This window comes from Caenimonas aquaedulcis, from assembly GCF_015831345.1.
Classification (GTDB): Bacteria; Pseudomonadota; Gammaproteobacteria; order Burkholderiales; family Burkholderiaceae_C; genus Ramlibacter; species Ramlibacter aquaedulcis.
Genome location: NZ_JADWYS010000001.1, coordinates 4,264,771 through 4,486,439, shown reverse-complemented (window position 1 = coordinate 4,486,439; position 221,669 = coordinate 4,264,771). Strand labels below are relative to the sequence as shown.

The 221,669-nt window shown below is 67.4% G+C and carries 221 protein-coding genes and 1 pseudogene (1 of these 222 running past the window's edge); 107 read left to right on the top strand and 115 right to left on the bottom strand.

The genetic code is table 11. From position 1 onward, the window contains the following. The first annotated feature begins 537 nt into the window (after positions 1 to 537). The 7 genes from I5803_RS21740 (at position 538) to I5803_RS21710 (ending at position 8,282) form a co-directional block, all read left to right on the top strand. Positions 538 to 2,607 carry a S8 family peptidase gene (locus I5803_RS21740; RefSeq protein WP_196988395.1) on the top strand — a complete coding sequence of 690 codons (2,070 nt, stop codon included), beginning with the start codon at positions 538 to 540 and terminating at the stop codon, positions 2,605 to 2,607. Positions 2,608 to 2,609: 2 nt separating this feature from the next. Next, on the top strand, positions 2,610 to 3,089 hold the full coding sequence (locus I5803_RS21735) for a hypothetical protein (RefSeq protein WP_196988394.1): 480 nt from the start codon (positions 2,610 to 2,612) through the stop codon (positions 3,087 to 3,089). Between the two features lie 249 nt (positions 3,090 to 3,338). After that, positions 3,339 to 3,878 carry a fimbrial protein gene (locus I5803_RS21730; RefSeq protein WP_196988393.1) on the top strand — a complete coding sequence of 180 codons (540 nt, stop codon included), beginning with the start codon at positions 3,339 to 3,341 and terminating at the stop codon, positions 3,876 to 3,878. A gap of 21 nt (positions 3,879 to 3,899) precedes the next feature. Beyond that, positions 3,900 to 4,442 carry a fimbrial protein gene (locus I5803_RS21725; RefSeq protein WP_196988392.1) on the top strand — a complete coding sequence of 181 codons (543 nt, stop codon included), beginning with the start codon at positions 3,900 to 3,902 and terminating at the stop codon, positions 4,440 to 4,442. Beyond that, positions 4,439 to 5,224 (top strand): fimbria/pilus periplasmic chaperone, encoded by a 786-nt coding sequence (locus I5803_RS21720; protein ID WP_196988391.1) that lies wholly within the window; start codon positions 4,439 to 4,441, stop codon positions 5,222 to 5,224. Before I5803_RS21725 ends, I5803_RS21720 begins: the two co-directional genes overlap by 4 nt. A 17-nt stretch (positions 5,225 to 5,241) precedes the next feature. Further along, on the top strand, positions 5,242 to 7,821 hold the full coding sequence (locus I5803_RS21715; RefSeq protein WP_196988390.1) for a fimbria/pilus outer membrane usher protein: 2,580 nt from the start codon (positions 5,242 to 5,244) through the stop codon (positions 7,819 to 7,821). Positions 7,822 to 7,904: 83 nt separating this feature from the next. Further along, the gene (locus tag I5803_RS21710; protein ID WP_196988389.1) at positions 7,905 to 8,282 is read left to right on the top strand and encodes a VOC family protein; all 378 of its coding nucleotides are present in this window, start codon (positions 7,905 to 7,907) and stop codon (positions 8,280 to 8,282) included. 25 nt (positions 8,283 to 8,307) lie between these two features. On the opposite strand, the gene I5803_RS21705 is transcribed toward I5803_RS21710, so the two are convergent. The 4 genes from I5803_RS21705 to I5803_RS21690 all read right to left on the bottom strand — a co-directional run bounded on the left by I5803_RS21705 (position 8,308) and on the right by I5803_RS21690 (position 11,806). Further along, complete coding sequence (locus I5803_RS21705) at positions 8,308 to 9,870, bottom strand: RCC1 domain-containing protein (RefSeq protein WP_196988388.1); 1,563 nt, start codon at positions 9,868 to 9,870, stop codon at positions 8,308 to 8,310. 83 nt (positions 9,871 to 9,953) lie between these two features. Further along, positions 9,954 to 10,178: a hypothetical protein gene (locus tag I5803_RS21700; RefSeq protein WP_196988387.1), complete on the bottom strand. Its 225-nt coding sequence runs from the start codon at positions 10,176 to 10,178 to the stop codon at positions 9,954 to 9,956. 51 nt (positions 10,179 to 10,229) lie between these two features. Then, positions 10,230 to 10,802 (bottom strand): Crp/Fnr family transcriptional regulator, encoded by a 573-nt coding sequence (locus I5803_RS22470; RefSeq protein ID WP_196988386.1) that lies wholly within the window; start codon positions 10,800 to 10,802, stop codon positions 10,230 to 10,232. A gap of 281 nt (positions 10,803 to 11,083) precedes the next feature. Beyond that, a complete protein-coding gene (locus I5803_RS21690) occupies positions 11,084 to 11,806 on the bottom strand; it encodes a Crp/Fnr family transcriptional regulator (RefSeq protein WP_196988385.1) in 723 nt (240 codons plus the stop codon). Positions 11,807 to 11,980: 174 nt separating this feature from the next. Here I5803_RS21690 and I5803_RS21685 point away from each other — a divergent pair, with 174 nt between their 5' ends. From I5803_RS21685 to I5803_RS21655, 7 genes are all read left to right on the top strand, one after another. Beyond that, positions 11,981 to 13,324 (top strand): sensor histidine kinase, encoded by a 1,344-nt coding sequence (locus tag I5803_RS21685; protein WP_196988384.1) that lies wholly within the window; start codon positions 11,981 to 11,983, stop codon positions 13,322 to 13,324. Between the two features lie 42 nt (positions 13,325 to 13,366). Then, a complete protein-coding gene (gene trhO / locus I5803_RS21680; RefSeq protein ID WP_196988383.1) occupies positions 13,367 to 14,218 on the top strand; it encodes an oxygen-dependent tRNA uridine(34) hydroxylase TrhO in 852 nt (283 codons plus the stop codon). 2 nt (positions 14,219 to 14,220) lie between these two features. Further along, entirely contained in the window at positions 14,221 to 15,126 is a 906-nt protein-coding gene (locus tag I5803_RS21675) for a pseudouridine synthase (RefSeq protein WP_196988382.1), read from the top strand. 92 nt (positions 15,127 to 15,218) lie between these two features. Next, positions 15,219 to 15,572: a hypothetical protein gene (locus I5803_RS21670; RefSeq protein WP_196988381.1), complete on the top strand. Its 354-nt coding sequence runs from the start codon at positions 15,219 to 15,221 to the stop codon at positions 15,570 to 15,572. Further along, entirely contained in the window at positions 15,569 to 16,705 is a 1,137-nt protein-coding gene (locus tag I5803_RS21665) for a hypothetical protein (RefSeq protein WP_196988380.1), read from the top strand. The genes I5803_RS21670 and I5803_RS21665 overlap by 4 nt, the downstream gene beginning before the upstream one ends. Before the next feature lie 40 nt (positions 16,706 to 16,745). Then, positions 16,746 to 17,597 carry a PA4780 family RIO1-like protein kinase gene (locus I5803_RS21660; RefSeq protein ID WP_196988379.1) on the top strand — a complete coding sequence of 284 codons (852 nt, stop codon included), beginning with the start codon at positions 16,746 to 16,748 and terminating at the stop codon, positions 17,595 to 17,597. Between the two features lie 127 nt (positions 17,598 to 17,724). Further along, positions 17,725 to 18,126 (top strand): nuclear transport factor 2 family protein, encoded by a 402-nt coding sequence (locus I5803_RS21655; RefSeq protein ID WP_196988378.1) that lies wholly within the window; start codon positions 17,725 to 17,727, stop codon positions 18,124 to 18,126. A 15-nt stretch (positions 18,127 to 18,141) separates the two neighbouring features. Here I5803_RS21655 and I5803_RS21650 read toward each other — a convergent pair whose 3' ends face one another. Then, positions 18,142 to 19,215, bottom strand: coding sequence for an MBL fold metallo-hydrolase (locus I5803_RS21650; RefSeq protein WP_196988377.1), 1,074 nt, complete (start codon positions 19,213 to 19,215; stop codon positions 18,142 to 18,144). Positions 19,216 to 19,271: 56 nt separating this feature from the next. Next, positions 19,272 to 20,321, bottom strand: a complete 1,050-nt coding sequence (locus I5803_RS21645) for a hypothetical protein (RefSeq protein ID WP_196988376.1) — start codon at positions 20,319 to 20,321, stop codon at positions 19,272 to 19,274. A 62-nt stretch (positions 20,322 to 20,383) separates the two neighbouring features. On the opposite strand from I5803_RS21645, the gene I5803_RS21640 reads away from it, so the two are divergent. The 3 genes from I5803_RS21640 to I5803_RS21630 all read left to right on the top strand — a co-directional run bounded on the left by I5803_RS21640 (position 20,384) and on the right by I5803_RS21630 (position 22,073). After that, the gene (locus I5803_RS21640) at positions 20,384 to 20,671 is read left to right on the top strand and encodes a DUF2277 domain-containing protein (RefSeq protein ID WP_196988375.1); all 288 of its coding nucleotides are present in this window, start codon (positions 20,384 to 20,386) and stop codon (positions 20,669 to 20,671) included. A 121-nt stretch (positions 20,672 to 20,792) separates the two neighbouring features. Next, positions 20,793 to 21,572 (top strand): transglutaminase family protein, encoded by a 780-nt coding sequence (locus I5803_RS21635; RefSeq protein ID WP_196988374.1) that lies wholly within the window; start codon positions 20,793 to 20,795, stop codon positions 21,570 to 21,572. Positions 21,573 to 21,599: 27 nt separating this feature from the next. Further along, positions 21,600 to 22,073, top strand: a complete 474-nt coding sequence (locus I5803_RS21630) for a cupin domain-containing protein (protein ID WP_196988373.1) — start codon at positions 21,600 to 21,602, stop codon at positions 22,071 to 22,073. A 6-nt stretch (positions 22,074 to 22,079) separates the two neighbouring features. Here the strand turns inward: I5803_RS21630 and I5803_RS21625 are convergent, their stop codons facing one another. Beyond that, positions 22,080 to 22,559 (bottom strand): VOC family protein, encoded by a 480-nt coding sequence (locus I5803_RS21625; RefSeq protein ID WP_196988372.1) that lies wholly within the window; start codon positions 22,557 to 22,559, stop codon positions 22,080 to 22,082. Further along, positions 22,556 to 22,915 (bottom strand): DUF1428 domain-containing protein, encoded by a 360-nt coding sequence (locus tag I5803_RS21620; protein WP_196988371.1) that lies wholly within the window; start codon positions 22,913 to 22,915, stop codon positions 22,556 to 22,558. Before I5803_RS21620 ends, I5803_RS21625 begins: the two co-directional genes overlap by 4 nt. Positions 22,916 to 23,048: 133 nt before the next feature. Here I5803_RS21620 and I5803_RS21615 point away from each other — a divergent pair, with 133 nt between their 5' ends. Then, positions 23,049 to 23,564 carry a M48 metallopeptidase family protein gene (locus I5803_RS21615; protein WP_196988370.1) on the top strand — a complete coding sequence of 172 codons (516 nt, stop codon included), beginning with the start codon at positions 23,049 to 23,051 and terminating at the stop codon, positions 23,562 to 23,564. Next, a complete protein-coding gene (locus I5803_RS21610; RefSeq protein ID WP_196988369.1) occupies positions 23,564 to 24,163 on the top strand; it encodes a M15 family metallopeptidase in 600 nt (199 codons plus the stop codon). The genes I5803_RS21615 and I5803_RS21610 overlap by 1 nt, the downstream gene beginning before the upstream one ends. On the opposite strand, the gene I5803_RS21605 is transcribed toward I5803_RS21610, so the two are convergent. The 5 genes from I5803_RS21605 to I5803_RS21585 form a co-directional block, all read right to left on the bottom strand. Then, the gene (locus I5803_RS21605; RefSeq protein WP_196988368.1) at positions 24,147 to 24,557 is read right to left on the bottom strand and encodes a VOC family protein; all 411 of its coding nucleotides are present in this window, start codon (positions 24,555 to 24,557) and stop codon (positions 24,147 to 24,149) included. The genes I5803_RS21610 and I5803_RS21605 overlap by 17 nt on opposite strands. Positions 24,558 to 24,653: 96 nt before the next feature. After that, on the bottom strand, positions 24,654 to 25,112 hold the full coding sequence (locus I5803_RS21600) for a DUF6328 family protein (RefSeq protein ID WP_196988367.1): 459 nt from the start codon (positions 25,110 to 25,112) through the stop codon (positions 24,654 to 24,656). Further along, positions 25,109 to 26,248, bottom strand: a complete 1,140-nt coding sequence (locus I5803_RS21595; protein ID WP_196988366.1) for a glutathione-independent formaldehyde dehydrogenase — start codon at positions 26,246 to 26,248, stop codon at positions 25,109 to 25,111. Before I5803_RS21595 ends, I5803_RS21600 begins: the two co-directional genes overlap by 4 nt. Further along, entirely contained in the window at positions 26,245 to 26,769 is a 525-nt protein-coding gene (locus I5803_RS21590; RefSeq protein WP_196988365.1) for a hemerythrin domain-containing protein, read from the bottom strand. The genes I5803_RS21595 and I5803_RS21590 overlap by 4 nt, the downstream gene beginning before the upstream one ends. Before the next feature lie 156 nt (positions 26,770 to 26,925). After that, complete coding sequence (locus I5803_RS21585; RefSeq protein WP_196988364.1) at positions 26,926 to 28,842, bottom strand: TOL_0244 family TonB-dependent receptor; 1,917 nt, start codon at positions 28,840 to 28,842, stop codon at positions 26,926 to 26,928. Positions 28,843 to 28,995: 153 nt separating this feature from the next. Here I5803_RS21585 and I5803_RS21580 point away from each other — a divergent pair, with 153 nt between their 5' ends. After that, a complete protein-coding gene (locus I5803_RS21580) occupies positions 28,996 to 29,670 on the top strand; it encodes a Type 1 glutamine amidotransferase-like domain-containing protein (RefSeq protein ID WP_196988363.1) in 675 nt (224 codons plus the stop codon). 42 nt (positions 29,671 to 29,712) lie between these two features. Next, positions 29,713 to 30,546, top strand: a complete 834-nt coding sequence (locus I5803_RS21575; protein ID WP_196988362.1) for an aldo/keto reductase — start codon at positions 29,713 to 29,715, stop codon at positions 30,544 to 30,546. A 41-nt stretch (positions 30,547 to 30,587) separates the two neighbouring features. Here the strand turns inward: I5803_RS21575 and I5803_RS21570 are convergent, their stop codons facing one another. Next, entirely contained in the window at positions 30,588 to 32,507 is a 1,920-nt protein-coding gene (locus tag I5803_RS21570) for a PAS domain-containing hybrid sensor histidine kinase/response regulator (RefSeq protein ID WP_196988361.1), read from the bottom strand. 132 nt (positions 32,508 to 32,639) lie between these two features. On the opposite strand from I5803_RS21570, the gene I5803_RS21565 reads away from it, so the two are divergent. After that, entirely contained in the window at positions 32,640 to 32,903 is a 264-nt protein-coding gene (locus I5803_RS21565) for a hypothetical protein (RefSeq protein ID WP_196988360.1), read from the top strand. 8 nt (positions 32,904 to 32,911) lie between these two features. Here the strand turns inward: I5803_RS21565 and I5803_RS21560 are convergent, their stop codons facing one another. The 3 genes and pseudogenes from I5803_RS21560 to I5803_RS21550 form a co-directional block, all read right to left on the bottom strand. Beyond that, positions 32,912 to 33,418, bottom strand: a complete 507-nt coding sequence (locus I5803_RS21560) for a Crp/Fnr family transcriptional regulator (RefSeq protein ID WP_196988359.1) — start codon at positions 33,416 to 33,418, stop codon at positions 32,912 to 32,914. 213 nt (positions 33,419 to 33,631) lie between these two features. Beyond that, a pseudogene (locus I5803_RS21555) lies at positions 33,632 to 34,750 on the bottom strand (PilT/PilU family type 4a pilus ATPase); the annotation flags it as partial. Between the two features lie 73 nt (positions 34,751 to 34,823). Continuing rightward, positions 34,824 to 36,008, bottom strand: a complete 1,185-nt coding sequence (locus I5803_RS21550) for an alpha/beta hydrolase family protein (RefSeq protein ID WP_196988357.1) — start codon at positions 36,006 to 36,008, stop codon at positions 34,824 to 34,826. Between the two features lie 149 nt (positions 36,009 to 36,157). On the opposite strand from I5803_RS21550, the gene I5803_RS21545 reads away from it, so the two are divergent. Further along, entirely contained in the window at positions 36,158 to 37,597 is a 1,440-nt protein-coding gene (locus tag I5803_RS21545) for an MFS transporter (RefSeq protein ID WP_196988356.1), read from the top strand. Positions 37,598 to 37,639: 42 nt separating this feature from the next. Here I5803_RS21545 and I5803_RS21540 read toward each other — a convergent pair whose 3' ends face one another. Next, positions 37,640 to 37,972: a VanZ family protein gene (locus tag I5803_RS21540; protein WP_196988355.1), complete on the bottom strand. Its 333-nt coding sequence runs from the start codon at positions 37,970 to 37,972 to the stop codon at positions 37,640 to 37,642. Next, entirely contained in the window at positions 37,972 to 41,508 is a 3,537-nt protein-coding gene (locus I5803_RS21535; protein ID WP_196988354.1) for a VCBS domain-containing protein, read from the bottom strand. Before I5803_RS21535 ends, I5803_RS21540 begins: the two co-directional genes overlap by 1 nt. Positions 41,509 to 41,726: 218 nt before the next feature. Here I5803_RS21535 and I5803_RS21530 point away from each other — a divergent pair, with 218 nt between their 5' ends. Continuing rightward, positions 41,727 to 43,832, top strand: coding sequence for a sensor histidine kinase (locus I5803_RS21530; protein WP_196988353.1), 2,106 nt, complete (start codon positions 41,727 to 41,729; stop codon positions 43,830 to 43,832). A gap of 19 nt (positions 43,833 to 43,851) precedes the next feature. Beyond that, positions 43,852 to 44,274 (top strand): response regulator, encoded by a 423-nt coding sequence (locus tag I5803_RS21525; RefSeq protein ID WP_196988352.1) that lies wholly within the window; start codon positions 43,852 to 43,854, stop codon positions 44,272 to 44,274. A 37-nt stretch (positions 44,275 to 44,311) separates the two neighbouring features. Here the strand turns inward: I5803_RS21525 and I5803_RS21520 are convergent, their stop codons facing one another. The 4 genes from I5803_RS21520 to I5803_RS21505 all read right to left on the bottom strand — a co-directional run bounded on the left by I5803_RS21520 (position 44,312) and on the right by I5803_RS21505 (position 48,266). Further along, positions 44,312 to 45,472 (bottom strand): sensor histidine kinase, encoded by a 1,161-nt coding sequence (locus I5803_RS21520; protein WP_196988351.1) that lies wholly within the window; start codon positions 45,470 to 45,472, stop codon positions 44,312 to 44,314. Positions 45,473 to 45,540: 68 nt separating this feature from the next. Beyond that, positions 45,541 to 45,933: a response regulator gene (locus tag I5803_RS21515; RefSeq protein WP_196988350.1), complete on the bottom strand. Its 393-nt coding sequence runs from the start codon at positions 45,931 to 45,933 to the stop codon at positions 45,541 to 45,543. Between the two features lie 54 nt (positions 45,934 to 45,987). Next, positions 45,988 to 46,644, bottom strand: a complete 657-nt coding sequence (locus I5803_RS22465; protein ID WP_196988349.1) for a response regulator — start codon at positions 46,642 to 46,644, stop codon at positions 45,988 to 45,990. Next, the gene (locus I5803_RS21505) at positions 46,641 to 48,266 is read right to left on the bottom strand and encodes a PAS domain-containing sensor histidine kinase (protein ID WP_196988348.1); all 1,626 of its coding nucleotides are present in this window, start codon (positions 48,264 to 48,266) and stop codon (positions 46,641 to 46,643) included. The genes I5803_RS22465 and I5803_RS21505 overlap by 4 nt, the downstream gene beginning before the upstream one ends. A 131-nt stretch (positions 48,267 to 48,397) precedes the next feature. Here I5803_RS21505 and I5803_RS21500 point away from each other — a divergent pair, with 131 nt between their 5' ends. The 3 genes from I5803_RS21500 to I5803_RS21490 all read left to right on the top strand — a co-directional run bounded on the left by I5803_RS21500 (position 48,398) and on the right by I5803_RS21490 (position 51,000). Then, positions 48,398 to 48,862 (top strand): response regulator, encoded by a 465-nt coding sequence (locus I5803_RS21500; protein ID WP_196988347.1) that lies wholly within the window; start codon positions 48,398 to 48,400, stop codon positions 48,860 to 48,862. A gap of 251 nt (positions 48,863 to 49,113) precedes the next feature. Beyond that, a complete protein-coding gene (locus I5803_RS21495) occupies positions 49,114 to 49,746 on the top strand; it encodes an alpha/beta hydrolase (RefSeq protein WP_231402981.1) in 633 nt (210 codons plus the stop codon). Positions 49,747 to 49,887: 141 nt separating this feature from the next. Further along, on the top strand, positions 49,888 to 51,000 hold the full coding sequence (locus I5803_RS21490; RefSeq protein ID WP_231402496.1) for a YihY/virulence factor BrkB family protein: 1,113 nt from the start codon (positions 49,888 to 49,890) through the stop codon (positions 50,998 to 51,000). A gap of 18 nt (positions 51,001 to 51,018) precedes the next feature. Here the strand turns inward: I5803_RS21490 and I5803_RS21485 are convergent, their stop codons facing one another. The 9 genes from I5803_RS21485 to I5803_RS21445 form a co-directional block, all read right to left on the bottom strand. Then, complete coding sequence (locus I5803_RS21485; RefSeq protein ID WP_196988345.1) at positions 51,019 to 52,278, bottom strand: putative Na+/H+ antiporter; 1,260 nt, start codon at positions 52,276 to 52,278, stop codon at positions 51,019 to 51,021. Positions 52,279 to 52,364: 86 nt separating this feature from the next. After that, positions 52,365 to 53,384, bottom strand: coding sequence for a potassium channel family protein (locus tag I5803_RS21480; protein ID WP_354001698.1), 1,020 nt, complete (start codon positions 53,382 to 53,384; stop codon positions 52,365 to 52,367). Between the two features lie 124 nt (positions 53,385 to 53,508). Next, positions 53,509 to 54,228 (bottom strand): hypothetical protein, encoded by a 720-nt coding sequence (locus I5803_RS21475; protein WP_196988344.1) that lies wholly within the window; start codon positions 54,226 to 54,228, stop codon positions 53,509 to 53,511. Next, positions 54,225 to 54,677: a hypothetical protein gene (locus I5803_RS21470; RefSeq protein WP_196988343.1), complete on the bottom strand. Its 453-nt coding sequence runs from the start codon at positions 54,675 to 54,677 to the stop codon at positions 54,225 to 54,227. The genes I5803_RS21475 and I5803_RS21470 overlap by 4 nt, the downstream gene beginning before the upstream one ends. A 52-nt stretch (positions 54,678 to 54,729) precedes the next feature. Then, positions 54,730 to 55,050 carry a hypothetical protein gene (locus I5803_RS21465; RefSeq protein WP_196988342.1) on the bottom strand — a complete coding sequence of 107 codons (321 nt, stop codon included), beginning with the start codon at positions 55,048 to 55,050 and terminating at the stop codon, positions 54,730 to 54,732. A gap of 57 nt (positions 55,051 to 55,107) precedes the next feature. Further along, complete coding sequence (locus I5803_RS21460; protein ID WP_196988341.1) at positions 55,108 to 55,764, bottom strand: DUF1294 domain-containing protein; 657 nt, start codon at positions 55,762 to 55,764, stop codon at positions 55,108 to 55,110. 92 nt (positions 55,765 to 55,856) lie between these two features. Then, positions 55,857 to 58,091, bottom strand: a complete 2,235-nt coding sequence (locus I5803_RS21455) for a fibronectin type III domain-containing protein (RefSeq protein ID WP_196988340.1) — start codon at positions 58,089 to 58,091, stop codon at positions 55,857 to 55,859. 298 nt (positions 58,092 to 58,389) lie between these two features. Further along, positions 58,390 to 59,298 carry a pirin family protein gene (locus tag I5803_RS21450; protein ID WP_196988339.1) on the bottom strand — a complete coding sequence of 303 codons (909 nt, stop codon included), beginning with the start codon at positions 59,296 to 59,298 and terminating at the stop codon, positions 58,390 to 58,392. Between the two features lie 98 nt (positions 59,299 to 59,396). Continuing rightward, positions 59,397 to 61,055, bottom strand: coding sequence for a phospholipase D-like domain-containing protein (locus I5803_RS21445; RefSeq protein ID WP_196988338.1), 1,659 nt, complete (start codon positions 61,053 to 61,055; stop codon positions 59,397 to 59,399). A 150-nt stretch (positions 61,056 to 61,205) separates the two neighbouring features. Between I5803_RS21445 and I5803_RS21440 the strand changes: the two genes are divergently transcribed. Then, the gene (locus tag I5803_RS21440) at positions 61,206 to 62,048 is read left to right on the top strand and encodes a dienelactone hydrolase family protein (protein ID WP_196988337.1); all 843 of its coding nucleotides are present in this window, start codon (positions 61,206 to 61,208) and stop codon (positions 62,046 to 62,048) included. Here the strand turns inward: I5803_RS21440 and I5803_RS21435 are convergent. Beyond that, positions 62,029 to 62,466, bottom strand: a complete 438-nt coding sequence (locus I5803_RS21435; protein ID WP_196988336.1) for a DUF1810 domain-containing protein — start codon at positions 62,464 to 62,466, stop codon at positions 62,029 to 62,031. The two genes, I5803_RS21440 and I5803_RS21435, sit on opposite strands and share 20 nt — an antisense overlap. A 104-nt stretch (positions 62,467 to 62,570) precedes the next feature. After that, positions 62,571 to 63,533, bottom strand: a complete 963-nt coding sequence (locus tag I5803_RS21430; protein WP_196988335.1) for a LysR family transcriptional regulator — start codon at positions 63,531 to 63,533, stop codon at positions 62,571 to 62,573. 110 nt (positions 63,534 to 63,643) lie between these two features. On the opposite strand from I5803_RS21430, the gene I5803_RS21425 reads away from it, so the two are divergent. Then, the gene (locus tag I5803_RS21425; protein WP_196988334.1) at positions 63,644 to 64,438 is read left to right on the top strand and encodes an SDR family NAD(P)-dependent oxidoreductase; all 795 of its coding nucleotides are present in this window, start codon (positions 63,644 to 63,646) and stop codon (positions 64,436 to 64,438) included. Positions 64,439 to 64,447: 9 nt separating this feature from the next. On the opposite strand, the gene I5803_RS21420 is transcribed toward I5803_RS21425, so the two are convergent. The 9 genes from I5803_RS21420 to I5803_RS21380 are packed head-to-tail and all read right to left on the bottom strand — an operon-like array spanning position 64,448 to position 73,560. Further along, positions 64,448 to 65,620, bottom strand: a complete 1,173-nt coding sequence (locus I5803_RS21420) for a thiolase family protein (RefSeq protein WP_196988333.1) — start codon at positions 65,618 to 65,620, stop codon at positions 64,448 to 64,450. A 15-nt stretch (positions 65,621 to 65,635) separates the two neighbouring features. Next, on the bottom strand, positions 65,636 to 66,634 hold the full coding sequence (locus I5803_RS21415) for a Bug family tripartite tricarboxylate transporter substrate binding protein (RefSeq protein WP_196988332.1): 999 nt from the start codon (positions 66,632 to 66,634) through the stop codon (positions 65,636 to 65,638). Between the two features lie 12 nt (positions 66,635 to 66,646). After that, positions 66,647 to 67,633 (bottom strand): Bug family tripartite tricarboxylate transporter substrate binding protein, encoded by a 987-nt coding sequence (locus I5803_RS21410; protein WP_196988331.1) that lies wholly within the window; start codon positions 67,631 to 67,633, stop codon positions 66,647 to 66,649. A gap of 9 nt (positions 67,634 to 67,642) precedes the next feature. Next, complete coding sequence (locus tag I5803_RS21405) at positions 67,643 to 68,401, bottom strand: enoyl-CoA hydratase/isomerase family protein (protein WP_196988330.1); 759 nt, start codon at positions 68,399 to 68,401, stop codon at positions 67,643 to 67,645. Continuing rightward, on the bottom strand, positions 68,398 to 69,174 hold the full coding sequence (locus I5803_RS21400; protein ID WP_196988329.1) for an enoyl-CoA hydratase/isomerase family protein: 777 nt from the start codon (positions 69,172 to 69,174) through the stop codon (positions 68,398 to 68,400). Before I5803_RS21400 ends, I5803_RS21405 begins: the two co-directional genes overlap by 4 nt. A gap of 22 nt (positions 69,175 to 69,196) precedes the next feature. Further along, positions 69,197 to 70,531 (bottom strand): MmgE/PrpD family protein, encoded by a 1,335-nt coding sequence (locus tag I5803_RS21395; RefSeq protein WP_196988328.1) that lies wholly within the window; start codon positions 70,529 to 70,531, stop codon positions 69,197 to 69,199. After that, positions 70,528 to 71,748, bottom strand: coding sequence for a CaiB/BaiF CoA transferase family protein (locus I5803_RS21390; RefSeq protein ID WP_196988327.1), 1,221 nt, complete (start codon positions 71,746 to 71,748; stop codon positions 70,528 to 70,530). The genes I5803_RS21395 and I5803_RS21390 overlap by 4 nt, the downstream gene beginning before the upstream one ends. Then, positions 71,745 to 72,941 (bottom strand): CaiB/BaiF CoA transferase family protein, encoded by a 1,197-nt coding sequence (locus I5803_RS21385; protein WP_196988326.1) that lies wholly within the window; start codon positions 72,939 to 72,941, stop codon positions 71,745 to 71,747. The genes I5803_RS21390 and I5803_RS21385 overlap by 4 nt, the downstream gene beginning before the upstream one ends. Continuing rightward, the gene (locus tag I5803_RS21380; protein ID WP_231402494.1) at positions 72,934 to 73,560 is read right to left on the bottom strand and encodes a flavin reductase family protein; all 627 of its coding nucleotides are present in this window, start codon (positions 73,558 to 73,560) and stop codon (positions 72,934 to 72,936) included. Before I5803_RS21380 ends, I5803_RS21385 begins: the two co-directional genes overlap by 8 nt. Positions 73,561 to 73,770: 210 nt before the next feature. Between I5803_RS21380 and I5803_RS21375 the strand changes: the two genes are divergently transcribed. Continuing rightward, entirely contained in the window at positions 73,771 to 74,742 is a 972-nt protein-coding gene (locus tag I5803_RS21375; RefSeq protein ID WP_196988325.1) for a tripartite tricarboxylate transporter substrate binding protein, read from the top strand. On the opposite strand, the gene I5803_RS21370 is transcribed toward I5803_RS21375, so the two are convergent. The 3 genes from I5803_RS21370 to I5803_RS21360 are packed head-to-tail and all read right to left on the bottom strand — an operon-like array spanning position 74,729 to position 77,769. Beyond that, positions 74,729 to 75,622 carry a LysR substrate-binding domain-containing protein gene (locus tag I5803_RS21370; protein WP_196988324.1) on the bottom strand — a complete coding sequence of 298 codons (894 nt, stop codon included), beginning with the start codon at positions 75,620 to 75,622 and terminating at the stop codon, positions 74,729 to 74,731. The genes I5803_RS21375 and I5803_RS21370 overlap by 14 nt on opposite strands. A 59-nt stretch (positions 75,623 to 75,681) precedes the next feature. After that, a complete protein-coding gene (locus I5803_RS21365; RefSeq protein WP_196988323.1) occupies positions 75,682 to 76,671 on the bottom strand; it encodes a tripartite tricarboxylate transporter substrate-binding protein in 990 nt (329 codons plus the stop codon). Positions 76,672 to 76,713: 42 nt separating this feature from the next. Continuing rightward, on the bottom strand, positions 76,714 to 77,769 hold the full coding sequence (locus I5803_RS21360) for a Bug family tripartite tricarboxylate transporter substrate binding protein (protein ID WP_196988322.1): 1,056 nt from the start codon (positions 77,767 to 77,769) through the stop codon (positions 76,714 to 76,716). Positions 77,770 to 77,938: 169 nt separating this feature from the next. Here I5803_RS21360 and I5803_RS21355 point away from each other — a divergent pair, with 169 nt between their 5' ends. Beyond that, positions 77,939 to 78,949 carry a tripartite tricarboxylate transporter substrate-binding protein gene (locus I5803_RS21355; RefSeq protein ID WP_196988321.1) on the top strand — a complete coding sequence of 337 codons (1,011 nt, stop codon included), beginning with the start codon at positions 77,939 to 77,941 and terminating at the stop codon, positions 78,947 to 78,949. A 38-nt stretch (positions 78,950 to 78,987) separates the two neighbouring features. Here the strand turns inward: I5803_RS21355 and I5803_RS21350 are convergent, their stop codons facing one another. From I5803_RS21350 to I5803_RS21325, 6 genes are all read right to left on the bottom strand, one after another. Further along, positions 78,988 to 80,085, bottom strand: coding sequence for a 2-hydroxyacid dehydrogenase (locus I5803_RS21350; protein WP_196988320.1), 1,098 nt, complete (start codon positions 80,083 to 80,085; stop codon positions 78,988 to 78,990). Positions 80,086 to 80,120: 35 nt separating this feature from the next. Then, a complete protein-coding gene (locus I5803_RS21345) occupies positions 80,121 to 81,134 on the bottom strand; it encodes a tripartite tricarboxylate transporter substrate binding protein (RefSeq protein ID WP_196988319.1) in 1,014 nt (337 codons plus the stop codon). Between the two features lie 55 nt (positions 81,135 to 81,189). Beyond that, positions 81,190 to 81,687, bottom strand: coding sequence for a cupin domain-containing protein (locus I5803_RS21340; RefSeq protein WP_196988318.1), 498 nt, complete (start codon positions 81,685 to 81,687; stop codon positions 81,190 to 81,192). Positions 81,688 to 81,750: 63 nt separating this feature from the next. Further along, positions 81,751 to 82,143 carry a tautomerase family protein gene (locus I5803_RS21335; RefSeq protein ID WP_196988317.1) on the bottom strand — a complete coding sequence of 131 codons (393 nt, stop codon included), beginning with the start codon at positions 82,141 to 82,143 and terminating at the stop codon, positions 81,751 to 81,753. Positions 82,144 to 82,147: 4 nt separating this feature from the next. Then, a complete protein-coding gene (locus I5803_RS21330) occupies positions 82,148 to 82,990 on the bottom strand; it encodes a class II aldolase/adducin family protein (protein ID WP_231402493.1) in 843 nt (280 codons plus the stop codon). Beyond that, the gene (locus tag I5803_RS21325) at positions 82,987 to 84,009 is read right to left on the bottom strand and encodes a ketopantoate reductase family protein (protein WP_196988316.1); all 1,023 of its coding nucleotides are present in this window, start codon (positions 84,007 to 84,009) and stop codon (positions 82,987 to 82,989) included. The genes I5803_RS21330 and I5803_RS21325 overlap by 4 nt, the downstream gene beginning before the upstream one ends. A 321-nt stretch (positions 84,010 to 84,330) precedes the next feature. Between I5803_RS21325 and I5803_RS21320 the strand changes: the two genes are divergently transcribed. Together I5803_RS21320 and I5803_RS21315 are read left to right on the top strand one after the other, a co-directional pair. Next, positions 84,331 to 85,254, top strand: a complete 924-nt coding sequence (locus I5803_RS21320) for a sigma-70 family RNA polymerase sigma factor (RefSeq protein ID WP_196988315.1) — start codon at positions 84,331 to 84,333, stop codon at positions 85,252 to 85,254. Between the two features lie 157 nt (positions 85,255 to 85,411). Further along, a complete protein-coding gene (locus I5803_RS21315) occupies positions 85,412 to 85,861 on the top strand; it encodes a carboxymuconolactone decarboxylase family protein (RefSeq protein ID WP_196988314.1) in 450 nt (149 codons plus the stop codon). Between the two features lie 59 nt (positions 85,862 to 85,920). Here I5803_RS21315 and I5803_RS21310 read toward each other — a convergent pair whose 3' ends face one another. Next, a complete protein-coding gene (locus I5803_RS21310) occupies positions 85,921 to 87,831 on the bottom strand; it encodes a calcium-binding protein (protein WP_196988313.1) in 1,911 nt (636 codons plus the stop codon). Between the two features lie 218 nt (positions 87,832 to 88,049). Here I5803_RS21310 and I5803_RS21305 point away from each other — a divergent pair, with 218 nt between their 5' ends. Beyond that, positions 88,050 to 88,226, top strand: coding sequence for a hypothetical protein (locus I5803_RS21305; RefSeq protein ID WP_196988312.1), 177 nt, complete (start codon positions 88,050 to 88,052; stop codon positions 88,224 to 88,226). A gap of 19 nt (positions 88,227 to 88,245) precedes the next feature. Then, positions 88,246 to 88,485, top strand: coding sequence for a hypothetical protein (locus tag I5803_RS21300; protein WP_196988311.1), 240 nt, complete (start codon positions 88,246 to 88,248; stop codon positions 88,483 to 88,485). A gap of 15 nt (positions 88,486 to 88,500) precedes the next feature. On the opposite strand, the gene I5803_RS21295 is transcribed toward I5803_RS21300, so the two are convergent. Both I5803_RS21295 and I5803_RS21290 read right to left on the bottom strand, forming a co-directional pair. Next, positions 88,501 to 88,851, bottom strand: coding sequence for a hypothetical protein (locus I5803_RS21295; RefSeq protein ID WP_196988310.1), 351 nt, complete (start codon positions 88,849 to 88,851; stop codon positions 88,501 to 88,503). Positions 88,852 to 88,893: 42 nt separating this feature from the next. Beyond that, complete coding sequence (locus tag I5803_RS21290) at positions 88,894 to 89,607, bottom strand: Crp/Fnr family transcriptional regulator (RefSeq protein ID WP_196988309.1); 714 nt, start codon at positions 89,605 to 89,607, stop codon at positions 88,894 to 88,896. A gap of 166 nt (positions 89,608 to 89,773) precedes the next feature. Here I5803_RS21290 and I5803_RS21285 point away from each other — a divergent pair, with 166 nt between their 5' ends. Both I5803_RS21285 and I5803_RS21280 read left to right on the top strand, forming a co-directional pair. Next, complete coding sequence (locus tag I5803_RS21285) at positions 89,774 to 90,625, top strand: hypothetical protein (protein ID WP_196988308.1); 852 nt, start codon at positions 89,774 to 89,776, stop codon at positions 90,623 to 90,625. 128 nt (positions 90,626 to 90,753) lie between these two features. Next, positions 90,754 to 91,098, top strand: coding sequence for a hypothetical protein (locus I5803_RS21280; RefSeq protein WP_196988307.1), 345 nt, complete (start codon positions 90,754 to 90,756; stop codon positions 91,096 to 91,098). Between the two features lie 197 nt (positions 91,099 to 91,295). Here I5803_RS21280 and I5803_RS21275 read toward each other — a convergent pair whose 3' ends face one another. Beyond that, positions 91,296 to 92,984 carry an ABC1 kinase family protein gene (locus tag I5803_RS21275; protein ID WP_196988306.1) on the bottom strand — a complete coding sequence of 563 codons (1,689 nt, stop codon included), beginning with the start codon at positions 92,982 to 92,984 and terminating at the stop codon, positions 91,296 to 91,298. A gap of 219 nt (positions 92,985 to 93,203) precedes the next feature. Here I5803_RS21275 and I5803_RS21270 point away from each other — a divergent pair, with 219 nt between their 5' ends. Then, the gene (locus I5803_RS21270) at positions 93,204 to 93,641 is read left to right on the top strand and encodes an Hsp20/alpha crystallin family protein (protein WP_196988305.1); all 438 of its coding nucleotides are present in this window, start codon (positions 93,204 to 93,206) and stop codon (positions 93,639 to 93,641) included. 21 nt (positions 93,642 to 93,662) lie between these two features. Further along, positions 93,663 to 94,040: an Hsp20/alpha crystallin family protein gene (locus tag I5803_RS21265; RefSeq protein ID WP_196988304.1), complete on the top strand. Its 378-nt coding sequence runs from the start codon at positions 93,663 to 93,665 to the stop codon at positions 94,038 to 94,040. A gap of 18 nt (positions 94,041 to 94,058) precedes the next feature. Here the strand turns inward: I5803_RS21265 and I5803_RS21260 are convergent, their stop codons facing one another. Further along, positions 94,059 to 94,877 (bottom strand): class I SAM-dependent methyltransferase, encoded by an 819-nt coding sequence (locus tag I5803_RS21260; RefSeq protein WP_196988303.1) that lies wholly within the window; start codon positions 94,875 to 94,877, stop codon positions 94,059 to 94,061. Positions 94,878 to 95,062: 185 nt separating this feature from the next. Here I5803_RS21260 and I5803_RS21255 point away from each other — a divergent pair, with 185 nt between their 5' ends. After that, positions 95,063 to 96,148, top strand: a complete 1,086-nt coding sequence (locus I5803_RS21255; RefSeq protein ID WP_231402491.1) for a Cj0069 family protein — start codon at positions 95,063 to 95,065, stop codon at positions 96,146 to 96,148. A 5-nt stretch (positions 96,149 to 96,153) separates the two neighbouring features. Continuing rightward, entirely contained in the window at positions 96,154 to 97,191 is a 1,038-nt protein-coding gene (locus I5803_RS21250) for a VWA domain-containing protein (protein WP_196988302.1), read from the top strand. A 6-nt stretch (positions 97,192 to 97,197) separates the two neighbouring features. On the opposite strand, the gene I5803_RS21245 is transcribed toward I5803_RS21250, so the two are convergent. Continuing rightward, on the bottom strand, positions 97,198 to 98,139 hold the full coding sequence (locus tag I5803_RS21245; protein ID WP_196988301.1) for a M14 family metallopeptidase: 942 nt from the start codon (positions 98,137 to 98,139) through the stop codon (positions 97,198 to 97,200). An 83-nt stretch (positions 98,140 to 98,222) separates the two neighbouring features. Between I5803_RS21245 and I5803_RS21240 the strand changes: the two genes are divergently transcribed. Further along, positions 98,223 to 99,890, top strand: a complete 1,668-nt coding sequence (locus tag I5803_RS21240; protein ID WP_196988300.1) for a fibronectin type III domain-containing protein — start codon at positions 98,223 to 98,225, stop codon at positions 99,888 to 99,890. An 8-nt stretch (positions 99,891 to 99,898) separates the two neighbouring features. Here I5803_RS21240 and I5803_RS21235 read toward each other — a convergent pair whose 3' ends face one another. The 5 genes from I5803_RS21235 to I5803_RS21215 all read right to left on the bottom strand — a co-directional run bounded on the left by I5803_RS21235 (position 99,899) and on the right by I5803_RS21215 (position 103,426). Next, the gene (locus I5803_RS21235) at positions 99,899 to 100,252 is read right to left on the bottom strand and encodes an HVO_A0114 family putative DNA-binding protein (RefSeq protein WP_196988299.1); all 354 of its coding nucleotides are present in this window, start codon (positions 100,250 to 100,252) and stop codon (positions 99,899 to 99,901) included. A 1-nt stretch (position 100,253) separates the two neighbouring features. Beyond that, positions 100,254 to 100,625 (bottom strand): toxin-antitoxin system TumE family protein, encoded by a 372-nt coding sequence (locus I5803_RS21230; protein ID WP_196988298.1) that lies wholly within the window; start codon positions 100,623 to 100,625, stop codon positions 100,254 to 100,256. A gap of 148 nt (positions 100,626 to 100,773) precedes the next feature. Then, positions 100,774 to 101,745: a Bug family tripartite tricarboxylate transporter substrate binding protein gene (locus tag I5803_RS21225; RefSeq protein ID WP_196988297.1), complete on the bottom strand. Its 972-nt coding sequence runs from the start codon at positions 101,743 to 101,745 to the stop codon at positions 100,774 to 100,776. Beyond that, the gene (locus tag I5803_RS21220; RefSeq protein WP_354001697.1) at positions 101,742 to 102,080 is read right to left on the bottom strand and encodes an AtuA-related protein; all 339 of its coding nucleotides are present in this window, start codon (positions 102,078 to 102,080) and stop codon (positions 101,742 to 101,744) included. Before I5803_RS21220 ends, I5803_RS21225 begins: the two co-directional genes overlap by 4 nt. Beyond that, complete coding sequence (locus tag I5803_RS21215) at positions 102,077 to 103,426, bottom strand: acyclic terpene utilization AtuA family protein (RefSeq protein ID WP_196988296.1); 1,350 nt, start codon at positions 103,424 to 103,426, stop codon at positions 102,077 to 102,079. The genes I5803_RS21220 and I5803_RS21215 overlap by 4 nt, the downstream gene beginning before the upstream one ends. A gap of 60 nt (positions 103,427 to 103,486) precedes the next feature. Here I5803_RS21215 and I5803_RS21210 point away from each other — a divergent pair, with 60 nt between their 5' ends. Together I5803_RS21210 and I5803_RS21205 are read left to right on the top strand one after the other, a co-directional pair. Beyond that, the gene (locus tag I5803_RS21210) at positions 103,487 to 104,380 is read left to right on the top strand and encodes a LysR family transcriptional regulator (RefSeq protein ID WP_196988295.1); all 894 of its coding nucleotides are present in this window, start codon (positions 103,487 to 103,489) and stop codon (positions 104,378 to 104,380) included. Between the two features lie 136 nt (positions 104,381 to 104,516). After that, on the top strand, positions 104,517 to 105,017 hold the full coding sequence (locus I5803_RS21205) for a hypothetical protein (RefSeq protein WP_196988294.1): 501 nt from the start codon (positions 104,517 to 104,519) through the stop codon (positions 105,015 to 105,017). A gap of 36 nt (positions 105,018 to 105,053) precedes the next feature. Here the strand turns inward: I5803_RS21205 and I5803_RS21200 are convergent, their stop codons facing one another. The 4 genes from I5803_RS21200 to I5803_RS21185 form a co-directional block, all read right to left on the bottom strand. Further along, complete coding sequence (locus tag I5803_RS21200) at positions 105,054 to 106,190, bottom strand: sensor histidine kinase (protein WP_196988293.1); 1,137 nt, start codon at positions 106,188 to 106,190, stop codon at positions 105,054 to 105,056. Between the two features lie 30 nt (positions 106,191 to 106,220). Beyond that, positions 106,221 to 106,877 (bottom strand): response regulator, encoded by a 657-nt coding sequence (locus I5803_RS21195; RefSeq protein ID WP_196988292.1) that lies wholly within the window; start codon positions 106,875 to 106,877, stop codon positions 106,221 to 106,223. A gap of 125 nt (positions 106,878 to 107,002) precedes the next feature. Continuing rightward, positions 107,003 to 107,674 carry a DUF1345 domain-containing protein gene (locus tag I5803_RS21190; RefSeq protein WP_196988291.1) on the bottom strand — a complete coding sequence of 224 codons (672 nt, stop codon included), beginning with the start codon at positions 107,672 to 107,674 and terminating at the stop codon, positions 107,003 to 107,005. Next, the gene (locus I5803_RS21185; protein ID WP_196988290.1) at positions 107,671 to 110,061 is read right to left on the bottom strand and encodes a hybrid sensor histidine kinase/response regulator; all 2,391 of its coding nucleotides are present in this window, start codon (positions 110,059 to 110,061) and stop codon (positions 107,671 to 107,673) included. The genes I5803_RS21190 and I5803_RS21185 overlap by 4 nt, the downstream gene beginning before the upstream one ends. A 154-nt stretch (positions 110,062 to 110,215) precedes the next feature. Here I5803_RS21185 and I5803_RS21180 point away from each other — a divergent pair, with 154 nt between their 5' ends. The 3 genes from I5803_RS21180 to I5803_RS21170 all read left to right on the top strand — a co-directional run bounded on the left by I5803_RS21180 (position 110,216) and on the right by I5803_RS21170 (position 112,447). Next, a complete protein-coding gene (locus I5803_RS21180) occupies positions 110,216 to 110,908 on the top strand; it encodes a beta/gamma-crystallin (RefSeq protein WP_196988289.1) in 693 nt (230 codons plus the stop codon). A gap of 77 nt (positions 110,909 to 110,985) precedes the next feature. Then, positions 110,986 to 111,198, top strand: a complete 213-nt coding sequence (locus I5803_RS21175; protein ID WP_196988288.1) for a hypothetical protein — start codon at positions 110,986 to 110,988, stop codon at positions 111,196 to 111,198. A gap of 10 nt (positions 111,199 to 111,208) precedes the next feature. Next, positions 111,209 to 112,447: an anaerobic sulfatase maturase gene (locus I5803_RS21170; protein ID WP_196988287.1), complete on the top strand. Its 1,239-nt coding sequence runs from the start codon at positions 111,209 to 111,211 to the stop codon at positions 112,445 to 112,447. A gap of 3 nt (positions 112,448 to 112,450) precedes the next feature. Here I5803_RS21170 and I5803_RS21165 read toward each other — a convergent pair whose 3' ends face one another. Beyond that, positions 112,451 to 113,401: a sugar-binding transcriptional regulator gene (locus I5803_RS21165; protein ID WP_196988286.1), complete on the bottom strand. Its 951-nt coding sequence runs from the start codon at positions 113,399 to 113,401 to the stop codon at positions 112,451 to 112,453. 76 nt (positions 113,402 to 113,477) lie between these two features. Between I5803_RS21165 and I5803_RS21160 the strand changes: the two genes are divergently transcribed. Genes I5803_RS21160 through I5803_RS21140 form a run of 5 tightly spaced genes read left to right on the top strand, consistent with a single transcriptional unit; the run spans position 113,478 to position 118,847 of the window. Further along, entirely contained in the window at positions 113,478 to 114,890 is a 1,413-nt protein-coding gene (locus I5803_RS21160) for an iron-containing alcohol dehydrogenase (RefSeq protein WP_196988285.1), read from the top strand. Beyond that, the gene (locus I5803_RS21155; protein WP_196988284.1) at positions 114,887 to 116,209 is read left to right on the top strand and encodes an extracellular solute-binding protein; all 1,323 of its coding nucleotides are present in this window, start codon (positions 114,887 to 114,889) and stop codon (positions 116,207 to 116,209) included. The genes I5803_RS21160 and I5803_RS21155 overlap by 4 nt, the downstream gene beginning before the upstream one ends. A gap of 25 nt (positions 116,210 to 116,234) precedes the next feature. Beyond that, on the top strand, positions 116,235 to 117,143 hold the full coding sequence (locus I5803_RS21150; protein ID WP_196988283.1) for an ABC transporter permease subunit: 909 nt from the start codon (positions 116,235 to 116,237) through the stop codon (positions 117,141 to 117,143). A gap of 5 nt (positions 117,144 to 117,148) precedes the next feature. Further along, the gene (locus I5803_RS21145) at positions 117,149 to 118,069 is read left to right on the top strand and encodes an ABC transporter permease subunit (RefSeq protein ID WP_196988282.1); all 921 of its coding nucleotides are present in this window, start codon (positions 117,149 to 117,151) and stop codon (positions 118,067 to 118,069) included. A gap of 19 nt (positions 118,070 to 118,088) precedes the next feature. Further along, on the top strand, positions 118,089 to 118,847 hold the full coding sequence (locus I5803_RS21140; protein WP_196988281.1) for a glycerophosphodiester phosphodiesterase family protein: 759 nt from the start codon (positions 118,089 to 118,091) through the stop codon (positions 118,845 to 118,847). Between the two features lie 25 nt (positions 118,848 to 118,872). Here the strand turns inward: I5803_RS21140 and I5803_RS21135 are convergent, their stop codons facing one another. The 7 genes from I5803_RS21135 to I5803_RS21105 are packed head-to-tail and all read right to left on the bottom strand — an operon-like array spanning position 118,873 to position 127,000. Beyond that, positions 118,873 to 120,474: an FGGY-family carbohydrate kinase gene (locus tag I5803_RS21135; protein ID WP_196988280.1), complete on the bottom strand. Its 1,602-nt coding sequence runs from the start codon at positions 120,472 to 120,474 to the stop codon at positions 118,873 to 118,875. Continuing rightward, entirely contained in the window at positions 120,474 to 121,202 is a 729-nt protein-coding gene (locus I5803_RS21130) for an SDR family oxidoreductase (RefSeq protein WP_196988279.1), read from the bottom strand. Before I5803_RS21130 ends, I5803_RS21135 begins: the two co-directional genes overlap by 1 nt. Positions 121,203 to 121,226: 24 nt before the next feature. After that, positions 121,227 to 122,261, bottom strand: a complete 1,035-nt coding sequence (locus I5803_RS21125) for an ABC transporter substrate-binding protein (RefSeq protein WP_196988278.1) — start codon at positions 122,259 to 122,261, stop codon at positions 121,227 to 121,229. Positions 122,262 to 122,276: 15 nt separating this feature from the next. Next, entirely contained in the window at positions 122,277 to 123,047 is a 771-nt protein-coding gene (locus tag I5803_RS21120) for an ABC transporter ATP-binding protein (protein ID WP_231402490.1), read from the bottom strand. Positions 123,048 to 123,052: 5 nt separating this feature from the next. Continuing rightward, positions 123,053 to 123,850: an ABC transporter permease gene (locus tag I5803_RS21115; RefSeq protein WP_196988276.1), complete on the bottom strand. Its 798-nt coding sequence runs from the start codon at positions 123,848 to 123,850 to the stop codon at positions 123,053 to 123,055. Next, positions 123,847 to 124,713, bottom strand: a complete 867-nt coding sequence (locus I5803_RS22165) for an ABC transporter permease (protein WP_196988275.1) — start codon at positions 124,711 to 124,713, stop codon at positions 123,847 to 123,849. Before I5803_RS22165 ends, I5803_RS21115 begins: the two co-directional genes overlap by 4 nt. Before the next feature lies 1 nt (position 124,714). Further along, complete coding sequence (locus tag I5803_RS21105) at positions 124,715 to 127,000, bottom strand: arylsulfatase (protein WP_196988274.1); 2,286 nt, start codon at positions 126,998 to 127,000, stop codon at positions 124,715 to 124,717. Between the two features lie 86 nt (positions 127,001 to 127,086). Here I5803_RS21105 and I5803_RS21100 point away from each other — a divergent pair, with 86 nt between their 5' ends. The 6 genes from I5803_RS21100 to I5803_RS21075 all read left to right on the top strand — a co-directional run bounded on the left by I5803_RS21100 (position 127,087) and on the right by I5803_RS21075 (position 132,148). Beyond that, positions 127,087 to 128,097: a LacI family DNA-binding transcriptional regulator gene (locus I5803_RS21100; RefSeq protein ID WP_196988273.1), complete on the top strand. Its 1,011-nt coding sequence runs from the start codon at positions 127,087 to 127,089 to the stop codon at positions 128,095 to 128,097. 102 nt (positions 128,098 to 128,199) lie between these two features. Then, the gene (locus I5803_RS21095; protein ID WP_196988272.1) at positions 128,200 to 128,865 is read left to right on the top strand and encodes an RNA polymerase sigma factor; all 666 of its coding nucleotides are present in this window, start codon (positions 128,200 to 128,202) and stop codon (positions 128,863 to 128,865) included. Then, on the top strand, positions 128,862 to 129,257 hold the full coding sequence (locus I5803_RS21090) for a cupin domain-containing protein (protein ID WP_196988271.1): 396 nt from the start codon (positions 128,862 to 128,864) through the stop codon (positions 129,255 to 129,257). Before I5803_RS21095 ends, I5803_RS21090 begins: the two co-directional genes overlap by 4 nt. A 122-nt stretch (positions 129,258 to 129,379) precedes the next feature. Next, on the top strand, positions 129,380 to 130,057 hold the full coding sequence (locus tag I5803_RS21085) for a response regulator (protein WP_435520867.1): 678 nt from the start codon (positions 129,380 to 129,382) through the stop codon (positions 130,055 to 130,057). A 118-nt stretch (positions 130,058 to 130,175) separates the two neighbouring features. Beyond that, a complete protein-coding gene (locus tag I5803_RS21080; protein WP_196988270.1) occupies positions 130,176 to 130,961 on the top strand; it encodes a mechanosensitive ion channel family protein in 786 nt (261 codons plus the stop codon). A 95-nt stretch (positions 130,962 to 131,056) separates the two neighbouring features. Beyond that, positions 131,057 to 132,148, top strand: coding sequence for a hypothetical protein (locus tag I5803_RS21075; protein WP_196988269.1), 1,092 nt, complete (start codon positions 131,057 to 131,059; stop codon positions 132,146 to 132,148). Between the two features lie 7 nt (positions 132,149 to 132,155). Here the strand turns inward: I5803_RS21075 and I5803_RS21070 are convergent, their stop codons facing one another. Further along, entirely contained in the window at positions 132,156 to 133,100 is a 945-nt protein-coding gene (locus I5803_RS21070; protein WP_196988268.1) for an ATP--guanido phosphotransferase, read from the bottom strand. 7 nt (positions 133,101 to 133,107) lie between these two features. Continuing rightward, positions 133,108 to 134,604 (bottom strand): mechanosensitive ion channel family protein, encoded by a 1,497-nt coding sequence (locus tag I5803_RS21065; protein ID WP_196988267.1) that lies wholly within the window; start codon positions 134,602 to 134,604, stop codon positions 133,108 to 133,110. 90 nt (positions 134,605 to 134,694) lie between these two features. Between I5803_RS21065 and I5803_RS21060 the strand changes: the two genes are divergently transcribed. Both I5803_RS21060 and I5803_RS21055 read left to right on the top strand, forming a co-directional pair. Then, entirely contained in the window at positions 134,695 to 134,853 is a 159-nt protein-coding gene (locus I5803_RS21060; RefSeq protein ID WP_196988266.1) for a hypothetical protein, read from the top strand. A gap of 136 nt (positions 134,854 to 134,989) precedes the next feature. Continuing rightward, the gene (locus I5803_RS21055) at positions 134,990 to 137,077 is read left to right on the top strand and encodes a PPC domain-containing protein (protein ID WP_196988265.1); all 2,088 of its coding nucleotides are present in this window, start codon (positions 134,990 to 134,992) and stop codon (positions 137,075 to 137,077) included. An 18-nt stretch (positions 137,078 to 137,095) separates the two neighbouring features. Here I5803_RS21055 and I5803_RS21050 read toward each other — a convergent pair whose 3' ends face one another. Both I5803_RS21050 and I5803_RS21045 read right to left on the bottom strand, forming a co-directional pair. Continuing rightward, entirely contained in the window at positions 137,096 to 138,616 is a 1,521-nt protein-coding gene (locus I5803_RS21050) for a hypothetical protein (RefSeq protein ID WP_196988264.1), read from the bottom strand. Positions 138,617 to 138,652: 36 nt separating this feature from the next. Beyond that, positions 138,653 to 138,856: a hypothetical protein gene (locus I5803_RS21045; RefSeq protein WP_196988263.1), complete on the bottom strand. Its 204-nt coding sequence runs from the start codon at positions 138,854 to 138,856 to the stop codon at positions 138,653 to 138,655. Positions 138,857 to 139,045: 189 nt separating this feature from the next. Here I5803_RS21045 and I5803_RS21040 point away from each other — a divergent pair, with 189 nt between their 5' ends. Further along, positions 139,046 to 139,465 (top strand): globin family protein, encoded by a 420-nt coding sequence (locus tag I5803_RS21040; RefSeq protein WP_196988262.1) that lies wholly within the window; start codon positions 139,046 to 139,048, stop codon positions 139,463 to 139,465. Further along, complete coding sequence (locus I5803_RS21035; RefSeq protein ID WP_196988261.1) at positions 139,465 to 141,132, top strand: right-handed parallel beta-helix repeat-containing protein; 1,668 nt, start codon at positions 139,465 to 139,467, stop codon at positions 141,130 to 141,132. The genes I5803_RS21040 and I5803_RS21035 overlap by 1 nt, the downstream gene beginning before the upstream one ends. Before the next feature lie 27 nt (positions 141,133 to 141,159). Here I5803_RS21035 and I5803_RS21030 read toward each other — a convergent pair whose 3' ends face one another. Genes I5803_RS21030 through I5803_RS21020 form a run of 3 tightly spaced genes read right to left on the bottom strand, consistent with a single transcriptional unit; the run spans position 141,160 to position 142,825 of the window. Next, positions 141,160 to 141,558, bottom strand: a complete 399-nt coding sequence (locus I5803_RS21030) for a hypothetical protein (RefSeq protein ID WP_196988260.1) — start codon at positions 141,556 to 141,558, stop codon at positions 141,160 to 141,162. A 47-nt stretch (positions 141,559 to 141,605) separates the two neighbouring features. Beyond that, positions 141,606 to 142,007 carry a nuclear transport factor 2 family protein gene (locus I5803_RS21025; RefSeq protein WP_196988259.1) on the bottom strand — a complete coding sequence of 134 codons (402 nt, stop codon included), beginning with the start codon at positions 142,005 to 142,007 and terminating at the stop codon, positions 141,606 to 141,608. Next, on the bottom strand, positions 142,004 to 142,825 hold the full coding sequence (locus tag I5803_RS21020) for an alpha/beta fold hydrolase (protein WP_196988258.1): 822 nt from the start codon (positions 142,823 to 142,825) through the stop codon (positions 142,004 to 142,006). The genes I5803_RS21025 and I5803_RS21020 overlap by 4 nt, the downstream gene beginning before the upstream one ends. Positions 142,826 to 142,970: 145 nt before the next feature. Between I5803_RS21020 and I5803_RS21015 the strand changes: the two genes are divergently transcribed. After that, positions 142,971 to 145,364, top strand: a complete 2,394-nt coding sequence (locus I5803_RS21015; protein WP_196988257.1) for a PAS domain-containing hybrid sensor histidine kinase/response regulator — start codon at positions 142,971 to 142,973, stop codon at positions 145,362 to 145,364. Here I5803_RS21015 and I5803_RS21010 read toward each other — a convergent pair. Together I5803_RS21010 and I5803_RS21005 are read right to left on the bottom strand one after the other, a co-directional pair. Continuing rightward, entirely contained in the window at positions 145,291 to 145,530 is a 240-nt protein-coding gene (locus I5803_RS21010; protein ID WP_196988256.1) for a YjiS-like domain-containing protein, read from the bottom strand. The two genes, I5803_RS21015 and I5803_RS21010, sit on opposite strands and share 74 nt — an antisense overlap. 11 nt (positions 145,531 to 145,541) lie before the next feature. Next, the gene (locus I5803_RS21005; protein WP_196988255.1) at positions 145,542 to 146,522 is read right to left on the bottom strand and encodes a hypothetical protein; all 981 of its coding nucleotides are present in this window, start codon (positions 146,520 to 146,522) and stop codon (positions 145,542 to 145,544) included. Between the two features lie 179 nt (positions 146,523 to 146,701). Here I5803_RS21005 and I5803_RS21000 point away from each other — a divergent pair, with 179 nt between their 5' ends. Continuing rightward, the gene (locus I5803_RS21000; RefSeq protein ID WP_196988254.1) at positions 146,702 to 147,445 is read left to right on the top strand and encodes a response regulator; all 744 of its coding nucleotides are present in this window, start codon (positions 146,702 to 146,704) and stop codon (positions 147,443 to 147,445) included. Between the two features lie 19 nt (positions 147,446 to 147,464). Here I5803_RS21000 and I5803_RS20995 read toward each other — a convergent pair whose 3' ends face one another. Further along, positions 147,465 to 148,076, bottom strand: a complete 612-nt coding sequence (locus tag I5803_RS20995) for a glutathione S-transferase N-terminal domain-containing protein (protein ID WP_231402489.1) — start codon at positions 148,074 to 148,076, stop codon at positions 147,465 to 147,467. A gap of 25 nt (positions 148,077 to 148,101) precedes the next feature. Then, positions 148,102 to 148,464: a translation initiation factor Sui1 gene (locus I5803_RS20990; protein ID WP_196988252.1), complete on the bottom strand. Its 363-nt coding sequence runs from the start codon at positions 148,462 to 148,464 to the stop codon at positions 148,102 to 148,104. A 102-nt stretch (positions 148,465 to 148,566) separates the two neighbouring features. Between I5803_RS20990 and I5803_RS20985 the strand changes: the two genes are divergently transcribed. Both I5803_RS20985 and I5803_RS20980 read left to right on the top strand, forming a co-directional pair. After that, positions 148,567 to 150,222, top strand: coding sequence for an FAD-dependent oxidoreductase (locus I5803_RS20985; protein ID WP_196988251.1), 1,656 nt, complete (start codon positions 148,567 to 148,569; stop codon positions 150,220 to 150,222). Then, the gene (locus tag I5803_RS20980) at positions 150,219 to 150,479 is read left to right on the top strand and encodes a UBP-type zinc finger domain-containing protein (protein ID WP_196988250.1); all 261 of its coding nucleotides are present in this window, start codon (positions 150,219 to 150,221) and stop codon (positions 150,477 to 150,479) included. Before I5803_RS20985 ends, I5803_RS20980 begins: the two co-directional genes overlap by 4 nt. A gap of 73 nt (positions 150,480 to 150,552) precedes the next feature. Here I5803_RS20980 and I5803_RS20975 read toward each other — a convergent pair whose 3' ends face one another. Further along, on the bottom strand, positions 150,553 to 150,972 hold the full coding sequence (locus I5803_RS20975; RefSeq protein ID WP_196988249.1) for a secondary thiamine-phosphate synthase enzyme YjbQ: 420 nt from the start codon (positions 150,970 to 150,972) through the stop codon (positions 150,553 to 150,555). An 85-nt stretch (positions 150,973 to 151,057) separates the two neighbouring features. Continuing rightward, positions 151,058 to 151,540 carry a GreA/GreB family elongation factor gene (locus tag I5803_RS20970; protein WP_196988248.1) on the bottom strand — a complete coding sequence of 161 codons (483 nt, stop codon included), beginning with the start codon at positions 151,538 to 151,540 and terminating at the stop codon, positions 151,058 to 151,060. Between the two features lie 79 nt (positions 151,541 to 151,619). Between I5803_RS20970 and I5803_RS20965 the strand changes: the two genes are divergently transcribed. The 4 genes from I5803_RS20965 to I5803_RS20950 all read left to right on the top strand — a co-directional run bounded on the left by I5803_RS20965 (position 151,620) and on the right by I5803_RS20950 (position 158,059). Then, a complete protein-coding gene (locus I5803_RS20965; RefSeq protein ID WP_196988247.1) occupies positions 151,620 to 152,390 on the top strand; it encodes a gluzincin family metallopeptidase in 771 nt (256 codons plus the stop codon). Then, positions 152,344 to 154,344 carry a M1 family metallopeptidase gene (locus I5803_RS20960; protein ID WP_196988246.1) on the top strand — a complete coding sequence of 667 codons (2,001 nt, stop codon included), beginning with the start codon at positions 152,344 to 152,346 and terminating at the stop codon, positions 154,342 to 154,344. The genes I5803_RS20965 and I5803_RS20960 overlap by 47 nt, the downstream gene beginning before the upstream one ends. Positions 154,345 to 154,448: 104 nt before the next feature. Beyond that, positions 154,449 to 156,482, top strand: coding sequence for a PDDEXK family nuclease (locus tag I5803_RS20955; RefSeq protein ID WP_196988245.1), 2,034 nt, complete (start codon positions 154,449 to 154,451; stop codon positions 156,480 to 156,482). Next, a complete protein-coding gene (locus I5803_RS20950; protein ID WP_196988244.1) occupies positions 156,479 to 158,059 on the top strand; it encodes an argonaute/piwi family protein in 1,581 nt (526 codons plus the stop codon). The genes I5803_RS20955 and I5803_RS20950 overlap by 4 nt, the downstream gene beginning before the upstream one ends. A gap of 202 nt (positions 158,060 to 158,261) precedes the next feature. On the opposite strand, the gene I5803_RS20945 is transcribed toward I5803_RS20950, so the two are convergent. Together I5803_RS20945 and I5803_RS20940 are read right to left on the bottom strand one after the other, a co-directional pair. Next, on the bottom strand, positions 158,262 to 159,623 hold the full coding sequence (locus I5803_RS20945) for a DNA-processing protein DprA (protein ID WP_196988243.1): 1,362 nt from the start codon (positions 159,621 to 159,623) through the stop codon (positions 158,262 to 158,264). Then, a complete protein-coding gene (locus I5803_RS20940) occupies positions 159,620 to 161,695 on the bottom strand; it encodes a DEAD/DEAH box helicase (protein ID WP_196988242.1) in 2,076 nt (691 codons plus the stop codon). The genes I5803_RS20945 and I5803_RS20940 overlap by 4 nt, the downstream gene beginning before the upstream one ends. Before the next feature lie 519 nt (positions 161,696 to 162,214). Here I5803_RS20940 and I5803_RS20935 point away from each other — a divergent pair. Together I5803_RS20935 and I5803_RS20930 are read left to right on the top strand one after the other, a co-directional pair. Next, positions 162,215 to 163,288: a Rossmann-fold NAD(P)-binding domain-containing protein gene (locus I5803_RS20935; RefSeq protein WP_196988241.1), complete on the top strand. Its 1,074-nt coding sequence runs from the start codon at positions 162,215 to 162,217 to the stop codon at positions 163,286 to 163,288. 159 nt (positions 163,289 to 163,447) lie between these two features. Continuing rightward, entirely contained in the window at positions 163,448 to 165,805 is a 2,358-nt protein-coding gene (locus tag I5803_RS20930) for a carbohydrate binding domain-containing protein (protein WP_196988240.1), read from the top strand. An 18-nt stretch (positions 165,806 to 165,823) separates the two neighbouring features. Here the strand turns inward: I5803_RS20930 and I5803_RS20925 are convergent, their stop codons facing one another. Continuing rightward, positions 165,824 to 166,615, bottom strand: coding sequence for an IclR family transcriptional regulator (locus I5803_RS20925; RefSeq protein WP_196988239.1), 792 nt, complete (start codon positions 166,613 to 166,615; stop codon positions 165,824 to 165,826). A 196-nt stretch (positions 166,616 to 166,811) separates the two neighbouring features. Here I5803_RS20925 and I5803_RS20920 point away from each other — a divergent pair, with 196 nt between their 5' ends. The 6 genes from I5803_RS20920 to I5803_RS20895 are packed head-to-tail and all read left to right on the top strand — an operon-like array spanning position 166,812 to position 172,144. Continuing rightward, positions 166,812 to 167,966 carry an alpha/beta hydrolase family protein gene (locus I5803_RS20920; protein ID WP_196988238.1) on the top strand — a complete coding sequence of 385 codons (1,155 nt, stop codon included), beginning with the start codon at positions 166,812 to 166,814 and terminating at the stop codon, positions 167,964 to 167,966. A 13-nt stretch (positions 167,967 to 167,979) separates the two neighbouring features. Continuing rightward, positions 167,980 to 168,975: a Bug family tripartite tricarboxylate transporter substrate binding protein gene (locus I5803_RS20915; protein ID WP_196988237.1), complete on the top strand. Its 996-nt coding sequence runs from the start codon at positions 167,980 to 167,982 to the stop codon at positions 168,973 to 168,975. A 10-nt stretch (positions 168,976 to 168,985) separates the two neighbouring features. Further along, positions 168,986 to 169,972, top strand: coding sequence for an NAD(P)H-quinone oxidoreductase (locus tag I5803_RS20910; RefSeq protein ID WP_196988236.1), 987 nt, complete (start codon positions 168,986 to 168,988; stop codon positions 169,970 to 169,972). Between the two features lie 24 nt (positions 169,973 to 169,996). Then, positions 169,997 to 170,983, top strand: coding sequence for a fumarylacetoacetate hydrolase family protein (locus tag I5803_RS20905; protein ID WP_196988235.1), 987 nt, complete (start codon positions 169,997 to 169,999; stop codon positions 170,981 to 170,983). A gap of 19 nt (positions 170,984 to 171,002) precedes the next feature. After that, positions 171,003 to 171,560 (top strand): VOC family protein, encoded by a 558-nt coding sequence (locus I5803_RS20900; protein WP_196988234.1) that lies wholly within the window; start codon positions 171,003 to 171,005, stop codon positions 171,558 to 171,560. After that, complete coding sequence (locus I5803_RS20895) at positions 171,557 to 172,144, top strand: NADPH-dependent FMN reductase (RefSeq protein WP_231402488.1); 588 nt, start codon at positions 171,557 to 171,559, stop codon at positions 172,142 to 172,144. Before I5803_RS20900 ends, I5803_RS20895 begins: the two co-directional genes overlap by 4 nt. A 28-nt stretch (positions 172,145 to 172,172) precedes the next feature. On the opposite strand, the gene I5803_RS20890 is transcribed toward I5803_RS20895, so the two are convergent. Beyond that, entirely contained in the window at positions 172,173 to 173,453 is a 1,281-nt protein-coding gene (locus tag I5803_RS20890) for an acetamidase/formamidase family protein (RefSeq protein WP_196988233.1), read from the bottom strand. A 7-nt stretch (positions 173,454 to 173,460) separates the two neighbouring features. Then, positions 173,461 to 174,501 (bottom strand): porin, encoded by a 1,041-nt coding sequence (locus I5803_RS20885; RefSeq protein ID WP_196988232.1) that lies wholly within the window; start codon positions 174,499 to 174,501, stop codon positions 173,461 to 173,463. Positions 174,502 to 174,744: 243 nt separating this feature from the next. On the opposite strand from I5803_RS20885, the gene I5803_RS20880 reads away from it, so the two are divergent. From I5803_RS20880 to I5803_RS20855, 6 genes are all read left to right on the top strand, one after another. Continuing rightward, positions 174,745 to 175,299, top strand: a complete 555-nt coding sequence (locus I5803_RS20880) for a GlcG/HbpS family heme-binding protein (protein WP_231402487.1) — start codon at positions 174,745 to 174,747, stop codon at positions 175,297 to 175,299. 47 nt (positions 175,300 to 175,346) lie between these two features. Further along, the gene (locus I5803_RS20875) at positions 175,347 to 176,501 is read left to right on the top strand and encodes an acetamidase/formamidase family protein (protein ID WP_196988231.1); all 1,155 of its coding nucleotides are present in this window, start codon (positions 175,347 to 175,349) and stop codon (positions 176,499 to 176,501) included. Positions 176,502 to 176,575: 74 nt separating this feature from the next. After that, the gene (locus I5803_RS20870; protein WP_435520876.1) at positions 176,576 to 177,343 is read left to right on the top strand and encodes an ABC transporter ATP-binding protein; all 768 of its coding nucleotides are present in this window, start codon (positions 176,576 to 176,578) and stop codon (positions 177,341 to 177,343) included. Continuing rightward, a complete protein-coding gene (locus tag I5803_RS20865; RefSeq protein WP_196988230.1) occupies positions 177,340 to 178,185 on the top strand; it encodes an ABC transporter permease in 846 nt (281 codons plus the stop codon). The genes I5803_RS20870 and I5803_RS20865 overlap by 4 nt, the downstream gene beginning before the upstream one ends. Before the next feature lie 43 nt (positions 178,186 to 178,228). Next, on the top strand, positions 178,229 to 179,254 hold the full coding sequence (locus I5803_RS20860; protein WP_196988229.1) for an ABC transporter substrate-binding protein: 1,026 nt from the start codon (positions 178,229 to 178,231) through the stop codon (positions 179,252 to 179,254). 2 nt (positions 179,255 to 179,256) lie between these two features. Beyond that, positions 179,257 to 179,586 (top strand): NIPSNAP family protein, encoded by a 330-nt coding sequence (locus I5803_RS20855; RefSeq protein ID WP_196988228.1) that lies wholly within the window; start codon positions 179,257 to 179,259, stop codon positions 179,584 to 179,586. Here the strand turns inward: I5803_RS20855 and I5803_RS20850 are convergent. Continuing rightward, positions 179,577 to 180,428: an AraC family transcriptional regulator gene (locus I5803_RS20850; RefSeq protein ID WP_196988227.1), complete on the bottom strand. Its 852-nt coding sequence runs from the start codon at positions 180,426 to 180,428 to the stop codon at positions 179,577 to 179,579. The genes I5803_RS20855 and I5803_RS20850 overlap by 10 nt on opposite strands. A 178-nt stretch (positions 180,429 to 180,606) precedes the next feature. Here I5803_RS20850 and I5803_RS20845 point away from each other — a divergent pair, with 178 nt between their 5' ends. From I5803_RS20845 to I5803_RS20825, 5 genes are read left to right on the top strand one after another with little or no spacing between them, the layout of a single operon-like run. Continuing rightward, positions 180,607 to 181,371, top strand: a complete 765-nt coding sequence (locus tag I5803_RS20845) for an alpha/beta fold hydrolase (protein WP_196988226.1) — start codon at positions 180,607 to 180,609, stop codon at positions 181,369 to 181,371. Then, positions 181,368 to 182,300 (top strand): alpha/beta hydrolase, encoded by a 933-nt coding sequence (locus I5803_RS20840; protein WP_196988225.1) that lies wholly within the window; start codon positions 181,368 to 181,370, stop codon positions 182,298 to 182,300. The genes I5803_RS20845 and I5803_RS20840 overlap by 4 nt, the downstream gene beginning before the upstream one ends. 12 nt (positions 182,301 to 182,312) lie before the next feature. Beyond that, positions 182,313 to 183,371, top strand: coding sequence for an Ldh family oxidoreductase (locus tag I5803_RS20835; RefSeq protein ID WP_196988224.1), 1,059 nt, complete (start codon positions 182,313 to 182,315; stop codon positions 183,369 to 183,371). An 11-nt stretch (positions 183,372 to 183,382) separates the two neighbouring features. After that, the gene (locus I5803_RS20830; RefSeq protein WP_231402485.1) at positions 183,383 to 184,336 is read left to right on the top strand and encodes a Bug family tripartite tricarboxylate transporter substrate binding protein; all 954 of its coding nucleotides are present in this window, start codon (positions 183,383 to 183,385) and stop codon (positions 184,334 to 184,336) included. A gap of 24 nt (positions 184,337 to 184,360) precedes the next feature. Beyond that, positions 184,361 to 184,987 (top strand): hydrolase, encoded by a 627-nt coding sequence (locus I5803_RS20825; protein ID WP_196988222.1) that lies wholly within the window; start codon positions 184,361 to 184,363, stop codon positions 184,985 to 184,987. 24 nt (positions 184,988 to 185,011) lie between these two features. Here the strand turns inward: I5803_RS20825 and I5803_RS20820 are convergent, their stop codons facing one another. Further along, positions 185,012 to 185,998, bottom strand: a complete 987-nt coding sequence (locus tag I5803_RS20820) for a LysR family transcriptional regulator (RefSeq protein WP_196988221.1) — start codon at positions 185,996 to 185,998, stop codon at positions 185,012 to 185,014. A 97-nt stretch (positions 185,999 to 186,095) separates the two neighbouring features. Here I5803_RS20820 and I5803_RS20815 point away from each other — a divergent pair, with 97 nt between their 5' ends. The 5 genes from I5803_RS20815 (at position 186,096) to I5803_RS20795 (ending at position 189,512) form a co-directional block, all read left to right on the top strand. Beyond that, complete coding sequence (locus I5803_RS20815) at positions 186,096 to 187,325, top strand: MFS transporter (RefSeq protein ID WP_196988220.1); 1,230 nt, start codon at positions 186,096 to 186,098, stop codon at positions 187,323 to 187,325. Between the two features lie 32 nt (positions 187,326 to 187,357). Next, positions 187,358 to 187,951 (top strand): hypothetical protein, encoded by a 594-nt coding sequence (locus I5803_RS20810; RefSeq protein WP_196988219.1) that lies wholly within the window; start codon positions 187,358 to 187,360, stop codon positions 187,949 to 187,951. Positions 187,952 to 188,020: 69 nt separating this feature from the next. Next, positions 188,021 to 188,401 carry an ArsR/SmtB family transcription factor gene (locus I5803_RS20805; RefSeq protein WP_196988218.1) on the top strand — a complete coding sequence of 127 codons (381 nt, stop codon included), beginning with the start codon at positions 188,021 to 188,023 and terminating at the stop codon, positions 188,399 to 188,401. After that, positions 188,398 to 188,952 (top strand): SRPBCC family protein, encoded by a 555-nt coding sequence (locus I5803_RS20800; protein WP_354001696.1) that lies wholly within the window; start codon positions 188,398 to 188,400, stop codon positions 188,950 to 188,952. Before I5803_RS20805 ends, I5803_RS20800 begins: the two co-directional genes overlap by 4 nt. Before the next feature lie 8 nt (positions 188,953 to 188,960). After that, positions 188,961 to 189,512, top strand: coding sequence for a dihydrofolate reductase family protein (locus I5803_RS20795; RefSeq protein WP_196988217.1), 552 nt, complete (start codon positions 188,961 to 188,963; stop codon positions 189,510 to 189,512). Between the two features lie 71 nt (positions 189,513 to 189,583). Here the strand turns inward: I5803_RS20795 and I5803_RS20790 are convergent, their stop codons facing one another. Both I5803_RS20790 and I5803_RS20785 read right to left on the bottom strand, forming a co-directional pair. Continuing rightward, on the bottom strand, positions 189,584 to 190,591 hold the full coding sequence (locus I5803_RS20790) for an alpha/beta hydrolase family protein (protein WP_196988216.1): 1,008 nt from the start codon (positions 190,589 to 190,591) through the stop codon (positions 189,584 to 189,586). A gap of 144 nt (positions 190,592 to 190,735) precedes the next feature. Beyond that, a complete protein-coding gene (locus I5803_RS20785; protein ID WP_196988215.1) occupies positions 190,736 to 191,170 on the bottom strand; it encodes a helix-turn-helix domain-containing protein in 435 nt (144 codons plus the stop codon). A 77-nt stretch (positions 191,171 to 191,247) separates the two neighbouring features. Here I5803_RS20785 and I5803_RS20780 point away from each other — a divergent pair, with 77 nt between their 5' ends. From I5803_RS20780 to I5803_RS20770, 3 genes are read left to right on the top strand one after another with little or no spacing between them, the layout of a single operon-like run. Continuing rightward, entirely contained in the window at positions 191,248 to 191,745 is a 498-nt protein-coding gene (locus I5803_RS20780) for a DUF2938 family protein (RefSeq protein WP_196988214.1), read from the top strand. Positions 191,746 to 191,787: 42 nt separating this feature from the next. After that, positions 191,788 to 192,375, top strand: a complete 588-nt coding sequence (locus I5803_RS20775; RefSeq protein WP_196988213.1) for a flavodoxin family protein — start codon at positions 191,788 to 191,790, stop codon at positions 192,373 to 192,375. Then, positions 192,372 to 192,599, top strand: coding sequence for a DUF2798 domain-containing protein (locus tag I5803_RS20770; protein ID WP_196988212.1), 228 nt, complete (start codon positions 192,372 to 192,374; stop codon positions 192,597 to 192,599). The genes I5803_RS20775 and I5803_RS20770 overlap by 4 nt, the downstream gene beginning before the upstream one ends. 331 nt (positions 192,600 to 192,930) lie before the next feature. Here I5803_RS20770 and I5803_RS20765 read toward each other — a convergent pair whose 3' ends face one another. From I5803_RS20765 to I5803_RS20750, 4 genes are read right to left on the bottom strand one after another with little or no spacing between them, the layout of a single operon-like run. Further along, positions 192,931 to 194,514: a CoA-transferase gene (locus I5803_RS20765; RefSeq protein ID WP_196988211.1), complete on the bottom strand. Its 1,584-nt coding sequence runs from the start codon at positions 194,512 to 194,514 to the stop codon at positions 192,931 to 192,933. After that, entirely contained in the window at positions 194,511 to 195,476 is a 966-nt protein-coding gene (locus I5803_RS20760) for a tripartite tricarboxylate transporter substrate binding protein (protein ID WP_196988210.1), read from the bottom strand. Before I5803_RS20760 ends, I5803_RS20765 begins: the two co-directional genes overlap by 4 nt. A gap of 37 nt (positions 195,477 to 195,513) precedes the next feature. Next, the gene (locus I5803_RS20755; RefSeq protein WP_196988209.1) at positions 195,514 to 196,185 is read right to left on the bottom strand and encodes an RraA family protein; all 672 of its coding nucleotides are present in this window, start codon (positions 196,183 to 196,185) and stop codon (positions 195,514 to 195,516) included. A gap of 25 nt (positions 196,186 to 196,210) precedes the next feature. Beyond that, positions 196,211 to 197,365: a CaiB/BaiF CoA transferase family protein gene (locus tag I5803_RS20750; protein WP_196988208.1), complete on the bottom strand. Its 1,155-nt coding sequence runs from the start codon at positions 197,363 to 197,365 to the stop codon at positions 196,211 to 196,213. 132 nt (positions 197,366 to 197,497) lie between these two features. Between I5803_RS20750 and I5803_RS20745 the strand changes: the two genes are divergently transcribed. Then, positions 197,498 to 198,496 carry a glycoside hydrolase family 88 protein gene (locus I5803_RS20745; protein WP_196988207.1) on the top strand — a complete coding sequence of 333 codons (999 nt, stop codon included), beginning with the start codon at positions 197,498 to 197,500 and terminating at the stop codon, positions 198,494 to 198,496. 11 nt (positions 198,497 to 198,507) lie between these two features. Then, positions 198,508 to 199,653, top strand: coding sequence for an acyl-CoA dehydrogenase family protein (locus I5803_RS20740; protein WP_196988206.1), 1,146 nt, complete (start codon positions 198,508 to 198,510; stop codon positions 199,651 to 199,653). A gap of 12 nt (positions 199,654 to 199,665) precedes the next feature. Here I5803_RS20740 and I5803_RS20735 read toward each other — a convergent pair whose 3' ends face one another. The 3 genes from I5803_RS20735 to I5803_RS20725 form a co-directional block, all read right to left on the bottom strand. Further along, positions 199,666 to 200,115, bottom strand: a complete 450-nt coding sequence (locus I5803_RS20735; RefSeq protein ID WP_196988205.1) for a MaoC/PaaZ C-terminal domain-containing protein — start codon at positions 200,113 to 200,115, stop codon at positions 199,666 to 199,668. Continuing rightward, entirely contained in the window at positions 200,115 to 201,086 is a 972-nt protein-coding gene (locus I5803_RS20730) for a Bug family tripartite tricarboxylate transporter substrate binding protein (protein ID WP_196988204.1), read from the bottom strand. The genes I5803_RS20735 and I5803_RS20730 overlap by 1 nt, the downstream gene beginning before the upstream one ends. 80 nt (positions 201,087 to 201,166) lie before the next feature. Further along, positions 201,167 to 202,648, bottom strand: coding sequence for an AMP-binding protein (locus I5803_RS20725; protein ID WP_196988203.1), 1,482 nt, complete (start codon positions 202,646 to 202,648; stop codon positions 201,167 to 201,169). Between the two features lie 41 nt (positions 202,649 to 202,689). Here I5803_RS20725 and I5803_RS20720 point away from each other — a divergent pair, with 41 nt between their 5' ends. Beyond that, positions 202,690 to 203,523, top strand: a complete 834-nt coding sequence (locus I5803_RS20720) for a DeoR/GlpR family DNA-binding transcription regulator (protein ID WP_196988202.1) — start codon at positions 202,690 to 202,692, stop codon at positions 203,521 to 203,523. 27 nt (positions 203,524 to 203,550) lie between these two features. On the opposite strand, the gene I5803_RS20715 is transcribed toward I5803_RS20720, so the two are convergent. From I5803_RS20715 to I5803_RS20685, 7 genes are all read right to left on the bottom strand, one after another. Beyond that, positions 203,551 to 203,913, bottom strand: coding sequence for a response regulator (locus I5803_RS20715; protein ID WP_196988201.1), 363 nt, complete (start codon positions 203,911 to 203,913; stop codon positions 203,551 to 203,553). 16 nt (positions 203,914 to 203,929) lie between these two features. Further along, positions 203,930 to 205,048 carry a sugar ABC transporter substrate-binding protein gene (locus I5803_RS20710; RefSeq protein WP_196988200.1) on the bottom strand — a complete coding sequence of 373 codons (1,119 nt, stop codon included), beginning with the start codon at positions 205,046 to 205,048 and terminating at the stop codon, positions 203,930 to 203,932. Positions 205,049 to 205,058: 10 nt separating this feature from the next. After that, positions 205,059 to 206,399 (bottom strand): sensor histidine kinase, encoded by a 1,341-nt coding sequence (locus I5803_RS20705; protein WP_196988199.1) that lies wholly within the window; start codon positions 206,397 to 206,399, stop codon positions 205,059 to 205,061. 130 nt (positions 206,400 to 206,529) lie between these two features. Beyond that, entirely contained in the window at positions 206,530 to 207,345 is an 816-nt protein-coding gene (locus tag I5803_RS20700; RefSeq protein WP_196988198.1) for an amino acid ABC transporter permease, read from the bottom strand. Further along, entirely contained in the window at positions 207,342 to 208,004 is a 663-nt protein-coding gene (locus tag I5803_RS20695; protein ID WP_196988197.1) for an amino acid ABC transporter permease, read from the bottom strand. Before I5803_RS20695 ends, I5803_RS20700 begins: the two co-directional genes overlap by 4 nt. 3 nt (positions 208,005 to 208,007) lie before the next feature. Beyond that, positions 208,008 to 208,910: a glutamate ABC transporter substrate-binding protein gene (locus I5803_RS20690; protein WP_196988196.1), complete on the bottom strand. Its 903-nt coding sequence runs from the start codon at positions 208,908 to 208,910 to the stop codon at positions 208,008 to 208,010. Between the two features lie 480 nt (positions 208,911 to 209,390). Further along, complete coding sequence (locus I5803_RS20685; protein WP_196988195.1) at positions 209,391 to 211,577, bottom strand: cyclic nucleotide-binding domain-containing protein; 2,187 nt, start codon at positions 211,575 to 211,577, stop codon at positions 209,391 to 209,393. A gap of 126 nt (positions 211,578 to 211,703) precedes the next feature. Between I5803_RS20685 and I5803_RS20680 the strand changes: the two genes are divergently transcribed. From I5803_RS20680 to I5803_RS20665, 4 genes are read left to right on the top strand one after another with little or no spacing between them, the layout of a single operon-like run. Continuing rightward, entirely contained in the window at positions 211,704 to 212,690 is a 987-nt protein-coding gene (locus I5803_RS20680; protein WP_196988194.1) for a Bug family tripartite tricarboxylate transporter substrate binding protein, read from the top strand. Next, the gene (locus I5803_RS20675; RefSeq protein WP_196988193.1) at positions 212,687 to 214,339 is read left to right on the top strand and encodes a flavin-containing monooxygenase; all 1,653 of its coding nucleotides are present in this window, start codon (positions 212,687 to 212,689) and stop codon (positions 214,337 to 214,339) included. The genes I5803_RS20680 and I5803_RS20675 overlap by 4 nt, the downstream gene beginning before the upstream one ends. Next, positions 214,309 to 215,274 (top strand): alpha/beta hydrolase, encoded by a 966-nt coding sequence (locus tag I5803_RS20670; protein ID WP_196988192.1) that lies wholly within the window; start codon positions 214,309 to 214,311, stop codon positions 215,272 to 215,274. Before I5803_RS20675 ends, I5803_RS20670 begins: the two co-directional genes overlap by 31 nt. Beyond that, on the top strand, positions 215,271 to 216,245 hold the full coding sequence (locus tag I5803_RS20665) for a Bug family tripartite tricarboxylate transporter substrate binding protein (protein WP_196988191.1): 975 nt from the start codon (positions 215,271 to 215,273) through the stop codon (positions 216,243 to 216,245). The genes I5803_RS20670 and I5803_RS20665 overlap by 4 nt, the downstream gene beginning before the upstream one ends. Positions 216,246 to 216,267: 22 nt before the next feature. On the opposite strand, the gene I5803_RS20660 is transcribed toward I5803_RS20665, so the two are convergent. The 3 genes from I5803_RS20660 to I5803_RS20650 form a co-directional block, all read right to left on the bottom strand. Continuing rightward, on the bottom strand, positions 216,268 to 217,428 hold the full coding sequence (locus I5803_RS20660) for a CaiB/BaiF CoA transferase family protein (RefSeq protein WP_196988190.1): 1,161 nt from the start codon (positions 217,426 to 217,428) through the stop codon (positions 216,268 to 216,270). Positions 217,429 to 217,441: 13 nt separating this feature from the next. Beyond that, on the bottom strand, positions 217,442 to 219,061 hold the full coding sequence (locus tag I5803_RS20655; RefSeq protein ID WP_196988189.1) for an AMP-binding protein: 1,620 nt from the start codon (positions 219,059 to 219,061) through the stop codon (positions 217,442 to 217,444). A gap of 101 nt (positions 219,062 to 219,162) precedes the next feature. After that, complete coding sequence (locus I5803_RS20650) at positions 219,163 to 220,098, bottom strand: VOC family protein (protein ID WP_196988188.1); 936 nt, start codon at positions 220,096 to 220,098, stop codon at positions 219,163 to 219,165. Positions 220,099 to 220,186: 88 nt separating this feature from the next. Here I5803_RS20650 and I5803_RS20645 point away from each other — a divergent pair, with 88 nt between their 5' ends. Both I5803_RS20645 and I5803_RS20640 read left to right on the top strand, forming a co-directional pair. Then, the gene (locus I5803_RS20645) at positions 220,187 to 220,915 is read left to right on the top strand and encodes a TetR/AcrR family transcriptional regulator (protein ID WP_196988187.1); all 729 of its coding nucleotides are present in this window, start codon (positions 220,187 to 220,189) and stop codon (positions 220,913 to 220,915) included. Positions 220,916 to 220,938: 23 nt separating this feature from the next. Beyond that, positions 220,939 to 221,523, top strand: coding sequence for a DUF1439 domain-containing protein (locus tag I5803_RS20640; protein WP_196988186.1), 585 nt, complete (start codon positions 220,939 to 220,941; stop codon positions 221,521 to 221,523). Between the two features lie 12 nt (positions 221,524 to 221,535). On the opposite strand, the gene I5803_RS20635 is transcribed toward I5803_RS20640, so the two are convergent. Continuing rightward, positions 221,536 to 221,669, bottom strand: partial view of a L,D-transpeptidase family protein gene (locus tag I5803_RS20635; protein ID WP_196988185.1) — the 3' end only. It continues 535 nt past the right edge of the window; 134 of the gene's 669 nt are visible here — the last part of the coding sequence; its start codon lies beyond the right edge, outside the window — the gene reads right to left on this strand; the stop codon is at positions 221,536 to 221,538.

The following is a 221,669-nucleotide window of genomic DNA, read 5'->3' as shown; positions in this document are numbered from 1 at the left end:
AACGTCGGTTTCCACGGTCTCGATTTTTCCGACGACCGCTTCAGTGACTCCTCAAGGTTTGTCATGGCGGGACAGACCTTTGCACTCGCCCTTCCGGGCGCAGCTGCCGCTTTCGCCAGCATAACCAAACCATGGCCTCAGATACGAGGTCGGTGCAAGTGTTCAGCAGCGAGGGCGTCCGCGCTTTCGGAGTTCAGCGCGCGGCGCGGGAGCCCTTCGTTGGTGAAGCGCCTCACCGGGGCGCTATACTCCGCGCAAAGGCATAATGCCTTTCTTTGGATCTTTTTGCTCCAATTTGCTACCGGCAATCTTTTTCTTTCCCTTTAGACGCCCGCACCCGCAGTCCGGCCCCGTGCAGATGTCGGCCGCACGCCCGCCGAAGTCAGTCCACCTGACGCAGTAACTTTCGACAAGCCCTGGCCTCGCGGCCGGCTTCGCTTCGAAAGCGCGCGATTCGCGCATCCCAAGCAGTAATTCGCGTCCCCTCGCGCCAGCGCCGGGACATCGCAGTTCATTCTGAGGAGGAAAAGCGAAGTGATGATTTTCAAAAAAATCTGTCCGCCCCATGGCGTGGGCTTTCGTGCACTCTTGATGGCTTTCGCCCTGCTCCTGTGCGGTGCGAATTCAATCGCGGCCTCCGTCGACCCGCAGGAGTATCTCGCGCTGCAGGACGAGGCGGTCCGGCTCGGCGCTGTGCGGGTGATGGTCAATCTGGACGACGCCGTGTCGCTCGGCAGCGTCGCGACAAGCAAGGCCCGGCTGCAGCAGGCCGCCAACAGCTTGCGCGCTGAGTTGGGCACTGGCGCCTGGAAGGCGGGCACCTGGTCCAACGACGCCGGCCAGATCGGCGTGAACGTGACGCCGCAGGGCTTGGCAACGCTGCTGAACAGCAAGGGCGCCAAGTCATTCACCCGCGACCCAACCGACAAGCTGCGCCACCGCATCCTGGCTGCGGATGGGCGATTGCAGGCCATCGAAGCCGCCATCGCAAGCACCGGATTCGCCGACGTCGAGATGGCGCTCGATGTGGATGCCGACCTGGACTACCTGGGCGACGGCTCCATTGCGTGGCGCGATGCCCCGGCGGCATCCGCCCAGGCGCAAGCCGTTCGCGCCTCCCTGCTGGCCGGCCTGCGGCCCTCCGCGGCGCTGCGTCAGGCTCCAGGCAGCGCCGCCCTTGCCGCGGCCAGGATCGGGCGGGAAGACTTCCTGCTGTTGCGCGAACATCCCCGGGTCCGCAGCTTGCAACTCGGCGCGTGGTCGGACCCACGCCCGGCGGATTGGCAGCGCGAAGTGATCGACGAAGCCCGGGTCCACGGGGTGGTGGATGCGCTGATCGAACTGCGGCTCCCTTCGCCCTTCGTGATGGGTCGCGGGTTCATGCCTGATGCGGCGTGGCGCAAGCAGTCTGCCAGCTTGAGGCGGGCCCTCGAAGAGGTCGTGGCGAACATTCCCGGCGCGGCCATCACGCGCGACTTGAGCGAGTGGGGTGCATTGAACGTCCGGCTGGATCCGGATGCCGCCATCCGGTTGTTCGCCAACGCGGACCGGCGAGTGCTGCGCGTGAGCCTGAATCGCGCCGACGCCTTTCCCCTGCTCGGCGTCAGCGAAGCCAGCATCAACATGCAATCCGGCTGGAACCAGAACTACCGGGGCGCGGGCCAGCACATCGTGCTGCTGGACACCGGCATCCGCAAGAGCCATGCGTTCTTCCAGATGAACGGGGCCAGCAAGGTTATGTTCGAAGGCTGCTGGGGCACCAACGGGGGCGGATATACCTCACCCTGCCCTGCGCAGGATGCGAAGGGAGACAGTCCGCTCAATTTTCCGGCGTCTGGCGCGCCTCCCGCCGGCTGCTCGTCCTGCCCCCAACACGGAACGCACGCCGCCGGCATCGCGGCAGGGCGTCAGAATGCGGCAATGCCCAAGTCCGCGGCCGGCGCCACCCTGCAAGGCGTCGCGCCCGACGCCTTTCTGATTTCGGCGCAGGTGTTCTCCCTGGATGCGGCGGGCAACCCGGGCTCATTTCGTGATGACCAGATTGCCGCCCTGCAGGCGTTGAGCGCGAGCGCGACCGACGCCACGTATGTCGCGCTGCTGAACTTCGGCGATTCAGGCAAGAACACCGCCGACTGCCCGAACATCAACTACACCATGACCAACCTTGTCGCGGACCTCCACTCCCGCGGCATTCCGGTTGTCGCTGGCGCCGGAAACACCGGAGCGACCCTGCCGCGGATGGGAATCTCCTTCCCCGCCTGCATTCCATACGTCATCAAAGTCCCCGGCACCGTCAACAACGCAAACGGTAATTCGGTGGCCAACGGGTCCAGCATTGCCGCGGACACCTTCACAGGTCCCATGCTTCTCGCCCCGGGCTACGACATCCTTTCGTCGACGGGCACATCGGACACTTCGACCAACCAGTTCGGCGGCACGTCGTTTTCAGGGCCCCATGTGGCGGGCTACTATGCGGCGATCAAAGCCGCCGTGCCGACCTGGACGCTCGCAGACGCGACCGCGTGGATCTACAGCACCGGAAGCGTCAGCGCGCCCCAAACCTATTCCGGCGTCACCTACCCCTTCCGTCGCATCCGGATGCCCTGACCATGATTTCAAAGTCCTTCTCATCCCTCGTCACGAAACTTCTGCTGGCCGCCACTGCCGCAGCGCAGGCGAGCTGCGGCGGAAGCGAACCTCCGGAACCGGTCGCCGTCCCGTTCACCGTCGTTGGAGACATCTTTGGCAATCTCTACGGCGAATGGCCCGTCAGGGAGTACGTGATCCGCAACCAGGCGGAACTCGATAGCGCATGGAGCACCTTCCTGTCCTCGCGGGTGCCACCGGCGGCCGAGCCGGCCATCGATTTTTCGAGATTCGCACTCGTCGGCGTCTCCCTCGGATGGGGGACTCCGTGCAACGCCGTGCAAATCACAGGCATCTCGCGGACCGGCTCGAACCTCGCTGTCGCGTATTCGTCCGTGGAACCTGGACAAGTACAGGTGGACTGCCCTCTCGTGCAGGTTCCCAGATTGCAATTTGCACTGGTCGCCGCGCCCGTGGGCATGGTCACGTTCCAGCGCAAGTGACACGGTAGGCATCAGAACTTCCATGTCGGGCAAGCCTCCGCGTCATCGCGCGGACGCCCGTCTTCACGGCCGGCTGTAACAACCCGTCACGGGAGTGGCTCTTGCACTCACCAAAGGTTAGGAAGTTGTGATGAACTTCTGAAGCAATGCTGTGCAAGCGGCGGCTCACCTACACTTCGTTACGCCGCGGCGGGCACTATTTCCATTGCACTGCCCAAGCAATTTCACTATTCACCAAGGAACCTTATTTTGAAAAAGCAACTTTCCGCACTCGTCGCCGTCGCAGCAATCTACGCTCCACTCGCGGCCCACGCGTCCGACGGCACCATCAACTTCACCGGCAAGCTGGTCTCCACGACCTGCACGGTCACGAACGGTGGCGCCACGGCGCTGAACGTCCCGCTGCCGCCGACCGCCACCACATCCGTGAACCCCACGGGCGGCGACACGGCCTTCTCGCTGAACATCACCGGCTGCACGGGCCCCACCACGGCTACAACCTACTTCGAAGCCGGCGGGAACATCTCCGCGTCCGGCCGACTGATCAACACCGCTGCCGCCACCACGCCCGCCACCGGCCCGGCCAACGTCGAACTGGAACTGCTGAACGGAAACGGCACCACGATCGCCCTCAACGCGGCGTACGGCTCGCAAAACGTGACCCCCGCCCCCATCACCGCCGGCAGCGCCGTGGCGAACTTCATCGTGCGCTACTACCACACGGACGCCACGCCCGTGACGGCCGGCGATGTCCTGAGCTCCGTCACGTACTCGATGGTCTACCTCTGATCGGCACGGGTACGCCAGGCGATGATCTCCATTCCAAGAATCGCGGGCCGTGCCCTCGTGGCCGTCTCGGCGCTGGCGGCCTCCTGGGCCTGCCACGCCGTCGACGGCACCGTGACGATCAATGGCATCGTCACCAACGAAACCTGCACGATCAACGGCGGCGGTTCCGCGTCGTCGTTCACCGTCACACTGCCGAGGGTGTCCTCGGCGGCGCTGGCCTCGGCGGGCGCCGTGGCGGGCCGCACTTCGTTCTCTCTGGCGCTCACGGGGTGCAGCGGGTTTTCCTCGGGCACCGTGTTCGCCTATTTCGAACCCGGCCCCACGATCAATGCCGCGGGGCGCCTCATCAACGCAGGGACGGCGACCAACCTCGACATCGAACTGCTCAACAGCAGTTTCGGCAGCGTGAACCTGATGCAGAACAGCGGCAGCCAGAACGCGACGACGGCCGGCGTTTCGGCGAGCGCGGCCACCCTGACGCACTACGCGCAATACCGGGCCACCGGCGCTGTCGCACCCGGAACGGTGAGCACGAGCGTCACCTACACCATCGTCTATCCATGATCGCACTGCGCGCCCTCCTGCTCACGCTCACGCTGTTGGCCGTTTCGGCGCACGGCAGTGTCATCATCGTCGGCACCCGGGTGATCTATCCGGGCGGCTCCCGCGACGTCAGCGTCCGCCTGCTCAATCGCGGCGATCGCCCCGCCCTGGTCCAGGCCTGGCTGGACAAAGGCGATTCGAAATCCACGCCTGATTCGATCAGCGTTCCGTTCGCCTTGAACCCGTCGCTGACCCGCATCGACCCCGAACGCGGCCAGGTGCTGCGCCTCACGTACACGGGGGAGCCGCTGCCCCAGGACAAGGAATCCGTCTTCTGGCTCAACGTGCTGGAGGTGCCCCCGAAGGCAACGGGGGAAGAAGCCTCCCACGTGCTGCAGTTCGCGCTGCGCACGCGCATCAAACTCTTCTACCGGCCCAAAGGCCTGAAGGACAAGGCGTCCGACGCGGCGCGCGCACTGCAGTGGCGGCTGGTGCGTTCCGGCGGCACGTGGACAGCGGAGGGGCGAAACGCCTCCCCCTACTTCGTTTCGTTCGCGGGGCTTTCCGTCCGGCCGGATGCGAAGGATGCGGATGCGCTCGCGACCGCGCCCGGCGGAATGATCGAACCCGGAGCGACGCAGACGTTCGAGCTGGCCAACGTCAAGCCCGCTCTTGCCGCGGGAGGGCCACTGCTGCTGCGCTATACGTTCATCGACGACTACGGTGCCTTCGTTGACAACGATACGCCCCTGCCGGAGTCCGCGACCCCAGCACCTGCCGCGGCGCCGCCGCAAGGCAAGTAGTTCCACCGGAGCCGAGCGTGGACTGGCTGCCAAGCCCGGGGAGACGCCTGTGCGTCGCATTCGCGGTGCTCGCAGGCACGTGGACGTCCACGGCCCGCGCAGCCGATCCGCCCGCAGTCGAATTCGATCCCGGCTTTCTCATCGGCCGCAGCGGGCGCGGCGTCGATCTGCGCCGCTTCTCCTCGGGCAACGCGATGCCGGCCGGCACCTACCGCACCGACGTCGTCTTCAACGAGCGCATACTCGGAACCTTCGACATCCGCCTCGAGATCGACGCCAGCGGCCGCCAGAACCTCGTCTGCATGGACGATGCGCTTGTCCGGCGCCTGGGTCTCGACGCTTCGAAGGCATCCGAAGCGATCCAGCGCGTGCTGCTCGGGCCCGCCCGCGAGACGGAATCCGCCGCACCTACCGGATGCCGCCCGATCGGCGACGTCGCGGCCGGCGGCGTGGCCCGCTTCGACACCACCGAACAACGCCTGGAACTCAGCATTCCCCAGATTTACCTCGTGCGCAGCGCGCGGGGTTACGTGCCGCCGGAACGCTGGGACAGCGGCATCACCGCGGGCCTGCTGTCCTATCGCTACAGCGACTTCGATGTCTCTTCCGCATCGTCGTCGACGACACAGCGCTTCCTCGGCCTGCGGGCGGGCTTCAATCTCGGCGACTACCGGCTGCGCCACGACGGCTCCTACACCTCGGGCTTCGATGGCCGCAAGTACCAGGCGATCGCGACCCATGTCCAGCGCGCCGTGCCCGAATGGCTTTCGACGCTGACGCTGGGCGACGGCCACACGGACGGCCAGCTGTTCGACAGCTTCGGTTTCCGGGGCGTCCAGCTCGCCAGCGACGACCAGATGCTGCCCGACTCGCTGCGCGGCTATGCACCCGTCGTGCGCGGCGAGGCCCGGACGAACGCGCGCGTGAGCATCCGGCAAAACGGCGTCGTCCTGTACGAGACGGTCGTGCCCCCCGGCCCCTTCGCCATCGGCGACATGTATGCGGTGGGCGCCGGCAGCGACCTGCAGGTGACGATCACCGAGGCCGACGGCACCCAGCGCGTCACCGCCGTGCCGTACGCGTCGATGCCGCAGCTGCTGCGCGAAAACGCGCATCGCTACGCCATCACGCTGGGTACACCGCGCCAGGGCGGCGGCGCGACCGACGCGCTGCTCTTGCAGGGCACCTACCAGCGCGGGTTGACCAATTGGCTGACGGCGCAGGCAGGCCTGCAGATGACGCCGCGGTTTGCGGCGGTACTGGTGGGCGGGGCGGTCGTGACGCCCGTGGGTGCGATCGCACTGGATGCGACCGTGTCGCGCTTCGACGCGCCGGACATCGGTCCGCAGCAAGGCACGTCGCTGCGCGCGAGCTACTCGAAGTACATTCCCTCCACCCTCACCAACTTCCTGTTCGCCGCCTACCGGCACTCCACGGCGCACTACTACTCGCTGCGCGACGCGCTGCAGCTGCTGCCGGCGGCGGATGGATCCGTCCATTCCGTTCCGGGCCGTTCGCGCGAATACGCATCGCTCACCATCAACCAGGCCATCGGTGCTTCGACCTCGCTCGCGCTGACCTCGATATCGCAAAGCTACTGGGACCGTCCGGGCCACGACCGCACGTTCCGGTTGTCCGTGGGCCGCCGCATCGGCAGGGCGTCCGTCAGCCTTTCCTTGTCCCGGGACCTCACCGTTTCAGGTGCTGCGGGGAGTTCCCGCGCCATGCTGACGCTGGACCTGCCGCTGGACGGGGAATCGGGCTGGACGGCCAACTCCCAGGTCACGCGCGACAGGCAGCAAGGCATGTCGGTGCAGGCGGGCGTCTCGGGCAGCGCCGGCGAGGACCATCGGTACGGCTTCAATTTGAACGAGTCCCGCAATTCCGCCGGCAACTCCACTTCCATCGGGGGCATCTACCGGGGCGCCCTCGTCACGATGAGCGGCAGCGCGAGCCGCACCCCGGGCTCCACGCAGAGGTCGCTCAATGTCGACGGCGGCGCCGTGCTCCATGGAGGCGGCGTCACCTTCTCGAACACGCTGGGGGACGCCGTCGGGCTGGTGCACGCACCCGTCGCGGCCGGCGCATCGGTGGTCGGCTCGCCCTTGTCGACCGTGAACGCCGACGGCTACGCGGTCATCCCCTACCTCAGCCCGTACAACCTGAACACCGTCGAACTCGACATGCAGCACGCATCTCCCGACGCGCAACTGGACACGACGACCGAACTGGCCGTGCCGCGCTCGGGCTCCGTCGTGCTCATCGACTTCAAGGGACGCCGGGGCCGCAGCGTGCTGATCAACGCGCGCGCCGAAGACGGGAGTGCGCTTCCCTTCAGCGCCACCGTGACGGATGAATCGGGCCGTGCCGTGGGCCTGGTCGGCCAGGGCAGCCGCATCGAAGCCAGCGTGGAAGGCGACAGCGGCCGGCTCCTCGTGCGCTGGGGCGATGATCCAGGCGACCAGTGCCTGTTGGTCTACCAGCTGCCGCCGGCCGCGGAAAGCGCGGGGGCGCTATTCACTCGCGCCGAAGGGGTATGCCGGCGCGCGACGTCCGAAATCTATTCGGAATCGCGCGCGAGCCAAGCTGCGCAGTGAGTCTCGCTCCGTTCGAAGTCTTTGCCGCACTCGCATGGGCCGGGTGTCGCACAATGCAAGAGTGCATGCCTCCTGGAGTTTCCATGTTCGACCACGTCAAATTCGGAGCCAGCGACTTCGCCGCGAGCAAGGCATTCTTCCTCCAGGCGCTCGAGCCGCTCGGCGTCGTACTGATCGGGGAAGGCGAGCCCACCTATGGCATCGAGCTTTGCCATCCCAAGGGCACCGTTTCGCTGTGCATCTTCCAGACGGACGAGAAGCCGGCGCATCTGCACATCGCTTTCGTCGCCACCACGCGCGCGCAAGTCGATGCGTTCTACCGCGCTGCGCTGGATGCAGGCGGCAAGGACAACGGCCCGCCGGGCCTGCGCCCCAAGTACCACGCGAACTACTACGCGGCCTTCGTGATCGGCCCGGACGGGCATAACCTCGAGGCGGTGTGCCACGCACCGCAGGCCTGAGCGCTCCCGAATAGTCGCGCGACGGTCACCGCAAGGTCAGCGCCACCGCGTACCGGCCAGCGGCCAGCATCTCTGCGTCGGGCGTGGCGCCCATGCCGTAACCGACCAGGATGTGCGTCCCCGACAGCCAGCGGTAATCCGCGGTGCCGATCGGCAGCGGCAACATGCCCTTCAGGCTGCCGGTGTACACCGCCGGGATCGGCGCGCCGGGTGCATAGGCGGCCCAGCCCGTCGCCGCCGAATAGATGAACAGCCGCCCGTCCGGCAACTGCGCCGCGAGGAAGGCCTTGCCGCTGCTCGTCCAGTGCGCGGGTGAGAACATCACGCCCACATCGACGGAACTCGTGCCCTGCGCGCTCTCCGCGCTCTGCGTACCCGCATACACGGGCGGCACCGTGGCGGGATTGCCCGCGTTGATGCTGATCTTTGCAGGCGCGAGGATCGGCACCGACAACCCGAGGTTGCCGTCGCCCTGCACCCCGATGCCTCCCGTCGGCCCCCAAGTCCACACGCTGCCGTCCGTGGCGATCGCGCCGGCCGACCGGCCCATCGCCACGCTGACGAAGGGCGAGGTCTGCACGACCTGCAGGGGCCCGACCTTCACGCCGGTGTTCGTTCCGGCCGCCGTGCCGTCGCCCTGCTGCCCGCCGCTGCCGCCGCCGCAGGTCCACGCCTGCCCGTTGCCGTCGAGCATGACGTCTTCGCCGTCCGGGCCGGACGACACGGCAACGATGCCGGAGAAGCCGGTGAGCGTGGCCGCGGGAAACACCTGCACGCCGGATTGCTTGGGCTGCCCGCAGCGCGTGACGGATGAATTGGTGTCGCCCCAGGACATCACCGCCCCGGAACCGAGCACCGCGAAGTGCGCGTTGGCGTTGTTCACGCCGTCGGCACCGATGGCAACCGCGCCCGCGACGCCCGGCACGGCGGCGATGGCGGCCGGCTGGTCGATGGAGGCCCACTGGAAGACCTGGCCGGATTCGTTCAAGGCGAGCACCGACGTGTCCGCGGCGCGCACGTCGACGATGCCCGAGAGGCCCGCGACGAGCTGCGGCACGGTGACGGACGCGGGCGTCGCCGAGCCCGTGCCCAGCTCGCCATACGTGTTGCGGCCCCAGGCGTACACCTTCCCGCTCGAGTCGATCGCGTACGCGGAGTTGCCCCAGCCCGCGTCGATGCCGACGATGCCCGACAGGCCCTTCACCTGCACGGGCACATTGCTCGAAGTCCCCGTCGGCCCGGTGCGTCCGTTGGACGAATCGCCCCAGGTCCAGACGGTGCCGTCGGCCTTCAGCGCCATGGAGAACGAGCCGCGCGCGACGACGCTCACGACCCCGGCGAGCGACGCGACCTGGCGCGGCGTGGCGGATGTGCCGCCCTGGCCTGCGAGCCCGAGCTGCCCCCACTGGTCGCGTCCCCAGGACCAGACGCTGCCGTCGGTCCGGGCGAGCAGCATGTGCTCCTCGCCGACAGATAGTTTGGGAAGTGAGGCGATCCCGACGACGGGGTCTGCCTGCGAAGCCGCCGCTGCGCATGCCAGGGCCGCGGCGACCGCGACGGATCGCAAGGGGGTGAGGACGCGTTCCATGGGAGACCTCCTCGTCGCGTGGCGACGCGGGGCAAATTGTCTTCCCTTCGCGGGGGCTCGGCAAGCGTGCGGCGGGCGCCCCGCTAGGGCGCGGGAAGGCGCAGGGCTTCCGCGGCGGCCTTGGCATCCTCGATCGCCCGCAACTCGAGCTTCTTGCTGCCCCACCGGGGCCGCCCCGCGTACTGGGTGAGCGCGGTCACCCGCTTCACCACCTTGCCGTCCTGCCTGATCGTGTAGCTTCCGTGCCTGTCGGCTTCGATTTCGAATGAGGGACCCTGGCCGTCCCGGCTCGCATAGGCAATTTTCATCGGCCGATTGTCGCGCGCGTCACGGTGGCAGGTACGCGCGGATGCGTGTTGTTACCTCGCCGGCACGCCCAGCACCGCCTCGTAGGATGCGCAATCGGCCGCATAGCAGCTGCACGACGACGTCTCCAGCAGCCCGCGGTCGAGCACGCGCACCACGCCGCGTTCGTAGACGATGGCGCCGCGGCGCTGCAGCTCGCCGGCCGCTTCGGTGACGCCGGCCCGGCGCACGCCCAGCATGTACGACAGGTATTCGTGCGTGGATTCGAACTGCTCCGAGCCGGCGCGGTCCTGCGTCATGAGCAGCCAGCGCGCGAGCCGCTGGAAGATGTCGTGGAAGCGCAGGCAGGGCGCCGCGATGGAGAACTGCGCCATCAGGACCGCGACGTAACGCTCGAGGACCGAGCGCAGGGGTTGGCTGGCCCCGAGGCACCTGCCGAAGTCCGCCGCGGTGATCCTGGCCGCCATCCCGCTGCCCTGCACGACCACCTGCCAGGGCGCCGTGGGCACACCCAGCAACAGCTGCGAGCCGACGAAGCCTTCCGAGCCGACCATGCCGATTTCCATCTTGGGCGTGTCCGGCTGCCCGTAGACGAGCGACAGGTAGCCGCTCAGCGGAAAGTACACATGCGGGGTCGGCCCGCCTCCCTCGTACACGACATCGCCCAGCGTCAGGTCGACGGTCTCGCTGCGCGAATGGATCGACTTCCGGTCGTTGGGGGCGAGCAGGCCCAGGAGGCGGTTGGAGGCAGCGGGCAGATAGGGGTCGCAGGCATCGCGGGAATGATGTGGCGGCGCCGGGAGCCGGCGGCCGCGACCGCCATGCTTCCCGGGCCACCGCAGTCAAACCACGGTGCGCGCAATCGGCGATGCCGTCTGTCCGCTGGCGTACGGAGCGCGCAGCGGGCTCAGGTGGCCACCACGCGCGGGGGCAGCAGGCGGTCGTATTCGCGCTTGACCACCGCATAGCATTCGCAGGTGAGCTTCTCCAGCCCGGGCCGGTCCAGCACCTCGATCTCCCCGCGTTTGTAGCGGATGAGCCCGGCGGCCTGCAGCTTGAGCGCCGCCTCCGTCACGCCGCCGCGCCGCACGCCCAGCATGTTGGCGATCAGCTCCTGCGTCATGAGCACCACGTCGCCGTCCAGCGCGTCCAGGGTGAGGAGCAGCCAGCGGCACAGCTGCTGGTCCAGCGCGTGGTGGCGGTTGCACACCGCCGTCTGCGCCATCTGCGTGAGCAGCGCCTGCGTGTAGCGAAGCAGCAGCTGCATCACCCGCACGTCGGAAGTGAACTCCGCATACATCTCGTCGGAGCGCATCCGGAAGCCCCCGCCTGCGCTTTGCACCACGGCGCGGCTGGGCGTGGAGTTGCCGCCCATGAAGAGCGACACGCCCACCACGCCTTCCCTGCCCACGACGGCGATCTCGGCGGAGTCGCCGTTCTCCATGACATACAGGAGCGAGACGATCGCATCCGTCGGGAAGTACACGTGCGACATTTGCTTGCCGGATTCGTACAGCACCTCCCCGAGCGGCATTTCGAACGGTGTGAGCCGGGGGATCCAGCGCGCGAGGATGTCCTCCGGCAGGGCGGCGATCAGGCGGTTCTTGCAGGGGTCGGGGGGAGAGCTCATGGGGTCCCAATGCGATGATGGGCGAGCTTCGCCGGTCCCGCCGCAGTGCGTCTGTACGGTAGCGTACGTGGCGCTTCCCTTTGTGCATTCGACTCATCCTTTGTACGCCAGCGGACGGACAAGGCAGGGACCCTGACGTAGTATCCAACCCGCAAGCCCCCATTTCCCACCGCCATGTCGCTCCCGCAACCGATCCTTGTCGTTCCCATTTCCGCGCAAAGCGTCGCGAGCCTTCGCACGCAGGTGCGCGAGGTCGCCAGGTGCGTCGGCCTCGAAGGCCTGCAGCAGACCCGCTTTTCCACGGCCGTGTCCGAGATCGCGCGCAACGCCGTGCAGTACGCGGGCGGCGGCAAGGCCAGCTTCCTCGTCGCGCCCTCGCCCCATTCGCAGCGCCGCCAATGCGTGATCGCCGAGATCACCGATGCCGGCCCGGGCATCGCGGACACGGACAAGGCATTGCACGGCTTCGCGCTGGAGTCGGGCCGCGAATCCATGGGCATTCCCGGCAGCCGCCGCCTCGTCGACCGCATGACCCTGCTCGCGCGCCCCGAAGGCGGCACGCTCGTGCGGCTGGAGATGGACATGCCGCTGTCGGTGCCCGAGCTGGGCGCCGCGGCGCTCGCGGTGCTGCGCGAGCAGCTGTCCCAGACGAAGGTGCACTCGCCGCTGGACGAAATCCAGCAGCAGAACCGCGAGCTGCTGCGCATCCACCAGCAGCTGCGCGAGAAGCAGACCGCGCTGGAGATGGCCGACCTGCGCAAGAACCAGTTCGTCACGACCCTCGCGCACGAGCTGCGCAACCCGCTCGCCACGCTGGACCTGTCGCTCACCGTGCTGCGTCTCAAGCCCGAGCTGGGCGCGGCCGAACTGCTCAAGCGCTGCGAAGTCATGGCCCGCCAGACGGCCCAGCTGACGCAGCTCGTGAACGACCTCATGGACGTGACGCGCGTGACGCAGGGCAAGGTCGCGCTGCGGCAGGACCGCACCGAGCTCAACGACCTCGTGCGGCACGCGGTGGAGATGACCAGCGCCGCCACCCAGGCCAAGGCCCAGGAGGTGCAGGTGTTCGCCGCGCCCGATCCGGTGTGGGTGGTGGGCGACGCGTCGCGCCTCACCCAGGTGCTGGGCAACCTGCTGCAGAACGCGGCCCGCTACACGCCCGAAGGCGGCTCGATCGCCGTGAAGGTGGCGCAGGTGCAGGCGCAGGCCGTCGTGGACGTCGTCGACAACGGCATCGGCATCGCAGCGGACCTGATGCCCCACGTCTTCGACCTCTTCGTGCAGGGCGACTCCCGGGCGGCGGGCGGCGCGGGCGGGCTGGGCATCGGCCTCACGCTGGTGCGCCACCTGGTGAGCGACCATGGCGGCAGCGTGGAAGTCGCGAGCGAAGGCGTGGACCGGGGCAGCCGATTCACCGTGAAGCTGCCCGTGCTCGACGAGGCCGCGTTCGCGCTCTCGGCCGCCGAGTTCGCGCGGGCCGCGAACGAGAACCTCAGCGGCAACTTCACGCAGCACTGAGCGGGCGCCCATGCGGGGTGTTGCCGCGTGGGAAAATGGGGCATGTCCATGCCGCTCGGCGCCACCGCCCCGCTCACCCACACGGCGTTCTACCGCTTCACGCCGCTGCCCGAACCCGAATCCGTGGCCGATTCCTTGCGTGCGTTGCTCGCGCGGGGCCCCGCGGCAGGCATCACCGGCAGCATCCTCGTGGCGACGGAGGGCATCAACGGCATGCTCGCGGGCACGCCCGCCGCGGTGAGGTACGTGGAAGAGGCGCTGCAACACGACGCCGTGTTCGGCGGCGCCTTCACGGGCATGCCCTTCAAGCGCAGCGCCTGCGCGACGCGACCCTTCGCGAAGCTGAAGGTGCACGTGAAGAAGGAGATCGTGCCGCTCGGCGTGGAGGGCGTGGATGCGCGCCAGACGGGCATCAACGTGAGCCCGCGCGATTGGGCGAAACTCATCCACGAACCCGACGTCGTGCTGCTGGACAACCGCAACAGCTTCGAATACCGCCTCGGCCATTTCGAAGGCGCGATCGATCCGCAGGTGACGAACTTCCGCGACTTTCCCGCCTACGTGCGCGCCCACGTCGACGAATGGAAGGCGCAGGGCAAGCGGATCGCGATGTACTGCACCGGCGGCATCCGCTGCGAGAAAACCAGCGCGTGGATGCGGGACATGGACGTGCCCGTCTACCAGCTCGAAGGCGGCATCCTCAACTACTTCCAGGAAATGCCGGACGCGCAGCGCGAGTGGAAGGGCGAGTGCTTCGTCTTCGACAACCGCGTCGCGCTCGACACGCACCTGCGGGAAACGGCGACGACGCTGGACGACGTCTACCACCCCGAAGGCGACGACGCATGGCGCCTGCAGCGCGCGCGCCGGCTGGACGAGTCGGGGCAGGACTAGCCATGCTCGCGCCCCGCGACGGCGTCGGCGCGAGCCAGGTGTCGCTGCCCGCGGGCCCATGGACCAGCATGCTGGACTTCCTGGTGGAGCGCTTCCCGGGCGTGAGCGCGGACGACTGGGTCGCGCGCATGCGAAGCGGCGACGTCGTCGATGCCGCCGGCCGTGCCGTCGCACCTCGGCAGGCCTACGTGCCGCACGGCAAGCTGTACTACTACCGCACCGTGCCCCACGAGGCGCCCAATGCCGCGCAGGCCGACATCCTGTTCGAGGACGAACTGCTCGTCGTCGCGGACAAGCCGCATTTCCTGCCCGTCACGCCCTCGGGGCCGTACCTGCAGGAAACCCTGCTGGTCCGCCTGCGCCGCGCACTCGCCGCCCCGGCGCTGACCCCGATCCACCGTATCGACCGAGAGACGGCCGGCGTGGTGCTGTTTGCGAAGCATCCGTCGATCTGCGCGGGCTACCAGGCGCTCTTTGCGGCGCGCAAGGTGGCCAAGGTGTACGAGGCGATCGCGCCCGCCACGACGCGATACGCGTTCCCGCTGACGCGCAGCAACACGCTGGTCGAGGGCGATCACTTCATGACGATGCGCGAGGCCGATCCCGCCGAAGGGCTCGAACCCAATGCGCACACCGGGATCGAGTGCGTGGAAGCGCGCGGCGCGTGGGCCCGCTACCGGTTGCGCCCCGCGAGCGGCAAGCGCCACCAGCTGCGCGTGCACATGGCCGCGCTCGGCCTGCCGATCCTCGGGGACCGCATCTATCCGAACTTGTTGCCCGTGGGCACGGACGACACGTCCAACCCCTTGCGCCTGCTCGCGCAGAGCATCGCGTTTCGTGACCCGGTCACCGGCGGGGAACGGTTTCTTTGCAGCGCGCGGCAGTTGCGGTTTCCGGGGGAGGCATAGCCGGCGTTCGTGTATTCGCGGTATCTCCTCAGATTGGAGGATGCGTCAAAGAACGGCAGACATGAGAATTCCGCCCCACGGAGGAACCCATCATGCTGATCACTGCAAAAGCACCCGTTCAACTTTCGCTTGCCAGGAGCGGTGGAACCATCATCACCGCCCGCCTGGATTTCTGGGAGGCCACCCCGAACGGCTGGAAGGCGGCGGGCAGCAACCTGCTGCAACAGGTCACCCAGGCGCTGGAAAAGCAGCAAGCCAGCCTGCAGCCCGGCCAATACACGTGCGTCCTCACCTGCCGGGTCGAAGAGTCCGTCAACGGCGTCTTCGACTTCGATATCCAGGTGGCCAACAAGTCGGTCGGCGCAGCGCACGGCGATGTCAACACGACATCGGACGCGCACGACTCGCAGGCGTACAAGAACCAGTTCATCCTGCAAGTCCAGTGAGGCCCGCCATGCGAACCATCCCTACGGTATTCGCCGCCGCGGCCGCATTCTGGATCGCGCCCGCCGGCGCGGCCGACGGCACGACACAGCTGTTCGACAGCAAGAAGGGCGACAGCGAACTGTCGAAGTTCTCGATCGACGCCGCGCCGGGCGCAGTGTCCGCCATGGACATGCTTGGCGTGTCGGCCGACCAGACGCTCGTGGTCCAGCATCCGCGCGATTTCACGCTCGCACTCAAGCCCCTGGGCAACAAGCAAGCATTCGGCCTCTCGTTGACGCCGGCACGCACATCCTTGCTGCCCCTCAACGTCAGCACCTACAACAACCATGCCATCGCCCGGGCGTGGGGGGGAACCGCGTTCAGCTATGCGCAGGGAAGCGCCGAGGTCAAGGGCGTGGCGCACCACCGGCGCGCGGTGGCCATCGAGACCAGCTTCTACTTTCTTCCCCACAAGGACGATCCCCTGGTGATGTATTGGGACGCGCTCGAGGCAGCCGGCCGGGCGCCCGCCGACAACGATCCCTGCGTCCTGATTCCGCCGTCCAAGCCGACCGACACGCCGCAGACCGGGATGACCCAGGTGACCGATGCCGAGAAGAAAGTAATGGACGACCGTGCGCAGCAGTGCCGAGAGAAGGTCACGAAGTCCGCGCGCTGGAACGCGTCGCGCGCGTGGGGCTCGGTCGTCGCCGGCGAATACAGCTCGCCCGGCACCGGATACAGGAGTCTGGGCCGCGCGCTTGTCATCGGCGCGACCTGGGGCTTCGGTGACGCGGACGCGAAGACCGCAGGCGCGCTCACGGGCGCCTTCAAGCGGACATGGGATGCACCCACCGAAGAGACCATGGCCAATGCCCTTCCCGACCGCCAATCGAGCAACCTGGTGATCGGCACGCTGGCCATCGGCTCCGAACGCCTGCGGGCGATCGCGCAACTCAGCAATGCCAGAACGCGCGCTCCCACCGCCGCGGACTGGACTTACAAACAGGCGCTGGGCCTCGACATGAAGATCGCGGAAGGAACCTGGTTGAGCCTGCGTGCCGGGAAGCAACGGCGCGTCGACAATTCCGGGGACGAATATGGCTCCTCGATCAACCTGAGCATCAGCCCGAAATCACTCCTGAGTTTCTAGCCCGTCCCGCCCCCCTGCGCATTGGCGACGACAATGGCGCATGAAGACACCGCCGCGCCTGCAATCCCTCGTCGACGAGGGCCTCATCGACACCGTCGTGCGCCAGCTCATGAGCGGCAAGGAAGCGCTGGCCTACGTGGTGCGCTGCGGCGACGAGACACGCTGCGCCAAGGTCTACAAGGAAGCGACCAACCGCAGCTTCCGCCAGGCCGTGGACTACACCGAGAACCGCAAGGTCAAGAACACGCGGCAGGCCCGCGCGATGGCCAAGGGCACGAAGTTCGGGCGGCAGGCCCAGGAGGCCGCCTGGCAGAGCGCGGAAGTCAATGCCCTGTATCGCCTGGCGGCCGCGGGCGTGCGCGTGCCCACGCCCTACAACTTCCACGACGGCGTGCTGCTGATGGAACTCGTGACCGACGCACAGGGCGACGCCGCGCCGCGCATCAACGACGTCGAGCTCACGGCCGACGAAGCGCGTACGCACCACGCCTTCCTGCTGCGCGAGGTCGTGCGCATGCTCTGCGCCGGCGTGATCCACGGCGACCTCTCCGAATTCAACGTGCTGCTCGGCGCCGACGGGCCGGTGATCATCGACCTGCCGCAGGCGGTGGACGCGGCGGGCAACAACCACGCGCAACGCATGCTGCTGCGCGACGTGGGCAACCTGCGCAACTTCTTCGGCCGCTTCGCGCCCGAGCTGCTGCGCACGAACTTCGGCGCGGAAATCTGGGACCTGTTCCAGCGCGGGTTGCTGTCCACGGAGACGGTGCTGACGGGCGCCTTCACCCGCGAAGAACGCGCGGTGGACCTGGGCGGGGTGCTGCGCGAAGTGGACGACGCCCGCGCGGAAGACGCCGCGCGGCGCCTGCGCATGCAACCCGCGCCGCGCTAGCGCGACTTCCCGCCCACCCCCGCAAACCCGCATGTAGGACGCGCCGCACAGCGCTTTGCTCCACCCTCCCATGACGAGCTGCCGCGGGCGTGGGCCAATGGAGGATTGCCCCTCGAAGGAGAACCCCATGGCATCGACCGAACAGGAACTCATCAAGCTGGAAGAGCGCTTCTGGCAATCGCTCGTCGCACAGGACGCCGACACGGCCACGCAACTGCTCGCGGAACCCGCGCTGATGGTCAGCGCGCATGGCGCGATGAAGTTCGATCACGCCGCCTACCGAAAGATGGCGACGCAGGGCACCCAGGTCGTCACGGCCTACGAGTTCTCGGACATGGAAGTCGTGCTCGCCGGGCCGGACACCGCGATCCTCACCTATGGCGTCAAGCAGACCATGTCGCCGCGCGGCAAGAACCAGAAGAACGTGCAGGAGATGCACGACTCGTCGACGTGGGTGCGCAAGGACGGCCGCTGGCAATGCGTCATGCACACGGAAACGCCGGTGCAAAAGCAGGCCGCGACGGCCTGAACGGCCTGAGTCGTCTCACGCTCCCTTGAGATACCAGGCGCGGCTCTCGAAGGGCCGGCCCATCTCGAACTTCTCGCCCGGCCTGGGCGTGACGATCTGCACGCCCTGCGCCTTCGCGGCCGCGACGGCGCGAACGATCGGCTCCTCCCACGCGTGATACGCGAGGTTGAACGTCGCCCAGTGCACGGGCAGCATCGTCTGCGCGCCCAGGTCCTTCGATGCGAGCACGGCCGATTCCGGCGTCATGTGGATGTTCTCCCAGGCGCCGTACGCCCCGATCTTGAGCAACGCGAGTTGCGGCGAACCCAGCCGCTCGCGGATCTGCTCGAAGTGCGCCGTGTAGCCGGTATCCCCGCTGAAGTACGCCGAGTGCTCCGGACCCTTCACCATCCACGAGGACCACAGCGTGGAGTTGTCCATGCTCTTGCGCCCCGAATAGTGGCGTGCCGGCGCGCAATGGATCGTGACGCCGCGCACCTCCGCCTTGTCCCACCAGTCCATGTCGTGGATCTGCGCGGCGGGGACGCCCCACTTCGCGAGGTGCGCGCCGATGCCCAGGCCCACGTAGAAGTGCGTGCCGCCGGCGGCCAGCGCTCGGATCGTGTCCATGTCGAGATGGTCAAAGTGATCGTGCGAGATCACCACGGCGTCGACGTTCTTCAGCTCGCTTAACGCGAGCGGTGGCGGATGCAGCCGCGCGGGTCCGACGAACTGGAACGGCGACACGCGCTTGGAGAGCACCGGGTCGGTCATGATCCGCACGCCGTCGATCTCCAGCAGCACGCTCGCGTGACCGAGCCACCACGCGCGCAGGCCGGGCGCGACGGGGCGCGCGAGTTCCGCAGCGGTCATGCGCTGCACCGGAACTTCGAATTGCGGCTCGCGGACCTCGTCGCCCAGGTAGGACTTGAGTTCGCCCGACAAGGTGAGTTGGCTCACGTAGGGCGGCGTGTTTTCGAAGCGGCCGGCGTGGAATTGTTTGGAGGCGTGAATGCGTTCGAGCAGGCGGGCGTCAGGTGCGCCTCCAAAGACGGGGAGCTGGAAGGTGGCCCAGGCAAGAGCGGCGAGCAACGCTGCGGTTAGGAGCAAGATGAAAATTGCTCGTTTCAAGAGGCTCATCCGAAACTCCTTGTTCGATGCCCATCCTACTGCGAGACTCTCGCAATTTCCTTGAAAAAGAATTGCGTGGCGTTCCAGCGACCACGCTCCAGATAGTTGGACTCGGGACCGTCGCACATTCTGACCTGCTCCCACCAATATCCATATCCAGCAGAAATGATCGACTGCGCTGCCGAAAGTCCCACATACTCCGCCACCAGTTCCTTGTCTGCCTCTTTCACTAGACTGATGCGGCCACGTGCTACCCAATGCTGCCGATCTTCCAAGGTGGACACATCGCGAATGTCGAGCCTATGGGTTGATTGCAACCTGCCCGCCGGAAAGGTCACCGTCGATTCGGGCCGCAGGTAGATCCCACCGTGGTAAGGCTCCATGAGATTTGCGAATTCGAGTGGTGGCGTGTTTTCTTTCCACCACCGAAAGGAAGCCTTCCTCATACGAAGTTTTTTATACGGGTCCCAAAATTCCACGAACCCTGCCCCCCCGGCCAGCACGCCGTCTGGGTATGCCGAACGAGTCCAATAGAGGGGGCTTCGAAACTGGGGCCCATCGCTTAAATGCGGATAGGTCACTCCATATCGCTCGATCTGGCGCTGCGACTTCCTCGTTGACGCGGGAGGGGCGGGAATATTCGCGATCTCAGGTGAAGCATCGCCGCTGCTGCTCACATAGATCCCCACTCCTGACGGCAGCGCAATGGGCGTGGTCATCTTGCGCTGAACAGGACAATTCTTCACCAAGTATCGCGCCGCCTGATCACGCACATCTCTCTCCGTTTGAGCCAGTTCCTCGAGGCCGTCGTTGTAGAGCTTGCTCGTGACTCCCAGATATACGATTGGGGAGCACGCGATCAACAAAGTAAATACCAAGCGCTTTCTGCCCTCCTGTACGAAGCGACCTATGACAAGCCAAACCACAATTGCCCATACAACGAATACCAGCACCCCCAGAGCAATGGCTAATTGGGCGAGATCCTTGGCCCCGCCCCACGACCCCGCGCCTTGAGCGCCGGCGCACTGGGGTACAAAGTACATCAGCAGCAAACTGGAACGAACCCAAAAGCCGAACGATCGCATGCACCCATACCTCCTTTGATGACGATAGTATGACGACATCAACGTATGCAGGAAACACAACCATGTGCCGGAACATCAAGACCCTGTTCAATTTCGAACCACCTGCGACGGAGCTGGAGATCCGCGATGCATCCCTGCAATTCGTACGCAAGCTCAGTGGCCTCAACGTGCCGTCGAAAGCGAATAAGGCGGCCTTCGAGCGCGCGGTGGAAGAAGTTGCCGCGTCGGCGCGCAAGATGATTCAGTCGCTGGTTACCAACGCCGAGCCACGCACGCGCGAGGTGGAGGCTGCCAAGGCGCGCGAGCGGAGTGCCGCTCGATTCGGCGTGACACGAGCAAGTTCCCCCTAGTAAAAACGGCCCGGTCCAGCGATTCATGCGGAGGCGGGAATGTCCGCGCGGCCTACCGCCAATGCGAAAGCGCCCTTGTCCGACAGGAGGCCCCAGCGGGCTTTTGCACACTCGATCCACCATGAGACTGAACGTATCGACCGACCTCACGCTGCAATGCCCGCAGCCATGCCCCACCGTCGCCGTGCTGCGCCCGCGCAGCGGCCAGGCGCAATGGGTGATCTCGGACCGCTACGAGATCTCGCCCTGGCAGCCCGCCACCGAATACGAGGACGCCTTCGGCAACCTGTGCCAGCGCTTCACGGTGCCGGCAGGGCAAACACGGATTTCCGTGTGTTCGGAAGTCGAGACGGAGGACACCCTCGCGGTGGACATGGATGCGCCCCGCACGCCCGTGGACCAGGTGCCCGATGCCGCGCTGGTCTACCTGCTGCAAAGCCGCTACTGCCCGTCCGACAAGATGGAGGAGCACGCGAGGCGCGCCGTCGGCAACGCGGCCAGCGGCTACGCCGAGGTCGAGGCGATACGGCGCTGGATCCACGAGAACCACGAATACCGCTACGGCGTCTCCGGCGAATCCACCGATGCGCTGGAGACGATGGCCGCCCGCGCGGGCGTCTGCCGCGACTTCGCGCACATCGGCGTGGCGCTGTGCCGAAGCCTGCACATCCCCGCGCGGGTGGTGGTGGGCTACCTGCACGAGCTGGACCCGATGGACCTGCACGCATGGTTCGAAGCCTACGTGGGCGGGCGCTGGTACACCTTCGACGCCACGCAGGAGCAGCCCCGCGGCGGCCGCGTGGTGCTGGCCTACGGCCGCGACATCGCGGACGTCGCATTCCTCTCGAACTACGGCGAGATGAAGATCGACGCGATGACGGTGAAGGTGGATCGTGCGTAACATGCACGATCCGGCAGGAGCTACACCATGTCCATCGACGACCGCGTCATCAACATCGACGAGCTGCAGCTCGAGCATTTCCAGCAGGGCGACAAGTTCGAGTCGCGCAGCGCGCGCGTAGGCCCGCGCCTCGGCGCCAAAGATCTCGGCTACTCCTATGACGTCCTGCCGCCCGGCAAGACGGGTTGCCCGTTCCACAGCCACCACGCCGAGGAAGAAATGTTCTTCATCGTCAGCGGCTCGGGGTTGCTGCGCTACGGCACGCAGACGCGCAAGATCCGTGCGGGCGATTTCATCGCCTGCCCCACGGGCGGCGCCGACACCGCGCACCAGATCATCAATGACTCCGATGCGCCGCTCGCCTTCGTGTCCGTGAGCACGATGAAGCCCGCCGAGGTCTGCGAATACCCCGACTCGGGCAAGATCGGCGCGTTCGGCAGCGGCGCGGTGCGCCACCTCACGCGCACGTCCCAGGCGCTCGACTACTGGGACGGCGAGTAGGCATCCTCAGCCCTTGCGCGCCTTCTCGATCTTCGCGATGTCGATCTTGCCCATCTCCATCATCGCTTCGAAGGCGCGCTTCGCAGCCGCAGGGTCCGGATCGGTGATGGCGTCGGTCAGCGCGCGCGGCGTGATCTGCCACGACAGTCCCCATTTGTCCTTGCACCAGCCGCATTGGCTGGCCTCGCCGCCGTTGCCGATGATGGCGTTCCACAGGCGGTCGGTCTCCGCTTGATCGTCGGTCGCGACCTGGAACGAGAACGCCTCGCTGTGCTTGAACGCCGGACCGCCGTTGAGTCCCAGGCAAGGAATGCCGGCAACCGTGAATTCGACCGTCAGCACGTCGCCTTTCTTGCCGGAGGGATAGTCGCCCGGCGCGCGGTGGACGGCGCGGACTTTGCTGTCGGGGAAAGTCCTGGCATAGAAATTCGCGGCCTCTTCGGCGTCGCGGTCGTACCAGAGGCAGATGGTGTTCTTGGGGGTCATGCTTTCGCTCCTGTATCGACGATCACCTGGAAGCCGCCGTAGATCATGCGCTTGCCGTCGAACGGCATGTCCATGTTCTTCAGGCGCGGGTCTTCCATGGCCTTGTTCATCCCGGCTTCGTGCACCGCCTTCGACGGCCATGTGATCCACGAGAACACCACGGTCTCGTCCGGCTTGCGCTGCACCGCCATCGGGAAGGACGTGAGCTTGCCCTCGGGCACCTCGTCGCCCCAGCATTCGACGACCTGCAATGCGCCGTTTTCCATGAACACCCTGGCGGCGGTCTCGGCGTGCCGCCGGTAGCTTTCCTTGTTGGCCGTCGCGACGGCGACGACGAATCCATCGATGTAATTCATTGGGCTCTCCACGGATGAGGCGGCGAAATGCCGCCCGTGTCTGACGACGAACGAAGGTTAGCGAAATCGACAGCGGCACGTGCAACCGTCCGCAGGCAACTCAGCCATAGAACGCCCATGGGAAAATCCCCCCATGCCGGCAGCCCATCCCCTCCCCTACCTGCACGGCTACCCGCCCGAACTCCTGGAACAGGTGCGCGAGCTCATCGATTCGGGCCGCCTGCTGCAGACCGTGACGCGCCGCCACCCCGAAATGCACGACATCCGCACGGAGCGCGCGCTCTACGACTACGTGAACGAGATCAAGTCCAGCCGCATGAGGAGCGCGCCGCCCATCGCCAAGGTCGCCTACGACCCGAAGCTGCACATCCTGAAGAACGCGCTCGGCACGCACTGCACGGTGTCGCGCGTGCAGGGCAGCCGCCTGAAGTCCAAGCGCGAAATCCGCATCGCCACCTTGTTCAGGGAGGCGCCTGCGGATTTCCTGCGGATGATCGTCGTGCACGAGCTTGCGCACCTGAAGGAGCGCGACCACGACAAGGCCTTCTACGCGCTGTGCGCCCACATGGAGCCGGACTACCACCAGCTCGAATTCGACCTGCGCCTGTGGCTCACGGCGCAGGAGCTCGCGCCCGCGGAGCCTGCCTGATGCGCTGCGAGGACATCCACGGCCACGCCGACTTCAGGCGGCTGTCCTCGATCGAGGGCATCGCGGTGGACCTGCGCTATGCCGGCACCGACAACTTCGTCGGGCGGGACATGTACGGCACGCTCGACTGCGCCTGGCTGCACCGCCTCGCCGCGGCGGGCATCGAGCGCGCGGTGGCCCGGCTCGCCCGCGAGGCGCCCGGCCACCGCCTGCTGATCCTCGACGCGTTGCGGCCTCACCGCGTGCAGGTCGTGCTGTGGGACCACCTCGACGGCACGGACCTGCGCCAGTACGTTGCCGATCCCGCGCGGGGATCCATCCATTCCTTCGGCATGGCGCTCGATGCGACGCTGCTCGACCCGCAAGGCCGCGAGCTGGACATGGGCAGCGGCTTCGACGAGATGACGCCGATGTCGCACCCGAAGTTGGAGGCACGGCACCTGGCCGAGGGCACGCTCACCCCGGCGCAACACGCGAACCGGCTGCTGCTGCGCAATGCCTTGCTTCACAGCGGGTTCAACGGCATCGACAACGAGTGGTGGCACTTCGACATGCTCGATCGCGAGCACGTGCGGGCGCACTTCACCCGGGTCGACTGACCCCCGCCGGGTCCATCCAGAACGTGGCCCACAGGTTCCCGTCCGGATCGGCGATGTCGCGCGAGTACATGAAGCCGTGGTCCTCCGGCGGGTTCGCGTCCGCCTTGCCGCCGTGCGCAGCAGCCGCGCGATTGATCGCATCGACCGCTTCCCGGCTGTCCATCGACAGGGAGAGCATGTGCCCGGCTGTGCCCGCCGCCGGGAACGGCCGCTGGGTGAACGTGCGCCACTTCTCGTGCGTGAGCAGCATGACGTGGATCGCCTCGCTCCATTCCATGGCGGCGGAGGTGTCGTCGCTGAAGTGCGCGTTCTGTCCGAAGCCGAGGGCCCGGTAGAACGCGGTCGAGGCCGCCAGGTCGGAGACCGGCAGGCTGATGAAGATCTTCTTGGTCATGGTGCTCCTTGCGTCGGGGTCGTGGGCGCCCTGCGGATCCGGGGCCCCGACGATACGACGAACGGGGACCGCCGGAATCGACAGGCTGCCGGCCCGTCAGCCGCGCGAGAGCGCACGCGCCCTGGCCCAGGGCAGCACATACCAGAGGCCCAGGCACAGCGCGAGGCACAGAGCGGCCAGCGCGAGCGCGACCGACGGCGAGCCGGTGACGACCTGCGCCACGAGGTAGACGTCGAAGGCGATCGCCACCATCAACGCGTACAGGGCCCAGGCGATGAAGCGCGAGGCGAGTTCGAGCAGGTGGCGCGACACGCGCCCGCGTTCGACCTGCCGGTGATAGGCGGCGGGCGCCATGAGCAGCGCGCACGACACGGCGATCGACACGAGCGCGGCGAGAAAGAGCGCGCGGCCCGGCGCGTCCAGCACTTCCTCGAAGCGCTGGTTGAAAACGGCGATGAGCTGGAAGCCGAAGAGCGCCTGGACGCCCGGGAGGATCATCCGGGCCTCGTCGAGTGCAAAGCCCAGGGCATCCTTCAACGGAACGTCTTCGCTCATTTGCCCGGCTTGAGTACCACCTTGGTCCATCCCTTGCGCCGTTCGTCGAATTTCTGGTAGGCCTCGGGCGCCTGCTCGAGCGGCAGCTCGTGCGAGACGATCCAGGAAGGCTTGACCTTGTCCTTCTCGATGAGGCGGCTGAGGAAGCGGTTGTAGGCCTTCACGTTCGCCTGGCCCGTGCCGATCTTCTGGCCCTTGAACCAGAACTGCCCGAAGTCGAAGGCCATCTGCCCGCGCTTTTCCAGCTTGTTGTCCGCGTTCGGGTCCTCGGGCACGAAGACGCCCACCACGCCGATGCGGCCGGTGGCCTTCACGGTCGCGACGAGGTTGTTCATGGTGAGGTTGGGCACCTCCTCGCGATGCATGTTGCAGCACTGGTAGCCCACGCACTCACAGCCCTTGTCCGCGCCCTTGCCGCCGGTGAGCTCCATCACGCGCTCGATGCCGCCGCCTTCGGTGTCGTCGATGGCGACCGCGCCGATCTTCTCCGCCAGCGCCAGCCGGTCCTTGTGCGTATCGACCACCATCACCAGCGCCGCGCCGCGGATCATTGACGAATACGCGGCCATCAGGCCCACCGGTCCGGCGCCGTAGATCACCACGTTGTCGCCGGGCTGCACCTGCGCGAGCTCGGTCGCGTGGTAGCCCGTGGGGAAGATGTCCGCCAGCATGACGTAGTCGTTTTCCTTTTCCTCCGCCCCGCGCGGCAGGACCAGGCAGTTGTAGTCGCCATAGGGCACCCGCAGCAGTTCCGCCTGCCCGCCCGCATACGGGCCCATGTCCGCGAAGCCGTACGCGGCGCCCGCGTTGCCGGGATTGCAGGTGAGGCAGAAGCCGCTCAGGCCCTTCTCGCAGTTCTCGCAGAAGCCGCAGCCGATGTTGAAGGGCAGGCACACGCGGTCGCCCACCTTCACGCGGTCCACCGCGCCGCCGATCTCGATCACCTCGCCCAGGTTCTCGTGGCCGAGGATGCGGCCCGGCTGCATCGACGTGCGCCCTTCGTACATGTGCAGGTCGGAGCCGCAGATGTTGGTGCTGGTGATGCGCACCAGCACGTCCGTGGCGCGCTCGATCTTCGCGTCCGGCATGTTCTTGACGACCACCTGGCGCGGGCCGTTGTAGACGAGGGCTCTCATGCGTGCTCCTTCTTCGCGGAAGCACGGGTCGTTTTCTTCGCCCTGGAGGGCGCGGGCTTGCCCGGCTGCAAGGCCTTCTTGCGCGCCACCAGGTCGGGCACCATGCCGCGCAGGTCGAGGTCCGCGTATTTCGCCTTGAGGAAAATCTGCTCGCGCTCCTCGTGCACGTGTTCGTCGATCATCTCGCCGAGCGACTTGACGGCGTCGTCGAAGCCCTCGTCGTCCGCTTCCATGCCTTCGATCTTCGCGATCAGCTCCTTGGCCTGCGCGTGCTCGGCTTCGGCTTCGTCCATCAGGGCTTCGTCGCCGATCGCTTCGCGCACGGCGGGATAGAAGATCTCTTCCTCGACCTGCGCGTGGATCGTGAGCTCGCGGCAGATTTTCGCGGCGACCAGCTGCTTGAACTGGGGCGGCGCGTCGTCCTCGACCAGCGCGCCGAAGTCGATGAACAGTTTCTTGACGAGCTTGTGGTCGGCGTCCAGGAGGTCGATCGCGTCTTCGTAGGCGGGCTGTTGTTTCATGGGGTCCTTTGATTGGGTGTGCACCGGTGGCAGTGCGGAGGACCAATCTAGGACGGCGAAGGTGACGGGCGTGTGGGACAGGCTGCACAGGCGCGTAGGAAGTTTCAAGAATGCTCCGCCGAGCCTCCCCGCTTGAGGCTCAGGCGTGGCGCGCAGCTAGAGGTCCCAGCGGGCCTGCAGCATCCAGCGCCGCCCGAACTGGCTGTCCGGGGCGCCGCCCGAGCCGGTGCTGAGGTACTCCACATGGCGCGGGTTGAACAGGTTGCGCGCGATCAGGGCGACCCGCAGCTGCGGGCTGACCTGCCGGGCAAGCTGTGCGTCCAGCGAGATGTACGACGGCACCGTGCCGGAGAGCGCACCCACCCGGCGGACCATCAGGTCCAGCTCGACCTGGTGGCCGAAATCGTGGCTCGAACGCAGCGACCACTGCGTGCTCGCGTCCACGCCCAGGCCCGGGAAGTCCGTCGTGGCCGGGCTGATCCCGCAGCAATAGTGAAGCCGCTTCTGCATCGCCAGGAAACCGCCGGCCAGCCGCCAGGTCGGGGTCGCCTGCCAGGCCCCCCAGGCTTCGAGGCCGTGGATGTGGCCCTGCACGAGATTCTCCACGGTGTTGGGCAGCGGCTGGCCGGGCAAGCCGCTGCGCAGGCCCTTGTACTCGTCGCGAAAGAGCGTGCCCGACCATTGCAGGTTCTTGCTGGGCTGGGCGCGATGCCCCAGCTCGTAGACATTGGCAACTTCCGACTGGAAGTTGGGGCCACCGGCGATGACGAAGGGCGCGGCGCCGGGGAAATAGAAGTCCCGGTCGATTCGCGCGGGCGCTCGCACCGCCCGCGAGGCGGCCGCCCACGTCGTGGCGGTTTCGGAGTGTTCCCACGCGAGGCGCAGGCTGGGCAGTTGTTCGACGCCCGTATAGCTGTTGCGCTCGAGCTTGAGGCCCGCCGTCAACTGCAGCTGCCGGGCCAGGGGCCACTGGTACTGGGCGAACACGTTGGTCCACGCGAGCTTGCGTTCGACGGGGTTGAACAGCACGAGTGCGGTCGGCGCACTGGTGTCCCGGGCGCTTCGATATCCCGCGCCCCACAGCAGCTGGCCCACCGGCACCTTGGCTTCATGGCTGAATTGCAGATCCGTGGTGGCGACGCGATTGATGAAGAGGTCCACGTCGTCGCGATTCGCCACGTCGTGGATGGCTTGCACCGTATACGCTGAGCCGTCGGCGAAGGTGCTGCGCCACCGCGCCTGGAGGTTGCCGCCGTGGATGAGCGGCGCCAGCGAATTTGCCGGCGTATCGCCACCCCTGTACGCGTCGCCCTGGACTGTCAGCGTCGAAGGGCCCCACCCCCAATCCCCCCTGAAGCCGACCTGGTTGCGGCTGCTCGCGTCGGCCAAGGCAATACCGCTCGGCAGCCTGGTATTTCCCCGGTCCACGGCCAGGCCGTAGATGCGCAGGTGGCCCGACTCGCCCAGGGCGGTGCCCCATCGCGCCACTTCGCGGCCGCCCTGGCCCGACCGGGTCACCGAGAGCAGCGTCCCCTGCGTGTCCGTGGACCTGCGGGTGACGACATTGATGACCCCGTTCACGGCGTTGGCGCCCCAGATGGTGCCGCCGGGGCCGCTAATGACCTCGATGCGCTCGACATCCTCCAGCACCACGTCGTTCGCATCCCAGAACACGCCAGCAAAGAGCGCTGAATAGATGGTCCGGCCGTCGATCAGGACGAGCAGCTTGTTCGCGATGAGGTCCTGGAAGCCGCGGGCGCTGATGGCCCATTGCCCCGCGCTGGTCTGCGCGACCTGCAGGTTCGGCGCGAGGCGCAGGGCCCCGGGAAGCGAGGTCGCGCCGGAGCGCCTGATGTCCTGCGCGGTGATGACGAAAATGGAGGCGGCGGCGCGTTGCAGGTTCTCGGCCCGTCCCGACACCGAAGTCACCTCCAGGTTGCCCAGCTCCTCGAGGCTCAGGTCGGCCAGCTGTTGGGCTAACGCCAGGTCCCCGGGCGCGGCGTGCGCCTGCAGCACGGCGGCGTGAGCCAGCATGATGACTGTGGCGCGCAGTACCTTGGTTCGATGCCTCATCCGCGCATGTTAACGGCGTCACCACCGAATGTGACGCGGGCCGGGCGGGATGTGGGCCTTGTCCTACGCTGGACGTGTCGAATACCGGCGCCCTCGTTCGTCGTGTGGTACGGCGTGGACACCCGGCGCGTCGATATCCACCAGAAGGAACCCATGAAACTGCTGCTGACCTCCGCGGGCGTGAAGAACGAGAGCATCCGCCGCGCCCTCGTCGCGCTGCTCGGCAAGCCCATCGCCGAATGCCATGCGCTGTGCATCCCCACGGCCGGGTACGGCCATCCCCACGTGAGCCCGGCGGCGGCTTTCCGCTTCGTCAGCGGGCAGGAGCCGCGCTGCCCGATGGTGGAGCTCGGCTGGAAGTCCGTGGGCCTGCTCGAGCTGACGGCGCTGCCCTCGATCCCCCGGGACCGGTGGACCGCTTGGGTGCGCGACGCCGACGTGCTGCTGGCCAATGGCGGCGACGCCGTCTACCTCGCGCACTGGCTGCGCGAGTCGGGCCTGGCCGCCATGCTGCCCGCGCTGCGCGACAAGGTGTGGATGGGCCTCAGCGCCGGCAGCATGGCGATGACCCCGCGCGTGGGGGAAGACTTCGTCGAGATGAAGCCGCCGATCACCGGCGACGACAAGGGCCTGGGCATCGTGGGCTTTTCCATCTTCCCGCACCTGGACATGCCCGGCTCGCCGGGGAACTCCATGGCGAGCGCCGAGCGCTGGGCCGCAGGGCTGGGCAACCCGTCCTACGCCATCGACGACCAGACGGCCATCCAGGTGGTGGAGGGGAAGGCGGAGGTGATCTCGGAAGGGAACTGGAGGCACTTCGCCGCCTGATGCTGCGCTGCCCGGCCGCGCGGTGCGCGCGATACTGGCGGCATGAAACACCTCACCCTCCCCTGCGGCGAATCCGTCGCGGCCCTTGGACAGGGCACCTGGCGCATCGGCGACGACCCGGCCCGGCGGCGCGAGGAAATCGAATGCCTGCGGCGCGGCATCGACCTGGGCCTCACGCTCATCGATACCGCCGAGATGTATGGGGACGGGCGTTCGGAGGCTCTGGTGGGCGAGGCGATCGACGGGCGGCGCGACGAGGTGTTCCTCGTCAGCAAGGTCTACCCGCACAACGCGTCGCGCCGCGCGATGCAGCGCTCCTGCGACGACAGCCTGAGGCGCCTGCGCGTCGACGCGATCGACCTGTACCTGCTGCATTGGCCGGGCAACGTGCCGCTCGCGGAAACGGTGGAGGCCTTCGAGGCCCTGCGGCGCGCCGGCAAGATCCGCCACTGGGGCGTGAGCAATGTCGACCTTTCGCTCATGGGCGAGCTGCACGCGCTGCCCGGCGGCGCCGCGGTGCAAACGGACCAGGTGCTCTACAACCTCGCGCGGCGCGGCGTCGAATGGGACCTGCTGCCGTGGCTGCGCGAACGCCGCATCCCCGTGATGGCTTACTCGCCGCTGGACGAAGGACGGCTGGTGCGGCGGCGCGGGCTCGTGGAGTTTGGGCAGCGCCATGGCATGACCCCGGCGCAAGCGGCCATCGCGTGGTTGCTCGCCCGGGACGGCGTGATCGCCATCCCCAAGACCGGCAGCCGCCGACGGCTCGAGGAGAACGCGCTCGCCATCGAACATCCACTGACGACCGCGCAGCTGGAAGAACTCGACGCGCTGTTCCCGCCGCCCAAGCGCGCGACGCCGCTCGAGATGATCTGATTCGCTCGCCTGAAACCGGCGCGCGCTCGTTTCGCTGCGGCTCAAGGCCGCTGCAGCAGCCTCGCGAGCTCCCCCAGGTCGGCCGGCTTCACCAGGTAGTGGTCGAAGCCCGCCTCGCTGCCACGGCGCCGGTCGTCCTCCGTGCCGTAGCCGGTCAGCGCGATGAAGGTCGCGGCGCCGCATCGTTCATGGGCACGCAGCCGGGTGGCGAGCGCGTAGCCGTCCATGCCGGGCAAGCCGATGTCCAGGACGAAGGCATCGAAGGCCGCATGCGCGGCGGCTTCCAGCGCTTTCGCAGGGTCGTGGATCACCGTGGCGTGATGGCCCAGGCTCTCCAGCAGCATGCCCAGGGTTTCGGCGGCGTCGGTGTTGTCGTCGACGACCATCACGCGCAGCGGCCGCGTGGCGTTCATGATGCCCTGGCCCGCCGTCGCCGGCGCGGCGGGCTCCGGTTTGTCGGCGAGGATGGGGAGCGTGACGGTGAAGGTGCTGCCCTGCCCGCGCCCCGCACTGTCGGCCGTCACCCGGCCGCCCTGCAGTTCCACCAGGCTCTTCACCAGCGCAAGGCCCAGGCCGAGGCCGCCCTGCGAGCGATCCGGCGAGCGCTCGCCCTGCGTGAACAGCTCGAACACGTGGGGCAGCAGCTGCGGCTCGATCCCGATCCCCCTGTCGGCCACGCGCACCTCCACCTGCTCGCCGATCTCCATCGAGACCGACACCGCGCCGTTGGCGGGCGTGTACTTCGCGGCGTTCGTGAGCAGGTTCGACATCACCTGCACGAGCCGGGTCGCATCGCCCAGGACGTGCACCTCGCCGGCCGGCATCCGCGTCGTGAGCCGGTGCCCGCGCGCCTCCATCAAGGGCCGGACTTGCTCGATCGCGTGGATGACCACGGCCTTGATCGCGACGGGCGCCTTCTCGAGCTCCACCAGGCCACGCGTCACGCGCGACACGTCCAGCAGGTCGTCGACCAGCATCGTCATGTGGCGCACCTGCCGCTCGACGATCTCGGCGGATCGCAGCACCTTGTCCGGGTCGTTCGGCGCCGTCTTGAGGAAGTGCGCCGCCGTGCTGATCGGCGCGAGCGGGTTGCGCAATTCATGCGCGAGCATCGCGAGGAAATCGTCCTTGCGCCGGTTGGCGGCCAGCAATTCGTCCCGCACCTGCTTTTTCTCGTGGATGTCCGTGCAGGTCCCCATCCACCGCACCACATGGCCCTCTTCGTTGCGCACGGGCAGCGCCCGCCCCAGCACCCACCGGTACTCCCCCGAGCGATGGCGCAGCCGGTACTCGATCTCGTACGGCTCCAGGGACTCCAGGCTGTGCCGCCACAACGCCCAGGCCCGCGGCTGGTCTTCGGGATGGAACATGCCGTTCCACGCTTCACCGTCCGTGGACCCGTCCGGCATGCCGGTGAATTCGTACCACTGCCGGTTGTAGTAGTCGTGGTACCCGTCGGGCAGCGTGGACCACACCATCTGCGGCATCGCATCCGCGATCGTCCTGAACTGCGCTTCGCTCGCACGCAGCTCGCGCTCGGCCATAAGGCGGTCCGTCACATCCTCGTGGATCAACATGACTTCGAGCACGCTGCCGTCCGGCGCCTTGATCGGCCGCGCCGTCGCTTCGACCCAGCGCGCAAGGCCGGGCTTGCCCAGTGCGACCGGGTCATACAGGATCGCGGGAAGCCGGACGGCCTCGCCCGCGAAGGCACGGCGCAAGGGCGCGGCCACGCCCTTGGCTTCGAGCTGCGGGTCCTCGAGCATGTTGTATTCCGCCAGCACGAACTGCAGCAGCGGGTCGCCGTCCTGCGCACCCCAGAGGTCCTTCCACGCCTGGTTGACCTTCAGCGTGCGGCCGTCCACGGACAGCAGTTGCACGCTGAAGGGGGCTTGCTCGAACAGGGTCTGGAAGCGCTGCTCCGTCCGCACGGCCGCGGTTGGCGAAATGTGTGTTTGCACCCCTGCATTCTGCCAAGGGGTGGGGGACTTGAGGGCGTCCGTCGGCGTGTTGGTGAAGATGCACGCGGCGTGCGCCTACGTCGCGGCCACTTCGGCGGACGTAGATTGCCTTCAACCCATCAGGCGACCTTCATGCAAACCACTACCGCAGCCTCTGCGATCCCCCTGCCCGACGTGGACCTCGACGGTCCCGCCCGCGTCATCCCCACGGCCAGCGTCGCCCCGCTCGACGGCCCGCCCGACGGCGAACGCATCAACCTCTTCGTGGTCAAGCCGGTGACGGCCGACAACGTGCTGGAAGGGCTCGCGGGCGACCTGCGCGAGGGCGTGCTCCGCAAGCCGCTCACCTGCGTGGGCCTCGCGTTTGCGATCGGCTACTTGTTCGGCCGGCGCTGAGCCGCGCCCTACACCAGCATCAGCCGCTCGATCTTCCGGTTCGCGGCATTGAGCTTCTTGAAGAGGGCGAGCATCAGCGCCTTGTTCATGCTCACCATCGCCTGCGCGTCGGCGTGCATGGCCTCGACCACGGTCTTGCTGAATTCTGCGGCGACGAACTTGTCGTCGGCGATCACCGTCGCCGAGGTGGTGATCTGCCCGTCAGCGAAGAAGATGCCTTCGCCGAAGCAGTCCCCCGTCTCGATCCGGCCGACCACCTTGCCGTTGCGATACGCCTCGGCCGAGCCGTACAGGATCACGTAGAACGCCCGCATCTCCTCGTCCTGCGTGGTGACGCAGACATCCGAGCGGAAGGTCTTCACCTGCGCCATCTCCGACATGCGCCGCAGCCAGTCATCGGGCACCGGCTGGAAGAAGGAGCATTGCCGCAGCGCGGCGAACCGGGCCGACGGGTCTTCGGACAGTTCCCGGGCATAGCGGGCGAAGTGATCGTCGATGTTGTCGAACTCGTTCATGCAGCCTCCGCGAGGTGAAGACGTTCAGGCCTTGGGCGGCGGCGGCGCCGGCACTTCCTCCAGCGACAGCTCCATCGCCGGGGCGGGTGCGGGCGCCGCAGCCACGACAGGCTTGGGCTCGGGCTTCTTGATGTTGACGATCAGCGGACCCGTCGGCTCCTCTTCGGGCTCCGGTTCGGCCTGCAGCGACAGCCCGCCCGTGTCGCCGCCGCCACCGCCGGGCAATTCCTCGCGGATGAAGCGCTTGCTGTTGAGCTTCAGGCGCAGCATCAGCTCGCTCTTGGCGTCCGCATTGACCTGCACTTCCTGCAGCGAAATCTCGCCCGCGTCGTAGAGCTCGTACAGGCACTGGTCGAAGGTCTTCATGCCGAGCTCGACCGACTTCTTCATGATCTCCTTGAGCTGGCCGATCTCGCCCTTGGCGATCGCGTCGCGCGAGGTCGAGGTGCTCAGGAGGATCTCCACCGCGGCGGCGCGACCGCCCGACATCTTGCGCACCAGCCGCTGAGACACGATGGCGCGCATGTTGAGCGCGAGGTCGTTGCGCACCTGCTCGTGCTTTTCGATCGGGAAGAAGTTCACGATGCGGTCGATCGCCTGGTTGGCGCTGTTCGCGTGCAGGGTGGCCATGCACAGGTGCCCCGTCTCGGCGAAGTTGAGCGCGTACTCCATCGTCTCGTGGTCGCGGATCTCGCCGATCAGGATCACGTCGGGCGCCTGGCGCAGCGTGTCCTTGAGCGCATCGAACCAGCCCACGGTGTCGATGCCGACCTCGCGGTGCGTGACGATGCAGTTCCTGTGCGGGTGCACGTATTCGACCGGGTCCTCGATCGTGATGATGTGCCCGTGCGTCTCCTGGTTGCGCACGCCGAGCATGGCCGCGAGGGTCGTGGACTTGCCCGAACCCGTGCCGCCGACCAGCAGGATCAGCCCCCGCTTTTCCTGCACGATCGTCTTCAGGACGGGCGGCAGGTTCATCTTGTCGAAATCGGGGATCTCGGTGGTGATCACGCGGATCACCATGCCCGTGCGCTGCTGCTGCGTGAAGATGTTGATGCGGAAGCGGCCGACGCCCTCCAGCGAAATCGCGAAGTTCTGGCCCTTGGTGTCGATGTAGCTTTGCCACTGCTTCTCGGACGCGATGGCGCGCGCCATCTTGCCCGTCTGCTCCGCCGTCATCGGGTTCTCGTTGAGCTTGGTGAGCTTCCCATTGAGCTTGATGGCGGGCGGGAAGCCGGCCGTGAGAAACAGATCCGAACCCTTCAACTGCACCATCGCCGCGAGCATCTTGTGCACGATGGCCTGGTACTGCTGCTTTTCCTGTTGTTCCATGTCTTCTCCTGGCCGCCGGGAGGCAGCGGGGGTTGGGCAGGTTACAACTGTAAGACAGATCGCGCAGGGCGGATCAAAGATCCTTCGCGTCGGCGGCGAACTTGCCCAGGACGAAACGCCAGTACGGCAGCACGCACTGGGCGTGGCCGGCCGGCTGCGCGACGCAGTCGGTCAGGGTGACGCGGTTGCCGGCGCCGCGCGCCTGCATGGCCTGCAGGGTGCGGGTCGCGCTCACATAGGGCACGGTGCGGTCGTCGCGGCCGTGGAACAGGTCCAGCGGCACCTCGGGCGCCCAGTCGTAGACGCTGCTCAGGCTGTCGATCGCGGCGCGGTTGTCGTTCAGGAAGTTGTCGACCACCGTGGGCGAGTAGACGACCGAGGGATCGATGCCGATCAACAGGGCCAGGAGGATGTCTCGCGCGTGGCGCCTGTCCTCGTCGCCCAGGTACCGCAGGAAGCCCGGGTTGAGCACGTAGCCGAGCGGAAAGTAGTCGGTGCGCATGATCTCCAGCAGCTGGTCCATCGTCGCGCCGACGTCGTAGGGGCCGTCGCCCGCGACCACGCGCACCAGCTCGCTGCGATGCGGCGTCGTGCCGGCCTGCAGCGCGCGCTGCGCCGCCACCGTCACGTAGCCGCCTTCCGAGTAGCCCGTGAGGAACAGCTGCTTGTTGTCGGCGATGTGCTGCGTGCCGCGCCAGTATTTCGACGCGGTGAGGAAGTCGATCACCGCCGACGCGGATGCCGCGGACACCAGGTAAGGATGCGGCGTCCCCGCCGACACGCCGAAGCCCACGTAATCGGCCGCCTCCACGATGTAGCCGAGCGACGCCAGCACCACCGGCGGGTCGCCGAGCCTGGCAAGGCTGGAGGGCGCATCCGCCTGCGACTTGATTGTGGCGTGCTGGTAGCTCAGGACCGGGCTGGGCGCGTTGGCGGCCTTCTGCGGCACGCCGACCAGCCCCGAGGCGACGGTCTGCCGGCCCGCTTCGTCCACGGTAAGGTAGGTGATGCGCCAGGCCTGCACCGCATAGCGGGGCGTGGCGAGGAACGCGGCGTCGCCGTCCTTGGCGAGCGCGGCGGACACCTCGGCCGGGCTGATCGTCTTGAGCAGCGTGGCGCCCAGGAACTGGCCGGGGCCCGCCGGATTGGCCGACGTGGGCGGGGTCGTGGGCGCGGGATCCTTGGCGCCCCCGCCGCCTCCACAGGCCCCGAGGACAAGCGCAAAACAGAGGGAAGCGAAGAGGGGGAGGCGGTTCATACGTGGGGAAGGGGAATGCGAGCAGGACTTTAGCGGCTGAGTATGTCCCCGACGTAAACCCCCGCGTGTCGATTCGCACTTGCGCCGTTCGTCGTGAGGAAAGGCACACTCTGGTGCCTGCAACTTTCCCGCGACCTGGAGTTTCCTGCATGACCCGTCCCGCTCCCGACCCTGCCCGCACCCGGTGGTGGGCCCTGCTGGTGCTGTGCCTCGGCGTACTCATGATCGTGCTCGACACGACGATCGTGAACGTCGCCCTGCCGTCGATCCGCACCGACCTGGGCTTCACCGAAACCTCGCTCGTCTGGGTGGTCAACGCCTACATGCTCACCTTCGGCGGCTTCCTGCTGCTGGGCGGCCGGCTGGGCGACCTCTACGGCCACCGGCGCGTCTTCCTCGCCGGCCTCGCGCTGTTCACCCTCGCCTCGCTGGCCTGCGGCCTCGCGCAGACGCAGACCATGCTGGTCGTGGCGCGCGCGGTGCAGGGCATCGGCGGCGCGGTGGTGTCGGCGGTGTCCCTGTCGCTGATCATGAATCTCTTCACCGAACCCACCGACCGTGCGCGCGCGATGGGCGTGTACGGCTTCGTCTGCGCGGGCGGCGGCAGCATCGGTGTGCTGCTGGGCGGCTTTCTCACGGGCGCCTTCAGCTGGCACTGGATCTTCATGATCAACCTGCCGATCGGCATCGCCGTCGCGGCGCTGTGCATGCTCCTCATCCCCGCCAGCCCCGGCGTGCGCGGGGCGCGGCTGGATTGGGTGGGCTCCATCACCGTCACGGGGGCCCTGATGCTGGCCGTGTATGCCGTGGTCGGCGGCAACGAGGCAGGCTGGGCGTCGGTGCGCACGCTGGGCCTGCTCGCCGGCGCCGTGGTGCTCCTGGCGATCTTCCTGTGGACCGAGTCGCGCGTGCCCGCGCCGCTGATGCCGCTCGGACTGTTCCGCCACCGCAACATCGCCGCCGCGAACGTCGCGGGCGTGCTGTGGGCGGCCGCGATGTTCGCGTGGTTCTTCATCTCCGCGCTGTACATGCAGCTGGTGCTCGGCTACACGCCGATGCAGGTCGGCCTTGCCTTTCTGCCAGCCAACCTGATCATGGCAGCGCTCTCGCTGGGCGTCTCCGCGCGCGTCGTGATGCGCTACGGGTTTCGCTGGCCGATGGCGGGCGGCCTGCTGCTCGGCGCGTCCGGGCTCGCGCTTTTCGCGCTCGCGCCGGTGCAGGGCAGCTTCGCGCTGCACGTGCTGCCCGGCATGGTGCTGCTGGGCGTGGGCTGCGGCATCGCGTTCAATCCGCTGCTGATGGCCGCCATGAGCGAAGTCGGCCCCGAGGATTCGGGCCTGGCCTCCGGCGTGGTGAACACGTCCTTCATGATGGGCGGCGCATTGGGCCTTGCCGCGCTGGCGAGCCTGGCCGCTGGACGCACCGCCGGCCTGCAGGCCGCCGGAGCGCAGGCGGCGGAGGCATTGGCGGCGGGCTACCGGATGGCGTTCGCAGCGGGCGCGATCTTCGCTGTCGGCGCCGCGGCGATGGGCTTGTGGTGGATGCGGGAGCGGGCCCCCGCGCATCCGGAGGTGAAATCGGCTCTGTGACGGCCGGCTGGCAGCGTCCCGTCAACCGGGCGCCCGCAAGGCTCAAGCACGCCGCGGCGCGAACGCGGCCACCACGGCCGCGGCGATGAGCAGGCCCGCCGCATCCGCCACTACGTCCTTCCAATCGCCCGTTCGCGTTTCCGTGAACGACTGCAGCACCTCGATCGCGCAGCCATAGGCGAAGAGGCATGCGGCGATGGTGCGGGGGCGCGTGGTCCACCCCGTCCACCCCAGGACGCCCAGCACGGCGAACGCGAAGGCGTGATTGACCTTGTCCCAGTCGGACACCTTGACGGGCGGCGCCGGCGTGAGCGCGAGGTACAGGACGGCCGCCGCGCAAATCCAGAACGATGCCCGTGCCAGGCGCCGGTACATCAAGGCGCGTCCCAGCTTCCGACCACCGTCACCGTCACCTGCTGCGACGCCGCGGCGCCGAAACTGTCGTGCACCGTCGCCGTGAACGTCTCGGTCGCGGTCTGTCCCGAACCCAGCGCCTGCAACGCGGGACTCGCGGGGTCGAGCGCGTACGTCCAGTGCCCCTGCGGCGTGAGCGCGAAGGTGCCGTACGTTCCGCTGCCGCCGCCCGTCCACGACAGGCCGTCCCCCGCGTCCGCGTCCGACGCGAACAGGTCGCCGGACGCCACCAGCACGCCCGCGTTCATCGCACCGAAGGTGTCGTCCGCCAATCCGCTTCCGGTGAAGCGCGCGAGCTCGATGTCCTGTCCGGACGATGACGTGACGTTGCCCGTGACGAGGATGCCGCCGGCCGCCGTGACGTGGAGAGTCCCGACATCGTCGAGGCTCCCCCGGTCGACGCGCGCCACACCCATCGTGCCGAAGGCGGTGTCCTGCATGCCGTTTGCGCCGAAGCGCACCACGTCGATGTCGCGCGTGCTCCAGCCGGGCGCGCTGAACGCGAGGAGCGCCGCGCCCTGCGCATCCACAGCGAGCGACAGCGCGCCCGCGTTCAGCGATGTGTGCACGATGCCGTCGACGCCGAAGCCGGCGACGGGTGCGCCCTGCGCGTCCAGGCGCGCGAGCGACACCGGATCGACGTACAAGGTCGGCGAGAACTCGGACCACGCCAAGGCGATGCTGCCATCAGGGGCGACCTGCAGGTCGAAGTCGCGCACGCCGCGCTCGCCAATGGCCACGAGGCTGCGCCCCTGCGTGCCGAAATCCGTGTCGAGGCTGCCGTCCGCCAGCAGGCGGAACACCCCGATTGCGCCGGCGCCGTCGTCGCCGGTCGTTCCGCCCCAGAGCAGCAGGCGCCCTTGCGCGTCCAGGCGCATCTCGAAATCCGGAGGCAGCACGGGATCGCCCGCGACCGTGAGGATGCCGCCCGTGCCGAAGGAAGGATCGAGCGTGCCGTCGCCCTGCAGCCGCACGATCACGCCCTGGCCCGCGACGAGCACGCCGCCATCGGCAGCTGCCAGCACTTGCGTGGGGTAGTCGTAGCCGCCGAAGTCGAGCACCACGCGGCCATCGCCGCCGCCGAAGGACGCGTCGGGCGTGCCGTCGGGGTTGCGCCGCTCGATCGCCCAGTCGATCTGCGACTGGCCGTAGTTCTCGGACGTGTAGCCGGCGACCAGCGCGCGCCCCGCGCCGTCGAGTGCGAGGCCGCGCGGCGAGACCATGCCGTCGATGGCCGCCTGCCCGCCGGCCGCATACGCCGTGTCGGCGCTTCCGTCGGCGTTGAACCGCAGCAGGGCGGCGCCCTGCGCGGAGGACCCGAGCAGGTAGAAGCTGCCGTCGGCGGACGGCGCGACGAAGTGCGCCTGCTCGTACGAGCCCGCGAGGTCGAAGCTTGCCGCACCCGTGCGGCCCGGCTCCGCCACGACGCCGCTCGCCGTGCTCCCCGAGCCGATGACGGGAACGTCGTTGGTGCCGCGGATCGTCCATCCCACGCTGGTGGTGGACGTCGCGCCCTGCGCGTCCCGCACGGTGACCGTGAAACCCTCGAACGCGCCCTGCCCTTCCCGCAGCGCGTTGGTGGCGGCGCGCGCGTTGTCGAGCGTGTAGGTCCACTGGCCGCTGCCGCTGTCGATCGCGAACTGCCCGTACACGCCGTTGGCCGAGCCCGAGTAGGTGAGCGTGTCGCCGTCGTCGGCATCCGTCGCCAGGACGCGACCGGTCAGCACCGCCGTGCCGGGAACGACGGTGCCGTCGTCGAGGTTGCCGGCCTCCACCGGATCGCCGACGTTGATCCTCGGGCCGAATTGCGGCGCGTCGTTGACGCCCGTGAGGGTGACTTTCAATTGCTGGGTCGCGGTGCCGTCGTAGCTGCGAACGGTGAACACGTCGTCGACGGACTGCCCGGCGCCCAGGTGCTGCAGCAGCGCGTTGTCGACCTGGTAACTCCAGCTCGCGCCATTGGCGATGAAGGTGCCCGCGCCTGCGCTGCCGCTGCCGATGGCCGGGACGAGCTTGCCTTCGCCCGTGTCCGGGTCGGTCACGGTCAACACGCCGCTTGCGCCCGGGAAGGCGGCGGAATCCTCCCGCAGCACCGCGGTGGACGGGCCGCTGATGGTGGCCGGATCGTTCGTGCCGAAGACGATGACGGAAGCGTTCTGCGTCGTGCTCAAACCCTGCGCATCGGTGACGGTGAAGGTGAAATTCTGCGTCGCACTCGCATACGCGGGCAGCTCGTTGAACTGGTTGCCCGGGTCGTAGGTGAAACGCGTGCCGTCGAAGGACAGCGTGCCCACGAGGCCGGCGGCGTTGTAGGTCACCGTGCGCGTGTCGCCCGCGTCGGGGTCGAAGGAGCCCACGACGGCCGTGGCCGGCGCGCCGTTCTCGTCGGTGTACAGCAGCAGGTCGTGCGAGACCGGCGCCTCGTTCACGTTGGTCACGTTCACGGTGATGGCCCGGTCCGTCACGCTGCCCTCGCTGTCGGTGGCGCGCACGCGCACCTGGTAGGCCGGCGCGTGGGCCCCGCTCTCGAAGTCCGGCGGCGAGATGAAGCGCAAGGTGCCGGTCGCGGCATCGACCTGGAAGAGCGCGTTGTCCGCGCCGCCCTGTCCCGCGGCCAGGCTGTACTGGATGCCCTGCGGCTGGCCCGCTTCGCGGTCGGGATCGAACGCGCCCACGGCGCCGACGGCCGTCTGGTTCTCCGCGGCGGTGAAGGCCGCGGCGCCCGTGAACACCGGCGCGTCGGGCAGGCCCGTGACCTCGATCCCCTGCGCGAATTGCGCCGAGCGGCCGGTCGGGTCGGTGAGGACGGCGGTGAGCATGCGGAAGTGCTCCGGGCTGTCGTCGTTGTTGGAGAACCGCACCTTGTCCACCAGCGTGTTGATCATCGCGAGCGTCGCGTTCGCGTTGAACAGCACCTTCAGGTCCGTGCCGGCGCCGTTCTGCACGGCATCGATCCGGCCGATCACCGTGGTGCCGCTCAGGATGTCGCCGGTGGCGGCATTGACGCTCAAGGCGCCGGGGCCGTTGAAGCTCAGGACGTCCTGGCCGTCGCCGCCGCGCGACAGCGCGTTGGTGTTCTGGATGACAAGCGTCCCGCCCGAGAAATTGCTCCTGTCGGCATCGCCGAAATTCGCGGTGGAAAGCACGCCGTCGTAGGTGACGTGTTCGCCTGGGTTGAAGAGAAGGCCGAGGTCGCTCGGCGCGATGGTCGGGGCGGTGTCCTTCTTGGTGTCGAGCGTGACGGCCGCTGTGGCGATGCTCGAATAAGCCTGGCCGTCCAGCGAGCCCGTCAGGCGGAACTGCCAGCCGACCTGGCTCGCGAGGATCGTGTAGCTCGTCGCGCCCACGGCGCCGACGTTGACCCACGACGTGCCGTTCCACGCCTGCCACTGCAATGCCCATTCGGCGGCGGTGTGCCCCACCGACGTCATCCCCTGCGCCGTCAGCGTGTCGCCCACTTCGAGGCGCCCGCGAATTCCCAGAACCGCGTTGGTCATCTCCACTCCCTCAGTTGTTGTCCCCGGCACATGCCGGACCGTGCGATTCTGTGAACAACGGCCGAGCCGGTCAAGGGCGGGGATGGCATGTGCCGGATTTTCCTTACCGGCGATAGCCCAATCGCCAAGTGGGTTTGAGTAAGATCGCCGGCGGCCGCATCGTCTTACGCGTGCCTTGATCGGGAGATGTGAATACAACAGCAAGGACGCAACCCCGGTTGGACCAACTGCTGAGTGCGATCGTGCTGGCCTGCCTGGTTCCCGGTGTCGTGCTCGCCGGATGGCTCATCTTCCTCGACGTGCAGGAGCGCAAGGCCCGGCAGGTCGACGAGACTCTCGCGCGAAGCCGCGCCGTCATCACGTCCGTCGACCGGGAACTGGTGAGCATCCAGAGCACGCTCAGCGCACTGGCCACGTCCCCCCACCTGCAGTCCCGCGACTTCGAGTCGTTCCGCGCCCAGGCGGCGATCGCGATCAAGACCATGCAGTCGACCAATCTCGGCGTGGCGAGCGCGCAGGGCCAGCAGCTCGTCAACCTTCTCGCCCCCGCGGGACAGCCCCTGCCGCCGCACGGCAATCCGGCGCTGATACGACGCGTGGTCGAATCCAACACACCGCAAGTGTCCGACCTGTTCATCGCGCGCCTCACCGGCAAGCCCGTGGTGACGGTGTCGGTGCCCGTGCCGAATCCGGGCCCGGTGGAATATGTTCTCAGCGGCTCCGTTCCCCCGCAGGTGCTGACATCGCTGCTGGTGCAGCAGCGGCTGCCCGCGACGTGGATCGCGACCGTCCTGGACAGCAAGGGCACGGTCGTCGGACGCACGCGCAACATCGACAGTTTCCTCGGGGTGCGCGCGGGCGCCAACCTGTTGGCGGCGATGGAGGGCCGCAGCGAAGGATCCTTGCTGTCCAACACCCTGGACGGCACGCCGGTGTCCACGGTCTTCGTGAAGTCGCCCCTCACCGACTGGACGGCGGTGATCGCCATCCCGCTCGCCGAGTCCCAGTCGCGGTTGAACCGTGCCGTCGCACTGGCAGTGGGCGTGTGCCTGTTGCTGCTGCTGAGCGGCATGGGCGTTGCCGCCGTGGTCGGCCGCCGCATCTCGAGGTCGATCACCAGCCTGTCGGGTCCCGCCAGAAGCATCGGAAGCGGCAGCCCCATCGAGCTGCCGCCGCTCGCCTTCGAGGAAGCGCAGGAGCTCGGCGCCGCGCTGGTCGAGGCGTCGCAAGCGCTCCAGCGTGCCGGCGTCGCGGTGTCCGATGGCGAGGCGAAGCTGGCGGCCATCGTCGATTCCGCGCTCGATGCGATCATCACGATCGACGACGAACAGAAGGTGATGCTGTTCAACGCCGCCGCCGTCGCGATGTTCGGCTGGCAGCGCGAGGAGATCGTCGGGCGCCCGGTGGATCTCATCATTCCCCCGCGATGGCGCGCATCGAACCCGGGCCTCGGCCACCCGTTCGGCCTCGATGGCGCGGCCCGCCGCTCCGTCGGCTCCGACGGCCGCGCTTTCGGCCTGCGCAGGACCGGCGAGGAATTCCCGATCGAGGCGTCCATCTCCAGGCTCAGGCAGGCAGACCGCTACCTGCTCACGGTGATCGTGCGCGACATTTCCCAACGTGTCGCGCACGAGACAGCACTCGTGCGGAGCAACGAGGACCTCAAGCAGTTCGCCTACGTCGCGTCGCACGACCTGAAAGCCCCGCTGCGTTCCATCAACGGATTCGTTCGCCTCCTCGAGCGCGGCTACAGCGCGGTGCTCGACGACAAGGGACGGGACCTGCTCTCACGGACGTCCAGGGCAGCGGTGCGCCTCGAGCGATTGACCGACGACCTGCTCGTCTTCGCCCGCCTCGACGCCGAGCTTCCGCCGATGCTGCCCATGGATTTCCGCGAGGTGGTGGACGACGCGCTCCAGCTGATGGACGCGGCGATCGAGGGCGCGCAGGCGCGCGTGACCGTGGGACCGATGCCCGTGGTCATGGGAGGGAAGTCCGAGCTGGTTCACCTGATGCTGAACCTCCTGGGCAACGCGATCAAGTACCGCAGCGAGGAGCGCCCGCCGGAGGTGAGCGTGACGGCGACGCAGGACGGGCGCTCCTGGGTGTTCGCCGTGAAGGACAACGGCATCGGCATCGCGTCCGAGCACTTCTCGAAGATCTTCGAAGTGTTCAACAGGCTGCACGGCACTTCGCGCTTCGAAGGCTCAGGCATAGGGTTGGCGCTGTGCCGCCGCATCGTCGAACGGCATAATGGAACCATCTGGGTCGAATCCACAGAAGGCGCCGGCAGCACCTTCCACTTTTCGCTACCCGCCGCCTGAGCCTGGAACGCTGTAACAAATGAAGATCCTGTTGGTCGAGGACGATGAAGACCAGGTCCTGCTGACTTGTACCGCACTGGAAGCCACTGGGCTCAAGACCATCACCATCGAGCATGTGGAGAGCGGGCGGGCCTGCCTCGAATACTTCGAGGAGAGCGCGCCCGGCGCGAGCCCGGCGGACCTCGTCCTGCTGGACCTCAATATGCCCGGGATGAGCGGCTTCGACGTCCTCAAGGAGCGCCTCGCGCGGCCCCAGATGAAGAGCGTGCCGGTCGTCATGCTGACCACCTCGAAAAGCCCGTCCGATGTCCGCCGGTGCTATGAGCTCGGCTGCAATACCTTCATGGCCAAACCGGTCGATTTCGAAGTGCTCGTGAACTCGCTGCGGCAACTCGTGGAGTACTGGACGCGCCTCGCGATCCTGCCCGTGCCGTCGCGCTGACGGCGCCGGCCCTCTTCAGTCCCGCTTCAGTCCCGCTTCAGTCCGCGCCCAGCGTGAAATAGAAGGTCGCGCCCGCGCCGTCCACGGCTTCGGCGCGGATCGTCCCGCCATGGCGTGAGACGATTTTGTGCGCCGTGGCCAGCCCGACGCCCGTTCCCTCGTAATCGCCATGCGAATGCAGGCGGTTGAAGAGGCGAAAGAGCCGCGACGCATGCTCCATGTCGAAGCCCACGCCGTTGTCCTTCACGAAGAAGGTGCGCGGGGTGCCGGGCGCGTCGATCCGCCCGATCTCGATGATCGCGCGCTCGCGCCGGGACGTGAACTTCCACGCATTCGACAGGAGGTTCTCCATCAGTTGCGTGACGAGGCCCAGGTCCGCGAAGGCCTCCATGGGCGCGTCCACGGTCACTTCGACGATGCGCCCGGGCGCGAGGTCGTGCAGGTTCGCAATGATCTCCCGGGCCACGGGGGCGAGGTCCACGGTCTCCTTCTTCAACCCCTCGTGCGACAGCCGCGCAAGATGCAGCAGCGCGTCCGTCATGCGGCTCATGCGCCGCGCGGCCGCGCGAATGCGCTGGATGAGGTGCAGGCCGCGTTCGCTCACCACCTGGGCCTCGCGCTCCTCGAGCAGCTCGCTGAACGCGTTGATGACCCCGAGCGGCGCGCGCAGGTCATGCGCGACGGACAAGGCGAAGGATTCGAGGTCCTGGTTGAGCATCTCCAGGTCCGCCGTGCGGCGCTTGACGCGCTCCTCCAGCCGCGCGTTGGCGGCCAGGATGGCCCGGCGCGCGCGCTTTTTCTCCGTGATGTCGCGAACGAAGATGCTGGTGAGCGTGTGGCCCGTGTCGTCGACGTACTGGGCGGAAGCGATTTCCGCGTCGAAGGTCGTGCCGTCGCTGCGCTTCATTTCCAGCTCGCCCCGCGCACTGCCCGAAGACTGCCGCTGGCTGATCAGGCGATGCAGCTCCGGGTCGTCCCGGTTCACCACGGCATCGCGCCCATGACGCTGCAGTTCCTGCTCGGTCATGCGGAACAGCGCGCAAGCCGCCGGGTTGGCCGCGAGGATGGCGCCTGTCGGGCTGGTCAGCAGCACGCCGTCGAGGCCGTTTTCGAACAAAAGGCGGTATTTCGCGTCGCTTTCGAGGAAGTGCAGGCGGTGCCCGTAGGCATGAGCCGGGCGATGGTGAATCGAATCCATGGTTGAGCTTACGGGCCCCGCGCCGCGCTGTCTGCCGGGAATCCTGTACTCGTTGCGGCGCGGCGGCCTCATGGGCAGGCCACGCCGAGCAGGCGAGAGATCTCAGGGAGCAATCCCGCCGGGTGGTGCTTGGACACGAATGCGGTGGCGCCCGCGCGAGCGGCCGCGTCGCGGAATTCCGCTTCGTCGAAGCTGGAATGCATGACGACCTGCACGCCGGCGTCGAGCTCGCGGATGCGGCCCACCGCCTCCAGTCCATTCATGCCGCGCAGCATGATGTCCAGCACGACCACCTGGGGCATGCGGGCGATGCACGCATCGAGCGCGTCGAGCGCGCCACGCTCTCCGCGAACCGGCGTGCGCGGGAAGACGCAGGCCAGGAATTCGACGGTCGCCTGCAGCACGGCGGGATGGTCGTCGATCACGAGAATGCCGCCACGGTCGCACAAATGCAGGTTCATGGGCCACGATAGCTGCCGTGCGCGCGCCTGTCTGCGGGGAGTTCTCGGTTTCGCTCAATCGAGGGAAATCACACCCTGCCGGATGGCGAAGCGCACCAGCGACGGAACGTCCGCCAGCTTGAGCTTGGCCATGAGGCGGCTGCGGTAGCTGTCGATGGTCTTGGGCGACAGGAAGAGCATCGCCCCGATCTCCGCGCTGCTGTGTCCTTCGGCGACCAGCTGCAGGATCTCGCGCTCCCGCCGCGAGAGCGCCTGCAGCGAGGGCAAGGGCGCGCCGCGTTCGCCGTCGTGCTCTGCGACCACTTGCGCGATGCGGGGGCTCAGGTAGCGGCGCCCGGCGGCCACCGCGCGCAGCGCCTCGACGATCTCGCGGGCGGCCGATTCCTTCTGCAGGTAGCCGCGGGCGCCCGCCTCCAGCGCCTGGAAGACGTGCTCGGCCGAGGCGTGCATGGAGAGGATCACGACGGCGGTCTGCGGCGAGCGCTCCTTCACCTGCCGCGCGACCTCGATGCCGTTGAGGTGGGGCATCGAGATGTCCAGGACCGCCACGCGCGGTTGCAACGCGGCGATGAGCGCCAGGCTCTCCCTGCCGTCGCCGCACGAGCCGACGACCTGGAAGTCCGCGTGCTGCTCGAGGATGCGCGCAAGGCCTTCCCGCATGATCGCGTGGTCGTCCACGATCACGATCGAGACCGCGCTGGCGCCGCTCACGCCGCGACCTCCCGGGGCGCGGGCACGAGATGCACCGTGACCACGGTGCCCCCTTCCTTGCCCTTGGACACATCGAGATGCGCGCCGATGGCGTCCGCGCGCTCGCGCATCGTGGTCAAGCCCAGCCTGCCGCCCGAGGGCGCGGGGCCTGCCGAGGACACGCCGCGGCCGTCATCGGTGATGCGAAGGCGCACCTCCCCATCCGCCTGCGAGAGGTGCGCATGCGCGCGGCTCCCGCCCGAGTGCTTCAGCGCGTTGCTGAACGCTTCCTGCGCGATGCGAAACAGCGCGATCTCGCATTCGGAGTCCAGGCGCGGGTGGGGCTCTTCGCCGTCGACGCTGAAGGCCATGAGCCCGCTGCCCGACATGGCCCGCGCATGCTGGCGCAGCGCGGCCAGCAGCCCCAGCTCGTCGAGCGCCGTCGGGCGCAGGCCGCCCAGCGCGTCGCGCACGGAGGCTGTCGTGCGCTGCAGCAGTTCGTCGCAGAAGTCCAGCCGGGACGCCACCTCCGCCGGCGTGTCCTGCGGCAATTGCTGGCGCACGAGCTGGAGGGTCAAGGCCAGCGCGGCGAGATTCGCACCGGCCTGGTCATGCAACTCCTGGCCCAGGGCACGCTTCTGCTCTTCCTCGATCCGCATGAGGCGGCGCGTCAACTCCCGCAGCTTCAGCACGTCGTCCGCCCTGGAACGCTCGGCCGTGCGCTGCGCGGTGATGTCTCGGGCGACGGTGGACGCGCCGACCAGCCGGCCATGTTCGTCGTGGATAGGGGAGACCGACAGCGACACATCGATGACGCGCCCGTCCTTGCGGACCCTGCGCGTTTCGTAGCCGAGGATGCGCTCGCCCGCCAGCACGCGCGCGGCCAGGTCGTCCGGTTCGCTTCCGGGCGGGACCAGCGCGAGGAACGAGCGGCCCAGCATTTCCGCGGCCGCATAGCCCGTCATCCGCTCTGCCCCGCCGTTCCAGTGCGTCACCCGGCCTTCGCGATCGAGGCCCACGATGGCATCGCTGCTCGACTCGACGATGGCGGCGAGCCGGTTGCCGTGCAGGTGCGCCTCGTGCCTGTCGGTGACGTCGCGGATGATGATGCGGTATGCGCCGCCGCGCCCCGCGTCGGGGCGCAGCACAGAAACCTCGGCGGGAAATTCATCCCCGGATGCCCTGGTCGCGCAGAGCGTCCACGGCTTGTCCCCCGGCTGGCCGCCGTGGCCATGGGCGATGAAGGCCTGCATGTCCCGGCGGTATCGCTCGCGCAGGCGCGCGGGGATGAGCATATCGACCGACTTCCCGAGGATCTTCTCGGCGGGATGCCCGAACATCTTTTCGGCGGCCGGGTTGAACGCAACGATCACGAGCTCGGCGGACAGCGAAACGACTGCATCCCGCACCGCAGCGATGATCGGCGCCGTGGCGGCGGCGTGGCGCTCGGCCAGCGTGTGCTGGAGACGGATGAACAGCAGGAGGCCTGCGAGCGCGCTGCCCGACGCCGCTGCCGCGGACCCTGCGACCCACCAGAGGACCGCGGGAAGCACCGTCGCCGACAGGAGGAGGACCAGTTGCTGCGCCCCCACCCGATCGAGAGGTCGCGCGATCAGCCATGGAATGGTCCCGGGTCGGCGCATGGGTGACTATAAGGCCTCGCCTCGAGCAACTCGAACGGACACAGGATTTCACCTAAGGCGGCGCAAACCCGCGCGCTTAACCTTGCGCGGCAAGAACGCCCCACTCATCCGCTGCGCAAAGGATCGAAGAGATGAACCATACCCATTTGGCAGAGTGCAGCCCGCGCAAACCCGCCGCGACACACAGCAGGCCCGCATCGGGGATGAGCTTCCTCGTCGTGGAAGACCTGAAGGTCCAGCTCGATGCGACGGACCGCCTGCTGCGGGACCTGGGCGCCGCGGACGTCGAGGGGGTGACCAGCGGCATGGCCGCGTTGAAGCGCTTGCGCGACCCCAGGCTCGGCGCGCAGGTCATGCTGCTGGACGTCGCGATGCCGGACATGGACGGCATCGAGTTGCTGCAGGCGCTGAAGTCGTCGCGCGAGGACGATCCGCCAACCGCCGTGATCATCAACACGGCGTGCGTCCCCGAACTGCTCGACGCGGTCGAGCTGCTGGCCCGCGAATACCACCCTCGTGTCCTGGGGAGCATCACCAAGCCGTTGACGGCGGCGAAGCTGGCCCCGCTGCTCGAGCGTTGGCACGCGTCGAGCTAGGGGGTTCCCTCATGCGTGCCGCGCGCATGAGCATTCCGTGGACAATGCCGGGGCTCCTTCACCCTGAGACTGCACCGGAAACGGGACGCCCATGAAATGCTGGCTGCTGGCCATCCACCTCGCACTCGCAACCACGGCAGGCCTCGCGCAAACCACGACGGTCTCCGAGCTGGCGACCCGGCCCGGCGTCAAGCAGCGCATCGTGGTCCAGGCCCCCCGCAGGAACCCCCACCGCCGCGACGCTGGTGCTCATGATGGGCGGCACGGGCCAGCTCGGCATCTATCCGAACGGCACCCTGCAGCGGGACACCCATTTGCTCGCGCGGATACGCGGGCTGCTCGTCGCTCGGGGGCACGCCGTGGTGCTGGTCGATGCACCCGGCGACCGGCGCGACCTGGGCGGGGACTTCCGTGAGAGCACCGAGCACGCAACCGACCTGGGCGCGGTGATCACCGATGCGCGCAAGGCGTTCGGCAAACCCGTATGGGTCGTCGGCCACAGCCGCGGCACGCATTCGGCGGTGACGGCAGCGACGCACCTGACCGGCGAGGCGTCGCCCGACGGGATCGTGCTGGTCTCGTCGATCCTGGAGAGCAGCCGCTTCGGCGGCTCGACGGCGAAGCCGCTGCAGGAATCGGGTGTGGGCACGCTGCGGGTACCGGTGCTCGTGCTGCACCACAAGCTGGACTCATGCCAGGTGTCCCCGGCCGCGAAACTGCCCGAATTGCAGGCCTTGCTGCCACCGGCCACGAGCCGAGTGATCACGTACGACGGCGGCGTCTCGCGTGGCGCGCTCTGCGACGTGAATGCCTTCCACAGCTTCAACGGGATCGAGCAGCAGTTGGCGGATGACCTGTCGGCCTTCGTCGTTCAGGGGAAGTAACCAAGGTCCGGCCGATCGGGTGACCTCCGCGTACGCCGGGGCTGCTGACCCCCGTCAACTCAACGGAACACGCGTTTCCCACTGGCAGGTTGTCGCTGTTCTCCGACGCAGCGCGGCGCGGCTTCTTGCTATACCCGCATGATGAACATCAAGCACATGCTCTCGCTCTGGAAGAAGGCCGCCGGCGCGTGGGTCGACGACTTCGCGCCCAGCATGGGCGCCGCCATCTCGTACTACACGGTGTTTTCCCTGGCGCCGCTGCTGGTGATCGTCATCGCCATCGCGGGCGCGATCTTCGGCCGGGAGGCCGTTACGGGGCAGATCACGGCCCAGCTCACGGGGCTGATCGGCCAGGAAGGCGCCCTGCTCGTGCAGGGACTTGTCGCCAGCGCGAGCGACAAGGATCGCGGCTTGATCGCGGGGCTGATCAGCGTCGTCGTGCTCATCGTGGGCGCCACCACCGTGTTTGCCGAGCTGCAGAGCGCGCTCGACCGCATCTGGCACGTGCCCGAGAAGGACAAGCCGCAAGGCCTCTGGGCCATCGTGCGTGCGCGGCTGCTGTCCTTCGGCCTGATCCTCGGCCTCGCGTTCATGATGATGGTGTCGCTGGTGGCGGGCGCCGCGACGGCAGCGTTCGGCAGCTGGTTCGGCGGGCTGATGCCGGGCTCCGCCGCGCTGCTGTACGCGTTGAACCTGGCCGTGTCGCTGGGCTTCACCACCGTGCTCTTCGCGATGATCTTCAAGCTGATGCCTACGACGCCCGTGGGCTGGCGCGACGTGTGGGTCGGCGCGGGCGTGACGGCCGTGCTGTTCGAAGTCGGCAAGCTGCTCATCGGGCTGTACATCGGCAAGAGCGGCATCACCGAATCGTTCCAGGCCGCCGGGTCGCTCGTGGTGCTGCTCGCGTGGGTGTACTACGCGGCGCAGATCTTCCTGCTCGGCGCCGAATTCACGAAGGTCTATGCGGACGAACACGGCACCTTGTCGGGCGCGCGTGCGGTGGCAGGCACGGCGCAGACGGCTGTCGCAGGAATTCCGCCCGAGGTGCCGGCCGGTGAGTCCGTTGCCGCGGCGTCGCACGACGAGATCGAGCCTGCCGAACCAGTGCACGCGGTGTGGAAGATGCCGTCGCGGTCCACGAGCCACGCCGTGGTGGGCGGCGCGCTGGCGGTGCTCGTCCTTCCGCTGGCGGCTTACCTCATCGCGCGGATGCGCCATGTTCCCGCGCGACGCAGCTGGTGGCCCCACCGCTGAGCGCGCCGGCGCGCCGAGCTAGAGCAGCCAGAACACCGCCAGCGCCACCGCGGTGGGCCCCGCCGCCGCGGCGAGCAGGCCGGCGGCTCCGATGGTGCCGTCCGCGAACCCTTCCTTCAGCAACGCCACACCCGCCGGGTTAGGCGCATTCGCGATGACCGTCAAGCCGCCACCGGCGACGGCGCCCGCCACGAGGCTGTACTTCGCGGCATCCGGGATGCCCTCGATCAGCGAGCCCATGTAGGTCAGGGCGGCGTTGTCCATCACCGCCGTCAAGCCCGCGGCCCCGAAGAACAACACGCCCGGCGACATGCCGGCGACGATGGGCTGGAGCCACCATTCCTGCATCCCGCCGAGCACGACGAGGCCGGCGAGGAAGAACGAGACGAGCAATGCTTCCTTCACCAGCAGCGCATCCTGGTGCCGCGGGTAGGCCTGGGTGTAGGCGATGAACATCAGCAGCAGTGCCACGAACGCGACCGGATGGTGCGCCAGCACCACCACGGCGGCCAGGAACATGAGATGGACGGCCACGACGCAGGCAGGCACCGCGTCGCGCGCCTCCGCCTCCGGCGCGCGCGGCGCGAGGTGCTTGCGTATCAGCCAGGTGGCGACAGTCGCGTTCGCGAAGACGGCGAGCGCCGCCTTCCACCCGAACGTCCTGGCCATGAACGCCGAGTCCCAGTCCCAATTGGCCGCGACCATCAGGACGGGCGGCGCGGCGAATGAAGTGAGCGTTCCACCGATCGAGACATTGACGAACAACACCCCCAATGCGAGGTACTTCGGCCATTCGGGAACCTCGCGCCTGAAAATCTGCGGCGCGAGCGCAAGCGCCGCGATGGTCATGGCCGCAGGCTCGGTGATCAGCGAGCCGAGCAGGGGCACGAGCGCCAGCGACAGCCAGGCGCGAGCGGAGGCGGAGTCCACGGGCAACCGGTCCGCAAGCCACTGCATGGCGCCGCTGACGGCGACGAGGATGGGCCGCGATGCGGACACCACCATCACCACGAACACGAAAAGCGGCTCCGTGTACTGACGCGATTCCGCGTACTGGAGAGCCTCGGCGGGCCCGGCGAGGATCGCCATGACGGCCACCAGCACGATCGCCCAGAAGCCGAACACCACCTCGATCTCGCCCAGCAGGTGGAACAAGCCCGCGTGGCGCGGGTATCGCGTGGAGAGCCGTTCGACCTGCTTGGCGGCGAAGGTGTGGACCAAGGCCACCGCGAAGAGTGCGGCAGCAACGAGCTGGAGGGTGGAAGGGGTGTCGTGCATGAAGTCGCGGCTTGCCCGCGAGGCGGCCCGACCTTCGCTGAACCTGCTGACTTGGGATGTGCAGCACCCGGGCCCAGTCTAGCGCACTAGGCTTCGAGCCGCTCCTGCAACTCCCGCCGCCCCTGCGGCGTCGCCATGAGGATCAGCGCCGCGCCGGGCTGGACCACGTACTCGTCGCCCGGGTTGAAGACCCACTGGCCGTGCTCGTGCGTCGCCATCAGCATGTAGTGCCGCGACTTGGGCACCAGCGCGCCGAGAGCGCGCGGCGGCTTGTGGGAAGGCAGCACCACCTCCTCCACGCGCAGGCCTTCGCCGGCGCGCAGCATCTGGTCCATGAAGTTCACCACGTGCGGCCGCACCATCGCGGAGGCGATGCGCATGCCGCCGGTGAAGTCGGGCGAGACGATCTCGTCGGCGCCGGCCTTGCGCGCCTTGCCGGCGTTGCGGATGTCGTGCAGCCGCGCCACCACGCGCGTGGCCGGGTTGAGCAGCTTGACCGACAGCGCGATCATCAGGTTGTGACTGTCGTCGCCCGTCACGGCGAACACGCCCGCGGCGCGCATCACGCCCGCGCGCAAGAGCGCGTCGTCGCTGGACGCGTCGTCCTGCAGGTAGAGCGTGTCGGGCGCGCGGTCCAGCCAGCGCTCGATGGTGGCCGAGTCGATCTCGATCACCACGAAATCGCGCTGCGTCTTGCGCAGCTCCTCGGCCACGTTGCTGCCCACGCGGCCCACGCCGCAGATGATGTAGTGGCGGTGCATGTCGGCGATCTGGCGTTGCATATGGCGTTTCCTCAGGGCGGCGTTCAGGTCGGACTCGAGCAGCAGCGCGACCAGGGTGGAGAACAGGTAGCTCATCGTGCCGATGCCCACGATGGCGATGCCGACGGTGAACAGGCGGCCGAGCGGATGCGCCGACAGGTCCACCGTCTCGCCGTAGCCGATGGTGGCCACGGTGATGAAGGTCATGTAGAAGCTGTCGATCCAGCTGGCCGCCGGCCGGCCGATGTAGTGGTAGCCCAGGGTGCCCACGAGGTGGACGAGGACCAGCACCAGGGCGCCGGTGACGAGGCCGCGGAAGTGGCGGCTGCGCGTGAGCTTGTTCACCTGGGGGGTGGTCTCCGTGGGTGGGTGCAGGCTGCACGTTAAAGCGATGGCCCGTGCAGGCAGTTGACCCAGGTCAACTGGAGTGGCTGACGGCGCCGGAGTAGCGCAGTCACCCGATGATGGATCAGTTGGTGATCACGAGCGGCGACATGCTGGCGCCGTACCATCCGCGCGCGTCACGCGGGTCGGCTCCTGGAGACGTCAGGAACAAGAAGATTGAATAAACACCGAGCGGGTCGGCTGATGAGAACGGCCGCTGGGGACTGGCTCCGAGCAAGTCCCGGGTGGATATCTGGATGGCAGTGATACCCTGCCCAGCCGGAAACAGTCCCTCCCGCAAGTTCGGTTCACTCCCAGTTCCGGGGGTCCAAGTAAAGAGGCGGCCGCCCGGAATCATCACTCCGAAATACACATCGACCGGGGGGAACCCCGTATGAGTTCGATCCACACCGCCACCGAATTGCAACGGGCGGCCATCGGTTCTCCACGTGAAAACCGGCGCTCCATTGAGCCCCGCCAGAACCGGATCTATCGCCTGAATGTAGATGACGGGCGGCGCGGCCACTGATGCTTTCGCGGACGGCGCGGCGAGCCCATAGGCCAGAACGGCTGGCAAGAGAACCAGTTGAGCCAGTCGGCCCAGACCACGACGTACCCGGGCAGTGAAGGTTGTATTCATACGCTGATAGAACGATTGGGTGAGGGCAATGGCGGGCCGCATCAACGGGGTATCAATTGGGATACTGCTCGCTATCGGTCGCGTGATGTCGAACGATTTGTAACGCTCTTCGAGGAGATTGACGGCGCCGCGCAGGCATCGGGCGCCTTGAGCCGATGCAATCAAAACGTCCTGCGCAACGCGGTTGCGGGTGAAGCCAGAAACTGAATCTCATCGTTGGGCCCGGACATCTGGAAGACGACGTCGAGCGGCATGCCTTCCACCACGGCCGGCGGCGCGCACCCGCGCGTCACGGCGCGAACCCGGTCTCCTGAGACCAGGATTTCGCTCCCCACGATGCTTCCAGACCAAAGGGCCGCGTCCTCGTGGTTGACCGTTGCAATCGTTGGAACCACACCCGCAGGAAACGGAGCGGAATCGGCGGCGATCGTGCTGACGACCATGAAGTTCAGGCACGGCCCAAGCGGAAAGCCCTGCGGCGACGTGTCCCAGTTCACCAGCACGTCCTGGACGGCCAATTGCTTGCCCGCCATCTCGATGGTGGTGCTTGCCTCATGTGCGTCATTTCCCCCGCAGGCGACGAGACAGGCTGCAACGGCGAGAAGGGAAGTCATCAGGCGCATGGAGGTACCCACGAAAGTTCGGAGGAATGGCTCCAACCAATTTTCATCGCACCAGCCAACCCACCAAGCCCAACAAGAGGATCAGGATCATGAGACCGGCACCGACTTTGCCGGCCGCCCCGGGATACGCCCGCAAGACGTCCCTGATCAACGCAAAAGGCTTGTGGATGCGGTCCACTGAAGAGAGGACCGGGGGCCGGGCTTTGGAGACCCAAAGCGCCCACAGCATCATCCCAAAAACTGCGGCCACCACGAAGCCACCGAGCGCCGCCTGAACATGACCCTGGATGAGAAACAGGATGGCGAAGCCGAAGAAGAATGCGCCCAACAGCGAAGCGACGATCCCAAGGGCAAGAGCGAACATGGTCGGGATCGTACGTGAGGCGCCAACGACAACACTCGAAGTTGGCGTCGCTGAAATTCAGGCGCTCCGTGAGAACCACCAGAACGCCAGCACCGCTGCACAGTGCATCAACACGGTCGCCCAGTAGGCGGCGCGGAAGCTCGACTTGACGGACTTGTGGCGCAAGACCTGCTGCGCGAACCAGGCACCGCCCCACCCGCCCGCGAGGCTCCACAGGTGCAACGTGTCCTCCTTGATGCGCCAGCGGCCTTTCTGCGCGGCATATTTGTCTTGCCAGTAGGCGAAGAAGGTGGCGAAGTTCAAGGCGATGGATGCGGGGAGCACCCACCACGGCGCCAGCTTCTGCCACACAAGCCAAGCGAGTCCTGATCCGTAAGCGATCATCAGCAGCAGGGCCCACCAGCCACCGGACGGCGAGGTGGGGGCTGCAAGCGCTGACGCCCGCTTGCGTGCGGGGGATGGGGGGCGGGCCTCGCTACTGCGTGCCCGGCTTGCGGCCGGGGCGCCTGCCGGTTGAACTGCCATCGCGCGCGGCCCCTTGCCGCCGACATGGATGTCTTCGAAAGACACGCGCAGGCCCTGCCGCGGTGCTTCGCCGCCGCCGGCGCGGAAGTCGCGAACGTGCACGAACACGTCTTGCGCACCCGCGCCGGTGCGAATGAATCCGAAGCCTTTGGCGTCGTCCCAACGGACGATCGTTCCTTCTTTACGCACGAATAAGCCCCTCCCACTGTACCCACGAGGCGGACGAGGACCATCACCACGGCGCCAGTGACGAATCAGCAACAGAAAGCCCGCGCCGCAGATTACGGCGCGGCAAGAATCGTTTCAACGGATTCGTTCACGATCACGCCTGTGACAGAATCCGCGATCCTGAAATCATCAATCAGGATGCTCCCCGTTCCGACGATCGACAGGCCCACCTCATAGTCGTCATAAGCACCAAGCGTGACTGTGAGAGTGCCGGTGCCAGTAGTCCCCGGCGCCCCGTTGATCACGAGGCTAGGCAAATACACCCCTTGCGCGAAAGCGGTGGATGAAGCGAACGTCAGCTCAAAACCCTGGCTCGGGGTCGTGAGAATCCTGTAACCGAAGCTCGCCGTATAAGTTCGCCCGCGTATCAGAGGCACCAAGGCACGGTTCGCCCGAACGATCGATGTGTAGTGTTCTGTGCCCGAATAGCTTGCCTTGAGCGATGCGCCACCGGACAGAACTTCGCCTTGCCGGGCCGTGATGCTCGTGATGTAGCCGAATTCAACTTCGGGGCTGTGCGTCAGAACGCCACTCAGCACCATCTGCGCCGACGGATCGCGTACAGGACGCCCGCCTATCCCTCCACCTGTCATCGTAATCACGCTGTCGTCGGATGCCACTACGTCCCCCGACACATAAGACCGTTCCAGCGTGTAGCGAACCCGGTTGTGCGCGCGCACCTGTGTCAGAGTCGAATCTGCGATAAACACCGATGCGGTGTCATACACGTTGGCGATGTCTGCGAGTTCCGAATTGGTGATGATGAGCGCGTTATTGCCTGCGACGATGGGACTCCAAGGCAAGGTGGTTGTCTCGACAAGCCGCAGTCGTGACGCACCGGTGTCCCACACTTGATCGCGGTACAGCCCCGCCCGCAGACCATCGAATTGCGCCATCAGGCCACTATAGGTGGAGGGAATGTTCATGGTAACCACCAGCCCGGTTGTCTGGCGAATCGTGATGTTACTTTCGGGGTTGTAGGTGATGCCCCATTTGGATGACGGAACACTGGTCATTGCGAGCGTATGGCGCACGCCAATCTCGCCCGCACCGGGAAATTGGTAGGCCGTGGTGCCAGTGGAGGCCGGGAGGGCCTCATCGACAGTTGCCCCGGGAGGAAACACCAGTTCGATGAAAGATTCACCGGCGTGGTGAACCTGCAAAGAGCTTCCTTCGGCGCCGGTGCCGTAGGCACGCGTCACGTATGCATAGGTGCCGCGCGCCCGTTGCTGAAAACCGCTCCACAGCGCCGACTGGTTGACGACGTGAGTCATTTGCAGCATGGATCGGTCGAAAAAGCGCCAACTCACGTAGGCAGATGAATCGACCGTAGACCGCTCGATGATCACCTTGGAATCGTCATAGGCCCAGAGATCGAACTGGCCCGCATAGTCCGCAGCGTGGGTGAAGCTGCTGTCGCGGATGATCAACATGCTGGCGTCATGCAGTTCGATTCGCCCTCGCACCGTGAAACTCGCCGCAGAAACTACCATGACCTGGTTGCCCGTCAGAATCAGCGACCCGTTCCAATCTGATGAACCCGCGGTTGGAGCGGTTACCACGACGACCACTTCGTTAGAAGGCTCGCCGGTTCCGCAGGCATTTCGCGCCCGTACACGCACGTAGTAGGTTCCCGCGGGTGCCGCGGTTGAAAGTCCCGTGGCTTGCCCGATGCTGGTGAGCGTGACTAGATTGGAGAGGCCCGGTGCCGAACCCGCTTCAATGAGGTAGCTTGTAGGAAGTCCCACAGGTCGATCCCACTCCAGTGAAGCGGTGGACGCCGTTGCCGTTGCTGCCAAGGCGAGGGGTGCCCCGGGTAGTTCGCACGTGAGTCCGACGGCAACGGCGATTTCGTTGGAGGGGGTCGACCGGACAGCCCCGGACTGCGCAGCAACGCGAACATAGTAGATGCCTGCCGCGACGCCGCTGGCCGTGAAAGTCGTGGACGAGTTGCCGGTCGAGATGTTCGCAAGATTGGAGAGGTTGGGGCTCGAACCGACAAGGACGGAGTATGTCGTGGGCGTGCAGCCGAATGGAGCGAGCCATTGCAACGTTACCGTGGTCCCCACGACAGACGCGCTCAGCCTGCCCGGGATGTCGTTGGTGCCAGTACAACCGGGCTCCGAGCCCGCGCGCAATGGCGACCCTTGCAGGTGAGACGTTGCCTTGGCCAGGAAGCGCTGCGAATTCGAATGCGGCCCGGCCAGCAACGGCACTATTGGCAACACAAGGGCCAACCCGAGAACGACGATGCGTCCCCACGTCCATGCGGAATAGAAGCGAACCATCTGACCCCTCCCGTAAGGACGCTAATCTGGCGCCAAACCAACGAAGACAGCGATCGGGAAACTGTACATAAGAAACTGGAGCGCGCCAAGTTCAATGGCTCTTGCGCGCAGGGTCGCTCGACGAGGCGCGAGCTGCAGTTCGCTTTGTGACGAAGATCGTGACGACAACACATGGCAGGCTCACGACACTGGTGAGATGCTCTTACTGCCTGAAGATTTGCGCCCTCTGGCCGGGACCTTACGCGGTCGTAGGCCGGCCGCGCCGCAAGCGCCCGCCCGAAGGCGCGCTCGCGACGCGTCAGCGATACACCGGTATCGCCCCCGACGCCGTCCGCCTATCCCCCGCCGCCTGCATCTTCTCGTACAGCTCCCCGATGCGCCGCTCGCCCGCCGCGAGCGCCTGCGCGCTCGTATGCACGGAGTAGTTGCCCAGGTGCAGCTCATGCGCATGCGGCACGGCCGAGCCCAGCACGAACACCGCGTCTTCGTCGCCCGAGTTGGCGAGAGCGATCGGCTGCTCGCCCGGCTCGAACACGGCCATCTCACCGCCCGTCAGCGCCGTGCCCGCGTCCAACGTGCCCGATGCCATCGCGAGCCAGCCGACCGTGTGCCCCGCCGGGGGCTGGTAAGTCCATGCCTCGCCGGCCCGCAAGGTGACCAGCAGGTAGTTGAGGCCGTCCCATGCCGGCACGGGGCTGCGCACGCCCTCGTACTCGCCCACGATCACGTGCGCCGGGCCGGCGCGGCGCATGTCGCGCGCCTCGATGTAGCGGCTTTGCGGTTGCGCGTTCTCCAGCTCGGGCGGCAGCGCGACCCACAGCTGGAAGCCCTGGATGCGCGGCACGTCCGCCGGCGACGTCTCCTGGCCATGCCACACGCCGGCGCTCGCGCGCATCCATTCGACGCCGCCGTATCCGAGCGTGCCGGTGCCGGCGTCCGGGTCTTCGAAATTCAGCGCGCCCTGCGTCAGCACCGTCACGGTGGCGATGCCCGAGTGCGGATGGATGGGCATGCGCGGCCCGGGCGGCCCGCGCCTGTCCATGTCGAAGATGTCGAGGAAGACGAAAGGCTTGAGGTACTGCCCCAGGTCCCCCGGGCTCATGAGCCGCGTGATGGGCCCGTGGCCACGGCCGAGCGTGCGGTGGACCACGCGGCGCTGGGCTTGCGTGGCGGGGGTGGGCGCTTGCTGGAGTGTGGATGTGCTCATGCTCAGAATGTTGGGGCAATGCGGCGCGGTTCACTAGGGGGTGAAGGCGGATCGGACCGTTGCGGAGGTGGAACGATCCCAAGGGTCGCCCCACCGCGCTACTGCTGCACCCGGGCGAAGAACTTCCGCCGCACCGACCGCGGCGTGTCACCGAAGTAGCCGGCCCACCAGTCTCCGGTTTCCAGGTGCTTCACCGGTTCGTCCGGCTTGCGCCATTGCAGGGATTCCCGGAAGGCATGGTGCGTATACAGCCGCATGAATTCGCCCAGGTAGATATCTGCGACTCGTGTGTTGCCGCGGACGATCAGCATGTTTTCGTCGTTCTCGGTGGTCGACGACACGCTGAAGTTCGCCGAACCCGCCACCACCACCGGATCGCTGCCGAGCGGGTCGACCAGCATGAACTTGTTGTGGATGTAGCGCACGTTCTTGCTCAGACCCGACAAGCGCTCCTTCACCCAGCCATCCAGCGCGTTGGTCTGGATGAACGCACCCACGGCAAAGGTGTTTTGGGGCATGTTGCGCAGGGCCTGCATCTTCGCGAGCTCGGCCTGCTTCTCCGGCCCTTCCTTCATGGCCCGGATCAACGACTCGAAGAGCGCGAGCCGAAATGGGGCGGTACCGTTTTCGTAGGAGTCCTTGAACCTGTCATTCATCCCGAATGCAAATGTCATGAACAAGCCGTCTTTTGCGTTGGCTGCCAGGTCGGCGTACCAGTCCAGCATCTCGAGGTTCGTGCGCGGGCTGAAGATCACCGACGTTCCCTTCGGTGGCTTGCCGGTGATCGACGGAGATTCGGTTTCGGCCTTGTCCTTGATCGCAGCCATTTCCGGGTCCTTGTGCAGCGCCGTCCAATAGGCGAGATACGCCCCGGCGATGTCCTTGTCCTGCACGACATGCGCGACGTTGGAGTGCCCGAAGATCCCGTTCTCGGAAAAGTTGGTGCCGCCTGTCCAGACCTCCACCGGTTCATCGTGCTCCAGCTTCACGATGAACTTGTTGTGCGAGATGTAGGACGCGCCCGCGGTACGTTGCTTGCAGATCTGCTTGAGGCCGTTGTCCTCGACCGCCTGGATATTGGTGGCCCCGGGATTGTCGCTGCGCGCGTCGTAGACGATCTTGATGTCCACGCCGCGCTTGTGAGTCGCCCTGAGCAGCTGCAGGAAGGGCGCATAGTTGAACTCATAGGCCGCGATGCGCAGGGAATGCCTGCCTGCCTCGCAGGATGAGACGAATTCCTCCAGCGCTTCGTTGAGCCCTCTCGACAGCCAGATGAAGGCTTGCCGATTCGGCACCTTGTCCGGCGGCCGGTTGCCGAAGCGCCGCGCATACGCCTGCGATACGGCCACGCCACGGTTGAAGTAGATGTCGTGGTCGCCGTCCTCCGGGCTTTCCGTTCGCAGGCTGACTGCCGTCGTGGCGTGCGGCGTGAGGTGCTCCGGGCTTCCTTTCAGGGCCGTGACCGTGTATGTGTAATCGTGCCCCGGCTTGGCGGTGTAGTCGGCCCACTGGAAGCTCTGCACGGGATGGTCGCGCGTGGAGTACTGCGAGCCGCTTGCGAGCTGGGGATCGGTCGCCGCGAAGCACTTCATGCCTTCGAGGTAGTACGCCTCGTTTTCGGTATGGTCCACGCGGTGGATGGAGAAGCCGAGCAGTCCCGCGCATGCCGCCTTGTCCAGATGGAAGCCCAGAAGTACGACATAGGTTCCGGAGACGGCGAAGACTTTGAGTCCGCCGGTGGTCTTGCTCTCGCGCATGGATCCCTCCCGTTGGGAAATGAGCGCAGTCTAGAAGTGGGAAACGCGACCGTCAACGCGCCTTCACCCCCAAAACTGCGTTTTGGCGGCGCCACCTCCTCCAATTGGAGGAGGCATACTGTGCGTCCGTTTTTCATGAGGTGCTCAACCATGTGCGATGTGAACGATCAGGATGAACTCAAAAAATACACCCGCCGCGATTTCGCTGCGTGGGCGGCGTCCGCAGGCATGCTGACGGTGCTGCCGCGCGTCGCGAATGCGGTAGCGGTGTCGGAACATGAAGTGACGATCACCACGCCCGACGGCACGTGCGACGCGTACTTCGTCGCGCCCACCGCGGGCCCGGCGCCCGGCGTGCTGGTGTGGCCCGACATCTTCGGCTTGCGTCCCGCCTTCCGGCAGATGGGCCGGCGCCTCGCCGAGTCGGGGTACAGCGTGCTGGTGGTGAACCCGTTCTACCGGCAGAAGAAGGCGCCCACCGCGTCGCAGGCCGGCAACACGCCGATCGCCGAGGTGATGCCGCTGATGCAGGCCCTGACCCCCGCCATGCACCTGGCCGACGGCAAGGCCTTCGTCGCATGGCTCGATACGCGGGCCGAGGTGGACAAGGCGCGCAAGATCGGCACCACCGGTTACTGCATGGGCGGCCCGATCGCCGTGCGCACCGCCACGGCGGCCCCTGGCCGCGTAGGCGCCGTCGGCACCTTCCATGGCGCTGCCATGGTGACCCCCGCGCCCGACAGCCCGCATCGCCTTGTGGGCCAGACGAAGGCGCGCTACCTGATTGCGGTGGCCGAGAACGACGACAAGCGCGATCCCGAGGCGAAGGTCGCGCTGCGTGCCGCGCTCGACGCCGCGAAGCTGCCGTCCGAGGTGGAGGTGTACCCGGCCGCGCACGGCTGGTGCCCGCCGGACTCGCAGGTCTACGACGCCGCGCAATCCGAGCGCGCGTGGGCGCGCATGCTGGAGACCTTCAAGCAGGGTCTGGCCTGAGCGGCGCGAGCGAGCGGGTAGTCAGCGGATCGCGCTCGCCGTCGAAGAAGCGGGCGAGGCACTGCGCGAAAACCGGTGCTGAAGACGCGGCATCGAACAGGGTGAGGCACGAGCGCAGCTTCATCGCGTCGACGTCACCGAAGATGTCTTGCGCGGACCGCTCGCCCGCCGTCAACAGCAACTCGCAGCACTCGAGCAGGCGCGGGCCGAGCAGCGGGTGCGCGAGGTACGCGCGTGCTTCGTCGGCGCCGCTGATCCCGTAGAACTTCGCGCTGCCGCTGCGGCCGAGCGCCGCAAGCTGCGGGAAGACGAACCACATCCAGTGCGTGCGCTTCGACGCCTCAGCGAGTTCCATCAGCACGCGGTCCCACACCGGCGCTTGTGCGTCGACGAATCGCTGGAGGTTGAAGGGGTCCATGTCGGCAGGATACGGCAGGTTTCGACCCATAGCGCACGTCACGAACGCGCGGCGCACGTCGTCCCCGCAGTGCGGTCCATTGATTACTCTGTCAGGGCTAGGCTTCAGACTCGATCAGACTCGAACAGACGGGATAGATAGCCCGGCTGCATGGATGCATTTCCAGAGAATGCTCGGGTGATCGCGTCAAGCATGACCCGCGTCCGCGCGGGCATCAGCCTCCTCGTCGGGTACAGCAGGTTGATGTCGGCGCCCGGAAGCGGATAGTCGCGCAAGAGCGCCTTCACACGCCCGGCGCGCAGGTCATCTTCGAATATCCATACGGGCGCCAGTCCGATGCCCAGGCCGTCACGTACAGCGTTGAGGATGGCTTCGTGGTGATTGAGCCGATAGCGGCCTTGTACGCTTATTTCGCATCCTTGAAAAGGCCACAGGCTGCCCGTTGCCAACTGCGTGTGGAGGATGCAGTCGTGGTGCAACAGTTCTGTCGGCGTCGCGGGTTCCGCCCTCGCTCGCAGGTATTCGGCGCTGGCGAATACCGCGCGCTCTGAAATGCCGACCTTGCGCGCTACCAGCATGCTGTCCCTCAAGGTGCCGACGCGTACTGCCATATCGAATCGCTCCTCGACCACATTCACGTAATCGTCCGACAAATGCAGTTCGATCTCCAGCTCCGGATAACGCGTTAGGAGGGGCGCTACAAGGGGCTGTACATGCAGTCGACCCACCAGAACAGAACAGCTGACCCGCAACAGGCCTCTCGGTTCATCGTCTCCGCGTGCGGCGGAGTCCGCTTCCTCCACGGCTTCCAATGCAAGGCGCGCATCAACGTAGTAGCGCTCGCCCTCGGCGGTGAGCAATAATTTTCGGGTCGTCCGTTGGAAGAGTCGAATGCCGAGATGATCCTCCAATGCGGTGATGTGCCGGCTGACATTCGGCTGCCCGATGCCCAACTCTCGCGCGGTGGCGGAAAAGCTACCCGTCTCGACGGCCCTGACGAAGCAGGCCATCCACAACAACTTGCCCGTTGCACGGTCGGCTCCCCTGTCGATGGGCTTCGGATTCATGCGCCAGAAGCATAGGCGATATGAGCCTCGCCTGCCTTCACCGGACGCCTCCGACGCTCAACACTTGCCTTCTCCGCTAACCCTTGTTTCGAACACAGAAAGGCAAACAAATGAAGATCGAACTGAACGGAAAATTGGCTGTGGTGACCGGCTCCACTGCAGGAATCGGCCTGGCGATTGCGCGGGGCCTGGCTGCCGCCGGCGCACGGGTTGTCATCACCGGCCGCACAGAGGCGCGTGTGCAGGCGGCGATCGAGAATATCCGCGCAGGGCAGCCGGACGCGCAGCTTGACGGGGTTGCCGCCGATCTGGGCACCCCCGAGGGGGCCGCCGCCCTCACAGCCGGCGTCGAACACGCCGACATCCTCGTCAACAACCTCGGCACCGCCAACCTGAAGCCCTTCCAGGAACTCACCGATGGAGACTGGTTGCACCTGTTCGACTTCAACGTGATGAGCGGCGTGCGTCTCGCGCGACATTACCTGCCCCGCATGGTCAGCAAGGGTTGGGGCCGCGTTGTGTTCATCAGCAGCGAATCGGCCCTGAACATTCCCAAGGACATGATCGACTACGGCATGACCAAAACGGCCCAGCTCGCAGTCTCGCGCGGCCTGGCCGAACTGGTGGCCGGCAGTGGAGTGACCGTCAATGCCGTCGTCCCCGGCCCCACCGCCTCCGAGAGCCTCAATGGCTGGCTCGAACCGGTCGCAAAGCAGGAAGGCAGGACACTCGAGCAGGTCCAGAAATCGTTCATCGAATCGCAGCGTCCCACATCGCTGCTGGGCCGATTCACGAGCCCCGACGAAGTCGCGAACATGGTGGTGTATCTGGCATCCCCCCAAGCCGTGGCGACCACGGGTGCCGCCCTGCGGGTCGACGGCGGGGTGGTGCGCAGCATCGCATGACGTTGCCCCTCAGACACTGAGGATCGTGACGGCGGCAACCGCGGAGTCCAGGCCCAGGTTGCCACCCGAGCATTCCGCCAGTGCAACCTTGGCGCCATGTCGCTGGCGCGCCCCGGCTTCCCCGCGCAGCTGGGTCGTGAGTTCGACGATCTGCGCGAGTCCCGTGGCGCCAACCGGGTGGCCCCGGCTCAGAAGCCCGCCGCCCGGGTTCACTGGCAGCGAGCCGCCGACAGAGGTGACGCCGTCGCGCACAAGGCGAACGCCTTCATTGCGGCCCGCGAAGCCGAGGTGCTCGTACAGCATGATCTCCGCGGGTGCCGATGCATCATGCACTTCGGCGACGTGGATATCGTGGGGACCGATGCCCGCTTTTTCGTAGGCGCCGTTGGCGGCACGCACGGCGCACACCGGATCGACGCCATCCGCGTTGGCGGAAACAAGCGTGCTGCTGCGCACGTAGACACTGCGGCGGCTCGCGGCAGAAGCGGCGCCGCGGACCAGGATCACGGCCGCCGCACCGTCGGCGATGGGCGAACACATTGGCAAGGTGAGCGGCTCACTCACCATTCGCGCGGAAAGCACTTCCTCGATGGTGGTGGGCGTGCGGAACTGCGCCAGTGGATTCAGGCTCGCGGCCTGGCGGCTCTTGACAGTGATCATCGCGAAGTCTCGCGGCGTCGCGCCGCTGCGCTGCATGTAGCGTCGTGTGCGCTCGGCATAGATGTCCATGAAGACGGACCGGTCGCTGGGCGCGTGCCTGTCCTGCGCTTCGCGCTCCTCCACATCGACGCCGGACGCGTAGGCGGCGAACGTGACGGCCTTGTCGGCGTGCGTGAGCTGCTCGCTGCCGATGGCCAATGCAACATCGACCTGCCCGCTCGCGACGGCGGACCAGGCGAGATGGAGCGCCGTCGAGCCTGAAGCGCAGGCGTTGTCCACATTGATGATGGGCTTGCCCATCAGCCCGGTGTGGCGCAGCGCCACCTGGCCGCGGATGGTTTCCTGCCCCGTGATGAGGCCGGACAACGCATTGGCGAAGTAGACGGCGCCGATGCGGCCCACCTCCATCTGTGCATCGAGCAGCGCCGCATCGAGCGCCTGTTCGGCCATCGTTCGCACGCCGACGCCGAGATACTTGCCGAAGGGCGTCTGTCCGACGCCCGCGATCCTGACTTGGTCCATGCTGTTTCCTTTGGATTAATCGTTGACCTTGATTCCGGTGGCCCGCACGAGCGTCGCCATCGCCGCAACTTCGTCGCGGACGAAGCGGTTGAATTGCGCGGCGTTCATGGACATGGGTTCAGTCCCCATCTTGAACAGTTGCTCGCGCAAGGCAGGCTGCGCCACGACCTGCGCAAGTGCCGCGCTCGCTTTTTCCAGGATAGGGGCCGGTGTTTTCGATGAAGCAAACATCCCCACCCAGGAGGAATAGCTCGCGGCCGGGAAGCCGGCCTCCGACATGGATGGCACATCGGGAAGAATCGCAGAGCGCTCAGATGGTCCTACGGCCAGTGCCCGCAGCCGGCCACTCTTGATCAGCGAGACCGCCGCGGGGATAGGCGCGAACATCCAGTCCATCCGTCCTGCCACGGTGTCGGACAGGGCCTCCGTGGTTCCTTTGAACGGCACGTGAACGACATCCATCCCCGTCGTGACCACCAGCTTCGCGCTGTTCAGGTGCGACCCGGATCCCACGCCGCCTGAGCCATAGTTCAACTTGCCGGGCTGTTGCTTGGCAGCCTCGACGACATCCTTCACGCTGTGGAACTTTTTCGATGGCGAAGTCACCATGATGAACATCGACGAGCCGATCGGACCCACAGCGGTGATGTCACGCAGCGTGTCATATGCCAACCTGGGATAGAAGGAGGGGTTGATCGCGTGGGCGGATGACGTCACGAGGAAGGTGTAGCCGTCGGAAGGGGCCGCCACCAGCATGCCGGCGGCGATAGAGCCGCCCGCGCCCGGCTTGTTGTCTACGATGATGGAATGCGCGCCCAGCGCTTCTGCGAGCGCAGGTGCGACGGCCCTTGCGACGACGTCGGTCGCGCTCCCGGCGGTGAATCCGTTGAGGATGCGAAGCGTCCGCGCCTTGGGCCAGGGCGCTTCTTCGGCGAGCAGCTTCGCCGGTATGATCCCCCCGACGAGCGAAGCAGCAAGCAACGCCCGTCGCGAGGTGCAGATGGTTGTATTCACGATCTCGTCTCCTTATTCGAATTTCAGGTCGCCCAACTGCGACAGGATTTCGCGCCACCGGATCATCTCCTCGTCGATGGCGCGCGCGGTGGCTACCGGCCCCCAGCCCGTCACCTCGTAGCCGGACTCGGCAAGGCGGGCGCGCAGCGCGGGATCGTTCATTGCCTTCACCACTTCCTGCGAGACCTTGGCAACAATCTGCTCCGGCGTGCCTGCGCGAGCGAACACGCCCCACCAGGGCGAAAGGCGCTCGACGTGCGCAATGCCCAGTTCGCCGAAAGTGGGAATGTCCGGCGCGGCGGGCGATCGGCGCTCGCCAGTCACGGCCAAGGCACGTAGTTTTCCGGACTTAACGAACGGGGCCGTGACGCCGATGTCATTGATTCCCGCGGACAGCTGGCCACCCACGAGGTCATTGAGCATAGGCGCCGCGCCCTTGTACGGCACCGCGACCAGATCGAGAGCCAGGGTCTTGTTCAGGTACTCGCCCAGGATATGGAAGGAAGATCCCGTTCCCGGAAAGCCATAGCTCACACTCCCCTTCCGCTGGCGTGCGCGGGTGACGAACTGATCGAAACTGTTGATCTGGAGCGCGGACCCGACATACAGGACCAGAGGGGTGCTCGCGATATGTGCGAGTGGCACGAGATCGCGTTTAACGTCGTAACCCAGTTTTTTTCCTGTGGCCGGAACAAGCGTGATGGGTGTGTTCAGCGTGAAGAGCAGGGTGTAACCATCGGGCTTGTCACGCGCCACTTCGGCCGCCCCGAGAACGCCCGAGGCGCCAGGAATGTTGTGCACGACGACCGGCTGCTGAAGGCTTGTCGACAGTTGCTGGGCAAGCTGTCTAGCCACATAGTCGGTGGGCCCGCCCGCGGCCGTCGGGACCACGAGGCGCACCGGTCGCTCGGGGTATGGCCGGTCCGCCGCATGCGCCGCAGAGCACGCCGCCGTGGCCAGCATCAAGGACGTGCACGCAGCACGAAGAGAAAATTTCATCGCGTTTCCTTAGCGAGCCGGGATTCCATGCCGCAATTCGTCGTTCACCCGCAGTCCACGCTCGAATGCCTGGCGCCACGGGCGCGTCATGCCCGGCATATCGTCAAGCGCCGACTTTGTTTTCGAGAGAACCTCCGGCTTGAAAGCCGCGATCCGCGCCGCGATTTCACGCGCTCGCGCAATGAGACGATCGGCCGGCAGCGACTCGTTCACGAGCCCCCACTGTGCCGCGGTGGCGCCGTCGATCTGGTCGGCCGTGAGGGCTAGCCACGCCGCCCTCTTTGGCGTGAGGTGGAATTGGGCGGCAGGGCCAGAGAGCTGCGGAAACGCGCCGAACGACACCTCGGGCAGCCCGATGATTGCGTCGTCTGCCGCCAGCGCGAGATCGCACACGCCGAGGAGCGTCACGCCGCCCCCCAGCGCCACACCGTTGACCGCGCTGATGAATACCGCCGGGTGTGAGCGGATGGCCAGGTTGATCTCCGTCCAGTCGGTCGCCGGTTCCTCCGTCACATGGCTTGCGCGATCGGCCGCGTATTCCTTCAAGTCCACGCCGGAACAGAAGGATGCGCCCGTGCCCGTGACGATCACGCACCGGAACCCTCCGTCCGACGTGGCGATCAGCGCTTCACGTAGCTCGCCTCTCGCGGCGCGGTCCAACGCGTTTCGCTTGTGCGGCCTGTTGATCGTGATCATGGCGACCCCGCCCTCGCCCAATTCGACTTCGATGCTCCGCGTGGCGGGCTTGCCGGACTCGCGCATGTTCATCGGCCCTGGTACACCGGCGGTCGGCGCTCCTGGAACGCGCGGCGGCCTTCGATCCGGTCCTGCGTGTCTCGCAGCACCCCCAGCACATACTGTTCGCGGCGGATGGCCGCCTCGAGGTCCTCATCCATCCCGTCTCGAACCAGGCGCTTGATCGCGCGCACGGACAGGGGCGCGTTCTCCGCCATGCGACGCGCAATGGCACGCGCATGCGCCTGCAGCGCCTCGGGCTCCACCACGGCGCTGACCAGACCGAGTCGCAGGGCCGCTGCGGCGTCGATGCGGTCGCCGGTCAGCATCATGAGCATGGCGTCTGACCGGCCGATCAGCCGGGGCAGGCGCTGGGTGCCGCCCGCTGCCGGAATGCTCCCAACGCGAACCTCCGACTGGCCGAACTCCGCGTTCGACGCGGCGACACGCACATCGCTGAGCAAGGCCAACTCCATTCCGCCCGCGAGCGCATAGCCATTCACTGCGCACACGATGGGCTTCTCGATATCGAGTCCGGCGAAGGGGTAGTAAGGCAACTTGCGGCCGAACGTCAGCTGCGCGACGCTTTCGGCGGGCGGCATGGTTTTCTTCAGGTCAGAACCGGTACAAAACGCCTTGTCGCCGCTTCCCGTCAGGATGACGACTCGCACATCGTCATTCTGGTCGAGACGCGGAAACGCTTCGTTGAGCTCGACGAGCGTCTCGGGGTCGAGCGAGTTGAGGGCTTCCGGCCGGTTGAGCGTCACGGTTGCGATCCGCTCGGAAATTTCGATGAGGAGGGTCATGATGGTGGAGAGTGGGAAGGGGTCAGGCCGCGAGAAACGCGGACTGGAGAATGTCCAGAGACAGGGCGCGCTTCATCAGGACGGGGGCCTCGAGCGCGCTATTTCCCCATCGCAGGCAGTCAGCAACCTTTGCCTGGAGCTGTTGGTGAGTCAGCGGCTTTTCGGGGGCGCCGCGAAGTGTCTCGACCCGCGTGCTCCAACGTTGCCCCTCGGCCGTCTTCACTTCCAGGGTGGCCCAGCGCGGCGTCATCGTCCCGTGCTGCTCGCGCGCCGTGATCCTGGGCATCAAAGCTTGAATGGCGGGCCGCCGTATCGCGTCGTCTGAAAAGGACTGCAGCGAGATCTCGCCGTCAACCAGCGCGGCCGCCAGCGCGTACTGCATGCTGAATCGCGCCTCGGTCGCGTTGGTCGGCTGCTGCTTGATCAGTGGAGCCAGCGCGCCGTAACTGGTCTCCACCTGGATCTCGGACACGGCATCGGCCGTGAACCGGTGCGCATCGCGAAGGTCGAACATCCCATCCAGCGCGCGATGCACCGCGTAGCACGCAGGGTACTTCTTGACTTCGATTCCGCTGCGGTCGATCTCCAGCGGTTCGTGCCCGATCGACGCGAAGCTGTCTGCGAGCTCCTCGCCCGCCGAGTACAGCGCTGTGAAGCCGGCCTTGCCGTCCAGCGCGTCTCCTGCCGCCGTGAGTCCTGCCTCGGCAAGCAGGGCCGCGCGGGCGCCACTGGCGGCGGCATATCCGGCTTGGAACGACTTCGCATCGGTTCCGAAACTCGCACGGGTGCCGGCGGCTTGCGCGACGGCGAATCCGATCGCATGCGTGATGCGGGACTGATCGAGGCGGAGCAGGTTGCCGCAGGCCACCGCGCTCGCTACCGTGCCGACGGTGGCCGTCATGTGCCAGCCGCGGTCATAGTGCGTCTGGTCCAGACCTCGTCCCAGCCGGCAGGCCACCTCAAATCCTGCGACGTAGGCTGCGGCGAGTTGCGGACCGGTCACGGCTCGGGCCTGTCCCAATGCGACGAGCGCAGGCAGAAGGACGACGCTGGGGTGGCCGCACATCGGAGAGCTGGCGTCGTCATAGTCGAGCGCATGGGCCGCGATGCCGTTGAAAAGCGCTGCCCCCTCGACCGACGCGTCGAGGGCCGTTCCCCAGAGCCGCGCAGGACCGCCCGATCCCTGGCCGCGCGCATAGCGCAACGCGCATTCGACGGGCCGCTCGCCACGGGCGGCAATCGCCACTGCGAAGGTGTCGGCCATCGCCCTGCCGCAGGCCTCCAGGTGAGCTGCGGACAGCGACGAAGGGCGGAATTCCGATGCGAACCTCGCGATCTGCTGAGCAGCGGCGGTCATGTCAGGACGCCCTCCGTGCGCAGCGTATCGATCTCCTCTGCGGCGAGGTCGAGCAAACTGCCCAGAACCTCGTCGGTGTGTTCGCCGAGCAGCGGCGCAGCCCGCGTCGGCACTTGTCCGACGTCGCTCATCCGGTACGGCGGCGCGCCGTAGAGGGTTCGACCCATCTCGGCGTGGTCGAGGCTCACCCAGTGCTGACGATGCCGAAGTTGAGCATCGTCTTCGACCAGATCCCGTGCGTTGCGGACCACGCTGGCGGGCACGCCCGCACGCTGCAGTGTCTCCATCAGCTCCTCCGCGGAGCGCCCCCGGGTGACTGCCGCGATGCCCTCGTCGATCCTTGCCGCTTCACGCCGGCGATCCTGCAGGGATGCGCCTGCGAGGCTCTCCAACTCCTGCGCAGAACCTAGTACCTGCAGCAAGGCGCGCCACTGCGAGTCCGACGACACGGAAATCGCAATCCACCGGTCGTCGCCGGTGCATGGATACACCCCATGCGGGCAGGCGTGCTCGCGTTCGTTGCCGCTGCGCACCTGAACGCGGTCGTTCACGGTGAAGTCGAGCACCGAGGGACCCAGGAGCGAGACCGTTGGCTCCGTTTGGGCCACGTCGATGAATTGCCCTTCCCCGGTGCGCCGCAGGTGCCGCAGTGCAGCCAGCACGGCGAAGGCGGCATGACAGGGGTTGGGAATGTGATCCGGGTAATTCGTACCGGTCCCTGCCGGCTCGCGCCCGGGCAGGCCCGACAGGAACTGCAGCCCGGTCAGCGCGCCGATGGTGAGCCCATAGCCCAGGTAATCCCTTTCAGGACCGGTGGCACCTTGCATCGACATTGCGAGATAGATGATCTCCGGCTTGATCGCGCGCACGGCGTCATAGCCGAGGCCGAACTTCTCCATGGTTCCGGGGGTGAAGTTGTTCGCCACGATGTCGCTGCGCTGGATGAGCCGCCTGGCGATCGCCTGGCCGCGTTCGTCCTTCAGGTTCAGCGTGATGCTTCGCTTGTTGCTGTTGCGCTCGGAGAAGTAGCCGCTACGGTTGACTCCCTGCTTACCATCCTTGAAGGGCCGGCTGATTCGCAGGCTGTCGAGCCGTTGCTGGCTCTCGATCTTGATGACGTCCGCGCCAAAGTCCGAGAACATCTTGGTCGTGAACGAGCCGGCGCCGATCCAAGTGAAGTCGGCGATCCGGACGCCAGCGAGGGGCAGTGCGTTCATGCCGTCAGCTCCTGTGCAAATTCTGCGAGCAAGTCATCGTGTTCTCCCACGCTTGGCGCGGGGCCGCGCGAGCGCCAAGGCGTGGCGGACAGGTGATACGGCGCGCCAGGCATCTGGACGGGCTTGCCAATCAACGGGTCCATCATCTCCACGAAGTGACCACGGGCAAGCAGTTGGGTGGAGTTGATCAGATCGGCCGGAGAGTTGATGGGGCACAAGGGGATGCGGCGCGCCTGCGCCTCGCTGTACAGCGCTTGCTTCGTGCGCTCGCGCGCGAACGGTCCGAAACAGCCGGCGAAGTGCGCGCGCGCGGCATCCGTCATCTGGAAATCCTGGCTGGCCCACTCAGGCTGGAGCATGACTTCCGCGCCCTGGACGCCGTCCTCCATCATCCAGCGCACGCATGCCTCGCGGAACCGGTCGGGCACGATGCCGCCCGCCATCAGGTAGACCTGTCCATCCTGGCAGTCGAACACGCCGGTACCGGCCCAGCGCGGTTTGCCGCCCTCGCGCTTGCGCACGACACCCTCGAGGTCATAGAACTGGATTGCGTTCTCCATGCCCTTGACGACGCACTCCTGGACTGACACGTCGATGTGCCTGCCCATGCATCGCCCTGCCCCATCGCTGCTGAGCAGGGCTGTCATGCTGGCAACCGCGGCAAACTGCGCGGCCGCGAGCCAGGCGTGATTGCCCGCGACGGCGATGGGCGCCGAATCGTGGTAGCCGCCGAGGGAGAGCATGCCCCCGGCAGCCAGCAAAATGAGGTCGTCGCTTGCATAACCGGCATACGGTCCGGACTGGCCGAAGGGCGTGATGCTGGTCATCACGAGCGAGGGTTTCAGCGCGTGAAGGCGATGGAAGTCGAGGCCACGCGCCGCCATGCGGCCCGGGGGCTCAGCCTCCAGGATCAGGTCGCTCATGGCAACGAGCTCCTTGAATTGTTGCTGGCCTTGCGCGGTGTCCAGGTCGATGCGCACGCTTTTCTTGCCTGCGTTGAAGTAGGCGAATGCCAAACTATGTTTAGCGCCGTCACTGCCTTCGAAACAGGGCGGCTGGCGCCGCACACGCGATCCGTCGGGCGGTTCGATCAGGATGACCTCGGCGCCCAGATCCGAAAACATCTTCCCGCAGTATTGGCCGCTCGCATCCGACAGATCGAGCACGCGCAGTCCAGCCAATGCGTCAGACATGGATCACCTCCCCCGTGCGGCAATAGGCCCGTCCGGCAATCCGGCCCAGCGGGCTCAGGCGCGAATGGTCCACCCGGTGACCCGATACCACACCAGCCGCGCTGTGCACAGCCAGCACTTCGCCGACGATCATCGTGGTGCGGGAGCCGGTCCCGCCGAATTCGACCGTGCGCTCGAGACGGCATTCGAACTGCAGCGGCGACTGCGCAATCCGGGCGGGCCGGATGTGGAGAGACGGCACGGTGGTGAAGCCCACTTCGTCCACCTCGCTCACGGACGGCGGATACAGCTGTGAGCATTGCTGCACCTGTTCGGCCATCGACTCGGTGACGCTGTTGATCACGAATGTCTTCGTGGCTAGCACGTTGCGCACCGTGTCTTTCGCCCCACCCGGCAGATCGTGCGCGACGAAAGCCAGCAGTGGCGGGGTGACCGACACGATCACGTATTGGCTGAACGGCGCGGCATTGAGCACACCCTCTTCACTCAGTGAGGTCACCAGGGCGATGGGCCGGGGCACGACCGATCCCGTGAGGAACTTGTAGCGGCTGTCCTCCGTCATCGACATGAGGTCGAGAACGTCGAAGCGCGGAAGAACGTCGGAGGTGGTTTCAAGCATGCGGCAAGTGTGGCGGGGAGCGGGGCGCCGCTCAATGGAGATGTTTTGCCGGTCGTTTAGCTTTTCTGAAAGCGGTGGCGGGCCTCGGCCTTTGTCGTCGCCCGCCCACCCCCGAAATAAAACTAAACGGCGGTCAAATCGTTTCACTTGGCTCGCGGCGGGTGTTCCGCGAACAATTCGCAGACAGTCCAACAGGTTCAGGAGACTCGCATGACACCCCTTCGTTGCCTCGCAATCGCCGCGCTCTGCGCGCTGGCCGCCTCGGTCCAGGCTCAGCCGGACACCGCCGGATATCCCAACCGGCCCATCACCATCGTGACGCCCACCACCGGCGGAGCCGCCGATGCGGTGGCACGCACGCTGTCCGCGTCAATGAGCAAATCGCTCGGTGTCGGTGTGGTGGTGGCGTCCAGGCCGGGGGCTGGCGGTAACGTCGCGTCGGAGTCGGTCGCCCACGCCGCCCCGGACGGCTATACCCTGCTGCTCGCCCTCGGGAGCATGCTCACGGTGAATCCGGCGCTGTATGCCAAGCCAAACTTCAATCCGGTCTCCGACTTTTCACCGATCGGTCTGGTGGCGACGACGCCCTACGTGCTGGCCGTGAATCCAACGGTGCCGGCAAAGAACGTGCGCGAGCTGGTGGCGCACGCCAATGCCGCGAGGGATCCCCTCTTCTACTCCTCCCCCGGCAACGGGACCCCCAACCACATCCTGGGCGTGCTGTTCAACACGGCCGCGGGCACGAAGCTCCAGCACGTTCCCTACAAGACGACCGGCGCCGCAACCACGGACGTGATCAGCGGGCAGGTCTCCATGACGTTCGGGAGCATGCCCAGCGTCCTGCCGTTCCTGCGTTCAGGTCAGTTGCGCGGGATCGCGGTGTCCACAGCGCAGCGCTCGGCCTTCGCGCCAGGGGTGCCCGCGATGAGTGAGACCTTGCCGGGCTTTGCATTCGATGCCTGGTATGCACTGCTCGCGCCCGCCCGCACACCGAAACCCGTGATGGACAAGCTGGTGGGAGCCGTCGAGCAGGCGCTGAAGGACAAGGAAGTGCGAGCGGCCTACGCGCAGCAAAACCTGGATGTCGCGACCGGCACGCCGGCCGAGTTGAGCGCGTTGATCGGCCAGGACCTCGCGCGATGGACGGCGGTCATCAAGTCCAACGACATCAAGCCGGATTGACGCTGCCTTCCACAAGGCTGCGGATCCACCGGCTGAAGTCGCGGATCTTTCGCTCGCGGCGCCGCCGGCTCGAACTCGTCATGTAGTAGCCGTTGGGCGATCGCGCGCGGTGCTGCAGGGGTTCGACCAGCCGCCCGTTGGCCAAGTCGTTGAGCACATAGGCACGCTGCATCACGGCGACGCCGGCGCCGCTGATTGCGGCTTCGCTTGCAAGCAGGGCGTTCGGGAATTTCGGTCCTTTGTTCGCGCCGGCCAGGGCCAGCCCCGCGGACTCGAACCATTGCCGCCAGTTGTCCGGACGAAATGAAGAGTGCAGGAGCGTCTGCTTGGCGAGGTCCTGGGGCCGCTTGAGCGAATTCGCCACGCGCGGGCTGCACACCACGGTCAGTTCGTCATGGAACAAGAGGATTTCGTCCAGATCCGGCCAGGGGGGAGTGCCGAATTGCACCAGGAAATCGCATTGCTCGAAGGTGATCTCGGATGTCGAGGCAATGCTCATGATTTCGAGGTCGATCCCACGGTTGTGCGAGAAGAAGCTTTCAAGCCGGGGCGCGAGCCAGCGCGTGGCAAAGGTGGGCGCGAGTTTCAGGCGAAGCCGGTGAGGCTCGGCGTCATCCACGACTTCCCGCACCGCTCCCTCCAGGTCGTTGAACGACAAGGTCAGACGCGACGCGAGCCGTGCACCGACGTCCGTGGGCTCGTACCTCCCGTTCGTCCTGTCGAAAAGCGGGACGCCCAGACGCTCTTCCAGCACCCGGACCTGCTGGCTTACGGCGCCTGGCGTCAGGCTCAACTCTTCGCATGCGGCGCGCAGGTTGCGGTGGCGCGCAGCCACTTCAAACGCGCGCAAGGCCGTCAACGGCAACTGGGATCGCTTCATGGCGGTCATTGTCGGCCCGAATCAGCAGGCGGCCAAGACGTACCCGTCGAAAGCGCGAATTACTGCTGGGGCTGGATCCGGGCGGCCTTGACGAGATGCTGCATCGCTTTCACCTCGCTCGCGACGAAGCGGTCAAACTCCGCCGCGCTCATCGGCATCGGCTCGGTTCCGAGCGCGACCAGCCGCTCTTGGACGGCGGGAAGCTTGACGACGTCGGCCAGCGCCTTGCTCAGCGCGTCGATGATCGGCCGGGCTGTTTTCGAAGAGGCGAACAGGCCGACCCATGACGCGTAAGCGGCCTCCGGGAAGCCGGCCTCCGCCATGGATGGCGTGGAAGGCAAGGCCAGCGAGCGCGTGGCCGGTCCGACGGCCAGCGCCTGCAATTTGCCTTCGCGGATCAGCGGCACCGCCGCGGGCGCGGGCGCGAACACCCAGTCGAGTCGTCCGGCGATCGTATCGATCATCGCTTCCGGCGTTCCTTTCGAGGGCACATGGACGACGTCAATGCCCGTAGCGGAAACCAGCTTGGCGGAGTTCAGGTGCGATCCGGTGCCAATTCCCCCTGAGCCGTAGTTGAGTTTGCCCGGCTGCGCCCTGGCTTTGGCCACCAGGTCGGCGACCGAGCGGTAGCCCCGGTCGGGTGCCACCACCATCACGAAGAGCGAGGATCCGAGCGGACCGATCGCACTCACATCACGGAGGGTGTCGAAAGGCAGGTTCGGATTGAAGGACGGATTCACCGCGTGCGCCGAAGAGTTCAGCACGATCGTGTACCCGTCGGCTGGCGCCTGCACCATCTGCGCGGTCGCAATTGCACCGCCGGCGCCAGGCTTGTTGTCGACAATCACTGGCGTGCCGAGCAGGCGGCCCAGGTCCGGGGCGATCGCCCGCGCCATCACGTCGGTAGCGCTTCCGGCCGTAAAGCCAACAAGGATACGCAGCGGCTTTGACTTCGGCCAGACGCTCTCTCCGGTCGCGCCCCCGGCGACAGGCGCAAGCAGCAATGCGAGGAGTGACCGTCGGGTCATGCGATTTGGGTACGGTGTCATCGTGTCTCCTTTTTTTTCATCTCGATGTGCGGGCCGACTGCCTCACTCGATCCGGATTCTGGCGTCCCGGATCACGCGGGCCCACTTCGATGACTCCGCTCGCAGATAGATCTCGGCCTCCGCCTGCGACGCGATCACCGGCGTCGATCCCATGGCCGCGAGCGCCTCGCGCACGCGTGGCTCGCCCAGTGTCTGTTCGGTCACCTGATGCAGCCGTGCCAGCACGGCCTTGGGAGTTGCGCGTGGCGCGAGCAGCATGATCCAGGTACCCGATTCGAAGCCCGGAAAACCTGATTCGGCGATCGTGGGCACGTCCGGCAACTGGGGCAGCCGTTGGGTGCTGGTGACGGCCAATGCCCGCAGCTTTCCGCTCTTGACCAGGGGAACGGACACAGTGGCCGTCTCGATCATGAGGTCGACGCTGCCCCCGATCACGTCGGTGATGGCCTGTCCCGAGCCGCGGTATGGCACGTGGACCATTTGGAGGCCGCCGGCTTGGCGCAGCATCTCCATCGCCAGGTGGTTAGCCGTACCGTTCCCGCTGGAGCCGTAGTTCAGCGTGTTGCCTGCGCGTTTTGCGCTGGCAAGGACTTCCTGGAACGTTCGTGTCGTCGAGGTGGCGGCGGTGACGAGCACCTGAGGCGCGGAGACGATCAGCGCCACCGGCGCGAGGTCCGCCAGGGTGTCGTAGGGAAGGCGCGCATACAGGCTCGGGGCGACCGCCAGCGGACCGCTCGAACTCACGAGCAGGGTATAGCCGTCAGGAGCCGACTTGGCGACGAGGTCGGCGGCAGTGGTGGCCCCGGCGCCCGGTCGGTTCTCGACGACAAAGGGCTGGCCCAGCTCTTTCCGAAACTCGTCCGCCAGCAGCCGGGCGACGAGGTCCGAAGCCTGCCCGGCGGGGAACCCCACCAGCAGCTTGACCGGCTTGGCTGGGTAGGGCTGGGCTAGCGCGGTGCCGAACGGCGCAGACGCCAGCAGAGAGGTCGCGGCGAGCACCGTCACGAGTCGATAAATCAGGTTGTTTGCAGGTTGACGCATGCATCGGATTCTCAGCGGCGTCGTCAGCGGATTCAATCGAGATGATTCGGCATCCATTCAGTATTTCTAAACATCCCGCGTGCGTTTGTCCCGTCGACGGCGGCCTCCCGCGCCGTGTTTAGGTTTGATGAAGACCACGAGAGAACTTCTCCATTGCCCTGCGGAGCGGACCAAGACGACAATCGCGCCGTTTTCGATACGCCCCCGCACACAGAAAGGCACCCGGATGAACCGAACACGCGCTCATGAAATGAACCGACGGCAGGCGGGAGTCGCTGTCGGAGCCTGGCTGGTTTCCGCGAGTGCCACGCCGGCCTTCGCGCAGGCGGGCGGGTGGCCCAGGGACAAGGTGATCCGATTGCTTTGCGGCGTGTCGGCCGGCGGCGGCCCGGACCTGGTAGCACGCGCAGTCGCACCCGAGCTCGCCCGCCAGCTCAACGCACAAGGCGTGATCGTCGAGAACCGACCCGGCGCCGGCGGATCCATCGCGACAGGGCAGCTCGTTACGGCCCCCGCGGATGGCTACACCTTGCTCGCCGCGTCATCGGCGCACGCGGTCAACCCTGCGTTCTATCCCCACTTGCCCTACGACACCCTTCGCGACATCACCGCGATCGGTCCATTGGGGTCTTCCATGTTCGTCATGGTGACGAACCCAGACAAGGGCTACGCTTCGGTCGCCGACGTCGTTGCGCGCGCCAGGGCGCAGCCCGGAAAGCTGAATTACGGTTCAGGCGGCGCAGGGTCTGGATCCCACCTGAACAGCGCCAAGCTTGCATCCGCCACAGGGATGGATGTCGTGCACATCCCGTTTCGAGGCGCACCGGAGGCCGTGACCGAGCTGATTGCGGGCCGGCTCGACTGGGTTTTTCTTGCGGCGCCCAACGCGCTGCCCCTGGTGAAGAGTGGTCGCATCCAGGCACTCGCAGTCGGCCCCGCCGCACGGTCATCGCTGTTGCCCAACGTGCCGTCCATGACTGAAGCCGGCTTTCCCGAGGCTGCCTACAGCTCCTGGGTCGCTCTGTTCGCCTCCGCGCGCACGCCACCCTTGATCCTGGACCGATTGGCCGCGGGCCTCGGCCAGAGCATTGCCGTGCCGGCCGTGAGGGATACCTTGCTTGGCATGGGTGTGGAACCGATGCCGATCAGTGCCGCACGCTTCAATCAATCGGTCCGTGACGAAGTGGCGGCCATGGGCAAGCTGATCAAGGATGCCCGCATCAAGCCGGGTGAGTGAAGCTCGGGCGCCGCGCTGGTGCGCGGTTCCCGGAAGCCTCAAGCTTCGAGCAAGCCCTTCGGCAATATGTATGGTGTCATTCCACGGAGCCGGTCTTGCCACCGCGCCTGCGCCTCGGGGTTCTTGCAGTACACCGGGAGCCGGCCATTGAGCACGCGGCGGAAGTTCTCGATGGCCGTACCGGGGATGGCGTGGATTGCGTCGCGCGTCATTCCCACCAGGTGCGGTGTGAGGATCGCATTCTTCAACGCCCTCAAAGGACTGTCGGCGGGCAGGGGCTCCTTGACGAAGGTGTCGAGCGCCGCGCCTGCGATCCAGCCTTCCTGGAGCGCGCGGGCAAGCGCCGATTCGTCCACGGCGTCGCCACGCGCGACATTGACCAGGAACGAGGTCGGCTTCATCCAGCGCAGTGCCCCTTCGCTGATCAGTCCCCGATTCTCCGCGGTCACCGCCACGAACACGCCAACGATGTCGGCGGTTCTCATCAGTTCCTCGAAGCCAACCAGACGCACGCCAGCGGGCACGTTATCCCTGTCCGCGCGCGGGCTGTAAGCGATCAGGTTTGCACCAAACGGTGCCAATCGCTCGGCGACCGCGCGGCCGATATTGCCGAGGCCGACGATGCCGACCGTCGCTCCGCGAATGGAGCGCGCATGCATTTCGTCCAGCTTGGGCCGTGGCCTGGACTGCCGCAGGATCTCTTCGGTCGTGCGCAGTCCGTACATGAGATTCAGCATCAGCATGATCGCGGCCTCGGCCATGGAGGTGGAGTTCTCCGGGTTTGCGCCGTTGCCGACGATGATGCCCATCTTGCTGGCGGCAGTCACGTCGATGGTTTCGACGCCGACCGTTGGCGCGATGACTGCCCGCAACCTCGGCGCCGACCGCAAGACCTCGCTCGTGCAACGCGAGCGGGAGCTGAACATCGCGGCATCCACGTCATCGAAAATGCGCAAGTCGTCGCCTTGGTAGTCGATGACGCTTCCAGGCACGCTCTTCGGTCCGCGTATCACTTCGGCACCCAAGGCGCCGAGTTGCGATGCGATGGGGTCGAGAACCGCGTCGAGCGCATGGTCGTAACAGATGAAGATCTTCGGGGGTCGCGTGGCGTGCTTGGCTATCGTTGAGTCGGTCATGGCGAGGTATGAGTTGGAGGTCGAGGCGGGCACGCTCAGGGCTTGATTCGCCCGACTTTAATGTAGAAGCGACGCTCGCTTTCCGCGAGCCTGTCGAGTTCGGCGCTCACCTGTTCGGACGTCCGGAAATTGGCGCGGTCGGTCAGCGCGCCGCGACGCTTGAATTCCGCCAGGAGCTCCGGGTCGTTAAGTACTTCAGCAAATGCCGCGGCGAGCCATGCCCGTCGAGCGGGCGGGACGCCCTTGGGCATCGCGACATAGCGCCAGACCATCCATTGCACGTCCTGCGTTCCCAATATCGAGTCGAAGGTGGGCGTTGCGGGAAGGGTGGCGACGGGAGCGGCGCTCGCGACGGCCACTGGACGCACCCTGCTCAATGAGCCGCGGAATTCGGCAAAGAAGCCAAACGTCAGGTCGATTTGGTCGCCCATCAAGGCGTGCAGTGCCGGCGCGCCGCCCTGGAATGGAATCTTGTTCAGCTCCGTCCCGCTGGCCAGCTCAACCTGGTCGGCGATGTTCTGCAGGAGCGTATCGGACACCACGCCTATGCTCACCGACTGTGGGCTCTTCTTCGCTTCTTTCAGGATGTCCGCCAATGACTTGTCCTTGAAGCGTCCCGTCGCAGAAGCGAGCCACACGACCGGCTCGTGGTTGATGTACGCCACGCTGTCGAGGTCCTTGTAGGACCATTTGCCCTCCGAGCGCAGCATCGAGTCGCCCACGATCGTGTTCTGCATGATGCCAAGTGAGTAGCCGTCCTTGGGCGCCTTCGTCGTGATCCACGTGTGCATCAGCAAGCCGCCCGCTCCGGGGCGATTTAGAACGAGCGCGGGTTGGCCCGTGTAGTCCTGGAACTTCTGCGCGAGAAGTCGCGCGGTGACATCCATACCACCACCCGCGGGCGTGTTGACGACGAACTCGATGGGGCGTGCGGGAAAGTCGGCAGGCTGCAGCTGGCGCAGTCTTTCCTTGACATCCGCACTTTGGGCGGACACCAGCGTACTGGCCAGCAGCGCGTAGGCCAACACGGCGGTATGGGACAGATTCATGATTTGTCTCTTTCTGTTGTAGATGTCCGGTAGAAGCGCAGATCGAACGAAGTGCTCAATTCGCGAACGACTTGGGCGTGAACCACTCTTCGGTCAATTGCAGGCGCCCTTGCTTGTTTTCCGCGGAGTCGCCGGCCATGGGCTTGCCGTCCTGACCCACACGCGCGTAGACGTCGAGGCCGGGCGAGACGGCGCAGCCGATGCGCAGCATCACCAGTGTCTGTTCGCCCGTCGAAATGAAGCGATACAGGCTTCCGTGCGGAAGCAGCACGCCGCCCAGCGCCCCCACGACCTTCTCTTCCCCGCCCGGCCCATGGAAAGTGGCCTCGCCCTGCAGCACGACGAAGGTGTGATCCTCGTTCGAGTGACCATGCAGCGCGTTTTCGCCCCCGGAGGCGTAGCACTTCAACAGCACCGTCATGTTTGGAGTTGCAGCGATCGGGGTGTCGGCCCGGCCGGACGCCGGCAGCTGTGCGGAGAGCTCGAAGAACCGAGGGCCGATGCGCGCTGCCTGCTGCTCGAACGCTTTGATGATATCGGCCACGGCGAACATCGCTTGGTTGACTTGCATAGAGCCTTCTTTCGGTTAGTGGAAAAGTGTTGGAGGCGCTCCGGCCTATCGGCCGCGCGCAATGTCGTCGCCCGGCGCATTCCATTGGCGAAGGAGGTACGCACCCGACGCCGCCGTGTGGTGCAGCACGGCGCACTGCACCCACGCGCTCGGGGTGGTGCGTGCGACCGCTTCGGACAGCTGTACGTGAATCAGCTCGGCCATCTCCGACCGCGTGGAGGAAGGTCGCTCACGGGTCATCAAGAGCTGGCACACCAGCTGCTCGGCCTGAGGATCCTGCCCGCTGCGGTAGAACGCCGTCACATGCACTCTCGACTTGATGGTGTGCTCGGCCGCGTACCCTCGCTCGGCAAGCTCGCGGTGAATGGCAGCGAGCGTGGCGTCCCAATCCATCTGGGCGGCAAGGCGCCCCGTGCACTCGAGGACCAGGTGCGGCATCGTCTCAGCTCCGGTATGAGGGGTCCTGCCGGTCGAGCAGCCGCGTCAACGCTTCCCACTCCATGACCCCATACGGCCTGCGAACACTTGGTTTGAACAGATGGGCGGTAGCTGCCTGGGCGTCCTGACTGGCCAGCCGAACCTGCGCACCGGCCGCCATGACATCGACCTGGACGCGGCACGCCTGTTCCAGCATGTACATGGTGTTGAAGGTTTCCGGAATGGACGCGCCGCAGGTCAGCAGGCCGTGATTGCGCAGCACGAGCAAGTCCTTCGCGCCAAGATCGCGGACGATCCGCTCTCTCTCGGAGAGGTCGACGACGGTGCCCTCGCAATCGTGATAGCCGACATTGCCGGTGAAGCGGATGGCATGCAGCGACAGTGGGAGTAGCCCCTCCTCCATCGCTGATACGGCGATGCCTGCGCGCGTGTGGGTGTGGATCACGCACTGAACGTCGCGCCGCGACGCATGAATCGCACCATGAATGACGAAGCCCGCGTGATTGATCCCGTAGTGCGTGTCGCCACGTTCCACGATCTCGCCGTCGTGGTTGATCTTGTGAAGGTTGGAGGCAGTAATCTCGCTGTAATGCAACCCATACGCATTGATCAGCAAGTGCTCCGGCTCGTCAGCCAGTCGCGCGGAAATATGGTTGTAGATCATGTCCGTCATCCCGAACATGTCCATGAGTCGGTAGCAGGCCGCCAGGTCGACGCGCAGCTTCCATTCGGCCTCGGAAACCCGCTGGCGAACCGGCGTTGCTTGCACGTCACCGGGCGCGACCATTCCGCGTGCCGAGAGGCCGCTGGGATCCACCAACGTAACAGGGGTCTGGAGGGCGTTCATGAGGTTGCTGCCTGGGGATTGGTGTTGAGAGAGCGGGCGCGCTGCTCGAGGAGCGCCGCGATGATGTCCAGCGTTGGCGTATCGATCCCCGCTGCACGCGCCAAGTCCTGCACGGCGCCAAGGATCGCGTCCGTCTCCAGGGGACGCTTCGCGCGCAAGTCGGCCAGCATGGAAGGCACGTGCCGCACTTGCTGCATCAGGGCGAGCAACTGCTCTGCAGTCGTCGTCACCGCGACGCCATGTGCCGCCGCAACCCTCGTTGCTTCATTGACCAGTGCCGTGAAGATTCGGACCATCCCCGGATTGCCGGTGAATTCGATCCAGGGAGCGTCCACTAGGCAGGAAAGGGGGGAGCCTGCGAGGTTGAGGATCAACTTGTTCCACATGGCCGTGCGAATGTCTGTGGTGGCGGCAACGCCGGGCAGCGCGGGCTGAAGCGCAGTCACCAATGCCGTGAGCCGTTCCGTCATCTGGCCAGTCGGCTCCCCGACAATGAAGCTGTTGTGGGGCCGGTTGTTGTGCACGACCCCCGGTGCAATGACCTCGTTAGGAGAACTGATGACGCACCCAATCGCGCGATTGGCGCCCAGCGTCTTCCAGAGTGCTCCCTGTGGGTCCAGCCGCGAGGCAACCGGCCCGAGCGCCGGTTGCTCGCCACGGTAGGGGTACCACCAAGGTATGCCGTTCACCGCGAAGACCACGGGCGTACCCCGGCCAAGCAGCGGCGCCATCTGCTCTGCGGCGCCCGGAAGCGCGTGAGCTTTGAGCGTCGTGATGACCAAGTCCTGCGGACCGAGTTCCCGAGTGTCCGACGTTGCGTTCGGATGGGTGACGAAATCTTCCGTGTCGGAGGTGAACCGCAGGCCCTTCTCGCGAATGGCCTGGAGGTGCGCACCGCGAGCGACGACGGAGACGTCAAGCCCCGCGCGGGCAAGCTTGGCGGCCAAATGGCCGCCGATTGCACCGGCGCCGAACACGCAGATTTTCTTCACAGTATCGGTCGCGCCCTGCGCGCGCACGGTTCATCTACATGGTGCTTCTCGTGCAGCAGGCGCTGCGGCAGGCAATTGCAACGCCTCTTGTGTGAAGGCCGCAAGTCCATGCTCGGTTCGGTGTTCATGTTCAGCCGATTCTGGTCGGCAGCAGCGGCGCCGGCAACCGAAACGATTTTCGATTCGTTTAGGGAAATTGAAGGAGTAGACGCGGTTCGAGGTGTCGCGCGCACAGCACTCCCCGTGCGCCGATAGTGCTGGGACATCCTCGAACTTCGCGCGCATACACTCGCTTTGCCCGCGTTCCCGCATCACTGAGACATGGCCCGCGGGGATGTCGGAGTGTGCATGTCTTCATCGTCTACAGAACTTTTCTCACGCCTGCGCCCACGGTTGATGGCCATCGGTTACCGCATGCTTGGCTCGGTGCAGGAGGCCGAGGACCTGGTGCAGGATGCGTGGCTGCGTTGGCACGATGAGGCCGAGAGTGCTCGTGCCGCCGTGCTCGTGCCCGAGGCCTGGCTGGTCACGGTCACTACCCGCATGGCGATCGACCGGCTGCGCTCAGCCAAACTGCGGCGGGCGGCCTATCCGGGCACCTGGCTCCCGGAGCCCTTCATCGAGGAAGGACCGGCCTCGCCGGAGCAAATTCGCGAGCTCGCCGATGACGTGTCCATCGCCTTCCTCGTACTGCTCGATTGCCTGACGCCGGAAGCACGCGCAGCATTCCTGCTCAGAGAGGTCTTCGAAGTCGACTATGAGCAGATCGCCGTGGCCATCGGGAAGAGTGAGGCGGCTGCCCGGCAGACGGTGCACCGCGCAAAGCAAAGCGTCGCCAAGGCACGCGGCACGAAGAGGCACCAGGTACGAACCCCGCCCCAAGAGCAGTACGAGCAGCTTCGCCGCCTGGTCCAGGCGATCACGCGAGGCGACTTGGCTGGGGTTCGCGCGCTTCTGGACGACGAGGCCGCGCTGGTGGGCGACTTCGGCGGCGGCGGTCCAAGCCTTCGCTCCACTTTGAGCGGAGCACAGCGGATTGCCCAGCTTTACTACGCGCACCACCTGCGACATGGCGGCGGCATGCGGCTCGAACTCGCCTTGTTGAACGGCGAGTGGGCGCTCTTGCGTTACTTGGAAGGGGAGCTGGAGTCCGTGCAGGCATTCGAATTCGACAGGGGTCGCATCTCGCAGGTGCGGATACAGCGCAATCCCGCCAAGCTGGCGGGCATCAAACGTCAGGGTCATCTGCTGCTGCGAGGCGAACCTCTCTGAATTACCGACCGGATGTCAGCCAACGCGACTAGCGCAGGATGACTGGCGACGAAAGTATTCCTCCGGAATGTGTCACAGCGCCTTCAAGTCAAACGTCTTGTGGGTGAGAGGTCGGATTCGGCCTCCGCCCATCATTCACATCTGAGGAAACCGTTCCATGAATCGTGCTGTCTGGTTCCAGGCATCTCCCGAGGGCGCCAAGGCTGTCGGGGTGCTGCACCATTTCGTCACTCAAAGCACCGGCCTTCCGGGCTTGCTGACCCACCTGGTCTTCCTGCGGGTCTCGCAGATCAACGGCTGCGCGCATTGCATAGACATCCACACCCGCGACCTGCTGGCTGAAGGCATGTCGATCGAGAAAGTGGTGCTTGTTCCGGTCTGGCACGAGGCGCAATACCTCTTCTCCGAACAGGAGCGCGCCGCACTGGCGTGGTCCGAGGAGGTGACACGCGTGAGCGAGACCCACGCCTCCGATGAGGCCTATGCAGCCGCCTTGGCAATGTTCGGCGAAAAGGACTTGGTCGATCTGACCCTCACCATCGCCGCAATGAATGCCATCAATCGCATGGGCGTGAGCTTCCGTATGAAGCCGCGGGCCAAGGCGTGAGCGGCCGGGCCGGATGTGTGTAGCGGGCTTGTGCGATAGCCGCGTGCAGCATCCCGCTGTCAGAAGTAGCTCGGGTCCAGCGGCTGCACCGTACCGGTGAAGCCCACCATCGCGGCGGTGTGGAATTCGAGCTGGGCAACATAGGCGACGAATCCCGCCTGCGTGTCGAACCACGGCTGCGAGCCGCCCGAAGGCGGCGGACTCGGCGCGACGTAACGCGCCCACTGCTGCATCTCCGCGTCGGTGGGGTCGCGGTGCGCCTGCGCCTGGAAAATGTGGGTGATCAGCGCTTCGCTCGAGATACCCGGCGCATAGGTATCGAGCATCGCCTGCGCCAGCGCGACGTGGTCGCTGCCCAACTGGTCGATCTTCGCGGTCCAGCGGCTCAGGTCCTGCTCGTTCGGAAGTGCGCCGAAGCCCAAGTGCCAGAACGAAGCCGCCCACCAGGCGTTGCCGCCGGTGCCGGGCAGGAAGTTGTACTGCGCCTGTGTGTCCACGGCGTAGAGGCCGTTGCTGAACTGCGCGCGTTCGACGTTGGAGAGATCGAAGGTCCCGTCGGCTGTCGTCACATGGAACGCATTGCCGAGGCCGCGTGCCGCGCTCGCGATGCCGGCGGTGCTGCCGGCGAAGAGCGCCGTGTCCACGTCGGCGCCACCATTGAGGTTGTCGTGGCCGCTGCCGATGCGAAGCACGTCGTTGCCCGTGCCGCCATCGAGAACATCGTTGCCGGTGCCGCCGGCGAGCGTGTCGTTGCCGGCGTAGCCCATGAGCCGCGCATCCTGCGCGCCGTCCCACTGGATCGTGTCGTTCGACGCATCGCCTTGCAGCCATCCGGTGTTCGACTGCGGGACGCCGTTCGCGTCGAAGCGCGCCGCGTACACGCCGCCGTCGATGCCGTCCTGCATCGCCGAGGTCCAGCCGACGAGGAAGCCGCCGTCCTTCAGCGCCGTCACCGAGGGCTGGTACTGGCCGAAGTGCTGTTCGGTGTTCACCAGGATCTCGCCGCCCGCCTTCGCACCCGTCGCGTCGTAGCGCTGGGCGTGGATGTCGAAGGTGTCGGCGTTGCCGGGCGGGTTGGGGGTCGTTTCCCAGGCGACCACCCAGCCGCCGTTGGACAGGCCCGCGATCGTCGCGCCCAGGCCGTACGGGATCGTGGCGGCGCCCGTGACTGCGACGGCGCCGCCCACCGCGTGCCCGGTGCTGTCATAGCGCTGCACGGCGAGCGACTGGTAATCGCTCGGATAGAGCACGACCCAGCCGCCATCGGCCAGCGCCGCGACGTGCGGCGCGTCGCCACCCGAGGCGCTCACCACTTGCGGCGTGCCGCCGTTGGGCATCTGGCCGCCGGCATCGAAGCGGCGCTGGACGATCTGTCCTTCCGAGACCCAGGTCTCCACCCAACCGCCGGACAACAGCGCCGTCACCGACACGCTGCCGATGTTCACGTTGTCGACCGACTGGATGATCGCCGGCTCGCCGATGGCCGCGCCGTTCGCGTCGTAGCGCTGGCTCATCGCGGTTTCGTGGAAGGCAGGGTAGGTCGAGGTCTGCCACACCACGATCCACCCGCCATCGCCCAGGCCCGCCACCGATTGGCCGTCGACACGGAAACTGGTCGAGTCGGGCGCCACGATCGGCGTGTCGCCTCCGACCGGGGTGCCGGCAGCCGAGTAACGCTGCACGTGCAACTTGTCGCTCTCGTCCCACACGACCACGAAGCCTCCGTCTGCCAAGCGCGCGATGGAGGGCGCCTGGAACATGTACAAGCCCTGCCCCACCTGCGTCTCGGCCCCGATGAGCCCGCCCTGCGCGTCGAAGTGCTGGAAGCGCACCGTGCCCACGCCGCCGACACCGTTGTCGACCCAGGCGACGACGACGGATCCGTCCGCCAGCGTGGTCGTGACGGGCAGTTGTTGCGAAAACGGGGTGTTGCTGTTGACGCGAAATTCCGATGCGGGTGTGGTGGCCATGGGTGCCTCCTTGTGACGACTGCTTCGATGATCGAAGAAATGCTCCGTTTACAACGGTGACGCCGTTGTAAGAACCGATACACGTCCCGAAGCTCGGCGGCGCCAAAAACCGACGCGGGATCGATCCGCGCCACTACGAACGCGATAGGCGTTCGCTTACAGCCGAGCCAGTACCGCAGGCTGAATATCGCCCTGTCCAACCCCTACAGGAGATTGCAGTGCGAAGCAGCGACCAGCATCCATCGGCCGGCAGCGAATCCAGGCCCCAGGCCCGCGAGAAGCGGCCCATGACGGCGGCGGAGCGCACTGCCCGCATCCTGGCCACGCGGTGGGCCAGCCCGTATTCGAAAGCCGGCGTGCCCACCCCGCGCGCATCCGGCCGGCCCTCAGCCTGATACTTCAAGGAGCAGCCCCATGGACGAAGCAGATCTCGCGTTCGACGCCGAACAACGCCACTTCGCACAAGCCCTGGCCGCGCAACGCAGCCGCGCCGGGCGCCTGCGGCCGATCGGCAGCTGCCACTACTGCGAGGAGCAGGTGACGGAGCAGGACAGGCTGTTCTGCAACGCCGACTGTGCCGCCGACTGGGAATACGAGAACTCGTTGCGCACGAAACTGGGGTTGCCCGCGGGCGGGTTGCAACGCATGCAGTGATGGCCTGCGGAAAGCTCAGTTGACTCGCGGGCTTTCCTGCTGCTGCTGCGCCAGCCGCGCCTTCGCGCGCTGCGCATCCAGCACGTCGCACAGCCACTTCTGCGTGGTCCAGCGACGTGCCGGCCCCTTCTGCACGGCCTCCACGCCGCGAAAGCACATCGAGCTGTAGTTCACCACCACGCAGACCGGATGCCAGAGGATGGACAGCGGCTCCGACGGCGTGGATTCGTGGTGCACCCAGTCCACGGCGCGCAGGTACAACACCTGCACGCCCTTGTGGCGGTCGGAAAATATCTGGCCCACCACGGGGCGCACGTCGCGGACGGCGATTCCCTCGCGGTAGAGGACACGAACTTCTACGAACACGGGCGGTCCTGCGATACTGTACAAAACAACAGTATAGCGGGATCAGAGCTTCGGGACCCACCCTCCCGCGATCTCCGACAGGCCCCTGCATTGCACCAGCACGATGCGCCCGTAGCCGATGCGGATCAAGCCCACTTCCTGCAGGCGCCGCAACGCCTCGTTCACCTTCGACCGGCTCGCGCCGAGCATGCGCGCGAGATCGGTTTGCGAAATGCGCAGCTCGACATCGGTGCTGCCCAGGTCCTGGCCGACCGCAAGCCCATGCGCAAGGAGCCGCCGTGCCAGGCGCTGCGGCAGTTTCGCGGACACGGCATCCGCCGCGAAGGACAGCGCCGCCTCGAAACGCTGGAGCAGCAGCTTCGGCACGAGCGCAGCCACTGCCGGGTCGGCACGCGCGATCGCGCGGAATCGTTCGGAGGGCATCGTGGCGCAGACCGTATGGCGCTCGGCGCGCGCCTCGGTCACCGTCATGCCGCCTTCGACGAGGGACGATGCGCAATAGAAGCTGCCCACGCCGATCGCGGCGACGGGCACGCTTTCGGCGGCGGAGGGCCAGGACACGATGACGCTGCCCTCGAGCACGAGCCAGAACGTCTGCGCCGCTTCGTTGGGGCCATGCAGGGGACCGTCGGGGCAATGGACCAGGGTCGACGCGGCCGCCAGCGTGTCCAGCGTCGCCGGGGGCAATGCGCGGAAATACGCGCTCTTGCCGAAGGCAAGACGGATCCGCGCGAATTCCGGTCGGGTGGCAGGCATGGCGCCCTTCGCTTGGCGAATGTTCCTCGGGGAACCTTCACGCCGGAATTCGGCGCCTTTGTTCCTGCGGGAACAAAGCCCGGGTTGCACGTGCGCATCATCGCACCAATTGCTGCTCTGACGCACCACAAGGAAAGAGCATGTTCCCCCTCGGCATTCCGACAGCATGAAGAAGTTTCTCCTGGCATCCGTTCTTGCGACGGTTGCGGCTTCCGTGCAGGCGGCTTCGCTCACGGTGGGCGGCGGCGTGTTCTCCGCCACTGCATACGACTATTCCGGGGGTGCGGTGTGTTCGCTCAAGGTCAATGGTGTGGAGTTCATCGACGCCGTGGACCACGGACGATGCATCCAGAGCGCGGTGAGCTTCGACGGCATGGGCGAGGCGTTCAACCCGACCGAGGCCGGAGGCTACCTGGACCGTGTGCAGGTTCCGGCCGGCGGCTCATCGAGCATCCCGCTGGGCAACAGCTCCGGTCCGGGCGTGCTGTCCGACACGGTGAAGATGGCGTTCTGGAATGCGGTCAACGGCCAGAGGACCAGCAACCACATCCTGAACAAGACGGTGCATTTCGGCTATGGCGGAAATCCGAACGCCATCGAGTGGAAGGTGAGCTTCACGGTCCCGGCCGACGAGATCCATTCCGTGGGCCAGTTCGAAATCCTCACCGGCTACATGAACCGCTATGCGTTCCCGGGCGCAACGACCAGGTTCTACACGATCAGCACGACGACGGGGCGTCTCTCACCCCTGGGCGATGGTCCCGGAGAGCAAAGCCAGCCCGTGATCTTCGCCACGGCCGACGGCAGGAACGCCGTGGGCGTGTGGAGCCCGCAATCCCTTGCGGGGGGTGGATATGGCCGCTGGCGCTACGGCTTCGGCCTGTCGAAGTGGAACATGGTCAGCCGCATCGACAACCCGCGGGGAACATACAGCTTTCGCGTCTTCGTCGTGATGGGCACGCAGGCCCAGGTCGTCAGCGGCCTGACGCAGCTGTACAACACCGAGCCGCATTCGTGATCTCGAATGTTCCGCAGGGGACATTCACGCCGGAATTCGGTGCCTTTGTTCCTGCGGGAACAAAGGCCGGGGTTGCACCTGCGCATCGGCGCACCAAATGCCGTTCATACGAATCACAAGGAACCCGCATGTTCTCGGTCGGAATTTCACGCGCCTCGCACCTGCTGCTGATCTGCACCGGCGCGCCGAGGTTCAACGACTTCATGGCGCTGGTCGACCTGGCCGCGGCGCTGTCCCGGCGCGAGGGCTGGACGCGGATCCTGGTGGATTGCGTGAGCGTTCCCGCGACGTTCGATCCGGACGAACTGGTGAGCATCGGCCAGTACGCGGGAGCGACGCTCGGCGGGACGCGCGTGGCGATCGTGGTGCCCGACGAGAAGCGTTACGACGCCACCCGCTCCGCCGCCAATTCCGCGGGCGGAAGGCTGCGGTATTTCACGAACCACCTCGATGCAGCCCATTGGCTGATGTAGGCAGCGTCAACGACTTGTCGATCGCGACGCGGCCGATCAGTTAATGCAGGCCGAGTTTCCCGGCAAAACCGGACGACTTGATGTGCGCGACCGGACTTCGCCGCAAGCTGCGGGAAGCGGCTCTCGGCCATTTTCATCGCGCGTTCGGAGATAGGTGGGCTGGTACGGGAAGTCATGGCGGATCCACAGGCGTTGCTTCAAGCCCCCGGCGAACGCGCCTTGCGCGACGACGCCCGGTCCTGCAGGAAGATGTTCACGAGCAGCACGACACCGCCGAGTGCCGCGGCCATGAAGCACATGATCGCGAAGCCCGGATAGCCGAGCACCACGAAATCCGTGCTCACCCGCATGAGGAGCGCAGCGCCGATGATGAGAGCGGCGAGGATCAGGCCGGACGTCACGCGGTTCGCGATCTTCTGCATTCCCTGGATCACGTCGCCGGCGTCCACCGCGCGCACCTTGAGCTCGAGCTCGCGGTTCGCCACCGCGTCCATGATGCGGTTCACGCGGTGCGGGAACCCCGCAGCGAAGTTCTTCAGCTCCATCGCCGCCGTCAGCAAGTTGCCTTCGGTCGTCTCCCGCTTGAGGCGCCGCGACAGCAGCGTGGCCGCGTGGCGCCGCACCGCGGCGTTGGGGTCGAATTCCGGGTCGAGGATGCGGCCGATCTCGTCGAGCTGCAGCAGCGTCTTGGCGAGCAACGTGAGCTCCGGGGGCACGAACAGCCCGCACTCCGCCGCGAGGCTCGCCACCTCCAGCAGCGTCTGCCCCACGTTGATGTTCCGGAGCCCGCGTCCCTGCTGCGCCGCGACCAGCACGCCCATGCGCCGGCGAAAGCGCGCGGTGTCGTCCTTCTCCGCACGCTCGCTGATCTCCACGATCGTGTCGCCCGCCTGCTCGCTGCTGCCGTGGCTGACGGCAATGAGGATCTTCAGCAGCTTCTCCTGCATGTCGGTCGAGGTGCGTCCCACCATCCCGAGGTCGAGCAAGGCGAGCCGCCCTTCGCTCGTGATGAACACATTGCCCGGGTGCGGGTCGGCGTGGAACATGCCGTCCACCAGCACCTGCTTCAGGTAGGCGTGGAACAACTCGTCGATGAGGGCCGTGCCGTCGATGTCCAGCCGCGCGAAGCCGGACAGCTTCGTGATCTTCGTGCCGCGCACGCGCTCCATCGTGAGGACGCGATGCGTGCAGAAATCGGGCACCGGCTGCGGCACGACGATGCGCTCGAATTCGGCGAGGTTCGCGCCGACGGCGACGAGGTTCTCCGCCTCGCGTTCGTAGTCCAGCTCTTCCTGGATCGAGGTGCGGAACTCCTCCAGCATCTGGCGCAGGCGGTGACGCCGGCCGACCTGCGTGTGGACGTCCAGGAACCCGGTGATGCGGTTGAGCACGTCGAATTCCTCGGCGACCTGCTTCGCGACCCCGGGGCGCTGGACCTTGACCACGACGGGCGTGCCGTCCCGCAAGGTCGCGCAGTGCACCTGGCCGAGCGAAGCCGCCGCGACCGGCTCGACATCGAACGACGCGAAGGCCTTGGACAGTCTCGCGCCCAGCTCTTCCTCGACGATCGCCCGCACCTCCTCGAAGGGAAAGGGCTTCACGTCGTCTTGCAGGCGCGCCAGGGCCTTGATGTATTCCGGCGGAAGAAGGTCGGGCCTGCTCGACAGCACTTGCCCCAACTTCACATAGGCGGGCCCCATGGATTCCAGCTCGTCCGCGAGATCGCGCGCCGGCACGGCGGAGCTGGCGGGCTTGCCCGCTGCCGCGGGGTCCGCCGTGGCGGATGCGCCCTCGACCTCGCCGCCCGAGCGGATCGCGCGGCCGTGCGTCCAGAGCAAACCGGCGATCTGCCTGAAGCGCTGCCAACGATGGATCTGGGGGGTCATGCTGTCTCCGAAGCCGATATCGCCCCAGTGTCGCGAGGCCGCGCCTGCGGCCGCATAGTCTGCGAGCGCATTGTCTTGTCGGATGGGCTCCATGAAGCACAGCGGGACGGCATGGGCCGGCGTGCTCATCACTACGTAATCCATTTCGTATTCGGCCCCCCTTGAAGGCCCGCGCCCCCGCTCCTAATTTTTTTGCACCGACAACGACAGGAGACTTCCATGAATGGATTGTTCCGACCCGCTGCCGACCTGCTCTCCCAACTGCACTGGCTGCAGCGGCAGATGGACCCCGGCCGCTTCGACGACGGCATCCGCGCCACGTCGAACGCGGCTTTTCCGGTGATCAACGTGGGGCGCACCGCCGAGGCGCTCGAAGTCATGGTGCTGGCGCCGGGCGTCGACCCCAAGGCGCTCGACCTCTCCATCGACAAGGGGCTGCTCATCATCACCGGGGAGCGGTCCCCCGGCATCCCCGCGAACAAGGAAGGCACCGTGGCCTATGCCAACGAGCGCTTCAGCGGTAACTTCCGGCGCGTCATCAGCCTGCCGGAGGACATCGACCCCGCGAAGGTCGATGCGCACTATGCGGACGGCGTGCTGCGCGTGACCCTGGCCAAGCGGGAGTCCTCGCGGCCGCGCCGCATCCAGATCAGCTGACCGAGCATCGAGGAGATTTTCATGAACGCTACCGCCACTTCACAGAACGCGGGCGACCCGGCTTCCACGCGCCCGCACGCCGTGCCGCCCATCGACATCTTCGAGGACGAGAGCGGCATCACGCTGATGGCCGACCTGCCCGGCGTGTCGCGCGAGAACCTGCACGTGCGTGTCGACGGCGAAACGCTCGTCATCGAAGCCGACGCCAAGGTTGCGGCCCCGCCGGAGCTGGAGCTCATTTACGGAGAAGCGCAGCTCAACGCCTACCGCAGGCAGTTCACGCTCAGCCGCGAGCTCGACACCGGCAGGATCGACGCGCAGCTGAAGAACGGCGTGCTGCAACTCACGATCCCGAAGTCGGAAGAGGCCAAGCCGCGCCGCATCGAGATCCGAAGCTGACGAGACGCGCGGGCGCGTTCAGGCCCGCGCGATCGCGACCACCGCCTGGATGCGCCCTTCGACCGGGCCGGAACCGAAGCGCTCCAGCAGTGCGGCCGTCGCCTTGTCGGTTGCGCGGTCCAGGGCGTCCGGGCCCTTCGCCTCGATCTCCGTGCGCAGCGGGGACCCGTGGCAATAGCCCAGCACCGGATCGTTCGCGGACGGCGCGCGGCTCGTGTGCGGCACGAGCGCGATGTCGCTGCGCGGCAGCCCGCCCCGCGCGAGGTCGCCCGCGATCACATCCCTGTCGAAATAGCCGTGCGGCCCGCGGTGCATGAAGCGCGGCGGGTCCTGCGGGAAGAGTTCGTCGAGCGCGCCGCACACGGTGGACACCATGTCGTTGTTCTCGATGCGGTCCCACGCGTTGAACACGAAGTAGCCGCCCGGCCGCAGGACGCGCGCGGCCTCGGCATAGGCCTTCGCGCGGTCCGGGAAGAACATCACCCCGAACTGGCACACCACGACGTCGAAGGACTGGTCGGGAAAAGGCAGCTGCATCGCATCCGCCTGCCGCCAGGTCACCGGCCGCGCGGTGCCGCGCTGCGCGGCCACGTCGAGCATCGGCTGGTTCAGGTCCGAGGCGACGATGGAGACATCCGCCGGCAGGTCGCTGGCCAGATGGCGCGTCACCACGCCCGTGCCGGCGGCCAGCTCCAGCACGGAGCCGGGCGACAGTCGCGCGACCTGGCGGGAAATATCGACGGCATAGGGCTCGAAGATCAGCGGGACGAGGTAGCGCTCGTAGAGCTGCGGGATCGTGCCTGCGAACTTGCTGTCGTTGGCGTGGGCAGGTGGCATGGGTCCTCCAGGGCGGTGGCTGCTCAAGCATGGCCATGCGTCGGTGTTTCGGGTGACCGGGTTTACCCTCTGCGTCGCGCATCCTAGAATGCGCCCTGGGGACCCCGGCAGGCTCCCCGCTTCAAGACGCGAGCCGCGTCCAAGTTCTGCTACCCCGACGGGCACGCCCCGTGAAGGAGCCTGACTTGCAACACATCACCCCGCTTTCCCGGCCTTCCCGCGGCGACGCGCGCGTCGCCCTGCTGTATCCCGGGGACCGTGCCGCGCGCAACCGCTGCGACCCCGCCGAAAGCCGCTTCGCCGCCCTCTTCGACGCCTTCGCCGCCGCCGGCATCGCGGCCCGCCCCGCCGTGTACCACGACGACTTCGCCGATGAAGTCGAGGCGCAGTTGCACGCCGTCGACGTGGTGCTCGTGTGGTGCAACCCCATCGAAGGCGGGCGCCGGCGCGACGTGCTCGACGCCATGCTGCGACGCGTGGCGGATGCGGGCGTGCACGTGAGCGCGCATCCGGATGCGATCCTCGCGCTCGGCACCAAGGACGTGCTCGTCGCCTCGCGCGACCTGCCTTTCGGCAGCGACGTGCATCGCGTGGACAGCCTTGCCCAGCTCGAGTCGGAACTGCCGCAGCGCCTGCTCGGCGGTGCGCGCGTGCTCAAGCAGCATCGCGGCCAGAGCGGCGCGGGCGTCTGGCGCGTCGAGCGCGACGCCGCCGATTCCACCCTGCTCAAGGTGCGCCATGCGCAGCGCGGCAGCGAGGAAGAGCGCCTTGCCTGGCCGGCGTTCCTGCAGCGCATGGCGCCGTATTTCGAGCCCGCGAGCGGCGGCCACATGATCGACCAGGCTTGGCAGCCGCGCCTGGTGGACGGCATGGTCCGCGCCTACCTGGTGCGCGACCGCGTCGGCGGCTTCGGCGTGCAGGCCGTCAATGCGCTGTATCCCGCCACGGGCGCGGAGCCGCCGCCGCTGCCCGGCCCGCGGCTCTATTACGGCGCCGACCTGGCGTCCTGCCAGGGCCTGCGCGCATCGCTGGAGTCCGGTTGGGTGGAACTGCTGCGCGAGCGCGTCGGGCTGGCGCGCGAGCGCCTGCCTCTGCTGTGGGACTGCGACTTCCTGCTGGGCGAACCGGATGCGCAGGTCGAGCGCTACGTGCTGTGCGAGATCAACGTCAGCAGCGTCTCGCCGTTCCCGCCGTCGGCCATCCCGCTCATCGTTTCTGCGGTCCAGGCGCAACTGGCGGGTTGCAAAGAGGCCGCATCCGGCGCACGATAAGCGCGATGTTTTTCCTGTGGCCCCAGTACCTGTGGCTGATGGCGGCGATCGCCCTGCTGCCCATCGCCTACCTGTGGCTGCTGCGCCGCCGCGGCAAGTCCGCGGTGCGCTACAGCAGCCTGGGCATCGTCCGCGAGGCAGCCGCTGGGCCGCACTGGCGCCGGCATGTCCCGCCGGCGCTCATGCTGCTGGCCTGCGCGACGCTCGTGGTGGCGGCGTCCCGTCCCGTCGCGAGCGTGCCGCTGCCCTGGGCCCGGTCGACCATCCTGCTCGCGATCGACGTGTCGCTCAGCATGCGCGTCACCGACGTGAAGCCCACGCGCATGGCGGCCGCGCAGGCCGCGGCCAGGCAGTTCCTGCAGGACCTGCCGCGCGAGATCGAAGTCGGCCTCGTCACGTTCGCGGGCAGCAGCCAGGTCGCACAGGCCGCCACGCTCGACCGCGAGGCGCTGGTGACGGCGATCGACCGCATCCAGATGCAGTTCGGCACCGCGATCGGCAACGCGATCGCGCAGTGCGTGGCCGAGCTGTTCCCGGACCACGGCATCGACGTCGGCGAGATGACCTTCGGCGGGAACAAGCGCGCCCGCAGCCTGGACGACCGCGCGAAGCCGCCGCCCAAGGCGTTCACGCCCGTCGCGCCGGGCTCGTACAACTCCGCCGCGATCATCCTGCTCAGCGACGGCCGCCGCACGACGGGTGTCGACACCCTCGTCGCCGCCAAGCTCGCGGCGGACCGCGGCGTGCGCGTCTATGTGGTCGGGCTCGGGACGGTCGACGGTTTCGCGTCGTCCGGCGAAGGGATGCCGATGTACCTGCGCCTGGACGAGCCCACGCTCAAGGAAGTCGCGCGCATGACCGGCGGCGAGTACCACTACGCCGGCACCGCGGAGAAGCTTCGCAGCGTCTACGAGAACCTCGGCTCGCGGCTGCAGGTGCAGACGCGCGAGACGGAAGTGACGGCCCTGCTCGCGATGGCCGCGGCGCTGTTCGCGATGACCGCGGCCGTGCTGTCGCTGCTGTGGTTCCGGCGGATCGCCTGAACGGCCCTACACGCGCCGGCCGAAGCGCACGGCCGTGAGCCCCGGCTTGCGAAAACGCGGCGACGCCGGCATGACGAGATACGTCTCGTCGTGCGGCGTGCGCACTTCCCGTTCGCCGTCGCGACCCACCAGCGTTCCCGCCTTCGGCACCACGGCCATGTTCGGCCAGTCCTGCGTGAACTCGAAGGCGCCGGTGCGGATGGTCACCGCCTCCACCACTTCGATCACGCTCTGGGGCGCGGCAGGCGGCGTGGGCTTGCCGTCCAGGAACACGGAAAGGGTCCGCGCGACGGTTTCCTTCGCCGCATCGAAGGCCTCGCGGCTGAAATGCTGGCCGCACTCGACGAGCATCGCGGTGGGCGCGGCGCCCGCGTCGCCGAAGGGGTGGCGGTCGATCAGGCGCAGGCCGGCGGCATGGCCCGCGTCGCGCACGAGCAGCGCGGGGTAGCCGATCCGCCGCGCGAGCTCGACGTTCTTGGCCGCGAGCCCGACGAGGCCGAGCGCGGGCGCGGCGCCCGTCATCGAGTGCAGGTCCACGAGCACATCGGCGTCCTGGACCCACGGCACGATCTCGCGCGCGCGGCGCACTTCGTAGGTATCGCCATTCGCACCCGGGCCCTCCAGCCGTCCCCACACGCGGTTCAGGTCTTCGTCGACCAGCCGGCGCTCGTCCTTGTTGGCGTCGTCCAGGCGCGCATAGGCCTCGAGGTTGCAGAAGGCGAGCGTCAGGCGCCCGCGCGCGACGGCGGGCGCGGCCTGCAGCACGTCGTACAGCGCCTGCACGCCGCAGACCTCGTTGCCGTGGATCAGCGCGGTGATGGCGACGTGCGGGCCCGGCGCGCCGGAATCGAAACGCCAGATGCCGGCCGTGCCGCAGTTCGAGCCGCCGACGGCATCCACCGGCGGCAGGGATTGCCGCGTGCCGTCTTCCAGGGTGATCGTGATCATGGGAACCTCCAGTCGACGAGCGTACCGCAGCTCATCGATAATCGATCGAGCTGTCACCCACCTCCCCGTTCATCCGCAGTCCCATGAACAAACTCTTCTCCCTTGCCTTGTGCAGCCTCACGCTGTGCGCCGCGCTCTCCGCGTGCGGCGGCGGCGAGGACGCATCCCCCATGCCGTCCCCTGCGCGCGCCGTGCTCGAGGCGTCGAAGTGCGATCCGCAGTCGCTCCTGCAGGGCGAGGCGCACCGGGTCGGCGGCGACTGCGTCCGCGCGACGCCCGCGCTTCGCGCCTCGGTGCGGCCGCTCGCGGAAGGGACGGGCTTCACCGTCGACATGCTGATGAACTGGGCGGAGTCGGCGTATCCCGGCTACTTCGCACCGGGCGGCCAGGAGACGCAGTTCAAGTCGCCCTACCTCTATCGCTACTACCCGGCCACCAACACCTACCTCGGCGTCGCGGAGAGCCAGGTGTATGTGATGGGCCCGCTGAGCCGCGGCGCCATCGCCCATGTGGGCAGCCTTGCGGACTTCAGCTGCGAGGCCGCTCACATCGGGTGCATGGCGCCGGGCGCGCCCACGCTCACGCGCGTGCGCGCGCTCGACAGCTCGGCCAGCGTCGAGTTCACCGCGCCGGCGAGCGCGGGCAGCTCGCCGATCACCGGCTACACGGCGACCTGTGCGCACGGCTTCACGTCGATCTCCTCCGCGTCGGGGCCCGCAAGCCCCATCGTCGTGCCGAACCTCGTCAACGGCCAGGGCTATTCGTGCATCGTGACTGCCGCGAACCAGCAGGGCACGAGCGCGCCGTCCGCGGCGCTGGGCGTCACGCCCGCCGTGCCGCTGTCGACGCAGCAGACGAAGATCCGCCTGGTCAGCGACTACGGCGACTACATCGGCGGCGGCCGCACCTACGAATACACCAGGGCGAATGCGCAGCTGGGCATCTCGGAAGGCGGCGGCCACCTCTCGGTGAACGTGAACGGCGACACCTGGTGGTACGGCAACTTCGTGCTGCCCACGGGCACGACGAAATGGGTGGCAGGCACGACCTACACCGGCCTCACGCGCTACCCGTTCAACGGCGGGGCAGGCGGGCTCGACTGGTCCGGCGACGGCCGCGGCTGCAACACGCTCAAGGCCACGATGACGGTGAACGCGGCGACCTACGACGAAGAAGGCGTGCTCAACGCGATCGCCCTCAGCTTCGTGCAGTATTGCGAAGGCGGACCGAACGCCCTGCGCGGCCAGATCACCTGGGGCGCGGACGACCCGACCACCGTGCCCGGCCCGGTGACACCGGTACCCGCGACGCTCTGGAAGCCCGCCGCAGGCGCGGTGCCCGCGAGCGGCAACTACGTCTACCTGCAAAGCGACTTCGGCGACTACATCGGCGACGGGAAGAACTACACGTACACCAACTTCACGGTCAGCGGTGGCGGCGCGCAGATTGCAGTGGGCGCCAACTCGTCCACCGAATGGTGGACGGGCAACTTCGCGGCGATGACGGGCGTGACGCCGGTGCAGGCGGGTTACTACGGAGACCTGAGCCGCTATCCCTTCCGCAACCCGGCCAAGGGCGGCCTCGAGTGGTCGGGCACCGGCCGCGGCTGCAACACGCTCTCAGGCTGGTTCGCGGTCGACGACATCGCCTACGACGGCGGCTCGCTGGTGCGGCTGTCGCTGCGTTTCGAACAGCACTGCGAGGGCGGGGGCCCGGCCTTGCATGGGCAGGTGAAGTGGAGCAGGCCGTAGCCTGCCGATCAGGCCGTTGCCCATATCTTGAAAGTGGTGGCGTTTGCCACCGGCCGTATCTGCTGGTTCTCCCGCCGCAGCGACACCAAGCCGTAGCGCTCCATGGTCTTGAGCGTTCGCGAGAGGTTTCCGGGCTGCCGCCCCGTGGCCTGCGCCAGCTCTGCCATCGAGTGCGGATCGGTCTCCTCGATCACCTTGAGCAAGGCCCGGTTCGAGTCGCTCAAGACCTCCGCCACCGAGCGCATGGAAGTGAACCAGATCTTGGGCTCACCCGGCTTGGGTTTGTACTCGCCCCTGGCGATGGCTAGCGCCCGCGCACGGATCTTCTCTTGCGACATGACACCGATCACGATCGTCTTCATCTCAGTCTCCTTGGATCGCAGCGGCCACCACCTTGTCCACCTCTGCAAAAAAATCTTCCAACAATCCCTGAGCCGAAGCAAAGGTGTAAGGCACACCCTTGTCGCTTGCACTCCGATGCTTGTGGTCATAGGGCAAGCGCTGGCCGGCGAATTTGAACTTCCCGGGCGGCTTCACCGCATGGGCGTTGTCATAGCCTAGAACCCGCTTCCCGTGCCGGTTATGCAAGGTCAAGCTGTACCGGATCCCATGGGGAACGAACTCCGTCGGATCGATTCGCCTGGCTTCGACCTTCATCCAGAACCCACCTTCCTGTTCGAAAACGCTCCCGTCGAGATCCAGCAATGTGTCGATGGCTCGATCCGGTGGTTTCAAGCGTCTCCCTTATCATCAGCTGATAAGGGATCATATCATCGCGATCACCGGCTTGTCCAGCGGGTGCACGTGCACGCGCGCCTAGTGCAGCAGTTCGCGAGTGCGTTTATGGCCCCTCATGCCTGGACGCAGGAGTGTAAGCAGGGCCCTACTCTTTCTCGATCCCCGCGGCCTTGACGATCTTTCCCCACTTCTGCGATTCCGCCGCCTGGAATTTGCGCAGGTCGTCCGGGCTGCCGGCGAGCGCCTCGAAGCCCACGCTCTGGTAGAAGTTCGTCACCGTGGCGCTCTTGTTCGCCCTGGCCAGGATCTCGTTGAGCCGCGCGACAACAGGCGCAGGCGTTCCGGCGGGTACATAGGCCGCGAACCAGAAGGTGCTCTCGTAGCCCTTCACCGTCTCGGCGATCGTCGGGATTTCCGGTGCGAGCGACGTGCGCTGCGTGGCGGACACGCCCAGGGCCTTGACCTTCCCGCCCTTCACCTGCGGCAGGCCCGTCGCCATGTCGGTGAACATCAGCTGGATCTGCCCGCCGATCAGGTCCGTCACCGCCGGTGGGTTGCTGCGGTAGGGGATGTTCACGATGAACGAGCCCGTCATCTGCTTGAACAGCTCGCCCGCGATGCGGCTGGAGGAACTGCCCGAGCCGAAGGAGAGCTTGCCCGGATTCGCCTTTGCGTACTTCACCAGGTCCGCCACGCTGTTCACCGGCAGGTTGTTGTTGACCACCAGGATCTGGCCGCCCTTGCTGAGGAGCCCGACGGGTTCGAAATCCTTGACCGGGTCGTAGGGCAGCTTCTTGAACAGATGCTCGTTGGCCGCGTGCGTCGTGTTGGTGGTGATGAAGACCGTGTAGCCGTTGTTCGGCGCCTTGGCCGCGGCCTGCGCGCCGATGAAGGCATTCGCGCCGGGCTTGTTGTCGATCACGACCTGCTGCTTCGTCTCCTGCGTCACGCCCTGCCCCAGCGCGCGCGCGAGCTGGTCGGTGGCGCTGCCCGCGGCGAAGGGCACGATGAAGGTGATGGGCTTGTCGGGAAAGGTCTGCGCGCCCGCCGTGGTGGCGGCAAGGCCCGTCGCTGCAAGGGCCGCCAGTGCGAAGCGCCGGGTGAGGGTCGTGGTCATCGTGTTGTCTCCTGTGGATCGTTCGGATGGATGGGCAGTGACAGCAGCAGGCTCGAGAGGCACTTGCCGTGCGTGTCCAGGTTGAGGGAGCCGTTCACGCCGCCATCGAGGACGTCGTCGAGAACGAAATTCATCGCGTGCAGCTTCGGCAGCAGGTAGCGCTTCACGCCGGAGGGGCGCCGGTGCGCGAAGAGCTGCATCACGCGGTCCTCCGTGACCTGCTCCACCAGCGTCGGCCAGTGGCGCGCGTCGTAGGCGATCACCGAGATGCAGGAGCGGTCGCCCTTGTCCCCGGTGCGCGCATGCGCGAGCGTGTGCAGCAGCACGGCGCTCACAGGAAGCTCCAGGCGGGTTGCAGCCACTCGCGCGGCACGAAGCACGAATCGCTCGCGAGCCGCGGCGTGGCCTGGATGCGCACGCCGCCGCCCCCGGCCGGCCCGCAGGTGTAGAGCGCGAGCACCTCGCGCACCACGGCGTCGGCCTCGTCCTTCGACGCGCAAGCCGCCGCGAGCCGAAGACGCACGTCCTCACTCGCGGGGGCGTCGTGGTCGTTCCACCACCGTCCGCCGTCGTCGGCGAAGACGCTGGTCACGCCGACCAAGTCCGCACGCAGCGGCACGGCTCCGTGCCCGAGGTGGCGCAGCCTGTCCCGCACGACGTCGGCAGCCAGGCGCGCGCGCGCCGTGGCGTTGGGCCCCGCATAGGAAATCTCGCCCTCGGCGACCCAGCCGCCTTCGTAGCAGAGCGTCGCCTTGAGCGTCGGCGGCATCGGATGGCCGCGCACGCCGGTGACGCGGACGCGGTCCGCGCCGACCTGCTCGATGTCCGCGTCGCCGATGTCCGCGATGACGTCCGGTGTCAGGTACTGCGCCGGATCGTGCAGCTCGTACAGCAATTGTTCGGTGACGGTCTGCCTGTCGACCCGGCCGCCCGTGTCGGCTGCCTTGGTGATGACGAAGCTGCCATCCGACGCCATCTCGACGATGGGATAGCCCACGTTCGCCAAGCCGGGAACGTCCTTGAACCCCGGGTCCGCGAAGTAGCCGCCTGTGACCTGGGCGCCGCATTCGAGCAGGTGGCCGGCCATGGTGCCGCAGGCGAGGCGGTCCCAGTCGTCCATGCCCCATTTGAAGTGGGCAAGCATGGGCCCCAGGGCGAGCGCGGGATCGGCCACGCGCCCCGTCACGACGACGTCCGCGCCGGCCTGCAGCGCCTGCGCGATCTCGACGGCGCCCAGGTACGCATTGGCGCTGACGAGGGGCTTGCCTTGCAATGCCGCAGGCAGGAGTTCGGCCAGCCGCTCCGGCGCGAGCGATGCGATCAGGTCGTCGCCCTGCACCACCGCCACCTTCAACACCCGCACACCGAGCTGCGCGGCGAGCGCGTGGATGCGCTTCGCGGCGCCCGCCGGGTTCGCCGCGCCGAAGTTGCTCACGATCGGGATGGCGGCTTCCACGCAGTCGCGCAGCACCGGCGTGAGGAAACGCTCGAGCGAGGGCTCCCAGCCGCTGTCGGCGTCCTTGCGGCGGTTGAGCTGCGCGAGCGCGAGCGTGCGTTCGGCGAGCGTCTCGAAGATCAGCACCGAGGGGTGGCCGCCGGCGCGCAGCGTCTTCACCACCGGGACGGCCGCATCCCAGCGGTCCCCGGAGAACCCTGCGCCGCAGCCGATGTGCAAATTCATGGCGCCAGCTTAGGGGCCGGGCACGGATCGGTAAAATGGGAAGATTGGATCGTTTCATCCATGGCATCGATCAATCTCTCCTCGCGCGACCTCGACGCCTTCCTGGCCCTCGCCCACGCGCAGCACTTCACGCGCGCAGCGGAGCGCTGCCACCTGTCGCAAAGCGCGTTCAGCCAGAAGATCGCGCGCATCGAGCAGGTGGCGGGCGTGGCCCTGTTCGAGCGCTCCACGCGCCACGTCACGCTCACGCCCGAGGGCGAGGTCTTCGCGCAGGAGGTCACGCGCATCCAGCAGGACCTGCAGCATGCGGTATCCCACCTGAACGAGCTCGCGACCCGGCGCATCGGCAAGGTGGCCGTCGCCGCGCTGCCTTCCGTCGCGGCAGTGTGGATGCCGAAGGTCATCGCGCGTTACCGCGCCGCCAACCCGAACATCCGCATCGAGCTCTTCGACACGCTGGCCGGCGGCGGCCTCGCGCTGCTGCGCGAGGAACGGGTAGACATGTTCATCACCGCCGGCGGGGACCTGCGCGAGTTCGACGTGACGCCGCTCGTGAACGAGTCCTTCCATCTCGTCTGCCCGGTCACGCATCCGCTCGCGGGCAAGCGCGGCGTCACGCTCGCGCAGTTGAAGGGCCAGGAGATGATCCACCTCGCGCGCAGCAGCAGCGTGCGGCAGCATCTCGAAGCGGCGGGCGCGGCGGCGCAGCCCAACGCACTGGAAGTGGAACACCTCGCCACCGTCGCGGCGCTGGTCGCGCAGGGCCTGGGCGTGAGCGTGGTGCCAGAGCTCACCTTGTTCCACTTCCAGCGGGCCGGCCTCGCGACCGTGCCCGTGCGGGACCGCCGCCTGCGCCGCCCGATCGTCCTGGCGCGGCGCAAGGGAAAGGCCATGTCCGTCGCCGCGAAGGCGATGGTGGAAGAAATCCTGTCGGAAACCAAGCGCAAGGCTTGAAGCGCGCCGCTGCCGCTGTGTCTGCTTCGGACGACGCCGATGTCAGCGTGCGGGCCTGCCCGCGCTGCGCCCTTTCCTAGCCGCCCCGCGCGAACGCGCGCCTAGCCTGTGGTCTTCGCAACAAGGAGATCGACAAATGGATAAAGACAACGACAACATGGGCAAGAAGGCCACCGGCACCGGCGTCGGTGCGCTCGGCGGAGCCGCCCTAGGCGGAGTGGCGGGCGGCGCGACGGCGGGCGCCCTCGCAGGCGGCGTGACGGGTCCCGTGGGTGCCGTGATCGGCGCGGCGGTCGGCGCGGTCGCCGGCGCGGTGATGGGCCGCAAGTCCGCGGACCCGGCCATCGAGGACAGCTACTGGCGCGACAACCACGCGAGCCGCCCTTACGCACGCAAGGACGTCGGCTTCGACGACTACCAGCCGGCGTACCGCGCAGGTGTCGATTCGTTCAACAACAACCCCTCGCGTTCCTTCGATGAAATCGAGCCCGAGCTGGGCCGCGACTGGGGCCGCGCGCGCGGCAACTCGTCGCTGGAATGGGAACACGCCCGCCCCGCGGCGCGCGACGCCTGGAACCGGGTGAAGGACTCGACCGAACGCGCCATCCCCGGCGACTCGGACCACGACGGCAAGTAAGCGTCTTCAGCGCCGCCCTCCTGCCGGGGGGCGGCGTCAGCTTTCCGCGAGGACCGCGAAGCGGGGCATGGTGACCAGGAAGGTCGTGCCCTCGTCTTCGGTGGACTCCACCTGCATCGTGCCCCCGTGCGCCAGCACGATTTCGCGGCAGATGTAGAGGCCGAGCCCCAGTCCGGAAGGTTCGCGCCGCTCACCCCCGTATTCGCTCTGCGAGCCCCGCGTCATCGGCTCGAAGATCCTCACCAGGTCGTCCTGGGGGATCGGCCTGCCTTCGTTGTGCACGGAGAACATCACCTCCTTGTGCGTCGACGACAGGTCCACCGTCACCGTGCCGTCGCGCGCCCCGTAGAGGAACGCGTTGCCCAGCAGGTTGGACAGGAGCTGACCGATCCGCCCCTCGTCCCAGCTGCCGTCGAAGTTGCCCGCGCTGCGCAGCTGCAACGTCCGCGAGGGGAAGCGCACCTGGGTTTCCTGCACCACCTTGAAGAGCTGGTCGGCGAGGTTGCCCGGCGTGCGCTCCACCGGCATCACGCCGTCGGCCTGCGCCCGCGTGAAGTCGACCACCTGCTCGATGATGCTGTTGATGCGCACGGCGCTGTTCAGGATAGGCGATGCGGCTTTCGCGCTGACCTGGCCCGAGCGGATCAGGACCTCCACCGACATCATGATGGTGCCCAGCGGATTGCGGATGTCGTGGCCGAGGATCCCCAGGAACAGGTCGGTGGACTTCTTGGTCTGGCGCATGTAGCGGCCCACCGATTCGGCGATCGACTGGTCGATCGCCTCGTTGAAGCGCGTGAGGTCCCGCAGGTCGTCCGGTGTCGAGCCGCCGCCGTCCGCGGTCCACAGTTTGAGCACGCTCGCGCGCAGCGCACGGTACTCGGTGATCATTGCGTCGACCGCGAAGCCTGCCATCATGCGGAAGTCGGCATGCGTTTCCGCGGCGCTGCGCCCGGGGGCGTGCTCGGCCCGGCCCTTGGACTTCGCCTCCTGCTCGCCCGCCGACTGCGGCGTCGCGAGGTCCTTGGCGATCACGCTCAGAATTTCAGCGGCGTGGTCGCGCAGCGCCTTCTTGTCCAGGGCCTTGCCCTCGTGCGTGACGGTGGCGGCGAAGGCGTCCCACTCCCGCAGGATGTCCTCCGCGTGGTCAGTGAGAAACCGGGATAGGCGCATAAATCTCCGTCAGTTGTTCTGGTGGGCAGCTCAGTCGAGCAGGCCCTTGGCCACCGCGTAGTGCGTGAGCTCGCTGTTGCTTTTCGCGGCCATCTTCTTGAGCAGCACGCTGCGATAGGTGCTTACCGTCTTCGGGCTGAGCGAGAGTGACTGCGCGATCTCCGCGGACGACTCGCCCTTGGCGAAGTGCAGCAGCAACTGGAACTCGCGTTGCGTCAGCTGCTCATGCGGCTCGCCCGCCGGGCCGCCGACCGCCCGGGCCAGCAGTTCGCCGACATCGGGTGTGAGGTAGCGCTCGCCCTTGGCGGTCATGCCGATCGCCTTGATGATTTCCCCGGGCTCGCACTGCTTGCCGAGATAGGCGTTCGCACCCAGGCGCAGCGCATTCACGGCGTAGCGATCGGGCGGGTAGTTCGTGAACACGATGATGCCGAGATCCGGCGCGCGCGCCTTGATCCTGTGCAGCACGTCCAGCGCGCCGGCGCCCGGCATCATGAGGTCGAGCAGCATGACGTCCATGCCGCCCCGCCGAACCATCTCCAGGGCCTCGTTGCCGTTGCCTGCTTCCCCGGCAAGCACCAGGTGCTCCTGCGCGCGGATCTGGCGGGTCAGCGCGTAACGCGTGATTGCGTGGTCGTCCACGATGCCCACCCGTATGGGCCTGTTCGAAGAAATCTGGGGAGTCATGCTGCACCTCGGCGCGGGTGCAACACAGGTCCGTAGCCATCGCCAGAGGCACAAGAAAAGCGATGCGGGTAGAACTCGACTGTATGCCTGAATGGAGCAAAGTCAAGCTGAGCAGTGGGGCCCGCTCACTTTCCCCCGCCCGCCATGCTCGCTGCGATGTTGATGAGGAAGCCCAGGATCGCAAGGTTGAAGAAGAAACTCAGCACCGACTGCCCGAGCACCGTCATGCGCATGCGTGTCGTGTGCACTGCGACGTCCGCCGTCTGAACGGCCGCCGCGATGGTGAAGGCGAAATACATGAAGTCCTGGTAGGACGGCGTCTTCAGCGCATCGGGGAACGCGAGCGGCAGCCGGTGCGAGGGCGACGAGTAATACAGGTGCGCATAGTGGAAGGTGTAGAGCGCGCCCAGCAGCAGCCAGGAACCCACGACCGTCAACACGGTGATGGAATACACGAACACCGGCTGCTCCCCGTTGTCCCGTCCGTGGGCGAGTTCCACCATGATCGCCGCGAGGCTCAGGATGGCGGCGATGCTCATGAGCAACATGAGCCCGACGCTGCTCGCGTCTTCCTGCTTCGCGATCCCGCGCACGCCTTCTGCCGTGCAATGCAGCATCAGCCAGGCCATGGTGGCCAGGTAGGGCCAGACGCCGATGTTCCAGGCCACCAGCACGCGCGAGGTGAAGCTCCAAGCGCCGGGCAGCAGGAAGAAGGCGAGCACGCCCAGCGCCGCCGCGGCGAGCAGGCGCGGGCGGTGCAGCCCCTTGTGACGCAGGCGGCGGAAGAAGGAACTCATGGCAGGCCCGCCAGCAGGTTCTCGACGGCACGGATTTCCACCGGTTTGGTCATGTGCACGTCGAAGCCTGCCGACAGGCTTCTCGCTCTGTCGCCGTCGCTGCCCCAGCCGGTCAGTGCCACCAGGGTGCGCGCGCCGCCGCCGGGCAGCTGGCGCAGCCTGCCGGCGGTCTCGAATCCGTTCATGCCCGGCATCCCGATGTCGAGGAAGATGACCGAGGGTTCATGCCGCGACGCGAGCTCCAGCGCCGCCGGCCCGTCGTGCGCCACCACCACGTCGTGGCCGCCCAGCTTCAGGACCATCGCGAGCGTCGCCGCGGCGTCGCGGTTGTCGTCGACGACCAGCACCTTGCGGTGCAGGGGCACGATCGGCGCGATGGCCTCGCCTGCCGCGGCATCCGCCTGCGGGCCCTGCGCGCGCGGCAGCCAGACGATGAAGCGGCTGCCTTCGCCGGGCCCCGCGCTGTGCGCCGCCACGCGGCCGCCGTGCATCTCCACCAGGCTCTTCACGACGCTCAACCCGATACCGAGCCCGCCCTGCGCGCGTTCGAGGTGCTGCTGCACCTGGGCGAACCGGTCGAACACGCGGTCCAGCATCGCCGGCGGGATGCCGATGCCGGTGTCCTGCACGTCGATGCGCAGCATCTCGCCGTCTTCGGCCGCGTGCAAGGTCACGCGGCCGCCCGAAGGCGTGTACTTGGCCGCGTTGTTCAGCAGGTTCCCCACCACCTGCACCAGCCGCGTCGCGTCGCCCACCACTTGCCAATGCGGGTCCGCGCCCTCCCACTCCAGCGTGTGCCCCTGCGCCTCCATCAGCGGCCGGCTGACGTCCAGGGCCTGCTCCAGGACGGTGTGCAGCGCAACGGGCTCATGGCGCAGCGCGATCTTGCCCTGGCTGATGCGCGCGATGTCCAGCAGGTCGTCGACGAGCCGCACCATGTGGTCGAGCTGGCGCTCCATGATCGCGTGCACCTTCTTCGCCTCGCCGGACGCGTCCGCCGCGCGCCGCAGCACGTGCAGGCCCGTGCGCAGCGGCGCCAGCGGATTGCGCAGCTCGTGCGCGAGGGTCGCGAGGAAGTCGTCCTTCTGCCGGTCCGAGCGGCGCAGCGCCTCGCGCGCCTGCCACAGGTCGGTGATGTCCACGCAGGCGCCCGTCATGGTCTTGGCCCGGCCCGCCGCATCGAGGAAGGTGCGGCCGCGGTCGTAGAGCCAGTGGATCGACCCGTCCGGATACACGACACGGAACTCCATCTCGAAATCGTCGGCGAAATCGCGGCAGCGTTCGCAGCGGCGGATCACTTCGGCGCGGTCGTCCGGGTGCACCAGCGCGATGAATTGCTCGAGGCTGCGCACCCCCTCGCCGGGCCGCAACCCGAAGAGCCGGTCGAGCGCGGCATCCCACCACAGCCGGTTTTCCTGGATGTCCCAGTGGAAGGTGCCGGTGCGGCTGGCTTCCAGCGCCACTTCCATCGCCTGCTCCGAGGCCTTGCGGGCGGTGATGTCGATGGCCGTGCCGTTGGCGCGCACGCAGGCGCCCGAGGCATCGAACAGGCCGCGGCCCTTGGCGGCCACCCAGCGCACGCGCCCGCCGTCGTCGCGGCCGACCGTGCGGAACTCGACGTTGTAGAGCGCGCGGCGCCTCGGGTCGCACGCGGCGGCGAAGGCCGCCATGACGGCCTCGCGGTCCTCCGGGTGCAGCCCGGTGCTGAAGTCGTCCAGCGTGAGGGGCGCGTCGTCGGAGAAGCCGAACATCTCGCGCAGACGCGGCTGCCAGATCAGCGTGCCGTTCAGCACGTCCACGTCCCAGAACGCGATCTCCGCGGCGTCGGTGGCCAGGCGAAGCCGCTCCTCGCTGGCCTGCAGCGCCTGCTGTGCGACGCGGACCGCATCGGCCTCCTGCGCGAGCCGCACCGCGCTCGTGGTCTCGATCGCGGCGCAGAAGATGCCCGCGACCTCGCCGCCGTCGTCCAGCAGCGGCGTATAGGTGAAGCTGAAGTAGCTGGGGCCCTCGATGTCGCGCCCGGCCAGGTGGAAGGGCTGGTCCTGGAAGGAGCGCGACTCGCCGCGCATGACGGCCTCGTTGAGCGGGCGCAGCTCGTCCCAGATTTCGCCCCAGACTTCGGACATCGGTTGGCCGAGCGCCCGGGGATGCTTGGCGCCGAGGATGGAGATATAGCCGTCGTTGTAGAGGGACACGAGGCCGGGCCCCCAGCCGATGAACATCGGCTGCTGCGCGCGCAGCGCGAGGCCCACGGCGGTTTTCAGCGATTGCGGCCAGTCCGCCGGCGCCCCGAGCGCGCTGCCCGACCAGTCGAAGGCCTGGATCAGGGCGCCCATGGCTCCCCCTTCGCGCAGGAAGGCGGGGGCGGGAAGGTCAGCGGTAGGCATGCCACCGAATATAGTCCCCCGCCGGGGCCTCCGGATGGGCAGTTTCCAGTGATCGCTGCCGACGCAGCTCAGCGGTAAAGGACTACATGGCTCATCCGTGGCCCGGGCCATGCTGCGATCTGCCCGCCCCTGGCGGGCTTCAACAGGAGACACCATGAAAATGATCACCAAGACGGCCTTCGCCGCGTGCGCCCTCGTGCTCGGCTCGCAGGCCATGGCCCAGGTCGTGCTGTACGAGGGCGAGGGCTTTCGCGGCCGCTCCGTCGTCGTCGACAAGGACATGCGCAACCTCGACCGCCGCGGCCTGGGCAACAAGGCGAGCTCGATCGTGGTCGAGCGCGGGCGCTGGGAAGTGTGCCCGCAGCCGCGCTTCGAAGGCCGCTGCGCCGTGCTGCGCAAAGGCAACTACCCCACCCTGCGCGGAACGGGCCTGGACGAGAACATCTCCTCCATCCGCAAGGCGAGCGAGGGACGCCGTTACGACAACGAGCCGCAGGCGGCCGCGGGCGAGGACTACAAGTTCCGCCGCCGCGGCGGCGAGCGCACGAGCGAAGTGCCGGTGACGTCGGTGCGCGCCATCATGGGCCCGCCGAACCAGCGCTGCTGGGTCGACCGCCAGGCCGCACCGGCACCCGTGGACCCGGCCGCGGCGCTGATCGCGGGCGTGCTCGGCTACCAGGTGGGACCGCCGCCGCAGACCATCCAGCGCTGCACCACCGTGCAAGGCAGGCCCGACCATTACGAAGTCACCTACAACTTCCGCGGCTCGCCCCGCACCGTGCAAATGGCCGCGCCACCTGCCACCGACCGCGTCGTCGTGAACGAACGCGGCGAGCCGCGGATGTAGGCTGCGCGACGGCGCCGACGCCCAACACGCGCGAACGGCCTACACGCGCGTCCCATGCGGCAGGTGACCCTGTCCGCATGGAGACGCAAGAACACAAGCGAAACGACAAGCCCGAAGTCGCCGGGCGCCCGACAGCCGGCGGCGGCGGGCGCTCGCCCACGTACGCGCCCCTGGACAGCGTGACGAGGGAAGAGGCGCGGATCTTCCGCCAGTCGATTCCGGCGCAACCCATCACGCGCGACTTCCTGCAGGAACTGCTCGACGAGCATTACGCCACCCGCAAGCCCTGACAATAGGGGGATGCAAGCGACGCAGTCCCCCTTCCACCTGTTGGCCAAACCCGCGGGCGCGGCCTGCAACCTCGGCTGCAAGTACTGCTTTTTCCTCTCCAAGGAAAACCTGTACGCCGAGCGCGAGAGCCCCCTCATGGACGACGCGGTGCTGGACGCTTACCTGCGCGGGTTGGTGCAGTCTTCCCCCGGCGCGCAAGTGAACGTCGCCTGGCAGGGCGGCGAACCGATGCTGCGCGGGCTGGACTTCTACCGCCGCGCGGTCGGGCTGGCGGAGAAACACCGGCAACCCCACCAGCGCATCCTGCACACGATGCAGACCAACGGCACGCTGATCGATGACGAGTGGGCGGCCTTCTTCAGGCAGCACGATTTCCTCGTCGGCCTGAGCATCGACGGGCCGCGCGAGATGCACGACGCCTACCGCATCGACAAGCAGGGCGCGGGCAGCTTCGACGACGTCGTCCGCGGCTGGAACCTACTGCGCCGCCATGGCGTCGACACCAACGTGCTGTGCACGCTCCACGCCGCGAACCAGGACCATCCGCTGGAGGTGTACCGGTTCTTCCGCGACGAGCTGCAGGCGCGGTACATCCAGCTGATCCCGATCGTGGAGCGCGCCACCGAGCAGACGATCTCCTTCGCCAACGGCGGCTGGGGCGGCAATCGCGGCAAGGACCGCCCGCTGTACCGGCAGGAAGGCTCGCTGGTGACCGATCGCACGGTGTCGGCCGACGCGTTCGGCCGCTTCCTCGTCGCGGTGTTCGACGAATGGATCCGGCGCGACGTCGGCAGGGTGTTCGTGACGACCTTCGACGTCGCGCTCGGCAGCTGGCTGGGGGAGCACACGTCCTGTGTCGTCTCACCCACCTGCGGGGATGCGCTCGCGATGGAGCACAACGGCGACGTCTACTCCTGCGACCACTACATCGAGCCGGGCTACAAGCTGGGCAACGTGAAGGACACGCCGCTGCGCGCCCTCGTGGACTCGGAGCAGCAGCGGCGCTTCGGCAACGCGAAGTCGGACACGCTGCCCCGGTACTGCAAAGAGTGCCCGGTGCAGTTCGCCTGCTACGGCGAATGCCCGCGCAATCGCTTCATCGACACGCCCGATGGCGAACCGGGCCTGAATTACCTGTGCGCCGGCTACAAGGCCTTCTTCCAGCACATCGACGCGCCGATGAAGGCCATGGCCCGGCTCGTGCGCGAGGGCGGCTTCGCGGAAGACATCATGCTGGAGAAGCTGTAGCGCTCAGGCCTTCGCATAGAGGCGCAGCGCCTGCGCGGCGGTGTCTTCATCGCACACCAGCACCTTGACCAGGCCGGCACGCAGCACCGCGGCGATGATGGCCGCCTTGTTCGGCCCGCCGGAGGCCACGACGACCGTCGGGATCTTCGCGAGCACGTCGAGCGCGGGAGAGATGGCGCGCTTGTTGAGCGGGTGCGCCACCGGCTTGCCCGTGGCGTCGAGGAACTGTCCCACGATGTCCCCCACCGCGTTCGCGCGCTTCAGGCTCGCGATGGTCACGTCCTTCGGCAGGCCGTAGCGCACCAGCAGCGACCGCTCGCTGATGTCGCCCACGCTCAGCAGCGCCACGTCGTTGGCCGCCATCTCGGCGAAGGACTCGCGAAAGACATCCTGGGAGACCAGCGTGTCGCGCGACTTCTGCGAGCCCGCGTAGAGCGGCGCGGCCAGGTAGCTGCAACGCGCGCCCAGGCGCGCGGCCAGCGCGGCGGCCGTCTCGAAGGTGTTGATCTCCAGCCCGCGCGTGAGGCCGCCCATCATCGAATTCACGTTGATGCCGGGCCACTGCCCGGGCTTGACGAAGCGGATCGCCTCGCGCAGCGTCGCGCCCCAGCCGACGCCGATGCCCTGCACGCGCCGCGTCTCGAGGTGGCGCGACAGGAATTCGCCCGCGGCGCGGCCCAGCAGCGCGGGGATCAGCGCCGGGTCCTGCGGCGTCGGGACGATGGCGGCGTCCTGCAGGCCGCAGATGCGCTTCAAGTCGCCCTCCAGCTGCAGGCAACACGCCAGGCGCGAATTGATGGTGATGCCCACCAGTCCGCTCGCGCGCGCTTCCCCCAGCAACCGGTTCACGCGAAGGCGCGTGAGCCCGAGTTGCTCCGCGACGCGGTCCTGCGTGAGCCCTTCCATGTAGTAGAGCCACGCAGCGCGCACGACGACCTGATCGTCTTCTTCCATCCGCGCCCTTTCCTCTCGGTATTTGCCCTCATGGTAACGCGCTGGACAAACGTTTTGTCGGCGATACACTTGTTCAATGGCGCAGTTGACACCGGTTTTGCAGGCAGCGCTGCGCGATGCAGCGGTCACCCGTGACGTGGTGATCGAGCGCGGCGCGGCCGCGGCGCTGCCGCTCGTCGCGGCGCGCCGCGTCACCGGCGCCCGCTGGATGGTGGTGGCCGACGAGCGCACCTGGCGCGCCGCCGGCCATGCCGCGCACACGGCCCTTGCGGGCGCCGGTGCGCTCATCGCGCCTGCGCTCGTGTTGCCGGGCCAGCAGCGGCTGAAGCCCCGCGCCGACGCCGCGCATGACATCGCACGGCAGCTGACCGAAGCGGACGCGGTGCCGGTGGCCGTGGGCTCCGGTGTCGTCAACGACCTCGTCAAGTACGCCGCCCGACTGACGAACCGTCCCTACATCTGCATGGCCACCGCCGCCTCCATGGATGGCTATGCGGCTTCGGGGGCCGCGCTCCTGCAGGACGGCTTCAAGCGGACGCTGGCCTGCCCACCGCCGGTGGCCGTGCTGGCGGACCTGGACGTGCTGGCGAATGCCCCGGCGCAGATGACGGGCTGGGGCTACGGCGACCTCGCGGGCAAGGCCGTCGCGGGCGCCGACTGGCTGCTCGCCGATGCGCTGCAGGTGGAAGTCATCAACCCCGGGCCCTTCGCGCTGGTGCAGGACCACCTCGCCGGATGGATCGCCGATGCGCCGCGCCTGGCCGCACGGGACCCCGATGCGCTCGGCGGTCTGCTCACCGGCCTGCTCGTCAGCGGCTTCGCGATGCAGGCGCACGGCAATTCCCGGCCCGCGAGCGGCAGCGACCACCAGTTCTCCCACCTCTGGGAGATGGAGAACCTGCAGGTCGGCGGCGAACCCGCGGCGCATGGTGCGTGCGTCGGCGTGGGCTGCGTGGCGATGCTCGGCTTGTACGAGTGGCTGCTGGCCCGGCCCGCGGCCGCGGTGCAACAGGCGCGCGCGCCCGGCGCGTACGACGACGCGGCGCTCTCCGCCGAGATCGGCGACGCCTTCGGGGCAGCCGATGTCGCGTCCGCCGCACGCGAAGAAATGAAGGCCAAGCGGGCAACAGGCGACCGCGCGAAACGCGTGGCGCGCTTCGCCGAGGCCTGGCCCGCGCTGCGCGCCACGCTCGGCGCACGCCTCATCGGCGCGAGCGCCATGCAGCGCCACCTGCGGGAGATCGGCGCGGCGGCGCACCCGGCCGATCTGGGCATTTCCCTGCAGACCCTTGCCGCCGACTACCGGCGCGCGCGCCTGATCCGGCGGCGCTACACCTTGCTCGACCTGCTGGAAGACCTCGGCTGGCTCGACCAGGCCGTGGCCGACCTTTTTGCGCCTGACGGCTTCTGGGGCCGCCAGGGCGCCGCGCGCGCGACAAACGAACCCGTTCCCATGCACCCCGAACCCATCGAAGGAGACACGACATGAACATTCTCAGGCGCAGACTCGCATTCACAGCGATCGCAGCCGCGCTCGTCGCGGGCACCCAGGCAGCCCGGGCCGAGCCGGTGCAGGTGCAGTGGTGGCACGCCATGAGCGGCACGCTCGGCGAGCGCGTGGATGAACTGGTGAAGAAGTTCAACGCCTCGCAGCAGAAGTACGTGGTGGTGGCGACCTACAAGGGCAACTACGACGACGTGATCAACGGCACGATCGCGGCCTACCGCGCGAAGCGCGCGCCGCAGATGGTGCAAATCTACGAGCGCGGCTTCATGACGATGATGCTGTCGGACGCCGTCCTGCCGGTGCAGGACTTCATGACGCAGCGCCACTACCAGATCGACTGGAAGGACTTCGTCGGGCCGGTCGCGGGCTTCTACAGCTACAAGGGCAAGCTGCAGGCCATGCCTTTCAACTCCTCGTCGCCCATCCTCTGGTACAACAAGACGCACTTCGAGAAGGCCGGCTTCGCCAAGCCGGCGCAGACCTGGGGCGAGCTGGAAAAGCAGCTCTACACGATCAAGCAGAAAGGCATCTCCGCCTGCGGCACGGTGTTGCCGGGGGACTACCACTGGAGCTACCTGGAGAACTACAGCGCGATCAACGACCTGCCCTACGCCACCAAGGCCAACGGCTACAAGGGGCTGGACACGGAATTCGTCTACAACAAGACGATGGTCGTGCAGCAGGTGGGGCGCATGAAGAAGTGGCTGGACGACGGCGTGATGGAAATCGCCGGCCAGGGCGCCAACCCCGAGCAGCTCTTCGCGTCCGGCCGGTGCTCCACCCTCCTCGCGTCGACGGCCGCGCACGGCAACATCGAGCGGCTCGCCAAGATCGACTGGAGCGCGACCTACCTGCCCTGGGAGCAGGGCAAGACGCCGAAGAACAGCACGATCGGCGGCGCCTCGATCTGGGTGCTCAAGGGCTCGAAGCCGGCGGAATACGAGGCGACGGCCGCCTTCCTGGACTTCCTGGCGAAGCCCGACACGCAGGTGTGGTGGCACAAGGTCACGGGCTACGTCCCGCTGACCGACAAGGCCTACCAGATCGCGAAGATGGAGGGCTACTACAAGGACCACCCGACGCGCGAGATCGCCATCCTGCAGCTGGGCCGCGGCACGCCGACTGAAAATTCATTGGGCTTTCATTTCGGCAACTTCACCCAGACCATGTTCGCGCAGCGCGAGGAAGTCGACGCGGTCTTCGCGGGCAAGAAGCAGCCGCAGGCCGCGATGGACTCGGCCGTGCAGCGCGGCAACGAGGTGCTGAGGCAGTTCGAAAAGCTCAACAAGGGCAAGTATTGAAGGACGTGGCGCGATGGCGGCGGGCATGAACGCGGGCAACGACAACGGGCTGAAGCGGGCGCACTTCGACAAGGTGCGCCTGCCGGTCCTGCTGCTGCTGCCCCAGCTCACGATCCTGCTGCTGTTCTTCTTCATCCCCTCGCTGCGCGCGCTGACGCAGGCGTTCCTGCTGTCCGACCCCTTCGGCAACAGCGTCCAGTTCGTCGGCTTCGACAACTTCCGCCAGCTGCTCGCGAGCGAGGTCTACCGGGAATCGGTGCAGGTGACCGTCGTCTTCACGCTCGCCCAGAACGCGCTCACCATCGCGGCCGCGCTGGTGCTCGCGTTCGCGTCGGACCGCGTGATCCGCGGCAAGGGCCTGTACAAGTCGATCATCCTGCTGCCGTACGCGATCGCGCCCGTGATCGCAGGCATCCTCTGGGCCTTCCTCTTCAACCCTGCGGTCGGCCCGCTCGCACAGCTGCTGCGGGGCGCGGGCGTGGCGTGGGACCCCAACCGCAACGGCACGGACGCGATGGTGCTGGTCGTGCTCGCCGCCTCGTGGAAGCACATCTGCTACGACTACATCTTCCTGCTCGCCGGCCTGCTCGCCATCCCGTCGTCGCTGATGGAAGCGGCGGCCGTGGACGGCGCACGGCCCTTGCGCCGGTTCTTCACGATCGGGCTGCCCCTGCTCGGCCCGACGCTCTTCTTCCTGGCGGTGATGAACTTCGTCTACGGCTTCTTCGAGGTCTTCGCGATCATCCACGCCGTCACGCGCGGCGGGCCGGCGGGCGCCACCAACGTGATGGTCTACAAGGTGTTCACCGACGGCTTCGTGAACCTCGACCTCGGCTCCTCCGCCGCTCAGTCGGTGATCCTCATGGCGTTCGCGCTGGTGATGACCCTGCTGCAGTTCCGCTACGTCGAGCGCAACGTCAACTACGATTCCTGACGCACATGGTCGAACGCACGCCCCTGCTCAACGCAGCTTGCCACGCGATCCTCCTCGGCGGCGTGGCGATGGTCGTCCTGCCGCTGTACCTGGCGTTCGTCGCCGGCTCGCTCACGCTGGACCAGGTGCAGGAAGTGCCGCTGCCCTGGGTGCCCGCCGGGCACTTCCTCGACAACGCACGCACGGCCTGGCAGAGCGCGCACTTCAATCGGCTCTTCCTCAATTCCTTCATCGTCGCCGTGGGCATCACGGTCGGGAAGATCGCGGTCTCGCTGCTCTCGGCGTTCGCGATCACCTACTTTCGCTTCCCCTTCCGGATGACAGCGTTCTGGCTGATCTTCGTCTCGCTCATGCTGCCCATCGAGGTGCGCATCTCGCCGACCTACGAATCCGTGGCCAACGCTGCACTGCCCTTGCAATGGCTGGCCGAGCTGCTGCACGTCGCCGACGGCTGGCGCGCGCTCACCGGGCACCAGGTCGAGATCGCCCTCGAATGGAACATGGTCAACACCTATCCCGGGCTCATCCTGCCGCTGATCGCATCCGCCTCGGCCACCTTCCTCTTCCGCCAGTTCTTCCTCACCGTGCCGGAAGAACTGTGCGAGGCCGCGCGCCTGGACGGCGCGTCGCCGATGCGCTTTTTCTGGACGATCCTGCTGCCGCTCTCACGCTCCAACATCGCCGCGCTCGCGATCATCCTGTTCCTCTACGGCTGGAACCAGTACCTCTGGCCGCTGCTCTTCACGACCGACGCCGACATGGCCACCGCCGTGATCGGCCTCACCAAGCTCGTGCCGAAGGCCGACTCGCTGCCCGCGTGGAACGTCGCCATGTGCGCGGCCCTGCTCACGCTGCTGCCGCCGGTCATCGTCGTGGCGGTGCTGCAGCGGTCGTTCGTGAAGGGCCTGGTGGACAGCAGCAAATGACCCATGGGAGACCCCTGCAATGATCATCGTCGGGCACCGCGGCGCGCGCAATCTCTGGCCTGAAAACAGCCTGTCCGGATTCCGGGAACTGGCGGCGCTCGGCGTCGAGGCCGTCGAATTCGACGTGCACGAGACGCGCGACGGCACCGCCGTCGTGATCCACGATCCGCTCATGGACCGCACCACCGAGGGCAGCGGCGCGATCCGCGACCTGCCGGCGGCGCAGGTGCTGGCCACGCCCTTGCGCGCCGGCCAGGGCGAGCGCGGCGGCCCGGCGGGCGAATGCGTGCCGTCGCTCGACGACGTGCTCGCGCTGTTCCGGCCCACCGGCATGGAGCTGCATGTGGAGATCAAGACGAATGCCGCCGGCGAACTGCCGCCGGGCGCCATCGCGCGGCTCGTGAAGAAGCTGCACGGCGCCGGCGTCGCGGACCGCAGCATCCTCACCTGCTTCGTGCCCGAGGTGCTGGAGCAGGTGCTCCAGGAATGGCCGCAGGGACGCGTGCTCGCGTCGCTCGACCATCGCTCGGCGGAAATGCTCGGAGGCATCACGAAGGCGCTGGCGCGCTACGCGGCAATCCCCGGCTGCATCGTCGCCGTGCAAAAGACCCTGCTTGCGGCGACCTGGGATGCGTGTTCCAACGCCTTAGGCAGCGAGCGGCTGGGGGCGTGGGTGCTCAACGAGCCCGACGAGATCGCGCAGTGGATCGGCATGCCGATCCGGCAGATCACCACGGACAGGCCCGACCTCGCACTGGCGGCGCGCCGGAAGGCCTGACCGGCGGCTTGCCGCCTGCAAGGGCTCAGCGGATCGCCCGCCCGACGTCCTGCAACCGCCGGAATGCGTCGTAGCGCGCATCGTGCAGCGCGGCGATGTCGCCTCCGGCCGGCGTGTAGGTCTTCCCGATGTGCGACATGCCGGACATCGCCTCCTGCACGTCCGCGCACAAGCCCCCCGCCACGGCGCCTAGCATCGCGGCGCCCAGCAGCACGGGCTCCTGCGCTTGCGTGGCGAGCACCGGTTTGCCGGTGACATCCGCCAGCAGCTGCCGCACGAGATCGTCGCGTCCCGCGCCGCCGCTGATGACCACGCGCGCAATAGGCGCACCGGCGGCGGCCTGCGTGTCGATGATCTGCCTCAGGCCGTAGCCGATGCCGCAGATGCCTGCGACGTACAGGGCGACCAGGCTGTCCAGGTCGTTCTCCATGCCGAGCCCGGCGATCAGCGCACGCGCATGCGGGTCGGCGAAGGGCGCGCGGTTGCCCAGGAATTCGGGAACGACGTGCAATCCGTTCGAGAGCTGCGCCGCTTGCGACAGCGACGGCACCTTGCGCGCCGCGAGCGTGGAGAGCAGCGCCGGCAAGGACTGCCCTTCGGCCGCCGCGCGCCGCGCGCCCTCGGCCGCCGCGGGATGCATCGCGAGCAACTGCTCCATCGCCGCCCCGGCGGCGGACTGGCCGCCTTCGTTGAGCCACATGGCGGGCACCATGGCCGAGTAGTAGGGCCCCCACACGCCGGGCACGAACACCGGCTCGGCGGTCGTCGTCATGGTGCACGACGAAGTTCCGAAGACATAGGCGAGGCAGGCCTGCGCGTCACCGTCCGCGCCGACGGTGCCGATGCCGCCGGCATGCGCGTCGATCATGCCCGCGCTCACGGGTGTGCCCGCGCGCAGGCCCAGCTCCGACGCGGCCTTCGCTGTCAGGCCCGCGCCCACCGGCGAGCCCGGGTCGACGACGTTGCGCCCGATCCGCGCGAAGCCCTCGTCCGCCAGCACGCCCAGCCCGATCGCGCGGAAGTAGCTGTCGTCCCAGCGGCGCTCGTGCGCGAGGTAGGTCCATTTGCAGGTGACGGTGCAAGTGGAGCGCGCGAGGTCGCCGGTCGCGCGCCAGGTGAGGAAATCCGCCAGGTCGAAGAACTGCCACGCCGCACGGAACTGCGCGGGGCGGTTCTCCAGCAGCCAGAGCAGCTTCGGCGTTTCCATCTCCGGGGAAATGCGGCCGCCCACGTACCTGAGCACGTCGTGGCCCATGGCATTGATGCGCTCCGCCTGCGCGACGGCGCGGTGGTCCATCCAGACGATGATGTCGCGCGCGGGATCCTCCGACGGACCGACCGCGAGCGGCTCCCCGCCCTCCCCCAGCACGACGAGGGAACAGGTCGCGTCGAAGCCGATGCCCGCGACATCGCCTGCGCCGACTCCCGCCTCCTCGCGCGACAGCTTCACCGCCGTGCACACCGCCGCCCAGATCTCGCTGCTCGACTGCTCGACGATGGCACCCGGCGCGTGGAACAGCGCGAAGTCCTGCTTCGCCGATGCCAGCATGCGGCCCGCCGCATCGAAGATGCCGGCGCGCGCGCTGCCGGTGCCGACATCCACGCCGATGACGTACTTCGCCGCCATCAGAGATCGACGTTGTTGGGAAGGATCACGAGGTCGCGGATCGTCACGTTCCGCGGCCGCGTCAGCATGAAGACCACCGCGTCGGCGACTTCCTGCGGCTGCATCAGGCTGCCGGACGCGAGTGCCTCCTCCATCTTCGCCTTGGGCCAGTCGTCCAGCAGCGCGGTGACGACCGGGCCCGGCAGCACCGCGCCGACGCGCACGCCATGTTTGGCGACCTGCCGCCGCGTGGTGTGCACGAAGGCCTGCACCGCGAACTTCGACGCCGTGTAGATCGGCTCCCACACCACCGGCACCACGCCCGCGACCGAGCTGGTGAAGAGGATGTCGCCGGACTTCTGCGCGACGAGGTGCGGCAGCACGGCGTGCACGGAGCGGAAGGCCGCGTTCACGTTCAGGTTCAGCATGCGGTCCCAGTCGTCCGGGTTGCCCTCGGCCACCTGGCCGCCGACGTAAGAGCCCGCGTTCGCGTGGAAGATGTCGAGCCGGCCGGCGGAGTCGAGGATGCCCGGCAGCATCGCGGACACCTGCGCCGGCTGCAGCAGGTCGACCACCAGCGGCCGCGCCTGCGGCCCCAGCTCGGCGCACAGCTGCTCCAGGCGCTCCCGGGCCCTGTCGACCAGGACCACCGTCGCGCCCTCGGCCAGCAGCGCCCGCGCGCACGCCAGGCCGATGCCGGAGGCGGCGCCTGTGATGGCCGCCACCTTTCCCTTCATGCTTTCAGTCATGGCACTGCTCCCGGAGGCGACCGATCACTTGCGCAGCTTCTTCGCGGCCTCGAGGATGGGCAGGCCCGAGCCGATGGCGCTCTTCAGGTCCGGCACCTTGTCGTAGGCGCCGCCGGCCACGAAGACCTGCGCCGTTTCCGTGAGGGCCTTCTCGCTCGCGCCGGAGCGGGCATCGGCCAGCGCCTGGTCGAGCGTCTGGTAGTCGCGGTAGCCGAGCGTGTAGCGCGCCTTCTTCTCGTCGCCGTCGATGCCGACATCCTTGTAGAACTCCAGCAGGTAGGCCACGGCCTTCTCGCGGTCCTTCATGATCAGCTCGCTCGCGCGGAAGCCCGCCTCGACGAATGCGGCCGCGGCGGCCGGGTTCTCCGTCGCGAATTTCTTCGTGACGATCCACGGGTCGACGACGGAAGTGCCTGCCACCGCGCCGTCGCACACCACCTCGAAGTTCTCCTTGTCGTTGACGAGGTCGATGTCGGGCGACGAATCGGTGGTGCCCGCGGCGATCTCGCCCGAGCGCAGCGACTGCCGCGTGACCGGGGGCTCCAGCGGCACGACCTTCATCTTGCCCGGGTCGACCTTGAAGTGCTTCGCGCAGGCATAGAGCACCTGGCTCCAGGTGCTGTTGGGGACCGAGCCGATCTGCTTGGTGACAAGTACCTGCGCGGGGCTGGAGCCCTTGAGCGCATCCTTGCGCATGATGAGCTTGATGTTGCGGTCTTCCTTCATCATCGTGCCCACGGGCGTGAGGCCGAACTTCGCGTAGCCGGTGATCGCGGGCGGCGAGCCGATCCAGCCGCCCTGCCAGTCGCCTGCCGCGCCCGACGCGAGCGCCGCGCCGCCGTTCGGGAAGTACTTGATCGTGGCGTCGATGCCGTTGCCCGAAAAGTAGTTCAGCTTCTTGGCGAGCCACATCGGGAAGCCCGCCTCGTTCGACTGGCTGATCAACACCATCTTGACCGGCGCGCCGCCCTGCGCCAGCGCATCCGCGGGCCAGGCGCCCACGGTGATGCCCGCGGCGGCCACGGTGACGGTGGCCATCAGTTTCAACAACTTCGTCATGAGCTATCTCCTTCGTTAGTGACGCACAATCTGTCCGCGAATCAGGTCCCAGATCTCTCGCTTGGCCTGCATGAAAGCGGGGTCGTCCCCGGCTTGTTCGATGTCGACGCCCCGCCAGGCGGCATCGCGTGGTACGGCGATCTCCCGCAGGATTCGCCCCGGCCCGCGCGACATCACGATGACGCGGTCGCTCAGGTACACCGCCTCTTCCACGCTGTGCGTGATGAAGAGCACCGTGTAGTGCAGCTCGCGCTGCAGTCGCGAAACCTCCTCCTGCAGCACGGTGCGCGTCTGCGCATCGAGCGCGCCGAAAGGCTCGTCCATGAGCAGGATCTCCGGGCGCACCGCGAGCGCGCGCGCGATCGCCACGCGCTGCTGCATACCGCCGGACAGCTCGTGCGGGTAGGCGTCCCGGAACTGCTTCAACCCCATGAGTTCCAGCTGCTCGGCGATGCGCTGTTCGCACTCCTCGCGCGGCAAACCGGCCACGCGCAGGCCGAAGCCGATGTTCTGCGCGACCGTCTCCGAGGGAAACAGGGCGAAGCGCTGGAACACGACGCTGCGGCGCGGGCCCGCCGGGCCGGCGGGCCGGCCGTCGACCAGCACTTCCCCGCTGCTCGGGGCCTCGAGCCCCGCGGCGATCATCATGAGCGTGGACTTGCCGCAGCCCGACGGGCCGACGACGGTGACGAACTCGCCCTTGGCGATCGACAGGTCGCAGGGTTCGAGGGCGACCGTCTCGCCGCCGCGCGCACGGAAAGTCTTGGAGACTCCCCTGATTTCCATCTTGGTCATTCGAGTGGCCGGACGAGCGCCGGCTTCCAGGGCAAAGCAGAAGTCTGGACGCGCTGCAGCACCGCGTCGATGAGGAACCCGAGCAGGCCGATGCTGGTCATGCCCACGAGGATGGTCGCGGCGGAGTCGTTCACCTGGCCCTGCGAGATGAGGAAGCCGAGGCCCTGCTTGCCGACGACCAGCTCTGCGCCGACCAGCGCCATCCAGCCATTGCTGAACGCGATGCGAAAGCCGGTGAAGATCGTGGGCGCCGCGACAGGCAGCACCACCCGGCCGAGCGTCGTCATCGACCCCGCGCCCAGCGTGCGGGCCGCGCGCACGAGGATGGTGTCCACCTGCGCGACCGCGAGCTGCGTGTTGATGATGCACGCCGGGAATGCGGCGATGAAGACGATGAGCGCCTGCGTCGTCGTCGACGCGCCGAACCACAGCACCGCGATCGGCACCCAGGCGAAAGGCGGGATGTAGCGCAGCAACTCGAACACCGGCGTGACGACGGCGCGCAGCGGCGGCAGCCACGCGAGCGCGATGCCGAGCGGAAGCCCGAGTGCCAGAGCCGCGAGGACGCCGAGGCCCCAGCGCTGCAGGGAGACGGCTGCGTGGCCCACGAGCGTCGCCCCGCTGAAGGGCTCCGCGAACAAGGCGCCGAATCGCGCGACCACGTCCCACGGCGAGGGCAGCACGCGCGGTGGAATGAAACCGGGGATGGCCGTGGCCAGCCACCACGCCGCGAGCAGCACGGCCAGCGCGGCGCCGCCGTACAGCGTGGCGGAGTGAGCGGATGTCCGGCTCACGAGGCCGCCCCGGCTTTCGCCCAAGGCGCCACCCAGCGCGTGAGCAGGTGCATCCCGATGGAAAACAGCGCACCGAGCAGGCCGATGATGGCCATCGCCACCAGGAGGATGCCGACTTCCAGCGTGCGCGACGCATTGAGCGCGATGTAGCCGAGCCCCGCGGTGGCGGCCAGCAGTTCGGCTGCCACCAGCGTCGTCCACGCGTTGCCCAGCGCGATGCGCGCGCCGGCGACGAGCGTCGGCAAGGCGGTGCGGCACACCACGCGCGTGAGGATCTGCCTGTCGCTCGCGCCGAGCGTCTTCGCGGCGCGGATCAGGATGTTGTCGATGGAATACACGGCCTGCATCGAGTTCAGCACCCACGGCACGATCGCGGCGATGAAGACCACGAAGATCCGCGCGGAATTGCCGATGCCCAGCCAGAGGATCGCCAGCGGAATCCACGCGAGCGGCGGCACGGGCCGCAGGATCTGGAACACCGGGAACGCGATCCAGCGCACCCGCTTCCACCAGCCCATCGCGATGCCCAGCGGCACGCCGATGGCTCCCGCGAGCAGCCACCCTCCCGCGACGATGCGCAGGCTGGCGGCGATGTGCTCGCCCAACGAGCTGCCGAGGTAGGGCCGCGACCACAGCCGCACGAAGGCCTCCCACACTTCCAGCGGCGGCGGCATGAAGAGCGGGGAGATCCAGCCGCCCTCCCGCGTCGCGAACCACCACAGGCCGAACATCGCGGCGAGCGACACCGCCGCGATCACCAGCCATTGCACGCGACCCGGCTCGCGCCGCCAGAACGGCAGCGTCGCATCGGCACCCGGCGCCGAGCCGGGCCAACGCCACGGGGATTGCGTTGCGGCGGCCACGTCAGTCCATCGGCTGGTGATCGACCGGGTGCTGCTGCGGCTCGAGCTCGATCTCGACCCGTTGCAGCACGCCCGGCGTGAACGCGAATTCGTCCGTGTAGGCGTCGCTCACGCGCGAGAGCGAGTCGCGGCCCACATCCAGCGCGGACCAGGAGATGAACCAGCGCGCGCTGCGGGGAATGACACCCTCGCCCACGGCCTTGCCATCGACCAGCAGGCGCCCGGTTCCCGCGTAGTCGGCCGTGCGCTCGAACACGAATTCGAGCGTGCGCGATTGCGCCGTCACCGCGCCCGCCGCGCTTTCGATGCGGTAGGGCGTGCCCTCGTGGTTGTATTCGTAGAAGAGGCGGCCGGACTGCACGTACATCGTGAAGCCGCCGCTCAGGTCGCCCAGCGAAACGATCACGCCTTGCGGCGCCTCGTTGGCGCCACCGCCGCTGGCCTCGCCCAGTCGCGCGGTGATGCGGAAGGACCGGTTGATCATCAGGGGCGCGGCGCCGCTCGGGATGCGGCTCATGCCCGGGTACAGCACGAGGCGCGTGCGCAGGCGCGGCGAGCCGTGGCTCTGGTAGCGCACGGCGCGCTCGGGAAAGCCCCGGTCGTCCAGCGGCAGCACGCCGAAGCGGCCCGCCTCCGCCCACCAGCGGCCGATCAGGTTCTGCAGGCGCTCCGGGTGCTGCGCCGCGAGGTCCCTGCATTCCGAGAAATCCTCGTCGAGGTTGTAGAGCTCCCAGCTGTCCTGGTCGTAGGTGTTGCCGCGCCGGTGGAAGGACACCGCCTTCCAGCCGTCGTGCCAGATGGCGCGGTGCGTGAACATCTCGAAGTACTGCGTCTCGCGCCGCGTGGGCGCCGCCGCATCCTCGAACGAATAGCGCATGCTCACGCCGTGCACCGGCATCTGCGGCACGCCGTTGTAGACCTGCGGCGCGGTAATGCCCGCGAGGTCGAGGATCGTCGGCGCGACGTCGATGACGTGGTGGAACTGGCTGCGCACGTCGCCGCGCGCCTTCAGCCCGTCGCGCCACGAGACGATCAGCGGGGCGCGCACGCCGCCCGCGTGCGTGTTCTGCTTGTAGCGGCGCAGCGGCGTGTTGCCGACCTGCGCCCAGCCGTGCGGGTAATTGGTGTGGCTGCGCGGCCCGCCGATCTGGTCGAGGCGCGCGAGGTTGTAGGCGAGGTCGGGCTGGTTGCCGTTCTCGTAGGCCACGATGTTGGTCGTGCCGCCCGCGCCGCCTTCCTGGCTCGCGCCGTTGTCGGCGAGCACCACGAAGATCGTGTTGTCGAACTTGCCGATGTCCTTGAGGTAATCGACGAAGCGGCCGAGCGCGTGGTCGGTGTGGTCCACCATCGCCGCGAACGCTTCCTGCAGGCGCGCCGCGACGAGCTTCTCGTCGGCCGACAGGCTGTCCCAGGGCTCCACGCCCTGGTTCCTCGGCGCGAGCTCGGTGCCTTTCGGGATGACGCCCAGCTCCAGCTGGCGGCGATAACGGCGCTCGCGGATCACGTCCCAGCCTTCGTCGTACTTGCCGCGGTACTTGTCGAGGAAGGCCTGCGGCGCCTGGTGCGGGCAATGGGCGGAGCCGAACGCGAGGTAGGTGAAGAACGGCTTCTCCCCCGAGGCCGAGACCTGGTCGCGCACGAAGTCGATCGCATGGTCCACCAGGTCGTCGGTGAGGTGGTAGCCCTGCTCCGGCGTCTTCGGCGGGTCGACACGATGGTTGTCGTGCACGAGGTCCGGGTAGAAGTGGTCCGTCAGCGCGTCGAGGAAGCCGTAGAAGCGCTCGAAGCCGCGTCCGAGCGGCCACTGGTCGTAGGGGCCCGCGGCGCTCGTCTGGTCGATGGGCGCGATGTGCCACTTGCCCAGGCACATGGTGTTGTAGCCGCTCGACTTGAGCATTTCCGCCAGCGTGGCGGCCTGCTTGCTCACATGGCCGCGCGTGCCGGGAAAACCGCTGTCCGCGTTGGCGAGGAACGCCATGCCGACGCTGTGGTGGTTGCGGCCGGTGAGCAGCGATGCGCGCGTGGGCGAGCAGAGCGGCGTCACGTGGAAGTTGTTGTAGCGCAGGCCGCCCTCCGCGAGCGCGTCCATGGTGGGCGTCGCGATCTCGGAGCCGTAGGAGCCGAAGCTGCCGAAGCCGACATCGTCGTAAAGCACGAGCACGATGTTGGGCGCCCCTTCCTTCGCGCGCACGGGGTCGGGCCACCAGGGGCGCGACTCCTGCCAGGTCGCGCCGATGCGGCCCTTGAAGTCGAGGTCGGAATTGCCGGGGGGTGTGGGATCTGCCATGAGGGTTGTCGCGGGGTGGTTTTGCGCAATCGATTGCGCTACATTCTAGGCAAACCCTTCGCCAGCCCGCCTGTCGTTTACCCGTAATGAGAAAGAACAAGTCCACCATCTACGACCTCGCGCGCCTCGCCGACGTGTCGGCGACGACGGTGAGCTCCGTGCTCAGCGGCAACTGGCGCAGCCGCCGCATCGCCGAGGAGACGGCGCAGCGCGTCCTGGCGCTGGCGGCCGAGCACCGCTTCAGCGTGAACCGGCAGGCGAGCGGACTGCGCACGAGCCGCTCCGGCCTCATCGGGATGATCATCCCGCTGCACGACAACCGCTACTTCAGCGGCATGGCGCAGACCTTCGAGAAGCTCGCGCGGCAGCGCCACCTCTACCCCATCGTGGTGAGCACCCTGCGCGACCCGGCGCTGGAGCTGGAGACGGTGCGCACGCTCATCTCGTACCGCGTCGAATCGCTGGTCGTCGCGGGCGCGACGGACCCGGACGCGATCAGCGACCTGTGCAAGTCGCACGACATCGCGCACGTGAACGTGGACCTCCCGGGCCGCAAGAGCACCTCCGTCATCACGGACAACTTCTGGGGCGCGCAGCAGCTCACGGCGGAACTGATCGCGCGCTCCAGGGCGCTGCGGGCGGCGGCGCGCAACCGCCCGTACTTCCTGGGCGGCATCGCCACCGATTACGCGACGGCGCGCCGCATCGAAGGCTTCACGGACGCCGTGCGCACCGCGCTCGGCGACATCCAGCCCGGGCAGGTGGACGCCTGCGGCTACGAACCCGACCTGGCGGAAGCGGCCGCCGCCTCGCTCTACAAGCGCATCGGGGGGCTGCCCCGCGCGCTGTTCGTGAATTCCACCATCGCGCTGGAAGGCGTCGTGCGCTTCCTCAAGCGGCTGCCGCACGAAGAGCTCGAACGGTGCGCGTTCGGCTGCTACGACTGGGACCCGTTCGGCAGCATGCTGAGCTTCCCCCTGCTCATGGTGCGTCAGAACGTCGACGGCCTGCTGGAGCAGGCCTTCGCGGTGCTCGATGCGCAAGGCGAAGGCAAGTCCCGCCTGATCGAGATCAGACCGGTGCTGGTGTTCAGCTGACCCGGGGAACGCCCGAACGGAAAGACGCCGGCTTCGCAAGGGGCGCCATCCTACAAGCCCGCCGCATCGCATCGGCGATACCTGTGGAATGCAGGTCACCGCTTGACGAACGACACGAACGGCCAGGCGCGAGCCGGCGGGACGCCCCCCTGGGAACTCCAGAACCACGAACTGCGCAGCCTGATGCTGCAATGCAGGAATGGAGACATGCGCGCGTTCGAGAAGCTGTACGCCCTCACGGCCCGGTGGATGCTGGCGCGCGTGCGCCGCATCGTGGACGACGGGCAGGCGGAGGATGTCCTGGCCGAGGTGTACATCCAGATATGGAACAGCCTGGATTCCTATGACGAGAGCAGGTCGCCCCCCGCGGCCTGGATGGCGATGATCGCCCGCAGCCGCGCGCTCGACCACCTGAGGCGCGAGCGCCGGCACCGCTGCGATGCCGACGCCGAAAGCAGCGAGCCCGCGCTGCTGCTGTGCGAGGACAGTCCGGAACGATTGCTGAGCCAGGCCCAGGACGCGCAACTCGTCCATCTGTCGCTCGCAACGCTCGAAGCGCAGGAGCGGCTGGTGCTGGGCTTGTCCTACTTCCACGACTACACGCAAAGCCAGATCTCCGACCTGATCGGGATGCCCCTCGGTTCGGTGAAGACGCTGGCCCAGCGGGGGCGCAAGAAGATACGCAAGTTCCTCGCCGGTCTCTGCGCCGCCCACCCCGCGCCGCTGGCGGCGAACGCCGCGGCCGCGGTGCCGGAGGCACGGACATGAAGGACGACCAGGCGCTGCTGGCGCGGGTGAAAGCGCGCGTGATGAAAGCGATACGGGAACAGGCGACGTCCCGCCCGGCGAACCCGCAGGTCGTGCGCCTTGGCGATGCTGCGGGCTGGGAGACAGTGGCTGCCGGGATCGAGCGCAAGATGTTTTGGAGTGCGGACGAGGTGAGGTCGTGCCTCGTCCGGGTCGCGCCCGGCACGACGGTGCCGGGCCACCTGCACGAGGTCGACGAGGAATGCCTCGTGCTGGCCGGCAGCTGCCGCATCGGGCCCGACATCGAGCTGCGGACCGGCGACTTCCATGTCGGGCGGCGCGGCACCTGGCACGGCGACGCGTACACGGAAACAGGCGCGACGCTCTACCTTCGAGGCTCGCCGGTTCTCTGAATCCCGGCGCTCATGCGCGGCGCTCATCCGGCGCGGCAAATCGGTACCCGCTCCGTACGGTAACGTACGGACGCCGCAGGCTCGCGCGGCCATGCTGGGGGCGTTCGTATCGAGAGCCCTCCATGAAAGCACCCATTCCGTGCAACACCCGGGTCGCGGCGCACCACATGATCCGTGTCGGCATCGCCGACGACCACAGCATCGTGCGTACGGGCCTGCGCGCCTACCTGCACGAGCACGGCGACATGGATGTCGTCGGCGAAGCCGGCGACGGCAATGCCACCATGGACCTGACCCGCGTGGTGCCGATGGACGTGCTCGTGCTGGACCTGGAGATGCCGGGCAAGGGCGGGCTCGACATGATCCGCACCATCCGCACGCGCACGCCCGACGTGGGCGTGCTGGTGTTTTCCGGCTACCCGGCGGCGAACTATGCGGTGAACGTCATGCGCCTGGGCGCGCGCGGCTTCCTCAGCAAGCTGTGCGAGCCCCGCGACGTCGTCGAAGCCATCCGGCGCGTGGCCGCGGGCCACGCCTACCTGTCCCCCGACGTCGCGGACATGCTCGCATACGACATGGGGCGCACGGTGAGGCGCAAGCCGCACGAGAGCCTGTCGAATCGCGAATTCCAGCTGCTGCTGCACATGGGCCGGGGCCGCACTTCCGCGGAGATCGCCGACGCGCTCTCGCTCAGCTGCAAGACCGTCAGCACCTACCGCAGCCAGGTGCTGAAGAAGCTGGAGATCCGGACGAACAGCGAGATGACGCTCTACTGCGTCTCGAACGGCCTGCTCGACTGAGCCTCGTCGAGCCTTCGCGGTTCGGCGCTCTCTCCTACGCCGCACCCTTTGCGGCTCCCACGCGGGCCCCGCGGTGTCTCCACGAGATTGGCTCACCACACATCGACGGAGCCTTCCCATGACGCAGATCACCGAATGGAGCACAGCCTTCATGACATCCATGGCAGCGGCCATGGCCCTTTTCTTCTCCGCGATCCCCAAGGTCCTGGGCTTCGCGGTGATCCTGGTCGTGGGGTGGTTCGTCTCCTCGCTCGTCGCCAAGGGCGTCGCCGCCCTGCTGCGCGCCGTGAAGTTCGAGGACCTCGCGCGCCGCGCGGGCCTGGCGGACTTCGTCTCGCGCATGGGCACGAACACGGATTCGTCCGGGATGATCGCGCTCGTGGTGAAGTGGTTCATCCGGCTCATCGCGCTGGTCGTCGCGTTCGACGCGCTGGGCCTGCCCGCCGTCTCCGACGTCCTGCGCCAACTGCTGCTGTGGCTGCCCAACGTGATCGTGGCGCTGGTGGTCCTGGTGATCGGCGGCCTGGCTGCCAAGGCACTCGGCAATGTCGTTCGCGGCGCGGCGAGCGAAGGGGGCCTCGGCAACGCGGAGCTCCTGGCCAAGGTCGCGGCGACCATGGTCTGGGCCTTCGCGATCGTCGTGGCGGTCAACCAGATCGGCATTGCCACCACGCTGGTGAACACGCTGTTCATGGCCTTCGTCGGCGCGATCGCACTGGCCGCGGGCCTCGCCTTCGGACTGGGAGGCAAGGACACCGCGGGCGAGATCGTGCGCAAGTGGTATGCCTCCGCGCAGGAAAACAAGGGCCAGATCGTGCGCACCGCCGAGGCGGCACAAGGGCGGGTCGAAGCGGCGCAACCTCAGCGGCAAGCGCCCGGCGCGGGGTCGATCGAACGCCCGTAGCAGTTCTTACGAAGCGCTGACCCATATGAAGGAGGGGGACTGCACATGATCGCTCCATCCACCCCATCCACCCCATCCACCCTTACGGAGCGATCATGTCCACCCCCACTTTTTTCGCCGGCGAGGCCACGCTCGTCAATTCCACCACCGAAGGCTTCCAGGAGCTGCACCACCTGTTCGCGACGCCCGACGGCGGCTACGAGGTCGCCTGGAGCACGACCTCCGGCACGCCCGGAAACTTGTCGACGCAATGGTTCGCGCAGCGCTACGACGGCGCCGGCGTGAAGGTCGGCGGCGAATCCGCGATCGCGGGCCCCCCCGATGCACCCGCGTTGTCGGCCGGCCAGGACGAAGTCTTCCTGTCCGACGGCAGTTCGGTGCGTTTGAACGGCGAATCTTTTGGGGCCTTTACCGCACAGCTTTACGACAGCAGCGGCCAGCCGGTGGGCGAGCCCTTGCTGATGAAAGGTGCCGCGCGCGGCTGGACGTACGCGGGCACGCTGCTCCCGGACGGCAACGTCGCGCTCGTCTTCCAGCCTGTGAACGGCACGGGCCCCGGCGAGATCTTCACCGCGCTGCTCGACAAGACGTCGCCCCCGGCGGGCGCCGTGTTCGGCGCGTCCGGCGACGACCAACTCGGCGGCACCGGCTCACTCGACACCGCCGTCATCGCCGCGCCCCTGTCCAGCGTCCACGCGCATTCGTTCGCCGACGGCAGCTTCACCCTCGCGTCCGGCGCCGGGACCGACACGCTCACGGGCATCGAGCGCGTGCAGCTGAGCGACGCGCTCTTCGCGCTCGACACGCGGGGCCCGGATGGCCACGCGTGGCAGGCCGCCGCTCTCCTGCACGCGGGCCTCGGCGCCCTGCCCGGCATCCACGAGCTGAGCATGTGGACCTCGCAGGCCGACCTCACGTCCGGCATGGGCGCCCTCGCGCAGAAGATGATCGACTTCTACGCGCCCGGCGTGTCGACCGCCGCGCTGGTCACGCAGGTGTACGGACAGCTCGTCCATACGGCGCCGGGCGCGGAGACCGTCCAGACCTACGTGGACCAGGTGGGTGCCGGGCGCACGTTCGAAACGCAGGGCGACCTGCTGGCCTTCGCGGCGAACCTTTCGCTCAACACGGATGCGATGGTGGGCTTCACCGGGAGCGTCCAGGCGCTCGATCCGGCCTTCTTCTAGCGCCGGCTCAGGCGCCCGCGCACAACAGGCGCATGTCGTGCAGCAGCGCCGCCTCGGGGGCGCCCACGCGCCGGCGGAACCCCACGTCGGCGAGCCCGCCGGCGCGCGCGGAGTGCTCGCCCCACGCGCCGCGGATCTGCACGACGCCCGCGGACTCGAGGGCCTCCAGGCGCGGCTGCTGGGACGTGTCCATCCGCATGTCCACCATGTAGCTCGCCCGCATGCCGCTGCCGACGTTGCTCGGGCAGCTCGTGAGGTGACCGAGGCTCGCGTCGACGCAGAAATCGAGCTGGGCCGACAACGCGGCCATCACCGTGGACACCACGTCGGCGCACGCCGAGACGCGGGCGCCGGGCAGGACGACCGCCACGCGCAGGTGGTCTTCCTCGTTGATCCAGACCGACAGCTGCCGGTTGCGGGTGTTGAGCACGCTCCTGCCCACCGGCCAGTCCGCGTAGATGTCCGCGGCCTCCATGTACTTGTCGTCGCGCCCGAAGGCCAGGCGCCTGGCCACCATCGACCCGAGCGACAGCCGCGGGATGTCCCCGATCTTCCTGATCCAGCCGCCGGTGTCCACGGCCAGGGTGCCGCACGCGCGCACGATCTTCGCCTCCACCGCCAGCCGCTCCGCCGGCGACATGCCCGCGGGAAACGCATGGCCCGCGAGGTTGCGCGCGACGCGGATGCGCGTGGACACGACGGCCGCCGGATTCACGCAGGCGAGCTCGCTGCCGGGCGGCAACGGGCAGGCGCGGAAATGCGCGAGGATCGGCTCGAACAGTTCGCGAAACACGTCATAGCTGTCCGCATCGGGCGCATAGACCCCCACCGAGCTGTCCGGATGGCGCGTCCCCGAGCGGATCACGTCCTCGAGCCGCACCCCCGCGGATGTCGCCCTGCCCGACAGCCCGGCACGCAGCGCGTCGTCCAGGTAGCGGTGCAGCAGCGACATCGCGGGCTTACGGCATCTCTGCGAGCGCGGCCGCGCGCGACGCGTCGGTGTCGGGCCGCAGGCGGAAGAAGTCGCGGATGCGCAGGAAGATGCTGCGCTCCTCGGCCCGCTGCTGCACGGCATCCTGCGGTTTGTGCAGCGCGGATTCGTTCGCCTTCTGCCGGCGCGCGATCATGTGCGCGACGCGCTCGATCAGCGCCGGGTTGTGCTCGAAGATGCCCGCCATCGTGTCCTTGCGCACCTCGAAGGTGACCGAGGGCTCGCGTGCCACCACCGTCGCCGAGCGCGGCGCCCCGGTGAAGAGCGACATCTCCCCCAGGCAGTCGCCCGGCCAGAGGTGCCCCACCGTCACCGGCCCGGCCTCGGATTCGATCACCACGTCCAGGCTGCCCTCGGACACGACGAACATGCTGTCGCCCGGCTCGCCCGCCACGAGCAGGCGCTGCCCCTTGATGAGGCGCGACGTGCGCACTTCCTCGGCGACCTTCGCGAGATCGACCGGCGGCAGGATCGACAGGAAGTTCACGCTGGACAGCATCTGCAGGCGCGCGCCGGCGTGGTCGAAGTGGAACTGCCCCACTTCGCCGGGGCGCGCGATCTCGTTGCGCAGCGTGCGCGTCACGGGCACGCCCGCCGCCTTCAGGAACTGCAGGGCGTAGAACAGCACCGTGTGCCGCGCCTTCGTCGGCGAGATGCGGCCGACCTCCAGGCAGTAGAGCAGGCGGTAGGTGATGATTCCTTCCTTCACGCCCGCGACGCGGATGTACGGCGCGGGCCGCGAGAGCACGCCGTCCATCAGCGCCCGGTCGACGGCCGTCTCGAGGATGGCCATGACGCGCGCCTCGTCGTGCGAGGCGTCCAGCTCGATCGTCGTGCTGTATTCCGACACGGGCGTGGGCCGCGACCGGTTCGTCACCATGATCGCGGCGAACTCGCCATTCGGGATGATCACGATGTTCTCCGACGTGTCGGCGATCACCACCGTGCGCCACGCGATGTCGAGCAGCTTGCCCGAGAGGTCGCGGCCGCGGTATTGGAAATCCAGCCAGTCGCCCGGCGCGAGCGAGGCGTCGATCTGCAGCGCGATGCCCGAGAAGATGTCCGACACCAGCCCGCGCAGGGCGAAGCCCAGCACCAGCCCCAGAATGCCCGACGCGCCCAGGATGGCGGCCAGGGATTTCTCGAACACGAGGCTGATGGCCGACGACAGCATCACCACGTAGATCACGAAGGTCGCGATCTGCAGGGCGAGCCGCGGCACGCGCGTGCCGCCCTTCGAGTCGACGTTGCGCCGCGCGAGCGTCCACATCACCTCTTCGACGAGGGAGGCGAAGGCGATGAACTGGAGGAAGGGAATGCCGTCGCCGATGAGGCCGCCGGCGTTCGCGCGCGTCGCGGACAGCCAGCCGACGGGGCTCTCCAGGAAGTGGACGGAAGCGACGGCCAACAGGATGTTCGCCCCGGCGACCGCGATGAACTTCTTGGTAAGGAACTGCTTGAGCATGCGCACCCATCGAAACTGCCCCGCGAGGGTAACCGATTGCAACGGTTGGCCCTAGACAATTTCGCGCGGGCCGGCCAACGCGCTGCCGGCTTGACGCGCATCAAACACGGACGGCGCGGCCCGCCGCACCCCGCGAGCATGAAGATGCCGGCGCCCGGGGAGGTGGCCGTGTTCCGCGTGGTGGCCGAAGTGATCTCCGTGCTCGATTACACGAAGGGATTCGCGCACACGGACCTCGTGGCGTGCTGACTGCGCGCACGACCCGCGGGCCGCGCGCCCGCTGACCACCGCGCTGGCACGAACCGGCGCGGCGAGCCGCCGCATCCTCCATTCGGGTGATGTTTCGACGACAGCGACCCGCTATACCCCTCCCAGGAGGGTCTTCATGAAACTGGTGATGGCACGCGCCCTTGCGGCGCTCGTGGTCTGCTCGTGGCTGCACGGGTGCGGCGGGGGTTCGCAACCGGCACAGGGGGCGTCGCCGTGGGCGCGCGCCCAGGCGCGCCCGGCGCAGGCACTGTGCGAGAAGGGGCAGCACGACACCGCGTTCGTCCACTACCGCTCCATCGACGGCGTCTGCACGAAGGTCTTCGCGCCCATGGCCAAGATCCGCGAAGCGGGCAAGCAGCGAAGCGCCGCGATCCACGCGGGGACGGCGCTTCGCGCGGCGCACGCGCCTTTCACGTGGGCGAGCTTCCAGGCATGGGCCGAAACCAGCTATCCCCAGTTCTTCTACGGCCCCAAGGAAAGCGGGGTGTATGAAGTCCTCGCGTTCGTCCACTATCCCGCGACGGGGCATTACCTCGGCGTGCGTGGGGACGGCGCCCTGTATGTCATGGGGCCGGCGACCGACGACGACATCCTCTACCTCGGCACGCTCGACCAGCTGTCGTGCCTGATCTATCCCGCGAACTGCGGGGACACGGGGACGGGTGGCGCCGGTGGAACGGGAGGCACGGGCGGGACGACAGGCGACATCGCCGGCAGCCGCAGCACCACCGCAACCCTCGCGCCCGGCGGCAGCGCCTCGAGCGGCATCGACGCGAGCGGGGACGAGGACTGGTTCGCGATCGACCTGGTCGCGGGCACGACCTATACGTTCGATGCGCAGGGGTCGCAAACGAACCAGGGCACCTTGTTCGACCCCCTGCTCGCCCTCTACGACGCCGGCGCGGTCAAGCTCGCGGAAAATGACGACATCGTCTACAACGTCGACCGCAACTCGCGCATCCAGTACACCGCGCCCGCGTCGGGCCGCTACTACCTCGCCGTACGGGCGTTCTACGGCACCGGGACCTACCGCGTCAGCGCCGCCCTCGGCTCGGGTACCGTCACGGACCCCGGCACCGGTGGCGGCACCGGGACCACCGGAGACATCGCCGGCGACCGGAGCACGACGGCGCTGCTCGGGACGACGCCGCTCACGAGCACGCTGGAGACCGCCTACGACGTGGACGTCTTCGCGACAGACCTCGTCGCGGGGACGGCCTACACGTTCGACCTGCAGGGCGCCAGCGGCGCCAAGGGAACGCTGTACGACCCGTACCTGGACCTTTACGACGCGAACGGGTCCTCCATCGCGTACCACGACGACGTCGCCTATCCGTCCAACCGCGATTCGCGCATCCAGTTCACCCCGTCCACCAGCGGACGTTATTACCTGGGCGTGTCGTCGGCGCTGCAGGAAGGCGGCGGCACTTACCTGCTCACGCGTACCGGCGGCACCGGCGGCACCGGCGGCACCGGGGGAACGGGAGGCACCGGAGGCACGGGCGGGACGGGCGGGACGGGCACGACCTTCACCGTGACCACTTCGACCACGGGATCGGGCGCCGGCACGGTCACGCCGGCCGCGACCTACAGCTACGGGCAACGCGCGGTCGTGGAGGCGTCCCCCCAGTTCTTCTCGGAGTTCGTCGGCTGGACGAGCGCCTCGTCCGAGTGCGTCGGCCAGATCCTGGGTTGCGAGATCCTCATGACTTCCAACAAGACGATGCAGGCGCGCTTCGAGCCCGCGGTGTTCAAGACGGACGCATCGACGAGCTTCGAGGAACTCCTCAAGACGAGCACCGGCACCGTCGCGTGCCGCTGGGGCACCGCGATAGACCTGCACATGGAGCTGCGCTACACCCCGTCGACCGCCGGCGTCTATACCGGGCGCATGACCATCACCGGAACGATCGACGCGCAGCCGACCTACGCGGCCTCGGGCCACAACTGCACCAGTGCCTACCAAACCGTGAACACGACGGTGGATGTTCCCGCCTCGCAAGACGGGTTCGCCGTGCGCGGGCTGATCTACTCGGGCGCCGGCCAGACGTACCTCACCATCGCCACGAACGGCCACATCCCCCCGCCCAACACCGGCGGCAGCGCGGGCTTCATCCCGATGGGGTTCGATTTCGAATACACCGGGACGTACCGCAGCGGCGCTTCTTCGGCCTTCGGGATCCTCACCCGCTACGCGCCCTGACAGGCGCAGCGCCGTTGCCTACGGCGTCAAGACGACTGTGACCGGAACCGTGAAGGTCGGGTGGCCGTAATTGTTGATCCTCGAATCCCATGCGAGGAACGCGAAGGTTCGGTTGAACTTGTACTCCCCGGCCGGCAGGCAGGGATGCTCGAAGTAGCGGCTCCTGTCGCACACCAGGATGTCGTAGAAGCCGAACATGCCGGGCAGGAAATACGCCTCGGACCCCGCGGCCGCGCTGGTCACGGTGATGGTGTTCTGGGCGCCGTAGTCGGGCACGACCCCGTTCGCGCAGGTGTAGGGGATCACGTAGTCGTAGCTGCCGGAGGCCGTGAGGCTGGAGATGCTGATCCGGATCTCGTAGTTCGAGGGAAACGCGCACGCGGCCGCGTCCGCCCCGGTCGCGACATAGCTCACCTTGATCTCCTGGCTTTGCGGCATGACGGGCACGCCGTTGACCGGGGGAAAGTAGGTGGTCAGGCTGATCGTGCCCGTGAAGCTGCCGGCCAGCAGGTGCTTCAGCACCACGTCGAGCGTGCCGGTGCGGCCATCCGCCGACAGCTTGGTCGTGACGTCGAACGGGGTCAGGAAGTCGTTCGCGCTGCTGCGGATCACGCTGGCGGAGAAGCCGGTGGCGCCGGGCGGCAAGGTCACGTCGATCGACTGGTTCGACACCTCGCCCGCCGGGCTGGTCGCCTCGATGCTGGCGCGGCTCAACGCGGTCGGCCCCGCGACGAACACGGTGTACGGAACGCGGACCGGCGTGCCGGCGATGCGCGTCTCGCAGGCCGGGTCGAGGCACGCCTGGATGCGCATCACCCCGCTTCGCAAGCCTGCGGAAATCCCGGGCGCGGTGTGCACACCCAGCATGAAACGCTGCGGGGAAGAAAACGACAGGCTCGACGGCACGAGCACGCCCGCGGGGTCTTCGCCGATCAGGTAGATCGTCGGCTGCGGGCCGACCGCCGACAGCGCGTCGCCGTCGATCGAGCCGGTCACGACCGCGCTTCCGTTCGCGGTGAGACCGTTCTGCACCACGTCGAATTTCGCACCCGCGTCCAGCCGCACGCTGAAGCCGTCGAGCGCGACGCCGCAACTCTCCGGCGCCACGCTGCACGCGTAGTCCCACACGCTGCCGACGCGTTTCAAGGGGCCACCCGTCACCGGACCCATCGCGTAGACCGAATCGCCGGCGATGCCGACGTAGTTGCCGGTTTGCGGGTAGTAGCGGTACAGGTAGGGCAGTTGCACGCGGTCTTCGGCGTGCCCCGGGAACAGGCCCGGCAACGCCCATTCCGCCCAATCCAGCACCTGGGTCGCGGTGGGAAGCTGGTCGGGGGCGCGCGCCTGCTTCGAGGGCGCATGCAAGGCGGCGTTCAGCGGGAGGGAGCCGGCGCCCGCGTGTTGTGGCGCCGGCAGCGGCGCGGCGCCCTCGCCTCCTCCACCGCAGCCTGTCATGCCTGCGGCGACCAGGAAGGCGGCGACGCCCAAGGCCACGCGAATGCCGCGCACGAACGAATCACGCGAATACACAACGTCCATCGTTTCCTCCCGATGGATGGATTCTAGGGGGCAGGCCTAGAACTGCGCGGGCAGGGCTTCCACGCGTGCCGCCTGCTTCGCGGCGAGGAAGGGATCGGCCTCTTCTGGCGCGGGCACGGCTTGCCTTGTCGCTGGCACCGCCGCGCCGACCGTTGCGAACCCCGGCGCGGTGTCGAGGACGAATCCGAGCATCAGGGCGACGAGAAGCGCGGCGGACCAGGTGGATGAATGTTCTTGCATGGCTTTTCCTTCGTTGAAAGCCGCAAGCATCCGGGCCGGCGGTAACGCCTTGACGTCAGGCGGACGCGCGTGTGTCGCAGCCGCGCAGCCCAGAGGCTACAAACGGGCAACAATCCCGCGCGCCTTCACATGCGCGGGTTACATGCGCCGCGCAGACTGCGGAGCTCTTTCCAACCCCAGGAGCTCCCCATGACACCGCAGCAGATCGAACTCGTGCAAAAAACCTTCGCCCAGGTGAAGCCGATCGCCGGCGACGCCGCCGCGCTCTTCTACGCCCGGCTCTTCGAGCTCGATCCTTCGTTGCGCGCCCTCTTTCGCAAGGACATGGCGGTGCAGGGCCAGATGCTGATGGCGATGATCGGCAGCGCCGTCGCGAGCCTGCGCGACCTGCCGCGCGTGGTGCCCGTGCTGCGCGACATGGGCGCGCGCCACGCCGGCTACGGCGTGCGCGACGAGCACTACGCCACCGTGGGCAGCGCACTGCTCTGGACGCTGGAACGCGGCCTGGGCGACGCATTCACGCCCGAGGTGTCCCAGGCGTGGGCCGCGGCCTACGCGATCCTCTCGCAGACGATGATCGAGGGCAGCAGGCAGGCGGTCGCCGTTTGATGCCGATGCCCAGCCCTTCCCGCTTGCACGTCCTCGGCTGCCTGGCGATGGCCGCATCGCTCGCGGCTTGCGGCGGAGGTTCGGGGCCGGCTGCCGGCCCGACGCCGGGCCCGGCACCCGCCCCCGCGCCTGCTCCTTCGCCTGCCCCGTCGCCCGCACCCGCACCCTCGCCTGCCCCCACACCCGCCCCGCTGGCCGTGGCGCCTTGCCTGCCCGGCAACGGCGCCGACTACCAGGTGGGACCCGCGCCCGGGCAACTCGCCGCCATCGACCAGGTGCCCTGGGAGAAGCTCAAGGCCGGCGACACCGTGCGCATCTTCTGGCGGACGCAGCCCTATGCCGGCAAGTTCATGATCTCCCAGAAGGGCACGGCCGCGCAGCCGATCCGCGTGTGCGGCGTGCGCGGTCCCGGTGGCGAGCGCCCCGTCGTCGACGGCAACGGCGCAAAGAGCCGGGCGCAGCTTGCCTACAGCAACGACGATGCCGGCCTGGGCCTGCTGCACCAGACACGCTCCGTGGTGGTGATCAAGCCTTCGGGCCCGGACGACTGGCGCTGGTTCCCGGAATACATCCAGGTCGACGGACTCGCCATTCGCGGCGCCACACCGCAAAACACGTTCACCGACACGCATGGCGTGCTGCGCCACTACGAGTCCTTCGGCGCGTGCGTGTGGGTCGAGCGCGGCCACCACATCGCCCTCCTCGACAACGAGATCAGCGACTGCACGAACGGCATCTTCACCAAATCCACCGACGACGCGATCGACGAGGGCGACGCGAGCCAGTTCTCGGTGACGCGGGACATCGTGATCGCGTACAACCACCTCCACGGCAACGGCGTGGCAGGCGACGACCACGAGCACAACAGCTACGTCCAGTCGGTGGACGTCACCTACGAGTTCAACCGGTACGGGCCGCTGCGCCCGGGTGCGCTGGGCTCGGCGCTGAAGGACCGCTCCGTGAACGCGGTGATCCGCTACAACCGCATCGAGGAGGGCGCGCGCTCGCTCGACCTGGTGGAAGCCGAGGACTTTCCGCGCACCGCGCTCGCCAACCCGGCCTACCGGCAGACCTGGGTGTACGGCAACCAGATCGCGCAGAACGGCGAGGCGGGCATCGCGATCCACTACGGCGGCGATCACGCCGGGGCGCCGCCCGGCGCCTCGTGGGGCGAGGGCATCTTCCGCAAAGGCACGCTCTTTTTCTTCCACAACACCGTGGTCATCGCCGGCACCCGCTATCCCTATGTGTTCCAGCTCTCGACGACCGAGGAGCGGGCCCAGGTGTGGAACAACGTGATCGTGTTCCGGGACCATCCGCTGGAGGCCGGCCTGCGCGGCGGGCAGGAAGTCGGCGCGGGCTACCAGACCGGCGGCACCATCGCCCTCGGGCGCAACTGGATCAGCCCCGGCTGGAAACTCAACGACCAGTACCACCCGCTCGCGGCCCCTGTGACGGGTGTGGAACAGGTGATCTCCGGCGGGCCGCTGCCCATCGAGCTCGCGACTTTCACGCCGGCACCGGCTTCTGGGGCGATCGACTCCGCCCAGGCCCCGCCGGCAGCCGCGGCGGCAGTGAAGGTCGACTGGCAGCTCCTGCCGTCGGGCGCCGCTGCGGCACGCGGCATCCACGGAGCGGCGCCAGACCTGGGGGCCGTGGAGCGGTGAGTGGCGGGAGATGCAGGGACCGGGCCGCTAGCGCACGAGCTTCCTGCATTGCCCCGCCGTCGCGCGCGCGCAGCCCGCGGTGCAGACAGCCCGGGAAGTGATGTCGATGGCGGCCGTGCCGTGGCTCTCCGTGGAGCATTGCACTTCCCCATGGATATCGACCACGCACGCACCGGCGCCGCACACCGGCTCGCCGTAGCGGTCCAGCCGGGCGTCGCCGCCGCGCGCCGAGCAGAACCAGTCGCCATACCGGTCCTTCACGCACTTGCTCTGCGCCGAGGGGCAAGCGGTCGTGCCGTCCATCAGCCGCACGCATTGCGTTTCCTGCGGCGTGGCTTGCGCCTGCGCGGCAGCCGGCGCGCAGGCGCAGCAGACGAACATGGCGAGCGCGGCGATGGCGGACGCGAGGACGGGATGACGTGACATGGGAAACCTTTCGGACGGAGAGGATGGGATTTCAGGTGACGCGCGGCTCACCAGGGCTCGAAGCAATCGTAATTGCGCTGGCGCCGGATGCGCCCGTCCTGCATTTCGAAGAACATCGCGAAGTGCGCTTTCATGGTGGATCCGGCCGGGACCGCGCCGAACGCCACGGCCAGTTCGGCCGTCCAGACGGCCTCGATCACCACCCGCGCGCCCTGCGCCATTTCCGAGACCAGCTCGTACCTTTGCCACTTCAGCAGGTCGGGCACGCGGGCGGCGCGCCGCAACAGCGTCGGCAAGTCGCTGGTGCCGCCCTGCGGATTGAGCCGGTTCGGCAATTCCAGCTGGGTCGCGTCCGGCGTATAGAACGCCGCGAGCGCATCGCCCGCGGCGGCATTTTCGATGGCGCGCAGGTATTCGCGCACGCGGGCGAGGTTGCTTGCTTCGATCATTTTTGCGGTCCTGCGGCGGGCCATTCGGCCGCCGGCCTGTGCGCCGGCAACAGCAGCGGCGCGAGCAGTTTCGGATTCTGCACGGGCGCCATGTGCCCCGCGCCGGGGACTTCCCGCAGCGTGGCCCGCGGCAGGAGATAGTGCAGAAGCTCCATGACGCGGCGCACCGGGGCGGGCGAGGCCGTCCCCGTCACGAGCCGTACCGTGAGGCCCGGGATGTCGAGCTCCCGGTAGTGAGAGGTCGCGGCGAACAGCGCGCCGAACTCCGCGCTGACCTTGGGCATGCGCCGCGCGATCGCGGCGCGCTGGCCCTCGCCCAACCTCGCCCACGTTCCGCGGCCGGACCAGTAGTCGACGAAGCGCTCGCCGGCACGCTCGCTCGCGTGCGCGCGCAACTCCTGCGCGATGTCGTCCGCGACGGCCTTCACCTCGGCCGCGAGGCCGCGGCTGTACGGGTCCCGCTGCAGGAGGTGGAAGAGGACAGGCTCGTACACCGTGACGGAGCGAACGCGCGCCGGCCAGGCCATTGCGACATGCAAGGCGACGGCGCCGCCGTACGAATGCCCGACCAGGTCCACCTGGCCGCCCGTGCCCGCGAGCAGCGCGCCGACGCGCTCCGCTTCGCCGCGCAGGGTGGCCGGCGTGCCGGTACGCCATGTCGCGCCCGCGTCATAGCCTTGCAGCGCCGGCGTCGCCCAGCACGCCGCCGGATCGCCGAGGGTGCGATAGGCATCCCACTGCGCCGGTCCGCCGGCGCTGCAGTGCAGCGCGACGATGCGGGGGGCGGGCGACGGTGGGCGCAAGGCGTGCAATGTCACGGCGGGTCTCCAAAACATGAAGCATCCCGCGCGGCGGTATCGCGGCCTTGTCGGCGCGGGCGCGGCGTGTCGCCTTCGTGTAATCGGCGTGTAATCGCGGCCCGTTTCCCCTTGCGCGGCGCGCGCGCCGCAATAGACTGCGCGGATGGCGACTCCCCTGCCCCCCGAGGGCCTTCCCTTCGACCGCGCGAGCTACCGCGCCGTATTCGATGCATCGGAAAACGCGATCATGGTGCTGGACTGGGATTCCGGCGCGGTGCTGGAGGTCAATCGCAAGGCCTGCGAGTCCACCGGCTACACGGCCGACGAGATGCGCGGGCTCACCGCGGACGACCTCGGCGACGGCACGGCGGCCAACGGACGCGCGCAGGCGCGCCGCTACGTCGAGCTCGCGCGCGAGGGCCGCTGCCCGCGCTTCGAATGGCGCCGGCGCAACAGGGACGGCGGCCTGCGCTGGGACGAGGTGCACCTCAAGCCCGCGGAGATCGGCGGACGCAAGGTGCTGCTCGCCTTCGCCCGCGACATCACGGAGCACAAGGAAGCGCTCGAGGAACTGCAGCGCCGCGAGGAGCAGTACCGCGTCATCTTCGAAGCCGCCTCCGACGGCATGTTCCTGTGGGACCACGACCTGCGCATCGTCGACGTCAACCCGGCGGGCCTCGCGATCTACCAGTCGCCGCGCGACCAGGCGGTGGGCTTCGCGTATGCGCCCGGCGGCCCGGTGGCCGACGACGTCGCGCGCCAGCGCCTGGACGGCCTGCAGCGCGCGCTGGCCGGCGAGGCCGTCTACAACGAAGGCCTGTCCACGCGCCGCGACGGCAGCAGCTTCGAGGCGGAGTTCTGCTTCCTGCCGGTGCGCCGCGGCGAACGGCCGCAGGTGCTCACGGTCGTGCGCGACATCAGCGACAGGCGCCGGCGCGAACGCGAACTGCAGCGCAGCGAAGCGCGCCTGCGCGCGACGGTGGAAGCGTCGTTCGACGCGGTGGTCGCGATGGACCAGGAGGGCCGCATCGTGGAGTTCAACGCGTCGGCCGAGCGCGTCTTCGGCTACCGGCGCGACGAGGTGCTCGGCGGCAAGCTCTCCACCCTCATCCTGCCGGAGCGGCACCGGTCCGCGCACGAACGCGGGCTCGCCCATTTCCAGACCACCGGCCGGGGACCGATGATCGGGCGCCTGGTGGAGACCACCGCGCTGCGCGCCGACGGCAGCGAATTCCCGGTGGAACTCGCGATCAGCGTCGCGGCCGTGCCCGAGGGCCACATCTTCGTCGGGCACCTGCGCGACATCGGCGCGCGCCGCGCCGCGGAGGCCGAGCGCAGCGCGCTGGAGGCGCAGCTGCGCCAGGCGCAGAAGATGGAAGCCATCGGCCAGCTCACCGGCGGCATCGCGCACGACTTCAACAACATCCTCACCAGCGTGATCGGCTACGTCGTCCTCGCGCAGGAGCGCGCCGAGCGCGTGCAGGACGCCGTGATCGCGCGCCAGCTGGGCCAGGCGCACCTCGCGGCCCAGCGCGCGCAGGAGCTCATCTCGCAGATGCTCGCCTTCGCGCGCCGCCAGCGCGGCGACCCGCGCCCGCTCGCGCTCACGCCCCTCGCCCGCCAGACGCTGCGCCTGCTGCGCAGCACGCTGCCGAGCTCCATCGCGCTCGACGCCCAGTGGCTCGATGCGGACGACGAAGGCGCGGAGACCTGGGTCGTCGCCGACCCGGTGCAGCTGGAACAGATCCTCTTCAACCTGTGCATCAACGCGCGCGATGCGATGAACGGGCGCGGCCGCATCGCGGTGCGCCTCGGGCGCCGCGCGTCCGGGCAACTCACCTGCGCTTCATGCCGCGGCGCCGTCGAGGGCGACTGGGTGGAGCTCAAGGTCTCGGACAGCGGGCACGGCATCGCGCCCGAGCTGATGGACCGCATCTTCGATCCCTTCTTTTCCACCAAGCCGCCGGGCCAAGGCACCGGCATGGGACTCGCCATGGTCCACGGCATCGTGCACGACCACGGCGGCCACCTGGTGGTGGACAGCCGGCCGGGCGAAGGCTCCGCCTTCAGCGTGCTGCTGCCCCCGGCGCGCCCGCAGGCGGCAGCGAGCGGCGAGGCGCCGGCGCGGCCCGAGCCCGAAGCCGGGTTCGCCGGCGAGCAGGTGCTGCTCGTGGAGGACGACGCCGGCGTGGGCAGCTACCTGCACGAACAGCTGAGCGCGTGGGGCCTGCACGTGACGCTGATGCCGCACCCGGACGACGCGCTGCGGCTGCTGCAGGACCCGGCGTTCGAGCCGCGGCTGCTGCTCACCGACCTCACGATGCCGGGCATGACGGGCCTGCAGCTCGCGGGCCATGCGCGCCTGCTGCGGCCGGGCCTGCCCGTGGTGCTGGTCACCGGCAACGCGAATGCGATCGCGCCGGAGGACCTGCGCGCCGCCGGCGTGCAGCACCTGCTGCGCAAGCCGCTCCACGCGCGCGAGCTCAGTGCGCTCCTGCACGAACTCCTGCCGGGGCGCACGGCGCCAGCGCACCCGCGCGAACGCGGCGCCGCGTGACGGGCGCGAGCCCCCTCTCCTCGGCGGCCCAGGAATCGAGCTCGCCGCGCGAGAGGCCCAGGTCGCGCAGGGTGCGGTCGTCGAGCAGGCGCCACTCGCGCCGCTCCATCTCGCGTTCGCGGGCGGCACGCCAGCGTTGCAGCAGGGCGATCAGGATCATTGCCATGATGGTTCTCCTCAGGCGGCGAGCGGCAGCGCCATCTCGGGGGCGGCCGGCACGCAGGACATGAAAGGGGCGAGCGCCGCATGCAGACGTGCGCCTTGCGCGTCGTCGAGCAGCGCGAAGAGCACGCGCTGGAAGCGCGGCTCCATCACCCCGCTCACGATGTACTGCCAGCGGTAGGCCTTGAGCATCTGCGGCGCGACACGGGCGAGGTCGCCGGGTGCGAAGCGCGTGGCCGCGTGGCGCAGGAAGTAGCGCGCATCGGCGTCGGCCTGCGCCTGCAGGATGCCGTCGAGCGCGCCGACCAGCGCGATGAGGTCTTCCAGCGCGGCGGACCGCTCGGCCGCGGCGAGGCGCGCGTCCTCGCGCAGCAGCTCGAGCTCGTCGAGCACCGCGTGCTGCGCTTCCTCGCGCCAGTGGAAGAGGAACACGTCCTTCCACAAGGGGCACAGGTCGTGCCGCTGTTCGATGCTGGCGCGGTAATGCGCCTGCGTGAAGAGCTCGATGTCCAGCGTGAGCGCGAGCACGGCCCAGGTGCTCTTGCCGAGCACGACGGACGCGACGGCATCGGCATCGGGCACCAGGGCGTAGCCGGGCGGCATCGTGGCCGCCAGCATCTCGTCGAGCCGGCGGAACAGCGCCTGGTGCTTGAGCTCCTCGTCCGTCATGCCGACGAGGGCTTCGAGCGCGACCTGGTCGCCGAGCGCGTGGCTTGCACCGAGTTGGAGCAACTTGGCACTGATGAAGCGCTCCACCAGCCCGAAGAGGTTCACATAGGTGCGGCCCTGCACCTGGCTGAAGAGGCGCCGGTCGGCCGGGGTGAGGAATTCGAGTTCGCGCGCGAGCGACAGGCCGTCGGGCAGGAAGGGGCGCGACGCGTCGAAGCCGCGGCCGCGGATCACGTCGCGCTCGATCTCCCAGCGCGCGCGGCGGGAGATGTCGATCACGCGGGCGTAGCGGTCGGTGTGCGGGATGGAAGGCTGTGGCGTGGACATACGAAAGACTCCTGAAGGGTGGGGAGGCATCCCCGGAAGCCCGCAGTGTCTGGCGCGCGGGTATCGCGCATGCATCCGTTTCGCAGCGGCGTGTTGCCGCTTTGTCGGCGCGGCGCCGCGCATGTTTCCCGCGCGTAACCGGCGCGCGGAAAAACAGGGTGCGCAGCTAGAATCCGCCCATGACGCAAGGGACCCGCATTCTGGTGGTGGACGACGACCCTTCGGTGCGGGACATGCTGCACGAGTACCTGTCCTCGCACGGCTTCGACGTCGCGCTGGCCGCCGACGGGACGCAGCTGCGGGCCAGCGTGGAAGCGGACCTGCCGGACCTCGTGCTGCTCGACGTGCGCCTGCCCGGCGAGGACGGCATCGCCCTTGCGCGCTACATGCGGGAGCGCTACGACGTCGGCATCATCATGGTCACCGCCTCGGGCGACATCGTCGACCGCGTCGTGGGCCTGGAAGTCGGCGCGGACGACTACGTCGCCAAGCCGTTCGATCCGCGCGAGCTGCTCGCCCGCGTGCGCAGCGTGCTGCGGCGCCTGCAGGGCCGCCCCGAAGCCGCCGCCGGCGAAGCCGCGCCCGAAGCGCCGGAAGCGCCGGCATCGCAGCGCTCGCAGGTCGGCCAGTGCACGCTCGACAAGGAAGGCCGTCGCCTCTACGCGTCCGACGGCACGGAAGTGACGCTCACCGCGATGGAATTCGACCTGCTGCGCGTCTTCATCGCCAACCCGAACCGCGTGCTCTCGCGCGACCAGCTGCTGATGAACACGCGCAACCGCGAGTGGGAGCCCTTCGACCGCTCGGTGGACATCCGCATCGGCCGGCTGCGCCGCAAGATCGAGCCGGAATCGGGCGCGGAGCCGCGCTACATCCGCACCGTCCGCAACGCGGGCTACATGTACGTGCCCGACGGGCGCTGAGCGCGCGCGGTGCGCGGGCTCAGCGCGCGGGCTTTTCCATGCAGCGCCCGAACAGCGCGCTCTGCAGCCACTGCTGCAGCCACTGCTGCGTCGCGCGGAGATCCTGCGCATCGAACCACGCATCGTCCACCGCGCGGAACTGGCGCACGAAGGGGAAGATCGCCAGGTCGGCCGCGCAGGGCACGTCGCCGCCCAGATACGCCTTGCCGGCGAGCGCGCTTTCGAGCGGACGCAGCAGGCACGCCACCGCTTCATCGCGGGCGGCGGACGGCCCCTGTGCGGAGGGGTGGCGCTGCGGATACTTGTAGCGGTCCAGCAGCTGCTTGAAGGGACCGTCGTTGATCGCGACGAGCGCCCGGCAGGCGGCGCCCTGCGCGCGCGCCCACCAACCCTCGGCGTCCCGGCCTTCGAAGGCCCAGCGCATGATGTCCAGGCTCTCGTCGATCACCTGCCCGCCGGGCAACAGCATCACCGGCACGGTGCCCTTCGGGGACAGGCGCAGCATGCCGGCCGGCTTGTCCCGCAGGGAAACCTCATGCCGGTCGAAATCGATCCCCGCCTGCAGCAGCGCCATCCGCGCGCGCATCGCGTAAGGGCATCGCCGGTAGGTGTAGAGCAAGGGACGCTGCATGCGCACGAGCATAGCCCCGCGCAGCTCAACCGCCGGCGCGCTTGACCCGGTGCCCCTGCGCCGTGAGCAGCGCGACGATCTTGTCGCAGTGGTCGCCCTGCACTTCCACCGCGCCGTCCTTCACGGTGCCGCCGGAGCCGCAGGCCGCCTTGAGCGCCTTGGCGGCGCCGTCGAGTTGCGCGGCGTCCATCGGCAGCCCGCGCACCACCGTGACCGTCTTGCCGCCCCGGCCCTTGGCCTCCCGCGACACGCGGACGATGCCGTCGCCGGCGGGGAGCGGCTTCGACTTCGCGCAGGCGCACAGCGCGACAGGGCGCCGGCACGCGGGGCACATCCGGCCCGCGTCCGTGGAGTAAACGAGGCCGCCGGCAGGCGAACGGGATTTCATGGGAAGGGATTGTCGCCGGGCTGACCGTCGAGCTGCGGAAGGCGCGGTCCACACTTGGCGATGCGGGTTGACGCGCGCGGGGAAACCCCGCAGGCTCGGTACATGGCCAATACCGAACCCGACCTGTTTTCCGGACGCCGCGAACAGATGTTCCCCGTGCTGGGCGAATCCGACCTCGCGCGCGCGGCGCGCTTCGGCACGCCGCGCAGCTTCGCCACCGGCGAGTACCTCTTTCGCGCCGGCGAACCGGGGCCCGGAATGTTCATCCTGCTGAGCGGCCTGGTCACTATCAGCCAGCGCGACGGCCTGGGGCACGTGGTGCCCATCATCCGCGAAGGCGCCGGCGCGTTCCTCGCCGAAGTGGGCCAGCTCTCCGGCGCGCCGGCGCTGGTGGACGGCGTGGCCGAAGAGCCCGTCGAGGCTCTCCTGCTGCCGCCCGCGCAGCTGCGCGCGCTGATCACGGCGGAGGCCGAGCTGGGCGAACGCATCACGCGCGCGCTCATCCTGCGCCGCGTGGGGCTGATCGAGCGGGGCGTCGCGGGCGCCGTGCTGATCGGCGACGCGCAATCGCCCCACCTGGTGCGGCTGGAGAACTTCCTGCGGCGCATCGGCCACCCCTATCACGTGGTCGGCCCGCATGACGACGCGAGCGCCTGCTCCCTCGCCACGCAGTACGCGAACCGCCCGCACGAAGTGCTGGTGGTCTGCCCCAACGGCAGCATCCTGGTGGACCCCGATGAAGGCCAGCTGGCCCAATGCCTCGGCCTGCTCAACCCGGACGAGCACCACGAGCTCTACGACGTCGCCATCGTCGGCGCCGGCCCCGCCGGCCTGGCCACCGCGGTGTATGCCGCGAGCGAAGGGCTCGCGGTCGTGGCGCTCGACTGCCGCGCCTACGGCGGCCAGGCCGGCGCCAGCGCGCGCATCGAGAACTACCTGGGCTTCCCGACCGGCATCTCGGGCCAGGCGCTGGCCGGCCGCGCTTACGTGCAGGCGCAGAAGTTCGGCGCGCGCGTGCTGGTGCCCGCGCAGGTGACGGCGCTCGAATGCCTGCCGGACGCACCGCCCGCGCTGCGCCTGACGGACGGACGTCGCCTGCGTGCGCGTGCCGTGGTGGTTGCGAGCGGCGCGCGCTACAACCGCCCCGACGCGCGCAACCTGCCGGCCTTCGAGGGCCGGGGCGTCTGGTATTGGGCCTCGCCGATCGAGGCCCGCCTGTGCCGCGGCGAGGAAGTGGTGCTCGTGGGCGGCGGCAACTCCGCCGGGCAGGCGGCCGTTTTCCTCGCGGCGCACGCGGCCCGCGTCACCGTGCTCGTGCGCGGCGCGGGGCTGGCGGCCACGATGTCGCGCTACCTGATCGACCGCATCGAGGCGGCGGACAACATCACCGTCCTGCCGTGGCAGGAACTGTCGCAGCTCGAAGGCGATGCCGCCGGGCACCTCGCCAGCGTCGAATGGCGCGACCGCGACACCGGCGCCGCGACGAGGCGCAACGTGCGCAACCTGTTCCTCTTCATCGGCGCGTCGCCGGAGACGGCCTTCCTCGCTGATTGCGGCGTCGCGCTCGACCGGGCCGGCTTCGTGGTCACCGGCGGGCCGGGCCGAGGCGAGCTCGAGTCGAGCCTGCCGGGCGTGTTCGCGGTGGGCGATGTGCGCGCGGGCTCGACCAAACGCGTCGGCGCGGCGATCGGCGAAGGCGCCGCCGTGGTCGCGGCGCTGCACCGGTTTCTTGAAGTCGCCAAGGAGAACACGAAATGAGCATCCGGCCTTGCAGCCATGTGCCCGATCACCCGCAGGCGCCGGCGGACCGCGGTTGCCGCGAATGCCTCGCGATGGGCGATGACTGGGTGCACCTGCGCACCTGCCTGCACTGCGGCCACGTGGGCTGCTGCGACGCGTCGAAGAACAAGCACGCGACGCGGCACTTCCATGCGACGGGGCATGCGGTCATCCAGTCGGCGGAGCCGGGGGAGGACTGGCGCTGGTGCTATGTGGACGATCGGCAGGTGGGGTGAGGCGATCAACTTCTCTCGCACGCACTCAGTGGGTGTGTAACGCTGCGCGCGGCGGACAGGGACGCACTCGAGGCTACTCTCCAACGAGATGCAGGACGATGTCGCGCCGATGCCCGCGCGTGCGGTGCTCCCACAGGTAGATGCCCTGCCAGGTGCCGAGCAGGAGCCGGCCCGCGTCCACCGGGATCGAGAGCTGCGTCGCCGTCAGCGCCGCGCGCACGTGCGCCGGCATGTCGTCGGGGCCTTCGCTGCGGTGCCGGAAGAGCGCGTCGCCGTCGGGCACGAGGCGCGCGAAGAAACGCTCGAGATCGGCCTGCACATCGGGGTCCGCGTTCTCCTGGATGAGCAGGCTCGCGGAGGTGTGCTGCACGAAGAGCGTCAGCAGGCCCTGCCGGATGCCACTGCCCTGAACCACGTCCGCCACCTGGCCGGTGATCTCGAGCAGGCCGCGGCCGCGGGTGTCGACGGCGATGCGGGCTTGGTACTGTCGCATGGGCGCAGGGTAGCAGAGGATGGTGGATGGGCGGGGATCTCGACGTCTGCTTCTGGCCGAAAGCAGCCACAGGAGCGTTCACGGCTCAATGAACCCGCAGCACCTCAAACTGCTGCCGGATGAGGGCAATCTGTATCGACACCTCATCACCCTCGCATTTGCCCAGCATGGCCCTGCCCAAAGGGGCTTCGCTGCTGATGACCTGAACGAGCTGGGTGCCGCTGACCAACTTCATGCTGCCCCCCTCCGGGCCGAGAAAGAGGTACTGCTGCTTATCGTCGGAGTCGACCAGGCAGACCAGCGCGCCGAGCTGAATGCCTTTTCTGGCGTCGTAGGGATGCGGGCGGAATTGTCGCCAAGTAGCCAGCGCCTGGCGGATGGCTTCGGCGCGCCGAACTTGCCCGGTGGCGAGGTATGCGGCTTCGAGTCCCAATGTGTCGTATTTGTTTTCGGCGATGTTTTCTTCGTGGGTCGCCGTTTCATGGGCCGCGCGCACTGACTGTTCGGCTTGCAGCAGGTCTTCGGCGAGTCGATTCAGCACCTGCTGTTGCAGCAAGAATTTATCCATGAGGAAAGGTGGGCATCTCAACAGGCGGAGGTCAGGCTTTGATTATGAAGGGCTGCAACAGCCGTCGACTCGATTGCACTTGCGCAACCTGCCGGGTGTGGTCACTATCGGACCTACTTCAAAGGGCTCCGTGCAGAAAATAATTTCAACAGCTGGATGGGGCCTCTTCCTGTCGTGCGTGCTCGCGTGCGGCCACGCAACCGCGCAGCCACGCTTTGTCTTCGACGACACCCCAGCGTCCTTGCCGAAGTCGGTCGTGCCATCGCGCACGCAACTGACGCTCACGCTGGATCCGGCAATGCCGACGTTCGCAGGCGAAGCCACGATTCACATTCGTGTGCGCGAGCCGGTCGACGCGATCGTGCTGAATGCGCGAGAGCTGCAGTTGCAGGGGGCCGCAGTGCTGAAAGATCGCCGCGCCACGGCGCGCGAGCTTCGCGTTGCCGGAACTTCAAGCGTTCGCGAGAGCTGGGCGCTGCGCCCCGTCGACGGGAAACAGATCCAGCCAGGCGAACACACGCTCCACATGCGTTACACCGGCAAGGTGAACTCGACGGGCGAGGGCCTCTTCGCCGTGACTTACCGCAGCGGAGAAAACACCGAACGCATGCTGGCCACGCAACTGGAGGCCGTGCACGCCAGGCGCCTTCTGCCCACCTTCGACGCGCCGCTGTTCCGGCAGGTCTTTCAGCTGGACGTGCTGGCGCCACCCGGCCAGGAAGTCTTCTCGAACACGCCACGCACCGCGCAACGGGCCGAGGGCCCGATGGTGCGGCATAGCTTCGCACCCCACGCCGCCGATGGTGAGCTACCTCCTCGCCGTGGCCGTGGGGCCTCTCGATTGGATTGAAGACGAAGTCGATGGCATCCGGCTGAGGATCGTCGCGGCTCGCGGGCGCGCGCAGGAGGGCCGCTTTGCGATGGAGGCGACCCGGCAGCTGTTGCCCTACTACAGCAACTACTTTGGCCAGCCCTATCCGTTGCCCAAACTCGACCAGTTGGCGGTGCCTGGCGTGCGGTTCGGCGGCATGGAAGATTGGGGACTCATCAGCTACATCGAAAATCTGCTCCTCCTGGCCCCGGCCCGCGACACGGCCGAACGGCGCTACCTCAACTACCTGTTCATGGCGCACGAGATCGCGCACCAATGGTTCGGCAACCTGGTCTCGCCCGCGTCGTGGGACGACATCTGGCTGAACGAGGCCTTCGCGGAATGGATCCAGTCGAAGGCGCTGGATCACTTCCATCCCGAGTGGGGCACACCCCTGCGCCGCCGCATCGCCCTGGAGCCGACGCTCGCCAGCGACGCGACCGCCGCGACACGGCCAATCCGCGGAGCGCTGGTCATGGAAGATCGCGTCGCCGACCTGTTCGACGGCATCACCTATGACAAGGGCGCCGCGGTCGTTGGCATGCTGGAGCAGTGGATCGGCGAGGAGCCCTTCAGGCGCGGGCTTGCTTCCTACATGAAGGACCGCGCGTTCAAGCCCGCCACCGCCGGAGACTTGTGGCACCACCTCGCGCTCGCATCGGGCAAGCCGGTCGCGCGGGTCGCGCAATTCTGGACGGAGCGCAGGGGCTATCCGGCGATCGGCGTCAGCCAGGTCTGCGAAGCGGGCTCCACGCGCGTGCACCTCACCCGCAAGCGCTTCGCGCTGGTCGACGGACTCACCGACGAGCCCTGGCCGGTGCCTGTCGTCGTCGCGCATGGCGACAGGGTCCAGCCGGTCCTGATGGAAGGACCGGAACACACCATGACCTGGCCTGGTTGCGACGAGCGCCCGGTCGTCGTGAACGCGGGCGGTGCCGGTTACTACCGTGTGTTCCCCGATGCACCCCTTGCGCATCGGCTGCTGGAGGCGTACCCCTCCCTTGCCCCGGTGGACCAGCTCGCCATCCTCGCCGACAGCTTCGCCGCGGTGCAGGGCGGCACCCGGCCCTTGCGCGAGCATTTCGGCCTGTTGCGGGCAGTGAAGCGCTCGCAGGCGGAGGGCCGCGATACGCTGTTCACCGTTGCCGTCGCGCAATGGGAGTGGATGGCGGTCGCCCTCCGCGGCACGCAGGCCGAGCCCGCGATGAAAGCAGCCGAGCGGCGCTTCCTGGGCCCGGAGCTCACGAGGCTGGGATGGGCACCCCGCGCCGGCGAAAGTGCTGCCGCTGCGCTGTTGCGGGCGAATGTGGTGAAGCGGCTTGCCGTGCTCGAAGACCCGGCCGCGCTCGCAGGCGTACGCTCACGATGCGCTGCGGCAAGGGCCAATGATGCAACGCAGGTGGCGCCGTCCATCCGCATCGCCGTGCTGGTGGGCTGCGCGAGCACGCTGGATGATGCGGCCTTCTCGCAGCTGTTCGAAGCGTTCAGGTCCGCGCCTTCCCAGGGCGAACGCATGGCCTTGTTGAGGGGGTTGGCGGGCGAGGCCGACGAGGCGCGCGCCCGCCGACTCCTGGTCGCGGCCGCGGCAGGACAGTTTCCCGGGACGATGGCCGCAGCATTGCCGGCCATGATGGCGGAGTCCACGCGCCTGGGGCCCGTGGCTTACCAGCTCACGGTCGAATTCTGGGAGCCGCTGGCCCGCGCGGCCGGTGAGTCCCTGGCCGGGAAGCAGAGCCTGCTACCGCGGGCCGCCATCGCGCTTTCGAGCTCCGCCGACGCCGAACAGGTGATCGCCGACCAGATCCGGCTGATGGGCGAAGCCGGGCGCCTGCCTGCCGAGCGCGAGGCTGCGGCGGTGCTCGTGCGTGCGCGTCTCAAGGCGCGGGAAGAGGTCGGTTTGGCCGCGGCTTTGCAGGGGTGGCCGGACGAGTAATCGGGGGAACGGCAGGGGCGTGCGGGCAGTCGATGCCGACAAGGTTCGACGTCCGCTCCTGGCCGGAAGCAGAAGTTGACGTTGTTTGAGGCTCCGAAGACTGAATGTCCGCTGCAGACTGGTTGCCGGCGCTCGATGAAGATGGCTCAGCGGCGGCAGTGCGCCTCAAAGCGGACGCTCGCCAAATGCGCAATGTGACCCGGCATGAACCTTCAAACCCCGCAGAAAAAGTAAGCGCAGAGGCCGTGGTCGGCCCAGCCAGCAGGACACATGCTACAACTGCATCGTATGCTTCGCATATGTCCGCTGACCGTATCACCTATTGCTTAGAGCGTGTCTCAAGCTACCGCGACTTCGAACGGCTCTGTTCAGGTCTCCTTGCAGGTACCGACTATCCCGGGATAGACCCATTGGGGGGAACCGGTGACGGCGGGCGTGACGCAATCATTCGATCCGATTCGAACGGGCGAAAAATCGTCTTTGCGTACACAGTTCGGGGCGACTGGAAGACCAAGCTCAAAAGCGATTGCGCTCGGGTCTGCGAACAGGCTCACAACCCAGATTTGTTCGTTTTCGTATGCACAGAAGCATTGAACGCTGCGGAAAAGGACGGCGCTCATGAACTCGTCCGAAGTGAGTTCGGTTGGACGCTAGACCTCTTCGACTTGGAAAGATTAAGGGTGCTACTGGTCGGACCTCAGCGCCATCTCGTGGCGCAGCATCCCAGCATCTTCACGCCTCCGTTTTTTCCGCAAGCAGGTGGTGAATCGCTTTCTGAGAGCCGAGATACCCTGGTTATTGACCATGTCGACTCCGACCATGCGCTCGCAACTTGGCTTTCGCGCAGACTCACGCTCGCGGGTTTCCGAGTCTGGTGCCGAGGCACCGCGCCTTTTGCAGGTGAAAACCAAGACGAGAGCGTTCGGAAGCTCATTGACCTAAGGGCCACACAATACGTCCCCGTCTTGTCGCAATCCAGCATGGCCGATGAATTGCTGCTCGAGCGGTGCGCTTTGGCGGCGGGGAAAGGAGCACTGGTGCTTCTCTGCAAAGCATCCGAGATTGAGCCGTCAAAGTTGCCCTCTCGATTACGCCCTTCCACCCCGGCAGACTTCTCACATTCCTGGAGCACAGGTCTTGAGCAAATCGTGGCCAGGTTGGCAGGTCTCGGAATTCAGCCAGACATCATGCTCGACCAGGGCAAAGCTATAGCGCTGAACGACTACATGCCTACGCGGGTCACCATCGCGAAGGAAGAGCCTGTTTTCGCAAACATCTTTGCGCTGGGATTGCCTGAGACGATGTTGGTCTACGACCTCCACTCAGCGCTATCCACGGCAAAGCTCGATGAACTGAGAACGAGCTGGGCGTTTGTGGAGTTGAATGCCTACCGGTTGGTCGCCTTCACCCCGCCTCCGGCGAACGCCATTCCTTCCGTCAAGGCAATACGCACCCCTGAATTTCTGTGGGCCGACAACCCAGAGCGCGATGGCAAGAAGACAGAGGATGTCGCGAAGGAATTAGTTCGCCGGAGCCTTACCGTCGTTTGTGCGCAAAAGGGGCTGGCTTGGTGTCCAGACAGAAGAATCTATTATTTTCCGGAGCGCGAAGATGGCGCATGGACGCAGCGTATCCGACACGTTGACGGGCGAGACACCCGCGTCAGCCTCACCGGCAAACGGACCAAAGGCTGGGGTGAAAGGGCATCGCCATTCCTCTACCAACTATCTCCTAAGTTCCAGCCACAACGAGACGTTGATGGGAGTTGGAACGTTGTCGTCAACGTCTATGTCCGCCCGACGGACCTCAATGGCAAGGTCTATGAGCTTAAAGAGCTGGGACGACGTCGCAAGGTTGTGACGAAGAATTGGTGGAACAAAGACTGGCTCCCGCGATTACTTGGAGTAGTTCAAGCATTGGAAGCAGAACCTGGTCTCATTCGATATGGCGAAGGACGCCGAGCCGTAACGATGAGTACTGACCCGCTCAAATGGATGTGCCCAGTCGGACTCGACGTGCATGCCCTCGCAGGAATGGTCGATATGAGCGAAGAGCTCGCCGAAAACAGGACTCGCGAAGATGAAGAAGACGGATCCGACGAGAGTGATGGCATGCCCCAGGTTGGAGAAGCTCGATGAGCAACACATTTCATTTTCTGGGCGAGCCACTTCTTGAATTTGGCCATGGCCAAACCGCTGAAGACCCGCATGACGGACTAGCCCTCTTTGGACCTGCAGAGGCAAGGCAGCAGCTCCCGGACAACATTGTTCTCGGCACTGCTAGCGGCATAGAGGCCTGGAAGAGTTGGTGCGCCGCGCTGAATGCGCCAGCCTCCTGCATCGACCCTGCCAGACATCGGGCGTGGCCACCGTTTCCAGGCTTTGATGTGGCCTTCGGTGCCAAATGGCCATCACCGGTTCGCAGCTATGCCATTGACGCAGAGAAGCTCTCGGATGCGTCACGTAAAGCCGATAAACACGACCGCGCATTCGCGGTCACTGGCCTGTATATGGAGCAGGTGGAAAAGCTCGGAAAGCTAGATTCACGCCCCGCTCTGGCCATCTGCGTTGTCCCCGACGAAGTCTTTGAGAACTGCCGTCCGAACTCAATCATTCCTCTGAGCAAGCGTAGCGATGCTGGACGAAGCCGCGACGAGCGTTCTTTCTTGGAGCAGGCAATCGTTGACCGAGAAACCGGCCAGCAGGGAATGTTTGACGACTTTGAGGACGAGGCAGTGACCGCTGTTCGCGAGACCTTGGAGACATTCGAGGAATCTCGTAGCTACTCGCCGGACTTCCGCCGGCAACTCAAGGGCCGATTGATGGGACTCGACCTGCCAGTGCAAATCATCAAGGAGTCAACGCTCCACATCACGCCGAAGGTACGTCTCGGCGAAAAAGGCGAAAACCCGCTGTCCGACCGGCTATGGAATTTCGGCACAGCCATCTACTACAAGTGCGGCGCGAAGCCATGGAAAACGCCCTGGGCTCGAGAAGGCGTCTGCTACGTTGGCCTGGCCTACAAACTCGCCGAAAATAAGCGTACGGCATGCTGCGCAGCACAGATGTTCTTGGACAGCGGCGACGGCGTTGTTTTCGTCGGTGAATTTGGTGCTTGGTACTCAGCCAAAACAGGCGAATATCACCTTCCACCAGAAAAAGCTGAGGCGCTGCTGCGAGGCACCATCAAAACCTACCAGGAACAAGACGGTCGACCACTAAAGGAGATTTTTCTGCATACACACTCAGGTGTGAGTCTGGAGGAATACAAGGGATTTTTGAAGGCGGTTCCAGAGGACGTGAAACTAATCTCGATTCGTGTTCGCCAAGACCGCGGCGGTCAGCGCCTGTACCGCTATGACGACCATCCAGACGTCGGAAAACGAGGCCAGTATCCCGTCCAACGTGGCGTCTTCTGGCAGCGGACAAACCGCCACGGCCTTCTGTACACCAATGGCTTCAAAGCTCGCATCGCGAGCTACGACGGCTTCGAGATTCCCGTCCCGCTCTCAATCACCATCCAATTTGGAGAAGGTGACATCGTTCAGGTAGCCAAAGACATCCTGGGATTGACCAAGCTGAACTACAACTCTTGCCAGCTTGGTGAAGGCCGGCCTATCACCATCAAATATTCCGACCGAGTTGGCGAAATTATTCTTGCAAATCCTGGGCTTCCCCCAACCAGTTGGAAGCACAATTTCAAGTACTACGCTTGACAGAGTCTGTCGACATTCGTACCTGCTTCGCGCAGGCACCGAACGACTGGCTCAGCGCGCGTCTCGCTTTATTGCAAAGACCAGGCGACAGCAAGGCTATGGCACGCCCTGACGAAAGGGCTGTCGATTTGGCGGACTGCCCCCGAGGATCGCATTTCGGACTTGGGTGCGGCCTCAGCGAGGCTCGCTCGTCAGAGGGACCTCAAACGACAAGACGATAGGTCGCGTCGCTCTTCTTCTTTTCGATTACACCTTTGGCAACCAGCCGGTCCAGCCAGTTCCGCGTCTGCATCTGATTCAGATCCAACTCGTCGGCGATCTGAGCGGCCTTCTTGGGTGAGTGAAGTAACTGCCGAATTAATCGTTCAAAGGTCGCGAACATCTCCTCCTTCAAGTCAACTGGCGAATTCGAAGGAGCCTCAAGGAGTGTCGACTTTGCGGTTGCAGTCGACGAATCTGACTTACCTTCTTCGAGGGCCTCTGGGTCGCTAGCCGGCTCTTCAAGCATCGACACCTGGCGCACTGCATCTGGAACTGCATCCGAACCCCCGCTCAGCGCACCAGCAGCAATCTTGAAGTCAAGAAGTCCCTGGTAAGCCGCAGCAGCGGCCGCCTGGCTATCGTTTGATCGATCCGCAAACAAAGCTTCTAGCGCTTCCCCATCCTTTGGCTCTGGCCAGGGCAAGGCTCCCTCTCGGAGCAAAGCGTCTAGGCCCGCTGAACGCTTGCCACTCGATCGGATGTAGAGCGGAACGAAGTGAAGCTTGCGAAGCTGCTCTATCGCGCCTGCCCACGTCCCACCACGCTCCAAGTCTGAATTCACGACCAAGCCGACGTCAGCCAACGCGAAGATGAACTTATTGCGCGCGATGGCGTGCCCGACGTTGAAGCCAGCGCTTGGGTCGTAGGGCGAGATCAGCAATGTGCGCCTCTCTTGAAGGCCGTCTCTGAATCGCCGACTGATTGCCGCCTGCGCAAGTCCTTCTGCCATGACGTTGCAGACTATGCCGCCAAGAGCCTCAGCCCCATCCATCGCAGCACTGTCGACACCCTTAGCGCCTCCGGAGATCAAGCCTCTGCCAGCACTTGCCGCCCTCTCTCCGGCGCGCTGGGCATAGCTCAGCATCTCGTCGTCCGCGTCACGGGAACCTACGACAGCCAAGCCGCCGTTGTCGACAAGATCCAAATCGCCACAACCGTACATGACGGGCGGCGCTTCGTGCTTAAGGCGTGACTTGACCCGCTTGGGATACCGGGCATCGGCGCGACTAACTACCCAGATGGAACGCGCACTCCAGTAATCAAGCGCCTGGGCAAGCTGAAATCCTCTGCCCACCAAGCGGGTCAGCCGTCCTAGCCCGAACAGGTTCTCGGCTTGGCGCAGCGCAGGAGACTGTGGGCGGAGAAGGTCGGACGGCTGAAAGCCCTCTTGCACGAGGAACCTTGTGAGGTCGCTGTACTCACTTTGCTTCAGCAGTTCTGCACGGGCGCCAACCTTGTCGACCATCAAGGGCGCCGTCAAGAGCAGGATCGCTTGGCAGTTTTCGGAGATCTGCAGACTCATTCTTCATTCCCAGTTTTGGCAAGCGCGAGGGGCCACACTTCGCCGCAACCGTTAGAGCGCAGCAGCCAAGCGCCAATCGTGAACGTCCAGCCCGAGTTCACGATATCGTCGACCAACAACACCGGACCGACCTTGCCGTCAAAGTCGCTGAATTCAAGCGACTGATCCAGGTTCCTCGCCTGTTGAGAGCTATTGTGCATGGACTTCTGAGCTGAGGTGTGCTTCACCTTCTTCAGCGCCGCGTGGAACGGAAGGTCAAGCTCAGCGGCAAGCCGCTTCGCAAAGCCTGGCACGAGATTCGGATTTTTGAGTGACGGGATGCAGGTGACCCATTCTGGAGCTGGTTTAAAAGCAGACCGGCGCACCAGCCCGGCGCAGGCCTTAACGAGGTCGTCGCCGAAGTGCCCGTGTACGTAGCGAGCATCACGGACGATGTCGCCCCACCCCGCCGTACCGTACATCGAGAGCGCAAAGCCTTCTCCCGCACGCAGCTTCTCAGCGATATTTCCCCGCAGCCCGTATCCGTCCAATCCTCCGTCTGGCCACTTCTTGCGCGCCTTGATCGGCAAGCTGGTGTCCTTCATGTACCGATCCGCCTCCGCAACGAACGCCGGGTCGACCGCGGCGGGCAACGGCGGACTGCGCGGCGCCTCAATGGACGTCGGGTCACCATCGAGAGCCGCGACCAAGAACTTCATGTGGCCTTCGGTGAGGGCCATGTACGCCTTCATCTGAGCATGCTCGGCCCGCCGCAGGTCGGTCACCCTTTCGGCCGTCTCCCAAAAGCTACCCGCCAACTTGCTACCTGTGACCTTCCAGCTTGAGCCTTCTTTCACGATCGGCGCGGGGCTCTCGACGGAAAGGGCGGTCAGCGTTTTGTCGATTCGTCCTTTGCTCAAGTTGATGACCTCCTGAAGAGCCGGCACCGAAAGGCCATTGTCCCCAGCCGTATCGAGCGCCTCCATGACCGCGGTCACCTCATCCGGCCTTGGAAACGCGCTATCGATGAAGTAGGTGTTGATGTCCAGCTGGTTCTTGACCGCCAGTACGATTCCGCGAGCATCGTCGATCGCACGCCCGGCGCGACCCACTTGCTGGTAATAGTGGACGACAGAGGACGGCGGCTGGTAGTTGATAACGAAAGTTAGGTCAGGCTTGTCATAGCCCATGCCAAGCGCCGAGGTCGCGACAAGCGCCTTGACCTTGTTCTCCTTAAGCTCCTGCTCGAGAACAGCACGATCCTCTGAGTCACTTGTGTAACCCTTGACCGAAAGGCCGCAGTGCGTGAGCCAACTGACGATGTACTGCACGTGAGCCTTCGTTAGGGCATAGATGATGCCGCTGCCGGGCAGAAAATGGACGGTTTGTGCGAGCCAGGCGAGCCTCTCTGCGTCGCTTGTAAACGTGACCGTCTGCAGTGTGATTGACGGGCGATTCAGCGATCCGCGTTTCACTAGCAGGTCCGGACCAAGTATCCGCTCGAGATCGTTCGACACACGTTCGTTTGCCGTGGCCGTGGTCGCAAGCACCGGCAAGTTGGAAGGCAACGTTGAAATGAGCCGCGTGACAAGCTTGTACTCGGGCACGAAGTCATGCCCCCAGTCCGAAATGCAGTGGGCCTCGTCGACGACGAGCATCGACACGTTGGGAATCCTCGCCAACAGGCTGGCCTGGAACTCGGCGCTCGCCAGCTGCTTCGGGTGGAACATGAGGACGTCGATCTTCCCTTCCTCGATCTGTTCGGCGATCTCGGCCCAATCCATCCGATTGGTCGAGTTGACCGTCCTGGCGGTCACCTTCATGCGCTCGGCCGCCATCTCCTGGTCCCGCATCAGCGCGAGCAGGGGCGATACCAGGAGGGTTGGCCCCCCTCCCTGTTCACGAATCAGTTTTGCCGCGATGAAGTAAACGAAGCTCTTGCCCCAGCCCGTCTTCTGAATGACGAGTAGGCGCCCCGCCGCGCCCGTGACCAGGTGACGAATCGCATCTTCCTGCGAGTCGCGGAAGGTGGCGGCAGGATTGCCACTGCCTTCCCGGAGGAGCTGTAGGGCGCGAGCTTGGTCGTATTTCATGGAACTCCCTCGAACGTTGGTGATGGCACTGATTTGACGGGTTACGACGAGCTGGACGCGCGCCCGACACCCGAGAATAAGTGATTGCATCGGTGCCCTGGCAGAGCTCGTCCTAAACCTCCGATATAAATGGAGAACCCCCGACATCGTCCGGTGCGTACCGACCTCTGCCGTGCTGCCCGTCGGCAACCGACGCGTCGAAATCGAGGTCTACGCGCCCTGCCGTTGGGCCTCACCGCTGGCACAGCGACGCACTGAGCAAACCTCGGCCTCGTGGCGCGAGCGAAACCATTCGACGGACAGACACGTCGCTCGCCGAAGACAGCTTCTGGTCGAGAAGCAGACGGTAGCCACGCCATGGCCGATCGACAGCAATCGCTGCAAAGCAGTCACTCGCGAGCCAAGTAATCCGGATGGCTGCTCCCAACCCAAAGCAGACCTCGCCCCGAAATCGAGCACGCTCGATCTACCGCGTTTCCCGGCTTCACTTCGTGGCCCACACCCGGATAAGCTGCACCCATGCCATCCGCACAAGCCCCCTCCCCCCAACGCCTTCTCATCCTCGGCGGCACCGGCCTTTGCGGGCCGCACCAGGTCCGCTACGCGCTCGAGCGCGGCCATACCGTCACGTTGTTCAACCGCGGGCGCACGCAACTGCCGCCCGACATTGCCGCCGACGTCGAGCAACTTCACGGTGACCGCGCGGCCGGTGACCTGCGCGCATTGCAGGGGCGCACCTGGGACGTGTGCATCGACAACCCCACGACGCTGCCGGCCTGGGCGCGCAACTCGTCGCAGCAGCTGGCGGGCAGCGTCGACCGCTACATCTTCATTTCCACCATCTCGGTGTACGCCGACCTGCGCGGGCCGGTCGACGAAAGCAGCGTTGTGCATCGCTACGAAGGGACCGACCCGTATGCCGAGTCGATGGAGACCCTTCGCGCATCGGGCTTCCAGCTGTACGGGCCGTTGAAGGTGGTGTCGGAGGACGAGGTCCGCAAGGTCTTCCCCTCGGCCAGTGCGATCGTGCGCCCCGGCCTGATCGTCGGGCCGGGCGACCAGACCGATCGATTCACCTACTGGCCTCTACGCTTGCGCCGCGGCGGCGAAGTGCTGGCGCCCGGGTCACCGGATGATCCGGTGCAATTCATCGACGCACGCGACCTCGGCGAGTGGACCATCCGGCTGGCGGAGCAGCGCGCCACCGGCGTGTTCAATGCGACGGGGCCGGGTGAGCCGACGACATTCGGACAGGTGCTGGATACGATCCGCGCCACGGTGGATGCGAACGCCAGCCTCACCTGGGTGCCTGCGGACTTCCTGGAGCAGCAGGGCGTTTCGCCCTGGGTGGACATGCCCGCCTGGGTACCGCCCGACGGCGAGGCTGGCGGAATGATGCGTGCCGACATCGGCAAGGCATTGACGACAGGGTTGACGTTCCGGCCGCTGGCGGACACGGTGCGCGCAACGCTCGCGTGGTTCGATGCGTTGCCGCAGGAACGGCAGGAGGCCGCGCGGGCTGGCCTGACCGCAGAGCGCGAGGCGCAGGTGCTGCAGGCCTGGAAGAAGGCGGCAACGCCAGCCAGCCCTTGACACACCATCACAGCAGTTAGCGCACGGCCCGGCGCGAACTCAGCATTGACGAGGAGACAAATTGCACGGCTTGCCTTGCTGGTTAAGCCGAAGGGCATCAAAGCGCCCGCAGCTGCTTCACCGTCATCACAATCGCCGCTTTCCTGAAACCGGTACGACATGTCTAACAAGAGAACGAAGAACGCGGCTACGGCTGTGCTTTGCGGTGCGGCCATCGTGGGGCTTGCCGCGGCTGCGCAATTGGCTGCGCCACTCGCGGGCACGGCAGCCCCGGCGCCTGCCTCGGCAACGGCGCCGGTCAACCTCCTGGGCAACGGCAGCTTCGAGAGTGCCATGGCGGGCTGGGCGAACTGGGGAAATGCAGCGGTCGTCACGGGACAGTCGGCCTCGGGCAGCTACGCATTGCGCGTCGGGACTGCGGCCGGAGGCGCGGGGCACGACGCGGTCACCGCGGTCGCGGGAACCACCTACGTTCTGACTGCACAGGTCAAAGTGAGCGGCGCGGGCGAAATCGGCTTCGTCGGCGTGAACTTCCTGGACGCGGCGGGCAAGGTCATCGGTCAAGGAACGACATCGTTCAGCGGCACGACCTATTCGCAAGTACGGGTCCAGGCGACCGCACCGGCCAACGTAGCGAGCGCCGTCGTCTACGTGTGGAAGAACGCAGGCTCAGGATATGTGTACGTGGACGACTTCGTGTTCTCCGTGGCAGCCAGCGCGTCCGCACCGGCGCCTGCGCCGAGCCCGGCGCCTGCACCGGCACCGGCACCCTCACCCGCGCCCGCGCCCGCGCCGGCACCTGTCCCGGCGCCAGCGCCCGTCCCGGCGCCCTCACCCGCACCGGCACCCTCGCCGGCGCCTGTGCCTGCCCCGGCACCCGCACCTGCGGTTCCTCCCGCACCCGCACCCGTGTCGGGCAACCTGCTGAGCAACGGCGGCTTCGAAAGCGCGATGGCAGGCTGGGCGGATTGGGGGAACGCGTCGGTTGTGACGGGCCAGGCGAGCACGGGCAGCTACGCATTGCGCGTGGGGACCGCGGCCGGAGGTGCCGGGCACGACCTGACGGGCCTGGCCGCCGGAACCACCTACGTCCTGTCGGCGAAGGTCAAGGGAAGCGACGCCTCGGTGACCGGTTTCATCGGGGTGAATTTCAGCGATGCGGCGGGCAACGTCATCGGGCAAGGCTCCGCATCGGCCAGCACCACCGCGTATTCGCCGGCACGCGTCCAGGTGACGGCACCGGCCAACGTGGCACGCGCCGTCGTCTACGTCTGGAAGAACGCCGGCGCCGGTTATGTGTACGTGGACGACTTCGTGTTCTCCGTGGCGGGAAGCGCGCCCGCACCGGCTCCTTCGCCAACCCCAGCGCCTGCACCCGCACCTGTGCCGGCACCCGCGCCCGCACCGGTCCCAGCGCCTGCGCCCGTCCCGGCACCTGCGCCGGTCGGGGCACCGGCCCCCGCCCCTGGCGCTCCCGCCGTGCCGACCGTCCTCGGTGATTGCGAGATGTTCCCGGCGACGTCGATCTTCAACACACGCATCGACGACCCCGTCCGCTTCCCTGCCCACCCGAGCAGCAACACCTGGATCAACCTGGTGGGCGCCGGCACCCAGTTCCTGGGCAACTGGGGCAACAGCAGCAACCCCGCGAACACGACGGACTACTGGGGCATGCCGATCAACTATGTGGATGGAACCACCCGCACCACCAGCTGGCCCATCGTCTCCTTCGACTTCGCCAATTCGGGGTTGTGGAACGAGCCCGCCTATCCGCAGAAGAGCGATTGCGCGTTTGCAAGCGGCGGCGGCTACACGGCCATCCGCGACTGCACGACCCTCCCGGCCAGTGCCCGGCGCTTCCCGTTCCCCAACGGAGTGACGCTGGCCGAAGGCGGCAACTGCGGCGGCCCCGGCAGCTGCGGCGACCACCATGTCCTCGTCATCGAACAGGGTGCGTGCCGCCTCTGGGAATCGTTCTTCGCGCACAACCTGGGCGGCAACTGGTATGCGGTGTCGACGGCCGCCTGGGACCTGAAATCCAATGCGATGAGGCCCGACGATTGGGGCTCCGCCGATGCGGCGGGCCTGCCGATCACGCCGTTGCTTGCAAAAGCGTCCGAAGCGTCCACCGGCGAGATCCGCCATGCGCTGCGCGTCACCTTCCGGGACGCCGCGCTCGACACGACCCACACGTGGCCCGGCCGTTTCGGCGCGGGCGGCGCGAATCCCGGCGCCATTCCATTCGGCTCACTCATGCGCCTGCGCGCGGACTTCGTGGTGCCCGACAACTGGGACCCGCAAGCCAAGGCCGTGGCCAACGCGGCCAAGCGCTACGGTATGTACGCAGCCGACAACGGCATGGATTTCTACGTGCAGGGCGAACCCAGCGACGGCTGGCACCCCGCCGCGTGGAACCAGCTGCGGTCGATCACGATGAGCAACATGGAGTTCGTCGACCTGAAGTCGATCACCACGGACGCGCGCTTCGATCGCAACTCGATGCGGGCGAGCTGGTAGGCGTCGCGGGACTGGCGCTCAGTCGTAGTAGAAGCCGCCACCATCCTTCAGCACGCGCTCGATCTCGCGCGCTTCGCGGTGCAACACCAGCGCCAGCGCCGTGACGCGCGCGGCGGTGAGCCGCGAATCCACGGCCGCGACGCTGATGGCGCCGACCGGAGCGCCTAAGGCGTTGTGGATCGCGACGCCGACCGCGCTGACGCCGAGTGTCACGCGGTTGCGGATGAACGAGTGCCCCTTCTTGCGGCAGCGCTCGATCGACGCCGCGAATTCCGCCGGCGGCAGCTTGCCGATCTCCAGCACCTTGGCACGCACGAGCGACAGCACCTCCACGCGTTCCTCCTGCGGCAGCGCGGCCAGGATCGCCAGCCCCGCAGCGCCGAGCCCGAGCGGCCTGCGGCTGCCGACTTCCAGCGTGAACACGCGGATCGGCGAGGGACCTTCCTGCCTGTCCACGCAAACGGCTTCCAGCCCGCTGCGCATGACGAGGTAGGCCGTATCGCCGAGTTCGTGCGCCAGCCGCTCCAGCGCCGGGCGGCAGGCCGCACGCACGTCGAATTGCTGGGCCGCGGCCAGGCCGAGCTCGAACGCAAGGGGACCCAGCGCGTAGCGCCGGGTGGAAGCCAGTTGGCGCGCGAGCCGCTGGTCCACCAGCCGCTGCAGCAACCGATGCACCGTCGGATGCGGAAGGCCGGTCGCGCGGGACAGTTCTGTCAGGCCGGCGCCTCGCGCCCCATGGCTGGCCAGCAGGCGCGCGAGTTCGAGGGAACGCTCGAGCGAACCCGGGTCGGCGGCGGAACGGTTGTCCATGGATCGGAAACTTTCCTCGAATTTGAACAGTGATGCGCAGTGTAGGGCCGTGCCCGGCCTCCGCATTGCCGACGGGAGCGCCCCTGCCGGCCGCGCGCCAACCTCGTGTCCATCTGGTGGACAAACGCCATGGCCTGCGGAGGGCGACGCCTACAGTCTCCCCAACGCAACGACCTCACCTTTCAGGAGACCCACGATGTTTCAGTACTTCCCCGGCAACTACATGTGGTCGCTGGCCGTCAACCGGGCGCTCGCGAGCGGCGGCATGCTCGGCGAGATCGACTGGGCCTGCGCCGACCTTCGCGAGGCCGTCGCGGCCGGCGCCCCTTCGGACAACGAGGCCTGGCACCTGGCATGGACGAAGCTCGCGCGGCAGGTCGAAGGCATCGCCGCCGACGCCGCCGCCAAAGGCCGCAATGTCACCGCACGCGACCACTTCCTGCGCGCGTCCCTGTACTTCCAGTGGGCCGAGGCGTTCCTCAAGCCCGGCGACGACCGGGGCGCCGCCCTGTATCGCAGCCATCTCGACACGTTCGCCCAGGGAGCGGCTCGCTCCGAGCCCGCCATCGAGATCGTCGACATCCCCTTCGACGGGGGCACGCTCTACAGCTACTTCGTCCGCGCGCCCGGTGGCGGAAAGCGGCCGGCCGTCGTCCTGTCCGACGGGCTCGACGGCACCAAGGAAGAGATGATCTACGTGGCGCTCGCCCTCGCGCAGCGCGGCATCTCCACGCTGGCCGTCGACCACCCGGGCCAAGGGGCGACGCTGCGCCTGTCCGGCCTGAAGGCACGGCACGATTCGGAAGTGGCGGCCGGCGCCGCGGTCGATTACCTCACCGGCCGCCCGGACGTGGACGCGCAGCGCATCGGCATCGTCGCGGCGAGCATGGGTGGCTACTATGCGCCGCGCGCGGCGGCCTACGAGAAGCGCTTCAAGGCCTGCGTGGCCTGGGGCGCCGTGTACGATTACCACTCGGTGTGGATGCGACGCTTCAAGGTGCAGCCCGGGCAAGGGGTTTCGCTGGACGTGACGGCCGCCATGGGCACCACGGGCGACCACATCCTGCACATCGTCGGGGCGAAGGATTTCGACCAGGCGCTGCGCAAGCTCGAACCCTTCCACCTGCGGGAGGCCGCGAAGGACATCACGTGCGACATCCTCATCCTGCACGGGGAGGAAGACAGGCAGACACCCGCTGCCGACGCCCGCACCCTGTTCGAGGCGATTCCCTCGCCGCGCAAGGAGATGCGCGTGTTCACGCGGCAGGAAGGCGGCGCGGCGCATGTCCAGCTCGACCGGCCGGAACCCGCGCTCAGCATGCTGAGCGACTGGCTGGTCGATCACCTCTGAACCTGGAGCGGACATGACCCCGATGACTTCCTCCCTGCACCGCCTCGCGCGCTGGATGCGCCCCCTGCTGATGCTTCCCCTGCTCGCCTTCGCGACGCACGGCGCCCACGCACAGGCGTATCCGAACAAGCCGATCCGTCTCCTGGTGCCTTATGCGGCCGGGGGCGGACTCGACCTCATCGCCCGTGCCGTGGGCGAGCGCCTGTCCCGCCTGCTCAAGCAACCCGTCCTCGTTGACAACCGCACCGGCGCCAACGGTGTCGTCGCGACCGAAGCGGCCGCGAAGTCCGCGGCCGACGGCTACACGCTCGTTCTCGGCGTGCCCGCGACGATCGTCATCAACCCCGGCATCTACAAGCTCTCGTTCGACCCGATGCGGGACCTGCAGCCTGTCGCCCAGCTCGCGGTCGCCCACTTCCTGGTCGCCACCGCGCCGGACTCGGGCATCGAATCGCTCGGCCAGCTCATCGCGCTCGCGAAGGCGTCACCGGGCAAGTACAGCTTCGCGTCCTACGGCAGCGGCTCGGCGCCGCACCTGGCGGGGCAGATGCTGCGCACGCTCACCGACATCGACCTGGTGCACGTTCCCTACAAGGGTTCGAGCGCGGCACTGCCGGATGTGATGACCGGCCGCGTGAGCGTCATCTTCGACGTGGTGTCGAACATCCAGCCGCATGCGGCGGCGGGCAAGTTGAAGGTGATCGCGGCGGCCAGCGAGCGCGTGCCGCCGCAATTCCCGAAGGCGCCGCTCACACGCTCGGTCGTGCCGGGACTGTCCATCGAAGGCTGGGTGGGCGTGTTCGCCCCGTCCGCGACGCCTGCCGCCATCGTGAACCAGCTCAATGCGAGCCTGAAGACGGTGCTCGCCGACCCCGAGCTGGAGCGCCGGCTCACCGAGCTCGGCTTCGAGGTGACGCCGACGACGGCGCAACGCCTGCAGGAGACGCTCCGGCACGACCACGCCATGTATGCGAAGGCGATCCAGGCCGCCGGCCTCAAGGTGGAATAAGGAGAACCCCATGCTCGTGATCGATATCCCCCGCACCGGCGGCCCCGAGGTGCTGACCCCGGCCGACCGTCCCATTCCAGAGCCCGGGCCCGGCGAAGTGCTGATCCGGGTGGTGGCCGCCGGGGTGAACCGGCCGGACCTCATGCAGCGCGCGGGCGTGTATCCCATGCCGCCCGGCGCGCCCACCGTGCCCGGACTCGAAGTCGCGGGCGAGGTCGCGGCGCTCGGCCCCGGCGTCGAGCGCTGGCGCAAGGGCGACACGCTCTGCGCGCTGCTGATCGGCGGCGGGTATGCGGAATACGTCGTGGCGCCGCAGGGCCAGTGCATGCCCATCCCGCAGGGTCTCGACATGGCGGAAGCCGCCGCCCTGCCGGAAGGCGCCTTCACCGCGTGGAGCGCGCTGCTGGAACATGGGCGCCTGCAAAGCGGCGAGCGCCTGCTCGTGCATGGCGGCACCAGCGGTGTCGGTTCGCTCGCGATGCAGTGGGCGCGCCGTCTCGGGGCGCAAGTGTTCGCGACCGCCGGAAGCGCGGAGAAGTGCGCGGCATCGCTGGAGCTCGGCGCGCACGTCGCGATCAACTACCGCGAGCAGGCGTTCGAATCGGTGATCGAGGAGCGCACCGCCGGCCACGGCGTGGACGTGATCCTGGACATGGTGGGCGCCCCCTACTTCGCGCGCAACCTCGCGGTGATCGCGCGCGACGGCCGGATGGTCTACATCGCGCATCCGCTGGGGCGCGAGCTGACGGTCGACATCGGCGTCGTGATGATGAAGCGCGCCTACATCACCGGCACCACGCTGCGCCACCGCACCCTGGATCAGAAGGCGGTCATCGCCCGCGAACTCGAGCGCGTGCTCTGGCCCCTCATCGAAGAAGGCGCCATCCGCCCCCGCGTGCACCGCACCTTCGCGCTGCGCGATGCGGCGCAGGCGCACATCCACCTGGACAGCAACGACAACATCGGCAAGACGGTGCTCACCGTGGCCGATGCCTGAACAACCACCTCACCACGGACTCCCATGAAACTCGCCTCCCTGAAGAACCACACGCGCGACGGCCAGCTCGTCGTCGTCTCGCGCGACCTGCGCCACGCCGCGTCCGCCGCCCACATCGCGCCGACCCTGCAGCACGCGATCGACCACTGGGCCGATGTCTTGCCCGCATTGCAGGCGCTGTATGCGCAACTGAACGAGGGCAAGGCCCCGGGCACGATTGCCTTCGACGCAGCCGCCGCCGCCTCGCCGCTGCCCCGCGCATACCAGTGGCTGGACGGCAGCGCATACCTCAGTCACGTCGAACTCGTGCGCAAGGCGCGCGGCGCCGCGATGCCGCAGGAGTTCCTCAAGGACCCGCTGATGTACCAGGGCAGCTCCGACTACTTCACCGGACCGCTGGACCCGGTGCTCGTCGCAAGCGAGGATTGGGGCGTGGATCTCGAAGCGGAGATCGCCGTCATCACCGACGACGTGCCGATGCTTTGCACGCCCGAGGAAGCGGCGCGCCACGTGAAGCTCGTAATGATCCTCAACGACACGTCGCTGCGGCACATCATCCCCGCGGAGTTGAACAAGGGCTTCGGCTTCCTCAACGGCAAGGGCGTCACCGCCTTCTCCCCCGTCGCCGTGACGCCGGACGAGCTCGGCGACGCCTGGGACGGCCGCAAGCTGAACCTGCCGCTGACCGTGCACGTCAACAACGCGAAGCTCGGCTCGCCTTCGGCCGGCACCGACATGTACTTCGACTTTCCCGCGCTGATCTCGCACGCCGCGAAGACGCGGCCGCTGGGCGCCGGCACCGTGATCGGTTCCGGCACGGTCTCCAACCACGACCGCAGCGCGGGTTTCTGCTGCATCTCCGAAGCGCGCGCCATGGAGACGGTGGAACTCGGCGAACCGAAGACGCCCTTCTTCGCCTTCGGCGACCGGGTGCGGGTGGAGATGTTCGACGCCGCGGGCCGGTCCATCTTCGGCGCGATCGACCAGCAGGTTCTGCAATACGCCCGCTGACCTCAAGGAAATACCCACCATGCTTTGCAAGAAACTTCACCACGCGGCCTTCCGCTGCAAGGACGCCGGCGCGACCACGCGCTTCTACACCGAGGTGCTCGGCCTCAAGTTCGCCCACGCGATGGGCGAGGACCATGTGCCGTCCACCGGTCAGTACAGCCCGCACGTCCACATCTTCTTCGAGATGGAGGACGGCAGCTCCATCGCCTTCTTCGAGTGCCCGCGCGACGCCGGCAACGTCAAGGACCTGGAATCCCCCGACTGGATCCAGCACTTCGCATTCGAAGTCGACAGCGTCGACACGCTGCTGAAGGCCAAGGCCGACATGGAGGCCAAGGGCATCGCGGTGGTGGGCCCGACCAACCACGACGATTTCATCCTCTCCATCTACTTCTTCGATCCCTCCGGCCATCGGCTGGAGCTGACCACCCGCACCTGCCCCCCGGAGCGCCTGAAGGAGTTCGAGCGCGAGGCGCCGCGCGTGCTCGAGGTCTGGGAAAAGACGCACGACTGGTCGCAGCGCGAGCAGGTGTTCGGGGCGAGCACGGGTTACGCGCGCGGGGGCAAGGCCGCATGAGCGCCGAATCGGGCCGGCGCCCCTTGCGCATCGCCGCGCTGTGCGGCAGCCTTCGCCAGGGGTCCCTGAACCGCAAGGCGCTCACGCTCGCGCTGCGCAGCCTGCCTCCCCACTGCGAACCGCACGTGCTGGACATCCGGGGCATTCCGCTTTTCGACGGCGACGTGCTCGCGCGCGGCGTGCCCGATGCCGTCGGCGCGCTCACCGAACAGATCAGGCGTTGCGACGGCCTGGTCATCGCGACGCCGGAGTACAACTTCTCCATCCCCGGCGTGTTGAAGAACGCCATCGACTGGGTGAGCCGCGATGCGGCGCAGCCGTTCGATGGCAAGCCGGTCGCGATCCTCTCCGCGTCCCCCGGGCCGCTGGGAGGCGCGCGCGTCCAGTACGACCTGCGCAAGGTGATGCTGTTCGTGAATGCGATGGTGCTCGCCAAGCCCGAGGTGTTCATCGGCGCCGCGGCGGGCAAGTTCGACGCCGCGGGCGAATGCACCGACGAGCCGACGCGCGCCTTCGTCGGCCAGCAGATGCGCGCCTTCGTCGAGTGGATCGACGGCGTGCGTCGCATGCGCGCGCCCGGCTGAGGGGCGCGCCCGGATCAACGCCCCAGGCTCATGCGCCGGTGCGCGTGGCCTTCGCGATCTGGTCGATTTTTGTCGCGGTGAAGATCGACTTCGGAATCACGGTGTGCACGCCCTTGGCCGGCACGTTCGTATAGACGGTGTTGGTCTGGTGCGAATACTGCGTGATGCGCACGCTGCCGGCCACGCTGATCAGCGAGTACACATCGTCCCGCCCGAGCCCCGACGCGGCCGACAGCCAGTCCATCGAGTTCACCAGGCTGGCCGCCAGCGCCCTCTCCAGCGTCTCGCCATGGCCGATCGAGATCCACTGTGTCGGCGTTTCCGCCAGCAGCGTGCGGAGCGGGGAGCGCTTGTGGAGGATGAACTGGATGCGCATGTCCTCCATCGCGCTTTCGATGGCGGTCTGGTTCACCACGCCATCGCCCTGCGCCGCATGCGAGTCGCCGGTCCAGACCATCCCGCCCGCACGCAGCACCGGCAGGAAGATGGACGCGCCCTCCGTCAGTTCGCGCAGCACCAGGTTGCCGCCGTGCGGGCCGCTCAGGATGCCGCTCACCGGCTTGTCTCCTGCGGGCATCGTGGCGATGACCCCCTGCGTCGGCGCCAGCGGATAGCTCACGCCCTCCTTGAACGCCGCTGTCGTCCGCGCGGCGTCGAACCTGAAGTACTGCAGGTAGGGCTTCCTGAATTCCGAGGGCAAGGCACCCACGCCGAGCGGCGCGCTGTTCCAGCCCCATTCGATGGGCCGCAGGCGCACCATGCGGCACTCGATCCAGTCGCCCGGCTGGGCGCCACGCACTTCGACCGGCCCGACGAGCGAGTACGGCCCGGCGGGGTAGCGCTTGCGAATCGGCTCGCGCTCGTCGAAGGCCATGCCGTACTTCGCTTCGTCCGCCCAGTTCACCCAGGTGTCGGGATAGTGGACGACATCGCCGGAGTCCACCGTCACGCCGGGCCGCGCGGCGGGATCCATCGCGCCGACGCGCACGGTTTCCTTCGTCGAAGGCAGCACGTGGGTGCGGCCCTCGCGCGGTCCGGCCATCGGCGCGCCCGCTGCCGGTCCGCCTGCGCAACCCGCGAGCGGCACGAGGCTGCCCGCGCCGATCGCACCGAGCGCCGCGCCGAGCACGCTGCGGCGCGAACGGGGCAGCGCCGTCCCGCGCGCATCGGCGATGCGCCCGATGGCGTCCGGCTCGACGCCGTCGAGCGGTGCGACCGCGCCGCCGCCCGCGATGCGGTGATGGCACAGGCGGCTTTCGCAGCCGCAGGAGAGGAGCTGCGCGGCGCGCAAGGTGTGGTTGTCCTTCATGGCCGGCTTAGAAGCGGTGGCGCACGCCGGCGGCCAGGATGGTCTGCTGCGTCATCGGGTTGACCAGCCGGTCGCGGTAGTACGCGGTGTAGATGTCGGTGCGCTTCGACAGGTTGTAGTCGTAGCCGATGGAGAAGCTGCGGCGCCCGTCCGGTGTGGCGGGCGAGGCGTCCCGCATCGAGCTGCGCACATAGGTCGCGAGGATGCTGCCGGCGCCGACGGGGATGGTGACGCCGGCCTCCGTGGTGCGGCGCCGCGCATTCGTTGCGATGGTGGTCGACTGCTCCCGGACGCGGTGGTGCTGCGCGTTCACCTTGATCACCCCGAAATCGTAGGTGCCCGCGACCATCCATGCATTCTGGTCGTGGTCGTCGCCCGCGTTGTTGAGGTTGATGTAGTGATAGCCGGCCGTCAGCTTCGCCGGTCCGGTCGTGTAGCTGCCCACGGCCTCGAACGCCCGGTCGCGCTTGCGGTCCACGCTCGGTGTCGCGTTCTCGCGTCCCATCGAATACAGGAAGTCGGCCGCGAAGCCGCCGAGCCGGGGCAGGCTGTACTGCACGCCGTTGTCGAAGCGCGTGCCGCCCTGCAGGTTCAGGTTGTACACGTGCGCGAACACCGGGCTCAAGGTGGTGGAGCCGACAAAGGGGGTGTTGAGCGTCGTCGCGAGCGAATACGGCGTGACGTGGCGGCCCAGCGTGAGCTTGCCCCAGCCGCCTTCGAGACCGACGATGGACAGGCGGCCCCAGAACGGGTCCGCATCGTTGCGGCCGATCGCGCCCGTGTCCGCGCGGATGAAGGTCTCGAGCGCGAACACCGCGCGCAGGCCGCCGCCGAGGTCCTCCGTGCCGCGAAAGCCGAGGAACGAAGTCGTCATGCCGCCGTTGTTGAGGACGGTCGACGAGCTTCGCGTGGTCGCGGTCTCGGTGGTGAGCCGGCCCGCGAATTCGTCGATGGTGCCGTAGATCTGGACGGTGCTCTGTGCGTGCCCCAGGGCGCAAGCCAGCAAAGCAGGAAGGCCCACGAACCAGCATGGCTTGGTGTTGATCAAGATAAGTCTCCTCGTGATGTCGTTACGGATGGTTGGCCCGATCCCGTCGGGCCGAGCGATCGTCGACGAGCGATCCGCAGGCACCGGACCCGGAAGCTCCACCGGCCTACCGAATCGTCCGAAAAGATGGACGCACCGGAAGAATCGGACTCGGTGGTAACAGGGCGGAGGTTTCGGTGTCCGCCATCGCGCGTGCGCTCCTAAGCTCCCGCGCATCACACGAAAAGGTGCGAAGGAGACATGATGGACAACAGCAGCTCGTGGGCGTGCGCCGCCGCGCGTATCGCATTCACGCTCGCGCTGGCATGCGGGGTACACGACGCCATGGCACAGGCCGGTTCAGCCGCGCCTCCGCGCGCCGAGTTCGCGCCCGCGCTCAGCCTCGACCAGGCCACGCGCCTGATGCAGGGCGCATTCGCGTATGCGCGCGAGCGCGGCGCCGCGGTCACCATCGCCGTCGTCGATGCGGGCGGGCACCTCGTCGCGGCGGGGCGCATGGACGGCATGCCCTTCGGCACCTTCGACGTCGCGCGCGGCAAGGCCATCGCGAGCGTCGCCACGGGCGGGGAATCGGGCAAGGCGCTGATGGAGCGTTACCGCATGAACCCCATCGTCTTCGGGCAGATCAGCGCGCTCAGCTACGGCGGGCCGATGTTCCCGTCCCAGGGCTCGCTGCCGATCTTCATCGACGGCCGCCTCGCCGGCGCCGCCGGCGGCAGCGGCGCCTCCAGCCAGTTCGACGAAGACGCGGTGCGCGCAGGCATCCGCAGCATCGGTGCGCAAGCCGAGCGTCCCTGAGGTTCCCCCTTCCCCCTTCCCCCATTCACCACTTCATGAAAGCGACCATGATTGCAGAGATCAACGAGAACGGACGCGAGGGCGCGGTCGACGCGAGCCGGCGCTCCTGGCTGGGCGCGGCCGCGGGATGCGCGGCGCTGGCTGCGGGCTGCGGCTCGCTGCCGCCGGCGGGTGCGCTGCGGCCGGTGGGCAGCGCCCGCACGCACACCGTCGTATGCAATGCCAAGACCGTGCGGGTGGGCCTGCTGGACCCGGCCTCGAAGCCCGCGGCCACGATCGACTCCGGCGACATCGTCCACTATCCCGACACCTGGCTCAACTGGGCCAACGAGCCGCGCTACGGCATGAGCTTCGAGGAGCGCGAACCGATACGCCGGCGCTACCCCAACGGCCCGTACTCCAACATCGGCCCCATTCATGTCCGCGGCGCGGAACCCGGCGACGTGATCGAAATCCGTACGCTGAAGGCGCGGCCGATCGCCTGGGGCTGGAACTCCGCGCCGCGCAACGTGGGCGCGCTGCCCGAGGACTTCGACAAGCCCTACCTCAAGTACTTCCGCTTCGACGCCAACCGCGAGACGGCGGAGTTCTCGCCGGGCATCCGCCTGAAACTGCATCCGGGCCAGGGGATGTTCGCGACACAGCCGCCGGGCGACAAGCCCGTGAGTGCCATCCTCAACGGCGCGTACGGCGGCAAGCTGGGCCTGCACGAGCTGGTGGAAGGCACGGCCCTGTTCCTGCCCGTTTTCCATCCCGGGGGCCGGGTGTGGACCGGCAACTCGCATGCGGTGCAGGGCGACGGCATGGTGAACCAGACCGCGCTGGAGACGGCGATGGAAGACCTGCGCATCCAGTACGTGCTGCACAAGAGGGTGCCGCTCGCGCTGCCCATCGCGGAAACGCCCACGCACTGGATCGGCGTCGGCTTCGGCCGTGACCTGGACAACGCACTGGTCGGCGGGCTGCGCGGCCTCCTGGCGTGGACGTCGGAGGCGCTCGAGATGGACCGTGCGGACGCCTATGCGCTGTGGAGCCTCGCGGGGAGCTTTCGCGCGACCAAGTTCGCGCGGCAATTGCAGACGATCTACACCCAGGTGCCCGCGCAGACCATGCACGGCATGCTGCCCAAGAGCGTCCTGTCGCCCGAAATCCAGCAGCGGCTGTCCGCATCGCTGCGCCGCGGCAACGAGGGCGCGGCATGAACATGAGCGATGTCCACTCGTTCGATCGCGCTGCGGCGGTGCCGCTTGCGCCACCGGCGCCCTGGCACGTGCGCATGCGCGGCCTGGGCAAGGATTTCGTCGCGGGCGGCGCCACCGTCGCCGCGTTGCAGGGCGTCGACCTCACCATCCTGAAGGGGCAGTTCTGCTGCATCGTCGGCCCCTCGGGATGCGGCAAGACGACCCTGCTGCGCATCGTCGCAGGGCTGGAAACGCACACGGCCGGGGAGCTGGAGATCGCGCACTTCGAGCGCAGCAAGCCGCTGCACTCGATGGTGTTCCAGGACCAATCGGTGTTCCCGTGGATGAGCGTGGAAAGGAACGTCGAGTACGGCCTGCGCATGCGCGGGGTGCCGGCAACCCAGCGCCGTGACATCGTCTCGCACTACATCGACAAGGTCGGGCTCGGCGCTTTCCGGCACGCGTACCCGCACCAACTGAGCGGCGGGATGAAGCAGCGCGTGTCGATCGCGCGCGCCTTCGCGAACGACCCGGAGATCCTCCTCATGGACGAGCCGTTCGCCGCCCTCGACGAGCAGAACAAGGCGATCCTGCAGGAGGAGCTGCTGCGCATCTGGGAGGAGTCGCGCAAGACGGTGCTCTTCATCACCCATTCGATCGACGAGGCCCTCGTCCTGAGCGACCGCGCGCTGATCATGACGGCCCGCCCCGGGCGCCTGAAGGCGGATGTGCCCGTCACCTTGCAGCGGCCGCGCGGCGCCTACGAGATCCGCGCGAGCGAAGGGTACGGGGAGTTGAGCCGCACGCTCTGGTCCGCGCTGCGCGAAGAGGTGCAGGGCGCCACGCGCGAGGTCGCGCCATGAGCGCCGTGCTGCCCGCCGGCGACGAGCCGCTGCTGCATGTGCGCCGGGCCGAAGGTGTGCGCGTGCACTGGTTGTCGCGGCCGCTGGCGACCCGGTCGGTCGCGGTCGCGGCGCCGCTCGTCCTGCTCGCGGTCTGGGAGGCCCTGGTCCGCGCCGGCTGGCTCGATGCGCGCTTCTTTCCCGCGCCGTCGTCGATCGTCGGCACGTTCCAGCACATGGCGTGGGGTTTGCCGTGGAAGGACTCGCTCGGCTGGCACGTTCTGGTGAGCCTGTCCCGCGCGCTGATCGGCTTCGCCCTCGGTGCCTTGCCCGCGATCGTGGTCGGCGCGCTCATGGGGCTGATGCCGCTCCTGCGCGCCGCGATCCAGCCCATGGTGGGCGCGCTCTACCCGATCCCGAAAGTCGCGATCCTGCCGCTGGTGATGCTGATCTTCGGCATCGGCGAAGAGTCGAAGTGGGCCATCATCGCCGTGGGCGTGTTCTTCCAGGTCCTCATCGCCACGGCGGCGGGCGTCGCGAACATCGACCGGATCTACCTCGACGTCGGCGCCAACTTCAAGGCGAGCCGGACCGCGACCTTCTTCACCATCGCACTGCCCGGCGCGCTGCCCGTGATCTTCGCGGGCCTGCGCCTCGGCTGGGGCGCGGCGCTCCTGCTCCTCGTCACGGCGGAGATGGTGTCGAGCCAGTCGGGTATCGGATTCATCATCTGGCGCGCCTGGCAGCTCATGTCCGTGGAAGACATGTACGTCGGCCTCGTCGTCATCGCCTTCATCGGCATCGTGTCGTTCTGGCTGCTCGACATGGCGGAGGCGCGCCTGCTGCCGTGGAAGAAGCGCTGATCCCGCACGCCCCCGCTCCCCCTCACACACCCAAGGAGACCCCATGAATCCGCTTCTTCCATCGACCACCCGCCGCGCCATGCTGCTGGCCTCATGCGCGCTGGCCGCCGGGCCGCTGGGCGCGCAAACCCGGCGCGCGCCCCTCTCGCCGGCCGTGCCCGTGCGCGTCGGCATCATCTCGGCCATGTTCGACGCGCTGTCCATCATCGCGGCGGAGAAAGGCTACTTCCGGGACGAGGGCCTGGACGTCGAGATCAAGGCGTTCCCCGGCTCGGGCGAGGCCGCGCAGGCGCTCGCGATCGGCGCGCTCGAAGTGCTCGCGAGCGGACCCAACCCCATGCTCTTCAACGCGAAGCAGCGCGGCATTGACCTCACGATCGTGGCAACCGCCGGCCAGCATTCGCCGGGACACGGCTCCATCAGCTTCGTCATGCGCCGTGATCACGTGGAGAGCGGCCGCTACAAGAGCCCGGCCGACCTCAAGGGGATGAAGCTCGCCTCGGGCCTCGCCGCGCCCAGCAGCTGGTTCGTCTCCGCGCTCGCACAGAAATCCGGCGTGAGCGAGAAGGAATTCGACATCGTCCAGCTGGGCCTGCCGAACGTGGTGGCGGGCCTGGGCAACAAATCGATCGACGCGGCGTGCATCAACGAGCCGCATGCCACGCTCGTGCTCAAGAAAGTCAATGGCGTGCGCATCATGTCGATGGACCAGTTCAAGCCGAACTTCCCGAACGGCTGGCTGATCTACGGCGCCAACATCACGCGGCGCAATCCCGAGGCGGGGCGGCGCTTCCTGATCGCCTACATGCGGGCGCTGCGCGACTACCGCCGCGCCTTCATCGACGGCAATGCGGGCGCGGCCGAACTCACCGCCATGCTCGGCAAGTACAACATGCAGATCACCGCGGACACGCCGATGCTGGACTTTCCCGCCAATGGTGCTCCCTCGTTCGCGGGCGTCGACGAGCTCGTGCAGTGGCACCTGCGCATGGGCAACATCCGTGCCGCGCCCGACCTGCGCGCGCTGCAGGACGACAGCTACCTCAAGGCCGCCCTGGCGCAAGGATGAACATGCTCATCGAACAACGCACCTACACCGTCGCGCCAGGGAAGCTGCGCGACTACCTGCACCTCTACGAAAAGCACGGCGTGCGCGTGCATGCCGAGAACCTGGGCCACTGGTTCGGCTGCTATGTGAGCGAGATCGGCCCGCTCAACCAGGTGGTGCACCTCTGGGGGTTCGAGAGCTTCGAGGACCGCATGCGCCGCCGTGCCGCACTGGCGGCCGACCCGCGCTGGACCGAGTACCTGCGCATCGCAGCGGGACTTGTGGTGCAGCAGGAGAGCAAGCTCCTGCAGCCGTCGGCGTTCACGCCCGCGCTCGCGCCGATTCAGCCCTGATCGGGGCCCGGCTGGCTCAGGATGCCGCGCTTGAAATCGCTCGGCGGCAGGCCGATGTGCTGCGAGAAGAAGCGCGCGAAGTGGCTGGGCGCCGAGAAGCCGAGCTGGAACGAGACGTCCGCCACCGTGCTCCCCGGCTGCGAGAGCATGCGCGTGGCGAGCGCCATGCGCTGCCAGTCGAGGTACTGCTGGGGCGAGACGCCCAGGCAGTTCTTGAACTGCTCGAAGAAGCGCGAGCGCGACAGGCCCACCTCGCGCGCAATGTCGTCCAGGCCGGGGTTGTCCATCGCCTTTTCGCGCATGTAGCGCGTGGCGCGCATGACGCGCGCATCCATCGCCACCCCCGAGAACAGCGAGCGGCGCGCGAGTTCGGGGTCGGCAAAGCACACCACCACCTGCTGCACGAGTTCGCGCAGGAGCGTCTCGGGCTCGCCCGCATCGACGTCGGTGGCCGTCATGCTCATCGCGATGCGCAGCGCGGCTTCCTGCACGCCCGGGGTGAGCTTGCCCAAGGCCTGCGGAAACAGCTTCACGCCGGATGTGGCCGGCACATTGGCGGCCTGGAAGAGCCACGGCGGGTTCACGAGCGCGGTGAGCGCGAGCGTCGCACCGTCGACACTCGCGAGCTTGGCATGCGACTCCCACGGATTGATCAGGATGACCGAATCGTCGGAGAGCGTGTAGTCCGCGCCCGCGACACGGAAGGCCGTGTCGCCGCCGCCCACCTTGAAGATGAAATTGAACTCGGAGTGCGCATGCTCGACCAGGGTGCGCGAGGTGAGGTTCAGCGTCACGCGCCCGAACTCGCCCTGGAAGATCGTCGACTGTCGGTTAGCGGTCATGCGGCCTGGAGCCATCTTGTAAAAATCGGACGATACGGTCGGCCGCCGGAGGCACGCGGGATGCCTTTTCGCGAGGTGCCGTCTACATTGTCTCCAAGCCAGGCCGGGCACGAATCCATTGTAGGGAGCCGCTGGCGAGAGGGTCAAGCAATGGCCCCGCACAAAGGAGATTCGAGCGATGAGCAATTCGGTGGTGTCGGTGGGTTCGGGTCCGCGCAAGGTGCTGGCGCTGCACGGCTGGTTCGGCAGCGCCGAGGGCTGGGGCCCGATGGTCGAGTCGCTCGACACCGCCGGGTTCACCTACGTCTTCATGGACTGCCGCGGCTACGGCGGCGCCAGGCACATGAAGGGCGAATACACCATGCAGGAGGTCGCGCGCGACGCGGTCACCACCGCGGACTTCCTGGGCTGGGACCGCTTCAGCCTCGTCGGCCATTCCATGGGCGGTGCGGCGATCCAGCACGTGCTCGCGTCGGCGCCGGAGCGGGTGCAGGCGCTGGTGGGCATCACGCCCGTGCCGGCGAGCGGCGTGCCCTTCGACGAGCAAGCCTGGGCGCTCTTCTCGTCCGCGGCGCAGAGCGAGGCATCCCGCCGGGCCATCATCGACTTCAGCACCGGCAGCCGGCTCTCGGCGACGTGGGTGGATCGCCTGGTGGCGAAGTCGATGGCGCGCTCCCAGGCCGACGCCTTCGGCGCCTACCTGCACTCCTGGGCGCGCACCGACATCTCGTCGCGCATCCAGGGCGCGAAGGTGCCCGTGAAGGTGATCGTCGGCGAGCACGATCCCGGGCTGAACGCGGCCGTGATGCAGGCCACCTGGCTGGCGTGGTACCCGAACGCGACGCTCGACTTCATGGCCAACGCCGGTCACTACCCGATGGACGAGACGCCGGTCGCGCTGGCGACCACCATCGAGAAATTCCTCAAGGGAGCCGTGCAGTGAAGAGCGACACCGAAACCCCCGCCGTCGGCGAAACGCGCGTGTGGTTCGACTCCGACGGCCTGCGGCTCGCGGGCATCGTCGCGATCGACGGCGAATCCATCGAGCCGCGCCCCGCCGTCATCCTGCTGCACGGTTTCGGCGCCAACAAGACCGACGGCGTGGTGACGCTCACCGCGGACTTGCTCGCGCGGATGGGCTACCTCACGATCCGCTTCGACATGCGCGGCTGCGGCGAAAGCGAAGGCGTACCGGCGCGCGTGCTGTGCGAGGAGCAGGTGCGCGACGTGCAGAACTGCGTCACCTACCTGCGCTCGCTACCCGGCGTGGACCCGGCGCGCATCGCGGTGCTGGGCCACAGCTTCGGCGCCGCGGTCGCGGTCTATGCCGCGGCAGTGGATACGCGCATCGCGGCCTGTATCTCGTCGGCGGGATGGGGCGACGGAACGGCCAAGCTGCGGCAGCAGCATCGCGCCGAGGGCGCCTGGGAAAAATTCATGGCGATGGTGCAGCGAGGACGCGCGAGCCTGGCCGCGGGCCGGCCGATGAATGTGTCGCGCTTCGACATCGTGCCCATCCCGGTGCACCTGCGCTCCGGCTTGCCTGCGGGCTCGCACATGGAGTTTCCGTTCGAGGTGGTGGAGAGCATGCTGGCGTTCCGGCCGGTGGACGTGGTCGCGCGCATCGCGCCGCGGCCGCTGCTGCTGCTGCATCCAGCCGCCGACGCCGTCACGCCGAGCGAACAGTCGATCGAACTCTTCCGCCACGCGGCGATGCCCACGGACCTGCATCTCTTCGCGGGCATCGACCACTTCATCTTCTCCGACGACAACACGATCGTGCTGGACCTGCTGTCGGGCTGGCTGCAACGCCACCTCCCCCTCGGCGGCCAGGTCGCCACGCACGCGCCCGCCGAATCCGCACTGGCCTGAGAGCAAGTTCGCATGCATGTCATCGATGCGCAGGCGCTGCGCGAATTTGCCGCCGCGCTGCTGGGCGCCGGTGGACTCCAGCCCGACCATGCCGCCGAGGTCGCCCAGGTGCTCGTGTGGGCCGACCTTCGCGGCGTCGAATCGCACGGTGTGTCGCGGCTGCCGCTGTACCTGCGGTGGTTGCGCACCGGAGAGATGAACGGCGCGGCCCGGCCGCGCGTGGCCTTCAGCCTGCCCGCATTGCAGGTACTCGATGCCGACGCGGCCCCCGGCGCCGTGAGCATGAAGATGGCGGTCGCGATGGCCACGCCGATGGCGCGGGACTGCGGCGTCGGTGTCGTGATGGTGCGCGGCACCACGCACACCGGCGCGCTCGGGGCCTACACCAGCGCCCTCGCCGGCACCGGACTCGTCGGCATCGCACTCGCCGCTTCGGGACCGAACATGTTCTATCACGGAGCCGCCGCGCCCGGCGTCTCGACCGCGCCGCTGTCCATCGCGGTTCCCCGGCACGGCGACGGACCGATCGTGTTCGACATGGCGTCGGGAGCCATCGCCTTCGGCCGGCTGCAAGAGGCGCGTGCGCAGGGGCACACCCTCGCGGCCGGCTCGGCTGCGGACGCGTCGGGCCGGCCGACCACCGATGCCCACGACGCGGTGGCGCCGCTGCCGCTCGGCGGGCCGAAGGGTTCCGGCCTCGCGTTGATGATCGAGCTCGTGTGCAGCGCGATGACCGGCGCGCAGATCCTCGCCCCCGCGCTGTCGTCAACCGACACGCCGCCACGCCACCGGCAGAACGCCATGGTGCTGGCCTTCGACCTCGCACGCACGGCACCGCAGTCTCCGGACCAGGCGCAGGCCCAGGTGTCCGCGCTGGTGGACGCCATCAAGTCGCTGCCGTCCTCGACCGGGTCGCCGGTGCTGCTGCCCGGCGAGCGCGGCGGCGCCGAATCCGTGCGCCGCGCGGCGCACGGCATTCCGCTCGGGGCGCGCACCGCCGGCATGCTGGCCGATGCCGCCGCCTCCCTCGGCATACCTGTTCCCTGGTCCCCGCGACCGCTTCATTCATGATCGTCCTTTCCATGTCCCTTCGCGTCCTCATCACGTTCCTGCTCGCCGCCGCCGCCACCTGGGTGGCGCCTGTCCACGCCGAAACCTTCCCCGGCAAGGCGGTGCGCATCATCGTGCCGTTCCCGCCGGGGGGCACGCAGGACCTGCTCGCGCGCACGCTCGCCGAGGGCCTGGGCCAGCGGCTGAAGCAACCCGTGATCGTCGAAAACCGCGCCGGCGCCGCAGGCAACGTCGGCGCCGAAGCCCTCGCGAGGGCGACGCCGGACGGGTACACGCTGGGCATCCTCAGCGGCGTGCAATCGGCGAACGCGGCGTTCTACCGCAAGCTCAACTACAACCTCGAGCGCGATTTCGTGCCGGTGCGCGCCATCGGTGAATCCGGCGTGCTTCTGGTGGCCGCACCGCATGCGCCTTTCAGGAACGTGGAGGAACTGCTCGCCTACGCGAAGGCAAACCCGGGCCGCGCGAATTTCGGCAGCACCACGAGCCTCACCATCGACCTGCTGCGCTCCATGACCGGCGCGGACATCACGATGGTGACCTACAAGGGCATCGGCGAAGCGCTCCAGGATGCGATCGGTGGACGCATCGAAATGGTCGCGGGACCGGCACCGCAACTCATCCCGCTCATCCGCGACGGCAAGGTACGCGCGCTGGGCATCGCGAGCACTTCGCGGCTCAAGGACCTGCCCGGCGTGAAGACCGTGGCCGAGAGCGTCCCCGGCTACGACGCGGGCATGTGGTACGGAGTCTTCGCGCCGGCGGCGACGCCCCGCGAGGTCGTGCAGAAACTCCAGGGCGAACTGGGCATGGTGGTCAAGCAGGCCGACGTGGTGCGCCGCTTCAACGACATCGGCGTGCAGGCCAGCGGCCCGGGCGCCACCGCCGATCTCCCCACGCGCATGCAGGTCGAGTCCGCGCGCTGGCGCGCCGTCGCGGCGCGTACGGGAAACTATGCGAATTGAAGCCAACTGCCGGAGACTGTTCACATGGCCGATCCCACCCCCTTGCGCGATCCCCTCACCGACTCACTCCTCACCCCGCAAAACGCCGTCCTCGCACTGATCGATTACCAGCCCGAGCAGTACCAGGGCGTGGGTTCGGTAGGCCGCGACGAGCTGCAGGCCCACGTGACGATGCTGGGCCGGACGGCGACCGCGTTCGGGCTTCCCGTCGTCCTGAGCACCGTGTACGTCAAGCACGGCATGTCGGGAACGAGCGAAGAGCTCCTCGCCACACTTCCGGGTGGCCCTGAAATCGATCGCACCAGCATGAACTCCTGGGAGGATGCCGATTTCCGGGCCGCCGTCGAGCGGACCGGCCGCCGCAAACTCATCATCGCGGGACTGTGGACGGAGGTGTGTGTGGCCTTCCCCACCCTGGACGCGTTACGCGATGGTTTCGACGTCTACTTCGTGATCGATGCCATCGGCGGTGTCAGTCGTGTCGCGCACGATGCCGCCGTTCAACGCATGATCCAGGCCGGGGCCAAGCCGGTGAGCGTACTGGCCCTCGCCTGCGAGCTGCAGCGCGACTGGGGCCGCGAAGGCGCCGAGCGACTGCGCGCCATCATGCGTGAATACTTCAGCAAGCTGAGGGCGCTCGCGGCCCGATAGGATCCCGCGAGTCCTGCCAGGCGGCTAACCGCCGCGTCCATCGGACCCGACGATCCGAGGCACCGCCTCTCGCATGGCCGCGACGAAGAGCAGCAGGCGGGACGGGTAGTGCTGGCCATGGGGATAGCTGATCCACGCGGGCAGCGGAGCCGGCCGCCAGTGCGGCGCGAGCTGGACGAGCTTCCCCCGCGCGATGTCGTCCGCCACCATCCAGGCGGAGGCGGCGCAGGCGCCGAGCCCGGCGAGGCACGCGCTGCGCAGTGCGTAGAGACTGTCGGTACTCACCCGCGGGCGCAGCGGCAACCGGCGGACCTCGCCGGTCGCGCCGTGCGTGAGGACGAGTTCGTTCCGGTAGTAGGTTCGCAGCGCGAGCCAGGGCAAAGTGGCGAGCCCATCGGGGTCACTCGGCCGCTTGCGCGGCAATATCGACGGGGCGGCCACCAGGATGCGATCGACCGCCGCCAGGCGCACCGCCACGACGTCCAGGTCGGTGGGGTCGCCCACCTGGATGGCGCAATCGATTCCGCGTGACAAGGCGTCCGACACATCGTCGATCAGCAGCCATTCCACCGAGACGCGCGGATACGCGCGCAGGAATTCGGCCAGCGGCGCGACGAACTTGTCCTGGCCGAACGCATGGGGCACCGCCACGCGCAGCAGGCCCTCGGGCTCCGCTCCACCGGTGCCCACCTCCGCTTCGAATGCGGACCAGTCGGCCAGCAAGGTGCGCGCGCGTTCATAACAACGCTCGCCTTCGAGGGTCAGCCGCATCGCGTGGGTGGACCGCTGCAGCAATTGGACCCCGAGGCTGTCTTCCAGCGCGCGCAGGCGCCGGCTGACCGTGGGCTGCGTCGCGCCGAGCAACGGCGCGGCCGCCGACATGCTGCCGGCTTCCACGATGCGCACGAAGGTCTGCAGCAGTGCGATGCGATCCGCCGGCACGCCCTGGGGCAGTGCACGCGCCTGTGGGCCGGGGTTCCTGCTTCCACTTGGTCTGGTCGGTTTGTTCATGCGCCAAGCGTATAACCATTTTGCGTTCCGCGCACCTTCCGCCCGGCGCTACGTGCGCGCACAGTCGATACATCCCAGTCACTCGCGTATTGATGCCATGAACGCTATTCGCACTCCGTATGTCCAGTCCGACGCCAGCGCCCTCGCACGAGGGCCTGGCCGCGCCTTGATGCTGCTGCTCGCGGCCGGCGCCGGGCTGTCCGTCGCCTCGATCTATTACGCGCAGCCCTTGCTGGGCGTGCTGGGACAGGATCTCCACGCCCCCTCCTGGTTGACGGGCTGGATCCCCACCGCGACCCAGCTGGGGTACGTGGCGGGCCTGCTGCTGCTCGGCCCGCTCGCGGACCGGTTCGATCGCCGGCGCGTCATTCTTGCGAAGGCACTGGCGTTGACGCTCGCTCTGCTTGCCGCGGCCGCCGCGCCCTCGGTCGCTCTGCTGCTGGCCGCCAGCGCGCTGATCGGCGTGACGGCCACGCTGGCGCAGGACTTCGTGCCGGCGGCCGCCGCACTCGCGCCCGCGCACCAGCGCGGCAGGCTCGTGGGCACCGTGATGACGGGGTTGCTGCTGGGCATCCTGCTGTCGCGCGTGCTCAGCGGGTTCGTCGCCGAACAATTCGGCTGGCGCGCGATGTTCGTGCTGGCCGCCGCAACGATCGCGGCCACCGGAATCACCGCGTGGCGTTTCCTGCCCGCGTTCCCGGCCGCCGCCCACCTGGCCTACCCGGCGCTCTTGCGTTCGCTCGCGACGGTGTGGCAAGCACACCCCGCGCTGCGCCGGGCCGCGCTGGCCCAGGGCTTGCTCGGACTCGGCTTCAGCGCCTTCTGGTCCACGCTCGCGGTGATGCTGCACGCGGAACCATTCCACCTGGGCAGCGCCGCGGCGGGTGCCTTCGGGCTGGCCGGTGCGGCCGGCGCGCTGGCCGCGCCACTGGCGGGCCGCCTCGCGGACCGCAAGGGCCCTGTCTACGTGGTGCGGATCGGGGCGGTGCTGAGCGCTGCCGCGTTTCTTGCCATGGGCGCCGGCGCATCCATGCCGGTGATGTGGCAGCTCGGCGTGCTCGCAGCCGGCACGATCGTCTTCGACCTGGGCGTGCAGGGCGCACTGATCGCGCACCAGACGCTGGTCTATGCGCTGGATGCACAGTCCCGCAGCCGCCTCAACGTTGTCCTGATGAGCGCGATGTTCGTCGGCATGGCTGCCGGCTCCGCACTGGGGAGCTTGTTGCTCTCACGTTGGGGTTGGATGGCGGTGATGGGCTTGGCCACGCTGGCGGCAATGGGCGCGTTCGCACTCCAGATGGGTCGTACCAGGGAATGCGGCGCCTGAGGATCTCCTCCCGGCCTCTGTACCATCGGCCGATGGAATTTTTTCTTCTCTTGCCCGTCGCGCTGGTCGCCTTGTGGATCGCCAGGCTCAGGCACCAGCAAGGGCGCATCGCGCTCCTGGCCCGCTACCTGGCCGGCCACGACATCGAACAGAGCATCGAGACGCTCTCGCAGGGCTACTCGCGCGCCCTGGGCGAAGCGGACCCCGCCCGCGGCGAGCAGGTCTGGGGCGTGCTGCGCGGAACCGAGAACGCCCTGTGCCGGGAGGTCCGCAAGTTCGCGGAGGACTTCGCGGGCGTCGAGCCTACGGCCACACGCGTGAGCAAGTTCCCGACCTGGCTGCCCCGCTCGCCCGCGTTCGACAGGTCCTTCGACATGCGCGAGGCGCTGCGCATGCACTCCCGCGGCATCTGCCGTGCGGTCGAAGAACAGGACGCCTCCCCGAAGGACCGCGCCTTCGCCATCATGGCCGAGATGCTCCTGATGCAGCACACCTGCCACTGGTATTGCCGCTCCAAGTCCGTGGCATCGGCCCGCATGCTGGCGAGGCATCGCACGTCCTACGAGCAGCTCATACGGGCTGTATTGCCGCAGACGCGGCAGGAGTATCTCGGGCTGGTGGCCTGAGCCAGGCGGGGACCGATACATTCAACCAGATGGTTGACAATCAGCAAACACGCGTCTATATTCAACCACATGGTTGAACGACAACAAGCGCGGCAGGACACCCGGCTCAATGCGGTTTTCTTTGCCCTTTCGGACAGCACCCGCCGACGGATGCTTCGAAACCTCTCCAAGGGCGAATGCTCGATCGGCGAGCTGGCGGAGCCTTTCGACATGTCCCTGGCAGCCGCGTCGAAACACATCAAGGCGCTCGAGCGCGCGGGGCTGGTGCAGCGGGAGATCCGCGGCCGCGTGCACCTGTGCCGACTGGACGCCAAGCCGCTGTCGACAGCCAACGACTGGTTGCAGCACTACGAACAGTTCTGGTCGGAAAGTCTCGACAAGCTGGAAGAGCTGTTGCGTCGCGAATTGCCGCCCATCCCCAAGCTCCCGACCCCAAGGAAACGCAAGTGAACGACACCACCCCCAATACCCTCAACGCCCTGAACTCCCGGCATGGCAAGCTGCTGGACCCAGAAACATTGCGCATTCACCGGCGCCTGCCCGGCAACATCGACCGCGTGTGGTCTTACGTGACCGATCCCGACTTGCGCCGCCAATGGCTTGCCGGCGGTACCACGGCGCTGCAGCCGCAAGCCGACTTCGAACTGGTCTGGCGCAACGAAGAACTGTCCGCATCCAGCGCGGAGCGGCCTGAGGGCATGCCCGCCGAACACCGCGCGACCTGCCGCGTGCTGGAGGTCGATCCGCCCCGGTATCTGCGCTATGCGTGGCCCGATGCGGGTGAAGTCACGATCGAGCTGGAGCAGGACGGAGCCGAAGTGCTGCTCACGCTCACGCATCGTCTGCTGGAGCGCCCTGCCCTGCGCCTGAACGTGGCGGCCGGCTGGCATGCGCATCTGGCGCGGCTGGTGGCGTTGGTCAGCGGCGATGCACCGCCCTCGCTGTGGGCGACATGGAAGACGCTGCGCGCCGAATACGAGGAGCTGCTGTGCGTCCGCTGATCGCTGCGATGAAGGTATCCATCGACGGCCGCAGCGGAGGCGCTGATGGTTACGCCCACTGGGTCGATGCGTGGTCCGACGATTACGGGCTGGCCGAACGCGTCGACGCTTGCCTGATAGGCGGACGCATGTATCCGGGGTACGAGCAGTACTGGACAGCGATCGCCGAACATCCCACGACGCCTTTGCCGATGACGGGGAAACCAGCGCATGCGGACGAGAAGAAGTGGAGCGCCTTCGCGTCGAAGACGCCGCACTACGTGCTGTCGTCGACGCTCAAGGATGTTGCCTGGCCAACGACGCGATTCGTGAGGAGCCTCGACGCAGTACGCGAGTTGCAAGCGCAGCCGGGCAAGGCCATCTACGCGATGGGCGGCGCGATGCTGATCGGCACGCTGCTCGAAGCGGAACTGCTCGACGAACTGCACCTCATCACGTACCCGGTGCTGGCCGGTCCCGGTGCGAGTCCGTTCGACCACCTCCGAGGGACCCACGCGGCTCGCCTGCTGTTCTCGAGGCAGATCGGTGAAGGGCGCGTGCACCAGGCGTACCAGCTATAGGCGGGCTGGCCAGCTGTTCGAGGAGACTGATGGACCAGTGCATTCGACCCAAAGCAGACGCATCGGCCTTATCAGGATCCAGGCCCGCTTTTCAGCGTCTTGTTGAAGAAGCCAATAACTTCCGCGTTGAATTTCGCGTGAAACGCTGACCGGTCGAAGCCGGCTGCACTGGCGCAAATGTGGGGCGCCATCGACGCAAGCGCATTGCTGCAAGGCACGAGGAAATCGTAGTGCCCGGCATTTGCAACGACGTGGTAGTCCGGTGCCACCGGCAGCGCAGCTCTCACAGCTTCTGCATAGCGCGCTTGCGGAACCACAAAGTCGTTTTCAGCGGTCCAGAGTTGAACGGGCACTTTGACGTTCCTTAGTCCGTCCGGAGCAAATGCAAATCCAACCGCAGGTGCAGCCACCACGGCGGCTTTGATGCGAGCGTCAGCTGCACGAACTTTGTGGGACGTCAGGGGCACGGCCGTGTTGCCGACGCTTTTTCCGATGAGCTGGCATGCAAAGTCCGCAGGGAATTGGCGGCACATCGGGCCGACTGTCGTGAAATCGGGAACGCCGCCGATGTTCACCAACGCGGTGAAAGCGCCCGCCGAAAAGCCATACATGCCGACGCGCGTCGGGTCGATGATGGCGTGGCCCTCCCAGGTCGACAGCATGTGGTCAATCACTCGGCTGATCTGGCGCGGACGGTCCATCACGTCGGTAGCGCGGCTCTGGTCGGCGTAGTTGTCGCCCGCGTGGCTGATAGCCGCCACGACAAATCCGGCGTCGGCCATTGCGATGGCCGTGTCGTAATGGCTGACGAACGAGCTTGCGTTTCCATGCGAGATCACGATCAGGGGCAGAGCCTTGCCCTCTGCATTGCCGTTCACTGCAACACTCATCGTGGTGGGCCCCAACGACAGGGGCTGAACCGCCGTTTTGCTCGGGTACCAGATGCCGATTTCCAGGGGCTTGCCCTCAGGATCAGCAGCAAAACCGTGTTGATAGCCCGCGGCGTGGACGAAAGTGCTGCCGAGCGCGATTGCCAACATGGTGGCAGCGAAGCGAAGTCCGGATGTGAGCGATTTCATGGGTGTGGGTCCGTGGGGTTGAGATCAGGTGGCCGATACTCTCCCCAGCCCGGCGATGGGTCTAGCCCTTTGCGATGAAATGCAGATTCAAGTCGCGAAGCGTTGGCGGAAGACGGCGAGTTGACGCGGCTTGCGCCCCTGCCTTCAGCGCGCCCTCTTACGTGCCGCCAAGATCTTCCCGGGTGGTGGCGTCAGCTTGCCGGCCACAGCCGCACGCAAGAGGCGCTGGAAGGTCGGGCATTCCGAGTGGTTGCTTGCCGGGCAGACTGCAGCATGGCGCAGCCCGTTACTCAGTGCCTGCAACCGCCTGACCGTTGCGTCGATTTCTTCGGCCTTGCCTTCGAGAGACTTGCGGTCGATGGTGGCGCGGCCGTCGGCCGAGAACATCCTTCCAACCTCATCGAGCGAGAAGCCCGCGGCCCGGCCCAACGCAATGAGCGAGAGTTGGTGCATCACGGTTGGGGCGAAAGTGCGACGCAACCCGACGCGCCCGACTGATGCGATCAATCCCTTCTCTTCGTAGAACCGTAGGGCAGACGCAGAAAGTCCGGATTTTTTAGCGACTTCACCGATGTCCATGAAAAAACCTCTTGACCTCAAGCTGACTTGAGCTTGCATAGTGAAGCCCATACCACTCCAAGTCAACAAGGAAAGTCATGAACACCCTGCTCGAAGACATCGCCAGAGTCGCTTCCATCGGAGTCGGCGCCACGGCCACCATGGACCTCTGGCTGCTGCTCTTGCAGCGACTCGGCGTACCAACCCTGAATTTCGCCATGATAGGCCGTTGGGTCGGCCACTGGGGGCGCGGCGTCTTCCGCCACGATGCGATCGCCACAGCGCGCCCAGTACGCGGTGAACTGGCGCTTGGTTGGCTGGTGCACTACGCGACCGGCATCGCGTTCGCCGGACTCCTGGTTGGCGTTGTGGGCATGGCATGGACCGAATCTCCGACGGTGACGCCCGCTCTGTGCATCGGGCTCTTCACTGTCCTAGCCCCGTGGCTTGTCATGCAGCCTGCCATGGGTGCCGGCATTGCGTCCGCAAAGACGAATTCGCCCGGGCAGAACCGCGCGAGGAGCCTTGCGAACCATTCCATCTTCGGCCTCGGCCTGTACTTAGCCGCCCTCCTCATCGCCTGGATCTCGCGATGAGAGGACTCGACACATCGATCCACAACTGAAAAGGAAAACACAATGAAAAACCTCGCCGTTATCTATCACAGCGCCCATGGCAACACGGAGCGAATTGCGCAGTTCATCGTCGAAGGAGCGGCGGGCGTGAGCGGAGTTCGAACAGAATTGCTCCAGGCCGAAGACCTGATCGCCTCGCCCGAGCGGCTTCTTGGCTTCGACGGATTCATCTTCGGCTCGCCGACTTACCTTGGCGGCGTGTCAGGACAGTTCAAGTCCTTCATGGACGCCACCGGCCGCCTCTGGAAAACCCACGCGCTCAAAGGCAAGCTTGCGTCGGGCTTCACTGTGTCGGCGTTGCCGTCGGGCGATAAGCAATCGACACTGCTGTCGATGTTCGTCTTCGCCATGCAGCACGGAATGTTCTGGGTAGGCAATGCGATACTGCCCGAGCAGCACAGTGGGGCTCCCTATGACGAGGCCGCTAATCGCCTGGGATCATGGTCGGGGCTGATGGCTCAGGCAGGTCACTCGGCGGCTGGAAATTCGTTCGTGCCTGGCGACATAAAGACGGCCCGCATGTTCGGCAAGAACGTCGCCAAGGCGCTCGCCTGCATGACATGCACCGATCAACCGGAGGTGATGCGATGATCCCGCGAAAATTCGAACCCGTCTTGATCGGTGCCGTTCTCTCCGGACTGATGTCGTGGGTGGTCTCAGGCATCGCAACATTCAAAGCTCCGGGACAAGCGCCAGGTTTCTTGACGCTCTGGATGACATCCTGGCTGACGGCGTGGCTTGTCGCGTTCCCGGTCGTCCTCGTGGTTGCCCCTCTTTCTCGCCGGCTGATTCAACTTGTGCTGAAGCCGGAATGAACGACGCTCACTACTCAGCGCTATCGCGCTGGAGGCGGGTGTGATGCTCGCCAAGTTGGAAGCGCACGGCAAACTGAAAGTCGGATGGACGTCAGCAATTCGCAGCGCGAGCTTCTATTGGCGCCACCGAGTCGGACATTGGCCACGGCAAATAGAACGTCTGCTTGTGGCCGAAAGCAGCCCTCGCCTGTCACCGCCTCGGAGCGGCGCCCGCGAACGTAGTGGCTGCCTCCGACCCAAAGCAGCCGGCAAACAGTTGAGAATCCTGCCGCCCCTCGCTCGGTCGAACCGCGCGCGACACGCCTCAGGCATCCCGCTTCGTCGATTACCGCTACCGGAACAACGCGCGATCCATGCGTCTGAGTGCCTTGCTGACTTCGAATGTGAACCCAACCGCTGACCGCACCTGCTCGAGCTCGACGCCGTTTGCGAGCTCGATCAGTTCCAGTCCGCCGTCCACCAATCGGAACACAGCCCGCTCCGTGATGTACAACACCTCCTGTCCCTTCGCGAGCGCGGTGGGTCCATGGAAATTCACCTGCTGGACCCGCTCCTTGAACTTTCTGAAACGCCCGTCGCTGACGACCCGGATGCCGCCTTCCGCTCCGGTAACCACCTCCAGGTGGGACTTGCCTGCCGTCAGTTCGCCGCAAAACAGGATCTTGCGCGCCCGATGCGTAATGTCGACGAACCCGCCCGGCCCGCGCAGGTTACCTTCGAAGTGGCCGACGTTCACGCTGCCGCGTGCATCCACTTCCGCGAAGCCGAGTGCGGCGACATCGAGGCCCCCACCATGGTAGAAGTCGAACACTTCGGTCGAGTCGAGGATGCAATCCGCGTTGTAGTGCGCGCCAAATGCGCCTGTGCTGCCCGGTGACCCCATCGCCGGCGTCCCGCCGAAGCCCCCATGCTCCGTACTGAAGTGGTACGGCCCCTCAAGCTGCATTTCCTCCACGACGGACGGGATGCCGGAGGCCATGCCCACGCCGAGGTTGATGATGTCGCCAGGCTTCAACTCCATCGCAGCCCGGCGCGCGACGACCTTTCGCACGTCGAGGGGCAGTGGCTCCAGCCGTTTGCGGACAGTGCGCACTTCCCCGCTCAGGCTCGGGTCATGGCCCCCGAGCTGGGTCTGGATCGCCTCGGGATCCACCACGACGTAATCCACCCATGCGCCCGGCACCGCGACGAGCCGCGGGTTCAGCGTGCCACTGGCCACCTTCTGCCGCACGACAGCGATGACGAGGCCGCCCGAGTTGCGAGCGGCCATCGCCTGGTATTTGATGCCCACGTCGACGGGCTCGCCGGACATCGAGATGTTCCCGTCCTCGTCCGCTGCAGTGCCGCGGATGATCGCGACGTCGATCGGGAAGGTCTTGTAGAACAGGTAAGGCTTGCCGTCGATTTCCATGCGGCGTGCGTAGGTGCTGGGAGGAGTGGCCTCGTTGACCTCCACCTTCCCCGCGTCCACCGCGCCCGGATCGGCGTAGGTGTGGAGCCCTACTTCGGTCACGAATCCCGGGGAACCCGATGCCTGTTCCCGCAGCAGCTGGAAGAGGCAACCCATGGGGAACGAGTACGCCTCGAACTTTCCGGCGGTCGCCATTCCGGCGAAGCGGGGTGAATCGCGGTGACTGAACGTGGACGTGATGACGCGCTTGACCATCCCTTCGTGGGCGAGGTGATCGAGGCCGGTTTGTGGATCGGGCTTCCAGCCTTGCCGGTTGGGCAGCAGCAGCGTCAGCTCGCGTGGCGCCGCCTCGGCGACAAAACGCTCTCCCAGAGCTCTCAACACGGCCTCCGGCACCGCCATGGACACCATGCCGCCCAGCACGACGCAGGCGCCTGACGGCACCGCCGCCGCGGCCTCCGCGGCTGTCGTGAAGCGGGGGCCTTTGGCGCGGTCCGGCTTCATTCCACCTTCGCGCCGGAAAGCTGCACCACTTTGCCGAGGTCCGTGACTTCCTTCCTGACGAACGTTCCGAACTCCTCGGGGGTGGAGACCAGCGGGACCGCGCCGAGCTCGCCGAGCTTGCGGCGCACCTCGGGCTCGGCCAGGATCGTCTTCATGGCCGCGTTCACGCGCGCGATCGCTTCCGGCGGGGAGCCGGCCCGGGTGACAAGCCCCATCCAGATACGGATCTCGTAGCCGGGAACCACTTCCGAGATGGCAGGCAGGTTGGGATATCTGGGGCTGCGAGTCGCCGTGGTCACACCGAGCGCACGAAGCTTCCCGGAGTCGATGAGCGACGCCACTTCCGAGATGCCGCCGAAGTAGGCCTCCACGCGCGAGCCGACAACGTCCACGATGGCCGCACTGCCTTGCTTGTAGGGAACGTGCACCATCTTTCCGTGCGCCATGCTGTTGAACAGCGCGCCGGCGAGGTGCTGGGATGTGCCGCTGCCGCCCGATGCGTAGTTGATCGCGGGGTTGGCATTTCGCGCCAGGCCGATGAATTCGCGCAGGTCCTTCGCCGGCACGTCGTTGCCCACGACAAGGATGTTCGGAATCGTGGCCACCGGACTGATGGGGGTGAAATCCTTCTCGAGGTCGTACTGCAGGTTCTTGTACAGCGCCTGGTTCGTCGCATGGGCATTCGTCACCATGAGGAGTGTGTACCCGTCCGGCGCAGCCTTGGCGGCATACGCGGCGCCGATGTTGGCCGCGGCACCCCCCCTGTTCTCGACGATGATCGGTTGGCCCAGGACCTCGCGCAGCCGGTCGGCCACGAGGCGGGCCATGATGTCCGTCGCGCCGCCGGTCGCATAGGGCACCACCAGCGTGATCGGTTTGCTGGGCCAGGCCTGCGCAAACGCCGTGCCGGACAGGGCAAGCGCGGTGGCCGCGAGGACGAGGGTTCTGCGAACTCGGTTCATGGATACTCCTGTAGGTGACGAGTTGATTGACGCGCGGTCAAAGCTTGCGCAGGGCAGCCTCGACGAAAGTGCGATCCCATTTCCCGGCTTCGATGTCGCGCTCGAGCACCTGCTCCGCACGATGGCGTGCTTCTGCGATTTCCACCAGCGCGTCGGCACTGTCGCGCGGCACCACGATCACTCCGTCACGGTCGCCCATCACGAGATCGCCAGGGGCGATGGAAAGACTCGAGACCGCGATGGGGAACCCGATTTCGCCGGGTCCGCTTTTGTGTGGCCCGTTGGGAGTCGCGCCGCGCGCGACCACGGCGAAGTCCATGGCCTCGAGTTCGTCGACATCGCGGATCGCGCCGTCGATGACCAGCGCCTCGATGCCGCGGGTCTTCGCATAGCGCGACATCATTGCGCCGACGATGGCGGTGTTGAGCGCCGCGCCCGCCTCCACGACGATCACATCGCCCGGCTTCGCCATGTCGAGTGCGCGATGGACAAAGAGGTTGTCGCCCGGGCGCACGCGAACGGTGAAAGCGGGTCCCGCGAATTTCTTGCGCCCTCCGTAGGCGTTGAAGCCGCCGCCTAAGGCTTGCAGGCGCTGCGCCGCGTCACCGACGACCGCTGCCGGAATCGCGCGGAAGCGCTCGACAAGCTGGCGGTCGACCCGGGGCCACTCCGGATTGATGCGAAGTCCGAGTCCTTTGAGGTTGTCCATTGGTTTCCTTGACGGGTAAGAATTGCTAGGCAGGCCGCGCGCCGATCACTCCATCACGGGCGAGCGCATCGATCCGCGCGGGATCGATGCCCCACTCGGCGAGCGCCGTGCTCGTGCTTTGGCCGGGAACGTCGGGTTTGGTGGGTACGTTGCTGGGCGTGCGGCTGAAGCGTGGCGCGGGGGCAGGCTGAACGACGCCATCGACCTCCACGAACGTTCCCCGCGCGCGGTTGTGCGGATGCAGGGGCGCTTCGCCGAGGTCGAGGACGGGCGCGAAGCACGCATCGGTTCCTTCGAGCAGCGCGCACCAGTCTTCACGGGTTCGGGTGATGAAGACGGACTGCACCGCCTCGCGCGCCTCGCGATCCGTGATTTCGTCGAGCCCCGGCTTGCGACGGTCCAGTCCGAGCATTCGGAGCAGTTCGTCGCGGAACTTCGATTCCACCGGGGCAATGGACACGTATTTGCCGTCGGAACAGCGGTAGGTGTTGAAGTACCACGCCCCGCCGTCGGTGACGTTGGTGCCGCGCTCGTCGTTGTGCAGACCGGCGGCGCGCCGGCCGTAGTAGTCGGTCATCAGCAGCGCGCTGCCGTCGACCATGGAAGCATCCACGACCTGGCCGCGTCCCGAGGACCGCGCCTCGATGATGCCGCTGAGGATGCCCAGTGCGAGGTACATCGCACCGCCCCCGAAGTCGCCGGTGAGCACGAGCGGTGGAGTCGGTGGCTGCCCCTCGCGCCCGATGGAGTGCAGCACACCGCTCAACGCGATGTAGTTGATGTCGTGGCCAGCGGCCTGCGCCAGTGGGCCGTCCTGGCCCCAACCCGTCATGCGCCCATACACGAGCTTCGGGTTGCGTTCGATGCATATGCCCGGGCCGAGGCCCATGCGCTCCATCGTGCCGGGCCGGTAGACGTCGATCAGCGCATCCGCAGTGTCGATCAACGAGAGCGCGAGTTCCACGCCCTGCGCGCATTTCAGGTCGATGCCGACCGAGGGGCGATTTCGCTTGAGGATGTTGAAGCGATCAGGACGCGGCGTTCCAAGGCCATGAGGCGACGGGCGGTCGATGCGGATGATGTCCGCGCCCAGGTCGGCGAGCAGCATGGCGCACATGGGCCCCGGCCCGATGCCGCCGAATTCAACGATGCGGACCCCCACCAACGGGCCTGACTTCATGCTGCTGCGTCTCCAGATGTTTGATGCAGTATGGTAGATTTTGATCTGGCAGTCAATAAAACGCCGTCGATTCCACCAAATTCTCCCATACAATTCCAACTGGTCGAATTCGATGAACATGGAGGGCTCGGAATGAGTGATGGAATCGTCAAGCGGATCGTGGATCACGGCTGGCGCGGCGTGAACTCCGGCGGCAAGCATTCCGCCCTGCTGAATGCGATGCACCTGTCGGGGCTGCGCTCCGGCTTCCAGGAGCGAGTCGCTGAAGTGCTGGCTGGACCGGTGATCACACACCCGAACGTCGCCGACAGCTCATCGCGCATCCGGCCCTTGGTGCTTGCCGGCAAGGTGAAGGAAGCAAGGGCCGCCGGGGATGCATTCGACCGTGAACGCGTCGCCGCCGGCGGCGTCACGCAGCACACCACGGCCCGCAGCACATCCGGGTGGGTGTTCGCCGATACCGCGTACATGGTTCCGCCGTCGCAGGCGATCCTCGGCCGCTGGGGCTTCGCCGCAGCGGAGCTGAAGGGCTTTCACCGCATCCTTGCGCAGCCCGACGGGCTCATGCGCCATGTGTTCAATGCCTCCGTTCCCCCGGACGAGAGCTACGTCGAGCTCGACCTGTGGATCGACGGGACGGCGTGGGGTCGCGCCAATGGCTGGTGGATGGCGGGGGTCGTCGACACGCTGGAGGTGATTCCCCGGCAGGATTGGGACGCCGAGCTGGTCGCGCTGTACGAGAAGACGGCGGCGCGGCTGATCGAATGCCAGTACAACGGCGCGTGGCACGCGACCATCGACGATTCCTACTCGCTGCTGGATACCAGCGCCACGGTGATGATCGGCTACGCGCTGGCGAAGGGATCGCAGTTGGGCCTCGGCGGCGCACGAGGTGAAGAGGCGAGCCACCTGGCGCTTGAAACTGTCATGCGGCATCACTTCGACTGGCGGGAGGCGATCCTGCGCAACCAGCAGTTCGGCCCGATGATCGTCAACATTCCGAGCCCGAACCCGCGCTATTACGACCACGGAAACGCCTATGGCCAGGCGTTTCTCGCCAAGCTGTATTCGCTCGTCGCGGACGGCGTGCGCGTCCGCGACCTCGAGGTGCGGTCGCTGCCCGCCGCGTGAGGAAAGCGCTCATGGACTTCAACCTGACCGAAGAGCAGACTGCAATCCTGGACCTGACGCGCCGGTTCGCGCGCGAGCGCATCAAGCCGCACGTGCGCGAGTACGACCGCGACGAGCGTTTCCCGCTGGAGATCTACGAGCAGATGGGGCCGCTGGGGCTCACCGGCGGCGTCATCCCCGAGGAGTACGGGGGCGCCGGAATGGATTACCAGACGTATGCGCTGATGATCATGGAACTCGCGTCGACGTGCCAGGTGATGGCGTGCGCGGCCAGCTGGGCCAGCGGCGTGGGCGGCATCAGCGTGCTGCGCTACGGCACCGAGGAACAGAAGAAGGAGTTCCTGGTTCCGCTCGCGCAAGGGCGCGGCCCGGTTGCCTTTGCGCTGACCGAGACCCATACGGGGTCGGATGTCGCGTCCATGCGGACCCGTGCGGTTCGCGACGGGGACCACTACGTGCTCAACGGCACGAAAGTGTGGATCTCGATGGTGGCCAAAGCCCGCTGGATCATCACGTTCGCGACGCTCGACCCAGCCGCCGGGCGCAAAGGCATCACGGCTTTCCTGCTCGATCCCGCATCGGCCGGAATCTCGCGGTCGCCTTTCAAGAACAAGGTTGGATTTCGCCCGCTCGAGTCGGGCGAGCTCGTGCTCGACAACGTGCGCGTGCCCGCTTCGAGCCGCCTGGGCGCCGAGGGAGAAGGCTTCAAGATCGCCATGTCCTCTGTCGAGAGCGGACGCCTGAGCGTCGCCGCGCGCTGCGTGGGCATGATCGGTGCGTGCCTCGAGCTCGCCACCGAGTATGCGAAAACGCGCGAAACCTTCGGCCAGCCGATCGCCCGCAGGCAGCTGATCCAGTCCAAGATCACTGACATGCGAGTGGCTTACGAGACCGCCCGCCTGCTGGTGCTGCAAGCCGCATGGAAGAAGGACAGTGGGGATCGTGCCCGTGCCGATACTTCGATGGCCAAGCTGTATGCGAGCGATGCACTGATGCGCGTCGCGGAAGACGCCATGCAGATCCACGGCGCCTACGGCTGCTCGGACGAATACGAGATCGGCCGCTACTGGCGCGATGCGAAGTTCATGCAGACGATCGAAGGCAGCAACGAGATCCACCGCGGGCTCGTCGCGGAGTACGAGCTGGGCTATCGCTGAGCCGCCGCCGCGCTAGTTGCCGCGGCGGCGCACCATGCGGATCATCTTTCCGTGGCACAGCGTGGTGCCGTCCTGCTTGTCGAGCCGCACGTCCCAGAACACCAGCCCCCGATCCTTCTTGGCGACTTCGCGCTTCTGGCTGACGGACGCGATCAGGTGGATGGTGTCCCCGATGAACCCCGGCGCCACGAAGCGCCACTCCACCCCGGCCAGTGCGAGGCCCGTTTCGTCCGTGATCCCGATGCGGTTGTACAGGCCGTTGGCAATGCTGATCAACAGCATGCCATGGGCAACGCGCTGCCCGAATGCCGATTGCTTGGCCGCTTCCGTGCTGATGTGGAAATCAGTCAGGTCGCCGGTCAATCCGGCGAAAACATAGAGGTCGTATTCAGCGATGGTGCGCGTGGGTGAGCGAAACTCCTCGCCGACCACGAGGTCCTCGAAGTGCCTTGACTTTTCCATCAGGGAGCCTTTCCGGCGAACACCTTGTTCCACAGCCCGTGCTGCGTACGAATGTAGCTGTCGAACTCTTGTGGCGAGCTGACGGCGGGATCCACGCCGACCTTCTCGAATGCCTGCCGCACATCGTCCATGGCCAGCACGTCACGCAACGCACCGTTGATCCGGTTGACAACGTCCGGGGTCATCTTCGCTGGCCCCCACACGCCCAGCCAGGTGCGGTGGTCGAGCGCAGGAAACCCGGCTTCGCCGGTCGTGGGGATGTCGGGCAAGGTGGCGCTTCGTGAGGACTGCATCACCGCCAGCGCCCGCAGGCGGCCCGCCTTCACCATCGCCACGACCTGCGCGATCGAGCCGGCATTCACTTCCGTCTCGCCGCCGACGAGACCGGCGATCGCCGGGCCACCGCCCTTGTACGGCACATGCGTCAATTGCGTGCGCGTGACGGACTGCAGCAGTTCCCCGCCCAGATGGTCGGAGCTGCCGACGCCCGACGAGCCGAAATTCACTTTGCCGGGGTTCGCCTTCGCGTAATCGACCAGCTCGCGCAGGTTGCGTGCCGGCAGGGCCGGGTTGACGGTGACGACGTTGGACGCTTGCGCAACGAGTCCGATCGGCGTGAACGAATTCAAGGGATCGAACGGCATGCCCTTCTGGAAGTGATGCGTCGTCACCATGGCAATGTGATAAAGCAGCAACGTATTGCCGTCCGGTTCGGCATTCGCGACTGAAGCGGCACCGATCGTTCCGGACGCTCCGGCGGCGTTGATCACAACGATCTGGGCGCCCAGCTTCTCGCCCAGCCGGGGAGCGATCGCTCTCGCGATGATGTCCGTCGCACCCGCAGGGGCGAAAGGAACGACCAGCTTGATCGTGCCGCTCTTGCCAAGTTCGGCTGCGCGTGGCGCACTGCCGACGATCGCAGCAGCGAGTGCGAGGATCAGATCGCGGCGGTGGATGTCGGTTTCGCGCATGGGCTCTCCTGTGACGGAGCCCAAGAATATGGTTGATTTTGGTAGAAGTCAATCGCGACTGCCACCAAAACTCCCACAATCTATCGGAAGTAGTGCCGGTATTTGCCTGCGAGCGCCTTGCGCTGCAACTTGCCGAGTTCGGTGGTCGGCAACATGTCTTCGATGAAGAGCGCCTTTGGAATCTTGTATGGGACAAGACGGTCCCGCAGTTTCCGCAGCACGACTGCGGCATCGATCACGCTGGTGCCGTTGCTCTCGACGGCAGCAACGACCGCCTCACCGAAGTCCTTGTGGGGAACGGCGAACACTGCTGCCTTCGCCACCCCCGGCATCTCTTCCAGCGCGAGCTCCACTTCACGCGGGTATACGTTGTAGCCACCGCTGATGATCATTTCGGTCGTGCGCCCCAGGATCGTGAGATAGCCGTCAGGACTCAGCTGCCCGATGTCGCCCGTGACCAGGCGGCCTTCGCGCATCCGCGGCTGTTCCTCTGGCGGCCGACGCCAATACCCGCCGAAAGGTGCGGTGAAGCCGACTTCGATCACACCGGCAGTATCCGGCGGGACCTCGACTCCACGGTCGTCCACGACGCGGAGCAGCACGCCCGGAAGCGCCTTGCCCGCACTGCCGGCACGCCGGTCACCGAGCGGACTCGCGGTGTTGGTCATCGTTTCAGACATGCCCCAGACCTCGACGAGCCGGTGTCCGGACTCGCGCTGGAAGGCCTCGAAAAGCTCGGGTTTCAGGGGCGCAGAGCCGCAGATGAACAAGCGGATCGCCGCAGCGGCCGCCTTCAGCCCGGGCTCGCTCGCCAGACGCGTGTACATCGTCGGTACGCCCGAGAACATCGTGACGTCCGGCAGCGCGCGCACGACTTCGCCGGCATCGAATTTCGGCAGGAAGAGAATCGATGCGCCCACGCTCAGCACGGCGTGCACGGTCATGAAAAGGCCGTGCGAGTGGTACAGCGGCATGGCGTGGAGCAGGCAGTCGCTGGAGGTGAAACGCAACGCTCCCGCCAAGGCCCGCGCCTTCCCGATGAAGAGTGCATGTGGTATCAGCGCCCCCTTGGGCGTTCCCGTCGTGCCGGACGTGAAGATGATGGCCGCGGGATGAGGGGCGTCCAGCTCGCGGTCGACCACACCCGCCGGGACCTTGCCGTGGCGCAGCGAACCACCACCGGCGCGGTCAAGTGTTCGAACGAGCACGCGCGCCTCCACCAGCTGCTCGGCTTTCGACTGCAATACGGGATCGCAGACCAGCATCGAGGGGTCCGCATCCGCGATCACGGGCCCGAGCTCAGCCGGGGTCATGCGGGGATTCAGGGGAACGTACACGACACCGCAGCGGGTGCAGGCAAGGTACAGGAAAATGTTCCACTCAGACCGCTCGAGCATCGAGACCAGCCGATCGCCGGCGCCCAAACTGACGCTGAGCCTGGCCGCGAGTTCCGAGGTGGCCTCATCGAGTTCGCCATATGTCCAGGACCGCCCCCCTGGCGTGCGCAGAAACGTGGCACCCGGCTGCCACGCTGCGCTGAAGTCGGCAAAGAGGCTTTGCATGGCTAAGATACGATATGGAAAAATCTCTCAAAATGTACCACATGACGACAAAGCATCCTGTCGCGGAACGGCTGCTGCCGCGTCAAAGGCAGTCTTTCATCCTCGATGTGCTGACCGAGAGCGGCGCCGCTTCGCTGCAACAGCTTGCAGAGCGGCTGGGCGCCTCGTTCTCCACTGTCCGCCGTGACCTCGACGAGCTTGCCAGCCGCAAGCTTGTAGAGCGGACGCATGGCGGAGCGATCCTCGGCACGCTGTCGAAGACCCACGTCGAAACCGACGACACGCGTGCCGTTTCGGGCGCAATGAAGGACGGCAAAGTGTCGATCGGCCGTATCGCCGCGTCACGCGTCAGCGAAGGCAACAGCGTCATTTTCGACAGCAGCACCACCGTTCTGGAAGCTGCACGCGCGCTGGTCGAATCGCGGCTTCGATTCACCGCGGTCACGAACAACATCAAGATCGCCGACGTGCTGTCGGCATCCGACCATGTCCGCCTTATCGTTCCCGGCGGCACTCGACGCACTGGAACCAACCTGTTGTCCGGTGAGCCCGGTGACACGTTCTTCAGTCAACTGCACGCCGACATCGCCCTGATCGGTGCGCAGTCCGCCAGCGACGGAATGCTGACCGATAGCCGCCTTGAAAGCGCGAGCAGCAAGCGACTCCTGATGAAGGCAGCGAAGACTCGCCTTCTTCTGATCGACTCGTGGAAGTTCGGCGGTCCCGGCTTTTGCAACGTCGTGCCGCTGAGCGACTTCGACGAGATCATCACGGACCAAGGTCTAGCCGACGACGAAAAGCGTGAGCTCGAGCGGAGAAAGATCGCGGTGAGCATTGACACGCCGTCTGTCCGAACGAATGCGACAAGGAAGTAGGCACGGGCAAATCAATCGTCCGGCCCCTCACCGCGCAAGCCGCTCGACCAGCGCCTCGAGTTCCTCCAGCCCGAAGGGCTTCGTCAGCGCATGAGCGGTAGGGCCGAGCGAGAGCGTCACATCCTTCAAGTCCTGCCCGGAGCAGACGATCACCGGCAGCCCCGGGTTCTGGCCGAGCGCCTCGCGCGCCACGTCGAGGCCCGACCCATCGGGCAGGTTGATGTCGGTGATCAGCAGGTCCACCTTCTGCTCGCGCAGGGCCTCACGCGCGCCGGCGCCATCCGCCACGCTCACGACGCGGCGGTCGTCGGTGGTGAGCAACTCGGCGAACGACTCGCGGACGAGGTCGTTGTCTTCGACGTAGAGGATGACGAAAGGGTTGGCGGTCATGCGGGTGGGCCCCAGGCTATCTGGCTTCCGACGACCAGGGGAAATTGATGTAGTTGTCGCGCGTGTCGAAACAGATATTGCCGTACATCTTCAGGTAGGCCGCGCGCCGCACCGGATCGGCATACACCGCACCGGGGTTGGCCGTATCGCGTTCGTAGTCCCCGATGTTGCTGCTGGTGAGCGCCATGGGGAGAATGTCCATGGCTTGCGGGATGGACTTCCCTTCCAGCCAGTCCGCAGCGTGCTGGCCCATCGCGTAACCGAAGATCGACGAAGCAAGGCTGATGCTCGCCTTGTAGGGGCTGCCGCCCTTCTTGATCTCGACGACCGCCTCCTGCTCGCCGTCGATGCCGCCCAGGAACTGGTCCGGCCGCGCCTTGCCGGCTTCGCGCAAAGCCGCCAGCGCTCCCAGCACCACCGTGTCCGCGCCCAGCACGACATCGATGTTCGGTTGCGCGAGCAGGATCGTCTTCATCGTGCGATATCCGCCGTCCTTGTCGACCGTGGCGGGCGAGATGTCGGCCACGATCGTCACGCCCGGCAATGTCCGCAACGTATCGCGCATGGCGGTGAATCGCGGCGCGAGGAATTGCAGGCCGTCATGCGTCAGCAGCACGACCTTGGCCTTGCCGCCCAGGCGCGCGCGGATGTAATTGGCCGCTGCGTCCGCCAGGACCTTGCCTGTCAGGTATTGCGGCGCGTTCAGCACCGTCGTCGCGGGCGGCGGCACGATGGCCCCCACGTAAGCGCCCGCGCCGATGACTTTTTTCAGGGCCGGCGCGAGCGACGGCGGATCGATCGGCGCCACCACCATGGCGCCCGTCTTGTCGGTGGCAATGCCGCCCACCTGCTTGATCATCAGCGCAGGATCGTTGTTGGCGAAGGCCACGCTGTAATCGAGGCCCCGCGCCCGCGCCGCGGCTTCCAGCCCGCGTCCCGCGGCTTGCATGAATTCGCGCCGGTTGTCCTGTACGAAGACCAGCTTCTTCTGCAATCCGATTGGCGCCCTGCAAGCAGCGCGCGCTGCATCGTAGGCGGGCAACTTCACCGGCGTGGTCAGCCCCTCGCCACCCGCGGCCAGCGACGCGCCGGCCAGGCACAGAAGGGAAGCAAGCGCACAGAGTCGGAGTTTCATTGCCTTGCCGTCACGCGTTCGCCGTCGTCAGCACCAGCCGCGCCAGCGTACCCGGCCCGCGGTTGATGTATTCCACTTGTGTCTTCAACGCCGTCGCCATCGTATGGATGATCTTGCTGCCGAGACCCGTGCCACCGCGCGGGGCGTTCGGCGTGATCCCCACGCCGTCGTCCTCGACCGTGAGCTCCGCCTTGTCCTCGCCCAGGCGCTTCAGCCGCACCCGCACTTCGCCGGTCTGGTCGCCGGGATAGGCATATTTGAAGGCGTTGGTCACCAGCTCCTGGACGGCGACGCCCAGGTTGACGCTCGCGTCCGTGCGCAGCGAGATCGGCTCCAGGTAGCACTTGAGGATGGCGGTATGGCCGTCCTTCTTCATGGCCGTCTCCAGGTTGCCCAGCATCGCGCCCAGGTAATCGTCCAGCGCCACATTCGTCACGTCGCCCGATGTGTAAAGGCTCTTGTGGATGAGCGAGATGGCATTGATGCGCGATTGCGTTTCGCGCAATGCATCCTTGGCCGCGGTATCGGTCACGGCACGCATCTGCATCCCCACCAGCACCGCCACCAGCTGCAGGCTGTTGGCCACGCGGTGGTTGACCTCGGCCAGCAGGACTTCCGCGCGCTCCCGCGCCATGGCGAGATCCGCCGTGCGGGTCTTCACACGTTCTTCGAGCGTCAGGTTGATGGCCCGCACTTCGTCGCGCGCCTGCTTCAGATCCTGCCCGTTGCGGTAGACAGTGAAGGCCACCACGAACACCACCAAGATGATGACCACGGCGGCGCCCGCCGAGATCCAGCGCAGCAGCGACGCATTGCGCTGCTGTTCCGCGCTGTCGAGCGTGGCGCTCTCGTCGGCCGTCAGGATCGCGCCGTAGAGAAACACATTGATTTCATCCATCAGCGTCTTGCCGCGATTGCTCTGCAGCACGGCCATGGCGTCGGCGTCTCGGCCGGCGGTTTTGAGGGCAATGGTGTTGTCCATCTCGGCGATCTTCTCGCCCACCGCTTCCGATAGGCGGGGCAGCATGGCCCGGTTCGGCGCGTCCGGTGCCATCATCCGTGACAGGTCATCCAGCTCCTGCCGCGCGCGGGTCTTGGCCGTGTCGTAGGGGGCCAGGTAGATCTGGTTGCCTGTCAGGAGGAATCCGCGCTGGCTCGACTCCGCGGTGCGCAAATGGTCGCGCAACTCGACCGCAACGACGCGGATCGAGCGCTGCAGCGCCGACTGCTCGAACAGGCTGTTGCCGCGTTCCACCAGCCAGATGGTCGCGCCCACGATCACGATCAGCGCGAGAAAGCCGATCGTGAGGCCCGCGCCAACGCCCAGCGCCAACCGGCTTCGTCCAAACATCAACCGACTTTCAAAGTGGTGGAAACAACGGCTCGCTTGCAGGAGGCCCGCCCTCCCGGGAGGCCCCGCCAGCGATTGAGCCAGAAATCGCTGGGCTGCGCAATCGCGGTTGCCTGCACGCGGGTCCGTGTCACGCGGAGGCCCTGGAACGGCGTGCGCGCCCCAGCCGTTGGCTGACTCTCGATATGCCGTAGTTCACGAGGCAATACAGCACCGCCGTCACCAGGTAGACCGGCACGAGCGCGTGGTAGTTGGCGACGAGCACCTTGGCGTTCTGCATCAGCTCGCCGTAGGTGACGACGTAGCCGAAGGTGGTGTCCTTCACCACGATGACCAGTTGCGCGACCAATGCCGGGACGATGTAGCGCAGCGCCTGCGGAAACACGATGAGGAAGAAGACCTGCGCTTCGCTCATCCCGACGCTGCGCGCCGCATCCGTCTGGCCGCGCGGCACGGCGAGCACGCCTGCACGGTACACCTCCGCGACCACTGCCGCGGCGCTGAGGCCCACGGGCAGGGTCAGCATCCAGTACGTGCTCAGCTTGATGCCCGCCGACGGAAGGACCAGGAAGCACACGTAGATGAGCAGCAGGGTCGGCACGCCGCGCAGGAATTCGACGACCGCCGTGGCCGGCCAACGCGCGAGCCGGGATCGCGACAGGCGGCCCAGCACGAGGACGAGCCCGAGGACCAGCGCGATCACCGCGGCCGTCGCCGCCGATGCCAGCGTGCCGAGCAGGCCCTTCGCGAGGAAGGCCCAGGTCGTCGGCCACGCGAAGTACTCCCAGAGCCGAAGCTCGAACTGGCCCGCGGCATGGAAGCGAAAGACGATGGCCGCGACTGAACCGAGGATCACCACCGCGACGGCCACGCTGACCACCCGCAGGACGGCCTCCACCTTCGGGTTCGGATCGCTGAACAGGACCTCGTCGAGGGTTCGGCTCATCGCAGGATTCGCACCTTCTTCTCCAGCGTGGCGCCGGCCCAGGCGATGAGCAGGCCTGAGATCACATACATCGCGGCGGCGACCGCGAACGCGGCCATGCCGGCGGCGGAGTCGTTGGCGATCTTGGCGACGAGCGTTGTGAGCTCCTTGCCCGGGAACGGCACCTGCGACGCCAGCGAGGTCGACAGCATCAGCGCAATCAGCAGCGAGGTCATGGGCTGCACCACCGCGCGCAGCGCCTGCGGCAACACCACCGTGGAAATGATGCGCATCGGGCGCATGCCGAGGCTGCGTGCGGCTTCGACCTGCCCGCCGCCGACGGTGTTGATGCCTGCGCGCAGGTAGTCCGCGGTGAAGGCCGAACAGACCAGCACCAGGGTGAGGATCACGCTGGGTTCATAGTCGATCAGGACATTCAGGTCGGGCAGCGCGAACACGATGAAGATGAGCAGCGCCGCGCTGGGAATGTTGCGGAAGATCTCCACGTAGCCCGTCAGGATGAAGCGCAGCGGCGGCAGCGGCAGGAGCCGCGCCACCGTCACGACCACGCCCAGTGCGAAGCCGGCCACGAACGATATCGCCGTGAGCTTCCACGTGAGCAACAGGGCCTGCCCGAAGGCAGGCCCGTAGTTCGCCCAGAGGCGGAGGACACTGTCCATCGCTTACGGCAGCGGAGGCGGCGTCGGGACGTTCGTGCTGCCGGTGCGCTGCCCGATGGACACGGTCCAGAGCTTCGCCCACGTGCCGTCGGCTTCGATCTTCTTCAGGAAGGCGTTGACGAAGGCCACGCCGTCCGAGCCCTTGGGCAGCCCGACGCCATAGAGGTCCTGGGGGCCGAAAGGTGCGCCTGCGAGTTGCGCGTCGCCCGTTCCAAGGCTGAGCACGTTGAGCAGCAGCGTGTAGTCGGTCACGTAAGCATCCACGCGTCCCTGGCGCAGCGCGTCCAGGGCTTCCTGGTGCGTCTGGAACTCCTGCACCACGGCCTTCGGCGCGAACTGCGCGAGGATGGCGGGCCCCGTCGATCCGGCCTGGGTCGCGGTCTTCTTGCCGGCGAGATCGTTGTACGACTGGATCGCCTTGTTGTTCGACTTGACCAGCACGCCCGCCTGCGAGGTGTAGTAAGGCCCCGCGAACGAAATCTTCTCCGCGCGGGGAGGCGTGATGGAATAGGTGGCGAGCACGACGTCCACCTGGTCATTGATGAGCACCTGCTCGCGCGTGGATGAGGTGACTTGCGTGAAGCGGTACTTGGTCCCATCGCCCAGGATGTAGCGGGTGATGAGCTGCGCGAGCCCGGCGTCGAAGCCGCGGATCTTGCCGTCCTTTTCGTTCAGCGACGAGAACAGGTTCGACGTTTGCGTGCCGCCCAGGCGCAGCGTGCCGGCCTGCTTGATCTTGGTGGCCCAGGTGCTGGACGCGATGGTCGCGGCGTCGGCGACGGGCCCTTTGGCGACCAGCGCATCGAAGGCTGCGGCATTGATGGGCGTGCCCTGCGCGAAAAGCGGCCCGGCGGCCACGACCGCCAGTGCGAGGACCGTGTGTTTCAGGGCGGATTGGATCGACATGCAATTCCTCTGTGTAGGTGTGAGACGCGGATCAATATATAGCAGGTGATATGGCGGCATGGGATGGGGACGAATTGCCCCGCCACCCCGGTCGGTGCGCGACATGGCCGTCTTCCAGATAGCCTTACGTCCGACGCCGCCAGCGCGACGGCCGCTCGATCATCGCGGCACACGAACTCGCAGGGGCCCGACATGCCACAAGGGGAAAAATCCGCCCAGGGCGGCAAGCAGAAGCGCCAGGCAGGCGCGATTGACAAGGACCACGACCCGCGAGTGGCTCCCCGCCCGGAGGCGAAGGCGCGCACATGGGCCGCCGTCAACCAGCTCCACGGTGGAGGCACGAAGGCCGCCGCCAGACGCAAAGTCCCGTCCGGTCCACTCGGCGGTTCGGGCCGCAAGACCAACCTGTCGCGGTCCTCCTGAGCTGCTCGTCCGTACGCCCGTGCCGAGCCGGGAGCTTGCCCGCCGCGGGCCGGCGCGTCACCGCTGCGCGGTCCGCGCGATCGCCAGCCGGTTGGTGTGCCGCAGGCGCGCCGCCATGTCCACCGCGATGTTCGACAGCAGCCGCTGGATCAACGCCGGTTCGCGCGCGCTGAGCGATTCGAACGCTTCGCGGCTCAGCACCGCCACCATGGAATCCTCGCGCGCCACAGCGGTTGCCGAGCGCCTGGCGCCGTCGAGGAAGCCGATCTCCCCCAGCGTCGCGCCGCGCCGCAGGCTGGCCAGCCGGATGTCGCGTCCTTCGGGGGAGCGCACGAGGATCTCGGCGGAGCCCTGTTGCAGCAGCATGAGTTCGTCGGCCGTATCGTCGGCCGAGAAGATGACCGTGCCGCGCGGCAGGAAACGTTGCTTCATCGCGTCTTCCAGTTGGGCGATCTCGCGCGCGTCGAGGCCACGGAACAGCGTGAGCGCCTCCTGCACCGACGTGGTCTCCGTGCCGCCGCCGGCCGCGTAGCGGCGGATCATCTCGTTTTCCGCCTGCTCGAGGGCGTGGTCGAGGTCCGGCTCGAGGCGGGCGGATGGGCAATGGCGCAGCAATTCGCCACGCACGTTGCCCGCCTGCACGTCCGCGCCCGCATGCAGCAGCATCACCGACTGCAGGCGCACGTCGCGCTCGAAACGCGCCACCGCGATGGCGATGCTCGTGTCCACATGGTGCACGCGCGACCAGTCCAGCACGATGCACTCCGCGCCGCGGCAGCCCGAGTGCAGCATGCGCTCCAGGCCCTCGGCCGTGCCGAAGAACAGGTCGCCTTCGAGCTCGACGATCCTGATGCCCGCGCCGTGATCCGCGAGGACGCGCAGGTCCGCGCGCGACCGCGCGCAATTCGAGGACATCTGCACGCCGCTCCACACGTTGCGCACCGGCCGGCGCGCGTTGCGCGCTGCGAACAGCACCAGGCCGAGCAGCAGTCCCGCGAAGACGGCGACGACCATGTTGAACAGCACGGCCGTCGCGGTGACGGCAGCGACGAGGGACAGGTCCTCGCGCGCGTTGACGGCCATCGGGCGCCGCCTCGCCCATTGCACCAGGAGCGCGAGGAAGGGGCGGTCCGCCATGAACCACGCCTCGCACAGCAGCGCGCCGCAGACGGCGGCGAGCGGCACCCAGCCGAGCACGCCGCTCGCATACACCACGATGAAGATCGCGGCACTGAGCGCCAGCACGCGCGGGCCGAGCGCCACCTGCCGCATCGCCGTCACGGTCGATTGCATCGTGCCGGAGACGGGGGCGGACCCGAGGATCGCGGACAGGGTGACGGCGCCCGCGGTGAAGAGGTTGCCCCGGCGGCCGGTGCGGCGGTCCTCGAGCGTCGCCGCCTGGGCCGCGAGGTTGGTGTTGATGAACATCATCGCCCCCAGAATCAGGCTGTCGATGACGACGCTGCGCGCGATCAGCCAGCCTTGCACGGGCGGCGCCACGAGCGCGCGGAAATCCGCGAGGAAGACGGGAAGGCTCGCCTGGGCCGCGGTGCCGGCGACCATGGGCGTGTTGTGCCCCGTCGCGACCCAGCCCAGCCCGATGAGGAGCCCCGCCGCCAGTCCGAGGGCGGACGCGGGCCACCGCGGCCGCCAGCGGCGCACCGCGAACGTGACGGCCATCGCCGCCAGTGCGATGAGCGCGATGACGGCGGGCGTGGAGTCGCGCGCCAGCAGCGACGCCAGGCCGCGCGCCTGCGAGAGCAGCAGGAGCAGCGAAATGCTGGTCGAAAAGCCCGCGAAGACCGGCGCGGGGATGAAGCGGGTGAAACGGTCCGCGCGCACCAGGTACAGCGCGCCGAACACGATGCCGGCGCCGGCGCCGATGACGCAGAGCAGCGCGAGCCGCGTGCCGGGGGTGTCGGCCAGGTCCCAGGCGCCCATGAGGGCGATGGCCTGGTCGAGCATCGCCGCGATGGTCGTGCTCTCGAAAAAGCGCGCCGAGTAGAGCACGGGCCGCGAGTTGAACGAGCCGGCCAGGTGCACCAGGACAAGGCCCAGCAGCGTGGCGAGCACGCCGTGGGCGAGCATGTCGGGGCCGATGCGGCCGAAGACCAGGGTGACACAGGCCAGGCTGACCGGGATGGTGAATGCCGCCCCTTCCAGCGCGCCCACGGTGCTGCGGGACCAGCTGGCCGCGGGGCGGTTCGCCGTCGATTCCAGCGGGTTGAACGAGCTGGGGGTCATACGGGAGCGAACATAGCACGGGTTGGCATGCACACGAATAGCCCTGTGGCGGCGGATCGCGGGGTATCCCTAAGACCGTTTTAAGTTAGCGCTATCATAATGACCGAGACCGCAACCGGAGACCCCATGCAACGTCGTGCACTCATCCAGTCCCTCCCCGGCCTGGCACTGGCTTCCGCATTCCCTGCGACCGGCCGTGCCCAGCAGGCCTTCCCGGCCAAGCCCGTGCGCCTGGTGGTCCCCTACCCGCCCGGCGGCAGCGTCGACCCCGTCGCGCGCCTGCTGGGGCAGAAGCTCGGCGACATCTGGGGCCAGCAGGTGGTGGTGGACAACAAGCCCGGCGCCAGCACGATCATCGGCACCGACGCCGTGGCGAAGGCGCCCGCCGACGGCTACACGCTCCTGCTCACCTCCAGCACGCACGTGAGCAACTCGCTGCTCTTCGCCAAGCTGCCCTACGACAACTTCAAGGACTTCGCGCCGGTAAGCACCCTCTACCGCGCGGAGTTCGTGCTCGTGGTCAATCCCGCGCTGGGCGTGAACACGCTGGCGGAACTCACCGCACTCGCACGCGCGAGACCGGGCCAGATCAGCTATGCATCCGCCGGGCCGGGCAACGTCAACCACATGGCCGCGGAGCTGTACAACATGATGGTGGGCACGAAGATGCTGCACGTGCCCTATAAGGGCGCCGCGCCGCTGCTCACCGACCTGCTGAGCAACCAGGTCCAGATGTACTTCTCGGTTCCCGTGGCCGTGCTGGACCACATCCAGAACGGCAAACTCAAGGCGCTCGCCATCACGTCCGACAAGCGGCTGCCGCTGCTGGCCAACGTGCCCACCTTCGCCGAGGCGGGCCTCACCGGCTTCGGCGTGGGCAACTGGTCGTGGATGGGCGTGTGGGCCCCCGCGAACACCCCCGCCGCTATCGTCGACAAGGTCTCGCAGGACATCGCCAAGGTGCTCGCCATGCCGGATGTGAAGCAGCGCCTGGAAAGCCAGGGCCAGACGCCCCTCGCCACGACACCGCAGCAGATGAGCGCGTTGATGAAGAGCAACCTCGCCGAATTCTCCAACGTGATCAAGGCGGCGAACATCAAGATCGACCAATGACACGGCGCGTCGATGCAGTGGTGGTCGGCGCGGGCTTCGGCGGCATCTACATGCTGCACAAGCTGCTCGAGGCCGGCATGAGCGTGGCGGGCTTCGAAGCCGGCGCCGACGTCGGCGGCACCTGGTTCTGGAACCGCTATCCCGGCGCGCGCTGCGATGTGGAGAGCCTGGAGTACTCCTATTCGTTCTCGTCGAAGCTGCAGCAGGCGTGGCGCTGGCCGGAACGCTACTCGTCGCAGCCTGAAATCCTGCGCTATGCCGCTCACGTCGCGGACGAACTGGCGGTGCGGCCCCACATCGCCTTCTCGACGCGCGTCACGGCGGCGGTCTACGACGAAGCCGCCAACACCTGGACCGTGGAGACCGACACCGGCGACAGCTGCGAGGCCACGTACCTCATCATGGCGACGGGTTGCCTCTCCACGCCTTCCCGGCCGAAGCTGCCGGGGCTCGATCGTTTCAGCGGCAAAACGCTTCATACGGGCGAATGGCCGCACGAGCCCGTGGACCTCGGCGGCTTGCGCGTCGGTGTGATCGGCACCGGCTCCTCGGGTATCCAGATCATCCCCGAACTTGCGGGAAAGGCCCGTCACCTCCACGTCTTCCAGCGCACCGCGAACTACTGCGTGCCCGCGCGCAACGAGGCGATGGACCCGGACTACGAAGCGGCGATCAAGGCGCGCTACGACGAGTTGCGGGAAATCGCCCGCGCGTCGCACGGCGGGGTCGCGGGCTCGCTGCAGCCCGAACGTTCCGCGTTCGAGATGACGCCGCAGGAGCGCGAAGCCGTGCTGCAGGCGCGCTGGGATGCGGGCGGCATCGGCGGCTTCACCAAGACCTTCAACAACCTCCTGCGCGACGCGGAAGTCAACGAGATCGCCTCGGAGTTCGTGCGCCGCAAGATCCGCGAGATCGTCAAGGACCCTGCGGTCGCCGCGCGCCTGTGCCCCAGGTACATGATCGGCACGAAGCGCCTCTGCGCAGGCAGCGGGTACTTCGAGACCTACAACCGCGACAACGTGACGCTGGTGGACATCGCCGAGCATCCGCTCGTCGAAGCCACGCCGGCGGGCCTGCGCACGGACGCGGCGGAGTACGCGCTCGACGCCATCGTGTTCGCCACCGGCTTCGACGCCATGACCGGTTCCCTCGCCCGCATCGACATCCGCACCTCGTCGGGCGTTTCGCTGCGTGAGCGCTGGCAGGACGGACCCCGGACCTACATGGGACTCATGACCGCCGGCCTGCCAAACTTCTTCCACATCACCGGGCCGGGCAGCCCTTCGGTGCTCAGCAACGTGATTCTCTCGATCGAGCAGCACGTCGAGTGGATCGCCGACCTCCTCGTGCACATGCGGCACGCCGGCATGAACCGCGTCGAGGCGGACGAGGATGCGCAGGAGCGCTGGGTGGTGCACGCGGACGAAGTGGCGAAGCAGACGCTGCTCTACAACGCTTCGTCCTGGTACACCGGCGCCAACATTCCCGGCAAGCCTCGCGTCTTCATGCCTTACCTCGGCGGCCACGGCAACTACCGGAGGCGATGCGACGAGGTGGCCCGCAGCGGTTACCCGGGGTTCCACCTGTCTCGCGCGCTCCACGAGCACCGCGCAACATCATGCCGTTCCACCCCGCCATCCGCTCGATGATCGACGCGGCCCGCGCGGCCGGCCGTCCCGACTACGCCGACTGCACGCCGCAGCAGGCTCGCGAGATGTCCGCTTCCAGGCGCGCGGCCTACGGCATGGGGCCCGGCGTCGCCGCCGTGGAGGACGTGGGGATTCCGACTCGCGCGGGCACGATCGCCGGCCGCCTCTTCCGGCCCTTCGGCGATGCCGCCGGACTGGTCGTCTACCTGCACGGCGGCGGCTGGGTACTGGGCACCCTGGACGACTACGAGATCGTCGCCCGTGCTCTGGCCGCCGGAAGCGGATGCGCGGTGCTGCTTGTGGATTACCGGCTCGCGCCCGAACATCCCTTCCCCGCCGGCCTGCACGACGCGCAGGATGCGCTGCATTGGGCCTGGCGGCACAGGGCGGAACTCGGCTTCGAAAGCTTGCCGCTCGTGGTGGCGGGCGACAGCGCGGGCGGCAATCTCGCGGCGGCCTGCGCGCTCGCGCTGAAGGACGACATCACCATCGCGCTGCAACTGCTGTTCTACCCGGTCACGGACAGCGACCTGGACAACGCGTGCTACCGCCGGTACGGCGAGGACTATCTCCTGTCCCGGCGCAGCATGGGATGGTTCTTCGACCACTACGCCGCGGGGCATCCGCGCGACGACCCCAGGATCTCGCCGCTGCGCGAACCCGATTTGCGCGGCGTTCCCCCCGCGTGGATCGCGACGGCGGAGTTCGACGTGCTGCGCGACGAAGCCGAGGCCTACGCCGCGCGCCTGCGCGAAGCCGCCGTCGACGTCGAGGCCAGGCGCTACGCCGGGCTCGCGCACGGATTCGCGCGCATGATCAACCTGGTCGATGACGCAGCCGCTGCCGTGAAAGAGGCGGGGGCCGCGATCGAGCTCGCCTGCCGCGATCGCCGGATGCTGTCCCCGGGCATTGACCAAACCAAGGAAGCCCCATGAAACGCAAGTTCCTGCGATCCCTTGCCGCGCTGGCGGCAACGGCCGTCGCCGCGCCCCTCGCCTTCGCGCAGGCCGGCTATCCCGACCATCCCATCCGCGTGATCGTGCCCTTTCCGCCCGGTGGCTCGGTGGACCCGATCATGCGCATCGTCGGGCCGAGGCTCGGCGAGGTGCTGGGACAGCCGCTCGTGATCGACAACCGCGCAGGGGCCAACTCGGCCATCGGGGCGGGCGCGGTCGCCAAGGCCCCCGCGGACGGCTACACGCTGCTGTTCACGGCCGGCAGCACGCACGTTATCCTGCCGCTGCAGCCGCCGCAGTCCCCGGACTTCCTGAAAGACTTCGCGCCCATCGCGGGCGTCGCGCGCTCCAGCTACATGCTGGCCGTGCACAACTCGGTGCCGGCGAAGACGCTGCCCGAATTCATCGCCTACGCGAAGGCCAACCCGGGCAAGCTGAACTTCGCGAGTTCCGGCGTGGGCAACCTGAACCACCTTGCGGCCGAGCTGTTCAACCTGCGCGCGGGCACGAAGATCGTGCACGTGCCGTACAAGGGCGGCGCGCCGGCGGTGCAGGACCTCGTGGCGGGCCGCGTGCAGATGATGCTCACCAACGTGCCCACGCTGCAGCCGCAGGTCGACGCCGGGGCGCTGCGCGCGCTCGCATACACCACCGCGCGTGCGGGCGGCCCGCCGGTTCCGCTGTTTGCGCAATACGGCCTGGCCGAGCTGGAGGGGATCGAGCCTTACCTCGTGCTGCTCGCGCCGGCGCGCACGCCGGACGCCGTGATCGCGAAGCTCACCGCCGCCATGCAGAAGGTGCTCGCGATGCCCGACGTGATCAAGTCCATCGAAACCCAGCTGCAGGCGCCCTACTACCTGCCTGCGCAGCAGCTCGGCGAACGCCTGCAGGCGGACAGCGCGCGCATGAAGGAAGTGATCGACAAGGGCCGCATCGTTCTCGCGCCCTGAGCGCGTGGTGCCCTGGCCGCGCTCAAGGCGCGGCGTCGCCGCTGCAATCCTGCACCGCGCCATCGCGCGTCAGCCGTTCGACCTCCTTCGCATCGAAGCCCCACGCGACGAGGCCGGAGAGGTTGTCGGCGCCGATGGACACGGGCGCGTGACGCACCGCGCCGGGTGTCTGCGAGAAGCGCGGGGCCGGGCCCGGCTGCACCACGCCGTCGATCTCGACGAAGGTCGACCGTGCGACGTTGTGCGGATGGCGCGGCGCCTCGGCGAGCGACAGCACCGGCGTGACGCAGCACTCGCTGCCGTCCATGATCGCGAGCCACTCGGCCCGCGTCTTGCCGCGGATCGTCTCGGCGAAACGCTTCTTCAATGCCGGCCATTTCGTGCGGTCGCGGTGCGGATGGAACTCGGGGCCGCCCAGGCCCAGCTTGCCCAGCAGGTTGGCATAGAACTGCGGCTCCGTCGCGCCGAGCGCGATCCACTCGCCGTCCTTGCATGGGTAGACGTTGTAGTAGTGCGAGCCGCCGTCGATGGAGTTGACCTGACGCTCGTCCTTCCAGTAGCCCGACGCGTGGTAGCCGTAGATCATGCCCAGCAGCGAGCTCGCGCCGTCGACCATCGCGGCGTCCACCACCTGCCCCTGCCCCGTCGCGCGGGCGTGGTGCAGCGCGGCCATGATGCCGAAGGCGAGGTACAACGAGCCGCCGCCGAAGTCGCCGACGAGGTTGATCGGGATCACCGGCTCGGCCTGCGTGCCGATCGCGTGCAACGCACCGGAGAGCGCGATGTAGTTGATGTCGTGGCCGGGTTGCTTCGCGTTCGGTCCGTCCTGGCCCCAGCCCGTCATGCGGCCGTATACCAGTGAAGGCTTGCGTGCGAGCGCGACGTCCGGGCCCAGGCCCAGCCGCTCCATGACGCCGGGGCGGAAGCCCTCGATCAGGATGTCCGCCTGCTCGATGAGGCGCAGGCAGAGCGCGGCCGCGCCGGGGTGCTTGAGGTCCACGGCCACCGAACGCCGGCCGCGCGTGGTGACCGATGTGCTGACGTAGGGACGGGCGCCCTTGCGGTCGATGCGCAGCACGTCGGCGCCGAGGTCCGACAGCAGCATGCCGCAGAACGGCGCCGGCCCGAGGCCCGCGAATTCGACCACTTTCAGGCCCGTGAGCGGGCCGCCTGGAGATGCCATCGTCGTTCGTTCCTCAGAGCCGGTCGCGCTTCACCACGACGCCCGCCTTGTCGCGGTCCCAGGTGTCGGGCGTCACGCCTTCCGCGCGCAGCTGGTGCTTCATGATCTTCTGCGTCGCCGTGCGGGGGAGCGCCCCCATGATGCGGATGTACCGGGGAATCATGAAGTACGGCAGGCGCGAGCGCAACGAGTCGATCAGTGCTTCGGGCTCGATCGAGCCGCCCTCCACCGGCGACACGACCGCGAGCACTTCGTCTTCCGACAGCTCGCTCTTCGCCGCCACCACGGCGACCTCGCGCACCTGCGGATGGCGGGCGATCTCGCTCTCCACCTCGAAGGACGAGATGTTCTCGCCGCGCCGCCGCACGGCATCCTTTAAGCGGTCCGCAAAAATGAAATCGCCCTGTTCGGTCTTGCGGAACGCGTCGCCGGTGTGGAACCATCCGTTGCGCCAGACGTCCGCCGTCGCCTGAGGCTCCCGCAGGTAACCGTTCATCAGCGTCCATGGCTCCGCGCAGCGGATGACCAGTTCGCCCACCTGCCCGTCCTCGAGCGGCAGGTCGTTGTCGTCGACGACCCGCGCCTCGACACCCGGACGCGGCCGGCCGCACAGGCCGCGCACAGTGGGGTTCGGCTCGCCATGGAACGGGGCGGAGATCTCGGTCATGTTGTAGACGCCATAGACATCGACGCCGAAGCGCTTCGAGAACGCCGCCGCGCTCTCGTCGACGGGCGCGATCTGGATCGTCCTGAGCGGGTGCGACCGGTCCTGCGCGCTCTCGGGCTGCTGCAGCAGGTAGGGCAGCGTGACGCCGAGCAGCGAGGTCGTCGTGATGCCGAAGCGCCGCACGTCGCTCCAGAAGCGATCCGTCTTGAAGGACTCGACCAGCGCGATCGAGCCGCCGCGCGCGAGCATGCCGTAGATGTTGCCGATGCCGCCCGTATGCGACAGCGGCGCGTGGATCAGCCGGCGGTCCGCCGCGGTGATGTGGCGCGCCGAGAAGGCATGCGCGTAACGCTGCATGTACGACGTGAGCACGCCCTTGGAAGGGCCTGTGGTGCCGGAGGTATAGAGGACGAACTGCGAATCCCAGGGCTGGATCGGCTGCGCGAGCGCCGGCAGCGCGTGCGCGGCGCCGATGTCCAATGCCTGTTCGACGATCTCGAAACCATCCGGCGTCGGCGTCCGATCGCCGTCCGTCCGGACCACGACCAGCTTGCGCAGGAAGCGCGCCTGCACTTCCGCGAGCCGCCCCATCAGCCGCGAGTCCACGGCGATCAGCTTCGCTTCGCTGTTGTTCAGGATGTGTTCGAGGAAGCCGCCGCGCGACGCCAGGCCGAGCGGCGCGCAGGTTCCACCGAGGTAGTTGACGGCCAGCATCATGCGCAGCGCATCGGGCCCGTTGGGCATCCACACCGCGACGATGTCGCCTTGCGCGACGCCCTCGTTCGCGAGCAGGGCGGCCGCCGCGACCACTTGCGATTTCAGCTGCGCGAAAGTCCAGTGCGAGCCATCCTCGAAGAGCGCGAAGACCTCGTCCGGGCGATCCCGCGCGTGACGATCGATGAGATGGCGGACGACGGTGTCTTCTTCGGTCGGGCGAGCGGACGGGAGGATGGCGGGGTCGGACATCGTGGGGAAAGAGCCGGCGCTGATAGCGCTAACTTCTTTCGATTATAGACCGCCCCGACACGCCCCTAGACACGCCCCTAGACACGCCCCTAGACACGCCCCTAGACGCGCCGCCGCACGCGAAGCCGCTGGCGCAGCAAGGCGGAAGCGATGCGCCATTTCAGGCGCCACTGCGGGCGATGCCCCCAGCTACTGGTCTGGCCCGTGCGCATCGCTTTCCATCCGCCGGGTTCGATCTCGCCGCTTCCGGCGCCGATCTCGAAGTCGAAGCCCGAGGGCGTGATCCCATAGAAGGAGAACGTGCCATCCGGCGCCGGGTGCTGGCCGAGGTCGAGGCTGAGCGGCACCCGCAATTGCCCGGCACGCTCCAGCGCGCGCCCCACATCCATGTGCGTGCGGGCCTGCAGCATGAAGTGGTGCAGGCGCTTGGTGGAGGGCAGCTGGAACAGCGCGATCGAATGGTGGCGCCGGTTGCAGTGCAGGAACACGCCGCGGATGTCGACCGGGCCGGCCCGGGTCGACAGGCGCTCCGTCACCGCGAACCCGAGCACCTCCGAATAGAACCGCTCCATCGCCTCGGGATCCCCGCCGGCCAGCGCCGCGTGTCCCATCCCGGCGTCGCCGGTGCGGAAGCCCGCGGGGAAGGCGGTGGATTCGAAGGGCGCGTCCGCGCGTTCCGCCGCGCAAAAGAGCTCGACCTGGTTGCCCGCGGGATCGCGGGTGACGTACAGGCGCTCCACCCGCCTCGCCGCGCGCAGCGCCGCCGGCGCGGCATCGACATCGACGCCCGCCGCGCGGACCCTCGCGGCGACGTGCTCCAGGTCCGCCGCGGTGCCGCAGTCGAGCCCGAGCGCCGCGAGGTCGTCCCCGCCGTCCTCCTGCACGATCAGGCGCTGCGCCGCGTCGTCGATGCGCCAGCCCGCGCTGCCGTCGGGGTTGGCGACGGCGGGCGGCAGGCCGAGCATCCGTTCGCAGAAGTCGCGCCAGGCGGCCATGTCGCGCACGCCGAAAACGAGGTAGCCGAGTTTGAGGTTCATGGAAGCATCTCCGGTTAAAATGTAAACATCCTCAGAATTGAGGAACGTCTCAAAAATGGCGATTCTCTCAAATTTTGGCCCGGCGTCAATGCCCCCCCTGCCGCCCGCGCTCGAAACGGCCCTGGCCTCGCGCGTGGGCGCGGCGCCCAAGCGCGAGCGCACGCGGCGCCAGCTCCTGCTCGCGGCCATGCAGGTCTACCGCCAGCGCGGCGTCGCGGGCGCCACCTTGCAGGACATCGCCGCCGGCGCCGGCGTCGCGAGCGGCACCGTCTACAACTATTTCCAGACGCGCGAGGAAGTCGCGCAGCAGGTGGCGACCTGGCTGGCCGACACCCTGTGCCAGCGCATTTCGGAGAGCTACGCGTCCGTCAAGCGCGGCGTGGAACGCATGGCGATCGGCAACCGGCGCTACATGTGGCTCGCCGCGGAAAGCCCCGAATGGGCATTGCTGCTGCTGGAGGTGGGAGCCGCGGTGCCGGCGCTGGCGCAGACGGTGCACGACTACGCCTTGGCGGACCTGCGCCTGGGCATCCGGCAAAAGAGCTTTCGCCCGGTGAGCGAGGCCGCGGCCATGGACGTGATCAACGGCTCGGTCTCCAGCGCGATGGCGAGCATCGCGCGCGGGCACGCGCCGAAGGGCCACGCGAGCGCGGTGGCCGCGTCGGTGCTGCGGGCGCTGGGCGTCGACGCGCAGGAAGCCGTGGCGGTGGCCTCGCTGCCGCTGCCGGACTTTCCGATGCAAGCGGCCGGCGAACTGCCCGGGGACGCGCCACCCGTGCGCTCACGCGCGGCCCGCAAAGGCACGCGCGCGCCATGACCTGTCCACCGCGAGCCACGCGCGTGCAAACGCCACCCTCGTCATTCGCGCGGCGCCGGTGGGTGCTCGCCGCCCTCGCCTGCTGGCCTGCCGCGCACTTGCTCGCCCAGGAAGAGGCGGCGGCCCCACGGCACAAGCTATCGGCCGCGCAATTGCATGCGGCGCTGTCGGCGCGGTTTCCCGTGCGCGTCGTCGCCGCGGGATTGATCGCGCTGCAGGTGAGCGCGCCCAACCTGCTCCTGCTGCCCGCGCGCAACCAGCTCGGTGCGACGCTCGTGCTGCAGCTCGACGGTGCCCAGTGGCAGCAGGTTCCACCCGGCGAGGTGGACGTGGTGTTCTCCTTGCGCTACGAGCCCACTGACCGGTCGCTGCGGGCGCACCGCCTGGACATCCTGGCCCTGCGGTGGCAGCGCCTGCAGCCGGACATCCTCCTGCTGCTGCAGGCGCAGCTGCGCGCCGCGGTGCGCGAGGCAGTGGGGGAAGTGGTGCTGCACAAGTTCGCCCCGCGCGAACTGGCACTGGCCGAAGCCATGGGGCTGGAGCCGCAAAGGCTCACCGTGGTCGACGACGGCGTGGTGGTGTCGTTCGGCGCGAAGCCGCCCCGCTGAACGACGCCCGCGTCAGTTGCTGTTGCTTGCCGAGAAGAAGGAAAACACGTCGCCGACGGCCCGCGTTTCCGGCAGTACGTACACGATGCCGTACGTGCCCTTGAACGTGGTGCTCACCACGTCGCTGTAGAAGCGCACGGGGACGT

Bases quoted from the DNA above. Each gene is read 5' to 3' on its own strand.
- I5803_RS21395 (WP_196988328.1), bottom strand. From the start codon at position 70,531: ATGACCGCCGCTGCTCAGCAGATCGCGAGGTTCGCATCGGAATTCCGC.
- I5803_RS20825 (WP_196988222.1), top strand. From the start codon at position 184,361: ATGGCCGATCCCACCCCCTTGCGCGATCCCCTCACCGACTCACTCCTC.
- I5803_RS21630 (WP_196988373.1), top strand. From the start codon at position 21,600: ATGTCCATCGACGACCGCGTCATCAACATCGACGAGCTGCAGCTCGAG.
- I5803_RS20850 (WP_196988227.1), bottom strand. From the start codon at position 180,428: ATGACCGCTAACCGACAGTCGACGATCTTCCAGGGCGAGTTCGGGCGC.
- I5803_RS21490 (WP_231402496.1), top strand. From the start codon at position 49,888: ATGAACATCAAGCACATGCTCTCGCTCTGGAAGAAGGCCGCCGGCGCG.
- I5803_RS21065 (WP_196988267.1), bottom strand. From the start codon at position 134,604: ATGCTCAAGCAGTTCCTTACCAAGAAGTTCATCGCGGTCGCCGGGGCG.
- I5803_RS20710 (WP_196988200.1), bottom strand. From the start codon at position 205,048: ATGAAACTCCGACTCTGTGCGCTTGCTTCCCTTCTGTGCCTGGCCGGC.
- I5803_RS20745 (WP_196988207.1), top strand. From the start codon at position 197,498: ATGAGTGATGGAATCGTCAAGCGGATCGTGGATCACGGCTGGCGCGGC.
- I5803_RS20775 (WP_196988213.1), top strand. From the start codon at position 191,788: ATGAAAAACCTCGCCGTTATCTATCACAGCGCCCATGGCAACACGGAG.
- I5803_RS21390 (WP_196988327.1), bottom strand. From the start codon at position 71,748: ATGAACGCACTGCCCCTCGCTGGCGTCCGGATCGCCGACTTCACTTGG.
- I5803_RS20865 (WP_196988230.1), top strand. From the start codon at position 177,340: ATGAGCGCCGTGCTGCCCGCCGGCGACGAGCCGCTGCTGCATGTGCGC.
- I5803_RS21310 (WP_196988313.1), bottom strand. From the start codon at position 87,831: ATGGCCACCACACCCGCATCGGAATTTCGCGTCAACAGCAACACCCCG.
- I5803_RS21070 (WP_196988268.1), bottom strand. From the start codon at position 133,100: ATGTCGCTGCTGCACCGCTACCTGGACGACGCGCTGCGTGCCGGGCTG.
- I5803_RS21175 (WP_196988288.1), top strand. From the start codon at position 110,986: ATGGAGACGCAAGAACACAAGCGAAACGACAAGCCCGAAGTCGCCGGG.
- I5803_RS21275 (WP_196988306.1), bottom strand. From the start codon at position 92,984: ATGACCCCCCAGATCCATCGTTGGCAGCGCTTCAGGCAGATCGCCGGT.
- I5803_RS21050 (WP_196988264.1), bottom strand. From the start codon at position 138,616: ATGGACGTTGTGTATTCGCGTGATTCGTTCGTGCGCGGCATTCGCGTG.
- I5803_RS21165 (WP_196988286.1), bottom strand. From the start codon at position 113,401: ATGGAAGAAGACGATCAGGTCGTCGTGCGCGCTGCGTGGCTCTACTAC.
- I5803_RS21345 (WP_196988319.1), bottom strand. From the start codon at position 81,134: ATGAATCTGTCCCATACCGCCGTGTTGGCCTACGCGCTGCTGGCCAGT.
- I5803_RS20900 (WP_196988234.1), top strand. From the start codon at position 171,003: ATGCTTTGCAAGAAACTTCACCACGCGGCCTTCCGCTGCAAGGACGCC.
- I5803_RS21145 (WP_196988282.1), top strand. From the start codon at position 117,149: ATGGTCGAACGCACGCCCCTGCTCAACGCAGCTTGCCACGCGATCCTC.
- I5803_RS20740 (WP_196988206.1), top strand. From the start codon at position 198,508: ATGGACTTCAACCTGACCGAAGAGCAGACTGCAATCCTGGACCTGACG.
- I5803_RS20975 (WP_196988249.1), bottom strand. From the start codon at position 150,972: ATGCGACAGTACCAAGCCCGCATCGCCGTCGACACCCGCGGCCGCGGC.
- trhO (WP_196988383.1), top strand. From the start codon at position 13,367: ATGTCCATGCCGCTCGGCGCCACCGCCCCGCTCACCCACACGGCGTTC.
- I5803_RS20705 (WP_196988199.1), bottom strand. From the start codon at position 206,399: ATGTTTGGACGAAGCCGGTTGGCGCTGGGCGTTGGCGCGGGCCTCACG.
- I5803_RS20970 (WP_196988248.1), bottom strand. From the start codon at position 151,540: ATGGATAAATTCTTGCTGCAACAGCAGGTGCTGAATCGACTCGCCGAA.
- I5803_RS21360 (WP_196988322.1), bottom strand. From the start codon at position 77,769: ATGGATGCCGAATCATCTCGATTGAATCCGCTGACGACGCCGCTGAGA.
- I5803_RS21215 (WP_196988296.1), bottom strand. From the start codon at position 103,426: ATGAATTTGCACATCGGCTGCGGCGCAGGGTTCTCCGGGGACCGCTGG.
- I5803_RS21600 (WP_196988367.1), bottom strand. From the start codon at position 25,112: ATGAGCGAAGACGTTCCGTTGAAGGATGCCCTGGGCTTTGCACTCGAC.
- I5803_RS20660 (WP_196988190.1), bottom strand. From the start codon at position 217,428: ATGGCATCTCCAGGCGGCCCGCTCACGGGCCTGAAAGTGGTCGAATTC.
- I5803_RS20905 (WP_196988235.1), top strand. From the start codon at position 169,997: ATGAAACTCGCCTCCCTGAAGAACCACACGCGCGACGGCCAGCTCGTC.
- I5803_RS21370 (WP_196988324.1), bottom strand. From the start codon at position 75,622: ATGAAGCGATCCCAGTTGCCGTTGACGGCCTTGCGCGCGTTTGAAGTG.
- I5803_RS21455 (WP_196988340.1), bottom strand. From the start codon at position 58,091: ATGGTTCGCTTCTATTCCGCATGGACGTGGGGACGCATCGTCGTTCTC.
- I5803_RS20945 (WP_196988243.1), bottom strand. From the start codon at position 159,623: ATGAGTCTGCAGATCTCCGAAAACTGCCAAGCGATCCTGCTCTTGACG.
- I5803_RS20870 (WP_435520876.1), top strand. From the start codon at position 176,576: ATGCGCGGCCTGGGCAAGGATTTCGTCGCGGGCGGCGCCACCGTCGCC.
- I5803_RS21380 (WP_231402494.1), bottom strand. From the start codon at position 73,560: ATGCTTGAAACCACCTCCGACGTTCTTCCGCGCTTCGACGTTCTCGAC.
- I5803_RS21035 (WP_196988261.1), top strand. From the start codon at position 139,465: ATGCCGATGCCCAGCCCTTCCCGCTTGCACGTCCTCGGCTGCCTGGCG.
- I5803_RS20715 (WP_196988201.1), bottom strand. From the start codon at position 203,913: ATGACCGCCAACCCTTTCGTCATCCTCTACGTCGAAGACAACGACCTC.
- I5803_RS21435 (WP_196988336.1), bottom strand. From the start codon at position 62,466: ATGGACCCCTTCAACCTCCAGCGATTCGTCGACGCACAAGCGCCGGTG.
- I5803_RS21160 (WP_196988285.1), top strand. From the start codon at position 113,478: ATGGCGCAGTTGACACCGGTTTTGCAGGCAGCGCTGCGCGATGCAGCG.
- I5803_RS21575 (WP_196988362.1), top strand. From the start codon at position 29,713: ATGAAACACCTCACCCTCCCCTGCGGCGAATCCGTCGCGGCCCTTGGA.
- I5803_RS21635 (WP_196988374.1), top strand. From the start codon at position 20,793: ATGAGACTGAACGTATCGACCGACCTCACGCTGCAATGCCCGCAGCCA.
- I5803_RS20860 (WP_196988229.1), top strand. From the start codon at position 178,229: ATGAATCCGCTTCTTCCATCGACCACCCGCCGCGCCATGCTGCTGGCC.
- I5803_RS21385 (WP_196988326.1), bottom strand. From the start codon at position 72,941: ATGTCTGACGCATTGGCTGGACTGCGCGTGCTCGATCTGTCGGATGCG.
- I5803_RS21105 (WP_196988274.1), bottom strand. From the start codon at position 127,000: ATGGCAGATCCCACACCCCCCGGCAATTCCGACCTCGACTTCAAGGGC.
- I5803_RS21265 (WP_196988304.1), top strand. From the start codon at position 93,663: ATGAACGCTACCGCCACTTCACAGAACGCGGGCGACCCGGCTTCCACG.
- I5803_RS21685 (WP_196988384.1), top strand. From the start codon at position 11,981: ATGTCGCTCCCGCAACCGATCCTTGTCGTTCCCATTTCCGCGCAAAGC.
- I5803_RS21505 (WP_196988348.1), bottom strand. From the start codon at position 48,266: ATGCGCCGACCCGGGACCATTCCATGGCTGATCGCGCGACCTCTCGAT.
- I5803_RS20940 (WP_196988242.1), bottom strand. From the start codon at position 161,695: ATGAAATACGACCAAGCTCGCGCCCTACAGCTCCTCCGGGAAGGCAGT.
- I5803_RS20955 (WP_196988245.1), top strand. From the start codon at position 154,449: ATGTCCGCTGCAGACTGGTTGCCGGCGCTCGATGAAGATGGCTCAGCG.
- I5803_RS21565 (WP_196988360.1), top strand. From the start codon at position 32,640: ATGCAAACCACTACCGCAGCCTCTGCGATCCCCCTGCCCGACGTGGAC.
- I5803_RS21045 (WP_196988263.1), bottom strand. From the start codon at position 138,856: ATGCAAGAACATTCATCCACCTGGTCCGCCGCGCTTCTCGTCGCCCTG.
- I5803_RS20855 (WP_196988228.1), top strand. From the start codon at position 179,257: ATGCTCATCGAACAACGCACCTACACCGTCGCGCCAGGGAAGCTGCGC.
- I5803_RS20675 (WP_196988193.1), top strand. From the start codon at position 212,687: ATGACACGGCGCGTCGATGCAGTGGTGGTCGGCGCGGGCTTCGGCGGC.
- I5803_RS21015 (WP_196988257.1), top strand. From the start codon at position 142,971: ATGGCGACTCCCCTGCCCCCCGAGGGCCTTCCCTTCGACCGCGCGAGC.
- I5803_RS20695 (WP_196988197.1), bottom strand. From the start codon at position 208,004: ATGGACAGTGTCCTCCGCCTCTGGGCGAACTACGGGCCTGCCTTCGGG.
- I5803_RS21040 (WP_196988262.1), top strand. From the start codon at position 139,046: ATGACACCGCAGCAGATCGAACTCGTGCAAAAAACCTTCGCCCAGGTG.
- I5803_RS21225 (WP_196988297.1), bottom strand. From the start codon at position 101,745: ATGACCACGACCCTCACCCGGCGCTTCGCACTGGCGGCCCTTGCAGCG.
- I5803_RS21560 (WP_196988359.1), bottom strand. From the start codon at position 33,418: ATGAACGAGTTCGACAACATCGACGATCACTTCGCCCGCTATGCCCGG.
- I5803_RS21660 (WP_196988379.1), top strand. From the start codon at position 16,746: ATGAAGACACCGCCGCGCCTGCAATCCCTCGTCGACGAGGGCCTCATC.
- I5803_RS20890 (WP_196988233.1), bottom strand. From the start codon at position 173,453: ATGAAGGACAACCACACCTTGCGCGCCGCGCAGCTCCTCTCCTGCGGC.
- I5803_RS21245 (WP_196988301.1), bottom strand. From the start codon at position 98,139: ATGATCACGATCACCCTGGAAGACGGCACGCGGCAATCCCTGCCGCCG.
- I5803_RS21355 (WP_196988321.1), top strand. From the start codon at position 77,939: ATGAACCGAACACGCGCTCATGAAATGAACCGACGGCAGGCGGGAGTC.
- I5803_RS20690 (WP_196988196.1), bottom strand. From the start codon at position 208,910: ATGTCGATCCAATCCGCCCTGAAACACACGGTCCTCGCACTGGCGGTC.
- I5803_RS21120 (WP_231402490.1), bottom strand. From the start codon at position 123,047: ATGGAAATCAGGGGAGTCTCCAAGACTTTCCGTGCGCGCGGCGGCGAG.
- I5803_RS21270 (WP_196988305.1), top strand. From the start codon at position 93,204: ATGAATGGATTGTTCCGACCCGCTGCCGACCTGCTCTCCCAACTGCAC.
- I5803_RS21615 (WP_196988370.1), top strand. From the start codon at position 23,049: ATGCCGGCAGCCCATCCCCTCCCCTACCTGCACGGCTACCCGCCCGAA.
- I5803_RS20670 (WP_196988192.1), top strand. From the start codon at position 214,309: ATGCCGTTCCACCCCGCCATCCGCTCGATGATCGACGCGGCCCGCGCG.
- I5803_RS21535 (WP_196988354.1), bottom strand. From the start codon at position 41,508: ATGACCAACGCGGTTCTGGGAATTCGCGGGCGCCTCGAAGTGGGCGAC.
- I5803_RS21690 (WP_196988385.1), bottom strand. From the start codon at position 11,806: ATGAGCTCTCCCCCCGACCCCTGCAAGAACCGCCTGATCGCCGCCCTG.
- I5803_RS21450 (WP_196988339.1), bottom strand. From the start codon at position 59,298: ATGAGCACATCCACACTCCAGCAAGCGCCCACCCCCGCCACGCAAGCC.
- I5803_RS21315 (WP_196988314.1), top strand. From the start codon at position 85,412: ATGAATCGTGCTGTCTGGTTCCAGGCATCTCCCGAGGGCGCCAAGGCT.
- I5803_RS20990 (WP_196988252.1), bottom strand. From the start codon at position 148,464: ATGAAATCCCGTTCGCCTGCCGGCGGCCTCGTTTACTCCACGGACGCG.
- I5803_RS21150 (WP_196988283.1), top strand. From the start codon at position 116,235: ATGAACGCGGGCAACGACAACGGGCTGAAGCGGGCGCACTTCGACAAG.
- I5803_RS21030 (WP_196988260.1), bottom strand. From the start codon at position 141,558: ATGTCACGTCATCCCGTCCTCGCGTCCGCCATCGCCGCGCTCGCCATG.
- I5803_RS20880 (WP_231402487.1), top strand. From the start codon at position 174,745: ATGGACAACAGCAGCTCGTGGGCGTGCGCCGCCGCGCGTATCGCATTC.
- I5803_RS20665 (WP_196988191.1), top strand. From the start codon at position 215,271: ATGAAACGCAAGTTCCTGCGATCCCTTGCCGCGCTGGCGGCAACGGCC.
- I5803_RS21625 (WP_196988372.1), bottom strand. From the start codon at position 22,559: ATGACCCCCAAGAACACCATCTGCCTCTGGTACGACCGCGACGCCGAA.
- I5803_RS20935 (WP_196988241.1), top strand. From the start codon at position 162,215: ATGCCATCCGCACAAGCCCCCTCCCCCCAACGCCTTCTCATCCTCGGC.
- I5803_RS20645 (WP_196988187.1), top strand. From the start codon at position 220,187: ATGCCCCCCCTGCCGCCCGCGCTCGAAACGGCCCTGGCCTCGCGCGTG.
- I5803_RS21090 (WP_196988271.1), top strand. From the start codon at position 128,862: ATGAAGGACGACCAGGCGCTGCTGGCGCGGGTGAAAGCGCGCGTGATG.
- I5803_RS21155 (WP_196988284.1), top strand. From the start codon at position 114,887: ATGAACATTCTCAGGCGCAGACTCGCATTCACAGCGATCGCAGCCGCG.
- I5803_RS21655 (WP_196988378.1), top strand. From the start codon at position 17,725: ATGGCATCGACCGAACAGGAACTCATCAAGCTGGAAGAGCGCTTCTGG.
- I5803_RS20950 (WP_196988244.1), top strand. From the start codon at position 156,479: ATGAGCAACACATTTCATTTTCTGGGCGAGCCACTTCTTGAATTTGGC.
- I5803_RS21735 (WP_196988394.1), top strand. From the start codon at position 2,610: ATGATTTCAAAGTCCTTCTCATCCCTCGTCACGAAACTTCTGCTGGCC.
- I5803_RS20770 (WP_196988212.1), top strand. From the start codon at position 192,372: ATGATCCCGCGAAAATTCGAACCCGTCTTGATCGGTGCCGTTCTCTCC.
- I5803_RS20735 (WP_196988205.1), bottom strand. From the start codon at position 200,115: ATGGAAAAGTCAAGGCACTTCGAGGACCTCGTGGTCGGCGAGGAGTTT.
- I5803_RS20995 (WP_231402489.1), bottom strand. From the start codon at position 148,076: ATGCAGCGTCCCTTGCTCTACACCTACCGGCGATGCCCTTACGCGATG.
- I5803_RS21375 (WP_196988325.1), top strand. From the start codon at position 73,771: ATGACACCCCTTCGTTGCCTCGCAATCGCCGCGCTCTGCGCGCTGGCC.
- I5803_RS20680 (WP_196988194.1), top strand. From the start codon at position 211,704: ATGCAACGTCGTGCACTCATCCAGTCCCTCCCCGGCCTGGCACTGGCT.
- I5803_RS20845 (WP_196988226.1), top strand. From the start codon at position 180,607: ATGAGCAATTCGGTGGTGTCGGTGGGTTCGGGTCCGCGCAAGGTGCTG.
- I5803_RS20760 (WP_196988210.1), bottom strand. From the start codon at position 195,476: ATGAACCGAGTTCGCAGAACCCTCGTCCTCGCGGCCACCGCGCTTGCC.
- I5803_RS21580 (WP_196988363.1), top strand. From the start codon at position 28,996: ATGAAACTGCTGCTGACCTCCGCGGGCGTGAAGAACGAGAGCATCCGC.
- I5803_RS21080 (WP_196988270.1), top strand. From the start codon at position 130,176: ATGACGCAGATCACCGAATGGAGCACAGCCTTCATGACATCCATGGCA.
- I5803_RS21700 (WP_196988387.1), bottom strand. From the start codon at position 10,178: ATGAAAATTGCCTATGCGAGCCGGGACGGCCAGGGTCCCTCATTCGAA.
- I5803_RS21365 (WP_196988323.1), bottom strand. From the start codon at position 76,671: ATGACACCGTACCCAAATCGCATGACCCGACGGTCACTCCTCGCATTG.
- I5803_RS21525 (WP_196988352.1), top strand. From the start codon at position 43,852: ATGAAGATCCTGTTGGTCGAGGACGATGAAGACCAGGTCCTGCTGACT.
- I5803_RS20810 (WP_196988219.1), top strand. From the start codon at position 187,358: ATGGAATTTTTTCTTCTCTTGCCCGTCGCGCTGGTCGCCTTGTGGATC.
- I5803_RS20920 (WP_196988238.1), top strand. From the start codon at position 166,812: ATGTTTCAGTACTTCCCCGGCAACTACATGTGGTCGCTGGCCGTCAAC.
- I5803_RS21440 (WP_196988337.1), top strand. From the start codon at position 61,206: ATGTGCGATGTGAACGATCAGGATGAACTCAAAAAATACACCCGCCGC.
- I5803_RS21010 (WP_196988256.1), bottom strand. From the start codon at position 145,530: ATGGCAATGATCCTGATCGCCCTGCTGCAACGCTGGCGTGCCGCCCGC.
- I5803_RS21410 (WP_196988331.1), bottom strand. From the start codon at position 67,633: ATGAAATTTTCTCTTCGTGCTGCGTGCACGTCCTTGATGCTGGCCACG.
- I5803_RS21545 (WP_196988356.1), top strand. From the start codon at position 36,158: ATGACCCGTCCCGCTCCCGACCCTGCCCGCACCCGGTGGTGGGCCCTG.
- I5803_RS20700 (WP_196988198.1), bottom strand. From the start codon at position 207,345: ATGAGCCGAACCCTCGACGAGGTCCTGTTCAGCGATCCGAACCCGAAG.
- I5803_RS20985 (WP_196988251.1), top strand. From the start codon at position 148,567: ATGGCCAATACCGAACCCGACCTGTTTTCCGGACGCCGCGAACAGATG.
- I5803_RS21250 (WP_196988302.1), top strand. From the start codon at position 96,154: ATGTTTTTCCTGTGGCCCCAGTACCTGTGGCTGATGGCGGCGATCGCC.
- I5803_RS21705 (WP_196988388.1), bottom strand. From the start codon at position 9,870: ATGGAACGCGTCCTCACCCCCTTGCGATCCGTCGCGGTCGCCGCGGCC.
- I5803_RS21190 (WP_196988291.1), bottom strand. From the start codon at position 107,674: ATGAGTTCCTTCTTCCGCCGCCTGCGTCACAAGGGGCTGCACCGCCCG.
- I5803_RS21100 (WP_196988273.1), top strand. From the start codon at position 127,087: ATGAGAAAGAACAAGTCCACCATCTACGACCTCGCGCGCCTCGCCGAC.
- I5803_RS21605 (WP_196988368.1), bottom strand. From the start codon at position 24,557: ATGACCAAGAAGATCTTCATCAGCCTGCCGGTCTCCGACCTGGCGGCC.
- I5803_RS21740 (WP_196988395.1), top strand. From the start codon at position 538: ATGATTTTCAAAAAAATCTGTCCGCCCCATGGCGTGGGCTTTCGTGCA.
- I5803_RS21180 (WP_196988289.1), top strand. From the start codon at position 110,216: ATGAAAATGATCACCAAGACGGCCTTCGCCGCGTGCGCCCTCGTGCTC.
- I5803_RS21350 (WP_196988320.1), bottom strand. From the start codon at position 80,085: ATGACCGACTCAACGATAGCCAAGCACGCCACGCGACCCCCGAAGATC.
- I5803_RS20720 (WP_196988202.1), top strand. From the start codon at position 202,690: ATGACGACAAAGCATCCTGTCGCGGAACGGCTGCTGCCGCGTCAAAGG.
- I5803_RS20875 (WP_196988231.1), top strand. From the start codon at position 175,347: ATGATTGCAGAGATCAACGAGAACGGACGCGAGGGCGCGGTCGACGCG.
- I5803_RS21130 (WP_196988279.1), bottom strand. From the start codon at position 121,202: ATGACTGAAAGCATGAAGGGAAAGGTGGCGGCCATCACAGGCGCCGCC.
- I5803_RS20650 (WP_196988188.1), bottom strand. From the start codon at position 220,098: ATGAACCTCAAACTCGGCTACCTCGTTTTCGGCGTGCGCGACATGGCC.
- I5803_RS20780 (WP_196988214.1), top strand. From the start codon at position 191,248: ATGAACACCCTGCTCGAAGACATCGCCAGAGTCGCTTCCATCGGAGTC.
- I5803_RS21075 (WP_196988269.1), top strand. From the start codon at position 131,057: ATGTCCACCCCCACTTTTTTCGCCGGCGAGGCCACGCTCGTCAATTCC.
- I5803_RS21430 (WP_196988335.1), bottom strand. From the start codon at position 63,533: ATGAATCCGAAGCCCATCGACAGGGGAGCCGACCGTGCAACGGGCAAG.
- I5803_RS21290 (WP_196988309.1), bottom strand. From the start codon at position 89,607: ATGCCTGCCACCCGACCGGAATTCGCGCGGATCCGTCTTGCCTTCGGC.
- I5803_RS21335 (WP_196988317.1), bottom strand. From the start codon at position 82,143: ATGCCGCACCTGGTCCTCGAGTGCACGGGGCGCCTTGCCGCCCAGATG.
- I5803_RS21550 (WP_196988357.1), bottom strand. From the start codon at position 36,008: ATGAACCGCCTCCCCCTCTTCGCTTCCCTCTGTTTTGCGCTTGTCCTC.
- I5803_RS21025 (WP_196988259.1), bottom strand. From the start codon at position 142,007: ATGATCGAAGCAAGCAACCTCGCCCGCGTGCGCGAATACCTGCGCGCC.
- I5803_RS21000 (WP_196988254.1), top strand. From the start codon at position 146,702: ATGACGCAAGGGACCCGCATTCTGGTGGTGGACGACGACCCTTCGGTG.
- I5803_RS21675 (WP_196988382.1), top strand. From the start codon at position 14,221: ATGCTCGCGCCCCGCGACGGCGTCGGCGCGAGCCAGGTGTCGCTGCCC.
- I5803_RS21620 (WP_196988371.1), bottom strand. From the start codon at position 22,915: ATGAATTACATCGATGGATTCGTCGTCGCCGTCGCGACGGCCAACAAG.
- I5803_RS20755 (WP_196988209.1), bottom strand. From the start codon at position 196,185: ATGGACAACCTCAAAGGACTCGGACTTCGCATCAATCCGGAGTGGCCC.
- I5803_RS21185 (WP_196988290.1), bottom strand. From the start codon at position 110,061: ATGCCTACCGCTGACCTTCCCGCCCCCGCCTTCCTGCGCGAAGGGGGA.
- I5803_RS21500 (WP_196988347.1), top strand. From the start codon at position 48,398: ATGAACCATACCCATTTGGCAGAGTGCAGCCCGCGCAAACCCGCCGCG.
- I5803_RS21210 (WP_196988295.1), top strand. From the start codon at position 103,487: ATGGCATCGATCAATCTCTCCTCGCGCGACCTCGACGCCTTCCTGGCC.
- I5803_RS20925 (WP_196988239.1), bottom strand. From the start codon at position 166,615: ATGGACAACCGTTCCGCCGCCGACCCGGGTTCGCTCGAGCGTTCCCTC.
- I5803_RS21520 (WP_196988351.1), bottom strand. From the start codon at position 45,472: ATGGATTCGATTCACCATCGCCCGGCTCATGCCTACGGGCACCGCCTG.
- I5803_RS21085 (WP_435520867.1), top strand. From the start codon at position 129,380: ATGAAAGCACCCATTCCGTGCAACACCCGGGTCGCGGCGCACCACATG.
- I5803_RS20785 (WP_196988215.1), bottom strand. From the start codon at position 191,170: ATGGACATCGGTGAAGTCGCTAAAAAATCCGGACTTTCTGCGTCTGCC.
- I5803_RS20730 (WP_196988204.1), bottom strand. From the start codon at position 201,086: ATGCGCGAAACCGACATCCACCGCCGCGATCTGATCCTCGCACTCGCT.
- I5803_RS21445 (WP_196988338.1), bottom strand. From the start codon at position 61,055: ATGCGCGAGAGCAAGACCACCGGCGGACTCAAAGTCTTCGCCGTCTCC.
- I5803_RS20790 (WP_196988216.1), bottom strand. From the start codon at position 190,591: ATGAAATCGCTCACATCCGGACTTCGCTTCGCTGCCACCATGTTGGCA.
- I5803_RS21515 (WP_196988350.1), bottom strand. From the start codon at position 45,933: ATGAACCTGCATTTGTGCGACCGTGGCGGCATTCTCGTGATCGACGAC.
- I5803_RS20750 (WP_196988208.1), bottom strand. From the start codon at position 197,365: ATGAAGTCAGGCCCGTTGGTGGGGGTCCGCATCGTTGAATTCGGCGGC.
- I5803_RS21465 (WP_196988342.1), bottom strand. From the start codon at position 55,050: ATGTTCGCTCTTGCCCTTGGGATCGTCGCTTCGCTGTTGGGCGCATTC.
- I5803_RS20765 (WP_196988211.1), bottom strand. From the start codon at position 194,514: ATGAAGCCGGACCGCGCCAAAGGCCCCCGCTTCACGACAGCCGCGGAG.
- I5803_RS21640 (WP_196988375.1), top strand. From the start codon at position 20,384: ATGTGCCGGAACATCAAGACCCTGTTCAATTTCGAACCACCTGCGACG.
- I5803_RS21495 (WP_231402981.1), top strand. From the start codon at position 49,114: ATGATGGGCGGCACGGGCCAGCTCGGCATCTATCCGAACGGCACCCTG.
- I5803_RS20930 (WP_196988240.1), top strand. From the start codon at position 163,448: ATGTCTAACAAGAGAACGAAGAACGCGGCTACGGCTGTGCTTTGCGGT.
- I5803_RS21405 (WP_196988330.1), bottom strand. From the start codon at position 68,401: ATGAACATGCGCGAGTCCGGCAAGCCCGCCACGCGGAGCATCGAAGTC.
- I5803_RS20655 (WP_196988189.1), bottom strand. From the start codon at position 219,061: ATGTCCGACCCCGCCATCCTCCCGTCCGCTCGCCCGACCGAAGAAGAC.
- I5803_RS21540 (WP_196988355.1), bottom strand. From the start codon at position 37,972: ATGTACCGGCGCCTGGCACGGGCATCGTTCTGGATTTGCGCGGCGGCC.
- I5803_RS21280 (WP_196988307.1), top strand. From the start codon at position 90,754: ATGTTCTCGGTCGGAATTTCACGCGCCTCGCACCTGCTGCTGATCTGC.
- I5803_RS20725 (WP_196988203.1), bottom strand. From the start codon at position 202,648: ATGCAAAGCCTCTTTGCCGACTTCAGCGCAGCGTGGCAGCCGGGTGCC.
- I5803_RS21670 (WP_196988381.1), top strand. From the start codon at position 15,219: ATGCTGATCACTGCAAAAGCACCCGTTCAACTTTCGCTTGCCAGGAGC.
- I5803_RS21285 (WP_196988308.1), top strand. From the start codon at position 89,774: ATGAAGAAGTTTCTCCTGGCATCCGTTCTTGCGACGGTTGCGGCTTCC.
- I5803_RS21330 (WP_231402493.1), bottom strand. From the start codon at position 82,990: ATGAACGCCCTCCAGACCCCTGTTACGTTGGTGGATCCCAGCGGCCTC.
- I5803_RS21260 (WP_196988303.1), bottom strand. From the start codon at position 94,877: ATGCCACCTGCCCACGCCAACGACAGCAAGTTCGCAGGCACGATCCCG.
- I5803_RS21235 (WP_196988299.1), bottom strand. From the start codon at position 100,252: ATGAAGACGATCGTGATCGGTGTCATGTCGCAAGAGAAGATCCGTGCG.
- I5803_RS20910 (WP_196988236.1), top strand. From the start codon at position 168,986: ATGCTCGTGATCGATATCCCCCGCACCGGCGGCCCCGAGGTGCTGACC.
- I5803_RS21140 (WP_196988281.1), top strand. From the start codon at position 118,089: ATGATCATCGTCGGGCACCGCGGCGCGCGCAATCTCTGGCCTGAAAAC.
- I5803_RS21135 (WP_196988280.1), bottom strand. From the start codon at position 120,474: ATGGCGGCGAAGTACGTCATCGGCGTGGATGTCGGCACCGGCAGCGCG.
- I5803_RS21720 (WP_196988391.1), top strand. From the start codon at position 4,439: ATGATCGCACTGCGCGCCCTCCTGCTCACGCTCACGCTGTTGGCCGTT.
- I5803_RS21725 (WP_196988392.1), top strand. From the start codon at position 3,900: ATGATCTCCATTCCAAGAATCGCGGGCCGTGCCCTCGTGGCCGTCTCG.
- I5803_RS21200 (WP_196988293.1), bottom strand. From the start codon at position 106,190: ATGCGCCTATCCCGGTTTCTCACTGACCACGCGGAGGACATCCTGCGG.
- I5803_RS20830 (WP_231402485.1), top strand. From the start codon at position 183,383: ATGTCCCTTCGCGTCCTCATCACGTTCCTGCTCGCCGCCGCCGCCACC.
- I5803_RS21300 (WP_196988311.1), top strand. From the start codon at position 88,246: ATGGACGAAGCAGATCTCGCGTTCGACGCCGAACAACGCCACTTCGCA.
- I5803_RS21205 (WP_196988294.1), top strand. From the start codon at position 104,517: ATGGATAAAGACAACGACAACATGGGCAAGAAGGCCACCGGCACCGGC.
- I5803_RS21595 (WP_196988366.1), bottom strand. From the start codon at position 26,248: ATGAGAGCCCTCGTCTACAACGGCCCGCGCCAGGTGGTCGTCAAGAAC.
- I5803_RS21710 (WP_196988389.1), top strand. From the start codon at position 7,905: ATGTTCGACCACGTCAAATTCGGAGCCAGCGACTTCGCCGCGAGCAAG.
- I5803_RS20980 (WP_196988250.1), top strand. From the start codon at position 150,219: ATGAGCATCCGGCCTTGCAGCCATGTGCCCGATCACCCGCAGGCGCCG.
- I5803_RS21645 (WP_196988376.1), bottom strand. From the start codon at position 20,321: ATGCGATCGTTCGGCTTTTGGGTTCGTTCCAGTTTGCTGCTGATGTAC.
- I5803_RS21340 (WP_196988318.1), bottom strand. From the start codon at position 81,687: ATGTTCGCCGTGGCCGATATCATCAAAGCGTTCGAGCAGCAGGCAGCG.
- I5803_RS21470 (WP_196988343.1), bottom strand. From the start codon at position 54,677: ATGACTTCCCTTCTCGCCGTTGCAGCCTGTCTCGTCGCCTGCGGGGGA.
- I5803_RS21170 (WP_196988287.1), top strand. From the start codon at position 111,209: ATGCAAGCGACGCAGTCCCCCTTCCACCTGTTGGCCAAACCCGCGGGC.
- I5803_RS21240 (WP_196988300.1), top strand. From the start codon at position 98,223: ATGAACAAACTCTTCTCCCTTGCCTTGTGCAGCCTCACGCTGTGCGCC.
- I5803_RS21585 (WP_196988364.1), bottom strand. From the start codon at position 28,842: ATGAGGCATCGAACCAAGGTACTGCGCGCCACAGTCATCATGCTGGCT.
- I5803_RS20895 (WP_231402488.1), top strand. From the start codon at position 171,557: ATGAGCGCCGAATCGGGCCGGCGCCCCTTGCGCATCGCCGCGCTGTGC.
- I5803_RS21005 (WP_196988255.1), bottom strand. From the start codon at position 146,522: ATGTCCACGCCACAGCCTTCCATCCCGCACACCGACCGCTACGCCCGC.
- I5803_RS21320 (WP_196988315.1), top strand. From the start codon at position 84,331: ATGTCTTCATCGTCTACAGAACTTTTCTCACGCCTGCGCCCACGGTTG.
- I5803_RS21400 (WP_196988329.1), bottom strand. From the start codon at position 69,174: ATGACCCTCCTCATCGAAATTTCCGAGCGGATCGCAACCGTGACGCTC.
- I5803_RS21590 (WP_196988365.1), bottom strand. From the start codon at position 26,769: ATGAAACAACAGCCCGCCTACGAAGACGCGATCGACCTCCTGGACGCC.
- I5803_RS21485 (WP_196988345.1), bottom strand. From the start codon at position 52,278: ATGCACGACACCCCTTCCACCCTCCAGCTCGTTGCTGCCGCACTCTTC.
- I5803_RS20685 (WP_196988195.1), bottom strand. From the start codon at position 211,577: ATGACCCCCAGCTCGTTCAACCCGCTGGAATCGACGGCGAACCGCCCC.
- I5803_RS20815 (WP_196988220.1), top strand. From the start codon at position 186,096: ATGAACGCTATTCGCACTCCGTATGTCCAGTCCGACGCCAGCGCCCTC.
- I5803_RS21610 (WP_196988369.1), top strand. From the start codon at position 23,564: ATGCGCTGCGAGGACATCCACGGCCACGCCGACTTCAGGCGGCTGTCC.
- I5803_RS20795 (WP_196988217.1), top strand. From the start codon at position 188,961: ATGAAGGTATCCATCGACGGCCGCAGCGGAGGCGCTGATGGTTACGCC.
- I5803_RS20915 (WP_196988237.1), top strand. From the start codon at position 167,980: ATGACCCCGATGACTTCCTCCCTGCACCGCCTCGCGCGCTGGATGCGC.
- I5803_RS20835 (WP_196988224.1), top strand. From the start codon at position 182,313: ATGCATGTCATCGATGCGCAGGCGCTGCGCGAATTTGCCGCCGCGCTG.
- I5803_RS21055 (WP_196988265.1), top strand. From the start codon at position 134,990: ATGAAACTGGTGATGGCACGCGCCCTTGCGGCGCTCGTGGTCTGCTCG.
- I5803_RS21420 (WP_196988333.1), bottom strand. From the start codon at position 65,620: ATGGACCAAGTCAGGATCGCGGGCGTCGGACAGACGCCCTTCGGCAAG.
- I5803_RS20805 (WP_196988218.1), top strand. From the start codon at position 188,021: ATGGTTGAACGACAACAAGCGCGGCAGGACACCCGGCTCAATGCGGTT.
- I5803_RS21195 (WP_196988292.1), bottom strand. From the start codon at position 106,877: ATGACTCCCCAGATTTCTTCGAACAGGCCCATACGGGTGGGCATCGTG.
- I5803_RS21125 (WP_196988278.1), bottom strand. From the start codon at position 122,261: ATGACGAAGTTGTTGAAACTGATGGCCACCGTCACCGTGGCCGCCGCG.
- I5803_RS21425 (WP_196988334.1), top strand. From the start codon at position 63,644: ATGAAGATCGAACTGAACGGAAAATTGGCTGTGGTGACCGGCTCCACT.
- I5803_RS20820 (WP_196988221.1), bottom strand. From the start codon at position 185,998: ATGAACAAACCGACCAGACCAAGTGGAAGCAGGAACCCCGGCCCACAG.